Origin of the sequence: uncultured Marinococcus sp., assembly GCF_947493875.1 — a bacterium.
In the GTDB taxonomy this organism is placed as follows: Bacteria; Bacillota; Bacilli; order Bacillales; family Marinococcaceae; genus Marinococcus.
Genome location: NZ_CANLSU010000004.1, coordinates 114,779 through 344,800 on the forward strand (window position 1 = coordinate 114,779; position 230,022 = coordinate 344,800).

The following is a 230,022-nucleotide window of genomic DNA, read 5'->3' on the forward strand; positions in this document are numbered from 1 at the left end:
GTCGCAAGCGCCGGTGCATCGTTAATCCCGTCTCCGACCATGGCGACGCGCCGTCCTTCACGCTGCAGCCGTGTTACTTCGCTGCTTTTCTGTTCAGGGAGTACGCGCGCAATCACACGGTCAATCCCTACCTCTGCTGCAATAGCGCGGGCAGTTTTCTCGTTATCACCGGTAATCATAACGACTTCAAGCCCTGCCGCCTGCATGCGTTCCACTGCCCGTCTGGATGTCTCCTTCACTGTATCAGCGACGGCAATCCAGCCGGCAAAGCGGTCGTTTACTGCTACTCCCATAACTGTTTTACCCTGATCCTCCAGCGTTTCGTTTTCTGCTCCTTCCGGAACACCTTCCACACGGCGCTCCGCCAGCCAGGCACTTGTGCCAACCGCTATAGTGCCGGCCTCTGTGACTGCAAGCACCCCTTTGCCGGGTACTGCTTCAAACGAAGAAGCAGGCTGCAGCGTAAGATTTTTCTCCGCCGCATCCTGGACAATCGCCTGGGCCAGCGCATGCTCGGAGGACTGCTCCGCTCCGGCAGCGTGCATCAGCAGCTGCTGCTCCGTCCAGTCCGGAGCCGGTACAATATCTGTCACTGCCGGCTCTCCTTTTGTAATCGTACCGGTTTTATCAAGCAGAATGGTTTCCACTGCCCCGGTGCTCTCGAGATATTGGCCGCCTTTAAACAGCACACCGTTTTCAGCAGCTCTGCCGGAGCCTGCCATAATAGACGTCGGCGTTGCGAGACCGAGCGCACATGGGCAGGCAATGACAAGAATGGCGATGGTTGGCAGCAGTGCCGCTTCAAGCGATCCGGGCTGCACAAAAAGAATCCAGGCGAGAAAGGTCAACAGTGCGATGCCAATTACAATCGGTACAAACACTCCGGATACACGATCGGCAAGGCGCTGAATCTCCGCCTTTCCGCCCTGGGCTTCTTCCACGACCCGGACAATCTGGGACAATGCCGTGTCCCTGCCGACCCGGGTGGCGCGCATGCGGATACGCCCGTTTCCGTTCACCGTGGCACCAATCACCGTGTCTCCCGTGTCTTTTTCCACCGGAATACTTTCACCCGTAAGCATGGATTCATCCACAGACGAGCGGCCGTCTATGACCTCCCCGTCCACTGGCACCCTCGCTCCCGGCTTCACGTGGACGACGTCGCCCTCCTGAACATCTTTGCTCTTTATTTCTGTTACTTCTCCGCCGCGTTCCACCAGGGCTGTTTCCGCTTTTAACGAAAGCAGCGATTTAATGGCGCGCGAGGTGCGTCCCTTCGCTTTCGCCTCAAACCACTTGCCAAGGAGGATAAGGGTAATGATCACTGCTGACGTTTCAAAATACAGCCCTTCGGATGCATTGCCTGTCAGCACAAAATACAGGCTGTAAAAATAGGCAGCCGAGGTCCCAAGGGCGACCAGCACATCCATATTGGCGCTGCCGCTCCGCAGTGATTTATAGGCGCTCCGGTAAAACGTGGAGCCGATGATAAACTGAACCGGCGTCGCAATGCCTAACTGAACCCAGGGGTTCATCAATACTTCCGGGGACCAGAGAAAGGACAGAAATCCGAAATGGGATACCATCGTCCATACAAGCGGAAGGGTCAAAAGCGCGGAAATCAGCAGCTGCCATCCTTTTTTCCGCTGCTCTTTTTCTCTCGGGTCCTCTGTCTCTTCCTCGGTGCGTTCAGTTAACCCGTACCCTAATTTGTCTACTGCCTGTTCCATGTCCTCTACAGAAACTTCTCCGTCCAGATAGTGAACCGTGGCACGCTCCATTGCCAGGTTGACGGTGGCTTCCGACACGCCAGGAAGTTTATTCAGCTTCTTTTCCACCCGGTTGGCGCAGGCGGCACAGGTCATTCCGGTGACGTCAAACACCGCTTCGCTGCGGCGAACGCTATAGCCCGTCTGTTCTACTTTTTCTTCCATGTCATGCGGTGCTACCTCACTGGGATCATACTGTACCGAAAGCTGTTCGGTCGTTAAATTAACAGAGGCTTCCGACACACCCTCCATTTTCCCAATCTGTTTTTCAATGCGCCTCGAGCATGCTGCGCAGGTCATTCCCTCTATGGAGGCGTTCCAGTGGGCAGAACTATTAGCTGTCTGGTTTTCCATTATGACACCTCACTCCCTTACAGGCTTTCTTTAAATATTATACCCCCGTATAGTATTTTGCAAACAAAGAATGCGTAAAAAAGCGGACCGTGCCGTCACGATCCGCTCCTTCTTATTATTTACGCGGATACAACATCGTACCCCTGGTCATCTATCGCTTCATCGATATCTTTTCGTGAAGTTACGTCAGGATCGTATTCTACATCTACGGCTCCAGTATCAAGGTTTACTTTTACATTCGAAACGCCCTGCAGTTCGCCAACGCCGCCTTCTACCGCAGAGACGCAGTGACCACAGCTCATTCCTTCCACCTGAATCGTTTCTTTTTTCATTTCAACCATCCTTTCTATACCCTCATTGTATAATACACCGGCGGGGTATTGTCAAAAATCACTTCATCATCCGCCGCATAACAGCCATCAGCTCTTCAATGGATTCTTCGCCCTCGCCGTCTTTAATTGCATTTGCCACGCAGTGTGAGGTGTGGTCCTCCATTAATGCCAGCGACACTTTGTTGGTCGCCGACTGAATAGCTGCAATCTGGTTTAAAATATCCACACAGTAGCGATCGTTTTCCACCATATCGTGAACGCCGCGCACCTGTCCTTCAATGCGCTTTAATCGATTCAGCATTTGTTGTTTATTAGGTTGGACGGTCCTTTTGTTGCCTGAAGCATGCTCCATACTGTCCACTCCTTCTTATCGCTTATTTACCGCTAGTTTACTAGGTTGCACGGCGTTAATCAATTTTTATGATTCATAGAAAAGCACTGTTTTTTATGATAATTTTTAAAAATTTTCAATTTAGGGTTGCGTTAAATGAAAGCGTTTTCTATAATGAAGTCATTCTTCCAAAACGTTTCGGAGGCTGATCATGAATACTATCAAAGATATCGCTAAAGCAGCCGGCGTTTCGGTCACTACTGTTTCAAGAGCCCTAAATGGATACAGCGACGTCAATGAACAAACGCGTCAACGTATCCAGGAGGTCGCTGAACAGCTGGACTATGCGCCAAATCATATTGCACGCGGCCTCGTTATGAATCGTTCGAAGACAATTGGGCTCTTAACCTCCCAATCCTTTCCTTCCAATTCGAAGGATACGTTCACACTTGATATTCTGGCCGGCGTAAACGAATACGCCAACGAATACGGTTATGACCTCATCGTATTTCAATCCCGTCCTGCCGGAGACCGCACGTATTATCAAATGTGCCGGGAGCGGCAGCTCGAAGGAGTAATCACCCAGAACCTTCCCCATGATCACTCCGCCACTGAGGAGCTGGCGGCTACCGGACTGCCGTGCGTGTTTATCGACAACCAGGTGGAAAGTGGTACCGCAAGCTTTGTTACCACCGACAACGCAGACGGTGCACGTCAGGCGCTGGTGCATTTGATCGGCCTCGGTCATGAACATATCGCATTTATGAACGGCCATCATTACGCCTACGTATCCAGGGAGCGCCGCAAAGGCTACGAAGAAACACTCCGGGAGTTCAGCCTGCCCTACCGTGAGGAATACATACGGGAGGCTGCCTTCGATGAAAAAATGGCAGAGCAGGAAGCGCTCGGGCTGCTTCAGGCCTACCCGCACATTACGGCCGTCTTTTGCGCAAGTGACCTGATGGCTCATGGCGTCATGCGGGCAGCACATCAGCTTGGATATGTGCTTCCGCAGGATCTGTCCATTATCGGCTTTGACGACCTGGTGCTAGCGGAGTACTTTTCACCACCGCTTACGACCGTCCATCAGGACAGGTACACGCTGGGCCGCAAAGCCTGCGAATTACTTATTGATAAGATTGAAGGGAGAGAAACACCTGACAGTCTGGTAATTCCTGCGTCACTGACCGTCCGGGAATCCACCAGTCCCCCGGGGAGTAAGTAATTTTTCTTTACTTTTCCCTGCTATCCGAAACGTTTCGGATATTTTGAAATCGATTTCACATAAGGAGGAATAGGCATGAAAAAAGCTGCAGCCGTTACAGGAGCGTTTATAATGCTCGCCGGATGTTCAACTGCGGACATCTCCCCCACCGCTGAGGACGAAGTTACGATTACGTACGCCCGCGGTGTGGATACGACCAACGCGACAGATGCCACGATCAAGGCATTTGAAGAAGAGCATCCAAATATCAATGTGGAGGTCCGGGAGATGCCGCCGGATACAGGCGAACAGCATAACCAGTACGCCACGATTTTAAGCAGCGGCAGTGATGAAATCGATGTGTTTGCCGCTGACGTCGTCTGGCCGGCAGAATTTGCCCAGGCCGGCTATGCGCTTCCGCTCGACCGCCTGATTGAAAGGGACAATGTTGATATTGACGCCCATTTTCCAGCCACCATTGAATCCACTTCCTATAACGGCCGGCAGTTTGCCATGCCAGCTTACACAGATGCCGGTCTTCTGTTTTACCGGAAGGATATCGTAGACGAACCACCGGAAACGTGGGAAGAGCTTGAAACGATGGCCGCAGAGCTTCAGGGCGAGGAAGGCACGTCCTTCGGCTACGCGATGCAGGCTTCCCAGTATGAAGGACTTGTCACCAACGCTATTGAATACATTGGCGCCTATGGCGGCCAGATCATTAATGAAAACCAGGAGGTAGTCGTTAATTCCCCCGAGGCTATTGAAGGCATTCAAAAAATGATCGATGTGACCCAGTCTGACTTTGTGCCTAATAATATTTTAAATTTCCAGGAAATAGAAACGGAAAACGCATTTATCAATGGTAACACCGTCTTTGCCAGGAACTGGCCGTATCTGCTATCCACCTCGACCGATCCGGAAATATCCAACATCCCGGATAATGTCGGCTTCACTACGCTTCCGTCCGGAAGCGATGGCACTGCCTCGGCACTTGGCGGATGGACGACGATGATTAATAAAAATTCCGAAGAGGTCGAGGCTTCGTGGGAATTTGTAAAATTTATGTCCAGTGAGCAGGGCCAGAAAATCGGCGCTCTCGAAGGCAGCCGGGCTCCTACTATTGAGTCGTTATATGACGATGAAGACATCCAGGAGGCAAATGCTCTATTTGCGGATGATGCGTTCGTCGAAACGCTTCAAAATGCAGTTCCCCGTCCAGTGACGGCGGACTATCCGGAGGTTTCGGATATCATGCAGATTGAGCTTTCGCGTGCAGCAGCGGGTGAAATTACGGCTGAAGAAGCTGCTGCCAACATGGAACGCAAATTGAGCGCCGTTTTGAATGAAGAATAATACGGATTCAAAGGAGGAAGCCCCATGGCTGGAAAATCTGGACGCAAATTTCAATTAAACGAAAAACAATTAGGCTACGCAATGGTCGCCCCGGCGCTCGTTTTGATTCTTCTTGTCGTAATATGGCCCATTATGCTTTCCGGCTGGAACAGCCTGTTTGACTACCGGCTGAATGACCCGACCAAGTCGGAGCGTATTATGAGCGAAAGCCTGAATCTCGAAGAATACGCCGATAACCGGTACCTTGTCGAACAAAATGTTAACGAGTTAAGCGAAGCTTATCCGGAAGGGGAAGAGACGTTTAACGAAACCTGGGCTGTCGTCCAGGAGCATCATGAAGAGCTCGTGGACGATGAGGGGATGGCTTCAAGCTATCAGGAAGTCAACAGTATGCTGAATAACTACGAGCCGATCACAGACGATAACCTGCGCATTCAGTCGATCGACGGCTCATGGGGCAGTGATTTTGAAGCCGCAATGGATGAACAAATTGAAGCCGTCAACTCCGTGCAGCAGCAGGCTGACGGTGACATCGCCCTGGAAATTGGCTATCTGGCCGCCCAGCTTGAAAACCTGCAGGGCTCGGTGCTGTCCCCGAACTTTGTCGGCCTGCAGAATTACACGGATTACCTGTCGGATGGCCGGACCTGGACCGCTTTAACGAATACGACCTTCTTTACGATTGTTTCTGTCGGTGCTGAGCTGATCATCGGCCTTGGTGTCGCCCTGTTAATCAACCGGACCTTCAAGGGGCGCGGAATTGTACGGGCATCGGTTCTCGTGCCGTGGGCTATTCCAACAGCCGTGGCTGCCATGATGTGGAGCTATCTATTCGACGGGCAGTCCGGGATCGTCGCCCACTATATGGCTGCCATCGGATTAATTTCCGACCCCGGCGCCCTTTTAACGACAGCGTCCGGCTCCATGTTTTCCATCATATTTGCCGACGTCTGGAAAACGACGCCTTACATGGCTCTCCTCCTGCTTGCCGGGCTTCAGACTATACCAAACACGCAGTATGAAGCAGCGGAAGTGGACGGGGCCGGCAGAGTCCAGAAGTTTTTCTTTGTAACCCTGCCGCTGTTAAAGTCAGCAATTCTCGTGGCCCTGCTCTTCCGGACCCTTGATGCCTTCCGCGTGTTTGACCTGATTTATGTACTGACCGGCGGCGGCCCGGCAAACGCTACGGAATCGATTTCCGTCTTTGCCTACAAGGCCCTGTTTGAACAGCAGAACTTCGGTGCCGGCTCTGCCCTTTCCGTCATTGTATTTGTCTGTGTGGCCATCATCAGCTTTATCTTCGTCAAGCTGCTTGGTTCGGACCTGTTTCCGGAAAGAGCGAAAAAATAAGTGGAAGGAGTGACTGTACATGCTTAAAAACCAAGCCGGTATCCGCTTTTACATTTTCCTGGCTATCTTCGTATTTCTCGTTATGTTTCCATTCATCTGGATCTTTTTAACATCCCTGAAGCCCCAGAATGAGCTCACATCGTTTGCATGGTTTACATCCAATGCTACTCTTGAGTCGTACGCATCAGCGATTACGACGAGGCCGCTCTTTCGTTACATGCTCAACAGCTTTGTCGTTTCCGGCCTGACCACGGTTTTATCGCTCTTGATTGCTTCGTTCACGGCCTATGCGGTTACGCGGCTGCCCATCCGCGGCAAGACTTTAATTTTAGGCCTCGTCCTAGCATCATCGATGTTTCCGCCAATTGCAATTTTGTCGCCAATCTTTAACTTTGTGACGGACACGGGACTTCGCAACAGCTATATCGGACTTGTTATCCCGTACATTACCATCAGCCTGCCGCTAGCTATCTGGATTCTGGCCACCTTTTTTCAAAAAATCCCGTGGGAGCTCGAAGAATCGGCCAAGCTGGACGGCGCTACGCCATTTCAGACGTACCGGCAGATCATTCTGCCGCTCGCCACACCGGGCATCTTTACTACGGCAATTCTCGTTTTCGTCGCAGCCTGGAATGAATATCTTTTCGCCCTGGCGATCAATACCGCCGATGCCTGGCGCACGATTCCGGTCGGCATCTCCTTCTACCAGAGTGAATACACAGTGCCGTGGGGCGACATTTCCGCCGCTACCGTCATCGTCACCATCCCGATTGTCATTCTCGTTCTGATTTTCCAGCGCCGGATAGTTTCCGGACTTACGAGCGGGTCAGTAAAAGAATAATCAACCACATATAAAAAGGAGTGGACTCCCATGAAAACAGTAAATATCGGCGTTATCGGGTGCGGAAGCATTGCGAGAAACCGCCACATTCCAGAATATGAAGCAAATGCACATACCACCATCCGGGCGGTCTGTGACCTCGTACAGGAGCGCGCCGAAGAAACGGCCTCCCGTCTCGGGGCTTCGGCCTATACCGATTACCATGAATTGTTAAAGGACGAATCGATTGAGGCGGTGAGCGTCTGCACCTCCAACCATATGCACGCCCAAATCAGCATCGACGCCCTGTTTGCCGGCAAGCACGTGCTCTGTGAAAAGCCGATGGCAACAAGCGCCCAGGAAGCTGAAGAAATGATGGAGGCCGAAAAGCGAAGCGGCAAAAAACTAATGATTGCCCACAACCAGCGCTTCGTTCCTTCGCACTTGAAGGCAAGGGAGCTGATTGCGGGCGGCGAGCTCGGCAAAATCTTCAGCTTCCGGACGACGTTTGGCCACGGCGGTCCTGAAGGGTGGAGCATTGACGGCAAGGACAGCTGGTTTTTCCGCAGGGAGGAAGCCTTTATTGGTGCCATGGGAGACCTTGGGGTGCACAAATCCGACCTTATTCAGTTTCTGCTCGATGAGCCGGTAACCCAGGTGGCTGCTTTTGTGGAAAACAATGCAAAGGAAAATATCACGGTGGATGACAACGCCGTCTGCCTGCTCAGAACAGCGGGCGGCCTGATCGGAACTCTCACGGCCAGTTGGGCGTATGTGCCCGAGGAAGACAACTCGACAATCATTTACGGTGAAAAAGGGACGCTCCGCCTTGAGGATGATCCGGTCCATTCGCTGACTGCCCATTATACCAACGGCCATACGGTCCGCTACGAGCTGGGAGGCATTCAGACAAACGATGCCGGCGGCCAGGAAGGCTCCGGCGTGATTGATGCCTTTACTGAAAGCATCGTCTCAGATACTGGAGTGCCGGTCTCCGCTGCAGACGGAAAGCAGGCCCTCGACGTTATTCTGGCGGCTCTTGCGTCCAGCGAACGCGGGCAGTTTGTTACTATCGGAAAAGAAGGTGTTCAATAATGAAGATCGGCGTTTTTACTGTTCTTTATGCTGATTTGGCTTTTACAGACATGCTCGACAAGGTGAAACGTGCCGGAGTGCAGGCGGTAGAGCTTGGCACCGGCGGCAACCCGGGCAGCGCCCACGCAAATGTGGACGAGCTTTTACACAGCGAGAATGCACGCAAACAGTTTCAGGAAGCCCTGGACTCCCGGGGCTTAACCGTCAGCGCGCTCAGCTGCCACGCCAACCCAATTTCTCCGGATCCGGCTGAAGCGAAGGAGGCGGACGAAACATTCAAAAAAACCGTACAGCTTGCGAGCCTCCTGAATATTCCTGTCGTCAATACATTTTCCGGGGTTGCCGGAAGCGACGAGAGCGCTAAGCATCCAAACTGGCCGGTCGCGCCGTGGCCGAGCGCGTATTCGGACATTTACAACTGGCAGTGGGAGCAAAAGCTTATTCCCTATTGGAAGGAGGCCGGGAGCTACGCTAAAGAACACGGCATCAAGGTCGGTATCGAGCCCCACGGAGGCTTTCTGGTTCATACGCCGTATACGGTATTGAAGCTGCGGGAGGCAACCAATGATGCCGTGGGCGCCAACCTTGACCCGAGTCATATGTGGTGGCAGGGGATCGATCCGGTCGCCGCGATCAAAATTCTCGGAAAAGAAGGAGCGATCCACCACTTTCACGCTAAGGACACGTACATTGACCAGGATAACGTCAACATGTACGGCCTCACTGACATGCAGCCGTACAGCAGCGTTCAGACCCGGGCCTGGAGCTTCCGTTCGGTCGGCTTCGGCCACGGCATGAAGGAATGGAGCGACATGATCAGTGCGCTCCGGACGTTCGGCTATGACCATGTAGTCAGCATCGAGCACGAAGACCCAATCATGTCGCTTGATGAAGGCTTCGAGCGGGCTGTACAAAACCTAAACTCCGTAAATATCTCTGAACGCCCGGTCGACATGTGGTGGGCATAGCCCTCCGTACCAAAAAAAGCTGCTTCCCTTTACTCAGGGGGCAGCTTTTTAAAATAGGCGATGCTTGTATGCATAAACGACTGCCTGGGTCCGGTCCTGCACCTGGAGCTTATGGAGCACACTGCTCACGTGTACCTTTGCCGTTTTCAGGGCAATAAACAGCTCTTCGGCAATTTCGATATTGGTCTTTCCATCCGCAAGCAGCCGCAGCACCTCGAGCTCGCGTGCGGTCAGTTCCTCGTGCAGCTCCCTCCGGTCCCGCCGTTTCATGTTCGCCATCAGTTTTCCCGCTACTTCCGGCTCGAGAATCGACTGGCCGTCGTGCGTTTTCCGGATGGCCGCTGCGATCTCCCCGGCCCGGGAGGTTTTTAAAATATAGCTTACCGCCCCCGCTTCAAGCGCCGGATACACCTTTTCGTCATCGATAAAGCTTGTGACGATAATGATTTTGGCTTCCGGCCACGCCTCCATAATTTTTGCTGTCGCCTCAATGCCGTTCATATCATCCATTACAAGATCCATGAGAATAATATCCGGCCTGAGTTCAAGCGCCAGCCTGACCGCTTCCCTTCCGCTTGAGGCTTCAGCGGTTACTTCCATATCCGGCTGCGTTGATAAATACGAGGTCACCCCAATACGCACCATTTCATGGTCGTCTGCAAACAGGATGGTAATCATGCCTCTTCCCCCTTTGACAGCCATGGCACTTTTACGTCGATCCGGCTGCCTTCTCCCGGCAGGCTCACCAGATGAAAGCGCCCGCCGATTTCCTCCGTTCGTTCCTTCATCGTGCTTAAACCGTAGCTGTCGGGTTTTTCTTCCTCCATATAAAAGCCGACACCGTTATCCTGGATACGCAAAATAATAAATTCTTCCCGCTGCAGCAGAGAAACCTTCAGCTCCGTCGCCTTTGCGTGGCGCAGCGTGTTGGAAATCGATTCCTGGCTGATCCGAAACAGCTGGTCCTCCACTCCCTTTTCAATCGGAAACGGCTCAATCACCTGCTTAATCTGCAGCGGCACCTTCGTCGTCAGATCGTTCAGCAGCTGAGCAATTCCTTCCTGCAGTGTTTGCTTATTCAGTGCAGCCGGCCGCAGATGAAGAAGCAGAGCCCGCATTTCGAGCTGGGACTGGTTGATCATCCGCTCAATGGTCTGCCATTCCCGGGAGACCTCCCCGGCGCCGGCCTGTTCATTAACCGCAGATATCATCATAGAGGCCGCAAACAGCTGCTGGCTGACCGAATCATGGAGCTCACGGGCAATCCGGTTTCTTTCCTGCGAAATAACTTCCTGCAGGCTTTTCTCCCGGTCTTCGGCCCGTTCTGTGGCCAGCTTCTGCCCCCGTTCAGCCTGTCCGTGCAGCTGACGCTCCACCATTTCAAGCTCCGTACGCAGCTCTTCCACTTCCCGGTACACCTCTGCCGGCCAGATTGTTTTAGAGCTTCCTCTGCCCAACCGCTCCAGCACAGCCTGCAGCTGCTGCCAGCGGGCGTTCCAGGCCCGGAACACCAAAAATCCGAGCGCGGTGCCAAGCAGAACGATCAGAACCACGAGCAAAAATCCATACGGCAGTCCGCTCATAGTACGCCCCGTCAGTACGTCCCACATGCCAAAGGGCAGCAGCAACAAAAGCGGAATCACGGCTGCGGCGCTTATAAGGAAGGCTGCGGCAATTCCCCACCCGGCTGCTTTCACAAAGCTGTTCATCGCCGCTCCACCTCCAGATCCCCACTGAGTAGCGAAGTGAAAATGTAAAGCGTGGAGGCATCCTCGTCCGCCGCTGGCGAGTGATAGGTAACTGTCTGGTTCCAGCGCTTTGCTTCTTCTTTGCCAAACAGGCGTACGCGCCCGTATAGCGTGCTGTGACGGATAATGACGTTCACTTCGTACGGAACGTAGACAGTCACTGAACCGAGGCCGTGGCGGACGATAATCACCGCCTGCTGCGGCAGCACGGTGTTGGTGGCATCAACAATTTTATCACCGACGCCGCCGATCACGTTAATATCCTTCCAGTGAAATGGCTTTCGTCCAACCTTCTCCCGCCCCCACAGGCGGTTGCCAAGCAGCTTGTCCCGTTCATAATTCTCAACTCTACCGCTCAGTTCTTCCACCTCTGCCTGTTCTTCGACGGGCTCCCGGCCCGAGCGGCGCATCTGCAGCAGCAGTAGAACAAAAAAGGCGATCACCCAGAACTGGACGGCCCAGAGAGTGACCGCTGTAAGACCCAGGCCGATCCATCCGGTCCACCAGAAAATGGCCGAGATTGTCCGCCTTTTCGTCCGCTTTCCGATAAATATAAACAGGGCGAAGAAAAAGAGTATGGGCAGCAAACCCGCTCCGTCCGAAAAAAATTCCAGTATGAACAGGAGGATTCCCGTAAAAAACACGAATTGGATCATCTTCGTTGATATGTGGGAAAACATAGGAACCCTCCTTTGCTGTTTTATGTAAGTTAAAAATAGAGACGCCTTAGTCAGCGTCTCTATTTTATCACGCTTTTTCCTGCTCTGCCTCTGTCTTCCGCTTTTCCAGATGCGCTACCCGTTCGTCAAAGGTGGAATGCTCGTACTCCCTTTGATGGCGCTGCTCCATACCTTCTAAATACTGTTCCACTTCCTTAAAACGGGCTTCCGGCTCGCGGCCGTTCTCCTGATACAGCTTAGAGATATTGTGATTGGCCCGGGCTACATTTTCCCGGCCCATCCATTCCATCCGTTTCAAACGCATATCCTTGAGCTTGTACACCATTTCCTGATGCCGCCTCTCAAGCGTCTGCAGCTGTTCTTCTGCTTCCTTTTTCATCGAAGCAAGCTTAAGCGCCCGCTCACCGTATTGTTCAATTTCCCTGACAGCGATATCGTACAGCTCATTCTCTTCATAGTGCTTTACCACTGCGGCCTGCTGTTTACGTTTATCAAGCATGTGTTCCGCTTCGTCCTGTTCGTGCTGAAATTCTTCGACCAGTCGGCGCTGGCGTTCAGTAAGCCTGCTTACCTTTTCCGTCTCGCGCTCTGCTTCTTTAATATAGCGGTTAAGTGATGCGATCGGATTATCTGTTTCTTTTTTCATGTTCCACCGCTCCCATTCGTGTTCGACATCCTCCTTGAACTGCTGCCAAATGCCTGTCATAGATCATTCCTCCTTTTTATCTGCGCTTTAGTTTTTTCCATTCTTCTTCAAAGCCTGTAAACGGGTCTTTCGTTTTTGAACGACGGTCGATGTCCACCTCGTCCCCGCTCCATTTTTTTACGCTCCAGTATATTGCATACAAGCCGAGAAGCGCGATTACTGCATAGATATTGGTGAGCGCAAGCAGTATGGCTGTGATACCCACGATCACCCAGAAAACCTTCGCCGCGGTGGATGTGCTTTCCTGAAACTGGCGCCAGACGATATACGCAAGCGCCACTCCGGCCGCGAGCAAAAGCAGCGGTCCGAGGTTAGACAGAACGACTATCGCTGCGACTGTAATTACTGCTGCTAATCCGATTTTTTTCCACATGTTTGTTTCCCCCTTCCTGTACTTCTATCTTACGCCGGTACTCAGGATTCCGGGAGCAGCCCGGGGTCTATCTTTTCTACGCCTCCAGGCGTAATTACCATAAAAAAAGCACCCTTTACGTATAAAAGGGTGCTTACTTTCCGATCTGCTGCCCTGCATTTTCAAGGGCCCCGATCGTTTTCTTTTTAAATATATCGTCGACCGGACGGCCGTCCGAACTCGAATAATTCAGCTGATTTTTCTCCGGGATATAAACAAACCCCAGTGCTTCAAGCTCCCTGCAAAGCCCGGCTGGAAGCTCACCGGCCCCCATCTGCCGGATAAAATGCTCTGTTACCGAGACAGTGACCTCTGTATCCGTCGACCCGGTGTTCAGCACAAACAGGTCATTTTCGTTCTGCTTGATCCATGTTCCTTTGGAAAAGAGCGAAAACGTCGATGCTTCGAGAGCGGAAATACCGCTGAGATTCACGCGGTACACGTCATTAATAACCTGCCGCACCGTTTCACCCGACGGAGCAGACGGCAGATGCAAAAGTGCATAATCGAGCAGCTCCTCCTTACCGGCAGCCTCCCATTCCTGTTCCGTCCATGCGGCAAAAACGGGATGCGACCTCCGGGCACCAGGCGCTTTCGGGTCCGCTGCAATACTCTGCAGCGAAAGCCCGAAAATCTCCGAAACAATGCGCTCCACCGAGGCAGCGGTGAGCTTGTTTTCATTTTCCACTCTTTCATCCATCTGTTCTGCTTTTGTACTCATACCAGTTCCTTCTTTCAACTTGATATGTAAATCGACCGCCGTCCGCTGTTCACTCGTTTCTGACCAGCCGGAAGCCAATAGATTTGAGCGCTGTCTCCAGGCTTTTTTCGATCATAATATTTTCGCCGAGAATATCTTTGCGGATGTCCTGAACAGCCATGTCCGGCCGCACCCCGGTCAGGATAGGATCGATGCCCATCAGCTTCAGTGCCTGAATGACCTGGGAAATATACGTTGTAAACGTTTCGTTAAATGCGGAAACACCTGACACATCGATCATAAAATAGTCGTATTTTCCGCCGTAGACTTCCTGCAGGACCGTTTCCATCAAACGGTTGGATCTGCTTTCATCCATCGCCCCGACGAGCGGGAGCACGGCAATTCCTTCGCCTATCGGCACAATCGGATACCCGAGGACTCCTATTTTTTCATTCATCTGGTCGACACGTATCAAATAGCTTAATAAATTCCCGAACGTCTGCATCAACGAAATTTCTTCCTTCTTAAATTCGCGAGGCTCGCGGTTTAATACGCAGAGCGTGCCAAACGGGCCGCCTTCCTGATTCTTGATATACACACCCAGAAAGGTATGTATATCGAAATTTTTCGGCATCAGCAGCTCTTTCGTTTCTTCATCATTCACGGCATCGGAAAAATGAAAATACTCCTGTTCGTCATTTTTCAGTACATACTGGCAAAACGAGGCTTCATGCTCCACCTTCATTCCCGGGGATACAAGCTCCTCTTCGTGGTTATTGTAAGCACTCAGCACGTCCATATAAGTATCTTCTTTTTTTGCAATATAAACAGAGTCCACGTGAAGGGACTCAGCAATCACGCTCATGATTTCTTCAGCCATCTCTTCAATGGAGAAAGTGTATCTGCTTGACGGCCCTGATGTTAAATTCACTTTTTCCCCTCCTGTTACAAAAATCTAATATTTTCATATTCCCTCTTCTGTTTTTAAGTAATCTTTTTGTAAACACATTATGCCACCAATGAGTCTTTTTTAACAGGACTTAACCTGTAAATTTTTTTAATTTCAGTATTTTCTTGTTTACGGGAAAAGCGTTCGTATAAAATATAAGAACAAACGTTCGTATTTATGGTTTACTTTTTATCTGTTGGATGTCTTTTATAAACAACAGGGGTAAGGAGAGGAGGCATCTATGACACATTCATCATACGCTGATTCAAAAAGAGAAACGTGGGAGACCTTCCGGGAGAAGAATCATTCATTTCTGCGCACCCGGCTTATTCGGGAATTTCTGGAGGATTCTGTGCACCAGCAATTATTAAAGCAGGCCCTGAACGAAGAGACGGCCTGGGCTTATAAAGCCGTCGATTTGTCCTTTAAACGATTCTATCAGGACGTGATCTGGCGCTCCTATATGTTAAAAACCCTGCACTGGGACGCAGTCCGCTATGACCGCTATCATCGCCGGCGCCAGCAGCGGACGCCTTTATCCGATCAGGAGGAGATGTTTGAAGAAGCCGGGAATTTTTCCAGCCGGGTCGAAGAACAGAGCCTCGAGGAAGAGCTGCACCATTATTCCATCTGGCTGGGGTTTCGTTCGCTGACGCCGTACCAGCAGTGGATTTTTTCTAAAAAATACAGCTCCGGGTGGAAGGATACCGACATTGCCAGTCATCTTCAAATCAGCAGGCAGGCAGTGTCAAATGCCCACCGGAAAGGACTGAAGACCCTTCGTTTTTATGCCGGAAAATAGGAGGAACGGTAATGCATATTATTGATTCCAGTGCTGTCGTCGAACTGCTTGCCAATGTCGGCTTTCCTATCGTAGTAACATTCTATCTGCTTTTGCGGATTGAACAACGCATTGAGCACCTGCGCCGGGAAGTAACACGCCTGGCATGCTCTTCATCAAAAAAAGGAGGTCGCGATGCATGATGACTAACAATCGCACAACAAAAACCCAGCGCATGAGTGAAGAAGCGCTGTATGAAGAGCTTCAAAAATTCGAGCCTTTTATCCAGCAGGCCCTGCGCCAGACGTCCTATCAGGAGCGTGAGGATCTTCAGCAGGAGCTCCGTCTGAAATGCATTGAAAAAATACTCACGTACGAGCCGCCGGAGGTGCCCGGCTTCTGGGAGTACAAACGCCGCTATGATCAGCAGGCAGACGAATAAACCGGCCTGCGCCATAAAAAAAGCAACCGGTCCGGCTTTTGGCCGGACCGGTTGCGTATGTGCTACTCCATGTTGGAATGACGCCTGGCCATCTGTTCATAGTCAGCGTTACCGCCTGCGTGAACAGCAGCAATAATCAGGCCGTCCAGTATTAAATGCAGGCTCTGGTCGAATTGGTTTCCCAGCGGCTGAATCGTTTCCGGCTCGTGCTCCAGCCGTTTTTTTGTTGCTGCCGGAATTTCAATAAAGGCACTACTAATCTTTCCGAGGGATGACGCGCGGTTGGTGGAGCAGACGAGAAGCTCTGCTCCGCTTTTTTTTGCCTGTTCCGCCGTGTGAACGAGAATCGGAGTGTTTCCAGATCCGGATAACACTACAAGTAAGTCCCCCTCACTCACGGAAGGGGTGATGGTTTCCCCGACGACAAACACATTATAGCCACTGTGCATGAGACGCATCGCAAACATTTTTCCAACGAGACCGGAGCGCCCCTCACCGGCTACAAAAATTCTTGGTGCCCGGTTAATCCTTACAGCAGCCTGTTCTGCTTCTTCTGCGTTCACGCTGCCAACAACCTCTGTTATTTCCCGGGAAATAGTATTTAATACTTGTTCTGTATTCATAGCCGATCTGCCTCCAATCGTATTTGCTCGGCCGCCTGCCGTGGGTCTTCACTTTTGGTAATAGCGCCTCCGATAATAATGACATCCGGACGGGCATCCTTAATTTTATAAAGGGTATCTGCCTGCAGTCCCCCGGCCGCCGACACCTCCCAGTGCGGGAATGCCTGCAGCAGCTTGTAATAATCACTATCGCCGCTCCCCTCCTGCTGCATGTCTTTGCCTATATGCAGCGAAGCGTTTCGGATGCCAAGCTTGTCGAGTTCCTTGAGGCGTTGTTTTTCCCGGACATTCAGCAGATCCACAAAAGCTTTTTTCCCGTATTCTTCAGCGGTCTCGAGCACAGCCTGAATCGAAGCATCCGACGCGAAAGCCATTACCGTCGTTACGTCTGCACCTGCCCCGAAGGCCTGGATTGTTTCTGCCCTGGCGGCGTCACATGTTTTCATATCTGCCACCAGCACTTTATCCGGATACTCCTGCTTCATCTGCCGGACGATGTCCATGCCGTATTCCTTAATAACTCCCGTTCCTATTTCAATCCAGTCAATATATGCTTCGGTTTGATGAACGATCTTAAAGCAGTCGTTCCATGGCAACCGGTCCAGCGCCAGCTGTATTTTCATCGCTTCCTCCTTTAACGCTCCAGGCGTTCTTCGTTCCCAAGCACTGCTTCCACTTCCTCTAAAAGCGGCAGTCCTTCATTATCGCCTGCTACCTGCACCACTTTTGCTCCCGCTGCCGAGCCGATTTTCAACGCTTTTTCAAGTGGATATCCCTGCAGCAGTCCGTATAAAAAGCCCGCATTAAAGCCATCCCCTGCTCCTACGGTGTCGGCCACCTTTTCTACTTTTTCCGCCGATTGATGCACGGTTTCACCGCTTCCGCTTTTTCCCGCTGCTCCTTCACTGCCATTTTTAATAATGACACGTTCGATACCGTACGATTGAAAAGAAGCGATGTGTTCTTCTAATGACTGGACGCCAAACAGCATATCCGCTTCGTCTCTTCCACTCAGCATAAGATCCACATACGGAAGCAGTGAGCGGATGGCCTCTCCGGCCTCCTCCCTGCTCCAAAGGCGCAGACGGATGTTTGGATCCATAGCTGTAAGCACTCCCTGTTCTCTTGCAAAGCGTAAGACCTCCCGGAGCATTTCCACGTTTTCCGGGCGGAGTGAAGCAAACACCCCGGTAATATAAAACACCTTCGGCTGCCCGCTCAGCTGCTCTTTAATGTGCTGTAGCGTTATTTCTTCCGTCGGGGACGGAAAACGGTAGTAAAACGTACGTCCGTTTCCATTTTCGGTCGTTTCTTTAAAATTTACGGGAGTAGCGTAGTTGTCTTCCAGGGCTATTCCCGAAACGTCAATTCCCTCTCCGCGCAGAGTATTGAAAATGTGGCGGCCGAATTCATCGCGGCCAAGACGGCTGATCATGCCAGTCTGAAGCCCGAGGCGGGCGCAGCCAATGGCCACGTTCAGCTCGGCCCCGCCGATTTTACGTTCAAACTCAGTCGTAAAGCGCATCGGCCCGCGCTGCTTCGGATTCATTGTAATCATTGCGTCACCAATTGTAAGGACGTCCTGCATCTTTGCTGCCTCCATTCTTATTCAAATGCATTCGGCAGCCACATGAAAATGCCCGGCACGAATGCAATTACTAAAATCACAACCAGAATCATGCCAATGTACGGAATCGTCGCTTTAAAGGAGCGGCTGATGGAAAGCCCGCCAATCGCGCTTGCAAGCAGCAGGCACAGGCCGTATGGCGGCGTTACCAGTCCTACAGCCAGGCACATAAGAACGACAATCCCCACATGAATCGGGTCGAGACCGAGCTCTGATGCCGCCGGCAGCACAATAGGCACAAACAAAATGATCGAAGGCACGGTATCCATAAACATGCCGACAAATAAAAACAATAAGATAATAAGAATAATCATCAGCCACGCGTACGGCACTGATTCCTGGAAAAACGATGAAATATGGGCCGGAATATTATTATAGCTGATCAGTCTTCCAAGCGATGTAGCGGTCGCCAGCGCAAACAGGGTAAGTGAGCTGAGCTTCAATGTTTCAATAACGATGTCCGGCATGTCCCGCAGACGGATGCTTTTGTAAAAAAAGAACGCCAGAATAAACGAATAAATGCAGGCGATGATCGACGCTTCGGTCGGTGTCACAAAGCCACCCATGATGCCGACGAGAATAATAATCGGTGTAAGCAGCGGTGGAAAGCTCCGGATGCCGTGTTTGACAATCGCTTTTGTGTCGAGCCGGTCATGCTTCGGATAATTATTTTTCTTTGAGATGATTGATATAAACACCATTAAGCCAACGCCGATTAATAGTCCTGGAATAATTCCGCCGATAAACATCTGGCCAATCGACACTCCGGCCAGGCTTCCGTAAATAACCATTGGAATCGATGGAGGGATGATCATGCCCATCGTGGAGGATGCGGCGGTTACAGCCACTGACGTTTCTGTGCTGTACTTTTCTTTTTTCATGCTTGGGATCAGAATCTTTCCCACTCCGGCCGTATCAGCCGTGGACGCTCCGGATATGCCTCCGAAAAACATGGAAACAACGACGTTGGAGTGCGCCAGGCCCCCGCGGATATGACCGACGAGTGACACCGCAAACTGGATAAGCCTCTCGGATATTTTTCCCCGGTTCATGATGTTTGCCGCAAAGATAAACAGTGGCACAGCAAGTAAAATAAACGAGTTCAACCCGACAAACATTTGCTGAATAACGGCTTCAAGTGGCACCGTTCCCATAACGAGAAAGCCGATATAGCTGACAATACCAATCACAAAGGCAATAGGAATGCCAAGAACCATCAATATTAAAAAGAGCAGTATAAGTCCAATCGCGGTTATCATTGTTTATTCACCTCCACAATATTTTGGTAGTGGCGCCAGTGATCCATTGCATTCTGAAACGCAAACAGCATAATCCCCGCCCCGGCAATTGGTACAGGCAGCCAAATGAAAAACTGGCTGACTCCAGGCAGGTAGTTCAGCGTCCAGCTGCTGAACTGCGCTGTAATCTGGATCCCATGGATCACAAACGCGAGACCGAACAGGATTAAAAAGAAATGAATAATTACCTGGAGCGCGAGCAGGTACTTGCCGGACAGCTTCTCCAAAAGGATGCTCACAGTAAAATGCTGGCGCTCCCTGACCATTGCCGCCGCCCCGAGCAGTACCATCCATATAAAGGCATATGTGGCCACCTCGGCTGACCAGAGAAAGGCTATTCCTGGAATATAACGGGTCATTACCTGCAGCGCTACGCATATAAAGAAAATAGAAAAAGCGGCTGCGCCTCCCCACAAAAACATTCGCTGTATTTTATCGATAAACGCTCTCATCTTCTCACCCACCTATTCATCCTTTAATTCCTGGACTCTCTCATATTCCTCTTCCATTCCAAGGCTTTCGACCGCTTCCCTGCGTACGTCTTCCGTCTGCTCTGTGAAGGCTTCTTTATCCACTTCGTTGATTTCCATACCTTCCTCCTGCAGCTTTTGTTTGTACTCACTGGCCAATTCCTCATCAGTTGCACGAGCGGTTTCAGTTGCTTTCTGTACCGCTGTATCAACTGCCTCCTGCTGTTCTGCATTCATACTGTCGTACGCTTCCTGGGTGGTGAAAAATACCCGTGTTGTAACGTCGTGCTCCGTGAGTGACAGATGATCCGCTACTTCGTAATGACTGGCTAAATAAATATTGGTAAAATCATTTTCTGCTGCATCCGTCAATCCGTTCTGAAGCGCCTGGTACATTTCATTCCAGGCTACGCTCGTCGGCTGTGCACCGAGCGCCTGCCACGTATCCGTCACTACCGGTGAATCCTGAGTCCGGACGGTCTTATTTTCTAAATCCTCCGGTGTTTCCACCGGCTGCGTTCCGTAATAATTGCGTGTGCCTGCTGACCAGTAATCAAGTACTTTGAAGTTTGATTCTTCTTCCGTTACGCGTGCCACTTCATCGCCTACCTCACCGTCTACCACTTTCGTCCAGTGCTCCCGGTCTTCAAACAAATACAAAATGGAAAAGAAATCTACTTCTTTTACCTTTTGGGCCAAATACCCGGGAGAAGCGACCACCAGATCCACCGATCCGGTCTCCGCGCTTTGGGCAAGCTCTGCTTCACTTCCGCCAAGTGAGCCGTTCGTGTGTACCTCCACCGTAACGCTTCCATCGCTTTCTTCTTCTACAACCTTTTTAAATTCTCTCAGGCCGACAGCGTAGGGACTCTGATCATCAAGCTGGGTGGCGGCAACTAAATGAACATTTTCTTCAGCCCCGGCTGTGTCTTCTGTACTGCCGCTGCTGCAGCCTGCCAGCATTCCAGCGGCGATCGCCGCTATGGCAACGCTTACTTTTTTCATCATTCAAAACCTCCTTTTATATTTTTGCTCCAGTGGAATCCCGTACATGAAAGGTTGTCTGATACACATATTCACGGCTCAATTTCTCTGCCGGCACGCCGTTGTTCACCTGTTCCAGCAGAAGCTCTGCTGCTTTTTCACCCATTTGATAGGCCGGCTGCTCAATGGTTGTCAGTGATGGGGAAAAGAAATCAGCGTACTCCACTTCATCAAACGTCACCAGAGCAAGGTCTTCAGGAATATTGAGCTGATTTTCTTTGGCAAATGTCAATGCTTCTACGAGCATGCGGTCGTTAGAGATAAACAGTGCATCCGGGGGCTGCTGCTCTTTCATCATGACCTTTAATGCTTCCCGGGCGCCGCTCACCTCCCCGTGATATGCAAGCCTTTTGTTTTCAGCGATTCCCTCTGCCTGCAGCGCGTCCTCAAAGCCGCGGAAACGGTCTTTTCTGGTATTCATTTTCAGCTCCGGACCGATAAAACCAATTCTTCGGTAGCTCCTGTCGGCTAAATGCTTTACCGCCTCGTAGGAAGCCTTGTAATTATTCACCACCACAGAAGGAGCATCTGACTGATCCACTGTTCGGTCCAGAAATACTAATGGAATTTGATAGCTCAGAATGTCTTCATAATTTTTTCGGTCCTGGCTGCTCGGAATAATAATCATTCCATCAATCTGCTTTGCCATCAGCATATCGATGTATTGTTTTTCCTTCATTTCGTCGTCATCGGCGTTACAGATAATGACATGATAATTGTATTTAATACACATATCTTCAATAGCCCTGACCACCAGAGTGGAAAACCGGTGCACCACATTTGCGATAATAACGCCGATCGTCGTCGTTTTTTGCTGCTTCAGCCCTCTTGCAATCGCATTCGGCCGGTAATTTAACTGGGCGATGGCCTGCTCGATACGTTCTTTTGTTTCTTCGCCCATATATGTAAAACGACCGTTCATAAACTGGGACACGGTGCTGGTGGAGACATTTGCTTCTTTTGCCACATCACGCAGCGTCACATTTTTTCGCATAGCTTCCCTCCTGATAAAACGTTTTAGTAAAACGATTTATTACATTCTAAAATATCCAACTCTAAATTGCAAACGCTTTATTATTTTTTTTGCTTCCTGTAATCGTTTCCAGTGTTTACCTTTATTCAAATACTTCGTATACTGGTAAAGCTGTAATTAATTAGCATGCTAATTAAATTCAAAAGGAGCTTTCTTTTCTATGGAATCAGATCAGCTTATTCATATGATCCATCAGCGGTCGCGTACGCTCTCGAATACACTAAACGAAACACTCGCCCCGTTCGGCCTCTCCCATGCGCAGTATATGATTATGTATGTGCTTGATACCGGCGGACCGGCCACCCAGGTTCACATGCGGAAGTATCTGCAGGTGGAAGCGCCGACGATTGCCCGCACTATTGCGACAATGGAGCGCAACGGCTGGATTGAAAAACGCCCCGGACAGGACCGGCGCACGCAGATCATTCATCTTACCGACAGCACGAAAAAAATGCTTCCCGGGATTAAAGAGCGGGTGGCAGAAGCAGAAAATCATTCGCTTGCGCAGCTGTCAGATACGGAACGGGAAGCTCTGCATGAGCTGCTCGGAAAAATTACGAAGGAAAGGAGCGTGGAACAGTGAGCCGTTATGACCACCCTATCTGGACGAAGGATTTTATTAGTATCACGATTACCAATTTCATGGTTTTTACCGTATTCTACTCTCTTTTAACCACACTGCCCCTTTTTGTTACCGGCAATCTCGGCGGCACCAGCGCCCAGGGCGGGCTTATCGTCACGATTATGCTCGTTGCCACCATCATTACCCGGATATTTGCCGGTAAAATTATGGAAAAAACCGGACGTAAACGCGCAATGGTCTGGGGTGCTGCTGCGTTTGTCCTTTGCACTTTTTTATACCTTTTTATTGATACGTATACCGGCCTGCTTCTGCTCCGGTTTGTACATGGCATTCCTTTTGGCATTTTAAGTACAGCTACCGGCGCAATCGCTGCAGATGTTATCCCGAATGAACGCCGCGGGGAGGGCCTCGGTTATTTCACGACCTCGATGAATGTCGCGGTCGTGATCGGGCCGTTCATAGGACTGACGCTGATACAGTTTGCTCCTTTCGCCCTTTTATTTGTACTGCTTGGCATTTTTATGATTGTCGGCGTCTGGTGTGCGGCCATTGCCCGGGACCCGGGGACCCCTGCCGCGCCGAATAGCGAAAAACAGAAGCTCTCCATTCATGATTTTATTGAACTGCGGGCGCTTCCAATTGCTTCTATCGGCCTGCTTGCTTCTTTTTCCTACGCCGGCGTCATTTCATACATGTCACTGTTTGCCGAAGCTATGGGTCTGATCCAGGTATCGAGTTTCTTTTTTCTTGTGTTCGCTGTGGTCGTCATTGCTTCACGCCCGGTGGCCGGACCGTTATTTGACACCCGCGGGCCGGGAGCTGTTCTGTACCCGTGTCTGCTGATTTTTGCCATCGGCCTCGTAACGCTCAGCTTTACTACTGCCGGCTGGATGCTGCTGTTGTCTGCCGCTTTGATCGGCCTTGGCTACGGTACGCTTCTTCCCGGTTTTCAGACGATGTCCATTCAGGCGGCCGAGCCGCACCGAAGCGGGCATGCCACCGCTACATTTTTTATTATGTTTGACTCCGGCATCGCTCTCGGCTCCTTTTTTCTCGGGCTTTTAGTGAACGCTGTCGGCTATCAGTATCTGTATCAAATTACGGCAGGCATTATACTGCTGACGATTGGGGCATTGTTTTTATATTTCCGGACCTCGTCAGTTTATGCCTATGAAGAAAAAAAGGCATGACCCTTATATTTTTCCGTATATAAAAAAGCAGGCGCGCGCCTGCTTTTTTGCATTACATCTGATGATCACGCATTTTTTTGTATAATGTCGTCCGGTGGATTCCAAGCTTTTTGGCAGCTTCTGTTTTATTACCGTTTGCTTCTTCAAGCGCCTGCTTAATCATATTCTGCTCCTGGGCTGATTTCTGGTCCTTCCAGTTTGCTGCGTTCGCGCTTTCGGTCCGGGACGTCTGAACGGGCTCAGCGGCTTCACGGGCTTCTGCAGAAGAGATGGGAAGATCTTCAGTACGTATTTTCCCACCGTCGTGCATTGCGGCAAGCTGTTCAATGACATTCATCAATTCCCGGATGTTCCCCGGCCAACTGTACTGCTTCATGGCCTCCATGGCTTTGTTTGTTATTTTTAGCGGCTTCACGCCCAGTTCAGTGGAAAAGTGCGTGTTATAGTATTCCACCAGGAGCGGAAGGTCCTCGGACCGTTCACGGAGCGGCGGCAGACCCACGGGTACCACGTGCAGACGGTAGTACAGATCCCTGCGGAATTTCCCCTCCTCCACCAGCTGTTCGATGTTTTCATTAGTGGCAGAAATGATCTTCATATTTACCGGAATTGGGGCCGCGTTGCCGATCTTGCGTACATATGAATCCTCAAGCACCCGCAGCAGCGCTGCCTGCATCGCCATAGACATATTGCCTACTTCATCGAGAAACAGCGTACCTTCATGAGCTGCTTCAAGTAAACCGACAGAGCCCTGCTGGGGCTGCATTGGGACTTCCTTTCCGAATAATTCTTCTTCAAGGTGAGTGTCCGGGATAGAGGCGCAGTTTACCGCTACAAACTCTCCGGTTCTTCCACTTTCCTGATGAATCGCCTGGGCAAACAATTCCTTGCCTGTCCCCGTTTCCCCGGAAAGCCAGACAGGGGTTTTCGTTTTAGCGGCCCGCTTCGCCGTCTGGATCGCCCGGTGCACCTCTTCATTTTCCCCTATAATGCGCCGGAAGGAGGCGATGGAGGGACGGAAGGTAGGAGAAGAAGCCGTTTCAGATGTATGTAGCTCCTTTAACGCTTTTTCCGTCCAGACACCGGTGACTCTTCCCTTTTTGTTTACGACCGCGATTGGCGGGTACTGCTGCTCCCATGATTCCGGAACCTGTCCTTCAGTAATCTGGGACACTTCTAAAATCCATCCGTCCTTAATCTTTTTATCAAGGCTTTTTTCCTTGTAGATGTGGTTCCACACCTTTGTTTCATCGAGAATACCTACCGGCCGGCTGTCGTCGTCCACCATCACGATTGCATCCTTTTCCCCGTTCTTCCAAACCTTCAACACGTCAGACACTTCAGTTTTTGACGCTTCGAGCATACATGGCTCTACTACAAACTGTTTCCAGTATTCTACTTCTGCCATTCTCCATCACCCTTCCTGTTTATGAATTATTACCCCACTATTCCCTTCCGGTCCCCGAAAGAAACAACAGCTTTGATGCAAAAACATTTTTTTGTTTTTTATATACCAAACGCCCTTTCCTATTCCGGAAAAGGCGTCAGCTGTTTCAGTTAGATAGTGAACAGGGCCGTGTCTTTATCATCAAGAAGGTCTACAGCTTTGGCATTGCTTACGAGCTGTTCCGGTGTTTTACAGCCGGGAATGACCGCGTCCACACTTGAATTGGACAGGCACCAGGCAAGTGCCCACTGGGCAAGCGGCACGTCGTCCGGCAGATTCTCCTTGAGCCGCAGGGCTTCCTGAAGAGCCGCTTCCTGCTCGTTTTGCGGATGGCGGTGCCGGACATCATTTTCTTCAAAGGAAGCCCCAGGTGTATATTTTCCGCTTAAGTAGCCGCTCGCCATCGGCACTCTTGCGATAACGCCGAGATTTTGGCGGTCACATTCCGGAAAAGCTTCTTCAGCGTTTTTACGGTCCAGACGATTATACACGAGCTGTATCGTTTCTGCTCCAACAGCTTCTGCCTGCCTGATCTGATCCATGTAGTCCTGTTTTTTTACGGAAAGACCGAGGTGGCGAATCTTGCCGGCTTTTTTCTGTTTATCGAGCATCGTCCACAGCTTATCATCCTGAAACTCTTCGTCTGTCCCGGAATGAAACTGGTAAAGGTCAATATAGTCCGTCTTAAGTGCCCGCAGGGATGCTTCGAGCTGCTTTTGCACATCCTCCGGATCATAATGCCGGGTCCGATCGTTCGGCCCGTGAAAATGGTGGCCGAACTTGGAGGCTACAAACCACTGATCACGGTCCTTTTGAATGGCCGCGCCGGTCAGTTCCTCCGCGAGATGATCTCCGTAGCATTCGGCGGTATCAATAAAATTAAGATTTTCCGTTCTTGCTGCTTCAAACAGTCCGTCCACTTCCTTTTGAGTAAAGGTTTTGCCCCATTCACCGCCGAACTGATACGTTCCAATACCTACGACAGAGACCTCTTCGTTTGTTTTTCCAAGCGTATTATATTTCATGAGCTGGTAACATCCCTTTCTGCTTCTTTTATGCCTGCGGTCGTCTTACGTACGTGCAGCTCCGGATTTAAAATAACAGTCCGTGTCGTTTCGTTTTTGCCTCCGATCCGGTCCACCAGCATCTGTGTCACCAGCCGCCCCATTTCAAGGATGGGCTGCGCTACTGTAGTCAGCGGCGGATCGCTCAGCGTAGCAATAAATGTATCATCAAAGCCGACAACAGACAAATCTTCAGGAACCTGCCGCCCCGCTTCTTTACCTGCCTGAATACAGCCGATCGCCAGAAAGTCATTTAAAGCAAACACTGCAGTGATCCCGGGATCATTCTGCAGAGCCTCAAGCATCGACTTTTTGGCATCATCAATCGAATGATTGTCTTTTACCAGTACCGCTTCCTCCCGGCTTATTCCATACTCATCATACGCTTCATAAAAGCCTTTCAGCCGTTCCGTATCACTCGAGTTATTCATCTCGCCTACCACAAAAGCAATCCGGGTATGTCCTGCCTGGAGCAGATGCTTTGTAGCCTCGTAGCCGCCCCGGTGGTCATCGACGAGCACGGTGTCTACATCAATTGCGGAAGCGTCTCTTGCCACGAGCGCGAGTGGAATGTTCTGTTTCATAAAATCCTGCAGCGCTTTCGTGTTTTGTATTCCTGTTCCCAGAATAATACCATCCACTCTTTTTTGATTCAGCCACCATAAATATTGAATTTCCTTTTCCGGATTGTTGTCGGTATTGCATATAACAACATTGAATCCGCCGGCGTGTCCTGTATCTTCCACGCTTCTCGCAAGCTCGGCAAAAAAAGAGTTGGCAATATCAGGAACCAGCAGGCCAATCGTGTTCGTCTGCTTTCCCGTCAGGGCCGAAGCCACCGTGCTCGGCTGATAATCGAGTTCATCCATAATGGCGAGCACCCGCTGTTTGGTTTTCTCTCCTATTTTTCCTTTGTTGTTAATCACCTTTGACACTGTAGCGATTGAAACCTCCGCCCGCTCAGCGATGTCGTAAATTGTCGTTCTCATTTTATCTTCCTCATTTTTGTCGTTTCGTTTATTATAAATCCTCCGTTCCTTCCTATCCACCGGGAGAGTCTTTTCTTTTCAGCTTTTTCACCCAGGACGAAACAACAGTCTTTGCGGACCTCCCCGCGTTCAGGCTCTTTATAGAAGAAAAAGGCATTTCGATATTCACTCGAAATGCCCTAGTTCGTTTATCTGCCGGCTTTTTCCCCGTATTTTTCCAGAACCTTTTCCATTGTTTCATCCAGATGATCCTTTGCCATTTTTGCATATTTGTACGGCGGGGCGACGTCCGGGTCCTGCTCTGCTTCTACCACTGTCCATCCCTGGTAGCCCCGCTTCATCAGCTCTTCGAGGACAGGTTCAAAATCAATGCAGCCGTCCCCCGGCACGGTAAACAGTCCTTCGAGCACGGCTTCCCGGAAGGTCAGGTTTTCTTTAATTGTTTTGTTCCAGATGTCTTCACGGACGTCTTTGTAGTGTACATACTTAATGCGGTCGTAGTAGCGTGTCAGCTGATCCATTGGGTCATAGTTGCCGAAAAAGGCATGACCGGTATCGTACAGCAGTGACACAGCATCCTCGTCGGTTTCTGCCATCAGGCGGTCGACGTCTTCGCGCTGTTCTACAATCGTTCCGGCATGCGGGTGGTACACGAGCTCGAGCCCATATTTATTTGCGATGCGCCCAGCCTCGTTTAAGCCGTCCACCATGCTTTTCCACTGTGCTTCCGACGGTGCTGTGATTCTTGCTTTATCCGGATCATCCTTATCCCAGTGCATCGAGTTGCCCATTTCACAGACGATCACGTATTCGCAGTCCATGTCTTTTAAAAACCGGACCCATTCTTCGAAATCGCGGACCTCCTGATCCTTATGCTGCAGGTTGGAAAACTGCGTTCCGACGAATTTACTGGCAAGCGTAATATCGTGCTTTTCGAGAATCGCTTTTAACTCCGCGAGGTTACGCGGAAATGTCCGCCCCATTTCAGTAGCCTCATACCCGATTTCCCGCATTTCTCCTAAAATATGATCCAATGAATAGTGGTCGCCCAGTCCCGGAATATCATCATTCACCCAGCTGATAGCTGCAATTCCGAGATGGAACTCGTAGTTTCCAAGTCCCGCCATATGCTGCACCCCTTTTCTTATAGTTTCCGCCTCTGCTTTAGTCGGTATAAACCTTATCCTGATGCACGTCTTTCATATAAATGCGTTCCCCATTGTTTTTAAACGATTCGGTGGCTGCAAGTGCTACCTGCATATTGATTTTGGAATCCAGTGAAGTGACCCGCGGCTCTTCGTCTCCTTTGACGCATTTAATAAACTGTTCGAGCTCAAGGATATACGCTTCCCGGAACCGCGTCTGGAAATTCGGCACTATTTCGTGATTGCTCCCGGCACTGCTTTGCACCGTCACATCACTGTTTCGCAGCGAACCGACAAAGATGGCTCCTTCGGTACCGATAATCTCTGCCCGGATGTCGTGGCCGTACGGGGACGTCCTGCTTGCTTCTACGTCTCCGGCGCCTCCGTTTTCAAACTCCAAATACGTAATCGCCTGATCGACATCGCCGTATTCTTCCATGAAGGAATTGATCAGAATGCGGCCATGGCCGGACACAGAAGAAATTTCCGAGCCCATTAAATACCGGGCCATGTCATAGTCGTGAATGGAGCAGTCCAGAAATATCCCACCGCTATTTTTAATGAAGGAGGCAGGCGGGGAACCGCTATCTCTGGAGAATCCTTTAAAATAAATCGGCTTGCCGATTTCGCCGGCTTCAATGCGCTCCCTGGCATCATGGAAGCCAGGGTCGTACCTTCTCATGAAGCCGACCTGGCAGACAACGCCGGTCTCTTCCACGACCTTAATCACCTCTTCAGCTTCTGCCACGGTGGAGGTCAGCGGCTTTTCCACGAAGATCTGCTTGCCGCTGCGGGCCGCTTTTGTAATCATGTCAGCATGCGTACTGGTCGGCGTTACAATCACCACGGCGTCCACTTCCTGATCGGCAAACACTTCTTCAGGGTTGGACGTCCAGCGTTCCACCCCAAGCTGTTCAGCCACCATTTCGGCATGCTCGGCGAGTGGATCGCATACCAGCACCAGCTCGGCTCCCTTTACTTTGTTCATCATATTGCTTGCATGAAACAGCCCAAGCCGCCCTAGTCCAAGCACTGCTACCCTTATATCGTTCTGTGCCATTCGTACACCTCCTGTGTTTTCTTGTCCGCTCTCTTCTATCGGTTTTTTCCACTCCTGCTTTCTTTATCTTAAGAAAGTACCTTATTTAACTGATCGGCAATATTTATTTCTTTACCGGTTTTAGCGCTTTCATAAATGCTTGTCAGCAGAAAGGTGGATTTGTACGCTTCCTCCGCATTTACCGGCGGTTCTGTTCCATTGACCAGAGCATCAATGAACAGCCGGTCCTCCTCTTCATAGCCCCATTTTTTGCTGACAGGCATGAGGTGGTAATCAGAGGAATCAATTTCACTTTCAAGGCCGCAGGCAATTTTCACGGTTTCGAGTTCAGCGGTCGATGCTGTGCTGTATTTTCCGTAGATTTCAATTGCTTCAAACGGGAAGCTCCACCCGGAATGGGCAAAGGTATTAAACGTCATAATCATGCCGGATTCAAAGGTCAAAAGTATCGCAAAGTTATCGGGTTCGCTGTCTGATACAGCCTGCGTTGCTTCGCATTTCACCTTCTTTACTTCTCCGAAATAATAGCGGCAGAGATCCATCAAATGAAAAGGCGTTTCGTATAAAAAGCCTCCGGTCTTCGCCGGATCAGACGTCCAGGCAGGATGCAGCAGCTCTCCCCGGTTCATTTTGAAATGGGCGGAATACGCATCAAGCTGTCCGGAGTCCATGTAGCTTTTAATTTTTTTGTATACATAGGCGTAGCGGCGGTTCATGCCAAGGTTGTAGCACGCTTTGGATTCCCATGCGGCATCGCGTATCTGTCTTGCTTCTTCTTCCGAGGTGGCCATCGGCTTTTCACTGAATACGTTTACATTATTCTTTAAACAATGAAGAACCGGACTAACATGCATCGTGTTTGGCGTAGTGACATAGACAGTGTCCACGCCTAGCGCAATCAGCTCTTCGATGGACCCCGCTGTGCGAACGTCCGGGCCTGCTTCTGCGGCCAATTCTTTCGCTTTATCCTCAAAAATATCAGCAATCCCAACAATTTCAACCCGCTCGTCCTGCTTTAAAAGGGCAGCATGCACTGCAGCGATGTGCCCCGCTCCGAGTATTCCAACCTTAACTTTATTCACGTCCCAGAACCTCCTGCACTGTTTTTACAGCTATTATACTTTTTGAGTAAGCGCTTAACTTATGTTTATACTATCGTTTCCTTCCGGGTAATTCAAGGGGTAAACGGAAAAAATGTAAGCGATTTATCAAAAATATAATCTCCCATTACAAAAAAGCGTCCAAAGCCGGGGCTCTGAACGCGTTTGACCATTTAATATTTCCGGGCCTGCTGCAGCTGCTTTTCTTTGTCTTCAAAGGACTCCCGTACGCTTTCTCGTTCAGAAACCTCTGAAACGCCGACATTCCACCAGGATTCATAATCCCCGGTCATCGTCTTCGGCAGCACCTTTACGTCAATAAGCGTCGATACTGTCTGCTTTTTCGCATCAGCGATAGCTTCCTTCAATCCCTCCTCCGTGGTCACCCGGTACGTTTTCAGACCGTAGCCTTCGGCTACCTTCGCATAGTCAATGTGCATCACGCTGCCGCACATTTCATCCTTTGCTTCATCACGATGACGGAATTCGGTTCCGATGCTCTGCATGCCATTACCCATCTGCAGGTTGTTAATGCACCCGTAGCCGGAATTATCAAACAGCATCACGTTAATCTTTTTGTTTTCCTGCACGCTTGTAATCATTTCCGAGTGCAGCATCAAAAAGCTGCCGTCCCCGACCATCGCGTATACTTCCTTGTCCGGCTCCGCAAGCTTGGCCCCGAATGCTCCGGAAATTTCATAGCCCATGCAGGAATAGCCGTACTCCATGTTGTACCGGTACTTCTGACTCGATTCCCACAGGCGCTGCATGTCACCGGGCAGGCTTCCGGCTGCTCCGACGGCTACAGCATCTTCATCGATTTCCCGGTTTACAATACCGAGCGCTGTTGTCTGCGCCAGGTCCGTACCCAGTACTTTACGGTACTCCTGCAGCTCCTCGTCAAGATGACCGGCAATTTCGGGTGTAAATCCTTCCTCCGTATAGCGGATGGAATAAAGCCGCTCTTTTTCCCTGGCCCAGGCCGCCTTTGCTTCTTCGGTCTCGTTTTTAAACTCGGACGTGTAGTCCCCGGTCTCGTTTACAAGCGCTTCAATCACGGCCTGCGCGTCCCCGATTAACGGTGAGGCGTCCATTTTCACTCCGTGAAATTCCGACACGTTGATCGAAATAAATTCGACGTTTTCATTCCGGAACAGCTGCTTCGAGGAGGTGGTAAAGTCAGCCAGGCGCGTGCCTACCGCAATAATGACATCCGCCTTTGGAGCGAGCGTGTTCGCTGCCAGGTTCCCGGTTACACCAAGACCTCCGACATTCCACTCATGCGTGCTTTCCACCGCGCTTTTTCCGGCCTGCGTTTCTGCGATCGGCACGTTCCAGGCTTCAGCCATTCTTTTCAGGCTTTCTCCTGCCTCTGAATAGCGGACGCCTCCGCCGCAAATGATGAACGGACGCTTTTTGCTCCGGATCAAGGCTGCCGCTTCCTTTACCGAACGCTCATCCGGAACTTTTCTCGAAACACGGTGAACCCGTTTCTGGAAAAACGATTCCGGAAAGTCATAGGCTTCCCCCTGGACGTCCTGCGGTACGGACACGGTAACTGCACCGGTTTCCGCCGGATTTGTCAGTACACGCATCGCCTGGATTAAGGAAGTCATCAGCTGTTCGGGTCTTGTAATACGGTCCCAGAACTTACTTACCGGACGGAACGCGTCATTAGTGGAAAGCGTTAAGTCATGAGGCTGTTCCACCTGCTGCAGCACCGGGTCCGGCTGGCGGCTTGCGAAGATGTCTCCCGGAAAAAGGAGCAGCGGGATGTTGTTTACCGTTGCCACACTCGCCGCTGTCACCATGTTGGCAGAGCCAGGTCCGACAGAGGACGTGCAGGCGATGATGCGTTTACGATTATTCTGTTTGGCATACGATATGGCTGCATGTCCCATGCCCTGCTCATTTTTTCCCTGGTACACCCGGAGCCGCTTCGCTTCAGAAAGAGCCTGGCCGAGGCCGAGCACGTTACCGTGACCGAAGATCGTAAACATTCCATCTACAAACGGAATTTCTTCACCGTCCCATTCAATATACTGCTGCTCCAGAAAACGTACGATTGCTTGTGCTGTTGTTAATACGGGCATAAAAATCCCCTTCCTGTTGTCGTTTTATAGAAGAAAAAACTGCCTTCTCCTCTCTCAGAATAGAAAGGAAAGAGAAGACAGTCTGGGAGTTGTGCTATTGTGCTGAAGCTGTACGATTACCAGCGGGCGGTGACCATTTTTTTGCGGGTGTAGAATTCCACCCCGTCCTTGCCGTTCGCATGCAGATCGCCGTAGAAGGAATCCTTCCAGCCGGAAAACGGGAAGAACGCCATCGGGGCGGGCACGCCGACGTTGATGCCGAGCATCCCGGAGTCAATCGTTTCCCGGAATTCGCGGACGCTATGCCCGGAGCTCGTAAACAGGCAGGCGCCGTTCGCAAAGCGGGACTCGTTCGCCCAGGCAATGCCGGCGGTCAGGTCCGGCACCCGCACGATGGATAAGACCGGCGCGAAGATTTCGTCCTGCCAGATCGTCATTGTCTGCTGCACGTGGTCAAAGATCGTCGGCCCGATAAAGTAGCCCTCTTTGGCGACCTCGTCCTGGCGGCCGTCGCGTACGAGCGTTGCGCCTTCCTCGACGCCTTTGTCAATGTAGGCCTTCGTTTTCTCGAGATGGCCCTCGCGGATGACCGGCCCGAGGAACACGTCCTTCTCGCGGCCGTTGCCGATGGTGACGTCGTCGGCATACGCCTGAATCTTTGCCACCAGCTCGTCGGCGACGCTGTCCTGCACCGCGACGACGGAAGCGGCCATGCACCGTTCCCCGGCGGAGCCGAAGGCGGCGTTTAAAATCTGCCAGGCCGCGTTATCAAGATCCGCATCCTCCATCACGAGGGTATGGTTTTTTGCCCCGGCGAGAGCCTGGACGCGCTTGCCGTGCGCCGTGCCGGTTGTATACACGTACTCGGCCACCGGCTGGGAGCCGACAAAGGAAATTGCCGGCACGTCCTCGTGCTCCAGCAGTCCGTTGACCACGTCATGCGCGCCGTGCACCACGGACAATACGCCCTTCGGAAGCCCGGCTTCCTCGAACAGCTCGGCCAGCCGGTTCGCGAGCATGGGGGTCCGCTCGGACGGCTTCATCACGAACGTGTTGCCGCAGGCAATCGCGAGCGGAAACATCCAGCACGGCACCATCATCGGGAAGTTGAACGGGGTGATCCCGCCGACCACGCCGATCGGGTAGCGGTACATCCCGGACTCGATGTTGGTGGCAATGTCCGGCAGCTGGTCGCCCATCATGAGCGTCGGGGCCCCGGCGGCAAATTCCACGCACTCGATGCCGCGCTGCACTTCGCCTTTGGCCTCCTTCAGGTTTTTGCCGTTTTCAAGCGTAATGATCTCGGCGAGCTCGTCCCAGTGGCTGATGAGCAGCTGCTGGTAGGCAAACAGAATGCGGGCGCGCTGCGGAACGGGCTTTTTCGACCAGTCGCGGTACGCCGCTTTGGACGCCTTCACCGCCTCGTCCACTTCGTCCTTCGAGGAGAGCGGCACGTGCGCGATCACCTCACTGGTGGCCGGGTTGTATACCTTGTCGGTGGCGGACCGGGACGCCACCCATTCGCCGCCGATCAAATTTTTCAGGGTCGTTACTGCTTGTTCCTGCATATCTTCATCGTCCTTTCTATATAAACGGATTGTAGAATTGCTTTTTGAAGTACTTCATATGATTATACCTGAGCACCTTGGCCTCTTAGGACTTTATGGTACCTTTTCTCACACTTTCATCAATGAATTCCTGTACTTCTTTTGCATTCGGCATCGCTTCCGAGCAGCTGTGCCTGGAAATGACAATGGCAGCGGAGGCACCTCCGAAATCCATCGCCCGGTCAACTTCCCAGCCCTGCATCAGACCATAAACAAAGGAGGAGGCGTAGGCGTCTCCGGCCCCGAATGTTTTCAGCACTTCGGTTTCAAAGGTTTTCCCGGTGAAATAATCCCCGTCCTTCGTGTAGGCAAATGACCCTTCGGCTCCGTGTTTTATCAGCACAATTTCTGCCGAATGGTTAAACCATTTTGCGGCGGTCTTATCGTCGCTTCCGTCCATTTCAGACTCCATGTTTTCCATCATATTGAACTCGTCTCTTGTGCCAATAATCAGATGGCTTTTTTCAGCCAGCAGGTTGTAATACGTCGCCGTTTCTTCCTTTGATTTCCACGTCGCCGGACGAAAGTCAATATCAAACAGCACCTTCGTTCCGTGCTTGTGCGCGTATTCTGCCGCCAGAAAGACCGCTTCGCGGGAAGGGCTTGCGGCAAGCGCCGTACCGGAAAACATTACCGCGGATGTATTTTTAATGTATTCCTCGGAAATTTCGAGCGGACTGATTTTCAGGTCCGCCACGTTGTCTCTGTACAGAAGTATACTGCAGTCCTCTGGACTGATAATTTCCGTGAAGGCAAGCCCGGTGACCGCGCCCGTGTCATCTGTTTTTACATTTTCTGTATTGATGTTGTTTTCTTCAAAGTAGCCCCGGATAAAATTACCCATCTGATCGTTTGCCACTTTGCCGATAAAGCCGGTACTGAGGCCGAGTCTCGATGCTCCGATCGTAATATTGGCCGGAGAGCCTCCTACATATTTCGTAAACGTCCGTGTTTCTTCCATAGGACGGTTGATTTCATTCGCGTTCATGTCAATCGTCAGCCGGCCCATGCCAGCCAGATCCCTTGAACGGTTTTTGGGAAATTCCATTAAAACATAACCACCCTTCGTTATTTTAATCGATTTATGGTTAAGCGCTTTCCTTTTCTATACGTTTGATTCTAAAGAAAGCGCATTCAGATGTAAAGTATTTTTTTGATTTTTCTTTAATTTCTATGTAAAAGTGTTAGACTAATGTATGTTTTCTGAAAAATTTTATTCTCCGATTGATGTAAGCGATTCATTAATGTATAATTCACATTAAAGTTAAGCGCTTTCTTCAAAATACATTTTATGGAGGCTCCGTCTATGGTTAATATAGGTGTTATCGGTGCCGGACGCATCGGCCGGCTGCATATAGAAAACCTTCATCGTCTTCCTGCCGCTGTTCTCCGGGCGGTCGCAGATATAAACGCCTCTGCTCTTGAAACGGTTGAGCAGGCCTTTTCTCCGGAGTACGTAACATCCAGCGCCGAAGATATTCTTCATGATCCTGAAATTGATGCCGTTTTTATCTGCGCTGCCACCTCAGAGCATATCTCTCTCATTGATACGGCCATTCAAAATAAGAAACATATTTTTTGTGAAAAGCCAATCAGCTTTGATATTGAAGAATCTCGCCGGGTCGTTAAGGCGGCCAAGGAAGCAGGCCTTGTTTTTCAGCTCGGCTTCAACCGCCGCTTTGATCCTTCCTTCCAGCAGGTGCGGAAAATGCGTGTAAACGGCCAGATCGGCGCCCCTGAGATGCTGCAGATCATTTCACGCGACCCTTCCCCGCCTCCAATGGAATACGTGGCGAATTCCGGCGGACTGTTCGTGGATATGACTATTCACGACTTTGATATGGCCCGATATATTATGGGAGAAAATATCGCAGCGATTTCTGTGCACGGCGGCGCGCTGACCGATAAGCGGTTCAATGATTACGGTGACATTGATACGGCCATTATCTCTTTAACGTTTGAAAGCGGGGCCGTCGGTGTGATTGAAAACAGCCGGCGGGCAGTGTACGGCTATGATCAGCGTCTCGAGCTTTTTGGCTCCAACGGGGCAGCCACGGTACCAAACCAGCCAATTCATCAGGTGGAGTGGTGGCAGGAGGACTTTATTAAATCGGAAAAGCCGGTGCACTTCTTCCTGGAGCGCTATCAGACGGCATTCGAGCGCGAGATTGCGATGTTCACTGAATCCGTACAGTCCGGTACTCCGGCTGTCTGCACCGGCGATGACGGCATTGCCGCCCAGACGGCTGCCCTGGCTGCAGCAAAAGCCTGGAAAGAAAAGAAAACCGTGTATATTGCCGATGTAGAATCCGAAACAATTGAAATCTCTTAGAAAGGGTGTTTATGTGTGCCAAACTTAGTCGTAAAACCAGATACCACCGCCCAAAAAATCCATGATGTTACCCCGGAAAGCGCCGGCTGGAAATATGTCGGCTTTCAGGTGTACCGTGTGCAGGAGGGCGAAAGCATTCAGGCAGAGACCGGCGATAACGAAGCATGCCTCGTCCTGTTAAGCGGCAAAGCAGACATCCAGACCAGCAATGACTCCTTTGAAAACCTCGGCAGGCGGATGAGTGTTTTCGAAAAAATACCGCCGTATTCGGTATACGTTCCGGCTAGGGACCGCTTTGAGGTAAAGGCGACTACAGATATTGAACTCGCCGTCTGTAAGGCTCCTGCAACCGGTAAGTATAACGCCCGCCTGATCGGTCCGGATGATGTAGGCACAGAAGACCGCGGCTCGGGCTCCATGTCCCGGAGAGTGCATAATATCCTCCCGGACTCCGAGGAAGCCGAGAGCGTACTGGTAGTGGAGGTATACACACCGGAAGGAAACTGGTCGAGCTATCCGCCGCACAAGCACGATACCGAAAACCTTCCGCACGAGTCCTATCTTGAAGAGACGTATTTTCATAAGGTGGATCCGGAAGAAGGCGGGTTTCTGATTCACCGCGTTTACGACGATCCAAGAGATCTTGATGAAACGATGGTAGTAAACAGCAACGATGTCGTGATGGTACCTAAAGGCTACCACCCGGTGGCGGCTCCTGCAGGCTACCAGGCTTATTATTTGAATGTGATGGCCGGACCGGTGCGCAAATGGAAGTTCCATAATGACCCGGATCACGAGTGGCTGCTGAAATAAGCTTTTCCGCTGCCAGGCCTCCAAATGAATATTCATTTGGAGGCTTATTTTTGTGCAAATACGGATATATACAATACAAAGATTGTTTCAAGGAAAGGAGTGTTCATATGGCTTTTCAAAAGCTCGCACGTACGATTTTAAAAGCAAACCGTGTTTCCGGTGATGTAAAGGCAGCCAAAAACGGCTCACTGGGAAAGCGCCTCGCACGCCGGTCCGCCAACCGTACAGCACGTAAATTCATCAACCGCCTTCTGCGCTGAAAAAGTGGCTGCCGGATCATTATTCCTGCAGCCACTTTCCTTTTCTGTTTGTAAATGTATCAGTTTTTCCGTTATAAATTTCTATGCCCCGCTGCCAGACTGAATGGATACGGTGCGGAAAACGATGCCCTTCAAACAGACTGTGCTTATGACGCATATGCATTGTGTCGCGTGTCACTGCCGTTTCTTCATGAAGATCGACCAGCACAAGGTCTGCATCCTTGCCTTCTTCGAGGCACCCTTTCTGATGAAGGTCAAAACGCTCCGCCGGCATCTCCGCGGTCCACGCTGCTGCCTGCTCCCACGGCAGGTTGTGCTCCGCCGTGAGCTCGAGCACGCTTAACAGCGTGTATGGGCCGCTCGAAATACCTCCCCACGCCTGCCACAGCCCGCCTTCTTTCAGCTCCTCCGGACACGGTGAATGATCGGAGGTCACCATATCGATGTCGCCCTGCTTCCATCTCGACACAAGCTCCTGCTGTACCGGGGCCTCCCGTAACGGAGGCGCGCATTTTGCTTCGGCGCCGCGCGTTCGCAGTGCTTCGTGGTCAAACATTAAATAATGGGCACAGGTTTCGAGCGTAACGTCCTGCCCGGCTGCTTTTGCGCGCTGAATCACCTCTACTGCCTCGGCAGAGCTGATATGTACAAAATGCAGGGGACAGCCTGTCTGCTTTGCAAAAACGAGGGCGCGCTGCACCGCTTCAAGCTCTGCTTCCACCGGCCTGGAGGCTAAATAATCATCCGCTTGCGTACGCCCCTCTTCCTCAAGCTGCCGGCTGAGCGTACTCACTACCGGCGCGCTTTCTGCATGAAGACCGAGCAATCCTCCGTGTTCAGCAATTACCTGCATGCCCCGGAACAGCGTTTCATCATCCGCCCGTTCAAACTCTGGATTCCCACTCGGCGACATGAAGGCTTTGAATACGCGTATGCCCCGGGCCGCCATGGCCGGAATATGTTCTATTCCTCCGGGCACGAGTCCGCCCCAAAGCCCAAAGTCCAGGACGGATTTCTGCCGGCCGAGCGCCGCTTTTTCTTCTGCGTTTTCAGTGGTGATCGTAGAAGGAATACCGTTTAACGGCATATCCATATAAGTAGTGATGCCGCCTGCTGCAAGCATCCGGGCCCCTGTTTCAAATCCTTCCCAGTCCCGGCCGGGCTCGCTGAAATGAACGTGAACGTCTACCGCTCCCGGCATGACGAGCATTCCATCAGCGTCTACTACGCTTTTTGCTTTGGTTTCATCAGATACGCCAAGGGCTGCTATTTTTCCGTCCGTGACTGCCACCGTGGTTGTTTCTGTGCCGCCGGGGCGGACGACGGCTCCGTTTTTAATCAGCAGATCATACATTCTTTATGTGTCCTCCTATACTTCAGCCGCTGCTTTTGTATCTTCTTCCTGCATGTAAAAGGACAGCGCTGCCTGCTGGGAAGTGCCTGGATTCACCGGGGCTCCGGCGTATAAAAGCACTGATTCGAGCGCTCCGAGCACGGCCAGCACGTTTTCCTTCCGGCAGCTGTAGCCCATGGAGCCGATGCGCCAGATTTTCCCGTGCAGTGGCCCGAAGGACGAGGCAATTTCAATGCCAAACTGCCCGAGCAGCATTTTGCGGACTTCATCTGCGTCAATGCCTTCCGGCACGTTGATGCAGGTGACGACTGGAAGCTTCGTTTCGCCTTCTACAAACAAGGACAGACCCATTGCCTGTAAACCGGCCATCAGTGCTTCCTCGTGGTAGCGGTGCCGGGCGAAACGGGCTTCAAGCCCTTCGTTGACGATCAGTCTCGCGCCTTCATGAAGCGCATAAACCATCGATGTCGCTTCGGTGTGGTGGTTCAAACGACGCGGGCCCCAGTAGTCCTGCAGCTGGCTGAGGTCGAAGTAATTACTCCGGATCATCGGTGCCTCCGGCTGTTTGTCTGCCTCTGTCGCAATCCCCCGCTCCACTTTTTTACGTGCCTGAAAGCGGCGCTCGAGACGGTCATTGTACGTCAGTGGAGCCATGCCGGACGGAACGCTGAAGCATTTCTGTGTCCCACCGATAACCGCATCGAGACACCATTCGTCTGTTTTGACCGGCACTCCGCCGATCGTTGCCACCGCATCCACTACAATGTAGATTCCGCGCGTCCGGCAGGCATGCCCGATTTCTTTAAGCGGCTGAATGCAGCCAGTCGACGTTTCCCCATGTACCATCGCAACGATATCCGGCTGCACACGATCCATTTCCTCTATGACCTCTTGCGGGGAAAAGACAGTGCCCCATTCCTTTTCAAGCGTGTGGATCTCTGCGCCGTACCGTTCAGCGATCTCGGTCAATAAATACCCGAACCGCCCGTAAATAGGCACGAGCACCCGGTCCCCCGGGCGAATCGCACTCGCAAGCACTGCTTCAATACCTGAACGGGAGGTTCCGTCCACTGGAAAGGCCCATTCATTTTCAGTTTGAAAGATGCGGCGCAACAGCTCCATCGTTTCATTCATAATACTCGTAAAGGCCGGATCAAACTGGCCGACCACCGGGGTACTCATGGCACGGAGCACCCGGGGGTCCGCCTCCACCGGTCCCGGGGTCATGATCGTGCGGAGCGGCGGCTGGATTTCCTGGTGATAGCCCATATTTACTCTCCTTTCTAATACGCTAAACGAAGCAGTGTTTCTTCAAGCACCTTTACTCCCTGCTCCAAATCACTGGATTTGGTATATTCCTTCGGCGAGTGGCTCACGCCGGCCTCGCTTGGCACAAACAACAGTGCAGTCGGATAATAGCTGCCCATGACCTGCGCGTCATGCCCGGCTCCGCTGATCATCAGCTGGGAGGGAATATGCAGGCTTTCAGCAGCTTTGTACATCGTTTCATATACCTCCTTGCTCATCGGCACCGGCTCCACCTCCATCCAGCAATTCGAAGAAATGTTCATGCCGTGCTTTTCAGCCTGCACGGTGTACAAATTTTCAAGCTCCTGCTCAATTTCTTCGAGCAGCGCCTTGCTGTGGTGACGGACATCCAGGCTGAAAACGACTTTAGAAGCGATGACGTTCGGTACATTTGGCGTAATTTCCATTTTGCCTACCGTGGCTACCATGCTTTCATCCTTGCTTCTGGCCATGGAGGTGATATTTGTAATCAGTTCACTGGCTAACACCACCGCATCCTTACGTTCCGGCATTGGCGTGGTTCCGGCATGGTTGCTTTCTCCTTCCACGGTAATATGATACCTGCGCTGCCCGACAATATCTGATACTACTCCGACAGAAGCATTCGACTTTTTCAGCGTCCCTCCCTGTTCCACATGAAGCTCAATGAAGGAGTCTATATCTTCACGCTTGAGCGGAAGCGAGGCAGGAGCTTCAAATTCACATGCACGCATTGCCTGACCGATGGAAATGCCGTCTGTATCCTTCAGGGCGTCCGTTTCGCCCTCTGACAGCCTTCCGGTAATATGACCCGACCCCCAGAACGTGACGGGAAAACGACTTCCTTCCTCCTCACAGAATGATACGATTTCAATGCTCTGCTTTGGCCGACCGTAAGCCTGCTTCAGCCTTTCTACGGCGAGCATGGCTGCAGCTACTCCGTATGCGCCGTCATACCTGCCGCCGTTTACGACAGAATCAATGTGGGAACCGGCCATGACGACCTTGTCCGTTTTTTCTGTCCCTTCCAAGCGTCCAAATACATTTCCAACAGCATCATAGCGGGATTCAAGGCCCATTGCCTCCATTTTTGCCTTTACTGCTTCCTGTGCCTGCTGCCACGATTCATCATATAAAAGCCTTGTTACACCGCCGTCCTCTGTTTTTCCAAAGCCGGCAAGCCACTCCATCAGCTGGTCGATTTGATCCTGAATTATGTTTGAAGAATGAACAGCCATACGTTTCCTCCTTTGCCTGGCTTTTAATCAGCTTCCCCGATATGTTTGGTAGCCGTAGGGAGATAACAGCAGCGGAAGGTGGTAGGACGTTTCCTCCGCTGAGAGTGTAACCCGGAGAGCCACCGTTTCCAGAAAATGCGGCTCCTCCTTCGTCCACCCCTTTTGCCGGAGATATTCTCCTGTTTGAAATTCCAGCTCATATGCTGCTGTTTGAATGGCCTCTGCCTGCAGCAGTGGTGCATCCACCCGCCCGTCTGCATTGGTTACCCGTTCTGCTTCTTTAATTCTCCGGCTGCCGTCCAGGCGGTACAGCGTCAGAGCTATACCATCCCCTGGACGTCCCGAAGCCAGATCCAGCACATGTGTTGTGAGTCCCATTTATGCTTCTCCTTCATGATCCAGATCTTCCCGGTGCACCGAAAAGCGCTGGAAGCCGTATGGACGGCGCGGCTCTGTATATACCTTTCCATCACTTCCGGGAATATCTTCAACCACAGTGTCCCATGTATGGTTCTGCGACTCGAAGGACACCTCCTGAAGCTGCGGGAACCGCTCCAGCACCCGGCGGCCGATATAATAGATCAGCTGCTGGATGGAGGCCGTCTGTGTTTCGTGGAAAACGGCAGCTGCAATATCCTTCACCTGCTCAGCGGCTACGTAGCCTTCCCCGTTTTGTCCGAAGGCGATATGCGGTGCTTCATAGGTCCAGCCGATATTCAAATAAATAAACAACGGACGGTTGGAGTCCTCGGGAAGCGTTGTGTATTCATCCCGGATAAAGCCGACAAATGAATTATCAACTACTTTCACGAGCTGGACATCCTTTACATAGCTTTCCTGCTCGATAATTTCCGGAGCCCCAAACGAGGTCCGCCCTATTTTTACCATCGCTGCAGGATTTTCATTATGCGACTTTTTAAACACTACACCGCTTTTGTATCCCGTATTATCTACATTTACTTTTTCGAAGGGAAGATGGTCGGCATATACTTCTGCGGTTTCGACGTGATCATATTTTTCGAGAAACGCTTCTCCGACATAGGCAAGAAATCCTTCCACTGTTGCCCCTTCATAACTGCCCAGGTGACGCTGAATAAAGTTTTTCATGGAATCCGTCGCCACCACCATGCTGTTGTCGCCCTCGGTAAAGCTCGGCAGGAAGGCCTCCCCGGTAATATTGACAGACACATTTAATCCAAAAATTGTGTTGTTGGTGCCTTCATAAGGGGACTCCGGTATTGGGGTGATATCTGTAAATGGTATGGAAAACGTCCGGTAGGCAAATACATCGCCTTTGCCGTAGCTCATCGTTCTCCGTTTTTTACTGCTCGTCCTTGTCGCTGTCTGCGACAGGCGGGCCGGCTCTGCCGCAAGCGCTGCAGAAGCCTCCTGCTCTCCGGCTGCGGGGCTGCTGCCTGTTTCCACGCTTTCGTTTGATTCAGTTATCGTTTCCGGCCGCTCCTCTTCAATGATGGCCTCGAGCCGCAGGAGAGCTATCCGGTGTATTTCCCTTACAGCCTGGCGCTCTTCTTCCTCCTGGGTATGTTCCATCCGCACCTGGACTGCCTCTAAGATATCCTCTGCGGTCTTTCCTCTTACCGCTATAATAAACGGCATGCCAAACTTATCCTGATAACGCTCGTTCCATATACGCAGCTCTTCCTGCTGCTCCTCTTCCATCTCCGTCAAACCAGCGCTTTCCTGCTCGGAAGCAGATTCCCCGCTCATCGGTTTCTTTTCTCCAAGAGAAGGGTGCGCCTGGATCAGGGCCCGCCGGTTTTCTTCCCCGGACGTCATAACTACGCCTGCCATTCGCTGGTGCAGATCTTCAACAGACTCTATCGGCCTCACCGGTTCAACTGCTTCGGCCACCCACGGAGAATTCTCATACACCCCTCCGAAAGTGTCGATAAATTCCCGGCGGGATAATTGGTTTACTTGTTCAATGGTCAGCATACACTACTCCTCCTTCAGGCTTTGCTTTGTTTTTCTTCATTATATACATGTTCCCCCTTCCACTGTGTGTTAAATAGGAGATTAATAAAAATTGCGGCTAAACTACCAGTGATAATGCCGTCCCCGAAGATGATGGCGAGCCCTTCCGGAAGGCTTGAAAACAGCTCCGGCACTACTGTGGCACCGAGTGCAAGCGACACGGAGCACGCAACCACCAGCTGGTTCGACTGTTCATTAAAATCGACGTCGCGGAGCATCTGCAGACCTGCAACGACAACCATTCCAAACATGACGACAGTGGCCCCGCCAAGCACCGGTGTTGGAATGATGACAACCAGGGCAGCAACCTTTGGAATCAGCCCCAGAACGATCAGGGTCATTGCCGCCGAGAAAATAACGTTTCTCGTTTTTACTTTTGAAAGCTCGAGCAGACCTACATTCTGTGCAAACGTACTGTAGGGAAAAGCGTTGAATAAGCCGCCGATAATGACGGCGAGCCCTTCGGAACGGTAGCCCCGGACCAGATCGTCCTCGTTCAGCTCACGATCCGTAATGCGGGCGACTGCGTAGTAAGCACCGGTCGTTTCAACGACGATCACGCTGCACACAATGATCATCGTGATAATCGGCCCAATTTCAAATGTCGGCATGCCGAAGTACAGCGGCTGAGGAAAATGAAACCACGAGGCTTCCATCACTTCTCCAAAGGAGACCCGGCCCATTACGGCTGCAGCTATCGTTCCGCCGGCAATACCGATCAGGACAGCGAGCGACCGCATAAACCCGGTAAACATCCGGAATAAAAGAATGATCACCGCAAGTACCCCAACTGATAAAAGCAGGTTGAAAAGGGAGCCAAAGTTTTCGCTTCCTTCTCCGCCGGCCATGTTTCTGATGCCGGTAGGAATAAGCGAAAGTCCGATAATCGTTACAACTGTGCCGCGCACAATCGGCGGGAACAGCTTTTGTAATTTTCCAAAAAATCTGGCAAAGATAACGACAAACAGCCCGGCCACAAGAATCGATCCGTAAATAGCTGTCACGCCGTAGTTGGTGCCAATGCTGATCATCGGTGTCACTGCTACAAATGATACGCCGAGCATGACTGGCAGCCCGATGCCGATATGTTTTCCCCTCCACAGCTGCAGCAGAGTTGCTACACCGCAGGAAAGCAGGTCAATTGCCACTAAGTATGCCAGCTGTTCTGCTGAAAGCTCCAGGGCGCGGCCTACAATAAGCGGAACGAGTATCGCTCCGGCGTACATTGCAAGCACGTGCTGAAGTCCCAATGAAAAAGTCCGAAGCCCGTTGGTTCCGTTAGCCATGATTAGGTGTTCCTCCTTTTATTATTACCTTACTATCCATCTTATAGGAGGCCCGGACATGATTCATTAGATGTTTTATATAAAATTACCAAAATATTTTAGCCATTCTATCTATAATCGTTAGAAAAATAAAGGGCTCTGTGCAGATTATCTTACATCACTCCGAGGAGAGAACATTCTGCACCCGCAGCGCCAGGCGCAGCCGCATCGTCGTTTCAGGATTTTTCAATGAAACCCCTAAGCGCTCCTCGCATTTTTCCAGGCGGTAGAGCACCGTATTACGGTGAATGTAAAGCCGTTTTGCCGTATCAGCCACGTGACAGTGCGACTCGAGATAGACAGATAAGGTCTGTACAAGTCCCTGTTCCTCCTGGCTCCCCTCCGTCAGCTCCTGCAGCACCGAGTGGCTGAACGAGGCCAGCTCTTCGGTAGGCAGCAGCCGGAGAAGCTGGGCAATATCCTTTGTATAATAGGTGCGGATAAAACCGCGTTCGCCGGTAAGCTGGCTGTTGTACAAGGTGTTTTCCGCCTCTTTATAGGAAGCCGGGGTATCAAGAAACGACCGCGCCGTGTTTCCAATGCCAAAGGATATCGAGCGGTCAAAAAACAGCTTAATCCCTTCCTGCAGCTGCTGCAGTGCCTCCACCAAAGCTTCATCTGCCTCTGCCTGCAGCTGTTCCACCTCCCATAAAATAATACACTGCCGCTCTTTTTTGAAAAACCAGGCCGGCGTCCGCCATTTGTCCAATTCGCCTTCAATGTATTCATACATGTGGTCCATTTCCCGCTGCTGCTGGGTATAGGTGACCGGAAGCCTTGGCTCGGGGTCAAGCATGCCTACTGCGCAGCCGTAATTTCGGCTGTTTGGCAGCCCCATCTCTTCTGCCCGGTTTCGTGCTTCTTCATCGGATGAATAGCCTTCATTGATGAAATTTTGAAAAAATTCATCGCGTGCTCTTCGTTCATACTGAGCGATGGCGCTCTGTTTCATGCGTTCGAACCCGATCACATTCACGGCCTGGTCAATGATAAGCACAAGCCCGTTGTCATAAATGGGGATTTCGCCGCCAATCACCAGGCAGCCGCTGCGTGTTTCGTGTGTCCGTACCGGAAACAGTGTATACGTCTGCGCTGTTTCCCACACGCAGAAGCTGCTGTAGGTACTGCCGGCTAAAAACAGATCCCGTTTCGCCCGACGGTGCGTTTCAAGCACCGTCTGTGCTGTTTCCATCCCTTCGCCTGCATAGATCGGACGGTCATATGCATCCAGCAGCAGAACCGGAAAGCCAATATAGTCGCATACTTCCTCAAGCAGCGCCGTCAGGCCTTTACCGTGCATAACATGATCGGTCAGCCGCTGGTGGATGTTTAACGCTTCGCGCAGCTCTCTTGTCCGCACCGAAAGCATGTCATTGAGCATATCATTGACCATCGCTCCAAGACCGATATCCTCCGGCAGGGCAATAATAGGAAACTGCAGCTCGTCCGCCTTTTCGATGACGCTCTCCGGCAGCTTCTGCAGAAAACGTTCGATTTTAAGCCCAATGCCGGCGCACCCCACGGCGTCCATCCGCTCGATGAGCACGCTTAATTCCTCAGGGCGGTCCTTGTAATGGTACCCGGTCGTCACCAGCAGGTCGTCCTCCTGCAGATAATCAACAATATCCGGTGCATCCATCATATTCACCTGCCGGATCTCCCGGATCTCTCCGTCTTTTCCCGCAAGCAGTGTAGCATCCTTCCAGACCGGGCGCTGCAGCGTTTCTCCTATGTTCACCGTTTCCGCCTCCTTGTGATACATCTCCAATCTTTTCTAACATGATTGGTTATTTTAACTTTTACTGTAGCAGAAAAAGTAATGCTCCCGCCAGTGGAAATTCCACCAGCCATAAAAAAGCTGCCGGCACCCGGCAGCCCTTCTGCTTATCTTTTAACGATACCGTACAAAAATAAATCATAAAAATGTGTCTGGTATTCTTCAAGCGTCATGCTGCCCGGCCCGTCCTCCCCCTGCTGAATCCGGTAGGCGACCATCTGCCGGAGCGAGATCGCATATGACATGAAAAAATCAATATTTATATTTTCCCGAAGAATCCCCTGCGCTTTTGCCAGCTCCACCAGCTCCCGGAACGCCGGCATCACTATTTTCTCGCCCCGGCTGCTGTAATCGGCCAGTACATGCGGATAATCCTGCATTAATTCCGTGAGAAAGCTCGATTGAAAAAACGATTCGTATTCCTTCATATCAAATATCTTCAAAAGCATCTCTTCAGTCATTCCATGCTTTCTGCTTTGCTCGATCAGCTCTTCCATCTTGTCTTTGGACTCCTGCATCACGCCGTCGAGCATTTCGCTTAAAATGCCTTCTTTGTCTGTAAAGTATTTATAAAATGTGGCCTTGCTTGCACTGGCTTCCACGCACAGCTGCCCGATGGTAACCGCTTTAATACCCTCCTGCAGAAACAGACGGTGCGCGGTTTCGACCAGATCCTTCTTTTTTCTCGTTGTTCGTCGTTTTTTATTGTATGCCACCGCTTATTTCCCCATTTCTTTCCTTTCTTTAAATGATCAAGTCTCTTTTTCTAATCGTAAACATTCCGACGACTGTAAAAACAGCGAATACTGCCAGAAGAATGACGGTCGACCAGGCTGTCCACTCCTCTGCAGGCACGCCTGGAATCTGCGCGTATGGCGAAATATCGCTCACCCATTCCGGCAGCTGAAGCAGCGGCCCAATAAGCCCGATCAGGGTAAACGCTGTATACACAAGCCAGACGAGTGACAGCGCCTTAGGCCACAGGCCCATCAGCAAAGCCGCCAGTCCAATAAACATCCAGACAGCCGGTGTCTGGGCGATGGCAGCGAAAAACACCTTCCATGCCCCATCTGCACTGTCCGTGTAGTAGCCGTAAAGCGCCCCGGCGCCTATGCCGCTGATCACAAGCAGCATAAAACTGCCCACGCAGGAAATCAGAAGATAATCAAGCATCCACCGCGGACGCGGAACAGACTGAACCAGCAGGATTTCTCCCCGGCCGTTCTTTTCCTCCCGGAGCATTTTGGTCATCACCTGCAGAGCATAGCCTGCTGCAAGCATGGCAAGAAATGCCATATAAGTGGCAAATAGCGATTCTGCAAGCGTAGCACCCTCGGCCTGCACGAGAAAATCTTCCCCAATTGGATTATCCGCAAAAAAGTCAGCAGCTTCTTCACTTATGGCCCCCATCGCCACTCCGTAAAGAGCCGCTCCGGCTGCCCAGCTTAGAAAAACCCAGCGAAATAAAAAGCTCTGCAGCCCAAGCAGGTGGGTCAGACCGCCCACGGCCCGGGCTTTTCCGCCCTGTACCCGCAGCACCCCGGCCCCGTCGTCCCGGCGGTAGTCTACATAAATGGCCGCCACTGCGAGTAGTGTAATACCCGCGCCAAACAAGCCGAGCGGCCACCAGCGCTCGTCCACGAAGGCGCGCATCGCCTGCCCCCACCCAATCGGAGACAGCCACCGCCACACATCCACAGAAGCCACATCGCCGACAGCCCGGAACAAAAATGCCAGGCCAAGCAGCGCAGAGCTGATACCGGACGCTGCTCCGGCGCTTTCACTCACCTGGGCCATCAACAGGCTGATGGTGCCAAACATAATTCCGACACCGGCAACCCCGAGTCCAAAGGCTGAGGCTCCTTCCCAGCTGAGCCCCTCTATCGTATAAGGCATGCCTGCGATAATAATGACGGCGATGAAAAGATTCGCGAGCACCATCAGTAAAAAAGCGGCTGTGGACATACTGACCCTGCCAATGACCCCTGCTTTCACAAGCTCTGAAAGTCCGCTTTCCTCTTCTGCTCTTGTATTGCGGACAATCATAAAGATGCTCATAAACGCAGCAGCGATCCCCACGTATAAAAACATCTCATTAGTAATCATCGCGCCGAACGTATAATTCTCAAGCCCATAGCCTGGACCGGCCATCGCCCGGAGTGCCGGACTTTCCAGAAGAAGCGCCCGGCCCTGCCGGTCTTCCTGCGTCGGATACGTTTCCGGAAAGCTGAGAATACTGAGCAGAAACAGCACCGAAATTGACACGATCCAAATAGGCAGCCGTACTCTTTCTTTCCGGAGCATTAGCCGAAACAGCCTGCCTGTTCCTGTGAACACTGACATGTTCATCCCGCTTCCCCTGCCTTCGATTCATAATGACGAAGAAAAATCTCTTCAAGCGTCGGCGGCCTTGACTCCAATGAAACCACACCTGCTGCTGAGAGCTCCTGCATGACCGGCGCCAGCCCTTCCGCGTCCACATAAAAGTGCACCTTCGAACCGTCTGCTTTCCACTGGTGGACGTCGCTTCGTTCCGCTAAAGAAGCCACCGTCTCCTTCGTTTCTGCCGTAATGGAAATACGCGTTAAATGCCGCAGCTCCTCAAGCGTACCGGACTCAATAATTTTTCCTTCTTTAATGATGCTGACCCGGTCACACAGCTCCTCCACCTCTGCCAGTATGTGACTCGAAAGCAGCACAGCCTTTCCTTCCTGCTGCAGCTCCCGTACGCATTCCCGAAAGATGGAGGCCATTAACGGGTCCAGACCCGAGGTCGGTTCGTCAAAAATATACAGATCCGCTTCCGAGGCAAACGCCGTAATGAGCGCGAGCTTCTGCCGGTTTCCCTTCGAATACGTTTTGCTTTTTTTCCGCGGGTCGAGCTGAAAGCGTTCAATCAGCTGCTGGCGTTTCTCTTCATTAAATTTACCGTGCAGCTTCCCGAGAACATCAATCACCTGGCCGCCGGTTAAATTCGGCCAGACGTTCACATCACCCGGTACGTAAGCCACCCGTTTGTGAATGTCTACGGCCCCGGTCCACGCATCTTTGCCAAACAGCTCCACTTCACCGCCGCTTTTTTTCAGCAGACCGAGCATTACCCGGATCGTGGTGGACTTTCCTGAACCGTTCGGACCTAAAAATCCTACCGTTTCTCCGTTTTGGATCGTCAAATCCACATGCTCAAGCGCTGTGTGCTTCCCAAAATATTTTGACACGCCCTCTAATTTCACCAGGTTATTCATGTTTACACCTCCCTAAATTGAACGTTTTTATTATTATCGTTTAAACTATTTTATAATATTCGTTCAATTAAGTCACGATTTATTTTTCATGTTCCTTTCTTTGAAGACTACGGCCGCTGATTTTTGGGTATGTGTAACAAAGATCTGAAATTGGAGGCATTATGTATGATGACTTTACGACTCGGATACGTATCTCAGGCTCTCGCTCTCTGGAACGCTTCTCCGGGAAAAACAATGACACTGACGCGCTGGCAGAAGATGGATCCCGAAAGCCGCGAGGATAAGCTGCGGGAGGTCACCCGTTTAAATCTGGAGCATACGATCCGCATGCTTCATTACAATATCGCCCACGACATTCCTTTGTACCGGTTTTCTTCCTCGCTTGCGCCTCTTGCCACTCATGACGAGGCCGCCTGGGATTACATAACGCCTTTTACGGATTTATATAAGGAAATCGGCAGACTTGTGCGGGAGCACAATATCCGCCCGAGCTTTCACCCGAACCAGTTCACGCTATTTACAAGCGACAAGCCTAATGTCACCACCAATGCCGTGCAGGACATGGAGTACCACTACCATATGCTTGAAGCCATGGGACTCGAACAAAGAGCATGGGTCAACCTGCACGTCGGGGGAGCCTACGGCGATAAAAAAGCGGCTGTGGCACGGTTTCACGAAAACCTTCAGCAGCTGCCCGAAAAAATCAAGGCGCGGATGACGCTGGAAAATGATGATAAAACGTACACAGCAGGCGACGTGCTCGCTGTCTGTGAACGGGAAAACATTCCAATGATGTTTGATTATCATCACTTCGAGGCCAACCATTCCGATGATGAACGTCTGGAGGAGCTGCTGCCCCGGTTTATTAATACATGGTCCCATACCGACAGCCGGCCGAAAATCCATCTTTCCTCGCCGAAATCACCCGAGGCCTTCCGCAGCCATGCCGATTACGTGGATCCGGAGTTTAATCTTCCGTTTCTGCAGGCCTTAAAACAGATCGGCGAGCCTATTGACGGGATGATTGAAGCAAAGCAGAAGGACTACGCGCTGCTGCAGCTTGTCGAAGACCTGGCTTCGCGGCGGAACGTGACAAGGACCGGCGGGGCAGAGCTCCAATGGAAATAAAGAGCCATAAAAAAGAGCCTGAACCCAGGCTCTTTTTTTCTACCATTCCAATATGATTTTTCCGATGTTTTTATTGTCCTGCATATGCCGGTGCGCATCCGCGATTTTTTCAAATGAAAACACCGTGTCTACGATAGGACGAATGGAGCCGTCCTCAAGGTGCGGCATCGCATGCTTCACAAAATCCCTGCTCAGTTCGGCTTTATATTCGTCGCTCCGCGGCGTAAGAAGCGTCCCGGTCAGCTGCACGCGCTTCATTAACAGCTTCATCAGATTCACGTTCGGTACGTTCGCCCCGCCAAGAACGCCAATCAACACCCATCGGCCGTCAGTCTGAATGCTTTTCAGGTTCTGTTCCCAGTAGGAGGCCCCGACAAAATCCAAAATCACATTTACGCCTTTATCATCGGTAGCCGCAAGCACCTCTTCCTCAAAATTCTGTTCTTTATAGTTAATGCAGACATCTGCACCGAGCTTTTGGGTGAATGCCAGCTTTTCTGCTGATCCGGCGGTGGTAAGGACACGGGCTGACGAAAGCTTGCTGGCCAGCTGAATGGCCGCTGTGCCTACACCGCTTCCCCCGGCATGAACCAGGACAGATTCATGCTGATTCAGGTGCCCGATCCAATAGAGCGTCTGGTAGGCCGTTAAGAATACCTCCGGCACGGCCGCTGCTTCAGCATACGTGAACGCCTCCGGTATCCGCATCACCCGGTCGGCCCGCATAACAGCATATTCTGCGTAGCCGCCGCCATTCACGAGCCCCATTACCCGGTCGCCCGGCGAAAACGGGTTCTCAGTGCCTGCTTCTTCCACCACGCCAGCCACTTCAATGCCGAGCACCGGGTTTTCGATGTATCCGGCCTTGCCCTCCCGGTTTAAAATGTCGGTCCGGTTCACGGCTGCTGCTTTCACCCTGATCAGCACCTCGTCCATCTCCGGCTTCGGAGCCTCACGATCCTGAATCTGCAGTACCTCCGGTCCGCCGGTTTCTGTAGTAATTACTGCCTTCATTGCTATCACTCACTTCCCTTTATTTTTCGTTTCCAGTATTCGCTTCCTTGCAGAACCTGTCAACTCGTACATTTATCTGTCATTGCCACAGTTGTTTATTTCCCGGGAAATAGCTTTTTTAAGAGTAATTTTTCGATAAAGGAAGATAATACCTTTATACTGAAAAAAAAAGCAAAAACTGAGGTGCAGACAAATCATGACCAATGTAGAAGCATTAAAACAGGATGCATATGCATTTTTAGAGCAGTATTACCGGGAAACAGGCCAGCCACTGGCCGTTTTTGAGGAACGCTGGGAAAACGTAGAGCAGGAGATTGAAGCTTCCGGGCACTATGAGCATACGTTTGAAGAATTGTCATTCGGAGCGAAGGTCTCCTGGCGCAACAGCAACCGCTGTATCGGGCGTTTTTTCTGGAAAAGCCTGCAGGTGATCGACTGCCGGGACGTGCGTACCGAAGAGCAGGCAGTCGAAGCGCTCCGCCACCATATCCGCTACGCAGAAAACGACGGGAAAATTATTCCCACGATCTCTGTATTTCCTTCGGTCAAAAACGGGAAGGAGCGGATGCGCATATGGAACTACCAGCTGATCCGCTACGCCGGCTACGAGCGGGACGGGGAAATCATTGGCGACCCGCAGTCTGTTGCTTTCACAAAGTACTGTGAATCACTGGGATGGAGGGGCGAAAAAACATCCTTTGACCTTCTTCCCCTGGTCGTTCAGGTAAACGAAGGTGCTCCCCAGTGGTTTCCGTTGAAAACCGAAGAAGTACTAGAAGTTCCGATTACCCATCCGGATAGCGATGCTTTTTCCACGCTCGGTTTAAAATGGTATGCCGTGCCGATTGTTTCGGATATGAAAATGGAAATCGGCGGCGTCACGTATACGGCCGCTCCGTTTAACGGCTGGTACATGGAAACGGAAATTGGCGCCCGGAACCTCGCAGACGAGGACCGCTACAATATGCTCCCGCAGGCTGCAGACGTGCTTGGCATCGACCGGACGTACGCGGGAAGTTTATGGAAGGACCGGGCGCTTGTCGAGATGAACCGCGCTGTGCTGCATTCGTATAAAAAAGCAGGCGTCAGCATGGTGGATCATCACACGGCCGCCTCGCAGTTCAGACGGTTTGAGCAGCAGGAGCAAAAAGCAGGCCGGGAAATAACCGGTGACTGGACGTGGCTGATCCCGCCGGTATCGCCGGCCGCTACTCATATCTTTCACAGCTCCTACCGCAATATCATGCACACGCCGAATTTCTTTTACCAGCAGCATCCTTATAAATAATGATACAAAGAAGCAGGTGAATACTGCCTGCTTCCACATATTTTACGTTTGAATAAATACCCCTGCCGGGAACCCCTATACCAGTACCTAATATGAGAAAGGATGATGAGTATGAACGCTACAAAGAAGGAATGCCTCGAAGCCTGCATCGAATGTATGAAGCAGTGCAACCACTGCTTTAACGACTGCCTGCAGGAGGACGACGTGAAAATGATGGCCGAATGTATACGTCTCGACCGCGAATGCGCAGATATCTGCGCTATGACAGCTAAAGCCATCCAGTCCAACAGTCCATTGATGAAAGAGACCGCTCAGCTGTGTGCAGAAGCCTGCAAGGCATGCGGAGATGAATGTGCCAAGCATGACCACCAGCACTGCAAAGACTGCGCAGATGCCTGCTACCGCTGCGAAAAAGCCTGCCGGGAGCTTGCTGCATCATAATTTCTGCACAAAAGCCCCCTCCTAAAAATGGAGAGGGCTTCTTTTTTATGAAAATTTCACCGGCACGCCGGCTGCTTCAAACAAATCATAGAAGGTCGGACACGTTTTCGACACGCATCCCGGATCTTCAATATAGATTCCGGGCACCTTCGCTCCAATCAGCGAAAGGGCCATAGCCACCCGGTGATCATCGTAGGAATGAAGTGACACGCCAACCGGCGTCCCCGGGTATATTTTCAGACCGTCCGAGTATTCATCCACCCGGATGCCCATTTTCTGAAGCTCTGTGCACGCTGCGTGAATGCGGTCGGATTCGTGATGACGAATATGCTCCACGTCCCGGACCGTAATCGGGGCATCGGCAAACGGAGCCAGGGCAGCAACGGTCAGCGTCTGATCGGACATTTCCTTCATGCTGAGCTCAAACCCGCCCGAAAGCTGTTCCGGACCTGTGACTTCAATGTAGGTGTCACCCTTTTCCACGCGGCAGCCCATTTTTTCGAACACATCCACCATTCCTATATCCGGCTGATTGGTATCCATTGTTAAATTATTAATACGGACCGTTCCGGCCGTGAGTGCCGCCAGTGCCATAAAATAACTGGCTGTCGACGCATCTGCTTCAAGCGCCATGCTCCGGCCCTGAAAGCTCTTTGCCGGCACCTGCATGTCAGTTAAATCCTCGTTGTACGTAACCGGCACCCCGAACTGATTCATTAAATCGAGCGTAATGTGTACATAGGCGTGCTGCACGATGTAATCCGGAATCCGGATACGCAGGCCTTCCTCTGTATAGGCACCCGTCAGCAGCAGGCCGCTGATAAACTGGCTCGATAATTTGCCGGAAATGGTCACTTCTTTACCGGGGAGCCCGCCCGCATGAATTTCAAGCGGATAAAACCCTTTTTTATCTATGTAATGAACATCGGCTCCGAGCGTTTCCAGGGCTTCCATTAACGGCTCCACCGGACGTTCACTCATTCGTTTGCTCGCTTCCACCCTGTAAACTCCGCTACCGGCTGCTGCAAGCGGCCCCGGAAGGAAACGGGCCGTAGTACCGGCTGCTCCTATGTAAAGCTCTGCGTCCTCCTCCGGCCACCGGCCCCCGCATCCGTGGATCGTCACCGTATCGCCCTCCACTTCGGACTTCACGCCGAGCGCACGCAGAGCGCCAAGGCACCAGTACGAGTCATCGCTTTTTAAAATGCCTGAAAGGGTGGAGGTGCCTTCCGCCAGTGCTGCCATAATCAGGGCCCGGTTCGTAAAGCTTTTGCTTCCCGGCACCGTCAAAGAGGTCTGAATCGATCCCGGCGAAACTGGGGAAACGTGTACTTTGTCTACATCTGTTAATGATGCCCACGGCGAGCGGGCCCGAAAATCTGGTATACTCATTAAACATCCGTCCTCTGCATCGTTTTCTACATTACACCATGAACCAGTATTGCGCGCAACCAGCGTTTTTTGAAGATCTACACTACACCGGTAAGTGCCGGGCTGACCATAAACCAGAGCAGAAGCACCGCCATAATAATCCAGCCGCTCAGCTTCATCCATCCCGGCTCACTGCGCGAAAAAGCAATCATGCTCATGAATGCACTGAGCGCAAGCAGCAGAATGCCGATCGTCAGCAGCGACCCAAATAACGGCACAAAGGGACTGGTGTCGGGAAGAGAAAATACGGCAGACACAATGATAGATACAGCAATCAGCCCGACACCTCCCAGGGAAGACGTTAAGGAAATTCTGCTGAATTTTTTGTCCTTCATTTCATTCGCTCCCTTTTGGGTTCTTTTCTTGCCTTTCTTTCCCTCAGGTATATTTTAAAAACATGCTTTTACGTCTCCAGGTCCATAATGTCCTGCACACCAATATGCCGGACGTCCCCGCCTGCTTCTATTTTAATTGTTTTGTTCAGCTCGTCCAGATGCAGAATTTTTCCGGTCATCTTTATTTCTGCATAAGGATCAAACACATGAAGCGTTACTTCCACTCCAGCCGCCGCAGCTTCGTGAAGGCGGTGGGAAAACTCCTCAAGCTGCTGCTCGTCCCAGAGGGGCCTGAATTTCATCCGGTCCTCTTTTTGGTGACGCAGCCACATTTCCCGGTGCTCCGGCAGAATCATCCGGCTGGATTCCCATCGCATATTCGACCCCGGGGTTAATTTGTTTTCTTTCATCCGTAACGCCTCCTTTCGATTTAGTATACACGAACGTTTGTTCTTTTTGTGGTTTATTTTAAAATTTGGCAAAATTTTTCTAACAAAAAGGCCTCCTGATTTAGGAGACCTTCTTCGTTTTAAGCCTTTTCTGTCTGGAAAAACTGCGGCAGATGCTCCCGATGGGCTTCGAGCATGTCATCAAGCATCTGTTTTGCTTTTGTGTCAGACGGAACGAGAGGATTAATAGTCATCGCCAGAAGAGCCGTCCCGTAGTTTCCCGTCACCGCTGCTTCAGCAGCTACCCGTTCAAACGACTTGATCTGCTGCACGAGTCCCTGGACTGCCACCGGAAGCTCTCCGACAGCCACGGGCCTCGGACCGTCCTTTGTGATAACGGAGCTGATTTCCACCGCCGACTCCGCCGGGATCCCTGCAATGGCACCGCGGTTTCTCGTATTAACCGGCTGGATGTCCCGGGTGTCATTGTATATCGAGTTGATCAGGCTGCAGGCCGCTTCGCTGTAATAAGCCCCGCCGCGCTGCTCCAGCTGCTCCGGCTTCGACCGGAGTGTTTCATCGCCGTAGAGGGCAAAAAGCTCCTCCTCCACCCCCTGCACGACCTCCGCACGGGTGCCGGTTTCCTGGGCTGCCACCTGTTCCTCAGCCAGCATTTCTTCTGTTTTATAGTAATACCGGTGATACGGGCAGGGGAGCACCTGCAGAGCCCGTATGAAATCCGGCTCCCATCCGAGCGCTGCGATATTTTTCATCGTGGAGGCATTCGCCGGATCTGCCACCGCTTCAAGCGCCTGCTGTTTTACATCTTCACCGTCGAGATAAATGTTCAGCCCGTACACCATGTGATTCAGCCCGGCAAAGTCAATGTGTACGCGACTGCCGTCTACTCCAAGCGCTTCAGCCACTCCCATCTGCATTCCCACCGGCACGTTGCAGAGGCCGACAATTCGTTCGTGGTTCGTATAGCGCAGCACCGCTTCTGTCACCATGCCGGCCGGATTTGTAAAGTTTACAAGCCACGCGTCCGGACACAGCCGCTCAATGTCATGCACAATGTCAATAATAACCGGAATGGTCCGCAGTCCTTTAAACAGCCCGCCCGGTCCGTTCGTTTCCTGACCGATCACGCCGTAGGAGAGCGGAATCCGCTCGTCCTTCGCCCGCGCTTCAAGCATACCAACCCGAAACTGAGTGGTGACAAAATCCGCTCCCGGCAATGCTTCCTCCCGGCTGTAGGAAAGATGCACTGTCATATCGACACCTGCTTCGGCTGCCATACGCTGGGCGAGCTTTCCCACGATCTCCAGCTTTTCTTTTCCTTCCGGAATATCTACGAGCCACAGCTCCTTCACCGGCAGTTCGTGATGTCTTTTAATAAAGCCCTCCACGAGCTCCGGGGTGTAGCTGGAACCACCGCCGATCGTTACAATTTTAATCCCATCCTGCATCGTCTCGCTCCTTTTTCTGCGTATATTTATACAGACCAAGCCGTCTGCAGATAAACAGACGGCCCGTAATGCTATTTTTCAAATCCGTTATTTTTGTGTACATCAGTGATCCAATAGGCACTTTTTTTCGGCGTGCGTTCCTGCGTATCGATATTGACAGAAAAATAGCCGTAGCGGTTTTTGTAGGCATTCATCCACGACCAGTTATCGATAAACGACCAGAGATGGTACCCTTTAGCGTTAGCGCCTTCTTCGATGGCCCGGTGCAGCCATTCAAGATGATCCTGGATGAACTCAATGCGGTAATCATCCTGAATCATGCCGTCTTCCATAAATCTGGCTTCGTCCTGAACCCCCATGCCGTTTTCAGAAATGAACGACGGGATATTCCCGTAGTTATCCCGGAGATTGATCATAATGTCATATACACCCTTCGGATAAATTTCCCATCCGCGGTACGGATTCATTTTCCGTCCGGGCATTTCGTAATGGTCGAAAAACCACTCGGGCAGTATTGGAGCGCTTGGATTCGGCAGGTTTTCCTTCGCTTTGACCCGGCGCGGCTGATAGTAGTTCACGCCCAGCAGGTCGACTTTTCCTTCTTTGATCAGCTCTTTATCCCCGCTCTCGGTATCCGGAAGCACCCCGTGCTCCCCGAGCAGGTCAATCAGCTCCTGAGGATACTCCCCGAGCACGGTGGGATCGAGAAAGCTCCGGTTAAAAAATAAATCTGCAATCCGGGAAGCCTTCAGATCTGCCGGATGGCTGCTTCTTGGATAGGACGGGGTCAGGTTCAAAATAACGCCGATTTCCCCGCCAGCCCGGTCCTTTTCACGAAAGGCTTTCACCGCAAACACATGGGACAGGAGGGTATGATAGCCCACCTGGGCCGCCCGCTTCATGTCGACGACGTTAGGATAATGAAAGTCGTACATGTAGCCGCCCTCCACCGGAACAATCGGTTCATTGTGCGTAAACCATTTTTTCACCCGGTCGCCGAACAGATCAAAGCAGATGCCGGCATAACGGCCAAAGTATTCCGCTGTCTCCCTGTTCTCCCAGCCGCCAATCTCCTGCATCGCCATCGGCATATCGAAATGATATAAACAGACAAACGGCTCCACGCCCTGTTCAATCATTTCGTTGATAACATTGTTATAAAAATCAACAGCTTCCTGGTTCACTTTCCCGGAGCCGTCCGGGATCAGCCGGGACCAGGAGATCGACAAGCGAAAGGAATTAAAATTAATATCCTTCATCCGGGCAATGTCGTCCTTGTACTGGTGATAAAAATCGGATGTAGTGCCAGGACCTACTCCGTTAAAAAAACGATTCGGCTCTTCTTCAAACCATTGATCCCAAATATTTTTCCCTTTGCCGCCTTCATTCGCGGCGCCTTCAATCTGAGTGGCGGATGTGGCCGCCCCCCACCAGAATCCTTTTGGAAACGTGAACTTCTCTGCCATAGATGGTACCTCCTAAAATGGTTGCGCCTGTATATGTTTTACAACAAGCAGGGCCCCGGACCGTTTTTTTCTTTCAGCCGGGTCCCTCTTTATGCTTACCGCGTGCGATACACTTCCACGATCTCTTCAGCCAGGTCTCTGACCGTCATAGAGGTCATCAAATGGTCCTGCGAATGAATAAGCATAACATTAACGGAAAAATCCTCGCCGCTTGCTTCTTTCGTGAGCAGGTTGGTCTGGTAGGAATGTGCTTTCCCGAGCTCTTCCCCTGCTTCCTTGATCAGCTCTTCGGCGCGGTCGAAGTTTCCGGCCTTCGCTTCCTGGATCGCTTCCATGGCGTTTGCTTTGCCGTTACCAGCGTATAATATAATCTGAAACGCGGTTTCTGTTAACGCTTCCATATTCTCCACTCCTATTCTGATTTAACCGCTTTTTTGCTTGTTGTCTGCATTTGTCGTTTCTTTTTCTCCTTCTACTTCATTCCGGACATACTGACGGTCCAGAATCCGCAGGAACGGGAACCATATGATAAATACCACGGCCAGGTTAAACAGCTGCAGGACAGCTCCCTGCCAGGCGTTCCCAGTAGCCAGAAATCCGCTTAAGAAAATCGGGGTGGTCCACGGAACGATGATTCCTGCCGGCTTTGGCACCAGGCCGATCGACATCGTTACATACGTTATGACTGCAATAACGACCGGAGCCACCAGCCAAGGAATCAATATCAATGGATTCATGATGATCGGCAGGCCGAAAATAATCGGTTCGTTGACGTTAAAGAATCCCGGGGGACCGCCAACCTTGCCAAGCTGCTTCGCCTGTTTGCTGCGTGCGAGCATGAACAGCCAGAGCACAATCGCAAGCGTCATACCGGAGCCGCCCATCCCTACAATAAATGTATCAATAAATTGTTTGGTGACAACATTCGGAAGCGCTTCTCCTGCCTGGAACGCCTGAAAGTTCTGATCGTTCAGCGCGTACCAGATCGGGTCGAACACGGAGTTAACCAGAATCTGCCCGTGCAGGCCGAAAAACCAGAATATCTGAATCATAAGAACAGCTATGATCGTAGCCGGAAGCCCGCTGCCAAGCGCTGTTAATGGCTCCTGTAAAACGGTATAAATAAAGCTCTGAGCAGATTCAAACGGGGTAAGGCTGAACAAAATACGGATAGCGAGAAAGACCGATAAGGTCAGGGCGATAGGGATCAGCGCACTGAACGATCTCGAGACCGCGTCCGGAACCCCGGCCGGCATTTTAATTGTCAGGTTTTTCTGTACGAAGTAGCGGTACAGCTCGGCCGCGAGAAACGCGGTCAGTATACCGACGAACATGCCTTCGGCCCCGAGAGTGGCCGTTGGAATAACTCCTTCCACGTCCTCGAAGGTCTGCGGGGTTAAAATGATGAAACCCGCCAGGGCGACCATCCCGCCGTAGAGTGCTTCCACGCCGTACGAGGCAGTTAATTTATACCCGATCCCAACGATGACAAAAAGCCCCATAATACTAAGCGTGGATGCCGAAGCCGGACCAAGCGCTGCCTGGTAGGCTGCATAGGCGTCTTCCCCAATCAGCTGATCCAGAAATGGAAAGTTGGCGATAACAACAAAGATAGAACCAAAAATGATTAACGGCAGGGCAATCAGAAACCCGTCGCGCAAGGCCGTCAGATGACGGTTGTTATTTAGTTTTTCTGCAATCGGCATCAGAATATTTTCCAATACCTCCATAAATCGATTCATGTGTCTCCCCCCTATTTTTGCTCGTTTAACAGCTTCATGGCGTGATCAAGTACCGCTTTTCCGTCTACACGTCCGTAAGCGACGGAATCAATAATATCAAGCGGAATCCCCTGCTCATCGGCGACCTTGCCAAATTTTTTCTTCATAAAGCGCATCTGCGGGCCGATCAAAAGTACATCAGCCTTTTTGATTTCTTCCGGTGCTTTATCCTGGGCTGCTGCCCATATTTCCGCCTGGACACCCTGCTCATCGGCTGCTTCTTTCATTTTTGAAACAAGAAGACTTGTCGACATTCCGGCGGAGCATGCTAATAAAATATTCATTGATATTCCTCCAATTAAAATAAAATGATGTGCGGTTGATATACTCAATATAATAAAATAGCGCTTTCATAGATAGAGAATGTTCTTCCGTTAGGAAGCGGAAATCATTTGCACTTCTTTCCTGCTTCTTTTGTGCTACTTTTATAGTATCCCTAATTACGCACTGTAGACTATGCATTTTTTCTACAGCGCTTACATACGTGTTCACCTTTAAGGGGGGGGAAGAGATATGACTACACGCAGCAACAGCATTTTAAGAGAATTAGTCGCGAGCGGCGTCCCGGTGACCGGAAGCTATCTGGCGTCCTTGCACCAGGTGTCGAGCCGGACCATCCGGGAGGACATCAAAGGACTTCAGACAACGCTTCAGTCGAACGGGGCAGAAATTGAAGCTATTAAAGGAAAGGGATACCAGCTGAAAATCATCGACAATGATAAGTTCCGGGCATATGTGAAGGAGTATCTGCAGCCGGCAGCCCCTGATTCCCAGGCTCTTCCCAGCCTGCCCGAAGAACGGGTTTCATATCTGATCCAGCGGCTGCTTCTTGCCAGTTCCTTCATCAAGCTGGATGAGCTTGCCGATGAGATGTTTGTAAGCCGCTCCACAGTACAGAACGATCTGAAAAAGGTGAGGGAGATTTTAAAGGAGTATAATATTGCTCTTGAACGGACCGCCAATGATGGCCTTCATCTCCAGGGGAGCGAGATGCAGATGCGTTTTTGCATCGCTGAATATATTTTCGACCGGCAGAATGAGCAGCCGCGCCACGATCAGTCGCTGCCTTTTCTTCATCTTTCCGAACAGGAAAGAAAAAGCATCTGGAACACTATTTTAAGGCAGATTAAAATTCAGCATATTTCTTTATCCGATATTGCCCTGCACAATTTATTTAACCATATTCTGATTGCCTACCAGCGCATTCAGGACGAGTACTACGTATCGATGTATCACGCAGAATTTGATGAACTGATACAAAAGCGTGAATACCAGGTAGCCAAAAATATCGTTGAAGAAATCAATCAGACCTGGCAGGTGTCGTTTCCGGAGGAAGAAATTGCCTATATTACGCTTCATCTGCTTGGCACCCGACTGTTCGACAACGAAGATGGCACCGTTGAAACGGTAAAGAACTCTCTCGATACCGATACGTATAATATGGTCAGTTTTCTGCTCGTTCATATCGACAAGGAACTGCATCTGAAGCTTCAAAACGATCAGGAGCTTATCGTTGCCCTTGCTCTTCATCTGCAGCCGGCCATCAGCCGGTTCCGGTACAATATGAACGTTCGCAATCCTATGCTTGCCGATATTAAAGCCAACTATCCGCTCGCCTTTGAAGCCGGGGTCGTTGCCGGCATCGCTCTTGAAGAGCATTACGATATCCGTATTGATGAAAATGAAATAGGCTATCTGGCTCTTCATATCGGTGCCGCGCTTGAACGCAGTAAAATGGAAACAACGCCTGCCCGATGCCTGATTGTCTGCGCCTCCGGCCGCGGAAGCGCCCAGCTGCTCTACTACCGGCTCCAGGCCAAATTCGGAAGGCGGCTTCACATTCAGGGAACAACAGAATATTACCGTCTGCGGGAGATGAATTTTGATCATATCGACGTCATTATCAGCTCGGTCCCGATTTACGATGACCTACCTGTTCCGGTGCTTCAGGTAAATACGATTCTAAGCGAAACTGACCTTCGCACCATCGAGGGCTTTATTTCCAGAGAGCCTGCTGTTCGTACGTATTTACGGGAGTCTCTCGTTTTTTTACACCAGCCCTTTTCCACTACTCGGCAAATACTCACGTTTTTCGAACGGGAGCTGTCTGCCCGGCACTTAATTGATGATGGTTTTCTCGATTCTGTCCTTGAACGGGAGAATGTGGCTTCGACTGCCTTTGGCAACCTTGTCGCCATCCCCCACCCGGTCACGCCTAAGACAGAGGAGACCTTTTTAGCCTTTTGTACGCTCGATAAACCTGTTCGCTGGGGAGAACGGCCTGTTCAGCTGGTGTGCCTGTTGAATGTAAAAAAAGACAGCACCGAAGACCTTCAGGAAATGTACGAGCTGCTCGGGCGAGTGATTGAACAGCCAAAATTAATTCAAAGGCTGTTAAAAGCAGAAACCGCTGAAGGGTTTCTCCAGCTCCTCGCATCCTCCTGATTTGATCAGGCAGAGAGAATGAATCCTCTCTGCCTTTTTCCTTCCTGAAAAACGATTTTCGTAAATTATTCACATCCTTTCCTCCTTTTCGAACGTATTCTTTGGTATAAAGGAAGAAGATGTCTATAATTACGTTCTCGTTCATATAAAAGGAGGAAAAACCTATGCGCCGTTTAATCGCCTGCTTAGCCGCCGGCTTTCTGCTTTCGCCCGCAGTGGCTGAAGCACATACACACCTCGAAGGCTCCGATCCTGAAGACGGAGCCACAGTGGAAGCACCCGAAGACATCATGTTTTATTTTGACGGTCCTATTGAAGACTACAACGGGGTTACGGTCAAAGATGCAGAAGGAAATGACGTGGAAACCGCTGATGTGTCCATCGAGCCTGAAGACCAATTGAATGTGACAATGGAAGAGCCGCTTGAGGCTGGAGAATACGAAGCCTCTTTTGATATTGTCAGTGAAGACGGCCATATTATGGAGGACAGCTCTTCCTTTACTGTAGAAGAAGCAGCCGAAGAAGAAGCAGCGACCTCCAATGACAACTCCTCTTCTGAAAACAATGCGGAAGGAGCGGAGGAAAACGCCGACGGTGAAACCGAAAGCGCCATTAATGAAGAAGAAGCCGGCTCCGGGTTCGGCATAACCATTGGAGTGATCGGCCTGGGTCTCGTCGTCGCCATTGTGGCCCTGTTCCTGTTCCGCCTTAAACGCCGGACATGATTCTTGCAGCAGGTAACGCTCTGCAGTATTTGTTTTTCGCTGTACTTGCCGGCACGCTCTTGCTTCAGCTTATCCCTGCCACGCACCGGCCGACGCTTTCTATTCCGTTTTTTGTTCCGGCAGCAGCTGCAGCCCTGCTTCCTGTCGTTTCCTTCGTTCCCATCGCCCAGCTCACCCGCACGATAGCTTCGGGCAGGGACATGCCTTTCTTCGGTGCCCTCGAGCGTATATTGTTCCAGTACGAAGTAGGCCAGAGCTGGGTAGTGCTGTTTGTGCTGAGCTTTTTTTTGCTCGGGATATTTATTCTTTTCTTTCATTCCACCGGCATGCCGCGCGCTGCCGCCGTCGTCGGCCTCGTTCTTGTCATGGGAATGATTGGTGCTCTGGGAGCATCCGGCCACGCTGCCAATGCGATTCCTCTCATCGGCGGAACTCTTCATTTTTTCCATCTGCTTGCCGTTAGTCTTTGGATCGGCACGCTGTTGATGGTCAGCTGGTTTGGTGTTTCCTATAAGCAATGGGCTTCTTTTCTGGAGTGGTTCACTCTGATAGCCGTCATGTGTGTCATTATTATCGCCTTTACCGGCATAATCATGGGGCAGCTGCTGACAGACCCATTTATCGGTTCATGGGCTCTTCCATACGGAGAAGCTCTCATATGGAAGCATTTGTTTTATATTGTTATCCTTACGTTTGCACTTTTTAACGGAATATTCATCCGCAGGCGCCTGCAGCAGGTCACGGATTACAACCCGCGGCAGTGGCTTCGGGCAGAAAGCCTGACCGCCGTACTTATCTTTGTCATTACCGCTTTTATGACCGAACAGGAGCCAGGCGGCAGTCTGAATTATGAAAATCCGGCCTTTTTGTTTCATGTGCTCTACCCTGCCTCCATACCGGACAGCGCTTCCTTTCAGCTGCAGCTGCATCCCATCACCATTTTAAGCGTGCTGTTATCCTTTGGGTTTCTATACCTTATGGTGCAGAGCTTTCATCGCGGACGCTCGCCGTTCAGCGTTTTCATTCTCGGCTGTATGTTTGTGCTGAGTGCCTACACCGGTCTTGTGTATATTCTCGATTTCGCCTGAGCAGGCATTCTGCCCAAGCGCTCATGGAAATGTTCATGAGTGCTTTTTTATTTTCCTATCGATTATTTCCGGGTAATAATTTTAATGAAAGGAGCCGTTTTATGTTTCAGTTAAACGATGTAAAGTATAAGAGCATTATTAACACAAAGCAGCTCACCATCCCCACCGATACTGTCACTGCTGTCACCGGCCCAAGCGGATCGGGAAAATCAACTCTTCTGCGCCTGCTCAATTATCTGGCCACCCCGGAAAGCGGCACCGTTTCCTACCAGGGAAAACCATACACCGACTGGGAACCAACAGAGCTGCGCAGGAAGGTGATGATGCTTCCGCAGCGGCCGGTGCTGTTCGGGGAAACAGTAGCTGAAAACCTTCAGGCAGGGAGACTGTTCAGCGGCAGAGAGGAAGCTTCTGACGAAAAGCTTATCGCTGCGGCACAGCAGTGCATGCTTGATAAAAAGCTCCGTGACCCGGCCGAAAATTTGTCCGGCGGGGAACAGCAGCGTCTCTCCCTCGCCCGCCTGCTTCTTGCCGGCCCCGACGTTTATTTACTCGACGAGCCGACCTCAGCGCTCGATGAAGACATGGAATGGAACGTCATGGAACGATTTCTCGCAGAAGCACGGCGTTCTGCCAAAGGAGTTATTTTTATCAGCCATGCGACGGCGATGGCCGATCATTTTGCCGACCGCATCGTTCACTCAGATTCATTTACCAGCGTGGGAGGCCTGAAATCATGACTGAAAACACCTCTATTATCGAGCTGTCGTTCTGGCAGATTCTTGCTGCCTACGTGTTTATCATTCTTTTGCTTGTCATTGTGCGCTGGCGGAAAATCCCCAGGGAGAAAGAAATACTCATTTCTTCGCTCCGTATGACGTTTCAGCTGCTGTTAATGGGCTACGTGCTCATGTTTTTATTTGAAAACCCGAGCCCCTGGCTCACATCGCTGATTGTGCTTTTTATGCTCGGCTTTGCGATCTGGAATATTTTCCAGCGCGTCCGTGGTCCCCTGACCCGGGAAATGAAACGGGCGATCGCTGTATCGATGAGTCTCGGGACCATCCTGAGCCTGCTGTATTTCAACTTTGCAGTTATCCAGTTTGCTCCGTGGTTTAACCCGCGCTATTTCATTCCAATTGCAGGCATGATTATCGGCAACTCCATGACTGGCATTACCCTTGGGGTCCAGACGCTGACAGAGCACCTGCACAGCCAGCGTTCGCGGGTGGAAGCAGCACTCATGCTCGGAGCAACCCCGAATCAGGCCACCCGCAAGCTTGTGAACCAATCCTTCGACGCGGCGATCCTTCCCACGATCAACAATATGGTTGGGGCAGGAATCGTATTTCTGCCAGGGATGATGACCGGGCAGATTATTTCCGGGGTTAACCCTGTGACAGCGATCGGCTATCAGATCGCTATTCTTCTGGGCATTACCGGGGCCGTCGCTCTCAGCGTTATTTTATTTACCCAGCTCGGCTACAAGACGTATTTTAACGAACGCATGCAGCTGAAGGAGTAACAGGAAGACTCCTTTACCTGCATGGCAGCGACCGATATTCCTTCAAGCTGCTTTCCTGAAAAGCTTCACTTTTTTTCCATTTATCCGATATGAATAAAAGAAGGTATTCGTTTACATATTGGGGAGTGGATGAACGTGAAAGAAAAATTATTACAGCCAAATCTTCGAAAAAAATTACTCATATGGTTTTTAGTGATTGGCCTGCTTCCGGCTGTGGCTGTCGCTTTTTTTGTCTTTCAGGAAAGCAGCAGTGTCGTAGTGGCCGAAGAAGAAGAAAAACTGACCATGGCATCTGAAGCTGCGGCGAACGAAATGGACCGCTGGCTCGTCAAACGGCTTGATGAAATTGTACTTGCTGCGGGCACGCAGGATATGAGCAGCGGTGATACCGATACCCGCCTCAGCCTGATGAATCAGATCATTGAACGCGATGAGACATTTGAAACCGTCGTATTTACCGGCACAGATGGAATTGTGGAGGCACATACCACCGAAGAAAATATCGGGGAACTCGACCTCGGCGACAGAGACTATTTTAAGAACGGGATGAACGGCGAGACTACAATCTCCGACGTCCTTAACTCCAACTCTACCGGAAACCGCATCGTAGTCGTGGCGTCTCCGGTGACCGCCTCCAATGGGGATATCACCGGCGTCATGTCTGCGTCTGTTAATTTTGATGCTTTAATGGAACGCTATACAGGGGGCGGAGAGAAAAACAGTGCTGTACCTATTCTCGTGGACAACCAAAACGTGATTCAGCTTCATCCGCAAGAGGATCTTATCGGTCAGCCGGTGGGCCAGGCTGATATCAGCGGTGAATGGCAGGGACTGCTTGCCCAGGAGCAGGAGGAAGCCTCCTCCACAACAATCGAAAACGGCAGTGAACAATTGCTCGTCTCCGCCTCCCCGGTTCAGGAAGCAGGATATAAAATTTTCTTTCTGACGCCAATGGAGGAAGTCCTCGCAGCAACAAACAGCCTGAAGTGGACAGTGCTTACCCTTATCGGCGTGGCAGCTCTGCTGATTATTGGTGCTGCCGTTCTGATCGCCGGCCGTATTACAAAGCCAATTCGCTTAATCACCGCCCGGGTGAAGCAGGTAGCCGATGATGATTTAACCGGTGAGGATATTGAGCTGAATCAGCGGGATGAAATCGGCCAGCTTGCCATGCATTTTAACCGGATGAGCACCAGGCTGAAGGAGCTGATTGGCCAGTTTGATATGAGCTCCCGTCTTCTTCAGGACTCATCTGAACAGCTTCTATCAAATTCCAATAAATCCAGCCGGGCCATTACTGAAGTCAATGCCTCCCTGCAGCAGGTAGCCTCAGGCTCAGAGCAGCAGTCAGTAAGCATTAAAGAAAGCGCCGGTGCCATGGAGGAAGTCTCCAAAGGCGTCCAGGAAGTGGCGGGCAGTACAACCTCTATTTCCGAGCATGCAGCCTCGACGACAGAAAAAGCGAACGGCGGCCTCGTAACGATGAGCGAGGCGCTGGAAAAAATGCGCTCCATCCATACCTCCGTCGAACGTTCCAATGAAGTGAACCAGACGCTGAGCGCCCGCTCCCGGGAAATTGAAAACATTTTAAATGTCATCACGGCCATTTCCGAACAGACCAATCTGCTCGCCTTGAACGCTGCTATTGAAGCGGCGAGGGCAGGAGAGCACGGAAAAGGATTTGCTGTCGTCGCCGAAGAAGTCCGCAAGCTTGCCGAGCAGTCCCGGGATTCTTCCTCCCAGATCGCTTCGATTATTACTACGATTCAAACAGAGATTCAGGACTCCGCCGTCTCCATGGAACAGGTCACCGGCGAGGTTCAGGATGGCCTGAAGATGACCGAGCAGGCTAAGGCTGCCTTTCAGGAAATTTCAGATTACACGAACGAAGTCAGCTTGCGCCTTGAAGGTGTGGCAGCCACTTCGGAGCAAATGGCGGCAAGCTCTCAGGAAATCACTGCCTCCTTCGACGAGATTTCGGCAATTTCTGAACACAATGCCGGCACCTCCCAAAACGTAGCCTCAGCCTCGGAAACGCAGCTTCACGCGGTAGAAGAAATCGACGCTCTCGCAGAAGCGCTGAATATGATGGCCAGAGAATTGAATACTATCGTTTCCCATTTCCACACGGAAGAAGACCAGTAAAACAGCACAAAGATCCCGGCTCGATACGAGAGCCGGGATTATTTTTATGAGCTTCCGAAAATCAGTCTTAATGAAACGATGACGAGGCTAATGGCCAGCACACGCAGAATAATAGCTCCCGGCAGCTTCGCCGCAAGCGCAGAACCAATCTGGCCGCCTACTACAGCCCCAATCGCGAGCCAGAGCACGCTATCCCACTGAACGTGGCCGAACCAGGCATGCGCCGCCGTTCCGACCGCAGCCGACAGCACCATCAAAAACATCGAGGTCGCCGTCGCAATATGGGGCGGGAAAGCAAGCAGCATCACCATGGTCGGCACCATGACAGAGCCTCCCCCAACACCAAACGACGTTGAAATAACGCCGACAGCCAGCGCAATCGACAGGCCAATCCACCGATTGTATGAATACTCATATGTATGGCCGGTAAGATCTGTAAATGTCCGCCTGGTGGTCGGTCTGCCGGCACTTTGCTGTTTGTTTTTCGGCCGGAACAAAAGGAACAGGGCCATGCAGAATAAAAAGATGCCAAAGGCGGTATAAAATGTATCCGTATCAAAAAACTGGGTCAGCCACGCGCCAAAGACTGCACCCGGCATCATGGCAAGCGCAAAATAGATGCCGCTTTTATAATCAATCCGTTTTTGCTTCGAATACGTCCACGTGCTTGAAATAGCGGTAAACAAAAGAACAGCCATCGAGGTTCCTGCAATATCCGAGGCTGGCATCGGAAAGAAAAGCGCGAGGATCGGCACAATAATAAACGCCCCGCCGAGGCCGACCAGCGAACCGCACGCAGCGGCAAAGATGCCTGTAAGCAGCAGTAAAACAGCTTCCGTCATTTCCAGTCCTCTTTTCTTCTATGTAATCCATTACCATTTTAGCATGAACAGCTATTAAAAAAAGCCGGCCTGAACAGCCGGCCGGCTCGAACCCCGTCCTACGTTGTTACCGGGGCATCGTTCACCTGTTTCACGAACTCCCGCATAATGGCAGGCAGATCCGGCCATGCGTGCCCGGAAACCAGGTTTTTGTCCACATAATCCATTTCATTGATATATTCTGCGCCCATGCTCTCCACTTCCGGCTTGCAGGCCTGGTAAGCGGTCATTTTTCTTCCCTTTGCCACCTCTGCGATCGGGGTCAGCACGAGACTTCCGTGGCACATAATCGCAATCGGCTTATCCTTTTCAAAGAAATGCTTCACGATTTCAAGCAGGTCATTGTTCATCCGGATGTGCTCGGGTGCTCTTCCTCCCGGAATAATCAGCGCATCGTAATCAGAAGCATTTACGCCTTCAAAAGCGACATTCGCTTCAATGCCATACCCCGGCTTCTCCGTATACGTTTCCCAGTCCTCAAAGTCGTGAATTACCGTATGCAGTTTTTTGACACTGGCTGCTGCCAGATCCACATGAAATCCTTCCTCCATGCACCGAAAATACGGGTAATACACCTCCAACGCTTCCACGGCATCACCGGCCACGATCAATACTCTTTTCGCACTCATCGTACACGCTCCTTTTCTGATTGATGGAAAGCTTACTTATATTTTATACCCCTTTTGAGGCAATAGAAATATGTTTTCTGCATAAAAAATTTAAGCCCTGCTGCAGCTTTCTCTTTTCTTCAGTTCCGTCGCCACAAGCACCGTTTTGGGAACCGTTCTCCGACCATCAAGCCGCTCAAGCAGAAGATCCACTGCCGTTTCCCCCATCACCTCTGTGTAAACCTTCACCGATGTAAGCGGCGGATAAACAAATTTCGCCACACTGACGTCATTGACACTCGCTACACTCATATCGTCCGGCACTTTGATCTGCGCTTCATGAAGCGCACGCAGACATCCAACGGCCATCGTGTCATTTGCCACAAACAACGCTGTCGGTCTCGTTTCTTCGGCCTCAGCGGCCAATTCATTCTTTGTTAATTCGTAGCCGTCCTGGACAGTAAACCGGCCCGTTCGCATCCACGGGGAAGCGTCATCGTTTTTTTCAGCCATCAGCCGGCGGAAGGTCTCTTCCCGCGCATCCGCAATCGTCGTTGTTTCTGACAGGTAGGACTCCCTCCCGCCAAGATAGCCGATACGTGTATGGCCAAGCTCCCAGAGATACGAAAGGACTTTTTCCGTCACACGCTGAAAGTCGGCAATAACAGAGTCAAAGGTCTCTCCATCCGGACTGGAATCCACAAAGACGAGCTGCGTGCTCACATGCTGCAGACGCTCCGCCTGTGCCGGGCTGAATTTGCCTACAGCAATGACCGGCTGGCTTTCGGCATTCTCCTGCTCGAGAAACTCCTCGAGCAGCAGGCGCCGGACCCGGATGCCCAGCTCGTCGCAGCGCTTTTCAATACCCAGGCGGATCGACAGATAATACAGGTCCTCGAGCTCTTCCTGTTCGGTATACCAGTAAACGATGGTAATCGCCTGCACAGCCTGCTTGCGTTTTGCATGCTTTGTATAGTTCAGCGCTTCGGCGGTCTGAAAAATGCGCTGCTTTGTGCTTTCCGCTACCGACAGCGTGTCGTCATAGTTCAGTACCCGGGAGACGGTCGCTATTGACACGCCGGCTTCTTTTGCGATGTCCTTTATCGTTGCCATATCATCAGCTTCCTTTTATTTTTCTTTGAGCCCGAGGGGCAACGAGTCCAAAAACTGGCGGAATCCGCGGTGTCCGGCGGCGTCCTGCTTGAACACACCCGCATGATGCAAAACCTCCATAAATTTTTTGCCCACAGCCTGTTCGACTTCCTGCCGCGCTTCAGCCTTCGGCTTTCCCTGAAGCTTACTGCGCAGCTCTTCAGCCCACTCCTCGTGCTGGGCAGGGACCGTCTCTTCAAGCCCGGCGGCAAATTCAGTGATCTGATCGAGTTCACCGAGCAGCCTTGCCGGAAGAACCGCCAGTCCCATGACTTCAATCAGCCCAATGTTTTCTTTTTTGATATGATGCACTTCCTCGTGGGGATGAAACAGGCCATACGGGTGCTCCTCTGTCTTCCGGTTGTTGCGCAGCACTATATCCATTTCCCAGCTCCTCCCGTTTTTCCGTGCAATCGGTGTTACCGTATTGTGCAGTTCTCTGCCGGAGTAAGCTTCGATCTCAAGCTTTGTATCGGTATAATTCTGCCACGTTTTCCGGACCGATTCTGCAGCCTCAATAACGCTTGTCTGCTCCTCTGAGCGAATCCTCAGAACGCTCATCGGCCAGTGAACAATTTCCACAGTTAAACCCGGATAATCCGGCACGTCAAAAACGGTTTCCGGCTCTGCCTTTTCCAGGGCAAAGGTATACCTTCCCCCCTGGTAGTGATCATGGGACAAAATGGACCCGCCCACCACCGGAAGATCGGCATTTGAGCCCATGAAATAATGCGGAAACTGTTCTACAAATCCAAGCAGCCGGATAAAGGTTTCCCGGTTGATTTTCATATCCCGGTGGTATTCGCTGAGAAGAATGGAATGCTCCGGGTAATATATATACGGAGAGTACTGCAGATACCAGGTTTCCCCTTCAAGCTCTGTCCGGATTAACCGGTGATTCGACCGGGCCGGATGGCCGATACGCCCTGGATAGCCTTCATTTTCTTTACACAGGACGCATTTCGGGTACGACACCGTGGTACTCTTCTGCTTTTGCGCTTCAATATCACGCGGATCTTTTTCCGGCTTGGATAAATTAATTGTAATATCGATCGTTCCATAGGAAGATGCGTATGGGAAATGAACGTTTTTGGCCACCCGGTCCATCTGAATATAGTTGGAAAACCGGCTCAGCCAATAAAAATAATCGGTTGCTTCAACCGGGTCCCGGCGGTACTTTCCCTCAAAGGTCCGCTGGATGTCAGAAGGCCTGGGAAGGAAAATATTCATAAGGTCTGCCTTAGCCTGTTCCCGCTTGTCGAGCAGATCCTCCACGATCCCTGTTTCCACCATATAGGCGGTGAGCTGCCCAAGCATCTCCTCGAACGGCTTTTGTTCAACAGCTGCATTTTCGTCCATCGCTTCGAGATGGAGCTCCCGCAGCAGCTGATTACGTGCATACACCTTGTCTTCTGCATGAATTAATTTATTTTTTTCTGCCCAGTCGACGAGCGACATGATGACTGCATCCACCTGCATGGCCATAGCACCTCTCCTTTCCCTTACTTTTGCCCTGCCCGTGCCAGCTCCCGGGCTCCCCCACCGGCGGTAGCTTTGTAGAATGAAGGTTTGAAGCCTGTCGCTTTTTCATAAACTGCTGCGACACTCTTCTCTGCCTCCTCCGCCTGTTCATGCTCCACAAAAGCAATCGCGCAGCCGCCAAAGCCCGCTCCAGTCATTCGGGCGCCAATCACGCCGGGCTGCTTTTGGGCGGTTTCGGCCAGCGTGTCGAGCTCAAGGCCGGTCACTTCATAATTTTCCTTTAACGACCGGTGTGACTCATTAAGCAGTCGGCCAAACGCTTCATAATTTTCCGCTTCGAGCATTGCCGCTGCCTGCTTTGTCCGGTCGTGCTCGTAAATCACGTGCCGGGCTCTTTTTCGGACCGTTTCATTATTAATCTCCCCGCTGAGATCGTTCCATTCCTCCACCGATAGCTCACAAAGGCTCCTAATGTCCCGGTGCTGCTGCATTTCTGCCAAAGCTTCTTCACATTCGGCCCGGCGCTCATTATATGCTGAGCCGGCGAGCTCCCGGGATTTGTTTGTGTTCATAATCAATATGGTATATTTTTCTGTCGGCAGCGGAGCGTATTCATATTCAAGCGTTCCACAGTCAAGCAGCATGGCGTGTCCGTCTTTGCCAAATCCAATCGCAAACTGGTCCATGATACCGGTCTGAACGCCAATGTATTCGTTTTCCACCCGCTGGGCATACTGGACAAGGGTTTTGATGGAAAGCCCCCACTCTTCCCATTCGTTTAGCAGCACAGCTGTGGCCAGTTCAATCGAAGCTGATGAGGATAAGCCGGCCCCGTTTGGGATATTGCCGGAAAAATAAATATCATAGCCGGTTTCGCATTGATAGCCTTCTGCTGCCAGAATAGCAAATACCCCCTTCGGATAGTTCGCCCAATCATGCTCCTGCCGGAACGACAGATCATCCAGTGACAGCGTTATCATTCCTTCGTTTAAAAAATTACCGCTCACAAATCGAAGCTGCCGGTCGCTTCGCCCTCCCGCTGCTGCATAGGTCCCGTTTGTAATCGCGCACGGAAAAACAAATCCACCGTTATAATCTGTATGTTCACCAATGACGTTAATACGGCCGGGGGCGAAAAACAGTCGTTCCGCCTCTCGGGAAAACTGTTGTTCAAACTCCTTCATTACCACTGCATCCATGGCACAGCCTCCTTCACTCTTTTCATCAGTATAGTGGAAAACCAGACATAAATAAAGTTTTTACTAAAATTTTTACCTTGAAATTTTGGATTTTTAACGCTTTAAGATGGGTAATAGTACTTTAGCAGGAAGGGGGCGCGGGATGTTTTTTAATAAGCTGTTTGAACGTCTGGTTAATGTGAATACAGCCGTTATTTTTATGATTACTGCCCTGGTGATCGGAGGGAGCTCCTTTGCCATTTACTACATAGAGCCTGAGGAATTCGGCAGCCCCTTCAACGGCTTCTGGTGGGTGATGACTTCTGTAACTACTGTCGGCTTCGGCGATTACGTGCCGGATACCGTACCCGGGAAACTGTACGGCATTTTTCTTTATTTAGTCGGCATCGGCCTGATTTCGATTGTGATCAGTAAAATTATTGATTTTATATATGTGTATAACCGCCGAAAGGAGCGGGGGAAATTGGAGTATAACGGAAAAGACCATATTGTAATTGCGGACTGGAGCAAGCATGCGAAAATTGCGATTCAGGAAATTTTAAATACAGAAAAAAATATTGAGATTGTGCTTATTGACCAGTATGAAGAAACCCCCTACCACCACGACCGCCTGTTTTACGTTCGCGGCAACCCGGTCGACAAAGAGGTACTGGAGCAGGCAAATATCAGTGAAGCCCGGGCGGTATTTATTTTCCCTAATGAAATTACCATCAACGGTGAATATATCCATGACCCTTCTTACATCGACGGAAAATCATTATTAATTGCCACCAGCATCCAGCGACACTTTAAAGACATTTACACCATCGTAGAGGTCAAAGAACGAAATAATATTCACAACTTTACCCATGTGGAGGTGGATGAATTTATCGTCAGCTCAGAAATGATTTCACAGCTTGCCGTCCGTTCCGCCTTCAGCCGCGGCACCTCAAGGATTGTGTCTCAGCTTTTGTCGAAGAGGCACGGGGAGGATTTGTATGAAATACCCAAACGCCCCTCCTGGGGGACGTACCGCGAAGCTTATATGGATCTGCTTGAAGAAGGAGCCACTCTCGTATCAGACCACGATGATTTAAACATCAATCATAAGCTCGACGAACGTATTCCGGAGGATGCGCAGCTTTTCGTCATATGCCAGGAGGATACGTATCATAAAATCAAACGGAAGCAGGCAAAATAACATTCTTCCGTCCTGTTCAAATTGGAAATTACTCCCTTATAATCTACCGGCTTGCGTTATAATAGCCGGGGAAACTATTAAATGAAAAGGTGTGACGCATATGAGCTTTAACTGGGGAATTATTGGGACCGGCGATATCGCCGGAAAATTTGCTGAAGCATTAAATGATGAGCACGGCGGAATTCATTCCGTCTGCTCCCGCGCGATGGATAAAGCCGAAAGCTTTGCAGGTGATTTTAACGCCGGGCATCCGTTTGACTCGCTGGACAAATTCCTCGAAGACGAAGCACTTGATATCATCTATATCGCGACTCCCCATACGAATCACTATGACATTGCCAGGCAGTGTCTCGAAAGCGGGAAGCATGTGTTCTGTGAAAAGGCCATTACCGTTAACAAGCAGCAGCTCGATGAACTGGCGGCGCTTGCTTCAGACCGGGAACTGGTGCTGCTTGAAGCGATGACGCTGTATTACCATCCGCTTCACCGTGAGCTGCAGCAAAAGATCGCAGACGGGGTAATCGGCAGCGTGCGCTCTATTAACGTCACGTTTGGCACTATTAAAGAGTATGACACCACCAACCGCTTCTTTAACCCGGACCTTGCCGGGGGCGCGATGCTTGATATTGGCGTCTATGCCCTATCGTTTGCCCGTTTTTTCCTTCAGGAGCAGCCGCAGGATGTAACAACCATTGGAGAAATGGCCGAAAGCGGTGTCGACGACCAGTCGGGCATCGTTTTAAAAAACAGCCGTGGCCAGATGGCGACAGTCCAGCTTTCCTTCAGCTCCAAGCTTCCTAAAAAAGGGATTATTGCCGGCGATAAAGGATCAATTACGGTCGACAACTTCCCCCGCGCCGATGAAGCACTCATCGAATACACTAACGGAGAAAACGAGCGCGTTGCCGAGGGCGAGACGTCAAAGGCTCTGCATTATGAAATCCGGGAAATGGAAAGGTGCGTTTCCAGCCGGGACTATGCCTCTCTTTTGCAATACTCTTCTGATGTGATGGCACTGATGGACGAATCCCGGCGGCAGTGGAATTTCCGCTATCCATTCGAATAACCCGGATTTCCCGGGAAATAAAAGTAAAGCCTTTATTCCGTCCGGAATAAAGGCTTTTTGCTTAACGGGATTGCAGCAGTACGTTATTGATTGCCTCTGCCACTCCGTTTTCATTGTTTGTGGATGTAATAATATCAGCTGCTGCCTTGATTTCCGGAATGGCATTTCCCATCGCCACCCCGCACCCTGCTGCCTCTATCATAGATAAATCGTTGCCGTTATCCCCAATGCACATCACTTCCTCCCGGGCGATGCCAAGCCGCGCCGCCAGATCCATCACTGCGTTGCCCTTACTTGCTTCTGGATGAAGAAATTCCAAAAAATGCGACGTGCTGCGCATGATTTCATTTCTGGCTTTAATTTTCTCCGGCAGTAAAAGCTCTGTCCGGTCAATATCTTCTTTATCGCCGACAAACATCACCTTCGGAAGTGCCACAGACGGCCCGACCTCCTCAAGCGTACGCACACGCAAAGGGATATTATTCAGGTAAGCGTCGAGTACCGTATATTTATCAATATCTCTTTGCGGAGTATAAATATGCTTTTCACTAAAGTACTGCATCGCTATGGGCAGCTCCCGGCTCAGATACTCAAGCTCCCTCACGTCCTCGTACAGCATATCGAGCTGGCTGATCACCCGGCTGGTGAATGTCTCCTGAACCAGCGCACCGTTAAATACAGCAATATAGTCCCCCTCCTCCCGAAGGGACAGCTGATCAACATAACGCTGGACCCCTGGGAGCGGCCGACCGGTGCACAATACGATTTTGATGCCGGCTGCTTTTGCCTCCCGGACCGCGTGAATCACCTCCGGCGTCAGGGCATGCTGGTCATTCAGCATCGTTCCATCCATGTCTATGGCTATTAGTTTGTACATACCAATCCTCCTGCTGTAATTAAATATGTCCTGCCGGCCCCCACAGGAAATGCTCCTCCATATAGGCGAGCAGTTCTTTTTTCCTGTGCTGAAGGGCTCTGCATATCTGCTGGCCCACCGGCACCTGCAGCACCTTTTTCCCGCACTGGCTGCATACATCTTTTTCAGCAAATGTATGAAGAACATTTAACGGAAATAATGGCTTCCCGTCTGCTATTAAAAATTGAAAGCGCTGGCCGTGGATCGAAAATAAAATGGTATATCCCTGGAATTCTGCTGCTTTGTGCACAATCACATTTTCCACCTCGGTCATCTCTGTGTTTTTCCGCACGACGGACCTCCTTTTTAGCAGGATCTGACTTCTTCTTTATTGAGCGCAATAACATTCCTGTTTTTCACAGAAAAATATCCGGTCATGCTTTCAGTATAACTTTTTGCTTAAAATCCCGCCCGTCTATTTTAAAAAATCGCTCCCCAGGGAATGAACAGTAAGGAGTCCAGACATTCAAGGAGGCTATACAATGGCACCAGTACAAAATCGGGCTTTTCGGCTTCGTGAACCGAGAAGCTTAGAGAATTTAGAAATGACCGAAGAATCCATGCCGCAGGTGCAGCGGGGAGAGGTGCTTGTCCGCGTGAAAGCCACTTCCTTAAACTACCGGGACCTCGCTATGATCGAAGGCGGTTATCCGGGAGAGCTGCGGGAAAACCTCGTGCAGCTTTCAGACGGCGCCGGGGAAATTGTTGAAGCAGGCGAAGATGTACGCCGCTTCCGTGTCGGAGACCGGGTTGCCGGCAACTTCACCCGGGAATGGTTCGGCGGCAAGCGTCCTTCCTATATGCAGCCGTATGGCACGCACAGCGACGGGTGGCTGACGGATTATAAAGTAATCAATCCGGAGGAGCTTGTCCGTCTGCCTGACCATCTTACGTACGAGCAGGGAGCAACGCTTCCATGCGCGGCGGTGACTGCCTGGAACGCTCTGCACGGTCCTTCTCCGGCCGGCCCGGGAGACACGGTGCTGACGCTTGGCACAGGGGGCGTTTCCGTTTTCGCCGTGCAGCTCGCGAAAATTCTCGGCCTTCGCGTTATCTCCACTACTTCGAGCAGCTGGAAAGAGGACAAGCTGCAGGAGCTCGGATCTAACGACATCATCAACTACAATGATACACCGGAGTGGGGAAAACGGGCGGAAGAGCTTTCTAACGGCGGCGTAAACCGAGTCGTTGAAGTGGTCGGTCCTGCTTCGTTTCATCAATCGATTCAAGCAGTCGCCCCCGGCGAGGAGGTAGCTTTAATCGGCGTGCTCACAAGAACCGGGGACAAAATCGATTACTACGATCTCTTCGGAAAAGCTTCCACAAGAACGATTGGTGTCGGCAGCCGGGATATGTTCGAATCCATGAACCGCGCCATCGCTGCCCACCAGCTGACACCGGTGATCGACACGGTCTATCCATTTGAACAGGCCCAGGAGGCTTACCGCCACCTGAAAAGCCAAAACTTCTTCGGCAAAATTGTTATTTCCCACGGCCAGTAATAAAACAAGCGGAGCGCTTCTGTTACGCGCTCCGCTTCATTTTTTTCTTCATCCATCCGGAGAGTAAGGAGAGGATCACGTTGACAGACATCACTACCGCTTCCCCGTTTACATTACATAATAAAAATGTGACATTTAAAAACCGCTTCGTTAAATCAGCCATGAGCGAAGGACTCGCCACAAGGGCTCATCTGCCGGACGCTGACATCTTCCGGCTGTACCATACCTGGGCCAAAGGAGGCGCGGGGTTACTCATTACCGGGAACGTGATGATCAACCAGCAGGCGCTTGGGGAGCCGGGCAATGTCGTGCTTGAAAGCGAAAAGCAGCTTAGCCTGTTCCAAGCCTGGGCCCGTGCCGGCACACATAATGACACCCATTTATGGATGCAGATCAATCATCCGGGCAAGCAGGTGCCAAAAGGCGTCTCCCGTGAAACCGTCGCCCCCTCTACTGTACCTTTTGAATCAGGGCTTCAGCGCTTCTTTCCCAACGCCCGGGCGCTAACCCATCCAGAAATAGAAAAAATCATCCGGCAGTTTGCCCATACCGCATCCCTGGCCAGGCGCGCCGGCTTTACCGGTGTCCAGATTCACGCCGCCCACGGCTATTTAATCAGCCAGTTTCTCTCCCCCCGTCATAATCAGCGCACCGATGAATGGGGTGGTTCGATTAAAAACCGCTTCCGCTTTTTACGTGAAATTTTTTACGCTGTCCGCGAAGCCGCAGGGCCGGAATTTCCTGTTGGAGTAAAAATTAACAGCGCAGATTTTATGAAAGCCGGCTTCTCCGAGGAAGAATCCCAATATGTAATTAAAGAGCTCGAACGCCTTGGAGCCGATATGATTGAAATTTCCGGGGGCACTTACGAACGCCCGGAATTATTCGGAAAAAATGCTTCTGCTTCTACGCTTCAGCGTGAAGCTTATTTCCTGGAATATGCTGAAAGCCTGAAGCAGACTACAGAAGTACCGGTGATTTTAACCGGAGGCTTCCGGACCCGCCCGGCGATGGACAGCGCGCTCCAGTCAGGGGCAGCCGATTTCATTGGTCTGGCAAGACCAATGGCTGTATACCCGGACTACCCGGCCAGGCTTCTTTCAAAGGCCCCGGTTCCCCGGACTGAACCTGCCAAAACCGGTCTTCCGCTTATTGACAATCTGGGGGTTATGGAGCTTGCATGGTACAACCACCAGCTCGCCCGGCTGAGCAAAGGCCGGAAAGCTGCGCCCGGTTTTCCGGCTGTTTTCTCTTTAGGGCTTCTTCTGATGAAAAATGGCCTAAACATTATCCGGCAGCGAAGAGGATAAACTTTTTCGCTTTACAGAGCCTTTATCAGGCCGCCATCCACGAGCAGTGTCTGGCCAGTCACATAGGTGTTGGCAAAGGAGCCGTAAAAAACGACCTGAGCCGCAAACTCCTCCGGCTGCCCATAGCGTCCAAGCGGGATCGCTGCTTCTGATTCACTGCGCACCTCTTCAGCGCTCTTATTTATTTGTTCAGCCTTTCTTCCATCGAGCTCTGTTACCCGGTCTGTCGCTATTTTTCCGGGCCCAATGGAATTAATGAGAATACCGTGCGGAGCAAGCTCCTGGGACAGACCTTTGGCAAGGCCCATCAAGCCGGCCCGGAATGTATTCGATAAAATCAAATTATCCAGCGTCTGCTTCATCGAAGAAGACGTAATATTAACAATCCGGCCGCCCCCGCTCTGCTTCATTGAAGGCAGTACTGCACGTATGGCACGCACAAAGCTCATCAGGTTTAAGTCAAACGCCTTCTGCCAGTCCCCGTCATCGAAATCATCAAACGTGCCGGCAGGAGGACCACCGGCGTTATTAACGAGCACATCGACCGGACCGAACGCTTCTACGGTATATTCAACGAGCGCCTTTACCTCCGCTTCTTTCGTAATATCGCACACATAATAGCTCACCCGGCCGCGGCCGCTCAAAGACAAAAGCTCTTTTTCCGCCTCTCTAAGGCTCTCCTCCGAGCGGCCCGTAATCACGATGTCAGCACCTTCCTTGGCAAATGCGGCGGCCGATGCTTTTCCAAGCCCCCGGCTTGACGCCAATACAAGCACTGTTTTTCCTGCAAGCTTCAAATCCATGCTTTGCTCTCCTTTTTTCTGCGAACCGGGTGTATTTATACCGGTGGCTGCATCTGTTTTGTTTCTTCTATTAGCTCTTCGGTATCAAATTCGTCCTCAATTTTTCGTTTAAGTACGTAGCCGAGCACAGCTATCATCAGCGCTACCGCCCCCAGAATAATCATTTTCACTGGCTCGAACGAAAGAATACTCGAGCCAAAAAAGCCAAGCAGAATGGCTCTTGGTATGGTGCCGAGCAGAGTTGCCCCCAGGTACTGCTTCCAGCCTACGTCCATCCGGGCGCTGAGGGACGTTAATAAATCATAATGAAGCACCGGAATAAGCCGGAGCATTAATAAAAATTTGAAGCCGTGCTCCTCAAGCTCTTCCTTGATTTTATCCAGTTCCTCCATATTTTTCTTATCTAAATTTAAATCTCCTGCCTTGCGTCTTTTCGTAAAAAAAGAAACAGAAGCGCCAAGAACGGCTCCAAGAAAAATAAGGAGGGCGCCCAGCCAGTGCCCAAACAAAAAACCGGCAGCTATGGCGACCACGGGCAATGGAATCAGCAGATACGGCCGGATCGCAAATAACAGCAGCAGAACAATCGGTCCTAAAAATCCGATGCTTTCCATCCATCCTTTCACATCCTCAGGGTTGAGGTGCAGGTAAAAGCGGGAAAGCATCAGAATCAGAAACGCGGCACTTACCGTAATTGTCAGCCGTAGAGCATAGTGTTTTAATTTTGCTTTCATCGAGCCTTCCTCCTTATTATCTATCTTTATTATAGCGGAGAAGCGGGGTCCTACACCTTATTTCCAAAAAAATAATATTTGTAAACACGGTCTATTTTACGAGTATGGGCAAAAAACTTTCCATCTCTTCTTTTTTTAGTTAAGCTGAAGCAGGTTTAAGCTTTTCCTTCAATCATACCTTCGCTTAGAAAGGCGGTCTACATATGAACCAATTAACCGGATTCAAGCGGGCCCGTTTTGTTATCCTGCTTGGAGCACTTGCAGCACTTATTCCTTTGACTATTGATATGTACCTCCCCGCCCTGCCTGATATTACCGACTCCTACGAAACCAGTGCCTCTACCGTACAGCTGAGCTTGACAGCCTGTCTGCTCGGGCTCGGGGTTGGCCAGCTCGTTGCCGGAGCTCTCAGTGACGTGTACGGCCGGCGCCGGCCGCTGATTATCGCTCTAATCGTTTATATTGCTGCGTCAGCCGCCTGTATTTTTGCGCCGAATATTTTCATCCTGATCGCCGGTCGTTTTATACAGGGCTTTGCTGCGTCAGCCGGACTCGTTATTTCCCGGGCAATTGTCCGGGACGTCAGCAACGGGGCTGAACTCACAAAGCTGTTTGCCCTGCTGATGCTCGTCAATAACCTTGTGCCGCTGCTCGCCCCTTCCATAGGGAGCGGAGTGCTCCTTTTCACCAGCTGGCCCGGAATCTTTTTGACACTGTCTGTACTAGGTACTATTCTGCTGCTGGTCACAGTGTTCCGTTTAGGCGAGACGCTTCCTGTGGAAGAACGGGTGTCGAGCAATCTCAGCACTACCTTCAGTAATTTTCTATCTCTTCTTAAAGACCGGCAGTTCTCGGGGTACGCTCTATCCCAGGGCTTTATGATCGGCGGTATTTTTGCCTATGTGGCCGGCACTCCGTTTATTTATCAAAATATATACGGTGTATCCCCACAGGTGTTCAGTATTCTGTTTGGGTTAAACGGACTCGGTCTTCTGCTTGGCACGTTTATGGTTGGCCGCTTTGCTTCCGTCATTCCTGAAAAAATATTTCTTGAATCCGGACTTGTGATGGCTTTTGTCGCCGGACTCGCTCTGCTTGTGGTCGTTATTTTTGAAGGACCGCTCTGGGGCATTGTACTGCCTATTCTGTTTTTTGTTACCTCTATCGGCTTTGTCGCCACCTCGTCGTTTTCTCTTGCGATGGAAACCCAGAGCCATATTGCCGGCAGCGCTTCAGCACTCTTAGGTCTTCTTCCGTTTGTGCTCGGTGCTGTTACCGCCCCTATGGTTGGTATTGCCGGCGAAGATACGGCCATTCCCATGGGGCTGACTATCTTTTTGATGAGCGCGTTAGCCCTTGCAACGTATTTCTTCATGGCTAAACGTGGCGGGCCGGCAGAAAAGCCGGCTTGATAATCTAAACGAATCACGACTTTGGATGTAAAAAAACAGAGAACTCAGGCATAAATTTTTTAAAATGCTGGAGTACAAGCCTGTTTCTCTCTAGGTATATGCTCATTCTTTTTTTCTCTGCTTGCAAGCAGTAATTCCTGCTTATTGGCAAAAGATCAAAATTTTCTTACATTTTATTTAGATCTTTTATACATATCAGGGGGGATTACATGAGCAATTTATATTTACGATGGGGGATTGCCGCGGGCGCTTCTGCCGCTGCTTTCGTACTGCCCGCAGTCAGTGCCGGAGCAGCAGAGGGCGAAACGGAAGTCACAGTCATCCATGCTAATGACATCCATTCATCCATTGAGGATATGGGAAAGCTTGCGGGCTACATTGATGAGAAAAAAGCAGAATCAGATCATGTCGTGTTTGTAAGCCCCGGAGATATTTTCAGCGGTGACCCGGTAGTTGATCTGCAGGACGGCGCTCCTATGGTCGACTTAATGAACGATGTCGGACTTGAAACGATGACGATCGGCAACCATGAATTTGATTACGGCCAGGAAGTCTTCGCCCAGAATGAAGCAGACAGTGACTTCACCTGGATCAGTGCCAATACATCCATTGAAGACAGCTCGATTCCTATTGAAGAACCCGCCGCCTATGATGAAATTAACGTTGACGGCATCGATATCGCTCTTCTTGGACTGACCCAGGCACCACCTGCCACAGCACCTGACGGCATCGGGGGCCTCAGCTTTGACAATGACTATGCAGGGGTGGCAGAGACATACGAAGGTCTCGGAGAAGATGCAGACCTTTTTCTTGCCCTCACTCACATAGGCTACAGTGAGGACGAGCAGCTCGCAGAGGACGTGGACTTTTTTGACGCCATTATTGGCGGCCATACACATACTGTCCTTGAAGAGCCAGCCGTCGTGAACGGCACACCTATTGCCCAGGCAGGCTCAAGCCTCGACTTCATCGGAGAAATGACCTTTACCCTCGATGATGAAACCGGAGAAGTAACAAATACTGAAGGGCAGCTGCACGATATCGATAGCATAGAAGCGATGAATGAAGACGTTCAGGCGAAGGCGGATGATTATATCGCAGAAGCCGATGAACTGCTGGGGGAAGTCATCGGGGAAACAAATACCGGCCTGTCCAGAGACAACCGCTATGAGGAAGACGCTCCGCTTGGTAACTTCTGGACTGATTCCATGCGCTACACTACGGATACAGACGTGGCCGTTTATAACAACGGCGGTCTGCGGGCTGGCATCGACCCTGGCGAGATTACTGCCAGAGATATTTATTCCATTGAACCATTTGGAAATAATATCGTTGAAATGAATATGACAGGGGAAGCTCTCGAAAATGTCATCGAGCAGTCCTATAATCGCAGCGAGCAGGTGGACCTGCAGACGTCCGGACTGAACTATACCATTTATACGACCGAAGACGGCGCATTTAACGGAGCAGAGCTCACTATTGACGGAGAGCCGATCGAAAGCACGGAAACCTACTCGGTCGCACTGCCAAACTTCCTCGCGGACGGCGGGGACGGCTATAATTTTGAAGGGGAAATTGTTCAGCCTGATGCCGGTCTTGTGACCAACAGTATGATCACCTATGCTGAATTCTTAATGGACACGGAGGGCGCCGTCGATTATGAAACAGAGGGACGGATCAGCCTTGAAGTCGGAGAACCGGCCGTTGAAGAACCGGAAGCTCCCGTTGAGAATGTTACAAAAGAATGTATTATCGATGAAGTGCATGAACTGGTGCCAAACGGCAATCCAAACAAAAATGACTCCGGCTTTAACCGTGGTCAGCTGATTTCTGTACTTCAAAAGTATAAAAACGGTAAAGACGTCGAAGTTCCTGCTGCAGCAGAGCCGGCTAAGGAATGCATCGATCAGGCTCAGGCAGAGTAACAATATAATATCCTTCAGGACCGGGAAGACCCGGTCCTGATTTTTTACTGGTTTACTTTCTCCTTTGATCATGCCTTTTCATCACAGGAAACGCTATTATATCCTGATGAGGAGGCATTATTATGAGTTATGTATCTTTAGTTCCGTTCCGAAAAGAAAGCGATGCTTCTGTCACATCTTACGTACCGGCTGGTGTAGAAATGATCGAAGCACCGCAGCAGTGGGAAGAAACATCTCAGGGCGCAGGCAATGTTGTCGCGGTCATTGATACCGGCTGCCAGACGGATCACCCTGATCTGCAGCATCAAATTATCGGCGGGCTCAACTTTACCAGGGATTACCTGGGGGACCCAGCAAATTTTGAAGACAATAACGGACATGGCACTCACGTGGCCGGCACTATCGCCGCGGCCAAGAATGGCCTTGGTATTGTCGGCGTTGCCCCTAAAGCCGGGCTGCTGATTTTAAAAGCACTGAACGGATCAGGAAGCGGGAGCATGCAGGGAATTATCGAGGCTGTCCGCTACGCGGTTTCCTGGCGGGGCACTAACGGAGAACGGGTACGTGTAATCAGCATGTCCCTCGGCGGTCCCAAGGACGTCCCTGAGCTGCACGAGGCCATTAAAGAAGCCGTTGCGGCCGATATTGCTGTTGTCTGTGCCGCTGGAAATGAAGGAGACGGGAACGTCGATACTGAAGAGTTTGCCTATCCGGGTGCTTATAATGAAGTTATTCAGGTCGGGGCGGTGAACTTTTCCAGTGAGTTGACCCCGTTTACAAATACCAACGACGAAATTGATCTCACAGCGCCAGGGGCTTCGATTTTATCTACGTATGTGGGGAGCTCCTACACCAGGCTGAGCGGCACTTCCATGGCAGCTCCTCACGTTTCCGGCGCTCTTGCCCTTGTAATCAACTGGGCAGAAGAAGGCTTTGGCCGGCGCATTTCCGAACCGGAGATGTATGCCCAGCTGCTCCGCCGCACTGTTCCTCTCGGCTATCCATTGAGCGCAGAGGGCAGCGGCCTGCTGATGCTCGGCACTGTTAAACGTCTAGCCCAGGGAGCCCAAAGTGAAACCGTCGTCCGCTGACCCGGCGGGTATACAAAAAAGCCAGGCCGGATGCCGGTCTGGCTTTTACATAATTTATAAAGCTATTCTGCCGCTGATACAGGGTCCGTAACAAATACCACAACGCTTGTATCATTATAAAAATCCCAGTCCACGAAAATATCATGTACCTTCGCTCCAAACAGCTTATCAAAGCGTATCTCGTTTAACAATTGCTTTTCCAGATGGCGCTTCGCGGTTTTCAGGTTTGCTCCATGGCCCAGGCTGATTAATTCTTTTTCAATCAGAATTAAGATACCTGTCCGAGCCGCAATCAATGTCCGCTCGTTAATTTGATACATCGCAATATCGTCAGGAATTTTTTCTGTTTTGGCACTGACATCGTTCACTTTTCTTTTAATGTTTTCGATATATTCCGGACGTTTCTTTTCATTTTTGGTTTTCAATTCCTGTGAATTTAAGGCAGTAATCATGCCCGAGCGGTTTTCGATATTCCAGTCAAAGTAAAACTCCCAGCCCTCTATATCTGCAATCCTTGAAAGATAATGCTTTACTTCCGGAAGGATCTGCTCCATCATGGTCTCCCGAAGCTCTTCCACAGCTTCCTGGTTTCTCTGCCCCATGATCACCTGCTCCATCGGGGACAGAAACTTGCGGATGTGCATTACGATGCAATGAGGATCAATGCTGACGTAGACCGATTCAGGCCCCTTCCCAAAGTGATCCCGTAATAATTTTCCGAGGTAGCTTCCCAACTGCTTCTGTTGTTCCTGGAGATCTTCACCTGAGTGATTTTCCGCCATTGTCCTCTCCTCCTCATAGTGTGTACACCGGTTATATTCAAAGATCCTGGAAAAAGATCTATGTATTAATTGAAAAATAAAGGCCTACCTCCCCGGGAAGGCCGGCCGTTGTGCCCACAAATATCACCTTAATAAATGATATTCTATTATTACATTCCCACCCTGGCGCTTTGTTCAATCGTTTAATTTCAATAATCTGAGTTTAAGCTGCGTTTTTTGGACAAAAGCCCATACAAAAAGCCGGACACTTTTTCAGCGCCGGCCCTTCTCCTGTATCTACCTCATACTCCGTACATCAAAACGATTTCTGCGTTCCCTGGCGAGCAGCCGGTAAACAGCTTGCTGCCGACTTTGCACACGCATGGTCCACCGTGTTTTTATGATGAAAATCACGGAAGAAAAAACAGCTCCAATCAGCAGTCCAATCAAAAAACCAAGCATGAAACCCCTCCCAAATAGTGGTAAAATGTTAGAATTACCATAACAAGGACGTAGAGGTATTAGTCTTAGCAGCTGTTTCCTGTTATGTACGAAGTACTATAATTTTGGTTCGTAGAATTCTACACGGAGGCCTTCAAGCGTCAGTTCCTCCGGCTTCCATTCCCCTTCTTCAAGCAGCCCTTCCCGGGTAAACACAAGGGAGTCCCTGTCCTGAAAATCTTCAAGCTCCCAGTAGAGCACCCGCTGTTCCTCCTGATAGATTTCAAGGTACGCGGCATTCGAATTTTCCTTTGCATGGCCTTTAAATAAACCAAAAGGGAATGTTTTTTTAGACCGGTCTCCCATTTTTCTGAACATGAATTTATGTGTTTCATCAACGGTGCCGTATATTTCATTTTCATGTATATTAATTTCTATTGTTCTCAATGTATCGCTCCTTTTCTGTATTTATTTCCGACTGATAGTTACTTATCAATAAAGAGCTCTCTATTCTTTAACGTTATGCAGAGCTGTAGAGAAATAACAGATTTACCATACTTCTTTACTACCCTCATTTTTTCCCATGTAATCTTTCTTTAAGGAATTACCGCAACCTTTTCTCCCTCTGTACGTAGTTTTGATATACTGGATCCAGTTTCTACGAAGGAGGACATCAGATGGCCCAGGCAGTATCTCTAAAAGAACGTATACATACTATCGACATGCTAAGAGGCTTTGCCCTGCTCGGCATTATACTGGCAAACATGGCTGCCTTTAAAGCTTTAGGCTTCAGCCAGTACGCAGACATGGTAAATACCAGCCTGACGGAGACCAAAGCGGCCGGTCAAACGATTAATACGCTGTTGGACTTTTTTGTAATTGGAAAATTTTATCCCCTGTTTTCTTTTTTATTCGGGCTTGGATTTTATATGTTCTACAAACGGCTTGTGGAAAAAAACCTTCCCGCTGACCGGATTTTTCAGCGCCGGCTTCTTTTTTTACTGTTTATCGGCTTGATTCATCTCGTTTTTTTATGGTCAGGCGATATTCTTCATTTATATGCAGTGACCGGCTTCTTTCTGCTTATGTTCACCCATAGAAGCAGTAAAGCAGTTTTAGCGTGGGCTCTTGGGCTGATCCTTGCCTCGTGCTTCTTTATGTCGCTTCTCTTAACTGCAGCCTCCGCGGGCACTGCCTCAATGAATCCCGGGTCTTCTGCCCGGCAGTCCGTTGCCTCCGGCATTTCTGTCATGGCAAACGGCTCCTACGGCGATATTTTATCCTACCGGCTGAGTAATGAAGTCATATTCGTCCTGCTCCAGCTTCCGTTTTCTCTCCCCTTCATTCTTGGGTTATTTCTTCTTGGCTTCTATTTTGGACGCCGGAGCATGTTTACAGAAGCTGAAGCTCGTTTGAAGTCATGGAAGCGTCTCTGGCTGCACAGCCTGTGGCTTGGCATTATCCTGAATGCCCTGGTCACAGCATTTAAGCAGGAATGGATAACCCTGCCCTGCGGCCTCAGCACCGGACTCGGAGAGGGCCTGAATTATTTGGCCGGACCGGTGATGATGCTGTTTTACGTGTCGTCCTTTGTGCTGGCTGCAAAAAAACCAGGCCTGCGCCGCTTTCTGCTTCCTTTCGCCTCCATGGGGAGACTTGCTTTAACGAACTACCTGCTGCAGACGGTTATTGCTGTTCTCCTGTTCCATGGCTACGGTCTGGGGCTGTTCGGAGAGGCTTCTGTTACAGGCGGTTTTACTGCAGCGTTACTCATTTACTTTATTCAGCTCGCCGGCAGCCACTGGTATCTGAAAAAATTTTCCCAGGGGCCCATGGAATATCTGTGGCGCAAATGGACCTACGCCCGTACAGCGTGAACCTAAAAGGCAGCCGCTCAAGCGCAGCTGCCTTCATTGCTCCGGTTCTTTAGCAATGTTTTTATTCCACCAGTCTGCCGCCTGCTTGCGAAACACGAGCAGCGTGCACCCAAACAAACATAAAATCGCGGGAATCCAGTTCGGCACACTGGCTAAAATAAATAATAATACGCCAATGCCGTTAATAAGCGTGGCCAGATTCATCACTGTTTTTGGTTTCAATGCGTCTCCCCCGTTTGGCTATGTTAATTTTTCCGTTGGATAAAACTCAATTTCCCGGCTTTCCCCGGTTTCCAGGTTTTCTTCACAAAAATGCTCCACAATGTCCTTTAAGGAATCGGAATCAGATGCAGCATAGCGTTCCTTTAAATAGCTGTTCACTTTTTTCTGTTGCTTCCGGTGTGCCTTTGGCACCATCAAAAAACCAATCATTTCACCGTCAGGCGTACGATCCAGTCTATCCGCCAGTTCTTCATAGGTCATTTCAGCCCTCTGCCTCCTTACATGGTGCGCGCTTTTATTATTTCCATTATTTTCTATATCATTTATGATGAATGTGTCTGTTCATCTGCCCACAGCATATCATACAAAGGAGGGCCCGACATGCATGATTCTCCCGCAGTAGAAGTCAACCAGCTGACAAAACACTTTAAGAACTCCATTGCGGTCCACCCACTGAATTTCGAGGTCCATGCTCACGAAATATTCGGCTTTCTCGGACCAAACGGGGCCGGGAAGACAACGACGATGCGAATGCTCGCCGGTCTGCTTGAACCGAGCAGCGGGGATGGCTATATTCACGGCAAATCGATTAAAAACCAGTCACTTGAAGCAAAGCAGCAGATTGCCTATCTGCCCGATAAACCAGATATTTATCCAAAGCTCACAGGGTGGGAATTTCTTCAGTTTATTGCTTCTGTGTTTAAACTCGATAAAAACATATGGATAGAGCATGCAAACATGCTGCTGCACCGATTTGATTTAACAGAAAGCGCCGGCAGGTTAATGGAGACATATTCACATGGCATGAAGCAGAAAATAGCTTTAACCGGAGTCCTGATCCACCAGCCGGCTGTTATTTTTCTCGACGAGCCTACGGTCGGGCTCGATCCGAAGAGCTCACGCGACCTTCGGGCCATTCTGCGCGAAACAGCGGCAGACGGAACTGCCGTCTTTTTTTCCACTCATATGCTCGACGTTGCTGATCAGCTCTGTGACCGGGTTGGAATCATTCACCAGGGAAGGCTTCTGCAGACGGGCACCCCCGGGGAGCTTAAACAGGAGCACGCCAGTCACGCAGGAGGCTCTCTGGAGGATGTCTTTCTCCGCATGACAGAGCAGCACGAAGCCGAAGATCCTGAAGGAGAGGTTCCGTGATAAAAACGCTCTGGTATTATCAGAAAAAAACCATGCGCCATCAGTACGAGGCTCTCCCTTCCGGGCGCAAAATATTATACATCACTCTTACAGCACTGGCCCTATTTATGATAATTCCCTTTGGCCTCGGCGCAGCTTCCGCTGGGGATGTTTTCTCTGCGGAAAGCTTACGTACAGCCGTCGTTTACCTGCTGCTGAGCACCCTTGCTGTTATCACTTTTGTGACCATGCCGCGCACCTTTCAATTACTGTTTGGTTCAAAGGATATTGAGTTTTTATTCACACTTCCCATCCGTTCGAGGCACCTGTTTGCCATGCAGTTTTTCACCGGATGGGCCGGATTTCCCCTGCTTTCCTTTTTATTATTAACCGGTCTGAGTATTATTATCGGCGCCGTTTCCGGAGCTCACCTTCTGTTTTTTCCCGCCGCTGCTCTTCTTTTTTTGGGACTGTCTGTTTTTGGAGCGGGCCTCGCATTTCTATTGAATCTGTTTCTTGTTTATATTCTGCCGGCCCAGCGTGCCCAGCAGCTGACTACGATAATCAGTTTCATATCTGCAGCCCTGTTTATTCTGGCTGCGCAGATGCCAAATATCATTATGCAAAACGACAGCACCTCCCTTACTATTGAAGAAGCTCCAGGCTGGCTCCCCACGCAGCCCGTGGCAGCCGCTCTTTTCGCTTCCTTCCAGGGGGAAGGCGCCGGTATCATTTATACAGCTGCCTGCCTTGGGGCTTTGGCGATTATAAGCCTCGCTTCTCTCTGGTTCGTGGAGAAACACTATTTCTCCTCCTGGCAGCGGGCCACCGAACCCGTGGGAAACAAAATCAAATCGACCCGGCCCGGGGCAGCCCGTCCTGTTCCCTATGCCATTGCCCTTAAAGAATGGCGGGCCGTGCAGAGAAACCCTAAGGAATGGACCACCTGCTTCACGTTCGCCCTTATTCTTATTTTAATGTTCATTAATTTTTTTGGAAGCGGCTCAGCTCTTGCTTCCCCATGGGCAAATCCCTCCTCTGCCTGGAGCAGTGTACACGTGATGCTCGGCCCGGCCATCCTGCTCGGCCTGCAGCAGTTTGCCGCAGCTGCGTTTGGACGGGAGGGGGACTCCCGCTGGATGCTGCGGGCGCTTCCTATAGAGCCCCGGCAGATTGTCCTGGGGAAGTTTCTGGCTCACTGGATTATGACAGGAGCGGCCATTGCAGCACTTGAGCTGATCGCCTTTCTGCTCTTTGGGTGGAACATTGTACTATTTTTCGCCGGACTTGTGCTGACGCTCTCCCTCACGGCTGTTGCCGCGGCTTCAGGCATCTGGGCCGGGGCAGCCGGCGGAACATACGACGAAAAAAATCCGCAAAAACGGGTGCGGTTCGACACAGGCGTGGTATCCTTCTTTCTCAACGTTCTGTACCTTCTGCTTTTTTTCGTTCCCACCTGGATGCTTCTAAGTGCCGGCCTCTCCCTTCAGTCAAAATGGGCCAGCCCCGAGCCGGCTTTTCTCCCCTTATGGGACACAGCCCCCTGGCAATGGATCGGCCTGCTGGGGGCCGGAGGGATTCTGACTGCTGCGGGGCTTGCGCTGCTGATCGTATATCTTCATCTGCGCCGTGGTACAAAAGAGCTTACAGAACGTGGCGTCGATTATTTAGACACATAAACCTGCCGGACTGCCGGCAGGTTTTTTTATCAAAACCTCTAAGCTCATTACTTGATTCTCTACATGGCAAATGCTACGATACTCCTTGTGACTAAACGTTCACCAAAAGTAACCACATAGTCAAAAGGAGGCCAAAAACTGCATGACAGAGCGTAAGGATGAGCTTTTGGAAGCAGCTCTGCAGCTGTTTGTGAAGCAGGGGTTTCACTCCACTTCCATCCAGCACATCACAGCGGCCTGCGGTATCTCCAAAGGCGGCTTCTATAAGCATTTTGATTCCAAGGAAACGATGCTTTTAGAGCTGCTCCGCAAAGTGCATGAAAACATGCTTCACGAGGCCGAAAACTATCAGGGAACGCAGCATGAGCCGGAGCTCAAGCGGCTTGAGGGGAAAATACGCATCGAGCTGGAGAAATTCACGGAGTACCGCCCGCTGTTTCAGATGCTTTTCACAGAATTTCCTCCTCATACGGAAAACAAAATTTCCAACTACTTAAACCGTATGCGCCGCTTTTTTCAGGAATGGCATGAACAATCGCTACTGGAAGCCTTCGGCCCCCGTGTGCGCCCTTACGTCAGTGACCTGGCTGTTATTCTCGAAGGAATCATGCATTCCTATTTAACCCTTATGACCTGGCATATTTCCGCCCTGCCGTTGAACCAGTTATCTGCATTCATTGTCGAGAGGCTTCATTCCATTGTTAAGGATGACAGCGATCTACATCCCCAGCTTCCGAGAGGATGGGCTGGAGGAGACGAGCCCATACAGGGTATGGAAAGCATCCGCTGCGAAGCCGAAGCACTGCTTTTGTTTGTAAAAGCCCGGCACACGCAGGGCGACCTGCCTGAAAAAACGCTCCAGACCACGGAAATGATTTACGAAGAGTTCAAGGCAGAAATACCAAGGGAATTTTTGATCGATGCTTTACTGCATCAGCTGCAGCACCACGCGGATCTCCATACGCACACGCAGAAGCTGAGTGCAAAATGGAGCGCATGGAAAGGAGAGAAACACGTACTATGAGTTCTTCATCTTGGGACATTCCCACCGGGCAGAAGGCAGCTATGATTACTGCCCTGCTGCTTGGTGCCTTTATGGGAATTATTAATGAAACATTGCTTGCCACCGCCCTGCCTTCCATTCAGGATGCCCTCGGGGTTACCCAGGGAACCGTTCAGTGGCTGACAACAGCCTTCTTAATGACAAACGGTATTATGATTCCAATCTCTGCATTTTTAATTGAACGCTTTACAACCAGAGGGCTGTTTTTGACCGCTATAGGCTTATTCGGTATTGGTACCGCTATCGCTGCCATTGCTCCCTCATTTCCCGTGCTTCTTTTTGCACGCGTCATCCAGGCCTCCGGCTCCGGCATTATGCTGCCGCTGTTAATGACCGTACTTCTGGCCATTATTCCGGTGGAACGCCGCGGCACAGCGATGGGCATGATCGGGATCGTTATTTCGTTTGGTCCCGCTATCGGCCCGACGCTATCGGGTTTTCTACTCGAGCATTTTCCATGGAGAGCCCTGTTTATTACGGTGCTTCCAATCGTCGCACTGACGATCATTACCGGCGCTATCTTTTTGAAGAACGTAACCGAACTGGGCAGCCCGAAGATTGATGTATTGTCCATCATTCTTTCTTCCTTTGGCTTTGGCTCCTTTTTGTACGGCTTCGGAACAGCTTCGGAAAGCGGCTGGGGCAGCCCGGTCGTTCTTACTGCCGTGATTGCCGGCGCCCTCATTATCGGATTGTTCATCTGGCGTCAGTTCACGTTAAAGTCGCCAATGCTCGAATTCCGGGTGTTTAAGTTTAAGATATTCAGCCTCGCTATCGGTATCACTATGGCTGTATTGGTTTCATTAATAGGAGCAGAAACGCTCCTGCCGCTGTTCATGCAGAACGTGTTAGGCTTTACACCGCTGGAATCCGGCTTAATGCTTTTGCCGGGAGCCATTGTGATCGGGATTATGTCGCCGATTACAGGCCGTCTGTTTGATGCCTTTGGCGCAAAATGGCTCGCAATTACCGGCCTTTCCATTGTCACCATCACTACCTTTATGTTTACGAACCTTTCGCTTGAAACGTCGTTTACGTATTTAACCATTATATATGCAATCCGTATGTTCGGGCTCGCCTGCGCGCTGATGCCGGTCATGACATCAGCATTAAACCAGCTGCCGATGAAATGGTACGCCCACGGCTCAGCTATGGCAAATACGCTGCAGCAGATTTCCGCTTCTATCGGTACGGCCCTTTTGGTGACATTTGTCGCCTTAGGTGCCCAGCAGTATCAGCCTGATGCATCGACCTCCGCAGAAGCCGTGCCACAGCTGGCGCAGGTAGTCGGATTTGAGTGGGCCTTTATGGGAAGCACTGCTCTTGCCTTTGTAGCCTTGATTCTTTCCCTTTTCCTGAGCTCTCCGAAAAGAGAGAAGGAAATGACCCGCCAGGCAAACGAAGAACAAAAGAACAACGCCCCCGCTAAATAGTAAAATACCCCGAGAGGCCTGAAAAAACGGCCTCTCGGGGTATTTTTCATTCGCTTCCTTTGGACAGCAGCTTATACACTGCCGCAAAGTCTTCATCACCCATCCCGTACTGCTTCGCGAGCGCATAGGCTTCCCGGACCGAGCCGGTGACCGGCAGGGAAATTCCCGCCTGGTAGGCTGATTCCTCGAGCAGGTGTAAATCCTTGTAGGCATGCTTCAGCGGAAACTGGGTTTCATAGCTGCCGCTCAGAAGCATGTCCCGCTTTCCTGCCACCGCAGGAGCCGTCGTCGGCACCTGAAGCAGTACATCAAGCGCCTGCTCCTTATCAAGTCCCAGTCCTTCCGCTGCGTGCAGCCCTTCCGACAGACTGGTCATGGCATGCATCAGCGTTAGGTTGACGGACATTTTCATCGCAGAGCCGCTTCCGCTGCTTCCCATATAGTGCACATTTTTGCCCATAATTTCGAGAAGCGGCTGTACTGTTTTTACATCCTCCTCACGGCCGCCGGCAAGAAATACCAGCTCGCCCTTTTCAGCAGGTCCTTTAGACCCGGACACTGGTGCGTCCACCAGGCGCATTTCCTTCATTTTTGCAGTTTTGGCCATTTGCCGGGTAAAGCCGGGATTGACTGTGCTCATATCCACCCAGATTTTCCGGCTCGTTTCGCCGGCAAACAGGCCGTCCACGCTGTTTGCGATCTCCTCTACTGCTTCAGGGTTCGACAGCATGGTGAATACGACATCCACCTTGGACACCAGCTCTCTCGGGGTTTCCCTCCATCCAGCTCCTGCATCGAGCAGGTGCTGCGCCTTCTGCTTGGTCCGGTTATAAATCGTAACCTTTTCTCCGGCATCCATTAAATTTTTTACCATGTTTGAACCCATAATTCCCGTTCCAATAAACCCAACTCTCACACTCATTCATCCTTTCTACGCACGCTTCTATTTGGGTGTTCCCTATCCGCAATCTGGCAAACGTCCGCCAGAGCGTATTGTTTTCGCTTCTCCGCTTATGTTTAAATAAGTATAATTATTAATTTTGCTGCAGCAGGAGATGATTCTATGTTAACACTTCAGGATGCCTGGGAAGCAAGACAGCGTTTACGTCCGGTACTTCCGGAAACGCCGCTCCTTTTTTCCCAGCCACTGACAAATATTGCCGGCCATCCCGTGTACTTAAAGCTCGAGCAAATGCACGTCACCGGCTCCTTCAAGCTCCGGGGAGCAACTAACATGATTCGTTCCCTGACTCCGGAGCAGCGGGCCCAGGGCGTCGTCACATTTTCCACCGGTAATCACGGTTTTGCCGTAGCGACAGCAGCAGCCCTGCTCGGCATCCGCTCTGTCGTGTGTGTTTCAGAAAACGTACCGGCAAATAAAGTCGAGGCGCTCAAAGCAAGCGGTGCTGAACTGCATGTAGAAGGAAGCGGCCAGGACGAAGCCGGAGAAGCCAGCGCCCGCCTTGTCGAAGAGGAGGGACTGACTCTTATCCCTCCCTTTGACCATCCTTCGGTCATCGCCGGACAGGCAACCATGGGACTCGAGATCCTCGAGCATCTGCCCTCCGTGAAGCACGTGCTCACCGGCCTTTCCGGCGGCGGCCTGCTGTCTGGCCTCGGTCTTGCCCTGAAGGAACAAATTCCTGATCTTGAGCTTATCGGTCTGTCCCTCCGGGAAGGAGCTGCTATGGATGAGAGCCTGAATATCGGCAAGCCAACGATCGTTCCGGAGGCACCAACACTTGCCGACAGCCTGCTCGGAGGTATCGGTCTCGAAAACCAGTATACGTTTTCCATGGTCCAGCGCTACGCTGATCAGCGCCTCCGGCTGCATGAGGACACAATCGCCCGGGGCATGGCCTTTTTATACGATAAGCACAAAATGGTCGTTGAAGGAGCAGCCGCTGTCGGCACCGGTGCCCTTTTGGATGGACTCGTGACCGTTAACGGTCCTGCTGTTCTCATCGTTTCCGGCAGCAGCGTGGACGTGCACACACACCGCGAAGCAGTCGTGCCGTATATTTAAAGACGCTGCCTGCTGCTATATTTTCTTTTCTTCCCGCTGGCGCGACCGGTATGGAGAGAGGGAGAGCAGATCCATGGCGTCCTGCTTCTTTGTTTTTTCCCATTCCTTTCGGCGCTGTGCGAACCATTTATGGTAGTTTTTGTCCCCCATCTGCTTTTTTAAAAAAGAAAGGCTCTGAAGCGGCCCCTCTTCGGTACTAAGCGTTGTCAGCTGCAGCTGATATGCTTCTTCCTTCTGCAGCCATGCATCCATCTGCCGCGTGGACATTAATACGTACGGCACCCTGCCTTCATACAGGCGACGGTAAAGCAGCAGCCGGTAATCTGACCGGATGAGACGGTCGGCTGCCTCCTTCTGCTCCCGGAATTTTTCCGGAAAACGACGCGTGAGTGCTTTTGCTTTTTGTTCTTCCGCGGCAGCCCGCTGTTCAATATAGCGGGGCGTATCAACAACATAAAACGCTCGGCTGCGGTAGCTTTTAAAAAACGGCAGCTCCCGCTCCCAGGCAATATATCCGTATTTATCCTTTTCTAAATCATCGTTGCGGTATAGACGGTGGCATTCGAGTTCGTTCCATTTACGATTCCATTCATGATAGATCATATTTCGCTATACCTCCGCAAGGGATGGATTTTCCTACATTCTAATTGTTTCTTCTTCAAACAACAATGATGACGCTTTCGGAAAAACGGGAATATCATTAACCTGTCCCCGTTTCTTAAAATGTACGGGTACTTCCTTGTCAAGCCTACTATAAAGGAGCCGATTACCATGAATAATGAGTTCAGCAGCAACGATGCCGGCTTATTCACCCACGCCTTTAACCAGAACCCGTACCCCGCCTTTCACTCTCTACAGCAGCACGATCCGGTGCATCAGGCCTTAATGCCCGATGGCCATTACGCCTGGATCGTCACCCGCTACGAGGATGCTGTTGCGGTACTGAAGGACACTCGCTTCATTAAGGATTTCACTGTATTTTTAAATGAAGAAGAGCGTGCCGAAGCACAGAAAAATATTTTTTCCCAAAATATGCTTTTTGCGGATCCCCCGGATCATAAACGGCTGCGCGGACTCGTTCAGCAGGCGTTTACACCGAAAATGATCGAAGAGCTCCGGGGCAGGATTACAGAGATTGCAAATGAGCTGATCGATGATATGCAGGACCGCTCCCGAATTGATATTATCGATGATTTCGCCTTTCCGCTTCCCATCATTGTTATCTGCGAAATGCTCGGCGTGCCAAGCGAGGACAGAGATAAATTCCGTACCTGGTCCAATACGCTCGTCGAAGCCTCCAATGACCCCGGAAAAGCCGAAAAAATTCAGCAGCACACGGAGGAATTCACCGCCTATCTCCGGGATTGGATAGCCACCAGGCGGGAGCAGCCGGAGGATGATATGGTGAGTAAGCTCATCCAGGCAGAAGAGGAAGGTGACCGTCTATCCGAGCAGGAGCTTTACGGCGTCGTTTCGCTGCTCATTATCGCCGGTCATGAAACGACGGTAAACCTCATTGCAAACGGCCTGTTTGCTTTGATGACTCACCCGGAGCAGATGCGCACGTTACAGCAACAGCCCGAGCGCATCCGCCCGGCCATTGAAGAAATGCTCCGCTTCGAGGGACCGGTGGAATTCAGCACCGACCGCTGGGCCGCTGAAACACTCGAGTTCCAGGGAAAAACGATAAACTTGGGAGACCATGTACTCGTCGCGCTCGATGCGGCTAACCGCGATCCGGAAGCATTTGAAGATCCCGACGTTTTCGACATCACCCGCGGACAGAGCAAGCATCTTGCTTTTGGCAAAGGCATGCACTTCTGTCTCGGAGCACCGCTTGCCAGAGTTGAAACTGAAGTCGCTGTGAATACGCTGCTCGAACGCTTCCCCGATCTCCAGCTGGATGCCTCTCCTGCTGAATTGGAATGGCGGCCCGGCATGCTCATGCGCGGCCTCACGGAGCTTCCCGTTCGTCTGACGTAAATAAAAGGCCGGAAAACCTTTTGAGGCTTTCCGGTCTTTTTGATGGCTTCAGCTTCTATTTCGTCCAGCCAAGAAGCATCTCCCGAATACATTTTCCGGCCGCAATCGCCGTCTGATCGCCGCTGTCATACGGCGGTGAAATTTCTACAATATCGGCCCCGATCACGTTAACCTCCGAGGCGGCAATCGCGTGAATGGCTTCCAGCAGCTCCTTTGACGTTATGCCGCCAGCTTCCGCCGTGCCTGTGCCCGGAGCGTACGCCGGATCTAAAACGTCGATATCAATCGATACGTATACCGAGCGTCCATGAAGCTCTTTTAAATCCCTCCGCAGCGGCTCCGCCACTTCAAACGGGGAGAAGTGCATGCCGGACGTGCGGGCGTAGTCGAACTCTTCCTTTTCCCCGGAGCGCACTCCGTAGGAATACACGTTTTCCGGTCCTATTCTTTCACAGATCTTCCGTACCGGAGTTGCATGGGAGAGAGGCTCTCCTTCATAGTCTTCGCGCAGGTCCGTGTGCGCGTCAATATGGATGAAGGCAACGGACGGATCATGCTCATAGGCCGCCTGCATAATCGGCCAGGTCACAAGATGTTCTCCGCCTATCCCCAGAGGAAATTTGCCATCCGCAAACAAACGCGATGCCGTCTCCTGAATAATCTCTATGCTTTTGGCCGGATTCCCGAACGGAAGCATCATATCCCCTGCATCATGATACGAATAATCCTCTAAATGCCTGTCCAGATAGGGACTGTATTCCTCGAGACCGATAGAGGTCTCCCGGATCCGGTTGGGGCCAAAGCGGGAGCCCGGACGGAAGCTGACCGTCCAGTCCATCGGCATGCCGTACAATACCACGCTGCTGTCCTCATAGGAAGCAGAGCTCCCGATAAATACCTTTCCTGTATAAGCCGGATCAAAGGCGTCCATTGTCACTTCTCCTCCTGTTCAAGGCCCCGCTGCACAAAAGCCGGAAGCACGAACGCAGCCTCATGGATATCTGCCGTATAGTAATGAGTATCCAGTGCTTCTGCCCTGTGGCGGTGAACCTCCTTGGGCCTGTACTGCTTCGAACCGATGGTAAACGTCCACAGACCGCTCGGATACGTAGGGATATTTGCAGTATATACATCGGTATGGGTAAATATTTCCTTTACGTCATTGTATACGGTCCGAAGCAGGTCCGCGTGAAACCACGGATTGTCCGTCTGGGCGACAAAGATGCCGTCCTCCTTTAATGCCCGGTGGATGCCTTCGTAAAAGCCTTTTTCAAACAGCTTCACCGCCGGACCGACCGGCTCCGTGGAGTCCACCATAATTACGTCATACGCGGCTTCACTTTCCGCGATATGCATAAACCCATCGGCCACCTGCACGTCCACCCGCGGATCATCAAGCGCCCCGGCGATGGAAGGCAGGTATTTTTTTGAATACTTCACCACCCGGCCGTCGATTTCCACAAGCGTGGCCGCCTCTACCGAAGGGTGCTTCAGTACTTCCCGGATAACGCCGCCGTCGCCGCCGCCGACAACCAGCACATGCTTTGGTTCGGGATGCGCTGCAAGCGGCACGTGGGCCATCATTTCATGATAGACGAACTCATCCTTTTCTGTTGTCATAACCATGCCATCCAGCAGCAGCATGTTCCCGAACTCTGCCGTTTCCACTACGTCGAGCTGCTGGAAATCGGTCTGCTCGGAATGCAGCGTTTTCGTAACGCGTGCAGTAATGCCGAAATGCTCCGTTTGTTTTTCTGTAAACCACGTTTCCATAGCCGTTCCTCCTCTTTTCACAGACGAAACGTGCGGGAAAATTTCCCGCACGCCCCTGTTTTTTATTGCTCCGCTGCTCCGCGGAAGGCCTCATACAGCTCTTCTGTCGAATTGTTCCACATGTCCTGGTTAAATGCTTTTAAATATTCCTGCAGAATGTAGCGGGAATGCTCATCCATGTGCGCAATGGCTATGCGGCCTTTAATTGCTTTATCCAGATTGTTCACATGCTCCGGCATACTTTTGTACGCACGGCGGGCTTTTTTGTCCACGAGCATTTCGCAGGCACCAAGACCGGCGTAGAACGCACCGTTTTCTCCCTGCTCCGTCGATACCCATACGAGCCAGTACAGCTTGCCGTCCGGAACGCTGCTTTTATCCGGGCCGAACTTCACCCGTTTTTCCGGTTCGGATCTGGCGTGCAGTGCTCCCATGTCAATAAATGCCGCGTCTTCGGCCGGATCGATGAAAACGGGGGTTACATTGTCCAGACTGAGGGCGCCGGCGTTAAAGCCACCGTCCCCTTTCGTAGCGTCCCCGCTTAAAATATTGAACTGGCTGCCGCGTTTCTTTTCAGCGCCTTTATTATTATCTTTACTGAATTCACTCATTCGTAAAAAGCTCCTCCTTTAATCGTTCCTTATTCTTATCGTACCTGTTTTCTTACTGATTCTGCAACGATTCGATATATTCCCAGCCTTCTTCGAATTCTTCCGGGCGGTAATTCTGGCTTTTTTTCAGCTCGGCCACCCGGGATTCCACCGCTTCTTTGGACAGATGATCAAAATAAAGCATGGTGGAAACAAGCTCTAAAAACCGGGCGCTCTGGCTGTTTAGACTTTGAAGAACAGGCTTTGCCCGCTCCGTTGGCCAGTCGAGCGGAAATTTCTCCAGAAACGAAGTTCCGTCTTCGGAAAGCTCATACCGGTACTGATAGTAGCCGGATTTTGTTTCTTTGCACTCGGTAATAAGGCCGAGGCCGCACAGTTCTTCGAGCCGGAGCGTCAACTCCTCTGAATAGGGACCGTACATACGGAACGTATATTTTTCCTGAAATGGAAGGTTCAGCTTTTTTCCAATGTATACGATTTTCTGCAGTTTTTTTCGTCCAACAACTTCTCTGGTATCCTCAAGCAGAGCCATAATCTTAGCGTGATCCGGTAGCATAATGCCGCTCCCCCTCCCTTTCTGCTGCTTTCTTTATGTATCTTCCGGCTTCACCCGGAAGGACGGCGGAATCACCGTTCTACTTTGCCCAATTTTAAATGAAGGATGTCCTTAATCTGCTGCTTTGTATCTTCCTGCCCGGGCTCCTCGAGAATTTCTGACGGATAGTATAATTTATGGTCGGTCCGCTTTTTACCCGAAATCGCCTCTACCACATCCGACTCTCTCGACAATTCGCGGAGACGGCGGTCCGGCATCAAAAGATGAATAGGCACCCGGTCCTCTTCCTCGCCGGGCCGGTAGAAATCATACGGCAGATCCGACGAAGAATCGACGACCAAATAATATGCAGGATCCACCCCAAGATCTGCAAACAGCTGCTGCAGGCGCAGCCATTCATTCATCATAAAGTGCTGGTCGAATTCCACATATTTAAACAGACGCCTGTTCATGAAGCGGCGGCACAGATCCTGCAGAATTGTATCTTCTTCCTTCTGCCACATCAAAAAATAATACATAACGACCGATTCGTCGAGGTCCAGATAATCCTCAAGCGTAATGGCCCCACGGAAAAAGCTTTCAAAATGGTGCGGAGGGTATTTAAACGGATAATCCTCGTTTTTAAGATCTTTGACGCGCTGCAGGATTTTTGTCAGTATCACTTCCGCACTTCTTGTTACCGGATGGAAATACACCTGCCAGTACATCTGGTACCGGCTCATAATATAATCCTCGACCGCATGCATGCCCGTTGCCTTAATAACCACCTGATCTTCGGTCGGCCTCATGACCCGGAGTATACGCTCCATATCAAAATGACCGTAGCTGACCCCGGTATAAAAGGCATCCCGCTGCAGATAATCCATCCGGTCCGCATCAATCTGGCTGCTGATCATACTGACAATCAGCTTATTCGGATGGGTTTTTTCAATTACATCTGCGACCTGCTGAGGAAAATCCCCGCCCATCCGGCGGAGCACGGTGTTTACTTCAGTATCTCCCAGAATAATATGGCGCGTCCATTCTTCGTGGTCCGTGTTAAACACTTTTTCAAACGAATGGGAAAACGGCCCGTGGCCGATATCATGAAGAAGCGCCGCACTCAGGCAAAGCAGTCCTTCGTCCCCATTCCAGTGCGGACGGCCTTCAAACACCTCGATAATCCTGCGCATGATTTCATACACGCCCAGGGAATGGTTAAAGCGGGTATGCTCCGCTCCGTGAAACGTCAGAAACGTCGTTCCAAGCTGGCGGACGCGGCGCAGCCGTTGAAATTCTTTTGTTCCCACCAGATCCCATATGAGTTCATCGCTGATATGAATGTAGCGGTGGACCGGGTCCTTAAATACTTTTTCTTCTGGAAGCTTCTTATTTCCAACCGGCATGGTCATTGCGTTCCTTTCCGTCTCTGTTTCAGCGGGCCCGCTGATCGTATATTTCAATACTATTATTATAGCAAGTTCTTTCCTGGCTTAGCAAAAAAAGCAGCCATAAAAAATACCGGCAGCATATGCCGCCGGTACTTTTAAAATCATTCTTTTCCCATATGCTCTACTTCTTCTCCACGTTTTCGTTTCTCTGAACGGTCAATTACAAACGCACACACGGCGTCGCCTGTCACGTTGAGGGAAGTCCGGAGCATATCAAGCAGACGGTCGATACCGATAATCAGAGCAATACCTTCTACTGGCAGCCCGACCTGGGTAAGTACGAGCGAAAGCATAATCAGTCCCACGCCTGGAACACCGGCAGTACCGATGCTTGCCAGAGTTGCCGTCAGGATAATGACGATCACCTGGGTAAAGGAAAGATCGATGCTGTACGCCTGCGCAATAAACACCGCCGCCACGGACTGCATAATGCCGGTACCGTCCATGTTGATCGTCGAACCAAGCGGCTGAACAAAGCTTGATACCGGTTTGCTTACCTTCAGCCGTTCCTGGGCCATCCTCATCGAAATCGGCAGCGTCCCACTCGAGCTCGATAAACTAAAGGCAACAGCCATCGCTGGAAAGAATTCTTTAAAGAAGGTGAGCGGGTTCCCCTTGCCGATTAAAGAGATCGCAAGGGTGTACACAATAGCTGCCTGCAAAATAAGAGCGATAATAACTGCTAACGCGTACATTAGAATGGATTGAAGGCCGTCCAGTCCCGCTTCTCCAATAGCTGAAGCAATCAGCGCAAATGCACCGAAAGGAGCTGTGTACATTACAATCGTAACCAAAAACATAAGGATGTCATTTAATTGTTCAAAAAACTTTTTCACCATCGATACTTTCTCTCCGAGCATCGCCAGAGAAATCCCGATGAAAATACCAAAAGCAATAATTTGGAGCATGTTTGCTTCCGCCATTGCCTGTACCGGATTGTCCGGAATAATTCCGAGCAGGGTCTCTGTAATGGAAGGCGCTTCTTCTGCGTTATAGCTGGCGTTTTGAATGTCAAAGTCCCCGCCGGCTCCCGGCTGAAGTACATAAGCAACAATCACGCCGATGGTGAGGGCAATCGCCGTAGTTGCAAGGTAAAACACAATCGTCTTACCGCCGATCCGTCCGAGATCTCTCGGGTTCAAAGCCGCTGCCCCTAGCGTAATCGAAACGAACACAATCGGTACTACGAGCATCGTAATTAAATTAAGGAAAATTTCGCCAACAGGATATAGCACGTATGTATCCAGCGGGTTATAGACGCTGTCCGGCCCAAAGCTCAAAATAATACCGGCGATTACACCTGCAACAAGCGCAATTAAAATCCAAATCGTCAATTTCTTGTTCATGTTAAGGTCCCCCTTTTCAAATATAAATATTATGAATATTCTCTCTATGTTGTTTTTCGGGCCCCTCCACTTAAAAACTCTCTCAGGCAGATACCGTAATTATACTGTTCATTATTCTGTTTGGAAAGGAAAAATCCTGGTTTCTTCTATTATTTAGTAGCGTGTAATATCTTACACGGAAATAGCAGTGTTATAATAAGACCGGTCAAAATGAAAATGAATAGAATCGGGGTACATAAAATGGAAATGAAAGATATTTTTGCCAATAAGGAATGGCGGTGGATCGATCATTCAGTCACAGGAATTAATATGGATCCATTGCAATCCTTTGCCTTTGATGATAATTTCTGTGTGAGTCTGGGAGAGGGTTCTTCCCCTTCTGTGATGCGTGCCTGGGTTCATGCTCCCACCGTGGTCCTCGGTATTCAGGATACCCGGCTGCCCGCTGCGGCCGACGGGCTTGAATACCTCCGGGAGCAGGGATACGAAGTTATTGTACGCAATTCCGGCGGCCTTGCTGTCGTGCTTGATGAAGGAATTTATAATCTCTCCCTCATTTTTAAAGAAGAACGACGGACTTCTATTCATGCCGGCTATGAATGGATGTGGTCATTTATTCAGGAGGTATTTGACGACAGTCCAGGGTACATTGATGCCTATGAAATCGTTGGCTCCTACTGTCCGGGGTCCTACGATTTAAGCATCGACGGGAAAAAATTTGCCGGAATTTCGCAGCGCCGTATCAGAGGCGGGGTAGCGGTGCAGATTTATCTGGCCGTTACCCGGAGCGGAGCTGCCCGTGCAGAGGTTTTACGGGAGTTCTACGAGCGTGCCGCCGCTGATCAGGCAGACAAAAGGGTCACCTGGCCGGCTGTTGTTCCTTCTGTGATGACTTCTCTCGAAGAGCTGTATGGCACCGCCTTTTCCATTCAGGATATCAACCGGCGGATCCAGCAGACGGCTGAGCGCCTGGGTGCTTCTGTATATGAGGATCAGCTTACAGAGGACGAACAGTCCCGTTTTGCCCATTTCTACGACAGGGTACTTGCAAGAAACAAAAAGGCGACCCGGCCACACTCATAGGAAAACCTTACACAGCCCAAAACAGGTATTGTTTGCGGCTGTTTTCTTATGATTTTATTGAATGGAAATGTTTGGGATGCTCTCAAACGTGGAAGAATTCTCTCAGGACAAAAAATAAAGGTGGGTATACTATGTCTAACGGCTTAAGCAAGAGCTGGATATACTTTTTTGGAGCCCTTGGCGGCTTATTGTACGGTTATGAAACCGGTGTTATATCCGGAGCTCTCATTTTCATTGATCAGGACATTCCTCTTTCAAGCTTACTGCAGGGTGTCGTCGTCAGCTCGCTGCTCGCAGGGGCTATTGTTGGTGCCGGACTTAGCGGCTATGTATCGGATAAATTTGGCCGAAGACGGGTCGTATTTGTAATCGCTCTCGTTTACTTAATTGGCTCTTTGACTCTTGCATTTTCTCCAAACGCAGGTGTACTTATTACCGGCCGTGTTATTCTCGGCCTTGCAGTCGGGGGGTCAACGGCGCTTGTGCCGGTGTACCTCTCGGAAATGGCTCCAACCAGTCAGCGCGGCGCTCTCTCGTCTTTAAACCAGCTGATGATCACTCTTGGTATTCTGCTTGCCTACATCGTCAACTATGCCTTCACTCCGATTGAAGGTTGGCGTTGGATGGTCGGGCTCGCATCCGTGCCGGCGATTCTGCTTATGATTGGTGTAATCTTTATGCCTGAAAGCCCGCGTTGGCTGATCAAACGGAACCGCGAACAGGAAGCCCGGAATATCATGGGCTTAACACGCGACCAGTCAGAAATCGAAGATGAAATGAAACAAATGAAGGAAATTGAAAATATTGAAGAAGGCACCGGCGATCTCCTAAAGGCAAAATGGCTGCGGCCAATGCTGATAGTCGGCTGTCTGCTCGCTGCCTTTCAGCAGCTGATTGGTATAAACTCCGTTATTTATTATGCACCGACTATTTTCACGGAAGCAGGACTCGGTAACGCCGCTTCAATTCTTGGTACAGTCGGTATCGGTACAGTAAACGTGTTAATGACTCTCGTAGCGATCGCAACGATCGACAAACTGGGACGGAAAAAGCTGCTTCTGATCGGAAACGTTGGTATGGTCAGCAGTCTCGCAGTGCTTTCCATAATTCTATTCAGCGTCGAACTCACTACCTTCGTTGCCTGGCTGATCGTGGTTTTCCTTGGCGTATTTATTATGTTCTTCTCCGCCACATGGGGGCCGGTCGTATGGGTTATGCTTCCAGAGCTCTTCCCAATGAAAGCCCGCGGTGCAGCTACCGGCATTACAACGCTCGTACTGTCTCTGGCTAACTTAATTGTTTCCTTAACGTTCCCGATTTTATTAGGAGCCATAGGCATCAATTGGGTTTTCGTTATCTTCGCTTTCATGGGCGTGCTTGCCTTCTTATTCGTACTGCGGTTTATTCCGGAAACCAAAGGACGCAGTCTCGAAGATATCGAAAAAGATCTTCGCGGAGGATTATCCTCCAAATCGTAAAAGCTTTTTAGACGGGCGCTCCTCGGAGTGTCCGTCTTTTTTCTGGTTTTAATTATCAAGGGCACGGAAATACGTGTCATACATGCTTATTTTTGAAGGAGGAAAATGATGAGCGAAGAAACGAACGAAGAGCTGTATAATCCAATGGCGGACAAGTACCTGCCGATGACCTCGGTAAAAAGCGGCAAAGAGCATACCGTAGCCCGGGGGGTTCATGCTTATACAAATAAAATCGTTAATATCTGTACCATCGAACAGCATGATAATAATAACAACTGGGTGCTGGTTGATACCGGCATGCCTAAATCCTCGGATAAGGTGATTCAGGCTGTCGAGGATTTATACGGCACAAACAATAAACCAAACGCCATCATACTCACGCACGGTCATTTTGATCATGTGGGTACAGTGGTCGAGCTCGTTAAAAAATGGAATGTTCCCGTTTACGCCCACCCGGAGGAAATGCCTTATCTGACCGGAAAGAAAGCATATCCAAAGGCGGACAGCTCTGTAGACCGCGGACTCGTCGCGAAGATGTCGCCACGGTTTCCAAACGAGCCGGTCAACCTGGGAGATTTCGTGCAGCCGCTTCCGTCCGACGGTTCTGTCCCCGAGCTCGGCGAATGGAAATGGCTGCACACTCCCGGACACACGCCCGGGCACATTTCCCTGTTCCGTGAACACGACCGGACGCTCATTGCCGGTGATGCTTTTGTTACTGTAAAACAGGAATCCCTTTCCCGTGTTACGACCCAAAAGCTTGAAATCCACGGCCCTCCGAAATATTTAACAATGGACTGGGTCGATGCTAAAAGCTCTGTTGAAAAATTAAACCAGCTCGAGCCAGCCGCTGCAATCACCGGCCATGGCATGCCGGTTCGCGGCAGCGCACTGCAGGATGGACTGCAAAAGCTTGCAGATAATTTTGACACCGCAGCTGTACCAGAAACACAGACGCACGACACACGGCAGTAGCACAAAAAAGACCTTTCGGATGAATTCTCCGAAAGGTCTTTTTCATTTATGATTCTTTATTCGCTACTGCTTCGCGTTCGGTGATAGCCTGCTTGGCCGTAATAAGGGAAAGCTTGTACACATCGTCTATGCTGCACCCTCTTGAGAGATCATTCACCGGCTTATTCAGGCCCTGAAGAATCGGTCCGATAGCATCGTAGCCGCCGAGGCGCTGGGCGATCTTATAGCCAAGGTTTCCGGACTCCAGACTTGGGAAGATAAATATATTCGCCTCGCCGCGAAGCGGTGAATCCGGGGCTTTCTTTTGTGCTACCGCCGGCACAAACGCAGCATCAAACTGGAACTCTCCGTCAATGACGAGATCCGGGCGGGTTTGTTGGGCGGTTCTTGTCGCTTCGGATACCTTCTGCGTTTCCATGGAAGCAGCCGAACCCTTTGTAGAGAAGCTGAGCATCGCTACTTTTGGATCGATATCGAATGATTTTGCCGTTTCCGCAGTGGAAATGGCAATTTCTGCTAATTCATCAGCACTTGGAGATATATTAATGGCACAATCCGCAAATACGAACTTCTGATCCTCTTTCACCATAATAAATACACCAGACGTTTTTTGGATACCGGGCTTTGTTTTAATAATTTGAAGCGCCGGCCGCACGGTGTCGCCGGTAGAGTGAGCTGCACCACTGACAAGCCCGTCTGCAAAATCCATATATACAAGCATTGTGCCGAAGTAATTGACATCCGTCAGCTTTTCTTTGGCCGTCCGCTCTGTCTCTTTCCCTTTTCGGCGGGAGACAAAAGCGGCTACAAGCTCATCCATTTTTTCATACGTTTTTGGGTTGAAGATAGTAACGTTCTCGAGGGGGACACCTAACCTCTGCGCCCTGGCTTCAATTTCCTGTTCGTCTCCGATAAGAATAGGGATAATCACATTTTCTTCCCCGAGACGTGAGGCTGCCTGGACGACACGGTCATCATCGCCTTCCGGCAGTACGATGGAAGGATGTTCTTTTTTCACCTGATCATAGATGGACGCGAAAAGATCGCTCAACAAAATTCCTCCTCAAAATATTGTAAACAAGTGTATATCGTGTTGGTTTCATTGTAGTAGTTTTTCCGCGAATAAGCGAAGCACCTGCAGAGGGCCTTCGTCTATTCATTGTGAAAATAGCCGCACTGTTTTCATACATTAGCATACTCCTTCTGTCAGGAAAAATAAACCGGGACGAATAAATTCAATGATTTGTAAATTTTCACACTTTTGCCCCCCTAATTCCTGACGAAGAAGGGATAAACGTTTTTCGACAACGACCATCCACGTTTCACAAATTGCTCAATCATATTCGTTTTGGACGCTTGTGTACTGTGGTATAGTGGGCAACGGAAGGTTTAGATGAAGGAGGTAATCATGATGAGCGAAGCTTCTAAAACACTGGACGGCTGGTATTGCCTGCATGACTTCCGCCACTTTAACTGGCATGCATGGAAGCAGGTGCCGAGCGAAGAGCGCGACCAGATGGTTAACGAATTCCATCGCATGATTGAAGAATTTCAGCAGGTGGAAGAGGCTGAACAGGGCAGCCATGCTTTATACACGATCGTCGGCCAAAAAGCCGATTTTGTTATCATGGTGCTCCGTGAAAGCATGAAAGAGATTCACGATATTGAACTTGCTTTCGATAAGTCCGGACTGGCGGCTTACACAACTCCTGCCTACTCCTACGTTTCCATCGTAGAGCTTGGAAACTATATGCCGCCGGAAGACGGAAGCGATCCTCTCGATAATCCATGGATCCGCGGCCGCATTTACCCTATCCTGCCAAAATGGGAGCATTTCTGCTTTTATCCAATGGATAAAAAGCGCGAAGGCGAAGACAACTGGTATTCGCTTCCGATTGATAAACGCCGCGAATTAATGAAAGCACATGGCATGACCGGCCGTCAGTACGCCGGAAAGGTAAAACAGATTATCACCGGGTCCACCGGCCTTGATGACTGGGAATGGGGAGTCACTTTATTTGCTCACGACGCCCTGCAGTTTAAAAAACTCGTATACGAAATGCGTTTTGACGAAGTCTCTGCCCGTTACGGCGATTTTGGAGCCTTTTATGTTGGAAACATTCTTGAGCCGGAAAAAATTCAGGCATACTTTTCTGTATAATAGAACAAACCGCCAAAGTGAGCATACACTTCGGCGGTTTTTTTAACTTTAAGCATGGAGCAGAAACCGTTTATTTCCCAGGAAATACTTCCACTCTCTGCGGAGCTTTAAAAATTTTTCAGGCTTTGCTTTGCGTTCTTTCTATTTTTCTCTCTACAATGTCTTCTACGGAATACGTACGACCATCCATATCTTTATAAATAAGGTTCTCCCGATTAAATTCCGTTGGCGAATGGAGACCGGCCGCCACTGCTAAATTATGCATTCCTTCCCGCATGGAAATAATAAAATTGGTAACGCGGTAGGATTTTTCTTCAATATCAAGAGCCTCCTGCCGCTTCGGATCAGTCGTGGCCACCCCAACCGGGCACTCGTTTGAATGGCAAACCTGCGCCATGATACAGCCGACGCTGATCATAAATCCTCTCGCCACATGAATCAAATCCGCGCCAAGGGCCAACGCTGTGACTGCCTTGTTCGGCGTTAACAGCTTCCCTGAGGCAATGATGGTGATTTTGTCTCTAATCCCCGCTTCAAGCAGCGCTTCCTCAAGCATCGGCAGCGCTGAAAAGAGCGGAAGGGCTACACTGTCCGCCATTTCCTTGTAGGAGGCTCCCGTGCCCCCCTCGCTCCCATCCAGCGTGATAAAATCGGGAAGAATTTCCGAGGTCCTCAGCTCCTCCGCCAGCTTGAAGGCATGCTGTCTTGAGCCGAGAGTGATTTTTATGCCGACCGGCTTTTCACTCAGCTGCCGCAGCTCTTCGAGAAAGGCCATCAGCTTTCCAGTGGTTTCAATATCTTTAAACCGGTTCGGGCTGTCTATCGTTTTCCACGGTTCCACATTCCGGACAGCGGCAATTTTTTCGGTAACCTTAGCTCCGTCCACGTGTCCGCCCCGCTGCTTAGCTCCCTGAGCCAGCTTGATCTCTACAGCTTTCACCTGGTCGTAAGCTGCCTGTTCCTGAAACAGCTGCCGATTAAAATTACCGGCGCGGTCTCTTGCCCCGAACAGTCCCGGACCGATCTGCCACATAATGTCCGCTCCGCCCTTCAGATGGTAGTCCGACAGTCCACCTTCCCCTGTGTTCATCCAAGAGCCGGTAGCCCGGGCATTTCCCATGGACAATGCTTCAATCGCCCGGTCTCCGAGCGACCCATAGCTCATGCCTGACTGGCCGATAAGCCCCTTCACGCGGAAGGGATGCCTGACGCCGCTATGTTTTCCAAGCGTAATTATGTCCTGCTCATCAAGCAGAAACGGATCGAACGATTCCTCCACCCGGTGCTCCTGCCTTGTAAACAGCCGTTCGTTGTCGATTTCGTATACTTTGGACGGAATAGCTTCCGCCTTCCGGTCCCGGCGCAGATCCTCTTCAAGCGTCGGATACATGTCGTTTACGATATAATAGCCATTCGTATTAAAGTCCTCTTTCGACCCGTAGCCAAGCATACGTGTTTTATATTTTCCGGCTTTTACTGTAGAAATGAACTGCTCTCTTGAAAAGGGTTTTCCCTCAAGATCGTTGTTAAACAAATACTGACGAAATTCCGGCCCCGTTTTTTCAATTAAATAACGCATTCTCCCGAGAACCGGGAAGTTTTTTAAAATAGCGTGCTGCCGCTGACTGCGGTCCTTAACATACATCCAGAGCACCAGTCCCGCCGGCACTAAAACGATAAAAGCAATTAACAGCCCCAATAGAACAATAATAGCTGTTTCCATTTCCGGACCTCCTCCCTTCACTTCCTCTGATCTTTGTCAGGCAATTGTCCCGCGTTCATTTGAAAACTGCAGGTACTCTTCATTATCTATGATTCTTTTCAGCGTCTCTACTGCCATCCGGACTTCTTCATACGTATTGTACAACGCCACCGGCGCAATCCGGATGTAGGCCGGCGCCCGGAAATCAGGCACGATGCCCTCCGCTTTCAACGCATTACAGATGCCGGCGGCATATTCATGCTTAAGAAGCACATGCCCGCCTCTTGCAGCCGGGTCTCTCGGACTTACCACCTTCAGGCCGCTGCCAATACCAGCGTCGATCAAATCGATCATATATCCGGTTAACCGCAGAGACTTCGCCCGTATTCGTTCAATTCCTGCTTCCCCGAACATTTCCAGCGAACCGATCAGTGGAGCCATACTCAGTACATGCGGAGTCCCGATTTCGTAGGCCCCGGCTGATTCCTCCGGCTCGAGGGTGTGCTTCATATCAAACTGCACGGCTTTTTTTGAACTGAACCACCCCGCAAGCCCCGGCGATTCCCCGAAATGCTTTTCATGGACATAGAGCCCAGCAACAGCACCCGGTCCTCCGTTCAAATGCTTATAATTGCACCAAACAGCAAAATCAACGCCCCACTCGTGAAGCTCATGTGGTACAGATCCGACCGAGTGACAAAGATCGAGGCCGACCATAATGCCACGGGCGTGTGCCTCTTTCGTTAACCGCTCCATATCGAGCACCTGGCCGCTGCGGTACAATACGCCCGGAAGAAACAATAGAGCCGTATCGTCACTCATTCTTTCAATAATCTCCTCTTCATCAAGCATTCCGTCCCGGCTCGGCACCAGAGCCAGTGCCTCTTCCCCCAGCCCCTGCAGATCCAGCTGGCTTTTTAATGCATAAATATCGGTAGGAAAAGCCGCATCATCCGCAAGTATTTTGTACCTTTTAGCAGTAGGCTGATAAAAGGTAGCAAGCATCTGGTGAATGTTTACGGTTGTCGAACCAGTGACAATCACCTCTGTCTCTTTAGCCCCTAGCAGCGGAGCCGAGGCTTGAGCCAGCTTTTCCGAGAGGTAGTACCAGGGATGGCTTCCGTTTGTCCATCCCTCAATACCCAGCTGTTTCCACATATCCATGATTTCCTGTACGCTTTTTTCCGCCCGCTCCGACAGCAGTCCGAGCGAATTTCCATCCAAATAAATCGTCTCTCCCATGTAGAATTCCCGGCGGTACTTTTGGAGTTCATCACCTTCATCCAGTTTTTTCGCGTAAGTCTTTGTATGTATGTTTTCTATATTCATAGCGTCCCTTCTTTTTATGTAAATGTTATTTTTCGCCTATATTTTATATATGATTCCCCCGGCAGCTGAAACATTAACTGCTCTTTGCACCATTGTAACAGAAATATTCTGCCCCTCATTTTGTCAAAGCCACCGGGTTGCTATTTTTACAGTTACAGCTTATAATCATTCTCGGACTATAAGTGTACACACCGTCGCTGCCCTTCCGGCAGCGATTTTTGTATGAAGACGTATTAACCGGGAAAGGGGGAGCAGTATGACCTGGGATATGCTGACAGTGATAGGCACCATCGCGTTTTCCATCAGTGGGGCAATTGTCGCTATGGAAGAAGACCTTGATATCTTTGGAGTTTTGTTTTTAGGATTTATCACAGCGTTTGGAGGAGGAGCGATTCGAAACATTCTGATCGGTGTCCCGGTATCGGAGCTGTGGAGCCAGGGGCTCTTTTTCCAGGTTTCCTTCTTTTCTATTCTGTTGTTTGTACTGTTTCCAAATATTTTAATGAAGCACTGGCACAGCTGGGGATCCTTTTTTGACGCTATCGGCCTTGCTTCCTTTGCGATGCAGGGGGCCCTGTTTGCAGTAGAAATGGGACACCCGCTCAGCGCTGTCATCGTGGCAGCAGTACTCACAGGAAGTGGCGGCGGATTGATCCGTGACGTGCTGGCCAACCGAAAACCGATGGTGCTTCACTCGGAGGTCTACGCCTTGTGGGCGCTGGTCGGCGGCTTATTTATCGGTATGGGCTGGGTTACCGGCGGATTTGGCCTGTTTTTGTTATTCGTTTTGCTCGTTTCCGGCCGGGTATGCTCCTACCGCTTTCAATGGAAGCTCCCCCACCGTACAATTCCATCTATGTAAAGCTCTCCCGCCGGTCTCCGGCGGGCTTTTTTATGCTCCGCGGGGCGCCCACAGCATAATACTTACGCCGACAATACAAAAAGCAGCCCCGACCCAATCGTATGTGTCCGGTCGCCAGCCATCGACCCACCAGCCCCAGAGCAGGGACATAATAATAAATATACCTCCATATGCTGCGTAAACTCTTCCAAACGCCGGAAACACCTGAAAAGCCGCAATGACCCCGTACATTACAAGCCCTGCTGCTCCGAACAGGCCGTAATAGACCGGGCGCGACTCTCTTATCCACTGCCACACCAGATAGCCGCCGCCAATTTCCATGATTCCTGCCAGTATAAATAAAAGAATGCCTGTAAGCATATAAACCTCCTCCTTCTCCCGCTTTAACATACTGTAGAGATATTTTAAAAAAATGCACCGTAAAATTATGTAAAAAAAGACTGCTTTTCCGTGAGCAGCCCTTAAAGCTTCATTCTATACTGGTTTTTTTCCTCTTTTCTTTCCATAAATGCTTGAGGCAAGCTCTGGTGCTTTCTGGAACAAATATACCCCCACCAGAGCCGAGAGAAGAATAAAGATACTGCTGAAGGTCCGCAGCGTACCTGTAGCAAGTGCCGCGACAATAATGGAGAACTCCCCGCGCTGGGTTAAAGATAAGCCTGCACGCAGCGCTACTTTGGATGACAGGCCGTACAGCTTTCCGCCCGCAAATCCGACGAGGATTTTCGCAGCCACTGACCAGAAAAGCAGCACGAGAAGCATCGGAATCATCGGCACTCCTTCCCCGACCTCAATGGTAGTGCCGAAATAAACAAAAAACATTGGGAGCAGCAGATCCCGAAAGCGCACGACCAGTCCTTCGAGTACATCGCTTCGTTTCACTTCAGCCAGGATAATTCCAGCCAGAAACGCGCCAAGCACCTCGGATAAATTCAGGTACAAAGCAATACCGCCGTACGTAAGCGCAATACCAAAAACGAAAAGAAGAAAAAAATCTTCATCCATATAGCGGTCCACAAATGAACGCAATTTTCGGAAAACAAATATACCAAGCAGGACCGCTCCTGCGACCAGTATAATAATTTGAACGAAGGTCCATCCGAGCATGCCTACAGTAACTCCACTCCCTACAGTCATGCTGACAAGCAATGCCACAAGTACCGGGGCGAATAAATCCTCGAAAATGAGAAGACCGAGTATGAATTCGGACTCGGGATTGACCATCCGCTTTGAATTCTCAAGCATTTTGGCTGTGATCGAGGAGCTTGTAGCATAGGCGACACCGCCTATGATTAGGGCTTCGAGCCACCCAAGCCCAAACGCCAGCGTTATACCTACGGTAACCCCGAAGCTGAGTATAATATCCAGAATCCCGGCCCGGAAAACCTTCGTTGCGACAAGGATAAGCTGCCGGACCGGAAACTCCATTCCCAGCATAAAAAACAGCAGGACAATACCAATTTCACCAGCAAAATACAGCAGGTGAGAATCTGCCAGCCAGCTGCTGACGACAATTCCAATTAATAGATAGATGATGACATCGGGGAACCGCATTTTAAAAGAGATCCATCCCCCGATAAAAAGTACGAGCAGCATCAATCCCGCAGCAAGCAGATCAGGCATTTCCGGCATAAGAATTATCCTTTCGCCTTACAAACTTCTTCAAAGCGCCCAATAATATCTTTTTTTCCGACAACGAGCAGGGTGTCCCCGGCCTGAATAATAAAATCATCCTCCGGCTTCGGAAGGATATCTTTATCCCTCATAATGCCGACAATAGAAACTCCTTCCGGTATCGACGTCTGGGCTTCTTCCACTGAGCGTGCATCCATTGGAGAGCCTTTTTTTACTTTTATCCAGTCAACAAGCATTTTCTTTCTTAACAGGCGGAAACGCTCAAAGCTTTCTTCATCCACCGGTTCATCATGAATACCAAGCAGACGGGCTCCCAGCTCCTTCGCTTCATCGGATGTGAATATAGTTGAAAAAAGCGCTTCGTCATCGTCCTCGTCTTCCACAAAATAAATCTCTCTTTTACCGCTGTGGTGTATGATCATGACCGTCGTAATGCCGTCCCGGTTTTCAAACGATACCCGTTTTCCTACCCCCGGCAGGTCATGTTCCCTGATTCTCATCTGTCATTCCTCCTGTGAGCCTTTTCTTTTATCCGTCAAAACGGTGCATCCAGCTATTAAACGCCTGCACAAACTGTTTTACGTGCCGCGTAGTTTTTTCATCCTCCAGTGTATCGAGCTCTTTGTTCATTTTTCCCGCCACCCCGGCCACCAGCATTTTCGGCCCGGGCATTACATAGGCTTCAGCGGCTGTAAGAGTCTGCCGGACCTGATACTGGGATAAAGCTGTGCCGCCGCCCCCGGGCGTCGCTCCGGCAAGCGCGAAAGCACGGTGGGTCAGGGCGGAATGGGCGGGCGGGCTCGACGCCCAGTCCAGGGCATTCTTTACAACACCCGGCATGCCATTATTATATTCGGGAGTCACGATAATAACCCCGTCCGCACGCATCATTGCACGCTTCAATTCTACCACGGCTTCCGGGGCTCCTGCTTCTTCTACATCGGCATGATAAAGTGGAATTTGATGCAAAAATGCTTCTTCCACCTCCCAATGCTCCGGAAATTCTGCCTTCATTACATCCAGCAGCTTCCGGTTATAGGATTCCTTCCGAAGGCTCCCGCATATTACCGTTACGTTCATCTGTTCCTCTGTCATAAGCTTCACCGCCTTTACGTTCATCCTCTAGCCTCATTATACATTTTTTCTGCTCTTTTACCCTAGCAATCATACTTTTTTCTAAAGGTATTAAATCGTATTTTGACTTCTATCTGCATTTATATTAGCATATGATTATATAATAAAATTAGGAAGAACGGATGCCGCATGTTTTCGGCCCGGCCTGGAGGTATGTATGAACACGCTGTCTGCAGTTATTATTTTTCTTATCACGCTCGTACTGGTTATTTGGCAGCCGAAAAATTTAAATATTGGCTGGTCTGCCTGTGGCGGCGCTATTGTCGCTCTTATTGCAGGCGTTGTCAGCTTCGGGGACGTCGAAACGGTTATTGGGATCGTGTGGAATGCCACGCTTGCCTTTGTTGCCATCATTATTATCAGCCTGATTCTCGATAAAATAGGTTTTTTTGAATGGGCGGCCCTGCACATGGCAAAAATTGCCGGAGGCAGCGGGCTCCGGATGTTTATTTACATAATTCTGCTCGGTGCCGTGGTGGCTGCGCTTTTTGCCAATGACGGCGCCGCCCTAATACTGACGCCTATCGTTCTCGCGATGGTAAGAGCACTTGAATTTAAGGAACGGATGATTCTCCCCTTCATTATGGCCAGTGGTTTTATCGCTGACACAGCTTCCCTGCCCCTGATTATCAGTAATCTCGTAAATATTGTGTCTGCCGACTTTTTCGGCATCGGCTTTGTTGAATACGCCACCCGGATGATTGTTCCGAACTTTTTCTCCATAGGGGCGAGCCTTCTTGTTCTCTATCTTTTTTTTCGAAAGGATCTTCCCGGGCGGTATGACGTCACAAAAGTAAAAAATCCGAAGGAAGCGATCCGGGACGTAAAAATGTTCCGGCTTTCCTGGGTCGTGCTCGCGGTTCTGCTCACTGGTTATTTTATCAGCGAATTCGCAGCAGTTCCCGTTTCAGTTATTGCCGGTATTGTAGCCCTGTTCTTCTTATGGATGGCCCGCCGCAGCCCGGCTGTGGAAACGGGCAAAGTATTAAAGGGAGCTCCGTGGGATATCGTTTTCTTTTCGGTGGGAATGTATGTTGTGGTATACGGCCTTCAGAATGCCGGGCTTACCGAGCAGCTGGCCATTGTGATACAGGCTGCTGCTGATGAGGGATTGTTTGTCGGCACCCTTTCCATGGGCTTTATCGCCGCTCTTTTATCTTCTGTCATGAATAATATGCCAACAGTGATGATTGATGCTCTGGCTATTTCAGAAACGGCTGTCTCCGGCACCGTACGAGAAGGCCTTATTTACGCCAATGTGATCGGCAGCGACCTGGGACCGAAAATCACTCCGATCGGCTCTCTGGCTACCCTGCTGTGGCTTCACGTACTGCGGCAGTTCGGCTTTCATATTTCCTGGGCGTATTACTTTAAAGTCGGTATCATCCTGACTATCCCGACGCTGTTTGTTACTCTTACCGGTCTGTATGTATGGCTCTTAATCATTGGCGGCTGACCGGGAGGATATCGGCAGCGGGATTTCCTGTATGAATTAGTTGAATAACAGTCATATTGTTGTTACCCTTGGCAGAGTCGCAAATGATAATTATCCAGCGCCCGGCTCCGGCAGTTTACACTTACGGAGAGCAGGGAATGTATTCAGCAGTTTGCAGAGATAGAAAAAAAGGTATAGATATACTCTATACAGGTTTAAAAATTAAGGAGGCTCACCCTTGGAAATTACAAACGGTGCTAAAGCAGTACTAGAACCGCTGATGGAAGAAAACAACATGGACCACCTTCGCGTGGCAGTTGAAGAAATGGAAGAATCCTCCCAGATCGGTCTTGTTCTTCAGGATCCGCAGGAAGACGATCAGGTGGTAGAAGCAAACGGCATTAAAGTAGCAGTGGACAACCGCGTTACAGATTTAATGCAGGATGTTACGCTCGACACGCAGGAAAACGAAGACGGCGAAACACAGCTCGTCATGGCCGGCCTTCCTGAAACTGAATAAGTCAACATCCCCAAACAGTTCTGCTTAAAAAGCAGGACTGTTTTTTTAATTCAGGAGCAATTTCTTGTCGCGTTGGGCCGAAATTTCGGCTTGCCGTTTTAATTTTTTATAACCTCTCCCTTCTATACCAGCTTTTGGGTGCGCTTACATTTTTGGCACGCTTCTTGCATATACATAGAGTGCAGCCTGCAAAAATACAAGGAGGGTTCACTCATGAAAGCAGCAGTGGTTAATGAATTTCATCAAAAACTGGAGATTAAAGATATCCCGGTACCCGAGCTTGATTATGGAGAAGTGCTTGTCAAAATTCATTCATGCGGAGTCTGCCACACCGATTTGCACGCGGTCCACGGCGACTGGCCGGTTAAACCAAAGCTTCCTCTCGTTCCGGGACACGAGGGCGTAGGTACAGTAGAAAAGGTGGCGGACGGCGTCAAATCCATTAAAGTCGGAGACCGCGTCGGCATTCCGTGGCTCTACTCTGCCTGCGGAGAATGCGAATTCTGCCTCTCTGGAAGAGAAACGCTCTGCCAACAGCAGTTGAATGCCGGCTATTCCGTAGACGGCGCCTATGCGGAATACTGCAAAGCTCCCTCCCACTATGTGACGAAAATTCCGGACAGCCTGGACTTTGACACAGTAGCTCCACTTTTCTGTGCAGGCGTGACAACGTACAAGGCACTCAAAGTATCCGAAGCCAAACCGGGTGACTGGGTCGCAATTTTTGGCATCGGCGGACTCGGACACGTTGCCGTACAGTATGCAAAAGCCATGGCCTTAAACGTGGTGGCTGTCGACATACGGGACGACAAGCTGGAGCTTGCGAAGGAAATGGGAGCAGACATGACGATCAACAGCATGAACGAGGACCCCGGCAAGGTTTTGATGGAAAAATTAAACGGCGTAGAAGCCGCCATCAGCGTGGCCGTTAGTCCGAAAGCGTTTGAACAGGCCTACTCCACTGTTAAACGGGGTGGAAATTTAGTTATTGTGGGGCTTCCTGTCGGTGATCTTCCGATTCCAATCTTTGATACGGTGTTGAACGCGGTAAACGTAAAAGGCTCCATTGTCGGTACACGCAAAGACCTGCAGGAATGTCTCGAGCTCGCGGCTAACGGCAGGATTCGTCCGATTATTGAAATGAAGGAATTGGATGATATTAACGACGTATTTGACTCGATGGAAAAAGGCGATATCAACGGCAGGATTGTACTCAAAATCCAGGATTAGATTCCCGGTAAATTTACGAAACGCTTACACAAAGCAAAACCCGGACGGGCTCCTCTTCCCGCCGGGTTTTGTTGATGATTCTGCCGGAATTTATTCATTCAGCCAGTAGCGCAGCTTTCTCGTATTAACCCCTAGCATTTCTGCTGCCTCCCTGCGATTTCCACGTGTGAGCATTAAGGCGTGGTCGATAATATCCTGAACGCTTTTCTTTTCTTCACTCCGTATAGCTTCAACGGTGCTTTCAAGCGACAAATATTTTGTCTCTTCAAGCTCCTGTTTTTTCTCTATAAGCCAATCCCCGGACACAATTCGATTCCTGGCGGCAGTCTTGCGGCTTGATGGCCTCATGTTTAAATGGCGGCGTTCAATCCTTCCGTCTGATTCCGCGGCTGCCCGGACCAGCACGTTTGTAAGCTCCCGGATATTGCCCGGCCAGTGGTGAGTCTGTAACACATCCAAAGCTTCCGGACTGATCGTTGTGATTTCCGGAGCTTCTTTGCGAAGAATCGACTGGGCCACCGCGGGGATATCTTCCTTTCGTTCCCGCAGGGGCGGAATAGTCAGCCGTACGACCTCAAGCCGGTACAGCAGGTCCTCCCGAAATTCCCCTGCTTCTGCAGCAAGGTGCAGGTCCTGGTTTGTGGCAGCAATGATACGGGCTTTTGTTGTAATCGGACGTTCACTACCCACCCGGTAAAGCTCTCTCGTTTCGAGCACCCGCAGCAGCTTCACCTGGGTTGAAAGTGAAGCTTCTCCAATTTCATCGAGCAAGAGCGTTCCTTCCGAGGCCAGTTCAAAATACCCCCTCCTCGTTTTATGCGCTCCGGTAAACGCCCCTGCTTCATGGCCGAACAACTCACTTTCGAGCATCTGCTCCGGCAGCGCTCCGCAGTTCACACCTAGAAATGAGCGCTCCTCCGGCCCGGCAAGCTCATGAATGAAGCGGGCGGCTACCTCTTTTCCAGTGCCAGTCTCTCCGTCGATTAAAATCGTTAACGGCTTTGGTGCAAAGCGCGCAGCCAGTCGGACGACTTCTTTCATTGCTTCGCTTTCTCCAGTTATCAAGCCGCTTCTTGCAGCTGCCTGTTCAATGTGGTCTAAAGCCTCCCGGCCCAGCCGCGGCTGCTGTATTTTCTCTTCAATAATGCTGATGTCTTCAAAAGGTTTTTCAATATAGTCCTCCGCCCCAAGCTTAACTGCTTCTACAGCTGTATCAATCGTGCTGTATCCTGTCATAATAATACAGCGGCAGGAGGGCTGCGCCTGCTTCAAGTCTGCGAGCAGCTTCAACCCATTCGTGTCAGGAAGCTTTAAGTCGATAAATGCCAGTTCATACAAATGGTTCCGGCTGCGAAGGCGTTCATATTCCTTCCCGTCATGGGCAAGATCAATATGATGGCCCTGTTCTACAAGCAGATAGCGAAAAAATGTGCCAATATCATAGTCATCGTCAATGACCAATATCTTCATACTCGTCCCCTCCTCCATGAACCGGCAGCTTCAATTGAAAGGCACTTCCTTTTCCCTCTTCGCTTGCAAATGTCAGCCGGCCGCCATTTTTCTCTGCAATATCTTTACTTACCGACAGACCCAGCCCGGTCCCATTCTGTTTTCTTTTTGTAGTGAAAAAAGGTTCAAACACTGACGGCTTCTGACTCTGGGCAATACCGCACCCGTTGTCTTCGACCTCAAGCACAACGTTTGAATGAACAATATTGGTTTTAATTTGAATCTTTTTATCTGTCTCTCCGCTGTCCTTTAACGCATCTTTTGCATTCAGGAGCAGGTTGATAATCACCTGACCGACCTGATGCGGTCCTGCTTTGACGAGCGGCAGACCGAATGTGTAATGCTTTTCAATCAGAATATTCTCTTTTTCGATTTGAAAACCAACCAGGCTCAGCACATCTTCGACTGCTTCATTAACGTTACATTCCGTGCTCTCTTCTTTTTCGGGACGGGAGAAAGAAAGCAGGTTTTGCACTATCGTCCGGCAGCGGCGGCCCCCTCTTTCAATCGCCGCCGCAAGCTCCCTTGGAGGCCCCTCCTCTGTCAGACTCCGCTGTAGTATCTGGGTGTTACCGATCACCGCGGTCAGCGGACTATTTAATTCATGCGCCACTCCGGCCGCCATTTCCCCTATCGCCGCGAGCTTTCCGGAATGCTGAAGCTGGGCTTCAGTTTTGATCCGCGCCGTTACATCCTTAATATAAATAAGCAGTCCTTTCATCTCTCCATCACCGTCCCGGACTGGGTACGTCTGAATATCGCACACACGGCCGTTTTTTAACGTCATTTGGTAGTTTTTCATCGTCTCACCGTGATAGCTTTCTTCAATTGGACAGAATGCCTCCGTATCGTGAAACAACAGATCATGACAACGCCGGCCGGCCACCGCCTCCGGAGGTTCGTTAAAAAAGCTGTAGGAGGCCTGGTTGCAGCGAACGATCCGGTGATCGTTATCGGTTAATATCAGGAGGTCCGCTACGGCCTGAAAGGTTTCCTCCCATTCCTTTTTGCCCTGGTATACCTCCTGGTACAGCCTCGCGTTCTCCATCATGAGGGCAATATGGTCTGAAAGCTGCCGGAAGAAGCTGATATCAGACTGGTCACACTCGATCCGTTCAGTTGCGGCAAAGGTGAGAACACCGATGGTCGACGCTTTTATCCGAAGCGGTATGACACACACATAGTGAAAATTCAAAGCCGAAAGCGTCTGCTCCTCCACAAACTCATACGTGTCAGCAGGTTCCCACTCATGAAGAACAATCATGTTCTGTTCGATTGCTTTCCAGTACAACGACTCTTTTTTCGGGAGATGCATACCGACTGCGGAATCCTCTGCGTAGAGAGGATAGACACTGTTTAATGACATTGCTCCCTGCTCGATTAACGATAAGCTTACCCGGTCGATCGGATAAAGTTCATAAATAGTTTCAAGAATATGCTGCAGCGACGTTTCCATCGTTCCTGTAACCTGAAACCCCTTTGCCACTTCGCTTAAAATTTCAAGCTTCCGGTTCTTTTTTTCAAGCTCCGCAATTGTTGCTTTCAAGTCTGTATAATAGCTTTTTTTCGAGGCACGGACCCCGGTTAATTTTTCAATCACCATTTCCTTTTCTGTAAACATACAGACGCTCCTTTATTCGTAAGCCTTTTTGAACAGCATTTCGATATCCTTCAGAGCTACATCCCGGGGGTTGGTGATCATACATGCATCTTCAAGGGCAATGCGGGCCATGTTTTCAAAATCAGGATCTCTCAGTCCGACAGAGCGCAGCGTCTTTGAGGCACCAATATCATCTGCAAGAGCCCGGACGGCCTGAATACCGTGTCTGGCACGAACCATTTCCTCCCCGTCCGCAGAAGCGCCGAAAATATCGCCGATAGCCGCAAAGCGGGGAGGGGAAGCAATTAGATTAAATTCCATGACATGCGGAAGCAAAATGCTGTTAATTTCTCCGTGCGCAAGAGCATAGCGTCCGCCGATCGCGTGAGACATCGCGTGTACCGCTCCTAAAATGGCATTGGAAAACGCAAGTCCCGCCTGCATGCTTGCCATCGCCATCGCACGCTTGGCTTCCACATTTGTGTGCGATGCCACCGACGGCCGCAGAAATTCAGCCGCCAGCTTCATCGCATTAACCGCATGCACATCCGTCAGCGGCGTCGCTGCTGCACTTACATACGCTTCTATGCCATGTGTAATCGCATCAAGTCCGGTAGCTGCTGTAAGCAAATGGTCTTTGGTCATTAATACGAACGGGTCGACAATCGCAATATCCGGCACGAGCGATTTAGAAACGATCGTCATCTTCTTTTTCCGTTCCGGATCCACAATAATGGAAAATTGTGAGACTTCAGACCCCGATCCCGCCGTTGTCGGTACCATAATGACCGGGGGAAGTGGACTGTGGATATGGTCTACTCCTTCGTAATCTTCGATTCTTCCGCCGTTACTCACAATCACAGCCACCGCTTTCGCCACATCCAGCGCACTTCCTCCTCCAATACCTAGCACAGCGTCACACCGGGCTTTATGATAAGCCTCTACCCCTTCTACTACCTGGGCTGTGTCAGGGTTTGTACTGATATTTGAGAAGAGGTGATAATCAAGGCCGGAAGCTTGTATGCTTTCTACAGCCTGGATGGTCCAGCCGGCTTCTTTAACGCCCGGATCACTTACTACCAGTACACGCTGTGCTCCCAGTCGTAAAAAGCTCTCGCCCGTCTGCTGAATCGAATGATCCCCGAAAATGATTTCGGGAGCCATAAATTTTGAAATCATATCCTCACCACCGTCGTATTTAATTGGAAGCTTTTTATGCGATTGAAAACGTTTACTTTACATGTAATTATTATCTCTCACCCTCGTTTAATGTGCAAAGACTTCCTGTTCCTGTTTTAGCGCAAAAAATCTGCGAACCCCTAAGTCCGCAGATCAAAAAATAAATAATAGCTCCTGTCCAGGAATTGACCGCCAAAAGCACCAACAGTGAAACGATATGCACTCTAAATGTCATTAATGCATTAAAAACAGTCTGTCAGATAGAAAAACTGAAGCAGAAAAAACCTCTCTGCTTCAGCCGCACTGTTTACCCTAAAGCTACATCCAATATCATCATGACACTAAAGCCGATCATCAGGCTGAAGGTAGCGAGCCGTATATTGCCCTTTTCCTGCGAGCCTGGGATGACTTCCTTGGCAACAACAAATATCATCGCTCCTGCTGCAAAACTGAGAGCAAACGGAAGCAGCGGCTCAATAATGATAACCGCGGCAGCCCCAATCACCGCAGCCACCGGTTCGACAAAGCCGGACAGCTGACCGTAAAAGAAGCTTTTCTTTTTCGATAGTCCGTCCCGCCGAAGCGGCATCGATACTGCTGTGCCCTCCGGAAAATTTTGAATACCGATACCAAGCGCAAGTGCTACTGCCCCTGCGAGCGTGGAGCTGGTGAATTCCGAAGCCAGTGCCCCGAATGCTACACCTACAGCGAGTCCTTCCGGAATATTGTGCAGGGTAATCGAAAACACAAGCATTGTGGTCCGGTGCTTGGCATACTTGTCTTTTATTTCCGTAAAGTACGTATCTTCATTCATCATGGGAATGATCCTGTCGAGCAGCAACAGAAAAACACCCCCAAGTAAAAAACCAATAACAGCTGGAATATAAGGTATCTGTCCCTGCTCCTCTGCCATATCAATGCCTGGTGAAAGCAACGACCAGAAGCTCGCAGCAATCATAACCCCGCCGGCAAATGCAAGCATACTATCCATCAGCTTCTGGTTGTTTCTATTCGTGAAAAACACAACCGCAGCACCTGCTGCAGTCATGCCCCAGGTAAACAAAGAGCCGATCAGCGCCTGCAGCGTGGGAGGGAGCTCCGCAAACCACTCCATATTATAATCTCCTTTTTACTCTATTAAAAAAAGTTTCCCTAAGGAAAATCTAACGCTATTTTATTCCTTCCTGTAAAAGCTTGTCAATTGATAAACTTAGAGCCGCCTCCTTCTGGAGTGCGGCTCTACTCTTTTATTGTTAAATAATCGTATTGACATCTTCAGTATCTGTCACAATGAGAAGGATTTTTCCTTCATCGAGTTCATCCTCATACTCATGGGCTTCTTCCTGGGATAAGCCAATTTCCTGCAGTTTGTTCCGGAGCTCATCGCCCTTTTTGCTGAACATATTTCCTACCGCATTTTTTAACCCTTCTTCTTTCATCCCGACAGTGTTGGCATTCGCATTTTCCGCGATACGGCCGGTGCGGTCGTTATCGTGGGTCATAACGTACACGTTTTTTTTATCAATACCCTTTTCAGCCAGACGCTGAACATCCAGCTGCAGTGCTTCATCATCAGTGTATTCTCTAACGAACGGTTTCATAAAAACCTCCCTTTATTTTTTGTTATCATCCTGATAGTCCATTCTGTCTTTATTTAAACCGTTCTTCGGCAAAGCACCTCGTTTCGCCTAGAGAGCATGGGGCTCCATATAATCCAGAAACTTCGTTTCAAATAAATGCACATTGTAGTTCACCAGGCCTACGACTGTTTTTGTAATAAAAGAATCTTCGTTTGTTTCTCCCGGCTCGTACCTGGATTTAATAATTCCGTATTCTTTGAATGTATCATTGTGAATGGTTTTTAAATCCTCTCTCGCCTTTTCCAGATCTTTTACGGTGTAAGTAACCTGTGACCCGGCCTCGCAGCAGTCCGGAAACCTTCCGCGGAGTAATTCTGCCGAGCGTTCCATAATGTTTAAGATAATCGCTGATTTATGCTTTTGAGATTCCATCGTTTCAGGCTGAAGCTTTTCAACATCCTTCATATGGTATTTCTCCTGAATGATAATATCATCTAAAAAAAGAATAATCGCATGGATCTTGTCTGAGATAAATACTACTTCACGGTCCTGTTCCTGCATTGTGAAGCCACCTTTATTAATTTTTATTTTAACCTTATGCCAATTGCCCTAAAATCTATACCCTTTTTATCCGGGGGTCATACCGTAAATTCGGAAAACGGAACATTTCCTTTACATTTTTGTTGGCATATTTACTTCTTATTACGCGTACTGAAAAATATCATACGTGCATAAATACATGCGACTGGTTTGTCTGGCGCTAGTGTATTCGGTCATGCGGCCCGGATCTACTGCTTAAAGAAGTGTCCGCCTGTATTAACAGCCCTATTCAAAAAACATCTATTAGCTTGAGTGTTTTCTGCACCTGTTATTTATCACCTGGATATATAAAGGATTTCCCTCTCGATACGCTCAAAATTGATAAAATATTTTTTTAAGGACATGAACGGAGTTTCACGTGAAACATCTATTGTAGTAAGTATCCTACATCTGTCGGCACAGTTGGATTTTTACGTTATCGCGGGAGGAATTGAAGCCCCCTCAGCAATTAAATTTTTTGTGGCAGAAAAAATGTCATGAATATCAGGGATTTTTATACAGCCCGCCTGTTATCAAAAATGAATTATTTAAAATGTATAAGAAAAACGACAATATTTTATATTAAAAAATCCACGCTCTTCATGGAAGAACGCGGATTTTAGTCATTAATTGATTTGATCTATTCTCTTTGTCAGTATACGCCCAATAGCTTCTTTTGTTTCTTTCAAAATTTCAATAACACTGTTCATTATCTGCTTTTAACCAGCAGATTAACAGCTTCCTGGATCAGTTCTTCGCTGTCTTCCCCTTTTTCTATCTGCTCACGCACGCATTCCTCGAGATTCGTACTTACTACCAGACCGATCGCACGATCAAGCGCTGTACGTGCAGCGTTCATCTGGGAAACAAGCTCTTTGCAGTCCTTTTCTTCTTCCATCATCCGAAGAACGCCACGAACCTGCCCCTCTACCCGTTTTACCCGGTTTTTCATTTGATCATTATATTCCATGAAAGGCTCCTCCTTTCAATTAGAGTATTTATTTGTCTTCCCTTTATTTCCCCATTTACCCTCATGGGTATATGAAAAATATAAACGATGCTTTCCTATTTGTCAAATGGACCTCAGATACTTCGTCCTGTGAAATCCTTCCGCCTTGCAATCCCCCTCCTTCTTTTTATATGATGAGAGGATCAAACTATACAGACAGCGGTGACTATACGTGTTAAAAGACACAGGAGAACGAATCATCCCTTCAGAAATGAAACCAACCAACGGTATGCTGCTTGAGCATCTGGCCCGCTATTATTTCGCTATGCCTTACGCCAGGGGGCGCGTGCTTGATATTGCCTGCGGGGTCGGCTACGGGGCTCAGATGACAGCTAAAGGGAAAAAACGGGAGGTAGACCATGTGATCGGTGTCGACATTGACGCTGAAGCGATCGCCTTTGCCCAAAAGCACTATTATCATCCCCAGCTTTCCTTCCAGACAGGAGATGCTCTTGATGAGAAACTGTCCATGCAGATAGGCACATTCGATACGGTTGTCTCCTTTGAAACCATCGAACACGTACCCGATGACCTTATCTTTATGAAACGCATGTACGCCCTGCTCCGCCCTGGCGGTACGCTCATCGTTTCTACGCCCTTCGGCCAGGGAAGAGACAAGCCCAGCAGCTCCCCTTTCCATTACCACCAGTTAACGCCAGAGGAATGGGAAGAGCTCTTATCAAGCGAAGAATGGCCGTGGGAAAAGCTGCAGCTGTACTATCAGCAGGGAGTAGCCTTCGAACGTCCCGCCCGTACGGGGGTTCACTACCCTCTCGGCATTGCTGTATGTATCAAACCAAAAGCGTGAATACAACAAGATCCCGTGCCTATTTTGGCCGGGATCTTTTTCTGAGTTCATTTCTTTCACGCAGTATTGCCAACTCTGTCACAAGCTTTTTCTGATCTTCATATGAGATGTTTCCTTCAAGCATTGATTGAATTTCCTTAAATCGTTCTTGATCCTCTTCATTCAAATAACGAAGCTCTTCTTCCATGAAGGCCGTCCTTTCATGTACAGGATAAATATCATTCTGTGCCGGTACTGACAATCTGCTTTGCCTGGGTAATGACAGCAAGCGTCCGGATCCACCGGATCAAGGTAAAGGCTACAATTCCTGTGAACAATGAAAGCATAAAAAATGCGAAATTCACCGCTACACCCGGCAGGTTCAAATCAGTTATCACTAAAAGCAGAAATACTATAAACAAAAGAGCGCTTACTGCAGCTGTAATCCCCCATCTCCTGCACTTTTTCCGGTACTCCTCCAAAAAATAAAGCGTCCAGTGGTCCTGAAAGGACGAAGCATCTTTATCCCCCTCAAATATGTGGAGTACCGGGGAGGAACACAGAAGTATCCATTCCTCTTCAGAAATTTTCCGCAGCCCCTGATAATCTTTCGACATGATAAACTGATATTCCTTTTCTTCCTCCCTTACTTCCGATAAAGAATAGCCGAGCAGAGAACAGTCCTGAACCTGCCATCCTTTTTGGCGCTGCTCCTTCAAACGATTTTTCTCTTTATCGTAGGTGGTGAAAGGCATAAAAGAAAATAAAAATTTGGTTTCTCTTCGCAAGTAACTATACACCTCCTATATATGGAATACACATGGCTGAAAATTGGCAGGAGTAGATGATGAAGGGCAGTGAATGCCGGGGGAATAATAGAATTATACAAAGTAGATATCATTATGCTACCATGAGCGGCCTGCTGTCACAAACCCTCTACCTGGGTTCGACTTCGGCCCTCGCCCCATCTGCCGCTTTTTCCATAAGCCTGAGCAGCGTTTGCTTTTCTTCCGCTGTAAACTCTTTTGTCATAATATCTGTCCATTCCCGCATCGCTTCTGAAATCTCCTCTTCTATTTTCCAGGCCGCTTCAGTAAGAAAAACAATCTTTTCCCTCCGGTCCAGTACACTCTCTTTTCGGTAAAGGTACCCTTTTTCTTCGAGGCGTTTTATAGCGCGCGTAATTGTAGCTTTATCCATCACTATCTGCCTCGTGATGTACTCCTGAGGTACATTTTCCTGGTCATATAACGTTAAAAGTACAAGCACTTCTGTATTCCCCAAACCAAAATGATTGAATCGTTTATCAATATACTGGTGAGTGTAACGCTGAATGATAGCCGCCCATTTACCAACGGAATAAATATTCATATTATTGCTCCTCCTCCGAAGCTTTACGTTTCCCGAAAGCTTTAAACAGAAAAACCAGAGCTGCCACGACAAGTGCCGTGATGCCGGAGAAAGCGTATATGAATTGATTGGTTCCGATCGAGCCACCTGCCAGACGGCCGACAAAATCCAGTACGAGCGGCGACATAAACTGTCCGAAATACATGAAGCTCTGCACCACCGCCATTGCCAAAGACATCTGGACAGCGCTTGAGACCTTCGTCACACGGTCAAAAATCAGCGGAATAACAGTGCCAAGTCCAATACCTATCAAAATGATGCCTAGCGTAATTAATACAGCCTGACCGCCAAAAGCGATGAGAACAAAACCGATGCCGGTTACAGCCAGCTGCAGAGGCACTGTCCATCTTCCCAGCCGGCTGGTGATGCTGCCAAGCATGGAGCCTGCTGCAAACCCTCCTGCGTTTAACGAAGCGATCATTACACCAGCAAGGGAAGCAGAGGCAATATTGTTTTCCTGCAGAAAGATTGCCATATTCGTCGGAACGGAATAAAAGAATAAGAACACAATAAACATACCACCGGCAAGAGCAAATATAGGCTTTTCCACTCCCCGCGACGAGCTGCCATCTGACGCTGATACTGCTTCGGGCTTCTGTTTCGGAAGAAAAAGAAGCACAAGCACGAGCACCAGCAGAGCCAGGCCGTAAACAGCAAATGTCAGCCTCCATAAAATACCCGCCAGTATGCCTGCAAGTACGATAGAGATAATACCGCCCAGCTGATTGGAGGCGCTCACTCTTCCCATCATCACTGTTTTTTCTTTACCTTCATAAAAATCCGGGATCAGGCTCGTCGATATCGGCATGATCAACCCGACGGCAATACCGAGCACCGCTCTTGAAACGAGCAGCAGCCAAAGCGTTGGAGCAAAAGCTCCGCCCAAGCCTCCAATGACATACAGGATGAGCCCGGCAGCTAGAACAGATTTTTTGGACACTCGTTTCGTGAGCCGGCTTGAGATAAAAGTAAATGGAATGATAAATAATGCGTGCAGGGTATTAATTAATTTGATTGAGGTTTCGTTGGCCTCCGGAAAAGCTTCAGAAATAGAACCGAGCGCCGGGGATATAGTAGCTCCCGCCATAACGGTGATCAATGAAATAGATAGAATAGCCAACTTTTGAGACACTTTGATTACTCCTTTTTGTATATTTTACTCTATCCACCATATAAATAATTAGTTGCTCTTGCAACTAATAGACCTCACATATTTTCCTGCCACCAAAAAAAGCAGGCGGCTGCCTGCTTTTACGTGCTTCCGTTATAAAATAAAATGGAAGCAATCATAACCATGTAGCCGATCACTACTACAAGCGAGGGCATCATGTAGGTGAACGCATTTTTAGTCCTGTCTCTTTTTACAATGATCATCACCAGTCCGGTGAGCACAAACCCTGCAATGGCAATAATTGTGATCTGGTCGCTCGTATCCATCCAAATACTGCCGCCTCGGTAGAATACGTCCCCGATTGCTGTCACAAGCACGTTGAAGATGTTACTTCCAAGTATTGTACCGATCGCCATATTCACATTGGCCAGCCGAAGCGCTACAAACACGCTGACAGCGTCCGGCAGTGAGGTGGCGGTCGCGACCAGAATGCTGCCGACTGCCGTAGCGCTGATTCCTGTTGTGCTCGACATGACGTCTCCAGATATAGACAAAGCGCTTCCGGATACAAAGATAATCGCAGCAAATGTAATAAATTTCATCACGGTACGCCGGATATTCACATTTTCATCCGGCGAAGCTTTTTTTTCCTCACCAGCGCTATTGTTCTGCTTTTTGGATATATAAAACATGCCGCCGATATAAATAGCAACAACCAGCATGCTGATAACACTTATGCCAAAAAAGGAAAGCGGGTAATGAAGCATTAGTCCGCCAGCAGTTACCACACAAAGCAATAGCGCGATAACAGCCGTATAGAGATGATCGTCTGACACTTTAAGAAACAGCCGTTTGTTTCGAAAGTAAATATCCAATAAAAACAAAAAGAAAATATTGAAAATAATACTCCCGAGTCCATTGCCTACCGCAATATCAGCATTGCCAATCACACTGGCCGAAATAGTTGCGGTCAATTCAGGCAGAGAGGTAGCAACGGCAAGCAGAATAGTGCCCGCGAGCAGCCCGCCAATCTTCGTATTTCTGCTGATGATATCTGCATAGCCCGACAATTTCACAGCTGAGAACACTGAAACTGCGGCAGAGAGTATAAATGCAACAATTGATAGAGTAGCGGTAATAAAGCATTGACTCCTTCCCTCTGTTCACGACCCATAGCATGGAATCTTAAAAATTTTATAATCCATTCCCGTTTACCCTCTTGAGTATAACAATAATCTTCTTTTCAATTAGTGAGCCTTCAAGTCTCTAAGCATTTTAAGCTTTAAAACAATTAAAAAATCCCCGCCAGAAGACGGGGGTTAAAAGAACAGAATACTATGAGTTCAATTGACGTTTCACGTGGAACTGCCGCACGTTTTTTCCGTTAACGTTTAACGCCAGCGTTCGTACTGCCTGTGAAGACTTTCTTTCTCTATTAAACATTTTTGCAGACTTGGCGCTGGGCACAACTGATTGTAGCGGCGGACTTTTTTATTGATTTTACTGATTTCTTTTTTTATACGGCGGTCAGGGATTGCTTCCTCCGTCTGCTGTTTCAGCACCTGCCCGAGGTCCTCCCGGATTTCCCGCTGCAGCCGGACCCATGAAGGCACAAATCCGTTTCGCTTTAAAAGAGTGTCAAAGGTATCGCTTTGCAGATAATCCTTTGGCAGTGGCTTGCCACGACCCGGCAGATTGTCAAACCCACCCTTCTTTTCGTGCTCCCGAATCAATTCACCAACAGGGTCGCGATACGTTAGTCCTTCTTTTTCACCGGCGAGCCTCTCGTTGTAATCCTTCGATAACGCCATTCATTCTGCTCCTTTGCTTTTTTTGATATTTTTATTTTAACAAACAGAGCATAAACGGGTCTTTTTAAAGGCTTTCCCATGCTTCCTCTGCCTCTTGCATAAGACGCTTAATCATGACGCCTGTCGGCTCACGTACGCTCAAACGTGTTCCCTGGCCGCTCCAAAGGGACATGAATGCAGATTCGTTTTGTCTGGCCGCTTCTTTTCGAATCGGCTGTGTAAGTGTATTTTGAATTGGATACGGTGGCCAATTGTGCCCGAGCGCCTCCAACTGTATCATCATTTTATTTGTAATTCCTCTGGCCGGCTTGCCGCTGAAGATGGAGGTAACGGCGGTTTCTGTTTCTTTACTCATTAATACCGCCTGCTGATGGGCCTGCGGGGCTCCGCTCTCACTGCTTGTTAAAAAAGCGGTTCCCATCTGCACCGCTCCCGCGCCCAGGGCATGCGCCGCCAAAATACCACGTCCATCCATAATTCCCCCAGCTGCGATCACCGGAATATCGACCTCGTCTACGACCTGTGGCACTAAAGCCATCGTTCCGACCATCGCTTTTTCGAAGGACTCTGCAAAGGTCCCCCTGTGCCCGCCGGCTTCGCTTCCCTGAGCCACTACCGCATCCATACCTGCCTGCTCATTTTGAACGGCTTCTTCAACGGTAGTGGCAGTGCCGATCAAAAAGACACCGTGGGCCTTCAACCGCTCAATGTGGGGAGCAGGAGGAATTCCAAAGGTGAAGCTGCAGACCGTAATCTCTTCTTCTATAATAATTTCAAGCTGTTCTTCAAAGAAAGAAGGCAGCTTATCCGGCATCGATTGAGCGGCCAATTTTAATTCTTTATGAATCAGAGAGAGCTTTTCATTGGCAGCCTGAACATCTTCGGCGACCACTTCCGGAGTTTCCGGCACAAAAAGATTCACTGCAAATGACCCCGATGTCTGCTTTTTCACAAGTTGAACAGTAGAGCGAAGACTCTCTGCGGTCATATATCCGGCTCCTATAGTCCCAAGCCCGCCAGCTTTTGTGACTCCTGCCACCAGCTCCGGAGTGGTAACCCCGCCGGCCATTCCGGCTTGAATAATGGGCTGTTCGATTTGAAGACGCATAAGTAATTCAGAACGTACCGCCATATGTGCTCTCTCCTTTACTACAATATTTAATACAATTAATTGGAAATGTATTTATTATATCATGGCATAAAATTCATGTGATTCTTTTGAACTAAATATAAAGTTTTACATTTATTTTACGCAAATAAAAAAGCAGCGACGCGGGTCCGCTGCTTTTTATAAAATATGCCGGAATTGTTTCGCTCTTTCTTCCAGACCTCTCGCTGCTGCGCCAATATGTTCGAACTCTTTTACAGCATGCTTAATATGTTCCTGGCTGTTTTCCATTCCTTTTTGAGAACGAATTGTCCCCTCGCTAATTTTACTCACTTCTCCAGTTATTCCCTCGACATGGCTGTTTACTTCCTGGATAGAGGAATGAGCCCTTGTTGCAAGCTTCCGTACTTCATCTGCCACTACTGTAAATCCACGGCCGTGCTCCCCGGCTCTTGCAGCTTCAATCGCTGCGTTTAAAGCCAGCATATTAGTCTGGTCAGCGATTTCACGGATCGTTTTTACAATCCCCCGAATAGAATCCGCCTGCTGCTCCAATGATTCCAGAATAGCAAGATTGTTATTTGCCTCTTCTACTACCTGCCGGGAGTTTTCAGTAATCTCACGGCCTTTTGTCCTCCCGTCTTCTGCTCTCTTTAACAGCTCCTCAGACATGTGCTGCACCGAGTCTGACACCTTTGTCATTTCGTCTTCCCGGAGGGTAATATCTGTCGCTGCCTTCAACACCGCGTGTACGTTTCCAGCGTCATCCAGCACCGGCATGTAGGTGGCTTCAAGCCTTACCAGCTTACCGCTTCGCGTCAAACGCTGTATTTTATCCTGAAAGGATTTTCCCGCGCGCAAATCCTGCCAAAACCTTTCATAATCCCGGCTCGAAGCAAAATCCGGAGTGCAAAACTGCCGGTGATGCATCCCCACCATATCTTCTTCATGATACTCCATAGCTGCGGCAAAATGATGGTTTGCCCACAGCACTCTTCCATTAAGATCGAATTCAATGATAGCGAGCGAGCGTTCCAGCGCACGTAACACCTGGGAAGCTTCTAACACCTGCTCATTATTTTTTGTTTTTTGCATATCGTTTACTCCTCTAGTTCTTTTTTATTATCTACTATTAATACTTTATACCCAATTAGATATTTTAAAAACACTTTTTTTAATACATATTTATAAAAAAGACTCAATTATTTACAAACAATAAAAAAGACCTATTTTATAAGGTCTTTTTTAGAATATATGCATGTCTGGTTACGACCCTGGTTTTTTGCCTGGTACAGAGCATCATCTGCCTGTTTAAACAGCTCCCTTTCTTCTACAGCTGTTTCAGGAAATATAGCTGCCCCGGTCGACACAGTAATATATAATGTCTCTCCATCCGTGAGGAAAGGATATTTTTCAACACGCTCCCGTATCCGTTCAGCAATATCGAATGCTTTAGATGCGGGGCAGCCGGACAATATAACTGTAAATTCTTCTCCGCCTTTGCGGTACACAGAATCCTCCGGCCGGACCATTTCTAGCAGCACAGCTCCAAGCTGCCTTAAAATATCGTCTCCTGCTGTGTGCCCGTGACGGTCATTAATATCTTTAAAATGATCGATATCGATAATGAGCAACGAGACTGCCTGCTTCATTTTCGAAGCCTGTTCGAGATTTTTTGTTAACGAATAGGCGAAGCTTCTCGGATTATCAAGGCCTGTAAGCGGGTCCTTCAAGGACTCCGCCCGATACTTATGAAGCAGCTGATTGGAGTAAGTCAGCTGCTTTACCATATATACTGCTGCAAATGCTCCGGCAAATGACACAAACCAATAGCTGAGTACCACTTCCATGTAAAGATTCACGGTATTCAGCTGGTAGACCATAATAATGAGAAAGTAGATGTTGGAGCATAGAAGCATATAAAATGCTGCAAGCCAAGGGTTTCGTACCAGCCGTGCGATGATAATATACGCCGCCGTACTGAAAATAATCATGCTGATCGGATATAAAACGATCACTCCTCCACCGATGGCTAGACGGGAAAATGAAATAATAACCGCGGCCGTTACTGCCGGTACCCATCCGCCAAACAAAGCACTGAGCATAATTGGGATATGGCGCAGATCGATCAGGGTGTACTCGTTAACTCTGATGCCAAACCCGATTAACACCATCCCGAGCACTCCAAACAGTACACCGGTAAACAGCCTCATCGGCACAGAGGTTATACGTGAAAAGGAATGCTCCCGGAACACCTGATAATAAAAAAAAAGGAATGTCACTAAAATAGTTAAATTAACAAAAAGTTGACTAAACACAACGGCCCTCCTCCCACCATTCAGGCCCCCGACCGCGCATCTGCGCTCCGTGGTTCAATCTTTTTTTATACAGCTCTTTATACCAGTTATGGATAAGCGGGCTTCTTCGCCTTTTGGGCATTCCTCTGGTACACTTTTTACTATACCGTCCAGACTGTTAACTGATAAAGGAGAAATAATAATGAGTAAACGAGTGGAAATTATGCATTCTGCCGCCCGTATCATCCGCAGGAACGGCTTTAACCGCCTTACCCTGCACGCTGTAGCAGAAGAAGCGGAGGTGAGTAAGGGCGGTCTGCTTTACCATTTTCCAAATAAAGAACGGCTCGTCTATGAGATGAACGCTTATGCGCTGGCCCGGTTTCATGAATTAATCGAAGAAAAACGAAGCGATGCAGGCAGCTATATTAAAGCTTACGCGGAAGCAACCCTTGAAGAGCTTCGATCGGGAAGCAATTTTTTAATCAATGCGAGCCTGCTTGCTACCCTTGCCGATCACAAAGAGGTGCTCAATCTTTGGAAGGAATATAATGAACGCTGGCAGACCCTTTTTGCTTCCGACGCTTTTCATAATGATGAAGCTTCGATGATCCGGCTGCTGAGTGACGGCATTTGGTTTTCACATATTTTCGAAATTAATACGATGCCCCTTTCGCAGGCTGAACGTCTGCTTCAAAATCTTTTGGGACGCTTTGACGAAGGAGAAATGTAATGGTTTACGTGCTCATTATTATCTCAGTCATATGCGAGGTATTCGCCTCCTCCATGCTCAAGCTTTCATATGGCTTTACCAAGTTGCTTCCGTCTCTTGGTTTTGCAGTTGGTATGGGTATTGCTTTTTACCTGCTGGCGCTCGTCCTCCAGGCCCTTCCGCTCGGTGTTGTTTATGCTACATGGAGCGGCCTTGGCACCATTTTGACTACCTGCATCGGCGTTTTTTATTTCAGGGAAAAAATGAATAAAACGAACACCTTTGGTATTGTCTGCCTGGTGATTGGTCTTCTTATGATGAATTTAGGATGAAAGGAGGGAATAATTTATGCGTGCTGTTCTTCTGCTGTTTGCTGCGATTTTATTTGAGGTTATTGCTTCTACGTCTTTAAAGCTTTCAGACGGTTTTACCATCCTTATTCCCTCTCTGACCGTTTTTATAGCATTTATCGGGGCTTTTTTCTTCCTGAGTCTCGCCTTAAAATCGATCCCGTTATCTGTGGCTTATGCTGTATGGGCAGGTCTTGGCACGGCTTTAACAGCCATCGCGGGCATTTTGCTTTTTCAGGAGTCATTTGGATGGATGAAAGCGGCCGGTTTATTGTTAGTCATTTCCGGACTTGTTCTTCTTCATGTAAAAAATAGCCGCCAGCCGAAAAAAAGCAGATACTTTCCGTGGGCCCGGCATGCTTAAGCTCTCTCGTTTTTTTAAGCCCGAAGCCTCTATAAAATGTGGCTGTACGGGCTTTTTTTCTCACATTTTTTCACAAATTTTTAAAAAATGCGTTTATTTCCGGCATTTATAAGGTAAAATTACCATAGAATACCAGAAGCCAGTGGTTTCTCACATAAGCTTTTGACGAATACATGAAAAAAGAAAGGACGTATTATGATGAAAAAATGGATAACAGGAAGCAGTGCCGGTTTTTTAGCTCTCGGAGTAATCGCCGTACCCGCCCAGGCTGAAGAAATGAATGCAGGAGACATTTTGCAGCAGTCAAATGAAACTATGGCTGAGCTCGACAGCTATTCTGCCACCACCGAAATTTCACAGGAAATTACAAATGCCGCCGGTGAAGGAGAAACAATGACGAACAGCTCCACATCGCAGCAGGACATTACAATGGATCCTTTCGCTCTTCACCAGACAACTAATACAGTCGACCCGGTCAGCGGTGAAGAAGTATCCACAGAAATGTACTGGACAGAAGACGGCTACTATGTAGAAATGCCGGATGGCAGCTGGACGATGATGCCCGGTGACATGATGGGCGATATGGAAGCGATGACCACTAACCCAGGCATGTATATGGGAGCCTCAGAGTCCTTTGCTGATGAAATGGACGTAGAAGAAACAGATGGATCCTACGTGCTCACCTACGAAGGAAGCGGTAAAGAGATAGAAGAAGCGGCCAGTAAAATGATGCAGTCCGACATGGGCAGCGGCATGGCTAATGAGGAAATGATGGAAGAGACGTGGAGCATGATTGACATTCAGGATGTATCCATGAGCCTGACCGTGGATAAGGAGACTCATTACATGACAGCCAGTACCATTAATATGGATGCTTCCTATGATATGGAAGAAATTACTACAGATATGAGTCTGACAGCTGATTCCACCTACTCCAGCTTCAACAGCGTCGGTGATATTACTGTACCGGAGGAAGTCATGAATGAGGCTGTACCGATGGATGAAATGGAAGGCATGGACGGAATGAACGGTATGGAAGACATGCCTGAAGAAGGTATGGCTGAAGACGGGGCTTCAATGGAAGAAGGCGGAGAAATGCCTGAAACAGCAAGCGCCCAGCCTGCCTATATGGCTGGCGGTCTGGCCCTGGCTGGTTTGGCCGGCGGAGCCCTGCTTTGGACAAGACGCCGCCAACAGGCATAATAATCTTTCGGTCACGCAGCCTTCACCTCCCTGGTGAAGGTTGTTTTTTTCTCCACCAGCCGTGTATTATGGAAATAATAGTTATGTCTATTGTGGTCTGTTACGTCCCTTTACTGGAGTGAGCATATATGGAAAAAGTATTTATTGCGATGATTGTTATCGGCCTGAGTATTACCGGGTACTTCGGATACCAGTGGTTTGATGCCAGAGCAGGAGTAGATAAAATTTCCACCAACGAAGAAGACGTTATCTCTGATTCTGCAAATGAATCTGCGGAAGCTCCGGACGATAACAATTCCGAAGAGCAGGGCGATTCTTCCAGCGTGGAAGCTTCCGGGGAACCAGAAGCCTATACGCTGCCTGAAGGAAATGACACAGACACGGGCTCCAGCGAGGCTTCCTCCTCCGACAGCAGCAAAGATTCGGCAGTGATGAGCGATGAAATAGACCAATGGGAGAAAGGCGAAAATGTAGCCAAATTAAAAATCCCGGAGCTTGGAAACTCGTATTCCGTCTACTGGGGTACAGATGATGAATCGCTTGACCAGGGCGTTGGCATGTATGTCAGCGAATGGACCACCACTCCGGACGAGTCCCGCCATACGGTGCTAAGCGGTCACCGTGACACGGTTTTCACCGGTCTTGACGAGCTTGAAGACGGGGACTCTCTTATTGTCGAGTATGAAAATACCCAGTATGTTTACCGGCTGCAGAAAACATGGGTGACAGACGCTGAGGACCGCTCTGTCATTGTAGACAAAGACGAACCAACGCTTACGCTCACCACCTGCTATCCATTTGACTATATCGGAAGCGCTCCTGACCGTTACATTGTAGAAGCAGAACTCGAACAGACAAACAGTCTTTAAGCAGCAAAAACGGCTCCGCTGACTTGCCTACGGAGCCGTTTTTTCATTTTTTGGCAGGATTTCAACTTTGTTTTCCCCTCTTGCTATAATAAAAAATAATTGTTATTCTTTCGATATCGGATTTCGATATCGAAGTCCGAAAGGATGATCGGTCATGGAAGATAAAACGCTTCGTAAGCTTTTTTTAGGATTTATTCACATCCACATCCTGCACCACGCCTCCGAGCACCCCGTTTACGGGCAATGGATGCTTGAGGAGCTGCAGGAACACGGCTATTCCATGAGTGCAGGCACTCTTTATCCCATTCTTCATGCTATGGAAAATGACGGTCTTTTACACAAAGAAAATAAAAATGTGAACGGAAAAATCCGCAAATATTATACCACCACAGATAAAGGAGCCGGAATTTTGCAGGAAGCCCGTGTGAAAGCTTATGAATTGTTTAAAGAAATCAAGTAAAGACGGGAGAGAACGCTATGGGAAAAACTTTGGGCCAAAAATGGCTGGAAATATTTTTGATTTCCACACGGCTGGGATTGACCTCTTTTGGCGGCCCTATCGCCCATTTAGGCTATTTTCATGAAGAATACGTGCGACGCAGAAATTGGCTCGACGAGCAGAGCTATGCGGACCTGGTCGCCCTGTGTCAGTTTCTTCCAGGCCCCGCCAGCAGTCAGGTCGGCATCGGGATAGGCATTATCCGGGGTGGGCTCGTGGGAGGTTTTATTTCCTTTCTTGGATTCACCCTTCCTTCCATTATTGCTTTAGTAATCTTTGCCCTTGTACTTGAAGGCCTCGACGTCAGCGATGCCGGCTGGCTTCAGGGGCTGAAAATTGTCGCTGTGGCAGTTGTTGCCCATGCGATATGGGGCATGGCCCAAAAGCTCACACCTGATCTTCAGCGGCGCACCATTGCCCTGCTTGCCATGAGTGGTACTCTTTTATGGCAGACCTCTCTTGCACAGGTGCTTGTCATACTGGCAGCAGGCGGAGCTGGATGGGTGCTGTACCGCTCAGTCCAGGAGGCAGATCATACGGCGGTCCTCGAAACCGTATCGCGCAAAACAGGCGCTTTCTGCCTGACACTCTTTTTTGTTCTGCTCGCTGCACTGCCGCTTATGCGGGAGTGGACCGGTTCTACCTTCGTAGCCATGTTTGACAGCTTCTACCGGGCTGGGTCACTCGTATTCGGCGGCGGCCACGTTGTCCTTCCTCTACTGGAACGGGAGTTTGTCCCGACCGGATGGATGAGTGAAGAGACGTTTCTCGCGGGCTACGGGGCGGCCCAGGCTGTACCGGGGCCTTTATTTACCTTCGCTTCCTACCTGGGCACTGTCCTCTCCGGCTGGCAGGGGGCCCTGGTCGCCTCAGCAGGCATCTTTTTGCCGGCTTTTCTTTTAATTATCGGAGCGCTGCCTTTTTGGTCCCTGCTTCGTAAAAATACTCACATGAAAGGCGTTTTGACCGGTGTAAACGCTGCTGTTGTAGGTATCCTTTTAGCTGCCTTTTATAATCCAATCTGGACCTCATCCATTACGTCCTCACTGGATTTTGTATTAGCTGCTTTTCTATTCACAATGCTTGCCTTCTGGAAGCTTCCGCCCTGGGTAGTCGTTCTCAGCGGCGCAGCCGCAGGCGCTGTTCTCTTATAGAGCAGCGTCTTTTTTACTGCTTTCTGCCAGCTCTTCTCCCCTGGACACTGTACGAAACCGTCAGGAAATGGGATACTGGTACCAGAAAATTGAAACCATCAGGAATCAGAAGGGAAAGATGTGGATGGCCAATCAGTTCGCCGGGACGCTGCGCAGTGCGTGGATGCTTGTTCGTGCCATTGCTGTTATATCTTCAAGCATCGCTACGATTGTCTCTACGATGCTGCCGCTTTTTTTATACTCGTCTCTTTCAGCTTCTTATTTAACAGCTATTTTCATTCTTCTGGCCATTGGCGCTTTTCTTATTCACGGGCTTCTCACCCACGCTTTTAATGATTATGCTGACTATCTTTCAGGCACGGATGAGCACAGTCCTGCTATTCTTTCCGGAGGCAGCCGCGTGCTGCAGACTAATGCCATGTCATTAAAATCGTTATGGCTGGTGGGGAAATGGCTCGCTATCGCATTGATGGGCATCGCCGTGCTTTGTTTTATCCTTGGGTATATTAAAGTAGGCGTGCTCCTTCTTATCGGCGTCTGGGCAGCGGCCTCTTATTCCCTGCCCCCGCTCAGCCTCAGCTATAAGCCATTTCTCGGGGAATGGCTCAGCCTGTTTCCGTCCATATTTTTGCTCGGCCTCGGCGGGGCATGGCTCGCGCTTGGCACCATTCCGGAATGGGCTTTGCAGAACGCATTTATAAATGCCATGATCTGTCTGGCCTGGGTGATGGTCCATCATATCCCGGACCGGGAGGCGGACATGCAGGCCTCTCCCGAAAAGCGCACCACAGTAGTCTGGTTTACCCGCAAATTTGGTTCACCTTACGCTCATATGCCTGCTGTATGCTATTTAGTGATATCAGTGCTCACCATTTTTTGGCTCGGCAGTGACCGTCTGTTGGCGGCAGCGGGACTGGCTGTACTTATGGCAGTCTCTCTTATTCTTGTCAGCCGAATGGATAACTCCAATCCCGAGCACGTCTCGGCTGTAGAAAAGACTCTTTTGCTGATTGCCATGATAAGTGCCGGCTGGCTAGGTATTTTTATTTAAACCGGTGGTGCAGCGATGCGGGAACGAGAATTTATTATTTCCTCTTTTCCATCGTCTGCTATAATAAAGCATCACTGTTGAAAGGAAGGACATAATATGGACGGCACAAAACGTAAAGATGTTACCCCAGGAGCAGAAGTGGATATTGTTTTAAAAAAAGACCAGCGGAGCGGGACGCTGACCCGGGGAATCGTTAAAGATTTACTCACTAATTCCCCGAGCCATCCGCACGGCATTAAAGTCAGGCTTGAGGACGGCCAGGTAGGACGCGTCAAACATATTCATTAAATTCGCAGCATCCTAAAGCTCCTCTCTCTGCTCAAAGAGACGGGGGGCTTTTTTCATTTTAGAAAAACACGTTTTATTATATTAATATATTAAAATTAAAGCATCTTCTTTTCATTTTAAACGTGAGCGCTATAAAAAATAGAATATTTCTGTATGAGCAACAGGAGGTATAGAATGGATTTTCAGCAGAAAAACCGAGGAACGGAGCGTTTAATTCTTCGTCCGCTGCACCCGGATGACTTTGAAAGCTACAGGCAGGCACTCTCAGAACGGAAATCCTCCCAGCATTTATACGATCCCGGGAGACCGGAAATCAGCCGTTTAACTAAACCAAAATTCATGGATATGATTCAACAGAGAAAAAAGATGAAAGAAACGGACAGCACTTATGTATACGATATTTTTCATAAAGACGGAAATCACCTGGGGCATGCTGATATTACTACGTTAATACGTGAAGAATTCCAATGGGGCATGCTCGGCTATATGATTCATAACCAGCACTGGAATCGGGGCTTTGGAAAAGAAGCCGTACAGGAGATTCTATGCGCTGCCTTTGAAGATCTGCACTTTCACCGGATAGAAGCTCACATTAATATCGATAATTATCCCTCCATCTCTATTGCAGAAAAAGCTGGGATGACATACGAGTGTGTGCGCCGGAGATTTATTCACGAAAACGGGGCATGGACAGATAATCTGGTCTACTATAAAAATGCATAATACAATGTTTCACGTGAAACATTGTATTTTCACCCTGATAAGCAATATTAAAAAATCAGTGATCATTTTTTTAACATAATAAATGCGGAGCCTTGTAATTTTTACAGGCTCCGCATTTATTATATTAGAATTATTTTATGGCTTTAAAATTACTTTGATATTGCCATCTTCTTTTTCATCAAAGATGCGATAGCCTTCAGCTGCATCCTCCAAAGGAATTGGGTGGGTAATAATGTCCGTTGGATCGAATAGTTTGTTTTCAATCATCCGGTAAAGGCTTGGCATCATATGAATAACCGGCGCCTGTCCCATTGTAAGGGCCACGTTTCTCGTGAAGAAGTCACCGATTGGGAATCCATTGGCTTCGGTGCCGTAAACACCCGTCAGCTGCACGACTCCGTTTTTCTTCACAGACTGGGAAGCTGTCACAATCGGGCTGATGGTGCCAAACTGGTTGTCGCTTTCGGAGCCAAATGCTGTATCCGGCGGCACGGTGCCATCCATGCCTACACAGTCAACGACTACATCTGCCCCGCCTTTCGTGTCTTCATGAAGCAGTTTGCCTATTTCTTTTGTCTCGCTGAAGTTATACGTCTCCACATTGTTTGTTCTTCTCGCATGCTCGAGACGGTGCGGCACCTGATCGACAGCGATGACGCGGGAAGCGCCTTTCATCCATGCAAACTTCTGAGCCATTAAACCGATCGGCCCACAGCCTAAAATAATGATCGTATCCCCATAAGTCGCTCCGCTGTTTTCAATGCTCCAGAACGCAGTCGGCACGACGTCTGAAAGAAACAATACGCTTTCGTCCTTCAGTTCACTGTCCTCCGGCACTTTAAAGGAGGTAAAGTCAGCATACGGTACACGCAGGTACTCCGCCTGACCGCCCGGGAAGTTCCCGAAATCCTCAGAGAATCCGAACAATCCGCCCATTTCGGCGTGTGGGTTGGAATTGTCGCATTGGCTTTCCATCTGATGGGTGCAGTAATAGCATTCCCCGCATCCAATATTAAATGGAATAACAACGCGGTCTCCTTTTTTCAATGTTTTTACATCAGGACCGACCTCTTCTACGATCCCCATCGGCTCATGGCCGACAACGTAATCCTCCGGCGTCGGAATACCACCTTTATATAAATGCAAGTCCGATCCACAAATACCACTGGCTGTAATGCGTACAATCATGTCATCGCTGCGTTCAATTTTCGGGTCTGCAACTTCTTTGACTTCCATGTGTTCTTTGCCTTGAATCGTTACTGCCTTCATTATTTTAGACCAACCTTTCATTATTTTAATCTGTGTCTGGAGTTACTGGTTTAAAATACTATTTCCGATTATGCGCATTTGTAAACGCCTGGTTACGCATAGCCTAAATAACGAAGTGCCGGCCCTGTCGCTTCCTCCAGCGCAGACCTCTTCTCTACCGGGAGCTCCGGCCACGTGTCCGGCTTGGGATTAATTTGTGCAACACTTTTTTTTATCCATTGCTCGTTTGCTTCCTTTGACGCAGAGGGCGGATTTATAAATGTAATCAGGCGCTCGAGCTCTCTTTCCGGTGTTTCCAACAGGTCTTCATACCGAAGCCAGTGCTGCTGAGTCCCGGGCAGTTTTTCGATCACACGACCTGCATGCAGCAGTGACTTTGAAATCCAGGACCCGAGCTCCTTGTACGGCATATCCATCTGGCGCAGCTGTTCAATCTCAAAATAATCCGGGTGCAGCCATCGGTAGGAGCCAAGCCTTTCAGCCTCCGTGGAGGGATCCGAGGGATCAGCGCCTGTTTCTTCAATCGCCTTTAAAATAGCTTTTCCCATCTTCATCGTCTGAAAACGGTTAAAAGCCACAGCAATTTCCCGGGGGTCCCGGTATAAAAAAACAAATTTGGCCTTCGGGAACATGTCTATTAAGTATTCAGCTGCGTCTGTGGAAAATCCGGAACGTTCCACGCATGTGTCACCATCAAACCGCCGCTGCATCCACTCAAACAGGCGTTGGTACTGCCCCTGCAGCGAATCTTCCGGGAATGCCGGTACCACTGCTTCAAGCTCCTGGTACAGCTTATCCGGTTCATTGGTCAGGTGAGGAAGGGTGATGGAGGCAATAGCCGGCAGCCCCGTTTTTTCGTTAAATAAAGTATTTTCCGTTCTTTCATAGAGTATTTCTTTATTGTGTAATCCTTTCTTTTCGTACGGAGCCAGCCGTACTGGCTCCTTTTGGGCGAGCAGCTCCCAGAAGTTACTGCCTGTCCATGTTTGTTTTTCGAATCCCTTCCATTCTTCACCGCTGATCCCAAAATTATAATGAACAGAAAGAATCAATTCAGACAGACTCACAAGTTCAGGGTGAAGACGAATGCAGTTGGAAACAGCTGTGGAGCCGCTCCTCCCGGTCGAAATGATAAATACTGGTTCCGTCATTGAATACACTCCTTTTAGTCGCAATATATTTTATCTTTTCTCTACCCACTTTTATCGTAATTATGCTATGCGGTTTTTCTTTTGGATTATTTTGGTACAATAGCAGGAAATGGAAACAGGAGGCTCTCTTATGCTTTTTCATTATCATCACTGGACGCCTTACATAGAACAAACCGAAGCATTTTATTCCCGGTTGGGATTTCGCGTCTCCCAGCGTATTGGAAAATATAATGGCAGCTATCAGTCCTTCGATCCTCCGTTGGGTTGGGATGACTTCCGCGGCAGACCGATCACTTTCCGTATTATTGAAATGCGCAGAGGCGCCGTCAATATCACATTTGGCCAGGGCAGGCGGATCATGTTTGACCATATCGGCTACCTGGTAAGTGAGCGCCGGCTCGAACGTATTTGCCAGCAGGCAGAAACGGCCGGGCTGCGTATTCAGCGAGGAGAAAAAAGAACGTTTATTTCCACCAGCCATTCATTCCGGGTGGAGCTGCAGACGCATCAGGAGGCCGTTGACGGGTTGCACAGCCCGTTCCGGCTTCAGAGCCTCAGCATCGAAACCACTACGGACGGCCTTGAGCACGAAATCAACCAGCTGCTTCGTCCTTATTCTTCCCGCATACAATCTCTTGTCACTCACCGTCATGCTCTTCATTCCGCCCAAATATCACACCCTGCCTTTGAAGAAGTGGTCGACCCAAACGGGGTGAAGCTTATTTCTGCCGGAACAAGCAGCTGAACCCTCAGGTTTGGTGAGGCTTCGAAAAGGAAATAGCCTGTTTAAATACATCCTAAAGGAGCTTTTTTTATGTCCAGGGAACAGCAAAAACAAGACGCAGCAGCAAAGGCTGTCGAATATATTCCAGATGATTCCATTGTCGGCCTGGGCTCCGGGTCCACTATGTACTGGGTCATGCAGAAGCTTGGAGAACTTGTCCAGCAGGGGGTGCACGTCCAGGGTATCCCTTCTTCTGCCGCTACAGAGCAGTGGGCAAAGGAATTTAACGTTCCACTTGTATATTTCTCAAACGATATGACGAAAGCAGATGTAGCTATTGACGGGGCAGACGAGGTCAATCCTGACTTTCACATGACCAAGGGCGGAGGCGGTTCCCTGCTAAGGGAAAAAATTATTGCCGATGCAGCAGATAAACTGATTATTGCTGTGGATCAAAGCAAAATTGTCCAACAGCTCGGCTCCTTTGCACTGCCGGTTGAAATCACGCCCTTTGGATGGCAGAAAACAGTACGTGATATTCAATCGCTGGGCTGTGATCCTGTCCTTCGCCGCGACCACGGCGACCCATTTGAAACAGATAACGGCAACTACGTAATTGATTGTGATTTTCAGCTGATCGAACGGCCGGAGGAGCTGCATCATCAGCTGATTCAGCTGGTCGGCGTCGTGGAAACGGGCTTGTTTACTGATATGGCAGATATCATTATTGCAGGCACAGAAGGCGGAGCTGAAACGTTCGAAAAGAAACGGTAAAACAAACCAGTATGATTCCATTAAAAACCCGGAAGGCAGAAAGCCTCCCGGGTTTTCCTACGTTCGCAGCAGCTGCGCGTTGACAGCTACTACTACCGTACTGATACTCATCAACAGTGCTCCGACAGCCGGACTCAGCAGAATGCCGATCGGTGCCAGCACACCGGCTGCAAGCGGTATAGCAGCAATGTTATAGCCGGCAGCCCACCAGAGATTCTGAACCATTTTCCGGTACGTTTTTCCGGACAGCTCAATAACAGAAAGCACATCGAGCGGATTGCTCTGCACAAGTACAATATCGGCGGTTTCCATTGCAACATCCGTGCCACTGCCAATCGCAATACCAACATCCGCTGTCGCGAGCGCCGGCGCATCATTGATACCGTCGCCCGTCATTGCAACTTTTCTGCCGGACTGCTGTACTTTCTTTACCTGCTCTGCTTTATGATCCGGCAGCACTTCCGCATAAACTTCTTCAATGCCAAGCTGGGCGGCTACCCAGTCCGCCACGCGCTGATTGTCCCCTGTGAGCATAATTGGTTTGATTCCCTGCTCGTTTAAACGCTCCACAGCTTCTTTTGCGGATTCTCGTACCATATCAGCGAGCGCCACCATTCCGATCAGCTCTCCATCCACCAGCACAAACACAACCGTTTTTCCTTCCTCCGCTCTCTCCCCGAAGGTTTTCTCGTCATACGTCAGCTGATGGTCTTTCATGTAGCCCGGGCTGACAATTTTCACCGCAGACCCGTTCACGGCTCCTTCGAGCCCCTGCCCGGTCATCGTTTGAAAGTCTTCTACCGCATGCAGCTCGATATTGCGCGTTTTAGCTTCATTAACAATTCCCTCCGCCAGCGGATGCTCCGATTCCTGTTCCACGGAGGCGGCAAATCCAAGCACCTGCTCTTCAGAATAACTGCCGCTTGGAACAACGTCGGTTACGCCAAAGCTTCCCTGGGTCAGAGTCCCTGTTTTGTCAAAAATAACCGCATCGAGCTTCCGGGCACTTTCAAACGGCGGCCGGTTACGAATTAGCAGTCCCTGTTTTGCGGATAAGGCCGTAGAAACAGACACGACGAGAGGCGCTGCGAGTCCGAGAGCATGCGGACAGCTGATAACCATTACCGTCACGGCCCGTTCTACTGCACTGTCTGTCGAACCGCTTACCAGCCGCCAGATAATAAACGTTATGATGCCCGATCCAAGCGCAGCGTAAAACAGCCATTTAGCAGCCCGGTTTGCCAGATCCTGCGCCCGCGACTTGGACTCCTGGGCTTCCTGTACAAGCGTAACGACCTGCGAAAGATACGTCTGATCGCCGGTTTTTGTTACTTCAATGGTTAAGCTTCCGTCCTGGTTGACTGCTCCTCCAATGGCTTCGTCCTGCTCGTTTTTTTCCACCGGGAGCGACTCCCCGGTCAGCATGGATTCATCCACCGAGGATTTTCCTTTAATAATCGTCCCGTCCACCGGCACTTTTTCTCCCGGTTTAATAAGAACATGGTCTCCCTGTTGGAGTTCGTCCACGCTAACTTCCTCAGTATCTCCGTCTGCTTTCACCCGGCGGGCTTCATGAGGCATGAGCTTAATCAGCTCCTGCAGAGCGTTTGAGGCCCCCATAATCGAGCGCATTTCGATCCAGTGGCCAAGGAGCATGATGTCGATTAACGTAGCGAGCTCCCAGAAAAACTGAGTGCCTTCCCAGCCAAACACCACCATAGTGCTGTAGCCGTACGCTACGACGACAGCAAGCCCGATGAGTGTCATCATTCCCGGACTTTTTTGCTTGAGTTCGTCTACTGCTCCGGTTAAAAACGGCCAGCCGCCGTAAAAGAATACGACCGTTGCGAGTCCGAAAAGCCCCCACTGATCATAGGGAAAAGCCCAATCCAGACCGAGAAAGTCCTGGATCACCGGAGTCAAAAGCAAAATAGGAATGGTTAAAATAAGGGAGACGAAAAACCTTCGTTTAAAGTCAGCAATCATAGCGCTGTGATGCTCATGATGATCATGTCCCCCGCCATGGTCTTCATGCTCTTCGTGATGACCCTGCCCGCGGCCTCTTTGCTGGTTTGCCATTAACCCGCCTCCTTTAATACTATTCTTCAAATACCCTACCCCTGTATAAAAAATAATAAACAAAAGACTTTCCGCATAAAAGAGCAAGGATAAGGGAAAAGGCTTTACAAATAACATGATGTTGGAGGCGAAATCGTTTATGCAGACAGAATACCAGGGCATCACCATCGAATCTGTCAAAGGTGATATTACAAAGCAGAACGACCTCAAAGCTGTAGTTAATGCCGCCAATGCCCAGCTTTTAACCGGCGGAGGCGTTGCCGGTGCTATTCACCGGGCTGCCGGTCCGGAGCTCGAAGAAGCCTGCAGACTGCTGGCCCCTATTTCACCCGGGGAAGCAGTGATTACAAAGGGCTTTCAAATGCCAAACGATTACATTATTCACTGTCTCGGACCTGTTTACGGGGTCGATAAGCCTTCAGACGAACTTCTTCGTGACTGCTACCTTAACGCCCTGCAGCTGGCCGAAGACAAAGACATTACAAGTATTGGATTTCCTGCCCTGTCCACCGGGGCCTTTGGCTACCCACTTGATCAGGCGCTTGAAGACTTTATGCCTGTCTTTTTGGAGCAGCTTGCCCAGGCTGCTTCTGTTCAGCATATCCGGTTTGTACTGTTTAGTGATAAAGATGCTGCTTCTTACGAAAAATACCTTCAGGCGGCTGTTTCCACTTAAGCCGGTCAAGATCCGGATACCAAAGCATTGGCTACTTCTTCTGCCGGGCTTATGATTCACGACTATTTAACTGCACAGGCACGGATCCAACTTTTGGTTTGAATTTGCTGCTGTTGGTTACGTTTCATTTCTAAGAGGGAATGCAGAAGCATAGCTTCAATTGAAAGGAGATCATCTAATGAAAAAATTCTTTACCGTCATCGGACTCGCAGCTTTATTTGTTACAGGATCAGCAGTCCCTGCACAGGCTTCTGAAACCCCAACGACTGTTCAGCAGGAACAGAAGCAGGAATTCACTCCTTATGAAGCACTCCAGACAGTACGCGATCAGGAAGGCACAGACGCAGAACTAAAAATCGATCAATATCCTTCGATCAGCGAAAGCGGCCAGGCTTATTACCAGGTGCAGGCACTCGACCTTTCCCTTATTGAACAGGGCGACAACGGACTGCTCCAAACGTACCGTGTGTATGAAGACGGACGCGTTCTTGTCTTATAAACGTCAACCCCGTGCAGCAGAAGCCGCACGGGGTTTCTCTATTGGATGGTTGGAGGCTTTTTCATCAAAAGCGGACGGTAAAAGTATTCCTGGTCCTTCCATCCGAGTTCTTCATGCAGTAAAGCAAACGTTGTATGAAAAAACCTTTGTATGGCCTTTCCGTCAAATTCCTCTGTAAGAGGCAGAAAGTATTCGCTTGCGTTTTGATCATAATAAGCGCCTGCAGGCTCAAGCGCTGAACTGTTTAAATCCTTTTGCTGAAAAGGGTATGGCAGAACGAAAAAAGCAGGTATCGCTGTATTGTCATCACCGGGCCAAAATCCAAATTCGATAAACTGTTCGTCAAAAGCAGCTTTTTCGATCGTTTTGTCTTCCGGAAAGGGCTCCGGAATATTTTCCACAATAAGTGTCGAAACGTCGAAGGTGCCCCAGAATAAACCCGGTTTGATTTTGCGGCAGCGCAGCGGTGCGATAAAAGCCAGTTCCTCCTGATATGCCGCCTGCATCATTTTGAGCCCCTTCATGGCTGCCTCTGCATCGTACCGTTTATGCACCTGGTCTTCCGGAAACCATATCGTCACCGGCATTTCCTGGGGTTTGGGATGAATGCGCACATGAACTCCTGCCTGGTAAAGACAGCTGAAAATCCATTCGTAATACGTTTGAATGGAGGTGCCGTCTTCAAGCCTTTTGGTTTCCACAGTATCTTCCACTGCTACCAGAAGCCGGCTGTTCCGGATATCTATTTCGAGTTCAAATGCTTTACGCTCCTTAACCAGCACGCCTGTAGAGAAGCCATCGCGCGTAACTTCAAGCATCACATGCTCCCACTGCGGCTCCTGCGGCGCTGCTTCAAGCCGTATCTTCCCGAGAATCTGGGAGAGAAGCTGAAGGGTCAGTTTTGTTTCCTTCCATTCCTGAAAAGGCATGATCTCCATTAAATACTGCTCCTTTCTTCCAGAGGAAGCTGTTGTTATTGATGCCTCACTGCTACACTGCGTTTTCATCCATATACATTACTTCCCAGAGATGACCATCAATATCCTGAAAGCTCCACCCGTACATAAAGCCTCCGTCCATCGGTTCATTAGACGGACGGCCTCCTGCATCCAGCGCCTTTTGGACAATCTCATTGACTGCTTCTTTGCTGTCAGCAGAAATGGCCAGAATCGCTTCTGCCTCCCTGCTGGTATCCACGATATTTTTGTTGGTAAATGTTTGAAAAAATGCTTCCTGAAGCAGCATGACGTATATACCGCTTCCAAGTATCATGCACGCCGCATTTTCATCCGTGAAGCGCTGGTCAAATGAAAAGCCGATCGTTTGAAAAAACTCCATCGAAGCCTCAAGGTTTTTAACCGGCATATTTACAAATATTTGCTTTGTCTGCAGATCCATAGTATCCGCCCCTCCTTCTTTGTCACTTCTCCTCCCCGTAAGCAACCACATGCCACAGCACACCAAACTGGTCCTTCAACTGTCCGTAAGCCGGACTGAAAAACGTTTCTGCCATAGGCATAATCACTTCTCCGCCGGTGCCAAGAGCATGAAATGTTTTTGCCGCCGAGGAAGCGTCACTCATGCTGAGTGCGATCGACACCAGGCTTCCCGGCGCTTCCAGATCAGGGCTCTCAGGAAAGGTATCTGAGAGCATCAGCTCCATATTACCGATTTTTAAATAAGCATGCATAATGAGTTCTTCAGCTCCAGGTGGTATTTCCATTCCTTCGACCTCTGCATAGGTCTGGCTTCCAATAACTTTTGCCTCCAGGGCTTTTTCGTAAAAAGCGGCAGCCTCCCGTGCTTTTCCATTAAAAGTAAGGTACGGATTCATCCCGGTAATCATCGTAGACGTCCTCCTCTATTTCATGATTACCTTCACTATAGCACGGGCGCCTCCACCCTATTTCTTTTCGATTGCGGTCCCGGCCTGGCGCTTCAGAAAATTATTCATCAATAGCGACAGTGAAACGAGGATGGGAGGGTCATCAAGACGCGGTGGGTATAAATGGACGTCTCTCTTTTCTTCCGCAAAGTCTCCATTCACATGGAACGGCTCTTTTGAGCGTGTGCGAAGCGTGTGATGAGGGATAAGAATATCGGTCGCGTTCATTTTCCAGGCGACCGATGTCGCCATCACATAATACACTCCCGGCTTCACCCCTGGAATCCAGTATTCTTCCGACGCCTCGCACAGCGTGCCATGCAGCGGCACTCCCTCCGGCATGGGACGGGGGAACAGTCCAATCAATACAAACCCTTCAAAAGACATTTCACTATAGACCCGGCCTTTAATACAAGGTTCCGTTGAAGGAAAAACCGGCTCTGCCCAGTGCCGGGTCTTTTTTAACGAGGATAAAGATTCCTCTGTGGAGGCAGCTGAGGCACGAAAAACTCCCGGGGTCATTCCTACTCTCGACACAAAGCTCGTTGTGAACGTTCCTACGCTCTGCTGGCCGATTTCCATCCCGATATCACGTATAGGAAGAGCTGTTTCAAGCAGCAGCGCCTTTGCCCTCTGCAGCCGGAGAGCAGACAGGTAATACAGCGGCGGCACCCCGACACTCCTTTTAAACAGGCGCGAAAAATGATACGGACTATAGGCAGCCTGAGCGGCCAGTTCGGCAAGATCCAGCGGTTCGTGAAGGTGTTCATGCATGTACGTAATGGCGTCATGAACAGCCGGCGAATATGAGTGCTCCATCACCTTACCTCCTGCCCTTCGGCCCGTTATTAAATACATTCCAGTTGAAACGAAAGATTCCTGATATTAATTATATCAGAAAGCGCTTTCATAAAGGGTTAAAAATTGAAATTCGGCTGCAAAAATGCCCCCGCCCAAAGGCAGAGGCAAGTCTGTATTTTATGAGGGATTCACCGCAGCTTTTACATGCTTTTTCAGGGTCGTAATGAGCAGCTGAAGATCTTTATCTTCGATGTTCAGCGGCGGGGAAAGTGTTAAAACATTGTTATGGTGCCTGGCAATATCAGATGTCTTTCCAACAATGACTCCGTCTTTTTTGCAGCCTGCAAGAATTTGCTTCACAAGCTTTTCCGGTGCCGCCTTTTTCGTCGTTTTGTCTTCGACAAATTCAATACCGGCCAAAAGTCCACGTCCACGTACCTGTCCTACGTGGGGAAGGTCTTCCAGCTCCTTTAACGCCTCCAGGAGCTCCCTGCCCTTTCTCTCCGATCGTTCCACCAGCTTTTCCCGTTCCATAATTTCCAGGTTTTTCACTGCTGCTGCGCAGGCTGCTGGGTGGCCGCCGAACGTGTTCACATGGCGGAAGTGGTCGTAGGCTTCACTGCCGGTAAATGCCTGGTACATATCCTTTCGCACGGCGGTTACAGATAACGGCATATATCCGCTTGTGATGCCCTTCGCCATCGTTACAATATCCGGCTTTACATCTGCGTGCATAAATCCAAATCGCTTCCCGGTCCGTCCAAAGCCACAAATAACTTCGTCGCTGATTAAAAGAACGCCGTATCGGTCACAAATGTCCCGGACCCGTTTCATATAGGAAGCCTCTGGGATCAGCACCCCGCCGCCGGTAATGATTGGCTCCATAATAACCGCCGCTACCGATTCTTCCGCCTCCCACAAAATAGCCTGCTCAATTTCATCTGCACAAGCCAGGCTGTACTCCTCATCGCTCTGGCCTTCCGGCTTCCGGTACGGGTCCGGCGGCGTTACATGCACAAATCCCGGCGGCAGCGGCTCGTACCGGTATTTCCGCTGCGTCTGTCCTCCTGCCGCCATTGTGGCAAGCGTGCTTCCGTGATAGGTGCGGTAGCGTGATATAGTTTTATAACGACTGCCTTCACCTATTTGCTGAAAATATTGACGCACCAGCTTCAAAGCAGTCTCATTTGCTTCCGATCCACTGTTGGAAAAAAAGTACATGTAGCCGTCGCCGAGCCATTCATCAAGCTTTGCGGTCAGCTGCACAGCTGGAGTGTGACTCTGTGTTAAAGGATAGAATGGAAGCTTCAGCATCTGTTCATACGAAGCATCAGCAATTTCTTTCCGTCCGTATCCGACATTTACGCACCAAAGACCAGCCATGCCATCAAGGTACTCCCTGCCGTCCACGTCTGTCACCCACGAACCGTCCGCTTTCTCTACAACCATGCCTCCTCCCGGGCTATAAGGCCTCATGGCATGCCAGATGCTTTCCTCATCTCTTTTCTTCATCTCTTCCGGTTCCCAAGTCATCAAAGTCACCCTTTCCCTTAAAATGTCAGCGCATACAAAATGCTGTCTACCGTGATCTTCTCACGTCCGACCTGAAAAGAAAAGACTCAGGGAGAAGGGAGCTTAAAGCCAGAGTCCGTGATTTTCATGTTTTAAAAGCTGCAGGAGACACATTGATAATATTTCCATATTTAGGTATTATCATTTTTATACTTCATTATTATTGGAAAAGAGAGATCTGCGTTGACTAAATTCCAGGGACTCCACACAAACATTAAAATACGTCTTATTACTGATTTTTCTATGGAATTTGTATTGATGGCCATTCTTCCGTTTATGGCAGTGTATTTCAGCAGTCATCTCGGAGCCGGCACCGCCGGGCTTTTGCTCGCATTTACTATGGCTGCAGGCATCGGAATTGGTTTATGGACCGGACACTTATCGGACGTCATCGGCCGAAAGCGTATTATTGTTACTGCTCAGGGGCTGCAGGTATTAAGCCTTGGTGTAATGGCACTGGCAAGCTCTCCCTTATTTGAATCTGTATGGCTTACATTTGCAGCTTTTCTTACCGCTAACGCTTGTTTTAATGCCGCCGATCCACCATCCGAAGCGATGATTATCGATTACAGCTCTGAAGCAGAACGCCCTTATGTTTACCAGCTTGCCTACTGGCTTGGTAATGTAGCTTACGCCTTTGGGGCAGTTATTGGCGGACTGTTTTTCGAAAGCGGGCGCTTTTATTTATTTGTTGCTTTATTTCTCGTGAGCATATGTATTTGGTATGTCGTTGCCTTTAAATTAAAGGAAAAACAACAGACCGCTTCGTTTCCAGAAAAATCCTCCCGGCAGGTTCAGGTACCACTCACTATATGGAAGCGGTACGCAGCCGTAATGAAAGACCGCCGCTTTCTTTTCTTTTTGATAGGGACCGTGTGTATTGCCAGCCTGGAATTTCAGCTGGATAAATACGTGGCCGTGCGTCTGGACGAACAATTTCATATGGTGCTGGGAGGGTTTGAACTCACGGGCGTACGAATGTTCAGCCTTATCATGTTTATTAACACCCTCGGCGTTGTATTCTTTACTATGCCGGTTTCGGCCCGGGTTTCTTCCCTCGATTATAAAAAAGTTCTGGCCGCCGGGCTCGGCATTTATACTGTCGCCTTTGGTTTTTTCGGATTCAGCACTTCGTTTTTAGTCCTCCTGCTGGCTGCTGCAGCCTTTACTTTGGGGGAGATCATTTATATTCCCGTTCGCCAGACGATCCTCGCCGGCATCGTTCACGATGATTCACGCGGTTCTTATATGGCAATGGAATCAATGATGTATAATACCGCTCTTCTTCTCAGCAGTTTTATGCTTACAGCAAGTGCCGTCATTCCTGCTGCTGGAATGTCGACACTGTTCATACTCCTGGGAGCTGTTGGCTTTATCAGCTACCGGCTCTGCCTTCCATTAAAAAAGAGCAGACAAGCTTATGCTTCCTGATCCCCGTGCCTTCGAATCATTATCCGCTCATTTTTCGGCCGGTGCAGCTGGACTGTGAGCGAGGGGATATCCACACGGAGCAGTGTCCACCGGAACAGCTTTACCTTCAGCTCTCCGGCCACGGTCACTGCTTCCACCGGATTCCCGTTTTCAACTTTTCGTCCTCCCTCCACCGAATGCACGCGCCCAACAGGAAACGTTCTTCTTGGCACCGGGCGGCTTTCTCCAAACAAATGACGGGGTTCTGATAGCCTGTACGTTTTGGCGGCTGAACGCTTTTTATTGTTTCTCATTTGGCACCGTCCCTTCTGAAAAGCTTTGTTTCTTTTCCTTTCCCTTTTTCCCAGATAATCCTTCACTGCTTTTACCTTCCCCCACTCGATATTTTTTATTGGTCAGAAATGTTTAGACTTTCGCAAAAACGTTAATACATTCTTTACTGTTTCTCACAATTAATGATCAAGCATATTTCTTGAATTTCTCTTCTCCATTTCCTACTATAGTGGTGTAAATCAATTGGTCAGAGAAAATCAAATTTATTTCTTGCATTATACAGAAAGCGGGTATATAATACTGTTACAAGGTCAAAGATAGTCAAAGTCAACGAAATAATTCTGACCTTACGAAGATAAATATGAACGATGCACGCGTCAAAAATACTACTTTAAAATAAGGAGGTTCGGTTCAGTATGATGAGATGTGAACATTGCGAACAGCGTCCAGCACGCATTGAACTGAACATGAATGTTAATGGAAGTCATCAAAAAATGCACCTGTGTGAACGGTGCTATAGAGAAATCCGTCAAAGCATGAATCAGCCATCCGGACAGGGCGGCTCCGGCGGCTCCCAGTCCCCATTTGACCAATTCTTCAACAATATGATGGGCGGCGGAGCAGAACAAGGCTCCAGCCAGGATCAGGAACAGGCTCAGTCTGGCGGCGGCCAGGGCGGCGGCCTTCTTGACGGTTTAGGTAAAAACCTGTCTGACGTTGCACGCGCCGGACTCATTGACCCGGTCATCGGCCGCGATAAAGAAGTCGAACGAGTCATTGAAACATTGAACCGCCGTAATAAAAACAATCCGGTTCTGATCGGTGAACCGGGTGTAGGTAAGACAGCCATTGCCGAAGGCCTCGCCCTCCGCATTTCAGAAGGCGACGTACCAAACAAACTGAAAAACAAGAGCATCTACCTGCTCGACGTCACCTCCCTCGTAGCAAATACCGGGGTGCGCGGACAGTTTGAAGAACGCATGAAACAGCTGCTGAAAGAGCTGCAGGAACGTCAGGACGTCATCGTCTTTATTGATGAGGTTCACCAAATCGTTGGTGCAGGTTCGGCAGAAGGCTCTTCAGACGCCGGCAATATTATGAAACCGGCACTGGCCCGCGGAGAAATTCAATTGATCGGTGCAACTACGCTTGCGGAATACCGTAAAATTGAAAAGGATGCAGCACTTGAACGCCGCTTTCAGCCGGTCATGGTTAACGAACCAAATCTCGAAGACAGCGTAGCGATCCTAAAAGGGCTGCAGGCAAACTATGAAAAATTCCATCATGTAGCTTTTACTGATGAAGCGCTTGAAGCCTGCGTTAATTTATCCAACCGCTACGTACAGGACCGGTTCCTGCCGGACAAAGCAATCGATTTAATGGATGAAGCAGGCTCCAAAATAAATCTCGCTCACAGCGACGATGACAGCGAATCCCTGCAAAGCCGCCTCGAACAGATTGCTGCGGAAAAAGAGCGTGCTACTCAGCAGGAGGATTACGAACAAGCAGCTAAGCTTCGTGATGAAGAGGCCAAGTTGCAGGAGCAGGTTAAGGAAGCCGAACAAAACGGCAATATTCAAAAAGAAACGCCAACCGTTGATGTAGAAACGATCCAGATGATCGTGGAAAATAAAACAGGCATTCCGGTTCGCCGCCTCCAGCGCGATGAACAAAAGAAAATGCGCGATCTGCCTGAACGTCTGAATGCAAATGTGATCGGACAGGAAGAAGCAGTAAGTAAAGTCGCGCGCTCGATTCGCAGAAATCGTGCCGGTCTTCGCCGCGGCAGCCGTCCAATTGGTTCCTTCCTGTTTGTCGGACCAACCGGCGTCGGGAAAACAGAGCTGTCCAAAACCCTCGCTTCTGAAATGTTTGGCGATCCTGAAGCAATGATCCGCCTCGACATGAGTGAGTATATGGAAAAACATTCTGTATCCAAGCTTATCGGTTCACCACCGGGATATGTCGGACACGATGAGGCCGGACAGCTGACAGAAAAAGTGCGCCGGAAACCATACAGCATCATTCTTCTGGATGAAATTGAAAAAGCGCACCCTGATGTGCAGCATATGTTCCTGCAGATCATGGAAGACGGCCGCCTGACTGACAGTCAGGGACGCAAGGTCAGCTTTAAGGATACAGTCATCATTATGACTTCAAACGCTGGCTCGCAAATGAAGCGCGTGACTGTAGGCTTTGGAGACAAAGACCAGGTAGAACCAAAAATCATGGAATCCCTCAGCGATTATTTCCGTCCGGAATTCCTGAACCGTTTCGACAGCATTGTAAGCTTCAAAGAACTGGCTCGCGAAGATCTTGTTACCATCGTAGACCTTATGCTCAAAGACATCTTAGAGGCAGCCAGCGAACAGGGACTGGATGTTACCGTTTCTGAGGATGCAAAACGTATGCTGGCCGATCAGGGCTATGATCCTTCGTTCGGTGCCCGCCCTCTTCGCCGCGTAATCGAAGAAAAAGTAGAAGACGGCATTGCCGATCTCATGCTTGAAGAGGAGGATGTGCAAAGCATTACTATCACGGTGAACGACAATGAGATCCAGGTAGCCAATGCACAAACATCCGCCTCCGCCAAAGAATAATTCTATAAAGGAAAGCCCTGCGGCATCTGCTGCAGGGCTTTTTTTATACTTAAGAACATCTATGATGAACCCTGTTGTTCCACGTGGAACATTTTTTGTTTTCAAAGCTATTTACCATCTTCCTTTTACTTTTGTACAAAAAGAGCGTACAATGTAATTGATAACGATTATCACTAAAGGAGCTGGACACCTTGTCTGACTTTCACATACATGATGTTACTATTATCGGCGGCGGCCCTGCTGGTTTATATACTGCTTTTTACTGCGGGATGCGGGCGCTCGACACCCATATCATCGAAGCGCAGCCAGACCTGGGCGGAAAAATTCACGCCTACCCTGAAAAAATTGTCTGGGATGTTGGCGGCCTGCCTCCTTCCTCCGGAAAACAGCTGATGGATCAGCTGGTGGCACAGGCAGAAACGTTCCACCCGGCAATTACTACAAACGAAAAAATTATTCACGTGGAAAAGGATGAGGCCGGACTTTTCCGTCTTGAGGCAGAAACAGGCGGCATCTATTATTCCCGTACGGTTATTGTTGCTGTAGGCCACGGCATTCTTCATGCCCAAAAGCTCGACATCGAAGGCGCAGAAAAATTTGAGCTTTCGAATCTGCATTATACCGTTCAGCAGCTTGAGCGATTCCGTGACCAGAAGGTCATGATTTCCGGAGGCGGCAACTCTGCCGTCGATTGGGCTAACGCTCTCTGCCCGATCGCAAGCGAAGTCACAGTTGTGCACCGGCGCGATGAGTTCGGCGGTCATGAACGGCACGTTCAGGAAATGAAGGACTCCGATGTAAATGTACAGACGCCTTTTGCTCTTTCGGGTCTTCACAGCAACGACGAAGGCACAGCTATCGAAAGAGTGCTCTGCACAAATCTTGAGACCAACGAAAGCATGGAAAAAGAAGTGGATGCTGTCATCGTGAACCACGGTTTCCAGATGGAGTTCGAGCTTCTTGAAAACCTGCAGCTGCAGACAGAAGAAAATAAAATCCTCGTAAACGAGCAGATGGGCACAAATATCGAAGGTTTATTTGCTGCTGGTGATATTACCAATCACCAGGGAAAGGTCCATCTGATTGCCGGTGCGTTTGTGGAGGGCGCTTCAGCTGCAAACAGCGTCAAGCAGTTTCTTGAGCCCGGGGCCGGTGCAAAAGCTATGGTATCCTCCCACAACGAGCGGTTCGCAGAAAAAAATCAGGAAATTCAAAAGAATCTTCTTTCCAAACAGCTGTAAAACAGCCGTTTGAATGCTTTAGGAAAACACTGACGGCTATCAATTAATCAAAGAGGTGAAAGCGTTGCGACTCCCCCGCTCTACAGAACGTCTTTCATTTCGTGCCATGCAGCATCAAGACCACCGGCTGCTGAAAAATATCTTCCAGAATAAAGACGTCATGCGCTATTATGCCGCGTTAAAATCCGAAAAAGAGATCGACGAATGGATCCATTGGAACAAAAGTCACTATCTATCATACGGAGTCGGAATGTGGATTGTGGAAGACCGGCAAACCCAGCGCTTTGTCGGCCAGTGTGGACTTGTCCCCGAAAAAATAGAAGGCAGCGTTTCTATTGAACTTGGGTATCTGCTTACACCGGAAAACTGGGGATGCGGCTATGCGTCTGAATCCGCTGCTATGGTCCGGGATTTCGCGTTTTATTCGCTTGCTATTCCCACACTTATATCAATTATCGACCCTGAGAACACCCCTTCTATCAAAGTAGCTGAGAATATCGGGATGACTTATCAGCGTCCTGTGAAACGATGGAGCCGCTCCTTCAGCTTGTATGCTGCGGCCCGCACCTGAGTCAACTGTCACAATTCGTCCATTGTACCTGGCCTTCCCCTATGCTATGTTAACGTTATATTCATATCGTGATTTTGACATTAGAAAGGAAGGCCGTGCATGAATTCTCTCCAATCGCTTAGATGGGCCGGTATCATTGAAGGAATCTCATTTCTGCTTTTGCTCTTTATCGCTATGCCTTTAAAATACGGGGCGGGTTTTGACATGGCTGTTACTGTCGTCGGCGCTGCCCACGGCGGGTTGTTCGTCCTGTATGTAGCTATTGCTTTGTTTGTATGGGTACAGAAACGCTGGCCGTTTCTGCGTATGCTTATTGCTGTTATTGTATCCGTCATTCCGTTTGGCCCGTTTGTGTTTGAACGCAGCCTGCGGCGTGAAGAAAATGAAAACCTTGAGCCGGACGCCGTTTTTTAAACCGAACCTTTCGTTCGGTTTTTTTCATGAGCAGCCTGAAGCTTATAGTAATTTCTTTCAAAACATGATATAAAGAATTGATGCTGTGAAAAATTTGCAGTTTTTACATAAACCAATTTTGATGAACGAGGAGTCCCGATGTACATGATTGAATGGAAAAATATTTTACGCGGCATGGCCATGGGAGCAAGTGATGTTATTCCGGGCGTAAGCGGCGGCACTCTGGCGCTAATCCTTGGTATTTACTACCGGCTGTTGTCTGCCATCAGCCTGCTTTTTTCACGCCAGTGGAAGCAGCAGCTTGGCTTTTTGATCCCTCTCGGTGTAGGGATGGGGACAGCTATCCTGTCACTTGCCCACCTGCTTGAATGGCTGCTTGCCGAACACCCACAGCCGACGTTTTTCTTCTTTTTTGGATTAATTCTCGGTACGATTCCTTTTATTTTATACAAAGTGAATTACAAAACCAATTTTAAAAAGCATCATTACGTCATTTTGCTGATCGCAGCCGTCATTGTCCTGCTCTCAGGTCTTTTTCAGGGGGACGAGGAGGCAGCTGTAATTGCCACCGGCAGTGCAGGAAGCTTTGCCACCTTGTTTTTCTCAGGATGGCTTGCGAGCACAGCGATGATTCTTCCAGGCATCAGCGGTTCGTTTGTGCTCGTGATTATTGGCGTTTACCAGACCGTCATCAACGCTTTAACAGAATTTAACCTGCCCGTGCTTTTCACCTTCGGCGTTGGCGTGCTCGTAGGGATCGCCATTATGAGTAAGCTGCTGCGTTATCTGCTTCGTGCTCATACTGTCGGGACGTACGCAGTGATTACCGGCCTGCTCCTTGGGTCGCTTTACGTTATATTTCCCGGCTTGAATGACGGCGTGATTGCGTTTATCCTCAGCCTGGTGATGTTTGCCGCCGGCCTCGTTCTGGCCCTTTTCCTCGGCCGAATTGACCGTACAAGAGCAGTGTAATCCCAATAAATAAAACAGAAAGGCCGACCGCGGTAAAAACTCCCGCAGCCGGCCTTTTTTAGGCTTTCAGCACGTAAATAATTAAACAAATCCACCCGGCAATAAAGGCCACTCCACCTAAAGGAGTTACGGCTCCCAGCCAGGAAATGCCGGAGAGCGACAGCACATACAGGCTTCCGGAAAATAAAACAATTCCCGCAAACAAAAGCCATCCGGACCAGCCCAACAGCGCTGAGCCTCCGCCCGTGTAAGCCGCTACAGCACCAATAGCGATCAGTCCCAGCGAATGATACATATGATACTGCGCTCCGGTGTTATACGTTTCAATCATCCGGTTCGACAGCCGGCTCTCCAGGCCGTGGGCTCCGAACGCCCCAATGCCTACTGCCAAAGCAGCATTTACTGCCCCTAACACAATGAGTACTTTCCACAGCATGCCTAAGTCTCCTTCTTAATTAAAAATCCAGTAAATTACCTTCCGTTGACGGAATTTCTTTTTCCTCTTCAGCTGTTTCCCGGCGTGCCACTGGTGCTGCAGACGCTTCCGGCGCTGGAGCTGCTGCTTTTGGTTCTGCAGCCGGGCGCTTCGTTTCACCGGCCTTTGAAGAAAGCAGAATATCGCAATAGTTTCGGAGCGTTCTTGCATGCTCCTGCAGCGCCCGTTCGTCTCCCTTTTCCCCCTGCTCCGCAAGCTGGAGCAGTTCTTCTTCCATTTTTTCAATCACGGTCTGAACAGATATCTGCATAAGCTCTGCCCTCCCTTTCTCTGCTTCAAAGCATTCAAACTTGGAATCTTGTCAAATTATATCATAGGTCCAGCCCGAAGCCCTACGTTTGTCCTTATTGTCACAAGACGTTCGCAACTTTCCCGTATGAAGCACAAAAAGCTGCCGGACCGAAAAATCCGGCACGGCAGGAGGCCTCCTTTATTGACTAAATTCGTTTTGGATTTCGTGCATCTTCTGCACTTTATTTTCCCAGCATTTCGGACTTAAATCGACTGGATATTCTTCGGGGTTTAATGACCGTTTATATTCTTCCCATAAGAGCGGCAGATTCGATTGCATATAAGCCTGGATATCTTTCATGGATGGCAGACCGTATACCAGTCTTCCGTCTTGAAAGATGGTTTCATGAAGATTCACCGCTTTAAAGTTCTGTACTTTTTTACTGATATACGTGTGAACGGGGTGGAACATGTGCAGCTCCTCCTGCTCGTTTGGCTCTTCATCGGAAAGCGTAATGTAATCCCCCTCCGAGCGTTTGTTTTCGGTATTTATTATCCGATAGACTTTTTTTACACCCGGCGTAGTCATTTTCTCCAGGTTGCCTGATTTTTTTGCTCCAATTTTCATCGTGTCGCGCATGCCGCCATCATTGTTCTCAATCGCCACAAGCTTGTATACTGCTCCGAGAGCAGGCTGGTCATACCCGGTGATAAGCTTTGTGCCGATACCCCACGTATCAATTTCTGCTCCCTGGGATTTTAAATTGGTAATCGTATATTCATCCAGGTCCCCGGAGGCGATAATCTGGGTGTCGGTAAAGCCGGCCTCATCGAGCATTCTTCTTGCTTCCTTCGACAGGTAGGCCAGGTCCCCGCTATCAAGACGCACACCTTTAAAACGAATATTGTCACCCATCTCTTTTGCGACCTTGATAGCATTAGGTACTCCGGAGCGCAGAGTGTCATACGTGTCCACTAAAAACACACAATCCGTATGGTGCTCGGCATACATTTTAAAGGCTTCATATTCCGTTTCACATGCCTGTACCATGGAATGCGCATGTGTGCCCGCTGTAGGAAGCCCGAATACTTTTCCGGCCCTGACGTTGCTCGTTACTTCAAAACCGCCGACAAAGGCCGCTCTGCTTCCCCACAGCCCGGCGTCAAGCTCCTGGGCCCGGCGCAGTCCGAAATCCATCGCGCGCCCGTTGCCTCCCGTCACCTGCTTGATGCGGGCTGCTTTCGTAGCAATCAGTGTCTGGTAGTTCACCATGTTTAACAGCGCGGTTTCAATCAGCTGGGCTTCCCCGAGCGGGGCTTCCACTTTGATCATCGGCTCATTGCCGAAGACAAGCTCGCCCTCTTTCATCGCATAAACACTGCCGGTAAACCGGAGCTCCGCTAAGTAGGAAAGAAAATCTTCCCCGTAGCCTGCTTCTTCCCGCAGATAAGTAAGGTCCTCTTCCGTCATCCCAAAATTTCCCAAAAAATGTACAACCCGTTCCAGTCCGGCAAATACACCGAACCCATTGCCAAACGGGAGATCCCGAAAATACAGATCAAATACGGCCTTCCGGGTATGCATGCCGCTGCGCCAATACGTTTCCACCATATTCACCTGATACAGATCGGTGTGCAGCGATAAACTGTCATCTTCATAGCGTGTCATTCCAGTCCCCCCCTTTTAGAATCCTATTGCTTGTACTTTCCTGACCCAATTCTACACTACTTGTATCTTTTCACTTCTTCTTTCCTTTGAAACTCATTTCCATTCCGGTTCTACCCCGGGTTACCTATATTTAAAAAAGAGCCCGCCCTAAAATCAGGTGCGGACTCTTATACGTGTGTTTACTTCTCTACAAGCTCATAGCCGTAGGCTTCGATCTTCGTGTAGTCTTCTTCGTCAACCACCCAGTACTGACCTTCATTATTGCGGACAATGACTTCCTTTTCCGATGCGTCTTCCCGGGCGTTCTCAAGCTCGTCGAATTTTTTCGCCGGTACTTGAATATCCTCTACGATGATAAATGACATGAATAAAACACCTCCGTTGTTTCGAAAGTGTTCCCGTTCACTTCTTTATTCAAACAGATATAAAGAATTTTTTTAAAAAGGGGACTTTTTTATTAATCCGCATTCTGCAGTGATTTTTCAGCTTGAACTCTTATCCCGGACGGAGAGCACGGCTTTGATGCCGGCAATATTTAGCCCCTGATCGATAAGCTCTTTGATTTCCTGACACCGATCAATATCATTCATCGAAAACAGGCGCTGGTTCCCCTGATTTCGCTCTGGATTGATCAACCCCTGTTCTTCGTAGTAACGGATTTGGCGAGCTGACAATGATGTGATTTCTTGTACCACGCTAATGGGAAAACAAGCAGCGTTACGAGGAATATTACCCTTCACCGCGCCCTCCTCCTTTATAAATTTTTTCAGCCTGCCGCAGGGGGCTACCTCCGGCGGTGGCTGAGATGTGCATACACGTCCTGAAGCGTTTCATAGCCAAGCTCCTGGACCGTCTGGATGGAGCGTGTCCAGAGCTCGGCAGCCATAATGGCATCGCCAAGGGCATTGTGCCTGCCTTTTATCGGAATGTCATAATAGTTGCAGCAGTCATCGAGCGAACGAAATTCAAAGTCCGGCGCAGCAATACTGAACACAAACGAAGTATCCAGCAGGCGATGCTGAAGGTTTGTACCCATCGTCCGGTACGTATACTTCTGCAGAAACTTTCGTTCATGGGAGGCGTGATGGGCTACGAGTATGTCTGCCTGAGCAAACTGATAGAACTGCTCGAGGGCTTCGCTGATCGACTGACCGTCTGCTTCCAGTTCTTCGGCAGTTAAGCCGGTAACTTCGCTTACCTCCGGAGACACCGCCTCCGGTTCATGTACAAGCGTATAAAAGGCATCGTCGCGGACCAGCCGGTTGTGTTTAATTTTAATAGCCCCCATCGACAATATCTTGTCTCCGGCATCCGCGTTAAAGCCCGAGGTTTCCAGATCAAGGACGGTGACGTTCAGCGAAGACAGCGATTTCTGCAGAGGCTGTTCTGCTTTTACGTCTTTTTGCAGCTGACGCATAAAAGACTGATGCTGCGGATTCGTGGAGTCCAGGCCGCCAAATCGACTCGAAATACTGCGCATCCATTGGAACATTTAAAAATCACCCGACTCCATGATTTTTTTTGTATGCTGAAACAGGTGCTTTCCTTCTTTTAATGCAGACTTCAGCTCGGACTTCTGGGCTTTCGAGAGCTCCTGCACCGGCACGTAATGAACGTCCTCATAGACATTTTGTTTCCTGGAGAATGAAGCCCGCAGCTCCAGCAAATTTTTAAAATGCACATCCTTGCCCTTCACGTAGGAATGCTTTTCCGATACCTGCCGGATACGTTCGATCGTAGAAGAAGCATGAATGCCTTCATAAATGGCGAGCAGGCGCAGGGCATGAACGTATGGGAAAAATCCGACATCTTTAATATGCATCGAGCCTGCGTACTGCCCTTTTTCTTCCGGGAGAAGCTGCCCGAAAGCGTTGAGCCCTTTGTGCAGATAGGCGGTGTTTTCCGATAACCGTTTTAGCACCTCTCTCCGGCCGGCCTGTTCAAAGACATGCTGCTTTACGTCCTCAAGAAGTTCATCTTCTCCCACAAGCGTCCTGGCATCGATAAAGGTGAGCAGATGGCGGAACGGACCCCATTCATCGGCTTCAATCCAGCCGTCCACCTGCTTTTTCCACCCTTCCACCCCGTGGCACCAGCGTTTATGGGAAGCCATAACCAGCCCTTCACAGCGCGGGTATCCAACGATCGCCATTCCTTCACGTATTTCCGCTCCCAGACCGAGAAAATAATCCTGAAGTTCGTCATCTGTCCCCTCAAAAACAATACCGTGATCCTGATCACTGAATTTTGCCTGTTCCTGTCTTCCCGCACTTCCCATAAGAAAAAAAGCAAAATGAGCAGGAAGTTCTCCCCGCTCACTCTGATGATGATGAACAGCAAGAGTAACCGTTTCTGAAATCCACGTATCGTGGGCTTCATTAAGCTTTACTGGCTCTCCCGCCAAGTCGTCCATCTTCTCTTCTTTGTCTTTTTTTATTTCTTCATAGCTCTTAAAGGAAGGTTCTGCTGAAAATCCCTGTGTTTGTGAGAATGAAGAATTTGACATATTTTATGCTCCTGTTCTTTCCGAAGAATTGTCTGTAGTAGGCTGCACGTTTTCCGGATAACCGTATGCACCGTGCTCACTCATATCAAGACCCATGATTTCTTCTTCCTCCGATACGCGCAGTCCGCCGATAATCGATTTCGTAATTAAGAGCAGAATGTACGAAGCAATAAATGCAAACAGCCCGCACGCTACGACGCTGATAATTTGTACACCAAGCTGGGTTAACCCGCCGCCGTAAAACAATCCGGCACGGCCGCCGTTCATTTCAGCAAGCTGTGGTGTAGCAAAGAAACCGGTTGAAATTGTTCCCCAGGCGCCGGCCATACCGTGCACTGAAAGGGCAAAAATCGGATCGTCGATGTTGCGTTTTTCAAAGAAACGAACGCTGAAGAAGCAGAGCATACCGCCAATTGCACCGATAACCACGGAAGCCCATGGAGCTACAAATGCGCAGGAAGCAGTAATTGCTACAAGACCTGCAAGGGCTCCGTTAAGCATGCTTGGTACGTCTGCTTTTCCAAGCACCGCCCAGGCAATCAGAAGTGCTGCAAAAGCACCCGCTGCAGCGGCAAGCTGTGTATTCATAGAAACGTAGCCAAAGAATCCGTCTGCTACTCCAAATGTACTGGCTCCGTTAAAGCCGAACCAGCCGACCCACAGCAGTAGTACACCTAAAGCAGTGAAGACCTGGTTGTGGCCTGGAAGATTGTTAACTGAACCATCTTTATTGTATTTCCCAATACGCGGCTTAAGTAAAATCGTTGCCGCAAGAGCGCCCATCGCACCAGTGAGGTGGACTACTGTGGAACCGGCAAAGTCCTGTTTGCCAAGGCCGGAAATCCAGCCGCCGCCCCAGATCCAGTGTGCAACTACCGGATATACAATGGCAGAGAATAATATAGCGAATACTACGTAAGCAGCAAGCTTTGCACGTTCAGCGAACCCGCCAAAAGCAATCGTAAGGGCAATCGCCGCAAATGCCAGCTGGAAGATAAAGTCAACAGCAGGCGTTAAACCGTCTGCCGTGCTTGCATCTCCGTAAAAGAAGTTCGACATTCCAATAATGCCTCCGACATCATTACCGTAAATAAAACCGTACCCGACAGCCCAGAAGACAAGCGAGGAAATTCCCAGTGTAAAGATTGTTTTTCCTGCAATGTGACCCGCGTTTTTCATCCGGGTCGAACCTGCTTCCAATAGAATAAATCCACCCTGCATAAGAATAACTAAAATAAATCCAATCATAACCCAAAGGTTATCAAGCAATACTATCGGATCCACATTTTTTCCCCCTCTGTTATTATCGTGCAAGATTCATGTGAACTTAGTTAACATCTTGCGTTAAATAGTATTTTACCGTTTAAATTTTCAGAATCTAGTATTATGTAAGATAATCTTACACAGAAATATCGGCTTTGTTATTTAAAAATTCGAAAAGCCAGTGATATATAAGGGGTTCAAAAGGTTTACTTTTTTACGAAATATTTTTGCTTTCATGATTTTTGAAAGCGTTATCGTAAAATAACAGCCTTTTTTGTGCCAGTACCTTTTCCCAAAAATAATAAAGACGATAAAATTAATTATCGTCCCAGCTGTTTATTTCTATTCGATTATGCTATACAGACTGTTTTTGAATCAGCTTCTGAAGCAGGCGTACAAAAAACGGGAGGCAGATAAATAAAACGAGCACTCTTATAATATGAAGACTCGACACAAGCGTCGGTTCAAGATTTAAAGCAATCGCTGTACTGCTCATCTCTGCAGCCCCTGCCGGAACTGTGCTGAGCAGACTCGTTACGTACGGCAGTCCGGTCGCCGCATGAAACAGCAGTGCAAGCAGAAGGCTGAAAATAAAGTAAAACCCAAGAAGCACCGCGCTCGGCCGCCCAATCTCTTTTAGTTTGTAAAAGGTCGGACGGTCAAAACGAATACCGACCATCGCTCCGAGCAGGGCCTGACCGCTCCCGCCGATAACAGATGGCAGCCCATTGTCTGTTGTCACCACCCAGTGCCCCACTATAAATCCAATAATTAACCCATAAAACAGTGTTCCCGCCGGCACTTTATACAAATAATAAAGCAGGACTGTCACCGCAACGCAGATGCCAAACACTCCCATTACCACTGGGGAAACCTCGGCCATCGACGGTCCGGCACTGCCCATCGAACCGATGTCGGCTGGTGTCGTAAGACCAATAAAAATTGGTATTGTTAATACAAACAGCGTTATTCGCGTAGTGTGAAACGCAGCAACCATCCGGTTATCCGCTCCGTAATCGCTGCTTAGGCCGATCACCTCCGAAGCCCCGCCCGGCACACAGCAAAAGTAAGCCGTCAGCGGATCCAGGTCTGTCCAGCGGTTCATCAGCCAGCCGAGACCAACCCCGAGCGCCATCGTTAAGCTGAGCGTAAGGATCAGCGGAAAAATATACTGTCCCAGAAGAGCAAAGATGCCGGGCTCCATCATGAAACCTATGTTGCAGCCAATGAGGGCGAGAACGGTGCGGAACGGCCAGCCATCAAACACAAGCCGTTTGTAAGACATGCCGCAGGCTATACCTGTCACGAGCCCGCCAAGCAGCCATCCTGCCGGCAGCTGTAAGTAGGAAAACAAGCCGCCTGTTAATACAGCAGCTGCCAATAAGAGAAGTTTTGTCCGCTTCATCATGATGCCTTCTTTCTTCATTCATCCATATCAGTTAACATTATAGCATCCTGATAAAATTGAAAAACCTTCCTGCTATTTCCTGCATTAATTGCATTTTATTCACAGCATAGGTGTTTAAGCAGAAATGACGAAGGTTATACAAAAGGTATTATTTGCTAAAAGGAGGAAACAAATATATGACTGCCGGCATTTACAACATCGACGCCGTCCAGGCCGATGGCACAGAAAAAAAGCTGAACGAGTACAAGGGAGAGGTGCTGCTGATTGTCAACACTGCTTCCGAATGCGGATTCACCCCGCAGTACGAAGAATTGGAGGAGCTGTATCAACGCTACAAAAACCGTGGTTTTCAGGTGCTCGGCTTTCCTTCGAACGACTTTGGCGGCCAGGAGCCGGACACAATTCAAAATATTACAGAATTCTGCGAAACCAATTACGGGGTCAGCTTTGATATTTTTGATAAGGTCCATGCCAAAGGAAACGAAAAACACCCGCTGTTTGACTGGCTCCTGGAGCAGACCAGCCCGGACCGTGAGATCGAATGGAATTTTGAAAAGTTCCTTGTTTCCCGCCGCGGCGAAGTTCTCGGCAGCTTCAAAAGCAGCACAAAGCCAACCGATCCGCAAATAACGGCCATGATTGAAACAGGCCTTCAGCAATCTTAAGAATGGAGAACATAAAAAAGCAGCCGGCATATCCGCTATACCGGCTGCTTTACTTCGTTATTTTGTCGTTGATGCGTAATCGAACTCATCCGGGTGCAGACCGTAACGGGCATTTTCATTCATGCCGTTGATCGTATCCATATCCTTCGTATCGAGTTCAAAATCGAATACTTCTGCATTGGACCGGATCCGTTCGGCTGTAACAGATTTAGGAATAGATACAACCTTATTTTGAAGCGCCCAACGCACTAGAACCTGTGCCGGTGTCTTGCCGTGCTTATCAGCAATTTCCTTCACCGCATCATGGTCAAGAAGGTCCCCTTTGCCAAGCGGTCTCCAGCCTTCAAGCTGAATATCATGGCTTTGGCAGTATTCCAGCAGTGCTTTTTGGAAAAGGCGCGGGTGAAACTCCACCTGGTTCAACATCGGTGTAATTTCTGCCGTTTTCAGCAGTTCTTCAAGATGCTGGTCGGTAAAGTTACTGACTCCTATCGCACGCACTTTGCCGTCTTTATAAAGCTTTTCGAGTGCCCCCCATGTTTCCTTGAACTTTCCAGGAACCGGCCAATGGATCAAATAAAGGTCCACTACATCGACGCCGAGTTTTTTACGGGAGCGCTCAAAGGCTTCCAACGCTTCGTCAAAGCCATGTTCGTTATTCCAGAGCTTTGTGGTAATAAATAATTCATCACGCGGCACTCCGCTTTCCTGAATCGCTTCTCCGACGCTTTCTTCGTTGTCATAAAAAGAAGCGGTGTCAATCGAGCGGTAGCCTGCCTCCAGGGCGGTTAAAACAGCATTTTTTACTTCATCGCCTTTTTCCGCCTGATAGACGCCAAGGCCCAGCCACGGCATTTTTACTCCGTTTGCTAACGTTGTTACAGATGTTTGAATACTCATGTACGATCTTCCTCCTCTGTTGGAATACACCAGTCAATTTCCGGACGGCCCGCTTCTTTTAAAAACTGATTTGCTTTTGAAAACGGGCGGCTTCCGAAGAAGCCTTTATTGGCCGAAAACGGACTCGGGTGTGGTGATTTAATGACTAAATGGTGTTCATTTGTAATAAGCTCTTCCTTTGCCTGAGCATGACGTCCCCACAAAATAAAGACAACAGGATACTCTTTTTCATTTGTCTGCCGTATTACTTCATTTGTGAAGGTTTCCCATCCTTTTCCTTTGTGCGAATTTGCTTCTCCTTTTCGCACCGTAAGTACTGTATTCAGCAGAAGCACTCCCTGCTTTGCCCAGGAAACGAGAGATCCGTGACCCGGTTTTTCACAGCCCAGATCTTCTTCCAGCTCTGCATGAATGTTTTTCAGCGATGGCGGGATGGAAACATCCGGGTTTACTGAAAAGCTTAGCCCGTGGGCCTGCTTTGGGCCGTGGTAGGGATCCTGACCGAGAATAACCACCTTTGTATTCTCATAGCCTGTATAATGCAGCGCGTTAAAGATGTCGTGCATGTCAGGATACACGGTTTTCTCCTGGTATTCCTTTTTTAAAAACTCCCGCAGCTCCTGATAGTACTCTTTATCGAATTCCTTTTCGAGTACAGGAGCCCAGTCATTCTGCAGAATTTCCATAGCCGCGTCGACTCCTTCGCCTGCTGATTTCTTTCACTAAATGCTCTACGTCATTAATATCCTTTTTTTAGAAAGGTCAAACGTAAGGAGTCCTGGAATTGTCAATAGAATGCCACGCCTATTGATTGTTTTTACTGCATGGCCGCGTTACGATAAAATTAACATTAACGTGAGTCAGGAAAGCGAAGGAGCGGCAGGCCATGAATGATACTAATACAGCGGTAAAACAGCCGAGCAGCATTAAAGCCATCATTTCTTTAGTACTAGGTTTTGATGCGTTTATTTTTCTTGTAATTCTTTTTCCCTTCAGCCTGATCTTCGGCATTATTGGGCTGTGGGTAGGTATTAAAGCATTAAAGGATATAAAAAACAATCATTACCGCGGCAGAAAAGCAGCTTTGGCTGGAGTAATTTTCAGCTTAATTGGAATGATAACAGGAGCTGTTATTACGTTTAATGTATTCATATTGTAATAAAATATCGGCGCCGGCAGGCCTGAAAACTCCTGCAGGCGCCGAATTTTTGTGCCGAAAATAAAAAGCGCTTTTTACATTCCTTTTATTTATGATAAGGACTCCCAGCATTAATCTGGACTGCACGGTAGATCTGCTCTGTAAGCATCAGGCGTATTAATTGGTGCGGAAAAGTTAATGCGGAAAACGACCATTTAAAATCAGCCCGTTTTAACACTTCCCCAGATAGACCGAGAGAGCCGCCGATGACAAAAACGATGGTGCTCGTTCCCTGGACGGCCAGATCCTGGAAGGTTGCAGCCAGCTGTTCAGAAGAAATCATTCTGCCTCCCGGATCGAGAGCAATCACGTATCCACGTTCGGGAATCTTTTTGAGAATGCGCTCACCCTCTGTGTCCTTTACCTGCTCATTTTCCTTCTCACTGGCCTGCTCGGGTGTTTTTTTATCCTTTACTTCAACAATTTCCACTGAGCCCTGCCTGCTCAGTCTTTTTTTATATTCTGCGATTCCTTCATTGATAAATGCTTCTTTGCATTTTCCGACAGCGACAATTAATATATTCACAGGTCTTATCCCCCTCCAAATTATTTTTCCACAGAAATTGTCCACATATTCACAAGTAAAATATCCTAAATTGTCACAGCAAATTCTGCTTTTTCTTTACAATACTCACAGGCTGTGGACATTTTTTGGTTTTCATCCACAATATTATCCACAGACGGGGCCCTCCCCTCTCCTTTTTCCACTGCGTCATCCAACGCTTCTTCTATATGCTCTCTACAGCACTGTATCAACGGTTTACCCTTCTTTCTTCATGCAAATTTTTCCGCATTTATTGTAGCATATCTTCTCTTTATTTCGTTCATGTTTATATTTATCCACAAAAAAGGGCCTTCTAACGAAGGCCCCTGAATGCTTTATTCACCTGTGGATGCGGTCTGAGTTAATTCTATCTCCGCCGTCTGCTTTTCTCCGTCCCGGTAATACGTTATGGTGACTGTATCCCCGATCTCGGCACTATTATACAGATACTCCCGGAGATCGCTGCCTCCCTGGATCTCTTCACCGTCAATTTGAGTGATTACATCGTTTTGTTCAAGCCCTGCTTTCTGCGCATCAGAGTTTGGCTGAACCTGGGTCACGTACACTCCGTGATCTACATCTTCAGGAAGCCCCAGCTCCTCTGTCCAGTTGTAGCTGGATAGTTCAGAAATGGACTGAATAGCTACACCCAGCTGCGGGCGTTCTACTTCCCCGTCCTCTTCTAAATCCTCAATGATCGGCACTGCCACTGACGTTGGAATCGAAAACCCGATGCCCTCCACTGAAGACTGGGCAATTTTCATGGAATTAATTCCAATTACCTGGCCGGAGCTGTTAACTAAAGGACCACCACTGTTACCCGGGTTAATCGCTGCATCCGTCTGCATAACATCTGCTTCCCAGTCATTCTGGCCGTCCCCGTTGTAATCCACAGGAATACTACGGTCTTTTGCGCTGATAATACCTTCAGTCACCGTCCGTGTTAAATCTGTGCCAAGCGGATTCCCAATAGCAATGGCCTGATCGCCCACCTGCAGGTCATCGGAGCTGCCAAAATCAGCTACGCTGTCAATCTGCCCGCCGTCTACTTTTAATACGGCCAGATCGGTATAAGGGTCAGTACCAACAATCTCTGCATCAAGCCGGGTGTCATCCTCCAGACTGATTTCTACAGAGTTTGCTCCTTCCACTACGTGGTTGTTGGTAACAATGAACGCTGAACCATTTTCCTTTTTGTAAATGACACCGGAGCCAGTGCCCTGTTCCACAGAGCCATCCTCCTGTTCTTCACTTCCCTGACTCCCCTGAATACCAGCGTTTTGTGCCTGAACCTGATTAAACACTCCGACTACAGCCCCGGAAACTTCATTTGCCGCCGCTGTCACCGTTCCAGCTTCTGCACTGACTTCTTCTGTAGAGACGTCGGATCCGGAACCATTGTTCGATAAATCCGCCGTCCCGTCGATGGTTTCAGTATTTTCCCCTGAAACAGAATCGTATATAAATGGTGCTGATACTGTCATTACCCCCGCACCAATAATTGCCCCCACAAAGCCTGCGATACCTACATTTCTGCGACTTTTTCTATGCTGCTGGTTTTCCTTTTTTGCGTGGTCATTATAATAACCCATAATCCGACACTTCCTTTTTCATAAGATACCGGGACCTGCTCCAGTGCTTTTGACGCATATTGAAGTAAAGACCCTTTATCATACCCGTCTCGGGTGCCGGGATGTATTTTTATTGTACGAAGAAAAAGCACGCCCCGTCTAGTAAAAGGGCGTGCTTTTGATAATTTTTTACGTTTATGGAGAATACCCCGCAGGTGTACCACATTTCTTAGTTTAGAGCGTATGCAGACTCGTCGGAAGAAAGGGGTCCGTATCATAAAGGTGAAACGTATGGCCTATTCCTGTGTCCTCTTCCTCCAGTACCTGCTTCACCGTCATCCGTGCCAGGTCCTTCATGTTATTGTCCCGGCTTAAATGCGCGAGATAGATTCTGCTCGTCCGTTCTCCGACAATATCAGCGAGCGCGTAAGCGGAATCTTCATTTGACACGTGCCCGGAATCGCCAAGAATACGCTTTTTGACATTCCATGGATAGCGGCCCATACGAAGCAGGTTAATGTCATGATTTGATTCAAAAATGTATGCATCGGCATTCTTGAGCGTGCCTTTAATCTGATCACTGACATATCCCATATCTGTGGCAAGCGCCAGCTTTTTTCCTTCGTGGTGAAACACGAAAAACATGGGATCTGCTGCATCGTGCGAAACGTGGAAAGGCTCAAGCTCAATATTGCCAAATGCAGCAGCCTGGTTTCGGTCCAGGTGAAATTTCTGTTCAAGGGGCACCTTGCCGATAAGCCCCTCCATGGCCTGCCATGTTTTTAAATTGGCATACACCGGCAGTTGGTATTTCCGGCTTAATACCCCGACACTTTTAATATGATCGCTGTGTTCGTGAGTGACTATCAGTGCGTCCAGAGCTGCCGGGTCCACGCCGATCGCATGTAAATTTTCCACTATTTTTTTGCCGCTCAGGCCTGCATCAATCAACAAACGCTGCTTCCCGGTCTGTACGTATATAGCATTGCCTGTACTGCCGCTGGCAAGTACGCTGAACTGCAGTGTCATTCTATCCTCCTGCTTTCTCTATTCATTAGCCGGTGCTTCTTCCCCGTTTTCCGCTGAGCCATTTTCTTCCGGGTCAGAACCATTCTCCGGCACTTCCGGTTCAACCATAATGTCCTCTTCGCTATTATCCTCCATCACCTGCTCCCATGACTGGACGCGCTGGGTTCTGGCATTCACAAGGTACCTGGATTCTCCGTTTACTTCCACAATATACATGGGTGTATATAAATAAACATTTTCTCCCTGAGGGGTAACCTGGTTAAAGTAACCGACGCTTACATCGGTCACCGTATCGTTTGTCTGCAAAATACCATTGCTCGGGTTCCCCAGCGCTTCAATAGCATCCTCTGCCGGGATGGTGCTGTCTGCCGGAGTAGCGTCGAGCTCAAAATACGACTGGCGGAAGCCGACAATCTCGTTTTGATCATTAAACACCAGCTCAAGCTGGGCGGACGTTTCCGGTTTGTAGATTTGTTTATCATCGAATGTCTGGTAATAATACTGCCTGTTTAACTCTTCATCCATCTGTCCCTGCTCATAGTCCTCTGCATTCCAGACATAATTGTTTAAAAAGGAGGCCAGATCCTCGTTCCGGTTATCCTCAGATATTTCCACCGGTTCCTCGAGTGTGGCGCTCATTCCAATCAGTCGTTCATTTGATATATACGTAATGTCATTAATGTTTGAATTGTTTTCTACCTTCTGGGAGCGGCCGCCGCTCTCAAAATCCACATAGCTCGCTTCGAGATGAAGCTGTTCAATCCGGTCCGGCAGATCCTCTTCAGCATAACCGTATAGCCGCTGTTCCGATTCTTCCCCGCCAGTCTGGGAAGCAGAGCTTTCCTGATAGTTAGTCTGCTGCTCTAAGTAACTGGAAAGCAAAAACGTATTAAGAAGCAGGAAAACAACAATAAAAATGGTCTTTGTTCTTGCCCAATCCATTTTATGCTCCTCCTTCTTCGTTATCGTCTCCGCTAAAATCCACCGGTGACCAGCTGCCGTCGCAGCGGACAAACCAACCAGGCTCCATATCGTAATAACCGGAGTTCTCCCCGTTTCTTGAAATGCTGTAGCCGATTTGTATATCTTCAATCAACGAAGAGCTGCACTGCTCCTGCACGGCATCGAGCGTTTCCTCTCCAGTTGGAAGGTCGGTGGAAACGCCGGCATCCCCGGTTCTGACCGGGTTGTTTTCCAAATCAAACAGCGGCCGGGAATATCCACTCGTCTGCGTTCCTACGTTCGACACCTGAATGGAAGCAAAATCACTGCCATTGGAATCCCGGAAAACTGGAAGACCGCCTTTATTCATTCTGAATGTAATCGTCGTTTCCCCGTCCACAGTATTGGAATCATAATACTGGTAATCGTCCGACCAGCCGGCATGATTGTTTACAAACTCGAAGGAGGAAACGAGACTGCTTGTATCATTTCCGTCTGTCTGCTCTGAGTAGGTCGGGTTGGCGTAACGAAGGTAATCTCCGGTGTCATTTATACGCAGCTCTCTCGTGCCGTCTGTGATGACTTCCGACGAATCATAATTGTACGTCTGAAGGTTTTGTCCGTTCCCTTCCGGCAGTAACACCTGCTGAAAGCTGTTGGCTGATAAACTCGTAGAGGCATAGGTGTAGTTCGTTCGGGAGCCCGGATCTTCGGGGATATAAATATGCTTCTCGTACCCGTCTTCATCAGCACTGTAAGTAAGCATACTTTCATGCTCTGAGAGGTATCGTTCGTACTCTATATCGCTTTTATCAAGGCTTGTATTGCTGTTTACGATCACGCCCTGATCATAGGAAACAAACGCAGCATTCAGCTCCTCGCTCCCCGGTGAAGCTGTTAATATTATACGGTCAACCGAACCATCCAGGATACTCGCTGCTTCGTCGTTTTCATCTTCAAAGCTGAATAGTTCATTGATCATCGACCACGACACGGACGATGGAAATACGAATTCCATCGAATATGCTGCTGAAGCTGCGTTTTGGTAAAGCTCGTCATGCTCCAGGTCAGTCGCTGTCGTTTCAGTAATACTTGCCTCTTCGAGCTGCCGGAAGGCCTTATCCAGATCAGATGAAGCCTGATCCTCTGTCATGAGAGCACTTCTTCCATCGGAACGCACTACTCCCTGATTCGGCCGGACAATTTCCGCCGGCTCCCGGGTTTCAGCTATTTCTGTCGTTTCCTGTACGGTTTCGGAGGAATTGACGCTTTCATATTCGGGCTGAAATGACCAGTTCTGCCAGGTAAGAAGCAGACTGCCTACCACTAAAATCGTCAACACCCAGGATTTGATTGTTTCTTTCATGATCCAGCCTCCGCTTTATTAATCACTGAATATGGCAGCGTAATTAATATAGTGGTTCCTTTTTTCCATTCACTGTCCGCCGCAATCCGTCCACCGTGCGCATGGATAAATTCCTTGGCAATCGCAAGCCCGAGCCCGGTGCCGCCGAGGTTTCTCGCTCTCGCTTTATCCACCCGGTAAAACCGGTCAAAAATACGGTGCTGGCTTTCTTTCGGAATGCCTACGCCCTGGTCGCTGATTTCAACATCTACAGCATCGGCACGCGTAAACATCTGCACACTGATTTCCCCGCCATCCGGGGAATATTTCACGGCATTCGAAAGCACGTTATCAAAAACTTGATAAATCCTGTCCTTGTCCATGTCTACGTAAACCGGATAGGAAGGAACCTCTTTATAAAAAGCAATATTTTTATCCTTGTTAATCATTTCAAACCGTTCAATCACCTGATTGATCATTTCAGACAGGTCCACAGTAAAAAAGTCTAAGCTGATCTCGTCACTGTCCATCCGCGAAAGCTGCAGCAGGTCGTTCACGAGCCGGATCATTCGGTCTGTCTCGTTCTGGGTCACCTGTAAAAAGCGGGGACCCAGATTTTCGTCCTGCATCGCCCCGTCTTCGAGAGCTTCCATGTAGCTTTTCAGCGTAGTCAGCGGGGTTCTTAATTCGTGGGATACGTTTGATACGAATTCCCGGCGCTCTCTTTCGATCTTTTCCTGTTCTGTAACGTCATGAAGCACGGTAATCAAGCCGGTAACCGGTCCGTCTTCGTTTCGCACGATTGAAAAGTTGGCCTGCAGCAGAAAATCCTGTTCCTCGCTGCTGAAATCCAGCATGATTGCTTCATTGTAATCATACAAATCGCTCGAGGTCAGTGTCTCTGAGAGGTGCAGGGCTTCTGTAATATATGTGCCTTCCATTTCCTCACTGTTTTTGTTTAACAGCTGCTCGGCGCGTTTGTTCATCAAAATAATGCGGCCGAGTTCGTCAGTGGCTATAACCCCATCTGTCATATGAGTCAGAACCGAGCTTAATTTCTTCCGTTCGTCCTCGGTGCTTGCCTGGCTTTCTTTTAATTTCAACGTCAGCTGGTTAAAGGAATGGGCGAGCTGTCCAATTTCATCGTTGCCGTACACGCGGACTCTCCGGGAAAAGTCTCCCTCTCCCATAATCTTTGCCTGGCGCTGCATATCTGCGATAGGCCGTGTAATCGTGCGGGCAAGCAAAATACCAAGGATCGCGTTTAAAATCAGCACAATAATGCTCGCTGCAATTAAGATACTGCTGATGTCATTTACCAGGCTGTACACGCTCGACATATCAGAACGCACGTACAATACACCCAGAATTTCTCCGTCTTCTTCGATCGGCCGCACAATTAAGCTGACCCTGTGACCGCTGTCCGCGTCCCAACGTACTTCTTCAAGCGTGTTCCCTAATAACGCCCGCTGCACAAGGTCGTCATTTGATTGGTTATTGACGATATCCTGCTCATTTATGTTCGACGTGCCTAAAATAATCTGGTTGGAGCCAATAACCCTGGCTTCCGGACTTGAATGGCCGGGATCATTATTTGCTCCTGAGTTGGCAAACTGGCTTAATAAACTGTCGATATCCTCCTGCACCGTATTATCGTCTTCTCCCCGACTCTGTGCCAGTTCTTCCTGCACATTATACTCCAGAAGATCTGTCTGCTCGGCGAGCGTATCATTAAAATTTTCCACGAGCGTGTCTTCAAGGGCGCTCGTGAAAAATACGGTAATGAACTGCATCGCTACAAAAATCAGCAGCACGAAGATCAAAATGAGTTTAAAATGAATCGATTTGAAAAAATCGATAATTTTCATACATTACTTCTCCTGTTCTGGATGTTTTAAGTAGTACCCAACACCACGTCTTGTCACAATCCACTCAGGGAAGCTCGGATTGTCTTCTACTTTCTCTCTCAAGCGACGTACTGTTACGTCCACGGTACGTACGTCTCCAAAGTAATCGTAGCCCCACACGGCCTGGAGAAGATGCTCTCTTGTCATTACCTGGCCAATATGCCGGCCGAGATAAAGAACCAGTTCAAACTCACGGTGCGTAAGATCTATCGGCTCGCCGCGTTTTGTCACTAAATACGCGTCCGGATCTACAAGGAGGTCACCAATTTTTATAGCATTCTGCGGCTCAGTGCTGCCTTCTTCTGCCGCCGGCTGCTTTCTGCGAAGATTGGCTTTTACTCTGGCCAGAAGCTCCCGGTTGCTGAATGGTTTGGTTACATAATCATCTGCTCCGAGCTCGAGACCGAGCACCTTATCGATTTCCCCGTCCTTAGCCGTTAACATGATGATTGGCATATCAAACCGCTTCCGGACCTCTCTGCATACCTCCATGCCGTCCTTGTTTGGAAGCATGACGTCGAGAAGAATCAGATCCGGACCGAAATTATCCACCTTTTCTAAAGCTTCATCGCCGTCATATGCACAAACAACCTGAAACCCTTCCTTTTGAAGATTAAATTCCAATATATCAGCAATTGGCTGTTCATCATCGACTACTAATATTTTCTCATCCATGTTCCCACCGCTCCATTCCTCAAATGTGAAAAGACACAAATTCAGTCATCTATGTGTAGTAACACCCTGCACAGGTATGCCTCTTTATGTTTATTGCAAAATGTTTAAGAGGATTACAATTCTCTTTCACATTGTAACACAGCTCTTTATCTGTTCCTATCGAGGCCTGAAGCCTGTGAAAAAAGCGCCTGGACGTCAATGTCCAGGCGCTGGTTATTTTATAAAGTGGTGGCTCGAGACGGAATCGAACCGCCGACACGAGGATTTTCAGTCCACTGCTCTACCGACTGAGCTATCGAGCCATATTAAGAGAAATGCTTTTGCTTGAGTGCTGCTCTTGCTTTTGGAGCCACTGTCCTTACCCTCATTCTTTGCTTATTCGAAGAAGCAATTCGGGACGGACAACTCGCAGAACATTCGGAGAAGTATTGCTTGTTGCTCTACCGACTGAGCTACCTGGCCATATTAAGAGAAATGCTTTTGCTTGAGTGCTGCTTTATCGTGCGTAAACCGGAAAAATAAAATGGCGGGCCTGACGGGATTTGAACCCGCGATCTCCTGCGTGACAGGCAGGCATGTTAACCGCTACACCACAGGCCCCTTTTAAAAAGAATACACTGCGCATTTTGTCGTCTGCTGCTCTCGTTCACTGCAGTCACGTACGCTTTGTACGTTCCTTTGCTCTCTCCCTGGCATCCTCAACCTTCTGGTGTCTTCTTTCCAAAAGGAGTAGGGGGAGAATACACTGCGAATCTTGTCGCCTGTTCATTTTCTGTCTGATAAAGAAAATGGTGACCCGTACGGGATTCGAACCCGTGTTACCGCCGTGAAAGGGCGGTGTCTTAACCACTTGACCAACGGGCCTTTCATGGTGAGCCATGGAGGATTCGAACCTCCGACCCTCTGATTAAAAGTCAGATGCTCTACCAACTGAGCTAATGGCTCCTGACAAGAAGAAATTGTCGCTGTGGATAACGACAACATGAGTAATATTATCACGTCACAGATGCAATTTCAACTAGTTTTATATGAAAAAAACGATTAGTTGAAAAAAGCATCCGCCTCTATGGCAGATGCTTAGTGAATTCTATTGGATCGCCCATACGCCACGAACCATATTTGTCTGATTCCGGTCCGGTCCTACCGAGAAAATGCTGATAGGAATGTTAGTCAGCTGAGAGATACGTTCAATGTAATGACGGGCGTTTACCGGAAGGTCTCCGAGCGACGAAGCACCGGTGATGTCCTCTGTCCAGCCCGGCAGCTCTTCATAAATCGGCTCGCATTCTGCAAGTACCTTCAGGCTCGCAGGGAATTCTTCCATAATTTCTCCACGGTACTTGTAGGCTTTGCATATTTTGAGCGTTTCAATACCGGTGAGAACATCAATGGAATTTAAGGATAAATCGGTGATACCACTCACTCTGCGGGCATGACGCACGACTACGCTGTCGAACCAGCCAACACGGCGGGGCCGTCCGGTCGTAGTCCCGTACTCGTTTCCGACTTCACGAATCTGATCCCCGGTTTCGTCAGACAGCTCTGTTGGGAACGGGCCGTCGCCCACGCGGGTCGTATACGCTTTGGAAACGCCCACCACGTGCTGAATTTTGGACGGTCCTACGCCCGAGCCAATCGTCACGCCTCCGGCGATAGGGTTTGAGGAAGTGACAAACGGATACGTACCCTGATCGATATCAAGCATGACACCCTGCGCGCCTTCAAACAGCACCCGGCGGCCTTTATCGATCGCTTCATTTAATTCTACCGACGTATCGCATACGTACTTCGCAAAGAACTGGCCGTAGTCGTAGTATTCGTCCAGAATATCTTCAAGCTCAAACCCTTCTGCATCATACATTCTCTCCAGCAGGCGGTTCTTTTCTTTCAAATTCCGCGACAGCTTTTCCCGGAATTCATCTTTATCCAGAAGGTCGGCAATACGGATGCCAACGCGCGCAGCTTTATCCATATATGCCGGGCCAATGCCTTTACGGGTTGTTCCAATTTTATTTGTGCCCTTGCTGTCTTCCTCCACGGCGTCGAGACGCAGGTGGTACGGAAGAATAACATGGGCGCGGTTACTGATACGAAGGTTGCTTGTATCCACTCCGCGCTCATGCAGATACTCCAGCTCTTCGACGAGCGCTTTTGGATCAATCACCATTCCGTTTCCGATGACACATGTTTTATTATCGTAAAAAATTCCGGATGGGATTAAGTGCAGCTTATATTTAGTCCCTCCGAAGACGATCGTATGTCCTGCGTTATTTCCACCCTGGTAACGGGCCACAACCTCCGCATTTTCTGATAAGTAATCCGTTACTTTTCCTTTTCCTTCGTCTCCCCACTGAGTTCCCACAATTACTATTGATGACACAGCGTCCACCTCCACAATCTCTCCTGCCGGCACCTTAGGCATATTTTTTTTGCTTATTCCGATAACGTTCACTTGGCTTCATCTAAAGTTTTCATGTACGAATTTTATTATGGAGAAAATCCCTTAGATAGTCTATCAACCACGGCACACAAAGTCAATAAAACACGAACATTAAAAGTTTTATTTGCTTAATTTGTTCGCTTATACAAAAAGCCCAGAGCCTAAGCTCCGGGCGGAATTTGATTATCGTCGTGTCGCCGGTCCAAATTAACGAATTTATTATATTCTTTAATAAAAGCGAGCTCAGCCGTACCAACCGGGCCGTTACGCTGCTTGGCAATAATAATTTCAATGATATTCTGGTTTTCAGATTCCTGGTCATAGTAATCATCACGGTATAAAAACGAGACAATATCGGCATCCTGCTCAATACTTCCGGATTCCCTTAAATCAGACATCATCGGGCGTTTGTCCTGTCTGGACTCCACCCCGCGGGAAAGCTGGGACAGAGCAATTACCGGAACATCGAGTTCACGCGCGAGAGCTTTTAAATTACGCGAGATTTCCGAAACCTCCTGCTGGCGGCTCTCCCCGCCTCTGCTGCTTCCCTGGATCAGCTGCAGGTAATCGATCAAAATCATTCCGATACCCCGCTCCTGCTTCAGACGAAGGCATTTCGCGCGTATGTCGTTCACCCGGATGCCCGGGGAATCATCAATAAAAATGCCGGCCGATGACAAGCTTCCCATCGCCATCGTGAGCTTTTCCCAGTCCTCTTCCTGCAGCGCGCCGGTACGGAGACGGTTAGCATCAATGTTTCCTTCCGCACAGAGCATCCGCTGCACAAGCTGGGCAGCACCCATCTCCAGGCTGAAAATCGCCACATTTTCCTCGGTTTTCGTCGCAATGTTCTGGGCGATGTTTAAGGCAAAGGCCGTTTTCCCCATCGAGGGCCTGGCAGCCACAATGACTAAGTCACTGCGCTGAAAGCCGGCAGTCATATGGTCGAGCTCGGCAAAGCCGCTTGCGATTCCGGTTACATCATTTTCCCGGTTCTGCAGCATTTCAATATTGTCGTATGTCTCAATGAGGACGTCTTTGATGGAAACGAAGGCAGACGAACGACGCTCCTGCGATACTTCCATTATGGTCTTTTCAGCTTCGTTAAGTACTTCCTCTACATCATGTTCTCCACTGTAGCCTTCATTCACTATGTTAGTTGCTGCCCGTATCAGCCGTCGCAGCAGGGACTTGCTGTATACGCCCTGACTGTAATAACCGACATTGGCCGCCGTCGGTACAGCGTTTGCCAGATCGGTAAGATAAGAAAGACCGCCGATTTCTTCGAGCACCTGTTTCGCCTGCAGCTCCGTGCTGACCGTAATAAGATCAACCGGCTCTCCGCGTTCGGACAGCTCAATCATCGTATTAAAAATACGCTGATGCGACTGACGATAGAAGTCTTCCGGCATTAAATGCTCCGTGGCAGTGATGAGCGCTTCTCCTTCTAAAAAGACAGCACCTAAAACAGCCTGTTCTGCTTCAATATTCTGCGGGGGCACCCGTTCTGTGAAAATATCATTCATTGCTTTCACCTCGATAGAACGTGTTGAAAAAAGAGCCTGATTCTTACCCTCTGTTTATGACGGGGAAACAGGCTCTTTATTCATCCACGCAGCTGTTACTCTTCCGTCACGTGTACGTTTACGACAGCTGTGACTTCAGGATGAATCTTGATCGGTACTTTGGTATATCCAAGTGAACGAATTGGCTGGTCAATTTCTATTTTGCGTTTGTCCACTTTCATATTCATGCTTTTCAGCTTTTCAGCAATCTGTTTTGTGGAAACCGCTCCGAACAGACGACCGCCTTCTCCCGCTTTGGCGGTAAGCTCCACGTCCGTTTTTTCAAGCTGCTCCTTAAACTTCTTCGCCTGCTCAAGCTCTTCCTGCTCACGTTCTTTTTGTTTTTTCTGCGTAGCTTCCAGGTCACGCAGATTGCCTTTGCTCGCTTCCACAGCAAGGTTTTTCTTTAATAAATAGTTTCTGGCGTACCCTTCGGATACGTCTGCGACTTCACCTTTTTTCCCCTGGCCTTTAACGTCTTGTTTCAGTATGACTTTCATTCGGATGTGCCCCCTTGCAAATATTCATCAATGGCCTGCTTCAGGCGTTTTTCCGCTTCTTCAATCGTAGCATCGGTCAGCTGTGTTGCCGCGTTCGTTAAATGACCGCCTCCGCCCAAAGCCTCCATTATTAACTGCACGTTCACTTCACCAAGTGAACGGGCGCTGATACTAATTTTATCATCCTGACGCTTAGATATCACAAACGAACCTTTGATATCGTTCATCGTAAGCAGGGTGTCGGCTGCCTGGGCGATTAAAATCTGTCCGTACATTTCGTCTTCCGCCGCGGCAGCAACAGCCATACCGTCCCGGTAAACTTCCGCCCGTTCAATGAGGTGCGACCGTTCGACGTATTGATCGAGATCTTCTTTTAACAGCATCTGCACCATAGTCGTATCGGCACCGTGCATTTTTAAAAATGATGCTGCATCGAATGTTCTCGATCCTGTCCGGATGGCGAAGCTTTTCGTATCCACAATAATGCCTGCAAGCATCGCTGTTGCTTCAAGCACATCCATACTGAGCTTTTTCGGCTGATACTCCAAAAGCTCTGTTACAAGCTCGGCGGTGGATGAAGCGTACGGCTCCATGTATACAAGCACCGGATCTTCAATAAACTCTTCTCCCCGGCGGTGATGGTCAAGAACAATCGTACGATTCACGCGGTCAATCAGCCGCGGCTCGATAACCATGGATGGCTTGTGCGTATCCACAACGACAAGCAGCGTATGCTTTGTCACTTCATCCATTGCTTCTGACGGCGTAATAAATTGAGACCAAAGGTATTCATGGTTTTCGATTTCTTCCATGAGCTTTTTCACATCCGGGTTAATTTCATCCGGATCCACGACGACATAGGCATCTGTGTTATTTACTTCAGCGATTTTAAGCACACCAATCGCAGCACCAATCGCGTCCATATCCGGATTTTTGTGCCCCATCACAATAACCTGGTCGCTTTCAAGGACAAAATCCCGCAGGGCGTGGGAAATAACCCTGGCGCGTACCCGGGTGCGCTTTTCAACAGCATTGGACTTCCCGCCGTAAAAGCGCACTTTCCCGTTCGCCTCCTTGATGGCTACCTGGTCGCCGCCGCGTCCGAGTGCAAGATCGAGACTGGACTGGGCCAGCGAACCAAGCTCCTGCAAAGACGGCTCCCCAGCTCCGATACCAATACTCAGGGTGATGGTCACCTTCTCTTTACTCGTGATATCACGTACGTAATCGAGCAGTTCAAATTTCGTCTGCTCGAGATGGTTGAGGGCATCCTGGTTCATGACAGCCATAAACCGGTCTACAGCGATGCTGCGCAGTAAAATGTCATGATCCCCTGCCCACTCATTCAAAGCGGTAGTCACATGACTCATCAGCCGGCTTCTTGTCTGATCATCCATGCCCTGGGTAACTTCGGTGAAGTTATCTAAATAAATAAATGCAACGACTGATTTCTCTTTTTGGTACATGGCCTGAATGTCTGTCGTTTCAGTCATATCAAAGAAATACAGCAGCCGCTCTTCGCTGTGAATATACACGGTATAATGACGATTTCTCATCGTTAAGTGTATTTCGCTTTCCCCCTGCTTAATCGCTGCAGCCAGACGTTCAGACACAGTACCGATCGGCTTTCCCATGAATTCTTTCGGCAGATAGGAAAGGATGAAGGGGTTCGCCCACTGTATTTGATAATTCTTATCATACAGCAGGATGCCAATAGGCATCTCAGTAACCGCTTCTTCCCCTGCCTTGTTCACACGGTGGGTCAGCGTAGATATATACCGTTCAAGCTCTTTTTCAAATGAACGCTCTGCCTGAATGACATAAATAGCCAAAGCTCCGAGCAGGATAAATCCTACCGCCCCTATTTCCCATTGAAACCAGGTGAGAAAGGCAAGTGCTATTCCGGCTAATATGAACAATCCGACGATATGATAGCCGTACCACCGCCGTATTAAAAACTTCGGCATGTAACTCAACCCCTACTTCGTGTCGGTTTGAATGCGTTGCTTCAAGTTTAGACCTAAATCTATTATACCTAAAATGCGGGCTAAAAATAATGCTATTGTTGATAATAATATACTCCCGACGATAATGAGAACCCCGTAGTATTTTGGATAGGATTTAGCATGCAGAAAATAAAAGATCACAGTAAAGCCCTGAATTGCCACAGCCAGCTCCAACAGGGGAAAAAGGTTCATGACAACTATATACATAGCTGTTCCTTCTTCAAGCCCGATCAGAATAAATATAGAACCCGTCAAATAATACCATATGAGTGATCTCGGAAAGCTCCAGTTTCGAAAAGCCGGAAACTGCTGATAGTCCATCCGGACACGCTTCAAAATAACATGAGCGAACACCTGGGTTATAAATGAAAGAATAATGCCTGTACCAATAAGGAGCACCGGGCCGATATATTGAATCAGCGTGACCATTTCTGCTAAAGCATCCAGATTTGAGGTATCCTGACCGATGCTCTCCATCATGCTTCTCGCCTGGGAGATAGAGTCATTCAATGTTTGCTGGATTAATTGAATCGGATCAATATTAAATAGAAGAACCGAACTTAAATAAAATAAAACCAGGCCGATTATATACGCCACAGTACCTGCAGCAAAAACGGCAAACGCCGGCTTCTTTTGATGAATAAGCGCACCTGCCGCAATCCCGCCGAGACCGAATATCAATGCCGTCGGAAAACCAATTCCGCCTGTAAACAGAGTGGCAAGCAGCGCACAGACGATAAACATAAAAATGCCCGGCTTCCATCCGTTTCTTGCCACAAAAATAATAAACGGAAGCGGCATCGCTATCGTTAATATACTGCCCACGACCGGCACAAAGATCAACAGCAGTACCAGCACCAGGAAAACCGCGCTAAAGACGGCTGCTTCTGCGACACTTCTAGCGTTTTTCACTTCACGTTCACCTCATTTACAAAGGCAGTCAAATAAATGTGCAGCAGCCGCCCGATTGCTTTTACTCCGACATTATCCCAGTGCTGCCTTTATCCCTTCGTTTTCATGGAAATTCCATTCGTTCATTTTAGCTTATTCCTTTTCAAAAAGAAAGACGAACAGCCGAATAGTCAAAGGCTGTTCATATCTAAAAAACGCTGACTACCGTCAGCGCCTTATTCCGTTTATTTATCTGCGGCAGAACTTCTATTTATTCTTCATTTGGCAGCTTGAAAGAAGAATCGTTTGGCACTTCCGCTTCTATGTTTTCATCTTTGGCCTGAATATCGTCCTGCTTCAGTTCTTCAAGCTGTTTATTAATTTTCGTAATATAAGACTGAACGTCCATATGAAGACCTCCTTCCCGGTATATAAAAAGCTTCATTGATTACTTCATTTATACCCCGGGGAGGAAGCAGATTAAACCTGCAGCCAGTTTCCACACAATAAAACACCCCTTCCCAGGCATCCGGCCTGAAAAAGGGTGTTTTAATGCTATCCTTACTGCTCACGCACAAAAGGAAGCAATGCTACGTGACGGGAACGCTTGATAGCGCGGGTCAGCTTACGCTGATATTTCGCACTTGTACCAGTTACGCGGCGTGGAAGGATCTTTCCTCTTTCTGAAATAAACTTCTTCAAGAGCTCTGTATCCTTGTAATCAATATGGGTAATTTTGTTTACTGTGAAGTAACAAACTTTCCGTCTTTTACCTCTACGACGTGCTGCTGCTGCCATTGTTTATCCTCCTTTATAAAAGATTGTTTATGCTCTCAGGGGTTTTAAAATGGCAAATCGTCATCTGAAATGTCGATTGGCTGCCCGTTATCCGAAAACGGATCATCGTTTAAATTGGACGAATCGCGATTTTGCTGGCCTGAACCTGAGCTCTGGCTGTTCTGCTGCTGAGAATAGCCGCCTCCCTGCGAAGAACCTCCGCCTCCGGATGCTCCACGCGGTTCAAGGAACTGTACGCTCTCCGCCTGAACTTCTACTACCGTTACACGACGGCCCTCCTGGTTTTCATAGCTCCGGCTCTGCATACGCCCATCCACACCGGCCAGGCTGCCTTTTTTCAAATAATTGGCCACATTTTCTGCCTGCTTCCGCCAAATGACGCAGTTAAGAAAGTCTGCTTCGCGTTCGCCCTGCTGGTTGGTAAATGGACGATTTACCGCAATGCGAAAGTTAGCGACTGCTACGCCGTTCGGGGTATAACGCAGATCAGGGTCCGCGGTCAGCCGACCGACTAACACGACACGATTTATCATTTAAACCCCTCCTGATTGTTAATGAAATTAGTCGTCGTTACGAACAACTAAGTGGCGGATTACGTTATCATCGATTTTAACCAGACGGTCAAATTCGTTGGTAGCGTCCGCGGTGCCTTTAATGTAGGTTACAACGTAATACCCGTCACGAAAATCGTTGATTTCGTATGCGAGACGTTTTTTTCCTACTTCGTCTACTTTTTCAATTTCAGCGCCATTATCCGTTAAGATTTTGTTGTACCGTTCGATTGTGTTTTTCACACCATCTTCGTCAACATTCGGGCTGATAATGTAAAGTACCTCATAATTCCGCATGCTGCGTCACCTCCTTTTGGTCTTCGGCTCTTTTCCGGTGGAAAAGAACAAGGAGCAAAAAACGCTTATCCGTTTTTAACTCGCAAGTTAATATTATATCAGCTTGACTTTCTTTTTACAATATTCCAGCCAGAAAAATTAAACGTTGAAGCGGAAGTGAACGACGTCGCCGTCCTTAACGATATATTCCTTGCCCTCAAGCCTTACCTTGCCTGCTTCTTTGGCGCTGTTCATTGCACCTGCCTGCATCAGGTCCTCGTATCCGACAACCTCAGCACGGATAAAGCCCTTTTCAAAATCACTGTGAATCACTCCGGCTGCCTGAGGAGCCTTTGTATTTTTTCGGATCGTCCAGGCCCGGACCTCCGGTTCACCTGCAGTAAAGTACGTCTGCAGGCCAAGCAGGGAATAAGCCTCCCGGATCAGTTGGTCGAGTCCCGGCTCTTCGATGCCGAGATCCTGAAGGAATTCGCTTTTTTCTTCTCCTTCAAGCTCTGCGAGTTCTTCTTCAATTTTCCCGGAGATAACTACAACGCCTGCCCCTTCGGCTGCTGCGAATTCTTTAACGCGGGAGACGTGTTCATTGTCTTCTTCTTCCATTAAGTCGTCTTCGCTGACGTTGGCGACGTATAACACCGGCTTCATCGTGAGAAGCTGGAAGCCTTTAACAATTTTTAGCTCTTCTTCAGTCCATTCCAGGCTTCGCACGGGCTGCTCTTCCTTCAATGCTTCGACAATCTTTTCGAGTACCGCATGCTCCTGCATGGCGTCTTTATCCTTGGATTTGGCAAGCTTTGCTACTTTATCCATCCGTTTTTCCGCCGTTTCAAGGTCTGCAAGAATCAGTTCAAGGTTAATTACTTCAATATCATGGATCGGATCTATTTTCCCCGAAACGTGGGTCACGTCATCACTGTCAAAGCAGCGTACCACATGGGAAATCGCATCCACCTCCCGGATATGCGAAAGGAATTTATTGCCGAGGCCTTCTCCCTTGCTCGCTCCTTCGACAATGCCGGCGATGTCTGTAAACTCAAATGCGGTAGGAATTGTTTTTTTCGGCTGAAACATATTTGTTAACTGTTCGAGCCTGCTGTCCGGCACTTCTACAATCCCTACGTTCGGGTCGATAGTGCAGAACGGATAGTTGGCAGACTCCGCCCCAGCCTGAGTGATCGCATTGAACAATGTTGACTTCCCGACATTTGGAAGTCCGACTATACCTGTTGTTAAAGCCATTTATTATTTCCTTCTTTCTTTCAGTTAATATTTCTCTAAACATAACAAAGAGGACAACCGCAGCTGTCCTGAAAAGCAACTCTTTATCGTTAGTATATTGCTTTGAGTATAGTATAATTTCACTTTTGCGACAACAAGAGCAGCTTTACCGGAATTATTCGAGCACCTTTTTTACCTTTTTACTGAACTCTTTTCTTGGAAGCATAACGCTGTGCCCGCATCCTTCGCATTTAATCCGGATATCGGCGCCCATCCGGATAATTCTCCAGCGGTTTGCCCCACATGGGTGCTGTTTCTTCATTTCTACAATACTGTTGATATCAAAAGGCTGCTTCTCCACCATGAGTCCCATTTTCTCCTTTCTTCTCATTTCACCTGAATGCTTCGATACTTTTCATCCTATCGCACTCCGCCAAAAACCTCAATTAAACTGTCATCTTCCTGTTTTAGGGCGGCTGCTGCTTAAATATGCCAGTTATTTTTATCCAAACGCGGGTATAGGAGGCTAATACAATTATTTTTAGAAAGGATTCTGGAAGGGAGTTATCTGCTATGGGGAAAAAATCTGTTTCACGTGAAGCCTATCGTACTCACTGCCACGTCAGCATGGAAGAGCCCGGAAGTGCTGGAGAGCTGGCGGATTGCCTTGCCGGTCATATCCGGGAGCGTGTCACAGATGAAGATATCATCCTGGTCTGTATTGGCACAGACCGCTCCACTGGAGATTCTCTCGGGCCACTAACCGGAAGCAAGCTTCTTGAAAAGCAACTGGAAAACTTTTATATATACGGCACTCTTCAGTACCCGGTCCACGCTGTTAACCTGGAAGAAACGCTTTCCAGCATTGCAGCAGAGCATCCGCATGCTTTTATAATCGCTGTGGACGCCTGTCTTGGCTATCTTCAGAATGTAGGGAAGGTTACTTTAAATGAAGGCGGAGTGACTCCGGGAGCTGCAATGAAAAAGAAGCTCCCGATGGTTGGAGACATGCATATTAACGGCATAGTAAATGTCAGCGGGATGATGGAATACTTTGTACTGCAAAATACCCGGCTGTATACTATCGACACGATGGCTTCATTAATAGCAGAAAGCTTTCTCCTCGCCGACCGGTCAATATCAAAGCAGCACGTTCTCCAGGAGGAAGAAAGCACCACCCCTGCGGTTACTTTTCACGATGATGACGATCATGCCCGCTTTCTCCGGGAGGCTTCATCCGCCGAACAGACGAATGATAAACACAAAAAAAGCCACCATTGGTATCGCCGGAAGTAGATTGGCTACCCGGATTTCTAACAGGCCTGCGAGCTTTAATCCGATAGCGATAATCATCACGCCTCCGGTAGCCGTCATTTCAGTAACAAAGGTATCCATTGCCTCCTGCGGCACCAGCCTGTCAATTTGGACAGCAAAAAGAGCGATGGAGCCCTGGTAAATAACGACCGGAATAAACGAAAATAACACTCCAACACCCATCGTCGTCGTAAAAATAAGCGCTGAAAATCCATCGAGCATTGATTTTGTAAATAAAACATCATGCTCCTGGCGCAGACCGCTGTCCATTGCCCCAAGTACCGCCATCGCTCCCACCACATATACCAGCGTGGCGGTTACAAAACCCTTGGCTACTGTATTCTCTGTATCGCTCTTTCCTATTCGTCTTTCCACCCACTGGCCAATAGATTCCAGACCGTCTTCGATTCGCAGGCGCTCTCCTGCCCAGGCTCCAGTCACCAGACTACCCACGACGATTAAAAATTGTTCTGTCTGCAGCCCCATCTGGATCCCGAGAAGGACAACTGCCAACGCCAGCGCCTGCATAATGGTGGTTTTCATTCTTTCCGGTATACGGTGAAACAAAAGCCCCATCAATGATCCGATAATAATAGTCACTCCATTGACCAATGTTCCTGTCAGCACCATAAATGTCCGCTCCCTTTTGTTTCTTTATTTCTATTTTTTTAGTATTATTTGTGTGCTCTTCCGCTTTATTCCTTCCTGAATGAACGACATTTTATCCATCCTGCTCAAAAACAGCATACGCCCCTACACATGGACTGTCCTCTTTCCATTAACAATTGGACTTTAAATATTTTACTATAAAATGAACCGAAGCGGGACTATCTTAAAACGGCAAAGATTCCATAGCTGAAGTCTTTTATCGTTCTTTCCGCCTCTTTCATTTTAAGGAGAGATTATGATGATCGTCCTGTTACCTAACCATAAATACAATACTGCTAAAAATATACTTGCTTTGCAGCAGCAATCCTATTATACAGAAGCTGTACTTATCGACAATTTTGATATCCCTGCTCTGAATGAAAGTGTGGAATCTATCCGTTCCTCGAAGGAAACCTTTATTGGCTATTTTGTAGAAGGCGTCCTTCGCGCTTTTATTGCTTATGAATACCAGAAGAAAAAACTGCAAATCACAAGACTCGTCGTCCATCCGGATTTTTTCCGGCGGGGCTTTGCCTCTTATCTGTTGAAATATCTGTTAAACCACCATCTCGACACATTAATCTACGTCTGCACCAGCGAAAAGAACCAGCCGGCAATCGATCTTTATCATTCGTTCGGGTTTGTCATTTCCCGTACATTCAGCCTTTCCGACGGGCATCCAATGGTAGTGCTTGAGCGTCATTCCTCCTATACCTGACATTTCTCACCCGCTTTTATCCTTTGAACCATAAAAATGAGCAAAGGCTCCCGGCTGATGAACCGGAAGCCTTTGCTCTATTCTTTTTCTTCGCTCAGAAGCTGAAGAATCCGATCCAGGTCCTCATCTGAAAAGAATTCGATCTCAATCTTTCCTTTATTTTTTCCCTGCTGAATAGAAACAGAGGTGCCAAAGTACGATTGGAGCTCCTCTGCTTTTTGTTCCAGGAAAGGAGAGGCTGGCTGTTTTTGCTTTGTTTCACGTGGAACACCTTCGTTCATCTGCTGAACAAGTGCTTCTGTCTGTCTGACATTGAGTGCCTGCTTAACAATTTGTTCGCTTACCTTCACCGCAAGCTCTTTCTTTTTCAATCCAAGAAGCGTTCTGGCATGCCCCATGGAGATTTCTTTTGTCTCAACAAGCTTTTGCACTTCTGTCGGCAGCTGCAGCAGCCGGATATAGTTGGCAATGTGCGGTCTGCTTTTTCCGAGCCGCTTGGAGAGCTCATCCTGAGTAATATCGAGTGATTCCACCAGACGCTGATACGCATGGGCTTCTTCTAATGGATTCAGATCTTCCCGCTGCAGATTTTCAATTAAAGCAACTTCCATCATCCGCTCATCGCTTAAATCCTTTACGATCGCCGGAATTTCTTTCAGGCCTGCTGCCGAGGCAGCACGAAAACGCCGTTCTCCGGTAACAATATCGTACCCTTTAATACTTTTACGGACGAGAATTGGCTGCAAAACACCAAACTCCGCCACAGAATGCTTCAGCTCTTCAATCGCTTCTGCTTCAAATCGTTTTCTCGGCTGATAAGGGTTCGGCCGTAATTCCTGTACTGGTACGGCAGTGATTTGATCTTCGTTGCCGCCTGTTTCTTCCGGGAAAAAAGCGTTCAATCCTCTACCTAGACCTTTGGCCACCAGCAACCACTTCCTTTGCTAATTCTAAATAGACCTCGGCACCCTTAGACTTTGCGTCATACATAATAATGGGAAGACCGTGGCTTGGAGCTTCCCCGAGACGTATATTCCGGGGAATAATCGTTTCGAATACTTTTTCCTGAAAATATTTTTTTACTTCTTCTATGACCTGAAATCCAAGATTAGTTCTTGCATCGAGCATCGTAAGCAGGACGCCCTCGATTTCCAGGTCATGGTTTAAGTGCTTTTGCACAAGCCGGACAGTATTGAGCAGCTGGCTCAGTCCTTCCAGAGCGTAGTACTCGCACTGCACAGGGATTAAAATCGAATCTGAAGCGGAAAGTGCGTTAATCGTTAAAAGTCCAAGGGAGGGAGGGCAATCGATTATTATGTAGTCGTACTGCGCAGCCACATCCTTCAATGCATTTTTCAGCCTGATTTCCCGGGAAATAGTGGAGACCAGTTCAATTTCTGCCCCGGACAGCTGTATGGTGGCAGGCACTACGTCCAGCTGTTCCAAAGCAGTGCCCCGGACAATATCACGAATATCTGTGTCTTCAACGAGGACGTTATATATGCATTTTTCAACGTCCCCTTTTTCAATGCCGGCCCCGCTGGTGGCGTTGCCCTGCGGGTCAATGTCCACAAGAAGTACCCGCTGTCCTACATGTGCCAGACAGGCACTAATGTTTACTGCTGTTGTTGTTTTCCCAACGCCGCCTTTCTGGTTGGCGATAGCAACAGTTTTTGCCATCGATACACCTACTTTCCCAGTTCCTTGCTGTTCTTCTTATTTACTGCTTCGATTTTGGTATTCGAATAGTCACCTGATAATAACCATCATAGTCTTCTTCATCCGTATCGATTGCCATGCCGCTTTTTGTCACCATGTCTATCGACTCCCGGATCGTATTTAAGGCAATACGGGTATCCCTGGATACGTGTTTTTTCGGCTGCTTTGTCTTTTTCGGCTTTGGATCAAGCAAAGCAGCAATCTTATCCTCCGTCTGTTTTACGTTCCAGTCCTTTTCAATGGCTTCATCAACGATCTGATTCTGGCGTTCTGCCTCCGGCAGCTTCAGAAGTGCTCTGGCATGCCGTTCGGTAATTTCTTTTTCGGACAGCTTCTCCTGAACGTATTCAGACAAATGCAGCAGACGAAGCTTGTTAGCAATGGTGGACTGGCTTTTTCCCAGCCGCTGCGCCAGACTTGCCTGCGTAAGCTGGTTCATTTCCAGCAGCCTGGCGTATGCGGCTGCCTCTTCAAGCGCTGTTAATGCTTCCCGCTGCAGGTTTTCAATGAGCGCAATGGAAGCTGTCTGGGTATCATTAAATTCTTTCACCAGAGCCGGTATCTCTTTCCATCCAAGCTTCTGCGACGCGCGCCAGCGCCTTTCCCCGGCAATAATTTCATAGCCGCCGGACTGCTTTCTGACCGTTATTGGCTGCAAAAGGCCATGCGTCTGCAGCGATTGGGCTAATTCCGAAAGCTTTTCATCTGAAAAGATCGTTCGCGGCTGAAAAGGATTCGCCATGATCTGATGAATAGGAATCATTTTGACTTCGTGTTCATTAATGCCGCTTTTTTCGGCCTGGTTGTCCCCCAGGCCGAACCATTTTTGAATAGACTGTTTCATACCCGTATATCACCTCACTTAAAAACTGCGGCCCTTGTTGCTTCACTTCTGGAGTTCGTACATTTGCTATTTTCATTCTATCACGTTTCTAAAGGTTGTCGAATGAGCCGTGAGTGATTATAAAGGATTTTTTGCCGGGGTTCCTGGTTTTCTCGGATACGCTTTTGGGGTTTTTTTCTTTTTTTCGAATGTTAAAAGCACCCGTTCACTCTGTTCTTCCGGGAGCTTCATTTTCTTCGGTGCCGCTGCTGCTGCTTCCAATTTTACCAGGGCGTTTTCCGCCTCATGCAGTTCTTCTTCTCCGCTTGCTCCCTTCCACGCGATGAAAACACCTCCCGGTTTTACAAACGGCAGGCAGAGTTCAAGCAGCACCGGAAGCTTGGCCACGGCCCGGGCGCTCGCTGCGTCAAACTGATCCCGGTACGCCTTTTGACGTGCGAGCTGCTCGGCCCTGTCATGGACGAGGGTCACCCCTTCAAGCCCGAGTTCACTGACAATTTCTTCTAAAAAACCGATGCGTTTTTTTAAAGAGTCGACGATGGTAACCTGAAGCTCCGGAAAGCAAATCTTAAGAGGCAGACTTGGGAAGCCGGCTCCCGAACCGACATCGATCAGGCTTCCCTCTGCCTTAAAGGCCGCCAGGGAAGCTCCGGTAAGGGAATCATAAAAATGTTTTTCATATACCTCCCGTTCTTCAGTAATGCCTGTCAGGTTCATACGCTCATTCCATTCGACAAGCAACTGGTAATACTGCTCGAACTGCTTTTTCTGCTTATCGTCCAAAGAAATATGTATGGCTTCGAGCCATTCGGGAAACTTTTCTTTACTCATTCTTTTCTTTCCTGCCCTTCACTGGATAATACGACAACGCCCAATCCCCTCGTGTCTCCACTTCAGAAAGACGGCGTATCTTGAAAAAAAGCCCCTGCTTTCGGTAAGCAGGGGCTTAATCACGCACTGTTACGTTGTTGCCATACGGCCCTGTTCAATATACACAAGCAGTATAGATATATCGGACGGATTTACCCCGGATACCCGGGACGCCTGGCCGACAGAAAGCGGGCGTACTTCTGAAAGCTTTTGTCTCGCTTCAATTGCAATACCGGAAATGGAATGGTAATCGATACTCTCCGGAATTTTCTTCTCTTCCATTTTCTTCATCCGCTCGACCTGTTCAAGCTGCTTGGAAATATATCCTTCGTATTTCACCTGGATTTCCACCTGCTCAGCTACATCCGGCGCAATAGACGACGGTGCGTCTGCAAATGGAGCAACGTCCGCATAACCGATTTCCGGCCGCTTCATCAGATGGGCTGCCGAAGCTGCTTCCTTCATCGCTGTAGAGCCCCGGGAGATGAGCATGTCATTAATTTCTTCATGCGGCTTCAGGGTAAAGCTTTCCAATCGTTTTTTCTCGGCCTCGATCGCTTCTTTTTTATGCACAAATCTTTCGTAGCGGGCCTCCGGAACCAATCCGATCTCGCGGCCGATTTCGGTTAAACGCAGGTCGGCGTTATCATGACGGAGAAGCAGACGGTATTCCGCCCTCGACGTTAACAGACGGTATGGTTCGTTGGTGCCCTTCGTGACCAGATCATCGATCAACACACCAATATAGGCATCCGAACGGTCCAGGATAACGCCTTCCCTGCCCTGTGCTTTGCGGGCTGCGTTGATTCCGGCCATAATTCCCTGCCCGGCGGCTTCTTCATATCCGGACGTACCGTTAATCTGTCCGGCAGTAAAGAGACCTTCCACGGTTTTTGTTTCAAGGGTCGGCCACAGCTGCGTCGGTACAATGGCATCGTATTCGATCGCATAACCCGGACGCATCATTTTTACATTTTCAAGTCCCGGGATCGTTTTGAGTATGCCGAATTGAATGTCCTCCGGAAGACTGGTCGACAGTCCCTGCACGTATACTTCATCTGTATTTCTGCCTTCAGGCTCGAGGAAAATCTGGTGCTTCGGTTTATCATTAAAACGGACGATTTTGTCCTCAATTGAAGGACAGTACCTCGGACCAGTGCCTTCAATCATACCGGAATACATTGGGGAGCGCTGCAGATTGTTTGTAATCAGCTCATGCGTTTCTGCGCCGGTATAGGTGAGCCAGCACGGCAGCTGATCGGTAATAAATTCCACCGTTTCGTAGGAAAAGGCCCTCGGCTGCTCATCACCGGGCTGGATCTCCGTTTTGCTGTAATCGATGGAGTTGCTGTTCACCCGCGGCGGCGTTCCGGTTTTGAACCGGACCATATCAAGACCGAGCGCTTTAATGCTGTCCGACAAATTGATGGAAGGCTGCATGTTATTCGGACCGCTTTCGTACGCGAGTTCTCCGAGAATAATTTTGCCGCGCAGATAAGTGCCTGTTGTCACTACAACCGATGAAGCATAATAGCTCGCGCCAGTGTTAGTAACTACGCCCTTGCATACGTTATCTTCAACGATCAGTTCCTCCACCAGGCCCTGGCGGATCGTTAAATTATCTGTGTTCTCAAGGGTCCGCTTCATTTCCTGCTGATAAAGAAACTTATCCGCCTGCGCACGGAGCGCCTGTACCGCAGGACCCTTTCCTGTATTAAGCATCCGCATCTGGATGTGCGTTTTATCAATATTTTTCGCCATTTCTCCGCCGAGCGCATCAATTTCGCGGACGACAATTCCTTTTGCCGGCCCTCCCACAGACGGGTTGCACGGCATAAACGCTACGGCGTCCAGGTTCAGCGTCAGCATCAATGTACTTGCCCCCATGCGTGCAGAAGCAAGCCCTGCTTCTACACCCGCATGTCCGGCGCCGATGACAATCGTGTCATAATTTCCTCCGTTGTAACTCATTACGGTTCCTCCTTCTAGTATTACCCTCCGCCTGCAGCGGATGTATCTATTTTCCGAGACAAAACTGGGCAAACAGCTGATCAATTAATCCGTCATGCACGTTTTCTCCGACAATTTCTCCGAGCTGTTCCCAGGCCCGGGTAATATCAATTTGTACCATATCTACAGGCACTCCCATTTCCACAGCCTCCAGAGCGTCATTCACCGAACGTTTTGCCTGGTTCAACAACCCAATATGACGGGCATTGGACAAATAATTCATGTCCGCTGCCTCTACTCCTTCATCAAAAAAGAGGTGGGCGATGGCTTCTTCAAGGCTGTCGATGCCTTCATCATTCAGAAAAGAAGCGGTAATGATCGGCCGGCCGGATGTATACTCCCGGAGTTCTTCCTCATCCACCTGTTTGGGGAGATCCGTTTTATTCATTATAACAATAACATTCATGCCTTGAACTGCCTGAAATAATGCTCGGTCTTCATCGGACAGCGGCTCTGCACTGTTGATGACAAGAAGGATCAGCTCCGCCTCCTGCAGCACCTGGCGGGAGCGCTCTACGCCGATCTTTTCCACAATATCTTCAGTTTCACGTATGCCGGCGGTGTCAATTAAACGAAGGGGGACCCCCCGGACGTTTACATACTCCTCGAGCACGTCTCTCGTGGTGCCGGGCACTTCCGTTACAATTGCTTTATTTTCATGCACCAAATTATTCATCAGGGAGGATTTTCCTACGTTCGGCCGGCCAATAATCGCTGTGCCGAGCCCTTCCCGCATAATTTTTCCCTGCCGGGCTGTAACGAGCAGCTGGTCAATCTCTTCGCCGACAAACGCTACATTTTCCTTTAAAACATTCGTCGTCACAACATCCGCATCAAATTCAGGGTAGTCAATATTCACTTCCACATTGGCCACTGTTTCGAGAAGCTTCTGGCGAAGCTTACGGATCCGTTCAGAAAGTCTTCCTTCAACCTGCTTTAAAGCACTCTGCATGGCCCGGTCGGTTTTGGCTCTGATCAGGTCCATGACACCTTCTGCCTGCGTCAGGTCAATGCGCCCGTTTAAAAATGCCCGTTTCGTAAACTCTCCAGGCTCCGCCAGCCGTGCTCCCTGACTTAATACGTTATCAAGGACACGATTGACTGAGACGAGCCCTCCGTGACAGTTAATTTCCACAATATCTTCTCTTGTAAATGTTTTTGGGGCCCTGAGAACAGAAATCATGGATTCTTCAATCACGGAGCCGTCCGCCGGGTCGATAATATGCCCGTAATGGATCGTATGAGTTTCCACTTCATGAAGAGACTTTTTGCCCTTATACACATGATCCGCAATAGCAAGCGCCTCGTCTCCGCTCAGGCGGACTATCGCAATAGCCCCTTCTCCGCTCGGAGTGGAAATCGCAGCAATCGTATCTGTTTCCATTCATCAACCCTCCCTGGGTTTTTTCATCTATTAGACACACGAAAAGGACGACACCTCTTTTCGGCATCGTTTTCGTCGTTTCCTTATATGCTTCTAACTAAATAGAATATCATATGAAAGCATTTCGCAAAAGGTTTTTATCCACATGTGGATAACCTGTGTATATCTGCCTATTTAAAAAACCGCCCGGTAGTCCCAGGCGGCAGTTTCTTTTATTTTAGCTTTTCTTTTCAACGGGAGTAATTACTACATGGCGTCTTGGTTCTTTTCCTGACGACGTTGTTTCAATGCTGTTGTGCTGGTGCAGGGTCTGATGAATAATTTTTCGCTCCGCTGCGTCCATGGGCTCAAGTTTAATTGTTCTGGATTCCCGGAGTGCTTTCCCAGCCATCCGGTCTGCAAACCGCTGCAGTGATTCTTTTCGTTTCCCACGATAATTTTCAGCGTCAAGTACAATATGCTGTTTGGCATCAGCATATTTATTGGCAGCTGTGTTTGTAAGATGCTGGAGCGCATCGAGGGTTTTTCCGCGTTTTCCAATCAGCAGGCCCAGCGAAGAGCCTTTGATCTCCATCGCAGTATGCTTTCTTGAGATCTGTACTTCCACTTCTGCTTCCACATTCATAGCCTGAACCAGGTCTTTTAAGTATGCAGCCGCTTCCTCCACAGGATCGATTCGAAGAATTACTTCAACAGAAGCCTGCTTCGCTCCAATACCCAAAAATCCTTTTCTTGGTTCTTCAAGCACCTGATACTCGATACGGTCTATTGTCGTTTCCCATTTCTGTACAGCCGTATCCAAAGCTTCTTCTACTGTTTTCCCGGAAACCTTCATCGATTGGTTCACCGTTACCCCGCCCTCCTCGTTCCTTACGTTGCTCAGTGCCTTATTTTCGTTTATTACGGGCATGGCTATATCACGTATGCCGCATATACATATATGTGTAAGATAATTTGAAGTTCATTTACGCATGGCTCCTGTAAACAATTTCTTCAGTACCAGCGGAAATTCCTCTATTTTAAAAGTATTTTCGCTTCCGCCCGCTGCCGGTACAGAAACGAAAACAGCTTTTTTCTATTTTTTGGGCTTTGCTTTACCTGAGTTTAACAAACCGGCCTTTTTAAATACATGGGTCAGACTTTTTTTCGTTTCATGGTAGTCCATATCCGCTACTGGTTTCCTCGCTATTACTACCAGGTCGTAGCCTCCTTGGATCCGGGGCTCAAGCTCCGATACAGCTTCGCGCAGATAGCGCTTGATCCTGTTGCGCATGACGGCGTTTCCCATTCGCTTACTGACGGTGAGTCCTGCCCGGTAATGAACCTGTTCGTCTTTTTTTAAGGTATAAAGCACAAATTGCCGGTTGGCAAAGGAAGTTCCGTGCGCAAAAATATAGCTGAACTCGTGATTCTTTTTTAAACGATTTTGCTTTTTCATCACCCGGTTCCCCTTTTTCCTATAATAACCGCCGGCATTTTTATTTTTCGTTCCGGCTGAAGACAGAAAAAAAGACCACTGGATAGAATCCGTGGCCTTCTTATGCAGATAATACTTTTCTACCTTTACGACGACGATTTTTCAAAACCTGACGACCGTTCTTTGTTCCCATTCTCGCACGGAAACCGTGTACTTTTTTACGCTTCCGGTTGTTAGGGGTAAATGTTGGTTTTCCCATAGTGTATCGCACCTCCTCAAGGAGTAATAAACGTTCGAAAACATTCCCGTAAATTATATAGAGAATAAGAAAAACTGTCAACCACCCCCTGGGCGATACCGGCAGCTGTTTTTCCTATGTTTGTACACAGCAATTCTTTGTTACTGTGTGGATAGATAAAAGCGAACATAAAAAATGCCCACAGCGTTATAAACAACTTGTACACATAATCTAGTGCTGTGGATAGTTTCTATACACAAGTTCTTGAGTTTGTGGATAAACAAATATGTTCCCGTTGTTATTCGTCTTTTTATTTGCTATTATGGATTAAGTTTCTGTTAATAACATTTCATACAATGCAACCTTATCCACAGCTGTTGATAACTTTGTGGATAATTTTCCACAGCCATTGGACAATGTTATTCACAGCCCTGTGCATTATGTGTATTTCTTTTTTTACATAATTTTATTATTATTCCAAAATAATTTTATACCGTATACAATATGCATTTCCCGCATATTCACTTATTGGGTTTCTTTCTTTCACCATGATAAGATAGAAGCCTTTTCTGTCTTTCCAGCGATTTGAGTCTTCAGCCAAACCATTGTATACTGCTAAGCCTGTACGAGAGGAGTGCGTCCTTATTGGAAAATATTACTGATTTATGGAACCAGACATTGGAACTAATGCAGGAAAAAGTAAGTAAACCAAGCTATGAAACGTGGTTGAAAGCAACAGAGGCCTCGGATCTTCAAGGAGATACCGTCATTATTGAAGCACCGAACGAGTTTGCCCGTGATTGGCTTGAGAGCCGTTATACAAACCTGATTACTGACGCTTTAGAAGATATCACCGGATCCGCGCTTCAGGTAAAATTTGTGATCCCGCAGGCTGAAGCCCCGGTGGAAAATGAACCAGCGCCCCTAAAAGCAGCTCCGTCCGTTTCCAGCCAGGACCCTCCAAAGAGCATGCTGAATGATAAATACTCATTTAATACTTTCGTGATCGGCTCCGGGAACCGTTTTGCCCACGCTGCATCGCTTGCAGTAGCTGAAGCACCGGCCAAAGCGTACAATCCATTGTTTATTTACGGCGGGGTCGGCCTTGGAAAAACCCACTTGATGCATGCCATCGGCCATTACGTTATTGATCATAATCCCAATGCCAAGGTAATGTATTTGTCCTCTGAAAAGTTTACCAACGAGTTTATCAACGCTATCCGGGACAACAAAGCTGTGCATTTCCGGAACAAATATCGAAACGTCGATGTACTGCTCATCGACGATATTCAGTTTTTAGCGGGAAAAGAGCAGACCCAGGAGGAGTTTTTCCACACCTTCAATGCTCTTCATGAAGAAAGCAAGCAAATTGTCATTTCCAGTGACCGCCCGCCAAAGGAAATACCAACGCTTGAAGACCGGCTCCGATCCCGGTTTGAATGGGGATTAATCACTGATATCACGCCGCCGGACCTGGAAACAAGAATCGCTATTCTGCGTAAAAAAGCAAAGGCGGAAATGCTTGATATTCCAAACGAGGTCATGCTCTATATTGCCAATCAAATTGATACAAACATTCGTGAACTTGAAGGGGCGCTCATCCGTGTTGTCGCTTATTCTTCGTTGATCAATCAGGACATGAATGCTGACCTCGCAGCTGAAGCCTTGAAAGATATCATTCCTACCGCCCAGCCTAAGACAGTCACTATTGAGCACATCCAGGAACGGGTGGCGACCCAGTTTCAGATGCCTGTGCCGGAATTAAAAGCAAAAAAACGTACGAAGAGCATTGCTTTTCCGCGTCAGATCGCCATGTATCTGTCCAGGGAAATGACCGATGCCTCACTGCCGAAAATCGGCGAGGCTTTTGGCGGCAGAGACCATACGACAGTCATTCATGCCCACGAAAAAATATCAAATCTAATGTCTACAGACACAGAACTGCAAAAAACTGTCCAGGGAATCATCGATCAATTACGCACATAGGTGTGGATAACACCCTGAAGTTATACACAACTTACTCACAGGGGCAAATGCCTGAATTGGCAGTTCAAATCTTATTTATCCACATTACTAACAAGCCCTACTACTATTACTACTTTAAAAACAATATATATAAAGGGAGATGACCTATGCATTTCACCGTCAATCGAGATCAATTTGTGCAACATGTACAAAACGTAAATAAAGCTGTCTCCTCCAGAACGACAATTCCGATACTGACTGGAATTAAAATCGTTGCAGCCGCCGATGGAGTAACGTTAACCGGCAGCGATTCTGACATATCCATTGAAACGTTCATTCCAACAGAGGAGAACGATACTCAGTATGTTCAGGTGCACGAGCAGGGGAGCATTGTACTTCAGGCCCGCTTTTTTGCAGAAATAGTGAAAAAGCTTCCGGGAGAAGAGATCGAAGTGGTGGTACAGGATCAGTTTGCCACTACGATTCGTTCGGGCTCTGTCGTGTTTAACCTGAACGGTCTGGACCCGGAAGAATATCCACGGCTTCCAAAGCTTGATGATACAAATATGTTCCATCTGCCACAGAGCTTACTCAAGGATATGATCCGCCAGACAGTTTTTGCCGTGTCAGCCCAGGAAACGCGACCGGTACTGACAGGTGTAAACCTTGAAAGCGAAAACGGAGAACTCATCTGTACTGCTACAGACAGTCACCGGCTCGCTCTCCGGAAAGCCAGTCTCGAGGCAGGTTCAGACGCTCCTGATTTATCCAACATTGTCATTCCGGGTAAAAGCCTGAATGAATTAAGCCGTCTGCTGAGCGATGATGATTCCACTGTCGAAATTATTATCACGGAAACCCAGGTAATGTTCCGTTTTCCACATCTTCTGTTTTATTCCCGGCTTCTTGACGGCAAATATCCGGTGACTAAAAATATGATCCCTTCTGAAACCAAAACCGGCGTGGAGCTGTCCACAAAGGAATTACTGCAGTCACTCGACCGGGCACTGCTGCTTTCAAGAGAAACGAAAAACAACGTAATCAACTTAAAAACACTTGGAGACGGAAGGGTCGAGATTAACTCCGTTTCTTCCGAAATTGGGAAAGTGACGGAAAACATCGATTGTGATAAAATAGACGGAGAAGAGCTTCGCATTTCGTTTAACGGAAAAAATATCACAGATGCCCTAAAAGTAATCGACAGTGAAAAAATTCATATTCAATTTACCGGGGCGATGAGCCCGTTTGTAGTGCGTCCGACAGACCATGATCAGATGCTGCATTTATTCTCCCCGGTCCGCACGTATTAAAAGTCGAACAATTATACGGCCTTTTGTATAAAACAGGAGGCCGTTTTTCTTATGTTAAGCTGACAGGGAATGTGAAACGAATAGTGCGATATACTGGCATTTTCCGCTTATTTTTAGTAAAATATAGAGTATGAATGAAATATGTTCGGAAACAGGCAGAAGTAATAATTATGCTTTAATATCCGGCGTCGGGAGGATCGATATGGGAGAGGCGATTAATATCACAACCGAATATATAACACTCGGCCAGTTCCTCAAAGAAGCTGGAATCATCGATACAGGTGGCATGGCAAAGTGGTTTCTCTCTGAATTCGCTGTGGAAGTGAATGGAGAAGAAGAAGCCCGCAGGGGAAGAAAGCTGTATCCAGGGGACGTAGTGGAAGTCGAAGAGAACGGAAGCTTCACTATCGGTACCGGCGAAGGATGAGCACAGGCCTGTGTATGTAAAAAATATTCGGCTCAAGCAGTATCGCAACTACGGTGATATTGCCCTGCAGATAGAGAACACCGTAAACGTTATTGTCGGGGAAAATGCCCAGGGAAAAACAAACCTGATGGAAGCCATTCATATGCTTGCTTTTGCGAAATCCCACCGGACTTCCAAAGACAGGGAGCTGATTGGCTGGGATCACGACTTTGCCCGTATCGAAGCTTCAGTAGAGCGGGAGCAGCGTCATGTTGATCTTGAGGTTATTCTTTCGGCTAAAGGAAAAAAGGTAAAAAAGAATGGCATCGAACAAAAAAAGCTAAGTGAATATATAGGCGCATGCAACGTCGTCATGTTTGCCCCGGAGGATTTGAACCTTGTAAAAGGCGGGCCGAATATGAGGCGGCGTTTTATTGATATGGAGATTGGTCAGATCAGCCCGGTGTACCTGCACGATCTTTCCAAGTATCAGCGTATTCTAAAGCAGCGCAACCAGCTGCTGAAGGGCATGTTTCCCGCACCGAGCCGGGAACAGGAATTAACACTTGAGGTCATCGACGAGCAATACATTGAAGCAGCCGTAAAAGTAATCCAGCGGCGTTACGGATTTTTGCAGCAGCTTGAAGGATGGGCCTCAGAGATTCATACACGGATCACACAGGACCGCGAGCAGCTTAAGCTGCAGTACGACCCCTCTGCAAACATTCATGCGGAAATGGAAGCCTCAGTACTCGCTGAACAGCTTCGCGCAGAGCTTGAGCGCCGCAGAGAAAATGAAATCCGGCGGGGACTGTCGCTTGCAGGGCCGCACCGGGATGAAATGAAGCTTCTGGTCAACGACAGGGACGTACAGACTTACGGCTCCCAGGGCCAGCAGCGAACAGCTGCCTTATCGTTAAAAATGGCAGAGATAGAGCTGATCCGGTCTTACGTAGGGGAGTATCCCATCCTGCTGCTTGATGACGTCCTCTCTGAACTGGATCAGCATCGGCAGTCTCATTTACTGGACGCGATCCAGGGAAAAGTACAGACCTTTGTTACAACAACAAGCATTGAAAGCATCAAGCACGAGACAATCGAGCGGGCAACGGTATTTACGGCCCGCCAGGGACAATTGGAAAAACAGTAGGTGGTGAATCACATTGTTTATACATTTAGGCGACGGCACTGTAATACGTTCAAAAGACGTTATCGCTATTTTAGACAGCAACAGCCAGGATTCTTCAAGCATTACAAGACAGTTCCTGCAGGCAGTGGAAAATGATGATAAAGAACAAATTGCAGATTCCGAAGCAAAGTCCGTCGTGGTTACAAAAGAGAAGGTTTATTTCTCCCCTATTTCTTCGTTAACGCTGAAGCGCAGATCGCAGATTATTTCAGAATATGATGAATATCATGAAGAAATACAGTCTGCCAAAGAAAACTGAGCATACGGAGTGATGAAAACGACGGCAGGTAATTACGTACTAAACGCGAGAGTTGATCCCGCAGGAAGCGAAGGTGAACAGATTGTCGATGAACCAAAATTCATACGATGAAAATCAAATCCAGGTACTTGAAGGACTCGAAGCAGTCCGGAAACGTCCAGGCATGTATATCGGCTCTACAACGTCCAGAGGACTTCACCATTTAGTGTGGGAGATCGTTGATAACAGCATTGATGAAGCCATGGGCGGCTATTGTGACCAAATATATATCACGATCGAAGAAGACAACAGCATTACCGTGGAAGACAACGGCCGTGGTGTGCCTGTCGGCATGCACGAAAAAATGGGGCGTCCGGCCGTGGAGGTTATTATGACCGTGCTTCACGCCGGCGGTAAATTTGGCGGCGGGGGCTATAAAGTTTCCGGCGGGCTTCACGGCGTGGGAGCGAGCGTAGTGAACGCTCTTTCCGAAACGCTTGATATCGAAGTCCACAGAGAAGGCGAAATCTATCAGCAGGCTTACCGCCGCGGTATTCCGCAGCACGACCTTGAAACCGTCGGTAAGACAGATAAACGGGGAACGAAGATCCGCTTTAAACCGGACCCGGACATCTTTGAAGAAACAACCGAGTTTGAATTTGAAACGCTCACCACCCGTGTACGCGAACTTGCATTTCTTAACCGCGGGCTCCATATTACGTGTACCGATAAACGCACGGAGGAAGAGCAGGTCCAGACCTATCATTACGAAGGCGGCATTGCTTCCTTTGTGGAATACCTGAATCGTCAGAAGGACACACTCCACAAAGAGCCGATTTTTCTTGAAGCAACCCGCAACGATATTCAGGTGGAAGTAGCCATGCAGTACAACAATGGATATACGAGCAATGTATATTCGTTTGCAAATAATATTAATACCCATGAAGGCGGTACCCACGAGTCGGGATTCCGGACGGCACTGACGAGAGTTATTAACGACTATGCCCGCAGAAACAGCCTGTTCAAAGAAAACGATCCAAACTTAATCGGAGACGATGTACGTGAAGGCCTCGTTGCGATTGTCAGCGTGAAAATTCCGGATCCGCAGTTTGAAGGACAGACAAAAACAAAATTAGGGAACGGGGAAGCCCGTACCATTACAGATTCATTATTCTCGGAGCATTTTTCGAGGTTTATGAGCGAAAATCCGGACACAGCCAGGACGATCGTAGAAAAAGGACTGATGGCCTCAAGGGCACGGGATGCTGCGAAAAAAGCAAGGGAATTAACCCGCCGTAAAAGTGCCCTCGAAGTCAGTTCGCTTCCGGGAAAACTGGCCGACTGCACCTCAAAGGATGCAGCGAGCAGTGAGGTGTATATCGTCGAAGGGGATTCTGCCGGCGGTTCAGCCAAACAGGGACGGGACCGGCATTTCCAGGCTATTTTGCCGCTTCGCGGAAAAATTCTGAACGTGGAAAAAGCGCGCCTGGATAAAATTCTTGCCAACAATGAGATCAGAACCATTATTACAGCTCTCGGAACAGGAATCGGCAACGAATTTGACATCGAAAAGGCACGCTATCACCGCATTATTATTATGACGGATGCCGATGTGGACGGAGCCCATATCCGGACACTTCTGCTAACCTTCTTTTACCGTTACATGCGGCCGCTGCTTGAAAGAGGATACATTTATATTGCCCAGCCGCCTCTGTATAAGGTCCAGCAGGGCAAATACGTTCGCTATCTCTTTTTCGAGCGTGAACTTCAGCCTGCACTGGCTGAGCTTCCGGCGCAGCCAAAACCAAATCTTCAGCGCTATAAAGGACTTGGGGAAATGAATCCGACCCAGCTTTGGGAAACGACCATGGATCCGGATTCAAGAACGACGATGCAGGTGACGCTTGAAGAAGCAATGGTGGCCGATGAAGTGTTTGAAACACTGATGGGCGATCACGTAGAGCCGCGTCGTGACTTTATTCAGGAAAACGCGCATTACGTACAGAACCTCGACGTGTAAGAGCCGTTATTAAGGTGAAACAAAGAAACCCCCGCAAAAGATTAAAGCGGGGGTTTCTATCGAATATAGCAGAAACAGGCACTTCAGCCTGCTGGAATAGAAAGTAGGAGGTTACTGCAATGGCAGAAAACGAATCCAGAGTCACGGAGATTGGTATTGGCGAGGAAATGCGGACCTCGTTTTTAGACTACGCGATGAGTGTTATCGTCAGCCGGGCCCTCCCGGACGTTCGTGACGGAATGAAGCCGGTGCACCGGCGTATTTTATTTGCAATGAGCGAACTCGGCATGACGCCGGAAAAACCGTTCCGGAAATCGGCCCGTATTGTTGGTGACGTTATCGGTAAATACCATCCGCACGGCGACTCCGCGGTTTATGAAACGATGGTGCGGATGGCCCAGGATTTCAGCTACCGCCACCCAATCGTTAACGGTCACGGAAACTTCGGTTCCGTGGACGGAGACGGAGCAGCAGCAATGCGTTACACTGAAGCGAAAATGTCTAAAATATCGCTTGAGATGGTCCGCGATATTAACAAAGACACAATTGATTACCAGGAAAACTATGACGGCAACGAGCGGGAGCCTGTGGTTCTGCCGGCGCGTTTCCCGAACCTGCTGGTCAACGGCACCTCCGGAATCGCCGTAGGCATGGCTACCAATATTCCACCGCACCGTCTTGAAGAAGTTATTGACGGAGTGCTCGCCCTGAGTGAAGATCCTGATATTACAGTAGAAGAGCTGATGGACTATATTCCCGGGCCGGATTTTCCAACGGCTGCTTCCATTTTAGGTCGCTCCGGCATCCGGAAGGCTTATCAGACGGGCAAAGGCTCAATAATCATCCGTTCGCACGCCTACATCGAAGAGGATAAAAAGGGTAAGGAAACAATCATTGTAGATGAGCTGCCATATCAGGTGAACAAAGCCCGGCTGGTGGAGCGGATTGCAGAGCTTGTGCGCGATAAAAAAATCGATGGCATTACTGATCTGCGCGACGAATCAGACCGTAACGGCATGCGGGTCGTCGTGGAAGTACGAAGAGATGCCAACGCCAACGTTATTTTAAATAACCTGTACAAGCAGACGGCGCTGCAGACGAGCTTTGGTATTAACATGCTGGCTCTTGTGAACGGCCAGCCGAAGGTGCTGAACCTCAAGGAATGTCTGTATCACTACCTCGAGCACCAAAAAGTAGTTATTAGGCGCCGGACTGCTTTTGAACTTCGAAAAGCAGAGGCCCGGGCCCACATTGTGGAAGGCCTGCGGGTGGCGCTTGACCATCTGGATGCGGTGATTGAACTGATCCGGGGATCGGAAACCACAGACATCGCAAGAAACGGTTTGATGGACAACTATGATTTGAGTGAAGATCAGGCTCAGGCTATTCTCGACATGCGTCTGCAGCGTTTAACCGGACTCGAAAGAGATAAGATTGAACAGGAGTACCGGGAGCTGATGGAGCGGATCCGGGAGCTGAAGGAAATTTTGGCTAACGAAGAACGGGTGCTCGAAATTATCCGGGAGGAGCTTACCGAAGTGAAGGAAAAATTCGGTGATGACCGGCGGACACGTCTCGAAGCCGGAGAGAATTCCATCGAAGATGAAGACCTTATTCCGCGGCAGGATGTAGTAGTCACTATCTCGCATCAGGGCTACATTAAACGTATGCCGATTGATACGTACCGGAGCCAGCGCCGCGGTGGACGCGGGGTCCAGGGAATGGGCACAAACGAAGATGACTTTGTAGAGCATCTGCTGACGACCAATTCCCACCAGACCATTCTTTTCTTCACCAACAAAGGGAAAGTATACCGTCTGAAGGCTTACGAAATTCCTGAATTAAGCCGTACGGCTAAAGGGATTCCGTTAATTAATCTCCTCCAGATTGATAAAGGGGAGTATATCAGCACCGTCATTCCGATCGAGGAATTCTCGGAAAACGCTTATCTTTTCTTCCTGACGAAAAAAGGAATTTCGAAAAGAACCGTTCTCTCTGCCTTCTCAAATATCCGTAAGGGCGGCCTGTTCGCTATTAACGTCCGGGAGGACGATGAGCTTCACGGCGTACGGCTTACCTCCGGAGATGATTCCTTAATCATCGGCACAAAGCAGGGAATGTCCATTCACTTTGATGAAGAGGACGTGCGCTCGATGGGGCGGACCGCTTCCGGAGTTAAAGCAATTTCGCTTCGTGAGGATGACGAAGTAGTAGGTATGGATATTTCAGTGGAGAATGAAATGATCCTGATGGTGACAAACAAAGGATACGGGAAGCTTACCTCAATTGAAGAATTCAGTAAGCAGAACCGTGGCGGAAAAGGGTTAAAGGCGATTAAACTCACAAGCCGCACGGGAGAACTCGCAGCGATGCGTTCAGTACCGTTGGACATTGATCTGATGGTGATGACCATTCACGGGGTTGTTATCCGGATGCAGGTTGGTGACGTTTCAAGACTCGGCCGGTACGCCCAGGGCGTGCGACTTATCCGCCTTGATAAAGGCGAAGCTGTGTCCACAGTAGCACCTGTAATTGAACACGAAGCTGCCGAAGAAGAAAATGTTCCAGCAGAATCAGAAGAAGAATAATTTGAGACCCGGCCGTATTTTAAACGGCCGGTCTTTTTTATGTGAAAAATGGAATTTTATTCTAAAATTCTGTATAAGAACGGTGAAAGTAGTGGTATTTTTCAAGGAAAATAGTAAAATAGAATTATTATATCAGGAAGAATGGAGGAGTCTCCATGCGAATACATATTAATCAGGCAGTGCCAGGATGCGTGCTGGTGAATGATGTCTATGCAGTGAATGAAACGCCGGTGGTCAGAAAACAAACGGCGCTGACAGAGCATTTAGTCGATATTATCAAACAGTTTCTTGTGGAGTATATTGAAGTAAAGCCGGTGCTTGTCAACGGTGATCCCTTTTCTCCAGCGGAAGAGACTGAGACAGCCAGAGAGCATCGGCCGGTGTTTGAAGACGTTTACGATACAGCGGTGGAGGCTCATGAAGCCATGTGGCGCTCCTGGACAGCCGGAGCTCCCATCGAAATGAAAAAAGCACGGGCGGTTGTTGCCCCCCTGCTCGAGGATATTGAAGAAAACGCTTCTCATATATTTACAAGCTACCAGTTTGCAGAGCTGGAAAAGTACGAGAGTCATCATGCGGTATCGGTGGCGCTTTTGGCTGCGCTGCTGGCTAAAAAGCATGGCTGCAGCCAGAAGGAATGGCTCGGAGCGGCACTCGCCGGGCTCTTGTGTGACGCTTCCCTGGCCAGAGTTTCTGCTGCAGAGCGGCAGAAGGCGGGAAAGCATCCAATTCAGAGCTACCAGATGGCGAAGGCTACCGGATTGATCAGCGATGAGGTATTGCTTGCTATTTTGCAGCACCATGAACGCGAAGACGGAAGCGGTTATCCACTTGGGATGAAAGGCGGCAAAATATATGTGCTGAGTAGCATCGTAGCAGCGGCAGACATGTATCACGCCATGGCAGGCGAACGGCTGGAAAATGAGGGAAAATCGGCTTTTCATGCGATGCGTGAGCTGACGATGCAGTCGTTTGGAAAGCTTCCTCCTGCTGTAGTGGAAACATTAACAGAGCAGTTCATTACTGTAATGACCGGAAAGAAGGTGCAGCTCGCCGACGGCAGCTCTGCTTCGATTGTGCACCTGGACCGCCGTGAGATAGAATATCCGCTGGTTCAGCTTGAGCAAGACGGGCAGGTCGTTCAGCTGAATGAAAAATCAGCCATCCATCATGTGATCTAGCATGGTGGATCCAGCTTTGTAATCCTTTACATAATTATTAGCGCCTGTTTATAAATTTTCGGAAAAATAAAACATATTCCTTTTACTTCTGAGACTGGCCCAAACGTGATAAGATATTAGAAATAAATATAGTTACAGGCAGCAGGGCAGTGAGAAATCCTGTAAAATCAACCATTTTGAAGGAGGAAGATTCGTGCGAGCAGATAAGTTTTCCCAAGAAGGTCTAACGTTTGATGACGTTTTATTGTTACCGGCAAGATCTGATATTCATCCAAGGGATGTATCAGTACGGACATCGTTAACCGATAAGCTTCCTTTAAATATTCCTGTTGTAAGTGCTGGAATGGATACAGTGACGGAAGCAGATATGGCGATTGCGATGGCGCGGGCCGGCGGTCTCGGTATAGTGCATAAAAACATGTCTATCGAAGCCCAGGCAGAAATGGTGGACCAGGTGAAGCGTTCAGAAAGCGGAGTTATTACGAATCCTTTCTTCCTTCATCCCGACCACCAGGTGTTCGATGCAGAGCATCTCATGGGGAAATACCGCATTTCCGGTGTACCGATCGTGGACGAGAACCAAAAGCTGGTGGGAATCATTACGAACCGCGACCTCCGCTTTATTGAAGATTATTCGATCGGAATCAAAGAGGTGATGACCTCTAACAACCTCGTTACAGCCCCGGTCGGAACCACGCTTGAGGAAGCGGAGGACGTACTGCAGAAACACAGAATTGAAAAGCTTCCTCTTGTAGAAAAGGATAGTACGCTGAAGGGCCTTATTACGATTAAAGACATCGAGAAGGTAATCGAATTCCCTCATTCAGCGAAGGATACCCAGGGAAGACTGCTTGTCGGAGCGGCTGTTGGAGTGAGCGCTGATACAGATAAACGCGTGGAAGCTCTGGTTAAAGCAGAAGCCGATGCTATTGTGATCGACACTGCCCACGGCCATTCCAAAGGCGTGCTTGATAAAATTGCAGAAATCCGCCACAGCTATCCTGAGGTTGTGCTGATAGTCGGCAACGTAGCTACAGCTGAAGGAACCAGGGATTTAATCGAGGCAGGAGCCGATATTGTAAAAGTCGGCATCGGCCCGGGCTCGATATGTACAACCCGCGTAGTAGCGGGCGTGGGTGTTCCGCAGATCACCGCTGTATATGAGTGTGCAGAAGAAGCGGACAAGCATAATGTACCGATTATTGCCGACGGCGGAATCAAATATTCCGGCGATATCGCCAAAGCTCTGGCTTCCGGTGCTCATGCAGTTATGCTCGGCAGCCTGCTTGCAGGAGTGACAGAAAGTCCCGGAGAACGTGAAATTTATCAGGGCCGCCAGTTTAAGGTCTACCGCGGCATGGGCTCGATGAGCGCTATGGAGCAGGGAAGCAAGGACCGCTATTTCCAGGAAAACAGCCAAAAGCTTGTACCGGAAGGCATTGAAGGCCGTATTCCTTATAAAGGCCCACTGAAGGACACGATTCATCAGCTGCTCGGTGGCTTGAGGGCCGGCATGGGCTACTGCGGTACCCCAACGATCTCATCTTTGCGTGAAGATGCCCGTTTTGTACGGATTACCAACGCCGGCCTGCGGGAAAGTCACCCTCATGACGTTCAGATTACAAAAGAAGCACCAAACTACTCTTCCTAAGAATGAAGGACGGGGGCCAGTGGCTCCCGTCTTTTTTAATGTAAGAAGTATTTCCCGGGAAATATTTGTGGATGCTGTCGGATACAGACGGCTTTATAAAAGGAACAATGGCAGGTATGTTTTAAAATGGGGCTGTGGTAAAATATGCGATAGCAAAACACCACGGAGGTGCAGAGATTGAGGAGAAATAAGTTGAAAACAGCAGGTGTTTCCTGCGTGGCGGCTGCAGCCATATGGATGTTCGGCAGCACGCCGGCTCAAGCGGCAGAGCCTGATATAGAAGCCAGTGCTTCTATTATGATAGATGCAGACACGGGGCAGGTAGTTTTTGAAGACAATACCGATGAGCTGCTTCCTGCAGCCAGCATGTCCAAAATGATGACAGAATACATAGTAAACAAAGCAATCGAAGACGGAGATATCAACTGGAGCGATGAAGTAACAATCAGCGATAAAGTCCGCGAACTTTCTCTTCAGACAAATTTATCCAACGTGCCTCTTCGCCAGGACGAAGCCTATACGGTCGAAGAGCTCTACGAGGCTATGGCCATTTACTCTGCGAACGGAGCAACGATCGCCCTGGCAGAACACATTGAAGGCAGTGAGGCAGCTTTTGCCGACCGGATGAATCAGCAGGCCGGGGAGCTTGGCATGGAGAATTATGAATTTGTAAATGCGACCGGGCTGAATAATTCTACGATGATGGGCTACGCCCCGGAAGGCAGCGAAGAAAATGCAGAAAACATGATGTCAGCAAACGATACTGCCCTGTTGGCTTATCATCTTTTGGATGAGTACCCTGAAGTGTTGGATGTGGCAGGCATTCCTAAAAAAACATTCAACGAAGATTCGGAAGAACCAATCGATATGATTAACTGGAATAAAATGCTCCCGGGGCTTGAACAGGAATACGAAGGAGTGGATGGCCTGAAAACAGGTACCACTGATCTGGCTGGAAATGCCTTTACCGGGACAATCGAACAGGACGGCAACAGATATATATCGGTAGTGATGAACGCAGAAACGAAGATGTCGCGTTTTACCGAAACGGCTAAACTATATGATTACGCTGAAAGAGAGCTAAAAAGCCAGACCCTCGTGGAAAAAGGGGCAGAAATCGATGGGGAATCCTCCATTGAAATCGAAGGCGGACAGGAAGAAAGCATAGATGTGACAGCTGGAGAAGAGCTCGGGTTGATTTCGTCAGAGGAAATAGAACCGGAATATGAGATTGCTGTCTCCAAAAATGAAGCCCCGATTGAAAAAGGGGAAGAAGTTGGGACAGTGGTTGTTACCAACAGCGAAGCCTCATATGTGCAGGACGGCGCTAGTCGCACAGAAGTGCCTCTGATAGCGGATGAAGCTGTAGAGAAGCGCGGATGGTTTGGAAATATTGTTCAGAGCGTCAGCAACCTTTTCAGCAGCGTCTAGCACGCAGCGGCTGGAAAATAAAAGCTGGCAGAAATGCTTTTTTGGCTGCAAACAAGATGCTTTATCCGGATATAGTATAGTGTTACAATAGGGCTACTGAGCGTTATTATTACACCGCAAAAATCGGTGGCAACAGATAGAATAATGGAGCTGGAGGGCTGAAGTATGGCAGAGAGAGGAACAGACCGCGTTAAAAGAGGCATGGCGGAAATGCAAAAGGGCGGCGTTATCATGGACGTCGTTAACGGAGAACAGGCGAAAATCGCCGAAGAGGCAGGGGCAGTAGCTGTTATGGCACTGGAACGGGTGCCGTCAGACATCCGTGCTGCCGGAGGCGTAGCCCGCATGGCAGACCCTACGATTGTCCAGGAAGTGATGGACGCTGTATCGATTCCTGTAATGGCAAAGGCCCGTATCGGCCACATCGTGGAAGCCCGGGTGCTCGAGTCGCTCGGTGCTGATTATATTGATGAAAGCGAAGTGCTTACACCGGCGGACGATGTGTATCATATGGATAAAACCGAATATACAGTACCGTTTGTCTGCGGAGCCCGCGATCTTGGGGAAGCGACCCGCCGTATTGGTGAAGGAGCTTCTATGCTTCGCACAAAAGGGGAGCCGGGCACCGGCAACATCGTGGAAGCAGTACGTCATATGCGTTTGATCCAGTCTCAAATCCGCAAAGTGATCGGCCTGTCGAAGGACGAATTAATGACGGAAGCGAAAAATCTTGGTGCGCCGTACGAGCTGCTGCTTCAAATTCGCGACAGAGGCCGCCTTCCAGTCGTTAACTTTGCAGCAGGCGGCATAGCAACACCAACTGACGCTGCTTTAATGATGCAGCTTGGCGCCGACGGCGTATTCGTGGGCTCCGGCATTTTCAAATCCGAATACCCGGATAAATTTGCCCGGGCCATCGTAGAGGCGACGACTCACTATGAGGATTATGAGCTGATCGCTAAGCTGTCCAAGGGACTGGGCACTGCAATGAGCGGCATGGATATTTCCCAGCTTGAAGGCTTTGACCGCATGCAGGACCGCAGTCAGTAATATAAATACAGGGGGTTTTACTCATGATGAAAATCGGCGTTTTAGCTCTTCAAGGCGCTGTTCGTGAACATGCCAAAAGCTTGGAGGCCCCTGATACGGAAGTTATTATCGTAAAACGGCCGGAACAGCTTGAAGAAATCGATGGATTGGTCTTTCCAGGCGGCGAAAGCACGACGATGCGGCGGCTGGTGGAAAAATATCAATTTTTTGAGCCGCTGCAGGCATTTGCCAAGGCAGGAAAGCCCATATTCGGCACATGTGCCGGCTTGATTTTAATGGCAACCGACGTGGTAGGCGAGCCGGAAGGCCATCTCGAGCTGATGGACATGACGGTTCAGCGTAATGCATTCGGCCGCCAGCGTGAAAGCTTTGAAACCGAGCTTTCCATTCGCGGAGTTGCAGATGATGTCGAAGCGGTATTTATCCGGGCTCCGTTGATTACGGAAGTTGGACAGAATGTCGAAGTGCTTGCAGAATATAAAGATGAAATTGTGGTGGCGCGGCAGGATCATCTGCTTTCCTGCTCCTTTCATCCGGAACTGACGAACGACCGCAGATTTCATCAGTATTTCGTACAGATGGTACGAGAAGCACAGGCGGCAGTAAATGTGTAAATACAATCGCGTTGATGGACAATAGTACTTTTGCATGCTTCTACAGAGAGTCGGTGGCTGGTGTGAACCGATGAAAATGCGAAAGGAATCCCGTCCGGAGTAAAACGGTGAACTTGAGTAGCCGTTTTCGATTCGTCCCCGTTAACGGATGAGAGAAAAAGCCGGCAGTAACGTTTACTGCAACAAGGGTGGCAACGCGGGAATTAAAGTCTCGTCCCTGATTCACAGGGGCGGGGCTTTTTTATAATATATAAACAGCTACTATTATGAAGGAGGCATCACCTATGCTGGACCCTAAACGATTACGAAATGATTTTGATGCAGTAAAAGAGCAGCTTTCAAAACGAAACGAAGATATCAGCGAACTGGATTCCTTTGAAGAACTCGACCGTGAACGCAGGGAGCTGATTCAGGAGACAGAGGAGTTAAAACAACGGCGTAACACCGTCTCCGATGAAATCGCAGCTAAAAAGAAAAATAAAGAAGACGCCGATGAACTGATTGCAGAAATGCGGGACGTATCAGGCAGGGTTAAAAAACTGGATGAGCAAATCCGTGAAAAGGATGAGCGCCTGCAGCAGATTCTGCTTTCCATTCCAAATGTTCCACATGAAACAGTTCCGATTGGCGAAGATGAATCGGATAACGAAGAGGTAAGGGCCTGGGGAGAAACGCCAGTGTTTGATTTTGCCCTGAAGCCGCACTGGGAACTTGGTGTGGAGCTGAATATGCTTGATGCCGAGCGGGCTGCAAAAGTAACCGGAAGCCGCTTCATGTTTTATAAAGGAGCAGGGGCCCGTCTGGAACGGGCACTGATTCAGTTTATGATGGATCTGCACAGCGATGAACACGGCTATGAAGAATTGATTCCTCCGTACATGGTAAACCGTGAAAGCATGACCGGCACCGGCCAGCTTCCAAAATTTGAGGAGGACGCCTTTCAGATTCGGGAAGAGGACTATTTTCTCGTACCAACGGCAGAAGTGCCTGTCACGAATATGCACCGAGAAGAAATTTTCGCAGGAAAAGAGCTTCCGAAAGCCTATACGGCATTCAGTGCCTGCTTCCGTTCTGAAGCAGGCTCGGCAGGACGCGATACTCGCGGCTTAATCCGCCAGCACCAGTTTAATAAAGTGGAGCTTGTGCGGTTTACGACGCCGGAGGATTCCTATGAAGAGCTTGAAGCATTGACCGGCCATGCGGAAAAAGTACTGCAGCTGCTCGAGCTTCCGTATCGTGTGATGAACATGTGCACGGGGGACCTGGGCTTTACAGCAGCGAAGAAATACGATATCGAAGTATGGCTCCCGAGCTATGAAGACTATAAAGAAATTTCGTCCTGCAGTAATTTTGAGGAATTCCAGGCCAGGCGCGCAAACATCCGCTTTAAGCGGGACCGCGATGCGAAAACAGAATATGTGCACACGCTAAACGGCTCAGGACTTGCCCTGGGACGAACGGTGGCAGCGATCATGGAAAATCACCAGCAGGAGGACGGCAGCATTAAAATTCCTGAAGTGCTGCGCGGCTATATGGGCAACAAAGAATATATTACTGCAAAATAAGCAGGCTTCGGTAAAACTCTGGACGCTTTAGGCGGCCAGAGTTTTTTATAGTTATGCAAAATGCTTTCAAAGAAGCGATTGTAATGAAAGCGATTACATTGTAGTATGGAAAGTACCTTGGGGCTTTTTTCGAATCATATGACGTTATATAATCTTACAAAAAAATTCATAAAATTCTTTCACGAATATTGCAATAATAAGAACAATTACTTATAATTACGTTAATCCACCCGGGGAATTGTTACGAAATTACTAATGTGAGCTGGGATCATCTCGGTGATTCGTAATAAAGGATGCAAGGTCATCAAGGTGAGAATGGGAAAAAGAGAAGGGATGCCAATGAGCGTTTCATTAGATCAGGTAGATATGTCGATACTCGGGTATCTGCAGGCTAACGGCAAGGAATCATACAGTGAAATTGCCCGCTGCCTGGGAGTGAGTGAGGGGACTGTCCGTTCAAGAATTAACAAAATGCTGCGGCATAGTGTTTTTGAATTTATCATACATACCAATCCGAACAAAATCGGGCTCGATGTGCAGACAATTATCGGGCTGAGCACAAAGCTCGGGATGCAGGATGAAATCGCGAGTAAGCTCCAGCGTTTTTCTGAAGTAAGGTTTGTCGGTGCTTTTTCTGGTAATCATGATTTAATTTTACAGGCTTATTTTAGAAATAACGAGGACTTAGTGAATTTTGTTAACAGAGATTTAGCACAGATTGACGGAATTTTGAACGCCGATGTGAACGTTGAATTAAAGCAGTATAAGGATTCGTTTTCCTATTTAACTCCTGAATGAAAATAAACATTAAAGGTGGTGGTACCACGGGCGCTGCTGAATCCGGAACAGTTTAATTAGCTGCGTAGTATACAGCAAGCAGTAAAAGATCCAGGACTATCAGCGATATGGTTTGAAAGAAAAGCACACGGAAAAAAGAAGTCTGGACGACCTCAGAAGGCGCAAGCCGTTGTTCCCAGCCCTGAGTTGAAGGTCTGGAGGGAGCGAGTCGGTGAGCCACTTTCCGAAAGCTGTGGGTAATGGCATCAAAAAATCCTCCGCGCATGACAAATGCTGCAATGAAAATGATTAGATAAAACAGACCTACATAAAACACATAATTGATCACATTCAGCAGCCCAAAGTCCGGAGAAAAAATGAATAACAGCAGACCGGCGGCTATTAAATTAGCGGCAAATACGAAAAGATTCAGCTTCCAATGCATAGACGGGACTCCTTCTGGAATTTTATAACGCCCATTATTATAGCACAACTGCTGCCTGCCGCTGAACGAAACATTTCATTTACGAATAATTGCCCTGTGGGCAAAAACATTAATGCTTTTCGTATAGACAAAGCGAATAAATTTTCATTTTCGCAAAAAATTAAAAAATTAATGAAAATATTCGCAACATCTTGTATACTTTGTAAATACAGAGAAAACAGAAATTTTACACAATAAGAACATAAAAGTTTTGGGGAGGTCAACATATCTTATGAAAAAGACAAAAATGACAGTATTAGCTTCTGCATTAATCTCGAGTACAGTACTTGCAGCGTGTTCCGGCGGCGGGGGCGGAGAATCCGGCGGAGACGGCGGCAATGGCGGTGGTGACGGAGGCGGCGAAGGCCAGGCAAGCGGTGATCAGGTAGTCAACCTGGCGCAGTCGGGTGATATTCCTTCCATGGATCCATCTCTTACTACAGATGAGTTTGGAATACAGTGGACTGGAGAAACTTATGAAGGCCTGTACCGGCTTGGCGAAAATGCGGAAATTACTGACGGTGTTGCTACGGGGGAACCAGAGATTAGTGAAGACGGTACAACATGGACGTTTAACCTTCGGGAAGACTCCACCTGGACGAACGGAGACCCTGTAACAGCCGAGGATTTCGTTTATTCCTGGCAGCGTGCAGTAGATCCGGAGACGGCTTCCGAGTACGGACCTTATATGATGGGCGGTGTTATTGAAAACGCTACTGCCATCAGTGAAGGTGAAATGGAGCCGAGTGAACTCGGGGTAGAGGCGGTAGACGAACATACGCTGGAAGTTTCTCTTGAAAAGCAGACTCCATATTTTGAATCCTTAACAACGTTCCCGACCTTCTATCCATTGAATGAGGAATTTGTTGAAGAGCAGGGCGATGATTACGCGCTCAATCCTGATAACATGCTTACAAACGGACCATTTACGATGGAAGAGTGGAACACTGGAGACAGCATGAAATATGTAAAAAATGAAGATTACTGGGATGCAGACACTGTGCAGCTGGAGGAAATTAACGTACAGGTCGTTAAAGAACCTTCCACAGGGACTAACCTGTATGAAACCGGGGAATTGGATCGAACTGGATTAACCGCAGAATTCGTGGATGAGTACAGCACGGATCAGGATTACCGGGCAGTAGAACAGCCAACCTCCTGGTACGTTAAAATGAACCAGGAAAATGAAATTCTTGCGAACGAAAATACACGTAAAGCCATCCAGATGGCTGTGAACAAAGAGGACTTAACAGAAACTATTCTCAATAATGGTTCAATGCCTCTGGGCGGATTGATGCCGGGGAACTTTGTTTTCAGCCCTGAAGGAGAAGAGGACTTCCGCGAAGTAAATGGCAACCTCTCAGCAACTGATAAAGAGCAGGCCCAGGAACTGTGGGAGCAAGGACTCGAAGAAATTGGAGCAGACAGTGCAGAACTGGGATACCTGACAGGTGATACTGAATCAGCTCAAAATATGAGTGCATATATTAAAGAGCAGCTGGAAAACACTCTGGACGGATTGACTGTAAATGTGCAGCAGGTACCGTTCCAAGAGCGTCTCGATCGCGACACAAATATGGAATATGACCTGTTGATGTCCGGATGGGGACCTGACTATGTGGATCCAAACACCTTCATGAACCTGTTTGTCACAGACAGCGGCAACAACCATACTGGGTATTCCAGTGAAGAGTACGATTCCCTGATCGAAGAAGCAAACAATGAATTGGCGGATCAGCCACAGGAGCGTTGGGACAACTTCCTGGAAGCAGAAAAGCTTCTAATTGAGGAAGACGCAGTAATTGCTCCAATGTACCAGGAGGCTCAGGCATATCTCTGGAATCCGGCACTGCAGGGTGTTGTCGTAAACTCCGCCGGTCCTGATTTTGAATACAAATGGGCCTACATGAACGAAGACGCGACAGAGGAATAACAACTAAATAAAATAATATTTTCAGGGGGCAAGAGAGTATATCCATAATAATTGGCTTATACTCTCTTTTCCCTTGTATCTAAATCTAAAAGGTTCACACCATGAATAAACATCGCGACATTTACAAGGAGGAAATATGTATGGCACGTTATATTGCCACTAGAATCGTATACATGGCGATTACTTTATTTATTATCGCCAGTGTTACGTTCTTTTTAATGAAATTGATGCCCGGCACGCCGTTAAGTTCGGCAGACCGGCTTTCGGAATCCCAGCAGCAGATTGTGCTGGAGCAGTACGGATTGGATAAACCAGTGCCTCTTCAATATGTAGACTATATGCTGGGGCTTGTGCAGGGAAACTTAGGTATCTCCTTTCAGTTTGACAACCGGGAAGTAACCGAGGTTCTTGGAAACCGGATTGGCCCCTCTCTGCAGCTGGGCATTCAATCTCTTTTCATTGGTTCGATTTTAGGAGCTTTCTTAGGACTGATTGCGGCAATTTTTCATAACGGTATTTTAGACTTTGGTTCTACTCTGCTCGCAGTTATTGGAACTTCGATCCCGTCCTTTATTTTTGCAGGACTGCTTCAATACTTTTTAGGCGTGCAATGGCAGTTGTTCCCGGTCGCGACATGGGGGACATTCGCCCATACAATAATGCCGACAATCGCGCTACTTATATTTCCAATGGCCATTTGTGCGAGATTTATGCGTACAGAGATGCTGGAGGTATTAAACAAAGACTACATCACTACAGCCAGAGCCAAAGGCGTCGGCTGGTCAGCAGTTATTTTCAAGCATGGACTGCGTAACGCCCTGATTCCCTTAATTACGATTTTAGGGCCGCTTGCAGTGAGTCTTTTAACAGGAACTCTCGTTATCGAGCAGATTTTTGCGGTGCCGGGGATCGGGGAACAGTTTGTTACGGCTGTAACGACAAACGATTACCCAATGATTATGGGCACGACGCTGTTTTTTAGTTTCTTATTTGTTTTGATTATTTTAATCATCGATATTCTTTACGGTATCATTGATCCGAGAATCCGCCTGGATGGAGGGAAGTAAAAGTTATGCAGCACGAAAATGATAAAGAAAAAAAATACGACAAAGAACTATTCTCTCCAGCTGATGTACGGGAAGATGATATGGAGCAAATTAACCGTCCAAGCCGGACTTTCTGGCAGGATGCTTTCCGGGCGCTGCGTAAAAACGTAGCGGCGATGATTTCTTTAATAGCATTATTACTCATCGTATTTTTTGCTATCTTCGGTCCAATGATGAATGAATACACCCCGAGAGAACAGGATTTGTCACGGTCGAATTTACCTCCAAAAGTTCCTGTGCTTGAAAATATCGGCTGGCTGGGCATGGACGGCCAGGAAACATATGTTTTTGAAAATATTACAGCGGAGCAGGCTCAAACAAATGCCGAGAGCCGTTTTGGCAATGAAGATTATGTTCAATACGAAACATTAAGCGAAGGCGATGGCTCTGTAGGCTCTGCTCAGGTGCAGGTTAGTGTGGACAGCTATGCGGCAGCCGGAGTAGAAGAAAATAATTTTTGGTTCGGAACGGACCGGCTAGGAAGAGACCAGTGGACAAGGACGTGGGACGGTACAAGAGTTTCCCTGTTCATTGCTCTCATCGCGACGCTGCTTGACTTGTTTATAGGTGTTGCCTACGGCGGTATTTCCGGGTTCTTTGGCGGAAAGACAGATAACATTCTGCAAAGAATACTCGAAGTTCTTTCCGGGATACCGAATTTGGTTATTTTAATTCTGATGATTGTCGTCCTGGATCCAGGTATTCTCTCTATATCGCTTGCGATTGCGATTACCGGGTGGATTGGCATGTCACGTATCGTCCGGGGCGAAATCTTAAAGCTGAAAAACGAAGAATTTGTGCTGGCCTCGCAGACGCTTGGGCTGTCAAATTCGAAAGTAATTACCAAGCACCTTGTGCCGAACACTATGGGCTTAATCATTATCAATACAATGTTTACAATTCCAAACGCGATTTTCTTTGAAGCTTTTCTGAGCTTTATCGGCCTGGGGCTGCAGCCTCCAAATGCCTCGCTCGGGGTGTTGATTGATAACGGCTTTGACGCCCTGCAGACGACGCCGCACGTATTAATATTCCCGGCCGTTGTGCTGTCGGTGTTAATGATTGCCTTTAACATTCTGGCTGACGGTATGCGTGATGCGTTTGATCCGAAGATGCGCGATTAGAATGTGGGAGGAACGAACATGAGTAATGAAACCATTTTAGACGTAAAAAATTTAAGTGTTTCCTTTAAAACACCGAACGGGGAAGTTCAGGCTGTAAGAGATGTCAGCTTTTCGGTCGGAAAAGGGGAGACGCTGGCGATTGTAGGCGAATCCGGGTCGGGCAAATCGGTAACGACAAAAGCGCTGATGGGCCTGCTCCCGGCACCGAAGGGGTATATAAAAAACGGCAATATTCTATACGGGGATGAGGATTTTGCCAAGCTGAGCGATAAGCAGATGACCAAATACCGCGGCAAGGATTTTGCGATGATTTTCCAGGATCCAATGACGTCCCTGAACCCGACGATGAAGGTGGGAACGCAGGTGATGGAAGGGCTGCGGATGCACCGCGGCATGAACAAAGAGGAAGCGAAAACAGAAGCGGTACGACTTTTGGAGCTGGTCCGGATACCGGACGCGAAGGCAAGAATGAATCAGTACCCGCACCAGTTTTCCGGCGGTATGCGTCAGCGGGTGGTAATTGCTATTGCGCTTGCCTGCGATCCGAAGGTGTTGATCGCAGACGAGCCGACAACAGCACTTGACGTAACGATTCAGGCGCAGATTCTGGATATTATGAAAGACATCCAGGAAGAGTTCGAAACCTCGATCATTTTCATTACGCACGATCTGGGTGTTGTTGCTAACGTAGCGGACCGTGTGGCGGTCATGTACGCCGGTAAAATTGTAGAAATCGGCTCTGTCGATGAACTTTTTTATAACCCCAAGCACCCTTACACCTGGGGGCTTCTCGGCTCTATGCCGACGGTGGATCAGCGCGAGGAAGAATTGTTTGCCATCCCGGGAACACCTCCGGATCTGCTTCACCCGCCAAAGGGAGACGCCTTTGCTCCGAGGAACCGGTACGCGTTGAAAATTGATTACGAAGAGCAGCCGCCGATGTTTCAGGTTTCAGAGACGCATTACGCGGCCACATGGCTGCTGCACGAAAACTCACCGGACGTACAACCACCCGCCTCAGTACAGCAGCGCATTGACGAGATGGACGGGAAATGGGAGGCAGGACAGTAGATATGAGCGATGAGAAATTACTGGAGATCAAAAATCTGAGTCAGCACTTTAAAACAGGCAGGAAGAGTGTCGTGCGGGCAGTAGATGGCTTGAATTTTGATATATACAAAGGGGAAACATTCGGACTTGTTGGAGAGTCGGGCTGCGGAAAGTCAACGACCGGGCGCTCGATTATCCGTTTGTACGAAGCGACAAGCGGAGAGGTTTTGTTCAAGGGAGAAAATGTTCAGGGAAAAAAATCCAAGTCGGAGTTGAAAAAGTTTAACCGACAGATGCAGATGATTTTCCAGGATCCATATTCCTCATTGAATCCGCGGATGAAGGTCATTGACATTATTGCGGAGGGCATTGATATTCATGGCCTCGCAAAGGATAAAGAAGAGCGTCGCCAGCGCGTGTATGACCTTCTCGAGACCGTGGGACTAAGCAGGGAGCACGCGGAGCGCTATCCACACGAATTCAGTGGGGGCCAGCGCCAGCGGATCGGGATTGCGCGGGCACTGGCTGTGAAGCCGGAATTTATCATAGCTGACGAGCCTATTTCGGCTCTCGATGTGTCGATTCAGGCACAGGTCGTCAACTTAATGAAAAAGCTTCAGCGGGAAGAGGATTTAACGTACTTGTTTATCGCCCACGACTTGTCCATGGTAAAATACATCAGCGACCGCATTGGTGTCATGTACTTCGGCCGGCTTGTAGAGTTAGCTTCGAGTGAAGAGCTGTACAGAAATCCGCTGCACCCGTATACAAAATCACTTCTATCTGCGATTCCACAGCCCGATCCGGTGCACGAGCGCACAAGACGCCGGCTTGCTTACAACCCGGAGGATCATGACCAAAGCGAGGAGCCTGAGTTCCGGGAAGTAACAAAGGATCACTACGTGCTGTGCACAAGCAAAGAATTTGAAGAGATGCAGCAGCAGGCACCGGTATAAATAATATCTCCCCGTTCCGTAAACCGTAGAGGGACGGGGAAATTTTCTTTCTGTATGGGTTGATCAACGGTTGGGCCTGTGCTATGATTATCGTTGTCAGTCACCAAGCTACATATTTTCAGCATGGAGGAGTACCCAAGTCTGGCTGAAGGGAGCGGTCTTGAAAACCGCCAGGGGCTTTGCGGCCCGCGGGGGTTCGAATCCCTCCTCCTCCGCCATTAATTTACCAGTGAGAACTGCCCCAGACGGCAGTTTTTTTTAACGCCACTATCCGTTACGAGTGAAAAGAGGGCAGACAGTAATGGATCTACATACATATTGGATGCAGGAAGCCATCCGCGAAGCAGAGCAGGCAGAAGCAGCAGGGGAAGTGCCAATCGGGGCGGTTATCGTTTATCAAAATGAAGTGATCGGACGGGGACGAAACAGGCGGGAGGAAGACCAGCAGGCAACTGCCCATGCTGAGATGATTGCTATTCAGGAAGCCTGTACGTTTTTAAACAGCTGGCGGCTTGAAGAATGTACGCTTTACGTTACGCTTGAGCCGTGTCCGATGTGCGCAGGAGCTATTGTGCAGTCCCGGGTGCCTTCCGTCGTTTTTGGAGCGTATGACCCAAAGGCAGGCTGCGCCGGGACGCTGATGAATCTGCTTCAGGAGGAACGCTTTAATCACCGCTGTGACGTCATCCCAGAAGTTGAAAGCGCCGCCTGTGCACACCTTCTTACTTCATTTTTCCGGCAAATGAGAGAGAAGAAAAAGAATAAGCAGCAGGAAAACGGGGAATAGCTTTACAGTCATTTAATTCTATTTGGAATATAGAAGCAGGTCATGCTATATTTAACAAAATTATTGAATAAACAGGGGGTTTTCCAGTGCGTTCAAATCAATTTACCGTGGAAACGGCGCAGAAGCTGTCTGAAAAGCTGAATGTCCCGGCTGAGCAAATCATGCATACACCGCCTCACCTGATTAAAGAAAAAATTGCCGAGTGGGAAGAAAAAGAAGTCGGTAAAGGTCCATATAAATCTATGTCTGCTGATTGAACCTCACCGGTTGCATAATGCTGAAAAAATAGATATACTTATTAATGCGCTTCGATAAGAAGTGCCTAAATAGAGTGAATCCATTTGCCGTGCTAAGTGGGGAGGTAGCGGTGCCCTGTACTTGCAATCCGCTATAGCAAGACCGAATCCCTTTCCGAGGCTTTATTTTTGTAGGGTCTGCCCTGCGTAAGTGGTGTTGACGTCCAGGTTCTGCGCAACGGAAACCCGCGAACCCTGTCAGGTCCGGAAGGAAGCAGCAGTAAGCGGACTCTTCCGTGTGCCGCAGAGCTGCCTGGACCGAGCAAACTGCGCAGGTAACGCTTATGAAAATATTGTCGAAGAAAGGTGCACGGCTCTATAAACATATCAGCTAAACGATTCCGTCTCAGGGGTCGTTTTATTTTTATATTTGCATGCCTTTTCAGGTTGTTTGAGTTTTGAAAATACCTTTATAAATAGGTATAATGAATAGAGGAAGAAACGGAAAAGAAGGGGGGAATATGGTTGGGCCATCAAGCTTTATACCGGATGTGGCGGCCGCAGCTGCTTGAAGACGTAGTAGGTCAGGAACATATTACAAAAACGCTTCAAAACGCCCTCGTTCAGGAAAAATTCTCACATGCTTACTTATTCAGCGGCCCACGGGGAACAGGAAAAACGAGTGCCGCTAAGATTTTCGCCAAAGCGATTAACTGTGTGCAGGCTCCGACAGCTGAACCATGTAACGAATGTGATGCCTGCAGAGGGATCATGGACGGTTCCGTTGTGGATGTAATAGAAATTGACGCTGCCTCCAATAACGGGGTGGATGAAATTCGTTATATCCGCGAAAACGTGATCGCCGCTCCGAGGGATATCCGTTATAAAGTGTATATTATTGATGAGGTGCACATGCTGTCGACCGGGGCTTTCAATGCGCTGCTGAAAACATTGGAAGAGCCTCCGAAGCATGCTGTTTTTATTTTGGCGACGACGGAGCCGCACAGAATTCCGCTTACGATTGTTTCCCGCTGTCAGCGTTTTGATTTTAAGCGTATCCAGCCCGAGACTCTGGTCGAACGCATGAAATATATACTCGATGAGCAGCAGGAGTCGGCGGAGGAACAGGCGCTCTACCTGATTGCCCGGGCGGCCGAAGGTGGAATGAGGGATGCGCTCAGCCTGCTTGACCAGGCCATGTCGTTTGCTGAGGAAGCGGTGCAGGCAGAGGACGTACTGGCGATCACCGGAGCCGTGTCGCAGCAGTTTTTGACAGATACTGTGCGGGCATTGAAGGAGCAGAATACAGCCGAAGCTGTTCAGGCAGCCGACCGCCTGGTAAAGGAAGGCAAAGATCCTGTTCGTTTTATGGAAGACATTATCTACTATCTCCGGGATATGCTGCTGCATCAGGCAGCACCGGGGATGCAGGAGCTGCTGGACCGGGCCACGCTCGATCAGGAGTTTGAATCCCTGTCTTCTGACGTCCCGGCAGAATGGATTTATCAGATGATTGATCAGTTAAATAAAATCCATCAGGATATGCGCTGGTCGAGCCATCCTAAAATCTTTCTGGAGGTTGCGCTGATTCAGTCCTGCCATACCTCTGCCGGTACTACCGCGCCAACGGCAGAAAGCAGTATTTCAGATGACAGAGCTGCGCGTCTGGAAAGCCGTATTGCGTCGCTTGAGAAAGCATTGAAAGAAACACCGGCGCCGCCGGCAGCTCCGGTTCAGGAAGCCCCTGCAGCCGAAGAGCCTAATCCGGAGCCGGCCAGGCGTGCTTCCAAAAAAGGAGCTTCTTCTTCTCCGTCCCAGGGTAAAGTCAGAGAGATCCTAAAAACAGCGACAAAGCAGGACCTGCAGGATCTGGCCAACCAATGGAACGGCGTGATGAACGCGATGCGGGAGAAAAGCGTGCCCGGCCACGCCTGGCTGAACAACTCCAAACCAGTGATTGTGAATGAGACAGCCGTACTTTTGGCCTTTAAAAACGAAATGCACCGCAATATGATTGAAACAAAGTTCCGCCAGGAAGTTATCGACGCCCTTCGGGAAATTACAGGAAAAGAATTGGAGCCGTACACGATTCTTTCGAACGAATGGGAAAGGGTTAAAGAAGAGTATAAGCAGACTCAGCAGGAAAACGGTACAGAAGAAGCCGAGGACGAAGAATCCGAAGCTCCGGAAAATTCGCAGGAAGAGCCGCCGGATCCACTGGTGGATGAAGCAGTGAAGCGCTTCGGCTCTGAATTTGTCGAAGTTGTGGATCACTAATATGAGGAGGAATTTATAATGAAAAACCAGGCAAATATGATGAAGCAGATGCAGAAAATGCAGAAGGATATGCAGAAGGCTCAGGAAGAGCTGAAGGAAAAATCGGTAGAAGCAACAGCCGGCGGCGGAGCGGTAAAAGTAGTAGCTTCCGGGGACAAGCAGATTTTAGACATTGAAATTGACGAAGATGTTGTTGATCCGGACGATGTGGAAATGCTTCAGGACCTCATGCTTGCAGCAATGAACGAAGCGCTGAAGAAGGTGGATGAGCTCGTTGAGCAGGACATGGGGAAATTTACTAAAGGAATGAACATTCCCGGAATGTTCTAGGAGGAGATCAGGTGCAGTATCCGACACCTATTTCGCAATTAATCGA

Annotated in this window: 233 protein-coding genes, 5 tRNA genes, 1 other RNA gene, 1 pseudogene and 1 other annotated feature (2 of these 241 only partly in view); of the genes and pseudogenes, 96 read left to right on the forward strand and 144 right to left on the reverse strand. The window is 49.1% G+C overall.

What is annotated here, in order from left to right; translation table 11 throughout:
- From Q0757_RS08830 to Q0757_RS08840, 3 genes are all read right to left on the reverse strand, one after another.
- On the reverse strand, positions 1–2,123 hold the 5' portion of the coding sequence (locus tag Q0757_RS08830; RefSeq protein ID WP_298786401.1) for a heavy metal translocating P-type ATPase. It extends 292 nt beyond the left edge of the window; 2,123 of the gene's 2,415 nt are visible here — the first part of the coding sequence; it begins with the start codon at positions 2,121–2,123; its stop codon lies off the left edge, out of view.
- Between the two features lie 119 nt (positions 2,124–2,242).
- Entirely contained in the window at positions 2,243–2,455 is a 213-nt protein-coding gene (gene copZ / locus Q0757_RS08835; protein ID WP_298786403.1) for a copper chaperone CopZ, read from the reverse strand.
- 58 nt (positions 2,456–2,513) lie between these two features.
- On the reverse strand, positions 2,514–2,807 hold the full coding sequence (locus tag Q0757_RS08840; protein WP_079474653.1) for a metal-sensitive transcriptional regulator: 294 nt from the start codon (positions 2,805–2,807) through the stop codon (positions 2,514–2,516).
- 190 nt (positions 2,808–2,997) lie between these two features.
- On the opposite strand from Q0757_RS08840, the gene Q0757_RS08845 reads away from it, so the two are divergent.
- The 6 genes from Q0757_RS08845 to Q0757_RS08870 all read left to right on the forward strand — a co-directional run bounded on the left by Q0757_RS08845 (position 2,998) and on the right by Q0757_RS08870 (position 9,579).
- Positions 2,998–4,011: a LacI family DNA-binding transcriptional regulator gene (locus Q0757_RS08845; RefSeq protein ID WP_298786408.1), complete on the forward strand. Its 1,014-nt coding sequence runs from the start codon at positions 2,998–3,000 to the stop codon at positions 4,009–4,011.
- Positions 4,012–4,086: 75 nt separating this feature from the next.
- Positions 4,087–5,346, forward strand: coding sequence for an ABC transporter substrate-binding protein (locus tag Q0757_RS08850; protein ID WP_298786410.1), 1,260 nt, complete (start codon positions 4,087–4,089; stop codon positions 5,344–5,346).
- Positions 5,347–5,370: 24 nt separating this feature from the next.
- Positions 5,371–6,696: a carbohydrate ABC transporter permease gene (locus Q0757_RS08855; protein ID WP_298786413.1), complete on the forward strand. Its 1,326-nt coding sequence runs from the start codon at positions 5,371–5,373 to the stop codon at positions 6,694–6,696.
- Positions 6,697–6,715: 19 nt separating this feature from the next.
- Positions 6,716–7,537, forward strand: coding sequence for a carbohydrate ABC transporter permease (locus tag Q0757_RS08860; RefSeq protein ID WP_022793961.1), 822 nt, complete (start codon positions 6,716–6,718; stop codon positions 7,535–7,537).
- Between the two features lie 30 nt (positions 7,538–7,567).
- Positions 7,568–8,611: a Gfo/Idh/MocA family protein gene (locus Q0757_RS08865; RefSeq protein ID WP_298786416.1), complete on the forward strand. Its 1,044-nt coding sequence runs from the start codon at positions 7,568–7,570 to the stop codon at positions 8,609–8,611.
- Positions 8,611–9,579, forward strand: a complete 969-nt coding sequence (locus tag Q0757_RS08870; RefSeq protein ID WP_298786418.1) for a sugar phosphate isomerase/epimerase — start codon at positions 8,611–8,613, stop codon at positions 9,577–9,579. Before Q0757_RS08865 ends, Q0757_RS08870 begins: the two co-directional genes overlap by 1 nt.
- A 48-nt stretch (positions 9,580–9,627) precedes the next feature.
- On the opposite strand, the gene Q0757_RS08875 is transcribed toward Q0757_RS08870, so the two are convergent.
- The 7 genes from Q0757_RS08875 to Q0757_RS08905 form a co-directional block, all read right to left on the reverse strand.
- Positions 9,628–10,257: a response regulator transcription factor gene (locus tag Q0757_RS08875; protein ID WP_298786420.1), complete on the reverse strand. Its 630-nt coding sequence runs from the start codon at positions 10,255–10,257 to the stop codon at positions 9,628–9,630.
- The gene (locus tag Q0757_RS08880) at positions 10,254–11,288 is read right to left on the reverse strand and encodes a sensor histidine kinase (protein ID WP_298786422.1); all 1,035 of its coding nucleotides are present in this window, start codon (positions 11,286–11,288) and stop codon (positions 10,254–10,256) included. Before Q0757_RS08880 ends, Q0757_RS08875 begins: the two co-directional genes overlap by 4 nt.
- Positions 11,285–12,007, reverse strand: a complete 723-nt coding sequence (gene liaF / locus Q0757_RS08885) for a cell wall-active antibiotics response protein LiaF (protein ID WP_298786424.1) — start codon at positions 12,005–12,007, stop codon at positions 11,285–11,287. Before liaF ends, Q0757_RS08880 begins: the two co-directional genes overlap by 4 nt.
- Positions 12,008–12,074: 67 nt before the next feature.
- Entirely contained in the window at positions 12,075–12,713 is a 639-nt protein-coding gene (locus Q0757_RS08890; RefSeq protein WP_298786426.1) for a PspA/IM30 family protein, read from the reverse strand.
- A gap of 16 nt (positions 12,714–12,729) precedes the next feature.
- Complete coding sequence (locus Q0757_RS08895; protein ID WP_298786428.1) at positions 12,730–13,086, reverse strand: flagellar basal body rod protein; 357 nt, start codon at positions 13,084–13,086, stop codon at positions 12,730–12,732.
- A gap of 133 nt (positions 13,087–13,219) precedes the next feature.
- Positions 13,220–13,924: a hypothetical protein gene (locus Q0757_RS08900; RefSeq protein WP_298786430.1), complete on the reverse strand. Its 705-nt coding sequence runs from the start codon at positions 13,922–13,924 to the stop codon at positions 13,220–13,222.
- On the reverse strand, positions 13,896–14,756 hold the full coding sequence (locus tag Q0757_RS08905; protein WP_298786432.1) for a GAF domain-containing protein: 861 nt from the start codon (positions 14,754–14,756) through the stop codon (positions 13,896–13,898). The genes Q0757_RS08900 and Q0757_RS08905 overlap by 29 nt, the downstream gene beginning before the upstream one ends.
- Positions 14,757–15,015: 259 nt before the next feature.
- On the opposite strand from Q0757_RS08905, the gene Q0757_RS08910 reads away from it, so the two are divergent.
- The 3 genes from Q0757_RS08910 to Q0757_RS08920 are packed head-to-tail and all read left to right on the forward strand — an operon-like array spanning position 15,016 to position 15,997.
- Positions 15,016–15,576 carry an RNA polymerase sigma factor gene (locus tag Q0757_RS08910; RefSeq protein WP_298786434.1) on the forward strand — a complete coding sequence of 187 codons (561 nt, stop codon included), beginning with the start codon at positions 15,016–15,018 and terminating at the stop codon, positions 15,574–15,576.
- A gap of 11 nt (positions 15,577–15,587) precedes the next feature.
- Entirely contained in the window at positions 15,588–15,758 is a 171-nt protein-coding gene (locus Q0757_RS08915) for a YvrJ family protein (protein WP_298786436.1), read from the forward strand.
- Positions 15,758–15,997, forward strand: coding sequence for a helix-turn-helix domain-containing protein (locus Q0757_RS08920; RefSeq protein ID WP_298787012.1), 240 nt, complete (start codon positions 15,758–15,760; stop codon positions 15,995–15,997). The genes Q0757_RS08915 and Q0757_RS08920 overlap by 1 nt, the downstream gene beginning before the upstream one ends.
- Positions 15,998–16,059: 62 nt before the next feature.
- Here Q0757_RS08920 and hxlB read toward each other — a convergent pair whose 3' ends face one another.
- From hxlB to Q0757_RS08955, 7 genes are read right to left on the reverse strand one after another with little or no spacing between them, the layout of a single operon-like run.
- A complete protein-coding gene (hxlB, locus tag Q0757_RS08925) occupies positions 16,060–16,620 on the reverse strand; it encodes a 6-phospho-3-hexuloisomerase (protein ID WP_298786440.1) in 561 nt (186 codons plus the stop codon).
- Entirely contained in the window at positions 16,617–17,243 is a 627-nt protein-coding gene (hxlA, locus tag Q0757_RS08930) for a 3-hexulose-6-phosphate synthase (protein WP_298786441.1), read from the reverse strand. The genes hxlB and hxlA overlap by 4 nt, the downstream gene beginning before the upstream one ends.
- 11 nt (positions 17,244–17,254) lie before the next feature.
- Positions 17,255–18,223 carry a sugar kinase gene (locus tag Q0757_RS08935; RefSeq protein WP_298786443.1) on the reverse strand — a complete coding sequence of 323 codons (969 nt, stop codon included), beginning with the start codon at positions 18,221–18,223 and terminating at the stop codon, positions 17,255–17,257.
- Between the two features lie 2 nt (positions 18,224–18,225).
- On the reverse strand, positions 18,226–19,506 hold the full coding sequence (locus Q0757_RS08940) for a TRAP transporter large permease (protein WP_298786446.1): 1,281 nt from the start codon (positions 19,504–19,506) through the stop codon (positions 18,226–18,228).
- Entirely contained in the window at positions 19,503–19,997 is a 495-nt protein-coding gene (locus tag Q0757_RS08945; protein WP_298786448.1) for a TRAP transporter small permease, read from the reverse strand. The genes Q0757_RS08940 and Q0757_RS08945 overlap by 4 nt, the downstream gene beginning before the upstream one ends.
- A gap of 12 nt (positions 19,998–20,009) precedes the next feature.
- Positions 20,010–21,023, reverse strand: coding sequence for a TRAP transporter substrate-binding protein (locus tag Q0757_RS08950; protein ID WP_298786450.1), 1,014 nt, complete (start codon positions 21,021–21,023; stop codon positions 20,010–20,012).
- A gap of 13 nt (positions 21,024–21,036) precedes the next feature.
- Positions 21,037–22,053, reverse strand: a complete 1,017-nt coding sequence (locus tag Q0757_RS08955) for a LacI family DNA-binding transcriptional regulator (RefSeq protein WP_298786452.1) — start codon at positions 22,051–22,053, stop codon at positions 21,037–21,039.
- Between the two features lie 199 nt (positions 22,054–22,252).
- Here Q0757_RS08955 and Q0757_RS08960 point away from each other — a divergent pair, with 199 nt between their 5' ends.
- Together Q0757_RS08960 and Q0757_RS08965 are read left to right on the forward strand one after the other, a co-directional pair.
- The gene (locus tag Q0757_RS08960) at positions 22,253–22,675 is read left to right on the forward strand and encodes a MarR family winged helix-turn-helix transcriptional regulator (protein WP_298786455.1); all 423 of its coding nucleotides are present in this window, start codon (positions 22,253–22,255) and stop codon (positions 22,673–22,675) included.
- Positions 22,672–23,865, forward strand: a complete 1,194-nt coding sequence (locus Q0757_RS08965; protein WP_298786457.1) for an MFS transporter — start codon at positions 22,672–22,674, stop codon at positions 23,863–23,865. Before Q0757_RS08960 ends, Q0757_RS08965 begins: the two co-directional genes overlap by 4 nt.
- Before the next feature lie 52 nt (positions 23,866–23,917).
- Here the strand turns inward: Q0757_RS08965 and Q0757_RS08970 are convergent, their stop codons facing one another.
- The 9 genes from Q0757_RS08970 to iolC all read right to left on the reverse strand — a co-directional run bounded on the left by Q0757_RS08970 (position 23,918) and on the right by iolC (position 35,418).
- Positions 23,918–25,273, reverse strand: a complete 1,356-nt coding sequence (locus Q0757_RS08970) for a sigma-54-dependent Fis family transcriptional regulator (protein ID WP_298786459.1) — start codon at positions 25,271–25,273, stop codon at positions 23,918–23,920.
- A 149-nt stretch (positions 25,274–25,422) separates the two neighbouring features.
- Positions 25,423–26,337, reverse strand: coding sequence for an aldo/keto reductase (locus tag Q0757_RS08975; protein ID WP_298786461.1), 915 nt, complete (start codon positions 26,335–26,337; stop codon positions 25,423–25,425).
- Entirely contained in the window at positions 26,334–27,365 is a 1,032-nt protein-coding gene (locus Q0757_RS08980) for a LacI family DNA-binding transcriptional regulator (protein WP_298786463.1), read from the reverse strand. The genes Q0757_RS08975 and Q0757_RS08980 overlap by 4 nt, the downstream gene beginning before the upstream one ends.
- A gap of 188 nt (positions 27,366–27,553) precedes the next feature.
- Entirely contained in the window at positions 27,554–28,492 is a 939-nt protein-coding gene (iolE, locus tag Q0757_RS08985; protein ID WP_298786465.1) for a myo-inosose-2 dehydratase, read from the reverse strand.
- 37 nt (positions 28,493–28,529) lie between these two features.
- Complete coding sequence (iolG, locus tag Q0757_RS08990) at positions 28,530–29,570, reverse strand: inositol 2-dehydrogenase (protein WP_298786467.1); 1,041 nt, start codon at positions 29,568–29,570, stop codon at positions 28,530–28,532.
- Between the two features lie 68 nt (positions 29,571–29,638).
- Positions 29,639–30,652: a Gfo/Idh/MocA family protein gene (locus Q0757_RS08995; protein ID WP_298786469.1), complete on the reverse strand. Its 1,014-nt coding sequence runs from the start codon at positions 30,650–30,652 to the stop codon at positions 29,639–29,641.
- Between the two features lie 191 nt (positions 30,653–30,843).
- Positions 30,844–32,763 (reverse strand): 3D-(3,5/4)-trihydroxycyclohexane-1,2-dione acylhydrolase (decyclizing), encoded by a 1,920-nt coding sequence (gene iolD / locus Q0757_RS09000; RefSeq protein WP_298786471.1) that lies wholly within the window; start codon positions 32,761–32,763, stop codon positions 30,844–30,846.
- Between the two features lie 116 nt (positions 32,764–32,879).
- Positions 32,880–34,331, reverse strand: coding sequence for a CoA-acylating methylmalonate-semialdehyde dehydrogenase (locus Q0757_RS09005; protein ID WP_298786473.1), 1,452 nt, complete (start codon positions 34,329–34,331; stop codon positions 32,880–32,882).
- An 85-nt stretch (positions 34,332–34,416) separates the two neighbouring features.
- The gene (iolC, locus tag Q0757_RS09010; RefSeq protein ID WP_298786475.1) at positions 34,417–35,418 is read right to left on the reverse strand and encodes a 5-dehydro-2-deoxygluconokinase; all 1,002 of its coding nucleotides are present in this window, start codon (positions 35,416–35,418) and stop codon (positions 34,417–34,419) included.
- A gap of 258 nt (positions 35,419–35,676) precedes the next feature.
- Between iolC and iolG (Q0757_RS09015) the strand changes: the two genes are divergently transcribed.
- From iolG (Q0757_RS09015) to Q0757_RS09025, 3 genes are all read left to right on the forward strand, one after another.
- A complete protein-coding gene (gene iolG, locus Q0757_RS09015; RefSeq protein WP_298786477.1) occupies positions 35,677–36,702 on the forward strand; it encodes an inositol 2-dehydrogenase in 1,026 nt (341 codons plus the stop codon).
- Positions 36,703–36,717: 15 nt separating this feature from the next.
- Positions 36,718–37,515, forward strand: coding sequence for a 5-deoxy-glucuronate isomerase (gene iolB / locus Q0757_RS09020; RefSeq protein WP_298786479.1), 798 nt, complete (start codon positions 36,718–36,720; stop codon positions 37,513–37,515).
- A 107-nt stretch (positions 37,516–37,622) separates the two neighbouring features.
- Positions 37,623–37,775: a hypothetical protein gene (locus Q0757_RS09025; RefSeq protein WP_176967760.1), complete on the forward strand. Its 153-nt coding sequence runs from the start codon at positions 37,623–37,625 to the stop codon at positions 37,773–37,775.
- 19 nt (positions 37,776–37,794) lie between these two features.
- Here Q0757_RS09025 and allB read toward each other — a convergent pair whose 3' ends face one another.
- From allB to Q0757_RS09075, 10 genes are all read right to left on the reverse strand, one after another.
- Positions 37,795–39,129, reverse strand: a complete 1,335-nt coding sequence (allB, locus tag Q0757_RS09030) for an allantoinase AllB (protein WP_298786481.1) — start codon at positions 39,127–39,129, stop codon at positions 37,795–37,797.
- Between the two features lie 15 nt (positions 39,130–39,144).
- Positions 39,145–40,398: an alanine--glyoxylate aminotransferase family protein gene (locus Q0757_RS09035; RefSeq protein ID WP_298786483.1), complete on the reverse strand. Its 1,254-nt coding sequence runs from the start codon at positions 40,396–40,398 to the stop codon at positions 39,145–39,147.
- Positions 40,399–40,412: 14 nt separating this feature from the next.
- Complete coding sequence (gene allC / locus Q0757_RS09040) at positions 40,413–41,654, reverse strand: allantoate deiminase (protein WP_298786485.1); 1,242 nt, start codon at positions 41,652–41,654, stop codon at positions 40,413–40,415.
- 27 nt (positions 41,655–41,681) lie between these two features.
- Complete coding sequence (uraH, locus tag Q0757_RS09045) at positions 41,682–42,032, reverse strand: hydroxyisourate hydrolase (RefSeq protein ID WP_298786487.1); 351 nt, start codon at positions 42,030–42,032, stop codon at positions 41,682–41,684.
- Positions 42,033–43,610 carry a factor-independent urate hydroxylase gene (gene pucL / locus Q0757_RS09050; RefSeq protein WP_298786488.1) on the reverse strand — a complete coding sequence of 526 codons (1,578 nt, stop codon included), beginning with the start codon at positions 43,608–43,610 and terminating at the stop codon, positions 42,033–42,035.
- Positions 43,611–43,624: 14 nt separating this feature from the next.
- Positions 43,625–44,935 carry a nucleobase:cation symporter-2 family protein gene (locus Q0757_RS09055; protein ID WP_298786489.1) on the reverse strand — a complete coding sequence of 437 codons (1,311 nt, stop codon included), beginning with the start codon at positions 44,933–44,935 and terminating at the stop codon, positions 43,625–43,627.
- 157 nt (positions 44,936–45,092) lie between these two features.
- Positions 45,093–46,712 carry a PucR family transcriptional regulator gene (locus tag Q0757_RS09060; RefSeq protein ID WP_298786490.1) on the reverse strand — a complete coding sequence of 540 codons (1,620 nt, stop codon included), beginning with the start codon at positions 46,710–46,712 and terminating at the stop codon, positions 45,093–45,095.
- 146 nt (positions 46,713–46,858) lie between these two features.
- Positions 46,859–47,467 carry a TetR/AcrR family transcriptional regulator gene (locus tag Q0757_RS09065; protein WP_298786492.1) on the reverse strand — a complete coding sequence of 203 codons (609 nt, stop codon included), beginning with the start codon at positions 47,465–47,467 and terminating at the stop codon, positions 46,859–46,861.
- Between the two features lie 28 nt (positions 47,468–47,495).
- On the reverse strand, positions 47,496–49,094 hold the full coding sequence (locus tag Q0757_RS09070; RefSeq protein WP_298786494.1) for an ABC transporter permease: 1,599 nt from the start codon (positions 49,092–49,094) through the stop codon (positions 47,496–47,498).
- Between the two features lie 2 nt (positions 49,095–49,096).
- Positions 49,097–49,996 (reverse strand): ABC transporter ATP-binding protein, encoded by a 900-nt coding sequence (locus Q0757_RS09075; protein WP_298786495.1) that lies wholly within the window; start codon positions 49,994–49,996, stop codon positions 49,097–49,099.
- Between the two features lie 168 nt (positions 49,997–50,164).
- On the opposite strand from Q0757_RS09075, the gene uvsE reads away from it, so the two are divergent.
- Positions 50,165–51,124, forward strand: coding sequence for a UV DNA damage repair endonuclease UvsE (gene uvsE, locus Q0757_RS09080; protein WP_298787014.1), 960 nt, complete (start codon positions 50,165–50,167; stop codon positions 51,122–51,124).
- Between the two features lie 39 nt (positions 51,125–51,163).
- On the opposite strand, the gene Q0757_RS09085 is transcribed toward uvsE, so the two are convergent.
- Positions 51,164–52,138, reverse strand: coding sequence for an NAD(P)H-quinone oxidoreductase (locus Q0757_RS09085; protein ID WP_298786497.1), 975 nt, complete (start codon positions 52,136–52,138; stop codon positions 51,164–51,166).
- Positions 52,139–52,334: 196 nt separating this feature from the next.
- On the opposite strand from Q0757_RS09085, the gene Q0757_RS09090 reads away from it, so the two are divergent.
- Positions 52,335–53,426 carry a nitric oxide synthase oxygenase gene (locus Q0757_RS09090; RefSeq protein WP_298786499.1) on the forward strand — a complete coding sequence of 364 codons (1,092 nt, stop codon included), beginning with the start codon at positions 52,335–52,337 and terminating at the stop codon, positions 53,424–53,426.
- A 111-nt stretch (positions 53,427–53,537) separates the two neighbouring features.
- Positions 53,538–53,867, forward strand: a complete 330-nt coding sequence (locus tag Q0757_RS09095) for a four-helix bundle copper-binding protein (RefSeq protein WP_298786501.1) — start codon at positions 53,538–53,540, stop codon at positions 53,865–53,867.
- 45 nt (positions 53,868–53,912) lie between these two features.
- Here Q0757_RS09095 and aroA read toward each other — a convergent pair whose 3' ends face one another.
- From aroA to Q0757_RS09135, 8 genes are all read right to left on the reverse strand, one after another.
- Positions 53,913–55,259 carry a 3-phosphoshikimate 1-carboxyvinyltransferase gene (gene aroA / locus Q0757_RS09100; protein ID WP_298786502.1) on the reverse strand — a complete coding sequence of 449 codons (1,347 nt, stop codon included), beginning with the start codon at positions 55,257–55,259 and terminating at the stop codon, positions 53,913–53,915.
- Between the two features lie 77 nt (positions 55,260–55,336).
- Positions 55,337–55,633 carry a hypothetical protein gene (locus Q0757_RS09105; protein ID WP_298786503.1) on the reverse strand — a complete coding sequence of 99 codons (297 nt, stop codon included), beginning with the start codon at positions 55,631–55,633 and terminating at the stop codon, positions 55,337–55,339.
- Positions 55,634–55,701: 68 nt separating this feature from the next.
- Positions 55,702–56,043, reverse strand: coding sequence for a YolD-like family protein (locus tag Q0757_RS09110; protein ID WP_022794174.1), 342 nt, complete (start codon positions 56,041–56,043; stop codon positions 55,702–55,704).
- 119 nt (positions 56,044–56,162) lie between these two features.
- Positions 56,163–57,491 (reverse strand): 6-phospho-beta-glucosidase, encoded by a 1,329-nt coding sequence (locus tag Q0757_RS09115; protein WP_298786506.1) that lies wholly within the window; start codon positions 57,489–57,491, stop codon positions 56,163–56,165.
- A 71-nt stretch (positions 57,492–57,562) separates the two neighbouring features.
- The gene (locus Q0757_RS09120; RefSeq protein ID WP_298786507.1) at positions 57,563–58,957 is read right to left on the reverse strand and encodes a glycoside hydrolase family 1 protein; all 1,395 of its coding nucleotides are present in this window, start codon (positions 58,955–58,957) and stop codon (positions 57,563–57,565) included.
- Positions 58,958–59,052: 95 nt separating this feature from the next.
- A complete protein-coding gene (locus Q0757_RS09125; protein WP_079474600.1) occupies positions 59,053–59,358 on the reverse strand; it encodes a PTS lactose/cellobiose transporter subunit IIA in 306 nt (101 codons plus the stop codon).
- A 21-nt stretch (positions 59,359–59,379) separates the two neighbouring features.
- Positions 59,380–60,699: a PTS cellobiose transporter subunit IIC gene (gene celB / locus Q0757_RS09130; protein WP_298786528.1), complete on the reverse strand. Its 1,320-nt coding sequence runs from the start codon at positions 60,697–60,699 to the stop codon at positions 59,380–59,382.
- Positions 60,700–60,710: 11 nt separating this feature from the next.
- On the reverse strand, positions 60,711–61,022 hold the full coding sequence (locus tag Q0757_RS09135; RefSeq protein WP_022794169.1) for a PTS sugar transporter subunit IIB: 312 nt from the start codon (positions 61,020–61,022) through the stop codon (positions 60,711–60,713).
- A 229-nt stretch (positions 61,023–61,251) separates the two neighbouring features.
- Here Q0757_RS09135 and Q0757_RS09140 point away from each other — a divergent pair, with 229 nt between their 5' ends.
- The 6 genes from Q0757_RS09140 to Q0757_RS09165 all read left to right on the forward strand — a co-directional run bounded on the left by Q0757_RS09140 (position 61,252) and on the right by Q0757_RS09165 (position 68,666).
- Positions 61,252–63,183, forward strand: a complete 1,932-nt coding sequence (locus Q0757_RS09140) for a BglG family transcription antiterminator (protein WP_298786530.1) — start codon at positions 61,252–61,254, stop codon at positions 63,181–63,183.
- 164 nt (positions 63,184–63,347) lie between these two features.
- Entirely contained in the window at positions 63,348–63,908 is a 561-nt protein-coding gene (locus tag Q0757_RS09145; protein WP_298786532.1) for a copper resistance protein CopC, read from the forward strand.
- Positions 63,905–64,996 (forward strand): copper resistance D family protein, encoded by a 1,092-nt coding sequence (locus Q0757_RS09150; RefSeq protein WP_298786534.1) that lies wholly within the window; start codon positions 63,905–63,907, stop codon positions 64,994–64,996. Before Q0757_RS09145 ends, Q0757_RS09150 begins: the two co-directional genes overlap by 4 nt.
- Before the next feature lie 101 nt (positions 64,997–65,097).
- Positions 65,098–65,736: an ATP-binding cassette domain-containing protein gene (locus Q0757_RS09155; RefSeq protein WP_298786536.1), complete on the forward strand. Its 639-nt coding sequence runs from the start codon at positions 65,098–65,100 to the stop codon at positions 65,734–65,736.
- Positions 65,733–66,521 carry an ABC transporter permease gene (gene fetB / locus Q0757_RS09160; protein ID WP_298786538.1) on the forward strand — a complete coding sequence of 263 codons (789 nt, stop codon included), beginning with the start codon at positions 65,733–65,735 and terminating at the stop codon, positions 66,519–66,521. The genes Q0757_RS09155 and fetB overlap by 4 nt, the downstream gene beginning before the upstream one ends.
- A 135-nt stretch (positions 66,522–66,656) precedes the next feature.
- Positions 66,657–68,666, forward strand: coding sequence for a methyl-accepting chemotaxis protein (locus tag Q0757_RS09165; RefSeq protein ID WP_298786540.1), 2,010 nt, complete (start codon positions 66,657–66,659; stop codon positions 68,664–68,666).
- A 44-nt stretch (positions 68,667–68,710) separates the two neighbouring features.
- On the opposite strand, the gene Q0757_RS09170 is transcribed toward Q0757_RS09165, so the two are convergent.
- From Q0757_RS09170 to Q0757_RS09190, 5 genes are all read right to left on the reverse strand, one after another.
- Positions 68,711–69,508 (reverse strand): sulfite exporter TauE/SafE family protein, encoded by a 798-nt coding sequence (locus Q0757_RS09170; protein ID WP_298786542.1) that lies wholly within the window; start codon positions 69,506–69,508, stop codon positions 68,711–68,713.
- Positions 69,509–69,606: 98 nt separating this feature from the next.
- Positions 69,607–70,176, reverse strand: coding sequence for a DJ-1/PfpI family protein (locus tag Q0757_RS09175; RefSeq protein ID WP_298786544.1), 570 nt, complete (start codon positions 70,174–70,176; stop codon positions 69,607–69,609).
- Between the two features lie 90 nt (positions 70,177–70,266).
- Entirely contained in the window at positions 70,267–71,268 is a 1,002-nt protein-coding gene (locus Q0757_RS09180) for a LacI family DNA-binding transcriptional regulator (protein ID WP_298786546.1), read from the reverse strand.
- A 15-nt stretch (positions 71,269–71,283) separates the two neighbouring features.
- Positions 71,284–72,792 carry a UDP-glucose--hexose-1-phosphate uridylyltransferase gene (locus tag Q0757_RS09185; protein ID WP_366139530.1) on the reverse strand — a complete coding sequence of 503 codons (1,509 nt, stop codon included), beginning with the start codon at positions 72,790–72,792 and terminating at the stop codon, positions 71,284–71,286.
- Between the two features lie 17 nt (positions 72,793–72,809).
- Positions 72,810–73,988, reverse strand: coding sequence for a galactokinase (locus tag Q0757_RS09190; protein ID WP_298786548.1), 1,179 nt, complete (start codon positions 73,986–73,988; stop codon positions 72,810–72,812).
- A gap of 142 nt (positions 73,989–74,130) precedes the next feature.
- Here Q0757_RS09190 and Q0757_RS09195 point away from each other — a divergent pair, with 142 nt between their 5' ends.
- Both Q0757_RS09195 and Q0757_RS09200 read left to right on the forward strand, forming a co-directional pair.
- Positions 74,131–75,168: a potassium channel family protein gene (locus Q0757_RS09195; protein WP_298786550.1), complete on the forward strand. Its 1,038-nt coding sequence runs from the start codon at positions 74,131–74,133 to the stop codon at positions 75,166–75,168.
- 100 nt (positions 75,169–75,268) lie between these two features.
- Positions 75,269–76,234, forward strand: coding sequence for a Gfo/Idh/MocA family protein (locus tag Q0757_RS09200; protein ID WP_298786552.1), 966 nt, complete (start codon positions 75,269–75,271; stop codon positions 76,232–76,234).
- Positions 76,235–76,295: 61 nt separating this feature from the next.
- Here the strand turns inward: Q0757_RS09200 and yidA are convergent, their stop codons facing one another.
- The gene (yidA, locus tag Q0757_RS09205; RefSeq protein ID WP_298786554.1) at positions 76,296–77,111 is read right to left on the reverse strand and encodes a sugar-phosphatase; all 816 of its coding nucleotides are present in this window, start codon (positions 77,109–77,111) and stop codon (positions 76,296–76,298) included.
- Between the two features lie 19 nt (positions 77,112–77,130).
- The gene (locus tag Q0757_RS09210) at positions 77,131–77,442 is read right to left on the reverse strand and encodes a hypothetical protein (RefSeq protein WP_298786556.1); all 312 of its coding nucleotides are present in this window, start codon (positions 77,440–77,442) and stop codon (positions 77,131–77,133) included.
- Between the two features lie 190 nt (positions 77,443–77,632).
- Here Q0757_RS09210 and Q0757_RS09215 point away from each other — a divergent pair, with 190 nt between their 5' ends.
- Both Q0757_RS09215 and Q0757_RS09220 read left to right on the forward strand, forming a co-directional pair.
- Positions 77,633–78,652: an NAD(P)-dependent alcohol dehydrogenase gene (locus Q0757_RS09215; protein WP_298786558.1), complete on the forward strand. Its 1,020-nt coding sequence runs from the start codon at positions 77,633–77,635 to the stop codon at positions 78,650–78,652.
- Between the two features lie 80 nt (positions 78,653–78,732).
- Complete coding sequence (locus Q0757_RS09220) at positions 78,733–79,962, forward strand: NADH:flavin oxidoreductase/NADH oxidase family protein (protein ID WP_298786560.1); 1,230 nt, start codon at positions 78,733–78,735, stop codon at positions 79,960–79,962.
- A gap of 11 nt (positions 79,963–79,973) precedes the next feature.
- On the opposite strand, the gene Q0757_RS09225 is transcribed toward Q0757_RS09220, so the two are convergent.
- A complete protein-coding gene (locus Q0757_RS09225; protein WP_298786562.1) occupies positions 79,974–80,765 on the reverse strand; it encodes an SDR family oxidoreductase in 792 nt (263 codons plus the stop codon).
- A gap of 35 nt (positions 80,766–80,800) precedes the next feature.
- Positions 80,801–81,499: a TVP38/TMEM64 family protein gene (locus Q0757_RS09230; protein ID WP_298786564.1), complete on the reverse strand. Its 699-nt coding sequence runs from the start codon at positions 81,497–81,499 to the stop codon at positions 80,801–80,803.
- Positions 81,500–81,702: 203 nt separating this feature from the next.
- Here Q0757_RS09230 and Q0757_RS09235 point away from each other — a divergent pair, with 203 nt between their 5' ends.
- From Q0757_RS09235 to Q0757_RS09245, 3 genes are all read left to right on the forward strand, one after another.
- Entirely contained in the window at positions 81,703–82,911 is a 1,209-nt protein-coding gene (locus tag Q0757_RS09235) for a multidrug effflux MFS transporter (RefSeq protein ID WP_298786566.1), read from the forward strand.
- A 209-nt stretch (positions 82,912–83,120) separates the two neighbouring features.
- A complete protein-coding gene (locus tag Q0757_RS09240; RefSeq protein WP_298786568.1) occupies positions 83,121–84,836 on the forward strand; it encodes a bifunctional UDP-sugar hydrolase/5'-nucleotidase in 1,716 nt (571 codons plus the stop codon).
- A gap of 122 nt (positions 84,837–84,958) precedes the next feature.
- Entirely contained in the window at positions 84,959–85,927 is a 969-nt protein-coding gene (locus tag Q0757_RS09245; protein ID WP_298786570.1) for a S8 family peptidase, read from the forward strand.
- A gap of 62 nt (positions 85,928–85,989) precedes the next feature.
- On the opposite strand, the gene Q0757_RS09250 is transcribed toward Q0757_RS09245, so the two are convergent.
- The 3 genes from Q0757_RS09250 to Q0757_RS09260 all read right to left on the reverse strand — a co-directional run bounded on the left by Q0757_RS09250 (position 85,990) and on the right by Q0757_RS09260 (position 87,576).
- The gene (locus Q0757_RS09250; RefSeq protein ID WP_298786572.1) at positions 85,990–86,709 is read right to left on the reverse strand and encodes a Na-translocating system protein MpsC family protein; all 720 of its coding nucleotides are present in this window, start codon (positions 86,707–86,709) and stop codon (positions 85,990–85,992) included.
- Positions 86,710–86,985: 276 nt separating this feature from the next.
- On the reverse strand, positions 86,986–87,150 hold the full coding sequence (locus Q0757_RS09255; protein ID WP_298786574.1) for a hypothetical protein: 165 nt from the start codon (positions 87,148–87,150) through the stop codon (positions 86,986–86,988).
- Positions 87,151–87,246: 96 nt separating this feature from the next.
- Positions 87,247–87,576 (reverse strand): hypothetical protein, encoded by a 330-nt coding sequence (locus Q0757_RS09260; RefSeq protein WP_298786575.1) that lies wholly within the window; start codon positions 87,574–87,576, stop codon positions 87,247–87,249.
- Positions 87,577–87,806: 230 nt separating this feature from the next.
- Here Q0757_RS09260 and Q0757_RS09265 point away from each other — a divergent pair, with 230 nt between their 5' ends.
- Entirely contained in the window at positions 87,807–89,006 is a 1,200-nt protein-coding gene (locus tag Q0757_RS09265) for a DUF418 domain-containing protein (RefSeq protein WP_298786576.1), read from the forward strand.
- A 33-nt stretch (positions 89,007–89,039) separates the two neighbouring features.
- Here Q0757_RS09265 and Q0757_RS09270 read toward each other — a convergent pair whose 3' ends face one another.
- Positions 89,040–89,228: a hypothetical protein gene (locus Q0757_RS09270; RefSeq protein ID WP_298786577.1), complete on the reverse strand. Its 189-nt coding sequence runs from the start codon at positions 89,226–89,228 to the stop codon at positions 89,040–89,042.
- Between the two features lie 18 nt (positions 89,229–89,246).
- On the reverse strand, positions 89,247–89,489 hold the full coding sequence (locus Q0757_RS09275; protein WP_298786579.1) for a hypothetical protein: 243 nt from the start codon (positions 89,487–89,489) through the stop codon (positions 89,247–89,249).
- Between the two features lie 120 nt (positions 89,490–89,609).
- Between Q0757_RS09275 and Q0757_RS09280 the strand changes: the two genes are divergently transcribed.
- The 4 genes from Q0757_RS09280 (at position 89,610) to Q0757_RS09295 (ending at position 94,537) form a co-directional block, all read left to right on the forward strand.
- Entirely contained in the window at positions 89,610–90,383 is a 774-nt protein-coding gene (locus tag Q0757_RS09280; protein ID WP_298786581.1) for an ABC transporter ATP-binding protein, read from the forward strand.
- Positions 90,380–92,041 carry a putative ABC transporter permease subunit gene (locus Q0757_RS09285; RefSeq protein WP_298786583.1) on the forward strand — a complete coding sequence of 554 codons (1,662 nt, stop codon included), beginning with the start codon at positions 90,380–90,382 and terminating at the stop codon, positions 92,039–92,041. Before Q0757_RS09280 ends, Q0757_RS09285 begins: the two co-directional genes overlap by 4 nt.
- Before the next feature lie 142 nt (positions 92,042–92,183).
- The gene (locus Q0757_RS09290; RefSeq protein ID WP_298786585.1) at positions 92,184–93,065 is read left to right on the forward strand and encodes a TetR/AcrR family transcriptional regulator; all 882 of its coding nucleotides are present in this window, start codon (positions 92,184–92,186) and stop codon (positions 93,063–93,065) included.
- A complete protein-coding gene (locus Q0757_RS09295; protein ID WP_298786587.1) occupies positions 93,062–94,537 on the forward strand; it encodes an MDR family MFS transporter in 1,476 nt (491 codons plus the stop codon). Before Q0757_RS09290 ends, Q0757_RS09295 begins: the two co-directional genes overlap by 4 nt.
- Before the next feature lie 46 nt (positions 94,538–94,583).
- Here Q0757_RS09295 and Q0757_RS09300 read toward each other — a convergent pair whose 3' ends face one another.
- On the reverse strand, positions 94,584–95,459 hold the full coding sequence (locus Q0757_RS09300) for an NAD(P)-dependent oxidoreductase (protein ID WP_298786589.1): 876 nt from the start codon (positions 95,457–95,459) through the stop codon (positions 94,584–94,586).
- Positions 95,460–95,600: 141 nt separating this feature from the next.
- Here Q0757_RS09300 and eutB point away from each other — a divergent pair, with 141 nt between their 5' ends.
- Positions 95,601–96,563 carry a hydroxyectoine utilization dehydratase EutB gene (gene eutB, locus Q0757_RS09305; RefSeq protein WP_298786591.1) on the forward strand — a complete coding sequence of 321 codons (963 nt, stop codon included), beginning with the start codon at positions 95,601–95,603 and terminating at the stop codon, positions 96,561–96,563.
- Between the two features lie 15 nt (positions 96,564–96,578).
- On the opposite strand, the gene Q0757_RS09310 is transcribed toward eutB, so the two are convergent.
- Positions 96,579–97,166, reverse strand: coding sequence for a hypothetical protein (locus Q0757_RS09310; RefSeq protein ID WP_298786593.1), 588 nt, complete (start codon positions 97,164–97,166; stop codon positions 96,579–96,581).
- Between the two features lie 168 nt (positions 97,167–97,334).
- Here Q0757_RS09310 and Q0757_RS09315 point away from each other — a divergent pair, with 168 nt between their 5' ends.
- Entirely contained in the window at positions 97,335–98,546 is a 1,212-nt protein-coding gene (locus tag Q0757_RS09315; RefSeq protein ID WP_298786595.1) for a cytochrome P450, read from the forward strand.
- 55 nt (positions 98,547–98,601) lie between these two features.
- Here Q0757_RS09315 and speB read toward each other — a convergent pair whose 3' ends face one another.
- From speB to Q0757_RS09345, 6 genes are all read right to left on the reverse strand, one after another.
- On the reverse strand, positions 98,602–99,477 hold the full coding sequence (gene speB, locus Q0757_RS09320) for an agmatinase (protein WP_298786597.1): 876 nt from the start codon (positions 99,475–99,477) through the stop codon (positions 98,602–98,604).
- A gap of 2 nt (positions 99,478–99,479) precedes the next feature.
- Positions 99,480–100,319: a polyamine aminopropyltransferase gene (speE, locus tag Q0757_RS09325; protein ID WP_298786599.1), complete on the reverse strand. Its 840-nt coding sequence runs from the start codon at positions 100,317–100,319 to the stop codon at positions 99,480–99,482.
- A gap of 62 nt (positions 100,320–100,381) precedes the next feature.
- Positions 100,382–100,930 carry a YwhD family protein gene (locus tag Q0757_RS09330; protein WP_298786601.1) on the reverse strand — a complete coding sequence of 183 codons (549 nt, stop codon included), beginning with the start codon at positions 100,928–100,930 and terminating at the stop codon, positions 100,382–100,384.
- A 52-nt stretch (positions 100,931–100,982) separates the two neighbouring features.
- The gene (locus Q0757_RS09335; RefSeq protein WP_298786603.1) at positions 100,983–101,486 is read right to left on the reverse strand and encodes a YwgA family protein; all 504 of its coding nucleotides are present in this window, start codon (positions 101,484–101,486) and stop codon (positions 100,983–100,985) included.
- Between the two features lie 71 nt (positions 101,487–101,557).
- Complete coding sequence (locus Q0757_RS09340) at positions 101,558–102,871, reverse strand: HD domain-containing protein (RefSeq protein ID WP_298787020.1); 1,314 nt, start codon at positions 102,869–102,871, stop codon at positions 101,558–101,560.
- Between the two features lie 146 nt (positions 102,872–103,017).
- On the reverse strand, positions 103,018–104,262 hold the full coding sequence (locus tag Q0757_RS09345) for a dicarboxylate/amino acid:cation symporter (protein ID WP_298786605.1): 1,245 nt from the start codon (positions 104,260–104,262) through the stop codon (positions 103,018–103,020).
- Between the two features lie 210 nt (positions 104,263–104,472).
- Here Q0757_RS09345 and Q0757_RS09350 point away from each other — a divergent pair, with 210 nt between their 5' ends.
- The 3 genes from Q0757_RS09350 to Q0757_RS09360 all read left to right on the forward strand — a co-directional run bounded on the left by Q0757_RS09350 (position 104,473) and on the right by Q0757_RS09360 (position 107,798).
- Complete coding sequence (locus tag Q0757_RS09350) at positions 104,473–105,345, forward strand: lipoate--protein ligase family protein (RefSeq protein WP_298786607.1); 873 nt, start codon at positions 104,473–104,475, stop codon at positions 105,343–105,345.
- 131 nt (positions 105,346–105,476) lie between these two features.
- Positions 105,477–106,823 (forward strand): sugar porter family MFS transporter, encoded by a 1,347-nt coding sequence (locus tag Q0757_RS09355; RefSeq protein WP_298786609.1) that lies wholly within the window; start codon positions 105,477–105,479, stop codon positions 106,821–106,823.
- A gap of 108 nt (positions 106,824–106,931) precedes the next feature.
- On the forward strand, positions 106,932–107,798 hold the full coding sequence (locus tag Q0757_RS09360) for an MBL fold metallo-hydrolase (protein ID WP_298786610.1): 867 nt from the start codon (positions 106,932–106,934) through the stop codon (positions 107,796–107,798).
- A gap of 46 nt (positions 107,799–107,844) precedes the next feature.
- On the opposite strand, the gene pta is transcribed toward Q0757_RS09360, so the two are convergent.
- Positions 107,845–108,849: a phosphate acetyltransferase gene (pta, locus tag Q0757_RS09365; protein WP_298786612.1), complete on the reverse strand. Its 1,005-nt coding sequence runs from the start codon at positions 108,847–108,849 to the stop codon at positions 107,845–107,847.
- A 360-nt stretch (positions 108,850–109,209) separates the two neighbouring features.
- Between pta and hemQ the strand changes: the two genes are divergently transcribed.
- Positions 109,210–109,959: a hydrogen peroxide-dependent heme synthase gene (hemQ, locus tag Q0757_RS09370; RefSeq protein ID WP_298786614.1), complete on the forward strand. Its 750-nt coding sequence runs from the start codon at positions 109,210–109,212 to the stop codon at positions 109,957–109,959.
- 118 nt (positions 109,960–110,077) lie between these two features.
- Here the strand turns inward: hemQ and Q0757_RS09375 are convergent, their stop codons facing one another.
- On the reverse strand, positions 110,078–111,682 hold the full coding sequence (locus tag Q0757_RS09375) for an FMN-binding glutamate synthase family protein (protein WP_298786616.1): 1,605 nt from the start codon (positions 111,680–111,682) through the stop codon (positions 110,078–110,080).
- Positions 111,683–111,718: 36 nt separating this feature from the next.
- The gene (gene kynU, locus Q0757_RS09380; RefSeq protein ID WP_298786618.1) at positions 111,719–112,990 is read right to left on the reverse strand and encodes a kynureninase; all 1,272 of its coding nucleotides are present in this window, start codon (positions 112,988–112,990) and stop codon (positions 111,719–111,721) included.
- Between the two features lie 256 nt (positions 112,991–113,246).
- On the opposite strand from kynU, the gene Q0757_RS09385 reads away from it, so the two are divergent.
- Positions 113,247–113,852 (forward strand): trimeric intracellular cation channel family protein, encoded by a 606-nt coding sequence (locus Q0757_RS09385; RefSeq protein ID WP_079474554.1) that lies wholly within the window; start codon positions 113,247–113,249, stop codon positions 113,850–113,852.
- Between the two features lie 30 nt (positions 113,853–113,882).
- On the opposite strand, the gene Q0757_RS09390 is transcribed toward Q0757_RS09385, so the two are convergent.
- The 4 genes from Q0757_RS09390 to Q0757_RS09405 all read right to left on the reverse strand — a co-directional run bounded on the left by Q0757_RS09390 (position 113,883) and on the right by Q0757_RS09405 (position 116,606).
- A complete protein-coding gene (locus Q0757_RS09390; protein ID WP_298786622.1) occupies positions 113,883–114,212 on the reverse strand; it encodes a YnfA family protein in 330 nt (109 codons plus the stop codon).
- Between the two features lie 114 nt (positions 114,213–114,326).
- Positions 114,327–115,484 carry a cation:proton antiporter gene (locus tag Q0757_RS09395; protein WP_298786624.1) on the reverse strand — a complete coding sequence of 386 codons (1,158 nt, stop codon included), beginning with the start codon at positions 115,482–115,484 and terminating at the stop codon, positions 114,327–114,329.
- 5 nt (positions 115,485–115,489) lie between these two features.
- A complete protein-coding gene (locus Q0757_RS09400; RefSeq protein ID WP_298786626.1) occupies positions 115,490–115,987 on the reverse strand; it encodes a cation:proton antiporter regulatory subunit in 498 nt (165 codons plus the stop codon).
- A gap of 28 nt (positions 115,988–116,015) precedes the next feature.
- Entirely contained in the window at positions 116,016–116,606 is a 591-nt protein-coding gene (locus Q0757_RS09405; RefSeq protein ID WP_298786628.1) for an NADPH-dependent FMN reductase, read from the reverse strand.
- Positions 116,607–116,778: 172 nt separating this feature from the next.
- On the opposite strand from Q0757_RS09405, the gene Q0757_RS09410 reads away from it, so the two are divergent.
- The 3 genes from Q0757_RS09410 to adhP all read left to right on the forward strand — a co-directional run bounded on the left by Q0757_RS09410 (position 116,779) and on the right by adhP (position 119,806).
- The gene (locus Q0757_RS09410) at positions 116,779–118,077 is read left to right on the forward strand and encodes an arsenic transporter (RefSeq protein WP_298786632.1); all 1,299 of its coding nucleotides are present in this window, start codon (positions 116,779–116,781) and stop codon (positions 118,075–118,077) included.
- 217 nt (positions 118,078–118,294) lie between these two features.
- On the forward strand, positions 118,295–118,576 hold the full coding sequence (locus Q0757_RS09415; protein WP_298786633.1) for an iron-sulfur cluster biosynthesis family protein: 282 nt from the start codon (positions 118,295–118,297) through the stop codon (positions 118,574–118,576).
- A 213-nt stretch (positions 118,577–118,789) separates the two neighbouring features.
- Entirely contained in the window at positions 118,790–119,806 is a 1,017-nt protein-coding gene (gene adhP / locus Q0757_RS09420; RefSeq protein WP_298786635.1) for an alcohol dehydrogenase AdhP, read from the forward strand.
- Between the two features lie 90 nt (positions 119,807–119,896).
- On the opposite strand, the gene Q0757_RS09425 is transcribed toward adhP, so the two are convergent.
- The 7 genes from Q0757_RS09425 to Q0757_RS09455 all read right to left on the reverse strand — a co-directional run bounded on the left by Q0757_RS09425 (position 119,897) and on the right by Q0757_RS09455 (position 127,223).
- Complete coding sequence (locus tag Q0757_RS09425; RefSeq protein WP_298786637.1) at positions 119,897–121,276, reverse strand: sigma-54 dependent transcriptional regulator; 1,380 nt, start codon at positions 121,274–121,276, stop codon at positions 119,897–119,899.
- On the reverse strand, positions 121,257–122,936 hold the full coding sequence (locus Q0757_RS09430; RefSeq protein ID WP_298786638.1) for a GAF domain-containing sensor histidine kinase: 1,680 nt from the start codon (positions 122,934–122,936) through the stop codon (positions 121,257–121,259). Before Q0757_RS09430 ends, Q0757_RS09425 begins: the two co-directional genes overlap by 20 nt.
- 12 nt (positions 122,937–122,948) lie before the next feature.
- The gene (locus Q0757_RS09435; RefSeq protein WP_298786640.1) at positions 122,949–124,094 is read right to left on the reverse strand and encodes an iron-containing alcohol dehydrogenase; all 1,146 of its coding nucleotides are present in this window, start codon (positions 124,092–124,094) and stop codon (positions 122,949–122,951) included.
- Between the two features lie 307 nt (positions 124,095–124,401).
- On the reverse strand, positions 124,402–125,208 hold the full coding sequence (locus Q0757_RS09440) for a ZIP family metal transporter (RefSeq protein ID WP_298786643.1): 807 nt from the start codon (positions 125,206–125,208) through the stop codon (positions 124,402–124,404).
- Positions 125,209–125,347: 139 nt separating this feature from the next.
- On the reverse strand, positions 125,348–125,695 hold the full coding sequence (locus Q0757_RS09445; RefSeq protein ID WP_298786645.1) for a general stress protein: 348 nt from the start codon (positions 125,693–125,695) through the stop codon (positions 125,348–125,350).
- Positions 125,696–125,782: 87 nt separating this feature from the next.
- Positions 125,783–126,235 carry a hypothetical protein gene (locus Q0757_RS09450; protein ID WP_298786647.1) on the reverse strand — a complete coding sequence of 151 codons (453 nt, stop codon included), beginning with the start codon at positions 126,233–126,235 and terminating at the stop codon, positions 125,783–125,785.
- A gap of 727 nt (positions 126,236–126,962) precedes the next feature.
- Positions 126,963–127,223, reverse strand: a complete 261-nt coding sequence (locus Q0757_RS09455; RefSeq protein WP_298786649.1) for a metal-sensitive transcriptional regulator — start codon at positions 127,221–127,223, stop codon at positions 126,963–126,965.
- A 250-nt stretch (positions 127,224–127,473) separates the two neighbouring features.
- On the opposite strand from Q0757_RS09455, the gene Q0757_RS09460 reads away from it, so the two are divergent.
- On the forward strand, positions 127,474–128,070 hold the full coding sequence (locus tag Q0757_RS09460) for a bifunctional 2-polyprenyl-6-hydroxyphenol methylase/3-demethylubiquinol 3-O-methyltransferase UbiG (RefSeq protein ID WP_298786651.1): 597 nt from the start codon (positions 127,474–127,476) through the stop codon (positions 128,068–128,070).
- 19 nt (positions 128,071–128,089) lie between these two features.
- Here Q0757_RS09460 and Q0757_RS09465 read toward each other — a convergent pair whose 3' ends face one another.
- The 9 genes from Q0757_RS09465 to Q0757_RS09505 form a co-directional block, all read right to left on the reverse strand.
- Positions 128,090–128,257, reverse strand: coding sequence for a hypothetical protein (locus Q0757_RS09465; protein WP_298786653.1), 168 nt, complete (start codon positions 128,255–128,257; stop codon positions 128,090–128,092).
- Between the two features lie 31 nt (positions 128,258–128,288).
- Positions 128,289–128,837 carry a DUF2812 domain-containing protein gene (locus tag Q0757_RS09470; protein WP_298786655.1) on the reverse strand — a complete coding sequence of 183 codons (549 nt, stop codon included), beginning with the start codon at positions 128,835–128,837 and terminating at the stop codon, positions 128,289–128,291.
- Positions 128,838–128,985: 148 nt separating this feature from the next.
- Positions 128,986–129,420, reverse strand: coding sequence for a MarR family winged helix-turn-helix transcriptional regulator (locus Q0757_RS09475; RefSeq protein ID WP_298786657.1), 435 nt, complete (start codon positions 129,418–129,420; stop codon positions 128,986–128,988).
- A gap of 1 nt (position 129,421) precedes the next feature.
- The gene (locus Q0757_RS09480; RefSeq protein ID WP_298786659.1) at positions 129,422–130,591 is read right to left on the reverse strand and encodes an MFS transporter; all 1,170 of its coding nucleotides are present in this window, start codon (positions 130,589–130,591) and stop codon (positions 129,422–129,424) included.
- Positions 130,592–130,710: 119 nt separating this feature from the next.
- Positions 130,711–131,709 carry a sodium:calcium antiporter gene (locus Q0757_RS09485; RefSeq protein WP_366139532.1) on the reverse strand — a complete coding sequence of 333 codons (999 nt, stop codon included), beginning with the start codon at positions 131,707–131,709 and terminating at the stop codon, positions 130,711–130,713.
- A 252-nt stretch (positions 131,710–131,961) separates the two neighbouring features.
- On the reverse strand, positions 131,962–132,381 hold the full coding sequence (locus Q0757_RS09490; protein WP_298786661.1) for a DUF1992 domain-containing protein: 420 nt from the start codon (positions 132,379–132,381) through the stop codon (positions 131,962–131,964).
- A gap of 64 nt (positions 132,382–132,445) precedes the next feature.
- Entirely contained in the window at positions 132,446–133,513 is a 1,068-nt protein-coding gene (locus Q0757_RS09495) for a nitronate monooxygenase family protein (protein ID WP_298786663.1), read from the reverse strand.
- Positions 133,514–133,669: 156 nt separating this feature from the next.
- Positions 133,670–134,584 (reverse strand): methyl-accepting chemotaxis protein, encoded by a 915-nt coding sequence (locus Q0757_RS09500; protein WP_298786666.1) that lies wholly within the window; start codon positions 134,582–134,584, stop codon positions 133,670–133,672.
- Between the two features lie 131 nt (positions 134,585–134,715).
- A complete protein-coding gene (locus tag Q0757_RS09505; protein WP_298786669.1) occupies positions 134,716–135,807 on the reverse strand; it encodes a diguanylate cyclase in 1,092 nt (363 codons plus the stop codon).
- 181 nt (positions 135,808–135,988) lie between these two features.
- Between Q0757_RS09505 and Q0757_RS09510 the strand changes: the two genes are divergently transcribed.
- From Q0757_RS09510 to Q0757_RS09555, 10 genes are all read left to right on the forward strand, one after another.
- The gene (locus Q0757_RS09510) at positions 135,989–136,519 is read left to right on the forward strand and encodes a TetR/AcrR family transcriptional regulator (protein WP_298786671.1); all 531 of its coding nucleotides are present in this window, start codon (positions 135,989–135,991) and stop codon (positions 136,517–136,519) included.
- On the forward strand, positions 136,519–136,830 hold the full coding sequence (locus Q0757_RS09515; RefSeq protein ID WP_298786673.1) for a multidrug efflux SMR transporter: 312 nt from the start codon (positions 136,519–136,521) through the stop codon (positions 136,828–136,830). Before Q0757_RS09510 ends, Q0757_RS09515 begins: the two co-directional genes overlap by 1 nt.
- Positions 136,831–136,846: 16 nt before the next feature.
- Positions 136,847–137,212, forward strand: coding sequence for a multidrug efflux SMR transporter (locus Q0757_RS09520; protein WP_298786675.1), 366 nt, complete (start codon positions 136,847–136,849; stop codon positions 137,210–137,212).
- Positions 137,213–137,410: 198 nt separating this feature from the next.
- On the forward strand, positions 137,411–138,415 hold the full coding sequence (locus Q0757_RS09525; RefSeq protein WP_298786678.1) for a DUF6612 family protein: 1,005 nt from the start codon (positions 137,411–137,413) through the stop codon (positions 138,413–138,415).
- A gap of 128 nt (positions 138,416–138,543) precedes the next feature.
- Entirely contained in the window at positions 138,544–139,284 is a 741-nt protein-coding gene (locus tag Q0757_RS09530; RefSeq protein WP_298786680.1) for a class D sortase, read from the forward strand.
- A gap of 154 nt (positions 139,285–139,438) precedes the next feature.
- Positions 139,439–139,744 (forward strand): PadR family transcriptional regulator, encoded by a 306-nt coding sequence (locus tag Q0757_RS09535; RefSeq protein ID WP_298786682.1) that lies wholly within the window; start codon positions 139,439–139,441, stop codon positions 139,742–139,744.
- A gap of 17 nt (positions 139,745–139,761) precedes the next feature.
- On the forward strand, positions 139,762–140,937 hold the full coding sequence (gene chrA / locus Q0757_RS09540; protein WP_298786684.1) for a chromate efflux transporter: 1,176 nt from the start codon (positions 139,762–139,764) through the stop codon (positions 140,935–140,937).
- A gap of 67 nt (positions 140,938–141,004) precedes the next feature.
- Entirely contained in the window at positions 141,005–141,988 is a 984-nt protein-coding gene (locus tag Q0757_RS09545) for a prenyltransferase (protein ID WP_298786686.1), read from the forward strand.
- A 96-nt stretch (positions 141,989–142,084) separates the two neighbouring features.
- The gene (locus Q0757_RS09550; RefSeq protein WP_298786688.1) at positions 142,085–142,276 is read left to right on the forward strand and encodes a YwbE family protein; all 192 of its coding nucleotides are present in this window, start codon (positions 142,085–142,087) and stop codon (positions 142,274–142,276) included.
- 174 nt (positions 142,277–142,450) lie between these two features.
- Complete coding sequence (locus Q0757_RS09555) at positions 142,451–142,999, forward strand: GNAT family N-acetyltransferase (RefSeq protein ID WP_298786690.1); 549 nt, start codon at positions 142,451–142,453, stop codon at positions 142,997–142,999.
- A gap of 135 nt (positions 143,000–143,134) precedes the next feature.
- On the opposite strand, the gene Q0757_RS09560 is transcribed toward Q0757_RS09555, so the two are convergent.
- Both Q0757_RS09560 and Q0757_RS09565 read right to left on the reverse strand, forming a co-directional pair.
- Complete coding sequence (locus Q0757_RS09560) at positions 143,135–144,268, reverse strand: alcohol dehydrogenase catalytic domain-containing protein (RefSeq protein ID WP_298786692.1); 1,134 nt, start codon at positions 144,266–144,268, stop codon at positions 143,135–143,137.
- Positions 144,269–144,360: 92 nt separating this feature from the next.
- Positions 144,361–145,419 (reverse strand): sulfotransferase, encoded by a 1,059-nt coding sequence (locus tag Q0757_RS09565; RefSeq protein ID WP_298786694.1) that lies wholly within the window; start codon positions 145,417–145,419, stop codon positions 144,361–144,363.
- A 130-nt stretch (positions 145,420–145,549) separates the two neighbouring features.
- Here Q0757_RS09565 and Q0757_RS09570 point away from each other — a divergent pair, with 130 nt between their 5' ends.
- Together Q0757_RS09570 and rpiA are read left to right on the forward strand one after the other, a co-directional pair.
- Positions 145,550–146,164: a hypothetical protein gene (locus tag Q0757_RS09570; RefSeq protein WP_298786696.1), complete on the forward strand. Its 615-nt coding sequence runs from the start codon at positions 145,550–145,552 to the stop codon at positions 146,162–146,164.
- A 69-nt stretch (positions 146,165–146,233) separates the two neighbouring features.
- Positions 146,234–146,917 (forward strand): ribose-5-phosphate isomerase RpiA, encoded by a 684-nt coding sequence (rpiA, locus tag Q0757_RS09575; RefSeq protein ID WP_298786698.1) that lies wholly within the window; start codon positions 146,234–146,236, stop codon positions 146,915–146,917.
- A 57-nt stretch (positions 146,918–146,974) separates the two neighbouring features.
- Here the strand turns inward: rpiA and Q0757_RS09580 are convergent, their stop codons facing one another.
- Positions 146,975–148,996, reverse strand: coding sequence for a copper-translocating P-type ATPase (locus tag Q0757_RS09580; RefSeq protein ID WP_298786700.1), 2,022 nt, complete (start codon positions 148,994–148,996; stop codon positions 146,975–146,977).
- Positions 148,997–149,135: 139 nt separating this feature from the next.
- Here Q0757_RS09580 and Q0757_RS09585 point away from each other — a divergent pair, with 139 nt between their 5' ends.
- A complete protein-coding gene (locus tag Q0757_RS09585; protein ID WP_298786702.1) occupies positions 149,136–149,672 on the forward strand; it encodes a macro domain-containing protein in 537 nt (178 codons plus the stop codon).
- A 178-nt stretch (positions 149,673–149,850) separates the two neighbouring features.
- The gene (locus tag Q0757_RS09590; protein ID WP_298786704.1) at positions 149,851–150,171 is read left to right on the forward strand and encodes a hypothetical protein; all 321 of its coding nucleotides are present in this window, start codon (positions 149,851–149,853) and stop codon (positions 150,169–150,171) included.
- Positions 150,172–150,209: 38 nt separating this feature from the next.
- Here the strand turns inward: Q0757_RS09590 and Q0757_RS09595 are convergent, their stop codons facing one another.
- The 5 genes from Q0757_RS09595 to Q0757_RS09615 all read right to left on the reverse strand — a co-directional run bounded on the left by Q0757_RS09595 (position 150,210) and on the right by Q0757_RS09615 (position 154,390).
- Entirely contained in the window at positions 150,210–151,109 is a 900-nt protein-coding gene (locus Q0757_RS09595; RefSeq protein ID WP_298786706.1) for a DUF5996 family protein, read from the reverse strand.
- A 52-nt stretch (positions 151,110–151,161) separates the two neighbouring features.
- Positions 151,162–151,569: a VOC family protein gene (locus tag Q0757_RS09600; protein ID WP_298786708.1), complete on the reverse strand. Its 408-nt coding sequence runs from the start codon at positions 151,567–151,569 to the stop codon at positions 151,162–151,164.
- Positions 151,570–151,591: 22 nt separating this feature from the next.
- Entirely contained in the window at positions 151,592–152,017 is a 426-nt protein-coding gene (locus Q0757_RS09605) for a VOC family protein (RefSeq protein WP_298786709.1), read from the reverse strand.
- Positions 152,018–152,074: 57 nt separating this feature from the next.
- Positions 152,075–152,875, reverse strand: coding sequence for a helix-turn-helix domain-containing protein (locus tag Q0757_RS09610; protein WP_298786710.1), 801 nt, complete (start codon positions 152,873–152,875; stop codon positions 152,075–152,077).
- Positions 152,876–153,034: 159 nt separating this feature from the next.
- Positions 153,035–154,390, reverse strand: a complete 1,356-nt coding sequence (locus Q0757_RS09615; RefSeq protein ID WP_298786712.1) for an aspartate aminotransferase family protein — start codon at positions 154,388–154,390, stop codon at positions 153,035–153,037.
- Between the two features lie 282 nt (positions 154,391–154,672).
- On the opposite strand from Q0757_RS09615, the gene Q0757_RS09620 reads away from it, so the two are divergent.
- Positions 154,673–155,860, forward strand: a complete 1,188-nt coding sequence (locus Q0757_RS09620) for an MFS transporter (RefSeq protein ID WP_298786714.1) — start codon at positions 154,673–154,675, stop codon at positions 155,858–155,860.
- Here Q0757_RS09620 and Q0757_RS09625 read toward each other — a convergent pair.
- Positions 155,848–156,153 (reverse strand): hypothetical protein, encoded by a 306-nt coding sequence (locus tag Q0757_RS09625; protein ID WP_298786716.1) that lies wholly within the window; start codon positions 156,151–156,153, stop codon positions 155,848–155,850. The genes Q0757_RS09620 and Q0757_RS09625 overlap by 13 nt on opposite strands.
- Positions 156,154–156,552: 399 nt before the next feature.
- On the opposite strand from Q0757_RS09625, the gene Q0757_RS09630 reads away from it, so the two are divergent.
- From Q0757_RS09630 to Q0757_RS09650, 5 genes are all read left to right on the forward strand, one after another.
- Positions 156,553–158,733: an ATP-dependent Clp protease ATP-binding subunit gene (locus Q0757_RS09630; protein ID WP_298787024.1), complete on the forward strand. Its 2,181-nt coding sequence runs from the start codon at positions 156,553–156,555 to the stop codon at positions 158,731–158,733.
- Between the two features lie 191 nt (positions 158,734–158,924).
- On the forward strand, positions 158,925–159,974 hold the full coding sequence (locus Q0757_RS09635; RefSeq protein ID WP_298786718.1) for an NAD(P)/FAD-dependent oxidoreductase: 1,050 nt from the start codon (positions 158,925–158,927) through the stop codon (positions 159,972–159,974).
- 55 nt (positions 159,975–160,029) lie between these two features.
- Positions 160,030–160,545 (forward strand): GNAT family N-acetyltransferase, encoded by a 516-nt coding sequence (locus tag Q0757_RS09640; RefSeq protein WP_298786720.1) that lies wholly within the window; start codon positions 160,030–160,032, stop codon positions 160,543–160,545.
- Between the two features lie 99 nt (positions 160,546–160,644).
- Positions 160,645–160,959 carry a DUF3817 domain-containing protein gene (locus Q0757_RS09645; protein ID WP_298786722.1) on the forward strand — a complete coding sequence of 105 codons (315 nt, stop codon included), beginning with the start codon at positions 160,645–160,647 and terminating at the stop codon, positions 160,957–160,959.
- Between the two features lie 144 nt (positions 160,960–161,103).
- Positions 161,104–161,931, forward strand: a complete 828-nt coding sequence (locus Q0757_RS09650) for a DUF368 domain-containing protein (RefSeq protein WP_298786724.1) — start codon at positions 161,104–161,106, stop codon at positions 161,929–161,931.
- A gap of 58 nt (positions 161,932–161,989) precedes the next feature.
- On the opposite strand, the gene Q0757_RS09655 is transcribed toward Q0757_RS09650, so the two are convergent.
- The 9 genes and pseudogenes from Q0757_RS09655 to Q0757_RS09695 all read right to left on the reverse strand — a co-directional run bounded on the left by Q0757_RS09655 (position 161,990) and on the right by Q0757_RS09695 (position 169,501).
- Positions 161,990–162,367 (reverse strand): DUF423 domain-containing protein, encoded by a 378-nt coding sequence (locus tag Q0757_RS09655; RefSeq protein ID WP_298786726.1) that lies wholly within the window; start codon positions 162,365–162,367, stop codon positions 161,990–161,992.
- Positions 162,368–162,386: 19 nt separating this feature from the next.
- On the reverse strand, positions 162,387–162,677 hold the full coding sequence (locus Q0757_RS09660; protein ID WP_298786728.1) for a DUF5327 family protein: 291 nt from the start codon (positions 162,675–162,677) through the stop codon (positions 162,387–162,389).
- A gap of 180 nt (positions 162,678–162,857) precedes the next feature.
- Positions 162,858–164,327, reverse strand: coding sequence for a nicotinate phosphoribosyltransferase (locus Q0757_RS09665; protein ID WP_298786730.1), 1,470 nt, complete (start codon positions 164,325–164,327; stop codon positions 162,858–162,860).
- A 179-nt stretch (positions 164,328–164,506) separates the two neighbouring features.
- A complete protein-coding gene (locus tag Q0757_RS09670) occupies positions 164,507–164,692 on the reverse strand; it encodes a hypothetical protein (protein WP_298786731.1) in 186 nt (61 codons plus the stop codon).
- Positions 164,693–164,821: 129 nt separating this feature from the next.
- Positions 164,822–165,067 (reverse strand): annotated as a pseudogene (locus Q0757_RS09675) (MerR family transcriptional regulator); the annotation flags it as partial.
- Positions 165,068–165,111: 44 nt separating this feature from the next.
- Positions 165,112–165,819 carry an exonuclease domain-containing protein gene (locus Q0757_RS09680; RefSeq protein ID WP_091615278.1) on the reverse strand — a complete coding sequence of 236 codons (708 nt, stop codon included), beginning with the start codon at positions 165,817–165,819 and terminating at the stop codon, positions 165,112–165,114.
- Positions 165,820–166,833 carry a DUF294 nucleotidyltransferase-like domain-containing protein gene (locus tag Q0757_RS09685; protein WP_298786737.1) on the reverse strand — a complete coding sequence of 338 codons (1,014 nt, stop codon included), beginning with the start codon at positions 166,831–166,833 and terminating at the stop codon, positions 165,820–165,822.
- A 3-nt stretch (positions 166,834–166,836) separates the two neighbouring features.
- Positions 166,837–168,117 carry an ammonium transporter gene (locus tag Q0757_RS09690; protein WP_298786738.1) on the reverse strand — a complete coding sequence of 427 codons (1,281 nt, stop codon included), beginning with the start codon at positions 168,115–168,117 and terminating at the stop codon, positions 166,837–166,839.
- A gap of 334 nt (positions 168,118–168,451) precedes the next feature.
- Positions 168,452–169,501, reverse strand: coding sequence for an AbrB family transcriptional regulator (locus tag Q0757_RS09695; RefSeq protein ID WP_298786740.1), 1,050 nt, complete (start codon positions 169,499–169,501; stop codon positions 168,452–168,454).
- A 179-nt stretch (positions 169,502–169,680) separates the two neighbouring features.
- Between Q0757_RS09695 and Q0757_RS09700 the strand changes: the two genes are divergently transcribed.
- Positions 169,681–170,169, forward strand: coding sequence for a glutathione peroxidase (locus tag Q0757_RS09700; protein ID WP_298786742.1), 489 nt, complete (start codon positions 169,681–169,683; stop codon positions 170,167–170,169).
- Positions 170,170–170,226: 57 nt separating this feature from the next.
- Here the strand turns inward: Q0757_RS09700 and Q0757_RS09705 are convergent, their stop codons facing one another.
- On the reverse strand, positions 170,227–171,069 hold the full coding sequence (locus Q0757_RS09705) for an aldo/keto reductase (RefSeq protein WP_298786744.1): 843 nt from the start codon (positions 171,067–171,069) through the stop codon (positions 170,227–170,229).
- Positions 171,066–171,755: a uracil-DNA glycosylase gene (locus Q0757_RS09710; RefSeq protein ID WP_298786746.1), complete on the reverse strand. Its 690-nt coding sequence runs from the start codon at positions 171,753–171,755 to the stop codon at positions 171,066–171,068. Before Q0757_RS09710 ends, Q0757_RS09705 begins: the two co-directional genes overlap by 4 nt.
- A gap of 200 nt (positions 171,756–171,955) precedes the next feature.
- Here Q0757_RS09710 and Q0757_RS09715 point away from each other — a divergent pair, with 200 nt between their 5' ends.
- The gene (locus Q0757_RS09715) at positions 171,956–172,228 is read left to right on the forward strand and encodes a DUF4190 domain-containing protein (protein WP_298786748.1); all 273 of its coding nucleotides are present in this window, start codon (positions 171,956–171,958) and stop codon (positions 172,226–172,228) included.
- Between the two features lie 85 nt (positions 172,229–172,313).
- Here the strand turns inward: Q0757_RS09715 and rlmH are convergent, their stop codons facing one another.
- From rlmH to Q0757_RS09830, 23 genes are all read right to left on the reverse strand, one after another.
- Positions 172,314–172,793, reverse strand: coding sequence for a 23S rRNA (pseudouridine(1915)-N(3))-methyltransferase RlmH (rlmH, locus tag Q0757_RS09720; RefSeq protein WP_298786749.1), 480 nt, complete (start codon positions 172,791–172,793; stop codon positions 172,314–172,316).
- Between the two features lie 65 nt (positions 172,794–172,858).
- Complete coding sequence (locus tag Q0757_RS09725) at positions 172,859–173,023, reverse strand: CxxH/CxxC protein (RefSeq protein WP_298786751.1); 165 nt, start codon at positions 173,021–173,023, stop codon at positions 172,859–172,861.
- Positions 173,024–173,146: 123 nt separating this feature from the next.
- The gene (locus Q0757_RS09730; RefSeq protein WP_298786753.1) at positions 173,147–174,403 is read right to left on the reverse strand and encodes a S1C family serine protease; all 1,257 of its coding nucleotides are present in this window, start codon (positions 174,401–174,403) and stop codon (positions 173,147–173,149) included.
- Positions 174,404–174,616: 213 nt separating this feature from the next.
- The gene (locus tag Q0757_RS09735) at positions 174,617–175,411 is read right to left on the reverse strand and encodes an MBL fold metallo-hydrolase (protein ID WP_298786755.1); all 795 of its coding nucleotides are present in this window, start codon (positions 175,409–175,411) and stop codon (positions 174,617–174,619) included.
- A gap of 18 nt (positions 175,412–175,429) precedes the next feature.
- Entirely contained in the window at positions 175,430–176,353 is a 924-nt protein-coding gene (gene yycI / locus Q0757_RS09740) for a two-component system regulatory protein YycI (protein ID WP_298786756.1), read from the reverse strand.
- Between the two features lies 1 nt (position 176,354).
- Positions 176,355–177,719 (reverse strand): YycH family regulatory protein, encoded by a 1,365-nt coding sequence (gene yycH, locus Q0757_RS09745; protein ID WP_298786757.1) that lies wholly within the window; start codon positions 177,717–177,719, stop codon positions 176,355–176,357.
- Entirely contained in the window at positions 177,716–179,566 is a 1,851-nt protein-coding gene (gene walK, locus Q0757_RS09750; protein ID WP_298786759.1) for a cell wall metabolism sensor histidine kinase WalK, read from the reverse strand. The genes yycH and walK overlap by 4 nt, the downstream gene beginning before the upstream one ends.
- Before the next feature lie 3 nt (positions 179,567–179,569).
- Positions 179,570–180,280, reverse strand: a complete 711-nt coding sequence (yycF, locus tag Q0757_RS09755; protein WP_091615232.1) for a response regulator YycF — start codon at positions 180,278–180,280, stop codon at positions 179,570–179,572.
- A gap of 226 nt (positions 180,281–180,506) precedes the next feature.
- Positions 180,507–180,582 (reverse strand) — tRNA-Phe (locus Q0757_RS09760).
- Positions 180,583–180,804: 222 nt separating this feature from the next.
- A tRNA-Asp gene (locus Q0757_RS09765) sits at positions 180,805–180,880 on the reverse strand.
- A 189-nt stretch (positions 180,881–181,069) separates the two neighbouring features.
- Positions 181,070–181,144: transfer RNA gene (locus Q0757_RS09770), tRNA-Glu, on the reverse strand.
- Positions 181,145–181,149: 5 nt separating this feature from the next.
- Positions 181,150–181,225 (reverse strand) — tRNA-Lys (locus Q0757_RS09775).
- Between the two features lie 142 nt (positions 181,226–181,367).
- The gene (locus tag Q0757_RS09780; protein WP_298787026.1) at positions 181,368–182,660 is read right to left on the reverse strand and encodes an adenylosuccinate synthase; all 1,293 of its coding nucleotides are present in this window, start codon (positions 182,658–182,660) and stop codon (positions 181,368–181,370) included.
- Positions 182,661–182,881: 221 nt separating this feature from the next.
- The gene (gene dnaB / locus Q0757_RS09785; RefSeq protein WP_022792968.1) at positions 182,882–184,246 is read right to left on the reverse strand and encodes a replicative DNA helicase; all 1,365 of its coding nucleotides are present in this window, start codon (positions 184,244–184,246) and stop codon (positions 182,882–182,884) included.
- 95 nt (positions 184,247–184,341) lie between these two features.
- Positions 184,342–184,785, reverse strand: coding sequence for a 50S ribosomal protein L9 (rplI, locus tag Q0757_RS09790; protein WP_022792967.1), 444 nt, complete (start codon positions 184,783–184,785; stop codon positions 184,342–184,344).
- On the reverse strand, positions 184,782–186,752 hold the full coding sequence (locus Q0757_RS09795) for a DHH family phosphoesterase (RefSeq protein ID WP_298786765.1): 1,971 nt from the start codon (positions 186,750–186,752) through the stop codon (positions 184,782–184,784). Before Q0757_RS09795 ends, rplI begins: the two co-directional genes overlap by 4 nt.
- A gap of 12 nt (positions 186,753–186,764) precedes the next feature.
- A complete protein-coding gene (locus Q0757_RS09800) occupies positions 186,765–187,703 on the reverse strand; it encodes a YybS family protein (protein ID WP_298786767.1) in 939 nt (312 codons plus the stop codon).
- Positions 187,704–187,953: 250 nt separating this feature from the next.
- Complete coding sequence (locus tag Q0757_RS09805) at positions 187,954–188,091, reverse strand: hypothetical protein (RefSeq protein ID WP_298786769.1); 138 nt, start codon at positions 188,089–188,091, stop codon at positions 187,954–187,956.
- Positions 188,092–188,243: 152 nt separating this feature from the next.
- The gene (gene rpsR, locus Q0757_RS09810) at positions 188,244–188,480 is read right to left on the reverse strand and encodes a 30S ribosomal protein S18 (RefSeq protein WP_022792963.1); all 237 of its coding nucleotides are present in this window, start codon (positions 188,478–188,480) and stop codon (positions 188,244–188,246) included.
- Positions 188,481–188,524: 44 nt separating this feature from the next.
- A complete protein-coding gene (ssb, locus tag Q0757_RS09815) occupies positions 188,525–189,013 on the reverse strand; it encodes a single-stranded DNA-binding protein (RefSeq protein ID WP_022792962.1) in 489 nt (162 codons plus the stop codon).
- A gap of 27 nt (positions 189,014–189,040) precedes the next feature.
- Positions 189,041–189,328, reverse strand: coding sequence for a 30S ribosomal protein S6 (gene rpsF / locus Q0757_RS09820; RefSeq protein WP_022792961.1), 288 nt, complete (start codon positions 189,326–189,328; stop codon positions 189,041–189,043).
- A gap of 138 nt (positions 189,329–189,466) precedes the next feature.
- Complete coding sequence (ychF, locus tag Q0757_RS09825; RefSeq protein ID WP_298786776.1) at positions 189,467–190,567, reverse strand: redox-regulated ATPase YchF; 1,101 nt, start codon at positions 190,565–190,567, stop codon at positions 189,467–189,469.
- Positions 190,568–190,721: 154 nt separating this feature from the next.
- Positions 190,722–190,919, reverse strand: coding sequence for a DUF951 domain-containing protein (locus Q0757_RS09830; protein ID WP_298786778.1), 198 nt, complete (start codon positions 190,917–190,919; stop codon positions 190,722–190,724).
- Positions 190,920–191,119: 200 nt separating this feature from the next.
- Between Q0757_RS09830 and yyaC the strand changes: the two genes are divergently transcribed.
- Positions 191,120–191,842: a spore protease YyaC gene (yyaC, locus tag Q0757_RS09835; RefSeq protein ID WP_298786780.1), complete on the forward strand. Its 723-nt coding sequence runs from the start codon at positions 191,120–191,122 to the stop codon at positions 191,840–191,842.
- Here the strand turns inward: yyaC and Q0757_RS09840 are convergent.
- Positions 191,780–192,490 (reverse strand): DUF554 domain-containing protein, encoded by a 711-nt coding sequence (locus Q0757_RS09840; RefSeq protein WP_298786782.1) that lies wholly within the window; start codon positions 192,488–192,490, stop codon positions 191,780–191,782. The genes yyaC and Q0757_RS09840 overlap by 63 nt on opposite strands.
- A gap of 277 nt (positions 192,491–192,767) precedes the next feature.
- Between Q0757_RS09840 and Q0757_RS09845 the strand changes: the two genes are divergently transcribed.
- Positions 192,768–193,226, forward strand: a complete 459-nt coding sequence (locus Q0757_RS09845) for an N-acetyltransferase (RefSeq protein ID WP_298786784.1) — start codon at positions 192,768–192,770, stop codon at positions 193,224–193,226.
- 77 nt (positions 193,227–193,303) lie between these two features.
- Here Q0757_RS09845 and Q0757_RS09850 read toward each other — a convergent pair whose 3' ends face one another.
- The 9 genes from Q0757_RS09850 to rpmH all read right to left on the reverse strand — a co-directional run bounded on the left by Q0757_RS09850 (position 193,304) and on the right by rpmH (position 201,729).
- Positions 193,304–194,152, reverse strand: a complete 849-nt coding sequence (locus Q0757_RS09850) for a ParB/RepB/Spo0J family partition protein (protein WP_298786786.1) — start codon at positions 194,150–194,152, stop codon at positions 193,304–193,306.
- The gene (locus Q0757_RS09855) at positions 194,133–194,906 is read right to left on the reverse strand and encodes a ParA family protein (RefSeq protein WP_298786788.1); all 774 of its coding nucleotides are present in this window, start codon (positions 194,904–194,906) and stop codon (positions 194,133–194,135) included. Before Q0757_RS09855 ends, Q0757_RS09850 begins: the two co-directional genes overlap by 20 nt.
- Before the next feature lie 40 nt (positions 194,907–194,946).
- A complete protein-coding gene (gene noc / locus Q0757_RS09860) occupies positions 194,947–195,789 on the reverse strand; it encodes a nucleoid occlusion protein (RefSeq protein ID WP_298786790.1) in 843 nt (280 codons plus the stop codon).
- A gap of 117 nt (positions 195,790–195,906) precedes the next feature.
- The gene (rsmG, locus tag Q0757_RS09865; RefSeq protein WP_298786792.1) at positions 195,907–196,620 is read right to left on the reverse strand and encodes a 16S rRNA (guanine(527)-N(7))-methyltransferase RsmG; all 714 of its coding nucleotides are present in this window, start codon (positions 196,618–196,620) and stop codon (positions 195,907–195,909) included.
- A gap of 129 nt (positions 196,621–196,749) precedes the next feature.
- A complete protein-coding gene (gene mnmG, locus Q0757_RS09870) occupies positions 196,750–198,630 on the reverse strand; it encodes a tRNA uridine-5-carboxymethylaminomethyl(34) synthesis enzyme MnmG (protein WP_298786794.1) in 1,881 nt (626 codons plus the stop codon).
- A 46-nt stretch (positions 198,631–198,676) separates the two neighbouring features.
- Positions 198,677–200,053, reverse strand: a complete 1,377-nt coding sequence (gene mnmE, locus Q0757_RS09875; protein WP_298786796.1) for a tRNA uridine-5-carboxymethylaminomethyl(34) synthesis GTPase MnmE — start codon at positions 200,051–200,053, stop codon at positions 198,677–198,679.
- A 217-nt stretch (positions 200,054–200,270) separates the two neighbouring features.
- Complete coding sequence (gene jag / locus Q0757_RS09880) at positions 200,271–200,900, reverse strand: RNA-binding cell elongation regulator Jag/EloR (RefSeq protein ID WP_298786798.1); 630 nt, start codon at positions 200,898–200,900, stop codon at positions 200,271–200,273.
- Between the two features lie 228 nt (positions 200,901–201,128).
- Positions 201,129–201,491 carry a ribonuclease P protein component gene (gene rnpA, locus Q0757_RS09885; RefSeq protein WP_298786800.1) on the reverse strand — a complete coding sequence of 121 codons (363 nt, stop codon included), beginning with the start codon at positions 201,489–201,491 and terminating at the stop codon, positions 201,129–201,131.
- Between the two features lie 100 nt (positions 201,492–201,591).
- Positions 201,592–201,729 (reverse strand): 50S ribosomal protein L34, encoded by a 138-nt coding sequence (gene rpmH, locus Q0757_RS09890; protein ID WP_079474470.1) that lies wholly within the window; start codon positions 201,727–201,729, stop codon positions 201,592–201,594.
- A gap of 624 nt (positions 201,730–202,353) precedes the next feature.
- Here rpmH and dnaA point away from each other — a divergent pair.
- From dnaA to Q0757_RS09960, 14 genes are all read left to right on the forward strand, one after another.
- Positions 202,354–203,694, forward strand: a complete 1,341-nt coding sequence (dnaA, locus tag Q0757_RS09895; RefSeq protein WP_298786804.1) for a chromosomal replication initiator protein DnaA — start codon at positions 202,354–202,356, stop codon at positions 203,692–203,694.
- 146 nt (positions 203,695–203,840) lie between these two features.
- Complete coding sequence (gene dnaN, locus Q0757_RS09900) at positions 203,841–204,983, forward strand: DNA polymerase III subunit beta (RefSeq protein ID WP_298786806.1); 1,143 nt, start codon at positions 203,841–203,843, stop codon at positions 204,981–204,983.
- A 202-nt stretch (positions 204,984–205,185) separates the two neighbouring features.
- The gene (gene yaaA, locus Q0757_RS09905) at positions 205,186–205,410 is read left to right on the forward strand and encodes a S4 domain-containing protein YaaA (RefSeq protein ID WP_022792944.1); all 225 of its coding nucleotides are present in this window, start codon (positions 205,186–205,188) and stop codon (positions 205,408–205,410) included.
- A 10-nt stretch (positions 205,411–205,420) separates the two neighbouring features.
- Positions 205,421–206,539, forward strand: coding sequence for a DNA replication/repair protein RecF (gene recF / locus Q0757_RS09910; RefSeq protein ID WP_298786808.1), 1,119 nt, complete (start codon positions 205,421–205,423; stop codon positions 206,537–206,539).
- Between the two features lie 13 nt (positions 206,540–206,552).
- A complete protein-coding gene (gene remB, locus Q0757_RS09915; protein WP_298786810.1) occupies positions 206,553–206,837 on the forward strand; it encodes an extracellular matrix regulator RemB in 285 nt (94 codons plus the stop codon).
- Positions 206,838–206,919: 82 nt separating this feature from the next.
- Entirely contained in the window at positions 206,920–208,836 is a 1,917-nt protein-coding gene (gyrB, locus tag Q0757_RS09920; RefSeq protein ID WP_298787028.1) for a DNA topoisomerase (ATP-hydrolyzing) subunit B, read from the forward strand.
- Between the two features lie 119 nt (positions 208,837–208,955).
- The gene (gene gyrA / locus Q0757_RS09925) at positions 208,956–211,424 is read left to right on the forward strand and encodes a DNA gyrase subunit A (protein ID WP_298786812.1); all 2,469 of its coding nucleotides are present in this window, start codon (positions 208,956–208,958) and stop codon (positions 211,422–211,424) included.
- 155 nt (positions 211,425–211,579) lie between these two features.
- Positions 211,580–212,605 (forward strand): HD-GYP domain-containing protein, encoded by a 1,026-nt coding sequence (locus tag Q0757_RS09930; RefSeq protein ID WP_298786814.1) that lies wholly within the window; start codon positions 211,580–211,582, stop codon positions 212,603–212,605.
- Between the two features lie 193 nt (positions 212,606–212,798).
- Positions 212,799–214,256 (forward strand): IMP dehydrogenase, encoded by a 1,458-nt coding sequence (guaB, locus tag Q0757_RS09935; RefSeq protein ID WP_298786815.1) that lies wholly within the window; start codon positions 212,799–212,801, stop codon positions 214,254–214,256.
- Between the two features lie 192 nt (positions 214,257–214,448).
- Positions 214,449–215,687 (forward strand): D-alanyl-D-alanine carboxypeptidase family protein, encoded by a 1,239-nt coding sequence (locus Q0757_RS09940; protein ID WP_298786817.1) that lies wholly within the window; start codon positions 214,449–214,451, stop codon positions 215,685–215,687.
- A 165-nt stretch (positions 215,688–215,852) separates the two neighbouring features.
- On the forward strand, positions 215,853–216,737 hold the full coding sequence (pdxS, locus tag Q0757_RS09945) for a pyridoxal 5'-phosphate synthase lyase subunit PdxS (protein ID WP_298786819.1): 885 nt from the start codon (positions 215,853–215,855) through the stop codon (positions 216,735–216,737).
- 23 nt (positions 216,738–216,760) lie between these two features.
- Positions 216,761–217,351, forward strand: a complete 591-nt coding sequence (gene pdxT, locus Q0757_RS09950) for a pyridoxal 5'-phosphate synthase glutaminase subunit PdxT (RefSeq protein WP_298786820.1) — start codon at positions 216,761–216,763, stop codon at positions 217,349–217,351.
- 2 nt (positions 217,352–217,353) lie between these two features.
- Positions 217,354–217,573: a binding site (T-box leader), on the forward strand.
- A gap of 62 nt (positions 217,574–217,635) precedes the next feature.
- The gene (gene serS / locus Q0757_RS09955; RefSeq protein WP_298786824.1) at positions 217,636–218,916 is read left to right on the forward strand and encodes a serine--tRNA ligase; all 1,281 of its coding nucleotides are present in this window, start codon (positions 217,636–217,638) and stop codon (positions 218,914–218,916) included.
- A 339-nt stretch (positions 218,917–219,255) separates the two neighbouring features.
- Positions 219,256–219,714: an Lrp/AsnC family transcriptional regulator gene (locus tag Q0757_RS09960; RefSeq protein WP_298786827.1), complete on the forward strand. Its 459-nt coding sequence runs from the start codon at positions 219,256–219,258 to the stop codon at positions 219,712–219,714.
- 52 nt (positions 219,715–219,766) lie between these two features.
- Here the strand turns inward: Q0757_RS09960 and Q0757_RS09965 are convergent, their stop codons facing one another.
- Entirely contained in the window at positions 219,767–220,138 is a 372-nt protein-coding gene (locus Q0757_RS09965; protein WP_298786830.1) for a DUF3899 domain-containing protein, read from the reverse strand.
- Between the two features lie 271 nt (positions 220,139–220,409).
- Between Q0757_RS09965 and Q0757_RS09970 the strand changes: the two genes are divergently transcribed.
- From Q0757_RS09970 to recR, 12 genes are all read left to right on the forward strand, one after another.
- On the forward strand, positions 220,410–222,110 hold the full coding sequence (locus tag Q0757_RS09970) for a peptide ABC transporter substrate-binding protein (protein ID WP_298786832.1): 1,701 nt from the start codon (positions 220,410–220,412) through the stop codon (positions 222,108–222,110).
- A gap of 140 nt (positions 222,111–222,250) precedes the next feature.
- Positions 222,251–223,177: an oligopeptide ABC transporter permease gene (gene opp3b / locus Q0757_RS09975; RefSeq protein ID WP_298786834.1), complete on the forward strand. Its 927-nt coding sequence runs from the start codon at positions 222,251–222,253 to the stop codon at positions 223,175–223,177.
- A 5-nt stretch (positions 223,178–223,182) separates the two neighbouring features.
- Entirely contained in the window at positions 223,183–224,340 is a 1,158-nt protein-coding gene (gene opp3C, locus Q0757_RS09980) for an oligopeptide ABC transporter permease (protein WP_298786836.1), read from the forward strand.
- Between the two features lie 18 nt (positions 224,341–224,358).
- Positions 224,359–225,411, forward strand: a complete 1,053-nt coding sequence (locus Q0757_RS09985; RefSeq protein WP_298786838.1) for an ABC transporter ATP-binding protein — start codon at positions 224,359–224,361, stop codon at positions 225,409–225,411.
- 2 nt (positions 225,412–225,413) lie between these two features.
- A complete protein-coding gene (locus Q0757_RS09990; RefSeq protein WP_298786839.1) occupies positions 225,414–226,346 on the forward strand; it encodes an ABC transporter ATP-binding protein in 933 nt (310 codons plus the stop codon).
- 125 nt (positions 226,347–226,471) lie between these two features.
- Positions 226,472–226,564 (forward strand) — tRNA-Ser (locus tag Q0757_RS09995).
- An 83-nt stretch (positions 226,565–226,647) separates the two neighbouring features.
- The gene (tadA, locus tag Q0757_RS10000) at positions 226,648–227,133 is read left to right on the forward strand and encodes a tRNA adenosine(34) deaminase TadA (RefSeq protein WP_298786841.1); all 486 of its coding nucleotides are present in this window, start codon (positions 226,648–226,650) and stop codon (positions 227,131–227,133) included.
- Positions 227,134–227,219: 86 nt separating this feature from the next.
- Positions 227,220–227,390: a YycC family protein gene (locus Q0757_RS10005; protein WP_298786843.1), complete on the forward strand. Its 171-nt coding sequence runs from the start codon at positions 227,220–227,222 to the stop codon at positions 227,388–227,390.
- A gap of 87 nt (positions 227,391–227,477) precedes the next feature.
- Positions 227,478–227,743: signal recognition particle sRNA large type (gene ffs, locus Q0757_RS10010), an RNA gene on the forward strand.
- 151 nt (positions 227,744–227,894) lie between these two features.
- Positions 227,895–229,646: a DNA polymerase III subunit gamma/tau gene (gene dnaX, locus Q0757_RS10015; protein WP_298786845.1), complete on the forward strand. Its 1,752-nt coding sequence runs from the start codon at positions 227,895–227,897 to the stop codon at positions 229,644–229,646.
- An 18-nt stretch (positions 229,647–229,664) separates the two neighbouring features.
- On the forward strand, positions 229,665–229,976 hold the full coding sequence (locus Q0757_RS10020) for a YbaB/EbfC family nucleoid-associated protein (protein WP_022792923.1): 312 nt from the start codon (positions 229,665–229,667) through the stop codon (positions 229,974–229,976).
- A gap of 11 nt (positions 229,977–229,987) precedes the next feature.
- Positions 229,988–230,022 carry the 5' portion of a recombination mediator RecR gene (gene recR, locus Q0757_RS10025; protein ID WP_091615138.1) on the forward strand. It continues 562 nt past the right edge of the window, so only the first 35 of its 597 coding nucleotides appear in the window; the start codon lies at positions 229,988–229,990; its stop codon lies off the right edge, out of view.

Bases quoted from the DNA above. Each gene is read 5' to 3' on its own strand.
- Q0757_RS08875 (WP_298786420.1), bottom strand. From the start codon at position 10,257: ATGATTACCATCCTGTTTGCAGACGACCATGAAATGGTGCGTATTGGG.
- Q0757_RS09585 (WP_298786702.1), top strand. From the start codon at position 149,136: ATGCAGACAGAATACCAGGGCATCACCATCGAATCTGTCAAAGGTGAT.
- fetB (WP_298786538.1), top strand. From the start codon at position 65,733: ATGACTGAAAACACCTCTATTATCGAGCTGTCGTTCTGGCAGATTCTT.
- Q0757_RS09425 (WP_298786637.1), bottom strand. From the start codon at position 121,276: ATGAAGATATTGGTCATTGACGATGACTATGATATTGGCACATTTTTT.
- Q0757_RS09445 (WP_298786645.1), bottom strand. From the start codon at position 125,695: ATGAAACCGTTCGTTAGAGAATACACTGATGATGAAGCACTGCAGCTG.
- Q0757_RS08945 (WP_298786448.1), bottom strand. From the start codon at position 19,997: ATGAGAGCGTTTATCGATAAAATACAGCGAATGTTTTTGTGGGGAGGC.
- hxlB (WP_298786440.1), bottom strand. From the start codon at position 16,620: ATGAATACAGAACAAGTATTAAATACTATTTCCCGGGAAATAACAGAG.
- Q0757_RS08940 (WP_298786446.1), bottom strand. From the start codon at position 19,506: ATGATAACCGCGATTGGACTTATACTGCTCTTTTTAATATTGATGGTT.
- Q0757_RS09560 (WP_298786692.1), bottom strand. From the start codon at position 144,268: ATGAAGGCAGTAACGATTCAAGGCAAAGAACACATGGAAGTCAAAGAA.
- rnpA (WP_298786800.1), bottom strand. From the start codon at position 201,491: ATGAAAAAGCAAAATCGTTTAAAAAAGAATCACGAGTTCAGCTATATT.
- Q0757_RS09275 (WP_298786579.1), bottom strand. From the start codon at position 89,489: ATGACCTATGAAGAACTGGCGGATAGACTGGATCGTACGCCTGACGGT.
- Q0757_RS09095 (WP_298786501.1), top strand. From the start codon at position 53,538: ATGAACGCTACAAAGAAGGAATGCCTCGAAGCCTGCATCGAATGTATG.
- dnaN (WP_298786806.1), top strand. From the start codon at position 203,841: ATGCATTTCACCGTCAATCGAGATCAATTTGTGCAACATGTACAAAAC.
- Q0757_RS09710 (WP_298786746.1), bottom strand. From the start codon at position 171,755: ATGGAAATTCTGCAGAATGACTGGGCTCCTGTACTCGAAAAGGAATTC.
- eutB (WP_298786591.1), top strand. From the start codon at position 95,601: ATGTTAACACTTCAGGATGCCTGGGAAGCAAGACAGCGTTTACGTCCG.
- Q0757_RS09230 (WP_298786564.1), bottom strand. From the start codon at position 81,499: ATGAAAGCAAAATTAAAACACTATGCTCTACGGCTGACAATTACGGTA.
- Q0757_RS08865 (WP_298786416.1), top strand. From the start codon at position 7,568: ATGAAAACAGTAAATATCGGCGTTATCGGGTGCGGAAGCATTGCGAGA.
- Q0757_RS09360 (WP_298786610.1), top strand. From the start codon at position 106,932: ATGAGCGAAGAAACGAACGAAGAGCTGTATAATCCAATGGCGGACAAG.
- Q0757_RS09155 (WP_298786536.1), top strand. From the start codon at position 65,098: ATGTTTCAGTTAAACGATGTAAAGTATAAGAGCATTATTAACACAAAG.
- Q0757_RS09630 (WP_298787024.1), top strand. From the start codon at position 156,553: ATGAGATGTGAACATTGCGAACAGCGTCCAGCACGCATTGAACTGAAC.
- Q0757_RS09175 (WP_298786544.1), bottom strand. From the start codon at position 70,176: ATGAGTGCGAAAAGAGTATTGATCGTGGCCGGTGATGCCGTGGAAGCG.
- Q0757_RS09660 (WP_298786728.1), bottom strand. From the start codon at position 162,677: ATGCAGATATCTGTTCAGACCGTGATTGAAAAAATGGAAGAAGAACTG.
- Q0757_RS09235 (WP_298786566.1), top strand. From the start codon at position 81,703: ATGAACCAATTAACCGGATTCAAGCGGGCCCGTTTTGTTATCCTGCTT.
- Q0757_RS09280 (WP_298786581.1), top strand. From the start codon at position 89,610: ATGCATGATTCTCCCGCAGTAGAAGTCAACCAGCTGACAAAACACTTT.
- chrA (WP_298786684.1), top strand. From the start codon at position 139,762: ATGGGAAAAACTTTGGGCCAAAAATGGCTGGAAATATTTTTGATTTCC.
- celB (WP_298786528.1), bottom strand. From the start codon at position 60,699: ATGAATCGATTTATGGAGGTATTGGAAAATATTCTGATGCCGATTGCA.
- Q0757_RS09525 (WP_298786678.1), top strand. From the start codon at position 137,411: ATGAAAAAATGGATAACAGGAAGCAGTGCCGGTTTTTTAGCTCTCGGA.
- Q0757_RS09035 (WP_298786483.1), bottom strand. From the start codon at position 40,398: ATGGGCTATCACCAGGAAATCCAGCCGCCGCTCCGCACGATCATGACC.
- serS (WP_298786824.1), top strand. From the start codon at position 217,636: ATGCTGGACCCTAAACGATTACGAAATGATTTTGATGCAGTAAAAGAG.
- Q0757_RS09460 (WP_298786651.1), top strand. From the start codon at position 127,474: ATGAAACCAACCAACGGTATGCTGCTTGAGCATCTGGCCCGCTATTAT.
- Q0757_RS09355 (WP_298786609.1), top strand. From the start codon at position 105,477: ATGTCTAACGGCTTAAGCAAGAGCTGGATATACTTTTTTGGAGCCCTT.
- Q0757_RS09125 (WP_079474600.1), bottom strand. From the start codon at position 59,358: ATGGAAGCGTTAACAGAAACCGCGTTTCAGATTATATTATACGCTGGT.
- Q0757_RS09140 (WP_298786530.1), top strand. From the start codon at position 61,252: ATGACTACACGCAGCAACAGCATTTTAAGAGAATTAGTCGCGAGCGGC.
- Q0757_RS09510 (WP_298786671.1), top strand. From the start codon at position 135,989: ATGAGTAAACGAGTGGAAATTATGCATTCTGCCGCCCGTATCATCCGC.
- Q0757_RS09335 (WP_298786603.1), bottom strand. From the start codon at position 101,486: ATGCTACCGGATCACGCTAAGATTATGGCTCTGCTTGAGGATACCAGA.
- iolG (WP_298786477.1), top strand. From the start codon at position 35,677: ATGGTTAATATAGGTGTTATCGGTGCCGGACGCATCGGCCGGCTGCAT.
- Q0757_RS09670 (WP_298786731.1), bottom strand. From the start codon at position 164,692: ATGTCATTTATCATCGTAGAGGATATTCAAGTACCGGCGAAAAAATTC.
- dnaB (WP_022792968.1), bottom strand. From the start codon at position 184,246: ATGAATGATATTTTCACAGAACGGGTGCCCCCGCAGAATATTGAAGCA.
- Q0757_RS09930 (WP_298786814.1), top strand. From the start codon at position 211,580: ATGCGAATACATATTAATCAGGCAGTGCCAGGATGCGTGCTGGTGAAT.
- Q0757_RS09410 (WP_298786632.1), top strand. From the start codon at position 116,779: ATGAACACGCTGTCTGCAGTTATTATTTTTCTTATCACGCTCGTACTG.
- Q0757_RS09215 (WP_298786558.1), top strand. From the start codon at position 77,633: ATGGCACCAGTACAAAATCGGGCTTTTCGGCTTCGTGAACCGAGAAGC.
- Q0757_RS09430 (WP_298786638.1), bottom strand. From the start codon at position 122,936: ATGTTTACAGAAAAGGAAATGGTGATTGAAAAATTAACCGGGGTCCGT.
- Q0757_RS08950 (WP_298786450.1), bottom strand. From the start codon at position 21,023: ATGATGAAAAAAGTAAGCGTTGCCATAGCGGCGATCGCCGCTGGAATG.
- Q0757_RS09965 (WP_298786830.1), bottom strand. From the start codon at position 220,138: ATGCATTGGAAGCTGAATCTTTTCGTATTTGCCGCTAATTTAATAGCC.
- iolC (WP_298786475.1), bottom strand. From the start codon at position 35,418: ATGGAATTTCCCAAAAACCGTTCAAGGGATCTGGCTGGCATGGGCCGG.
- mnmE (WP_298786796.1), bottom strand. From the start codon at position 200,053: ATGGAAACAGATACGATTGCTGCGATTTCCACTCCGAGCGGAGAAGGG.
- Q0757_RS09970 (WP_298786832.1), top strand. From the start codon at position 220,410: ATGAAAAAGACAAAAATGACAGTATTAGCTTCTGCATTAATCTCGAGT.
- Q0757_RS09685 (WP_298786737.1), bottom strand. From the start codon at position 166,833: ATGTCAAATTCTTCATTCTCACAAACACAGGGATTTTCAGCAGAACCT.
- Q0757_RS08935 (WP_298786443.1), bottom strand. From the start codon at position 18,223: ATGGAGGCAGCAAAGATGCAGGACGTCCTTACAATTGGTGACGCAATG.
- Q0757_RS09075 (WP_298786495.1), bottom strand. From the start codon at position 49,996: ATGAATAACCTGGTGAAATTAGAGGGCGTGTCAAAATATTTTGGGAAG.
- Q0757_RS09620 (WP_298786714.1), top strand. From the start codon at position 154,673: ATGGAATTTGTATTGATGGCCATTCTTCCGTTTATGGCAGTGTATTTC.
- yyaC (WP_298786780.1), top strand. From the start codon at position 191,120: ATGGGGAAAAAATCTGTTTCACGTGAAGCCTATCGTACTCACTGCCAC.
- Q0757_RS09350 (WP_298786607.1), top strand. From the start codon at position 104,473: ATGAAAATGAATAGAATCGGGGTACATAAAATGGAAATGAAAGATATT.
- Q0757_RS09600 (WP_298786708.1), bottom strand. From the start codon at position 151,569: ATGGATCTGCAGACAAAGCAAATATTTGTAAATATGCCGGTTAAAAAC.
- rpsR (WP_022792963.1), bottom strand. From the start codon at position 188,480: ATGGCAGCAGCAGCACGTCGTAGAGGTAAAAGACGGAAAGTTTGTTAC.
- Q0757_RS09545 (WP_298786686.1), top strand. From the start codon at position 141,005: ATGGGATACTGGTACCAGAAAATTGAAACCATCAGGAATCAGAAGGGA.
- Q0757_RS09435 (WP_298786640.1), bottom strand. From the start codon at position 124,094: ATGATTTCAAAATTTATGGCTCCCGAAATCATTTTCGGGGATCATTCG.
- Q0757_RS09315 (WP_298786595.1), top strand. From the start codon at position 97,335: ATGAATAATGAGTTCAGCAGCAACGATGCCGGCTTATTCACCCACGCC.
- mnmG (WP_298786794.1), bottom strand. From the start codon at position 198,630: ATGAGTTACAACGGAGGAAATTATGACACGATTGTCATCGGCGCCGGA.
- Q0757_RS08855 (WP_298786413.1), top strand. From the start codon at position 5,371: ATGGCTGGAAAATCTGGACGCAAATTTCAATTAAACGAAAAACAATTA.
- Q0757_RS08840 (WP_079474653.1), bottom strand. From the start codon at position 2,807: ATGGAGCATGCTTCAGGCAACAAAAGGACCGTCCAACCTAATAAACAA.
- Q0757_RS09395 (WP_298786624.1), bottom strand. From the start codon at position 115,484: ATGCCGGAAATGCCTGATCTGCTTGCTGCGGGATTGATGCTGCTCGTA.
- Q0757_RS09135 (WP_022794169.1), bottom strand. From the start codon at position 61,022: ATGAATATTTTATTAGCATGCTCCGCCGGAATGTCGACAAGTCTTCTT.
- Q0757_RS09005 (WP_298786473.1), bottom strand. From the start codon at position 34,331: ATGCAGGAACAAGCAGTAACGACCCTGAAAAATTTGATCGGCGGCGAA.
- Q0757_RS08960 (WP_298786455.1), top strand. From the start codon at position 22,253: ATGGAATCAGATCAGCTTATTCATATGATCCATCAGCGGTCGCGTACG.
- Q0757_RS09855 (WP_298786788.1), bottom strand. From the start codon at position 194,906: ATGGCAAAAACTGTTGCTATCGCCAACCAGAAAGGCGGCGTTGGGAAA.
- aroA (WP_298786502.1), bottom strand. From the start codon at position 55,259: ATGAGTATACCAGATTTTCGGGCCCGCTCGCCGTGGGCATCATTAACA.
- Q0757_RS09615 (WP_298786712.1), bottom strand. From the start codon at position 154,390: ATGACTTGGGAACCGGAAGAGATGAAGAAAAGAGATGAGGAAAGCATC.
- Q0757_RS09830 (WP_298786778.1), bottom strand. From the start codon at position 190,919: ATGGGACTCATGGTGGAGAAGCAGCCTTTTGATATCAACAGTATTGTA.
- Q0757_RS09345 (WP_298786605.1), bottom strand. From the start codon at position 104,262: ATGAACAAGAAATTGACGATTTGGATTTTAATTGCGCTTGTTGCAGGT.
- Q0757_RS09225 (WP_298786562.1), bottom strand. From the start codon at position 80,765: ATGGATTTGAAGCTTGCAGGAAAAACAGTGCTTGTATTGGCGTCAAGC.
- yycH (WP_298786757.1), bottom strand. From the start codon at position 177,719: ATGAAAGAAACAATCAAATCCTGGGTGTTGACGATTTTAGTGGTAGGC.
- Q0757_RS09795 (WP_298786765.1), bottom strand. From the start codon at position 186,752: ATGCCGAAGTTTTTAATACGGCGGTGGTACGGCTATCATATCGTCGGA.
- Q0757_RS09515 (WP_298786673.1), top strand. From the start codon at position 136,519: ATGGTTTACGTGCTCATTATTATCTCAGTCATATGCGAGGTATTCGCC.
- Q0757_RS09240 (WP_298786568.1), top strand. From the start codon at position 83,121: ATGAGCAATTTATATTTACGATGGGGGATTGCCGCGGGCGCTTCTGCC.
- Q0757_RS09455 (WP_298786649.1), bottom strand. From the start codon at position 127,223: ATGGAATATAATGATCAAATGAAAAACCGGGTAAAACGGGTAGAGGGG.
- Q0757_RS09055 (WP_298786489.1), bottom strand. From the start codon at position 44,935: ATGGCTAACGGAACCAACGGGCTTCGGACTTTTTCATTGGGACTTCAG.
- Q0757_RS08880 (WP_298786422.1), bottom strand. From the start codon at position 11,288: ATGAACAGCTTTGTGAAAGCAGCCGGGTGGGGAATTGCCGCAGCCTTC.
- Q0757_RS09295 (WP_298786587.1), top strand. From the start codon at position 93,062: ATGAGTTCTTCATCTTGGGACATTCCCACCGGGCAGAAGGCAGCTATG.
- speE (WP_298786599.1), bottom strand. From the start codon at position 100,319: ATGGAAACGTGGTTTACAGAAAAACAAACGGAGCATTTCGGCATTACT.
- Q0757_RS09300 (WP_298786589.1), bottom strand. From the start codon at position 95,459: ATGAGTGTGAGAGTTGGGTTTATTGGAACGGGAATTATGGGTTCAAAC.
- Q0757_RS09195 (WP_298786550.1), top strand. From the start codon at position 74,131: ATGTTTTTTAATAAGCTGTTTGAACGTCTGGTTAATGTGAATACAGCC.
- Q0757_RS09705 (WP_298786744.1), bottom strand. From the start codon at position 171,069: ATGAGTATTCAAACATCTGTAACAACGTTAGCAAACGGAGTAAAAATG.
- pdxT (WP_298786820.1), top strand. From the start codon at position 216,761: ATGATGAAAATCGGCGTTTTAGCTCTTCAAGGCGCTGTTCGTGAACAT.
- allC (WP_298786485.1), bottom strand. From the start codon at position 41,654: ATGGCTGTTCATTCTTCAAACATAATTCAGGATCAAATCGACCAGCTG.
- hemQ (WP_298786614.1), top strand. From the start codon at position 109,210: ATGAGCGAAGCTTCTAAAACACTGGACGGCTGGTATTGCCTGCATGAC.
- Q0757_RS09695 (WP_298786740.1), bottom strand. From the start codon at position 169,501: ATGAAGCGGACAAAACTTCTCTTATTGGCAGCTGCTGTATTAACAGGC.
- Q0757_RS09450 (WP_298786647.1), bottom strand. From the start codon at position 126,235: ATGCAGGAACAGGACCGTGAAGTAGTATTTATCTCAGACAAGATCCAT.
- copZ (WP_298786403.1), bottom strand. From the start codon at position 2,455: ATGAAAAAAGAAACGATTCAGGTGGAAGGAATGAGCTGTGGTCACTGC.
- Q0757_RS09490 (WP_298786661.1), bottom strand. From the start codon at position 132,381: ATGGCGTTATCGAAGGATTACAACGAGAGGCTCGCCGGTGAAAAAGAA.
- opp3b (WP_298786834.1), top strand. From the start codon at position 222,251: ATGGCACGTTATATTGCCACTAGAATCGTATACATGGCGATTACTTTA.
- opp3C (WP_298786836.1), top strand. From the start codon at position 223,183: ATGCAGCACGAAAATGATAAAGAAAAAAAATACGACAAAGAACTATTC.
- Q0757_RS09700 (WP_298786742.1), top strand. From the start codon at position 169,681: ATGACTGCCGGCATTTACAACATCGACGCCGTCCAGGCCGATGGCACA.
- Q0757_RS09375 (WP_298786616.1), bottom strand. From the start codon at position 111,682: ATGGAAACAGCTATTATTGTTCTATTGGGGCTGTTAATTGCTTTTATC.
- iolE (WP_298786465.1), bottom strand. From the start codon at position 28,492: ATGGCGGGACTTGGAAACTACGAGTTCCATCTCGGAATTGCAGCTATC.
- Q0757_RS09665 (WP_298786730.1), bottom strand. From the start codon at position 164,327: ATGACACGCTATGAAGATGACAGTTTATCGCTGCACACCGATCTGTAT.
- Q0757_RS10020 (WP_022792923.1), top strand. From the start codon at position 229,665: ATGAAAAACCAGGCAAATATGATGAAGCAGATGCAGAAAATGCAGAAG.
- Q0757_RS09985 (WP_298786838.1), top strand. From the start codon at position 224,359: ATGAGTAATGAAACCATTTTAGACGTAAAAAATTTAAGTGTTTCCTTT.
- Q0757_RS09650 (WP_298786724.1), top strand. From the start codon at position 161,104: ATGATTGAATGGAAAAATATTTTACGCGGCATGGCCATGGGAGCAAGT.
- Q0757_RS09500 (WP_298786666.1), bottom strand. From the start codon at position 134,584: ATGCAAAAAACAAAAAATAATGAGCAGGTGTTAGAAGCTTCCCAGGTG.
- Q0757_RS08850 (WP_298786410.1), top strand. From the start codon at position 4,087: ATGAAAAAAGCTGCAGCCGTTACAGGAGCGTTTATAATGCTCGCCGGA.
- Q0757_RS09290 (WP_298786585.1), top strand. From the start codon at position 92,184: ATGACAGAGCGTAAGGATGAGCTTTTGGAAGCAGCTCTGCAGCTGTTT.
- rpsF (WP_022792961.1), bottom strand. From the start codon at position 189,328: ATGCGGAATTATGAGGTACTTTACATTATCAGCCCGAATGTTGACGAA.
- Q0757_RS09595 (WP_298786706.1), bottom strand. From the start codon at position 151,109: ATGGAGATCATGCCTTTTCAGGAATGGAAGGAAACAAAACTGACCCTT.
- Q0757_RS09120 (WP_298786507.1), bottom strand. From the start codon at position 58,957: ATGGCAGAGAAGTTCACGTTTCCAAAAGGATTCTGGTGGGGGGCGGCC.
- Q0757_RS09185 (WP_366139530.1), bottom strand. From the start codon at position 72,792: ATGGCCATGCAGGTGGATGCAGTCATCATGTCGCTCGTCGACTGGGCA.
- uraH (WP_298786487.1), bottom strand. From the start codon at position 42,032: ATGGGACTCACAACACATGTGCTGGATCTGGCTTCGGGACGTCCAGGG.
- iolG (WP_298786467.1), bottom strand. From the start codon at position 29,570: ATGGCACAGAACGATATAAGGGTAGCAGTGCTTGGACTAGGGCGGCTT.
- gyrA (WP_298786812.1), top strand. From the start codon at position 208,956: ATGGCAGAAAACGAATCCAGAGTCACGGAGATTGGTATTGGCGAGGAA.
- Q0757_RS09330 (WP_298786601.1), bottom strand. From the start codon at position 100,930: ATGAGTGAATTCAGTAAAGATAATAATAAAGGCGCTGAAAAGAAACGC.
- uvsE (WP_298787014.1), top strand. From the start codon at position 50,165: ATGACTTTACGACTCGGATACGTATCTCAGGCTCTCGCTCTCTGGAAC.
- yycI (WP_298786756.1), bottom strand. From the start codon at position 176,353: ATGGATTGGGCAAGAACAAAGACCATTTTTATTGTTGTTTTCCTGCTT.
- Q0757_RS09025 (WP_176967760.1), top strand. From the start codon at position 37,623: ATGGCTTTTCAAAAGCTCGCACGTACGATTTTAAAAGCAAACCGTGTT.
- Q0757_RS09590 (WP_298786704.1), top strand. From the start codon at position 149,851: ATGAAAAAATTCTTTACCGTCATCGGACTCGCAGCTTTATTTGTTACA.
- Q0757_RS09645 (WP_298786722.1), top strand. From the start codon at position 160,645: ATGAATTCTCTCCAATCGCTTAGATGGGCCGGTATCATTGAAGGAATC.
- Q0757_RS09565 (WP_298786694.1), bottom strand. From the start codon at position 145,419: ATGACGGAACCAGTATTTATCATTTCGACCGGGAGGAGCGGCTCCACA.
- Q0757_RS08915 (WP_298786436.1), top strand. From the start codon at position 15,588: ATGCATATTATTGATTCCAGTGCTGTCGTCGAACTGCTTGCCAATGTC.
- Q0757_RS09385 (WP_079474554.1), top strand. From the start codon at position 113,247: ATGACCTGGGATATGCTGACAGTGATAGGCACCATCGCGTTTTCCATC.
- Q0757_RS08920 (WP_298787012.1), top strand. From the start codon at position 15,758: ATGACTAACAATCGCACAACAAAAACCCAGCGCATGAGTGAAGAAGCG.
- Q0757_RS09340 (WP_298787020.1), bottom strand. From the start codon at position 102,871: ATGCCGGTTGGAAATAAGAAGCTTCCAGAAGAAAAAGTATTTAAGGAC.
- Q0757_RS09610 (WP_298786710.1), bottom strand. From the start codon at position 152,875: ATGGAGCACTCATATTCGCCGGCTGTTCATGACGCCATTACGTACATG.
- Q0757_RS08980 (WP_298786463.1), bottom strand. From the start codon at position 27,365: ATGAGAACGACAATTTACGACATCGCTGAGCGGGCGGAGGTTTCAATC.
- Q0757_RS09495 (WP_298786663.1), bottom strand. From the start codon at position 133,513: ATGGCGGTACGTTCTGAATTACTTATGCGTCTTCAAATCGAACAGCCC.
- adhP (WP_298786635.1), top strand. From the start codon at position 118,790: ATGAAAGCAGCAGTGGTTAATGAATTTCATCAAAAACTGGAGATTAAA.
- Q0757_RS09570 (WP_298786696.1), top strand. From the start codon at position 145,550: ATGCTTTTTCATTATCATCACTGGACGCCTTACATAGAACAAACCGAA.
- iolD (WP_298786471.1), bottom strand. From the start codon at position 32,763: ATGCCCGTATTAACAACAGCACAAGCAATCGTACGTTTTCTGGAGCAG.
- Q0757_RS09115 (WP_298786506.1), bottom strand. From the start codon at position 57,491: ATGCAGGATGGGATTAAAATTGTAACGATCGGCGGTGGTTCCAGCTAC.
- Q0757_RS09580 (WP_298786700.1), bottom strand. From the start codon at position 148,996: ATGGCAAACCAGCAAAGAGGCCGCGGGCAGGGTCATCACGAAGAGCAT.
- Q0757_RS09625 (WP_298786716.1), bottom strand. From the start codon at position 156,153: ATGAGAAACAATAAAAAGCGTTCAGCCGCCAAAACGTACAGGCTATCA.
- Q0757_RS09680 (WP_091615278.1), bottom strand. From the start codon at position 165,819: ATGTTCCAATGGATGCGCAGTATTTCGAGTCGATTTGGCGGCCTGGAC.
- Q0757_RS09520 (WP_298786675.1), top strand. From the start codon at position 136,847: ATGCGTGCTGTTCTTCTGCTGTTTGCTGCGATTTTATTTGAGGTTATT.
- Q0757_RS09310 (WP_298786593.1), bottom strand. From the start codon at position 97,166: ATGATCTATCATGAATGGAATCGTAAATGGAACGAACTCGAATGCCAC.
- Q0757_RS09105 (WP_298786503.1), bottom strand. From the start codon at position 55,633: ATGAAGGACAAAAAATTCAGCAGAATTTCCTTAACGTCTTCCCTGGGA.
- noc (WP_298786790.1), bottom strand. From the start codon at position 195,789: ATGAAACAGTCTATTCAAAAATGGTTCGGCCTGGGGGACAACCAGGCC.
- speB (WP_298786597.1), bottom strand. From the start codon at position 99,477: ATGGACGCCTTTGATCCGGCTTATACAGGAAAGGTATTTATCGGGAGC.
- yidA (WP_298786554.1), bottom strand. From the start codon at position 77,111: ATGTACAAACTAATAGCCATAGACATGGATGGAACGATGCTGAATGAC.
- Q0757_RS09400 (WP_298786626.1), bottom strand. From the start codon at position 115,987: ATGAGAATCAGGGAACATGACCTGCCGGGGGTAGGAAAACGGGTATCG.
- Q0757_RS09960 (WP_298786827.1), top strand. From the start codon at position 219,256: ATGAGCGTTTCATTAGATCAGGTAGATATGTCGATACTCGGGTATCTG.
- liaF (WP_298786424.1), bottom strand. From the start codon at position 12,007: ATGTTTTCCCACATATCAACGAAGATGATCCAATTCGTGTTTTTTACG.
- Q0757_RS09390 (WP_298786622.1), bottom strand. From the start codon at position 114,212: ATGCTTACAGGCATTCTTTTATTTATACTGGCAGGAATCATGGAAATT.
- Q0757_RS09990 (WP_298786839.1), top strand. From the start codon at position 225,414: ATGAGCGATGAGAAATTACTGGAGATCAAAAATCTGAGTCAGCACTTT.
- Q0757_RS09550 (WP_298786688.1), top strand. From the start codon at position 142,085: ATGGACGGCACAAAACGTAAAGATGTTACCCCAGGAGCAGAAGTGGAT.
- rsmG (WP_298786792.1), bottom strand. From the start codon at position 196,620: ATGAGTAAAGAAAAGTTTCCCGAATGGCTCGAAGCCATACATATTTCT.
- Q0757_RS09180 (WP_298786546.1), bottom strand. From the start codon at position 71,268: ATGGCAACGATAAAGGACATCGCAAAAGAAGCCGGCGTGTCAATAGCG.
- Q0757_RS08890 (WP_298786426.1), bottom strand. From the start codon at position 12,713: ATGACAGGCATTTGGCAGCAGTTCAAGGAGGATGTCGAACACGAATGG.
- Q0757_RS09845 (WP_298786784.1), top strand. From the start codon at position 192,768: ATGATCGTCCTGTTACCTAACCATAAATACAATACTGCTAAAAATATA.
- Q0757_RS09805 (WP_298786769.1), bottom strand. From the start codon at position 188,091: ATGGACGTTCAGTCTTATATTACGAAAATTAATAAACAGCTTGAAGAA.
- Q0757_RS09555 (WP_298786690.1), top strand. From the start codon at position 142,451: ATGGATTTTCAGCAGAAAAACCGAGGAACGGAGCGTTTAATTCTTCGT.
- Q0757_RS08860 (WP_022793961.1), top strand. From the start codon at position 6,716: ATGCTTAAAAACCAAGCCGGTATCCGCTTTTACATTTTCCTGGCTATC.
- Q0757_RS08955 (WP_298786452.1), bottom strand. From the start codon at position 22,053: ATGCGAAAAAATGTGACGCTGCGTGATGTGGCAAAAGAAGCAAATGTC.
- Q0757_RS09440 (WP_298786643.1), bottom strand. From the start codon at position 125,208: ATGGAGTGGTTTGCGGAGCTCCCTCCCACGCTGCAGGCGCTGATCGGC.
- Q0757_RS09405 (WP_298786628.1), bottom strand. From the start codon at position 116,606: ATGAACGTAAAGGCGGTGAAGCTTATGACAGAGGAACAGATGAACGTA.
- Q0757_RS08895 (WP_298786428.1), bottom strand. From the start codon at position 13,086: ATGTGGAAAAAAATCGGATTAGCAGCAGTAATTACAGTCGCAGCGATA.
- Q0757_RS09475 (WP_298786657.1), bottom strand. From the start codon at position 129,420: ATGAATATTTATTCCGTTGGTAAATGGGCGGCTATCATTCAGCGTTAC.
- Q0757_RS09535 (WP_298786682.1), top strand. From the start codon at position 139,439: ATGGAAGATAAAACGCTTCGTAAGCTTTTTTTAGGATTTATTCACATC.
- Q0757_RS09110 (WP_022794174.1), bottom strand. From the start codon at position 56,043: ATGAAAGAAAACAAATTAACCCCGGGGTCGAATATGCGATGGGAATCC.
- Q0757_RS09735 (WP_298786755.1), bottom strand. From the start codon at position 175,411: ATGACACTGCAGTTCAGCGTACTTGCCAGCGGCAGTACAGGCAATGCT.
- hxlA (WP_298786441.1), bottom strand. From the start codon at position 17,243: ATGAAAATACAGCTGGCGCTGGACCGGTTGCCATGGAACGACTGCTTT.
- Q0757_RS09250 (WP_298786572.1), bottom strand. From the start codon at position 86,709: ATGGCGGAAAATCACTCAGGTGAAGATCTCCAGGAACAACAGAAGCAG.
- Q0757_RS09605 (WP_298786709.1), bottom strand. From the start codon at position 152,017: ATGATTACCGGGATGAATCCGTACCTTACTTTTAATGGAAAAGCACGG.
- Q0757_RS09245 (WP_298786570.1), top strand. From the start codon at position 84,959: ATGAGTTATGTATCTTTAGTTCCGTTCCGAAAAGAAAGCGATGCTTCT.
- ychF (WP_298786776.1), bottom strand. From the start codon at position 190,567: ATGGCTTTAACAACAGGTATAGTCGGACTTCCAAATGTCGGGAAGTCA.
- Q0757_RS09150 (WP_298786534.1), top strand. From the start codon at position 63,905: ATGATTCTTGCAGCAGGTAACGCTCTGCAGTATTTGTTTTTCGCTGTA.
- rplI (WP_022792967.1), bottom strand. From the start codon at position 184,785: ATGAAAGTCATACTGAAACAAGACGTTAAAGGCCAGGGGAAAAAAGGT.
- Q0757_RS09190 (WP_298786548.1), bottom strand. From the start codon at position 73,988: ATGGATGCAGTGGTAATGAAGGAGTTTGAACAACAGTTTTCCCGAGAG.
- Q0757_RS09170 (WP_298786542.1), bottom strand. From the start codon at position 69,508: ATGACGGAAGCTGTTTTACTGCTGCTTACAGGCATCTTTGCCGCTGCG.
- Q0757_RS09715 (WP_298786748.1), top strand. From the start codon at position 171,956: ATGAATGATACTAATACAGCGGTAAAACAGCCGAGCAGCATTAAAGCC.
- Q0757_RS08845 (WP_298786408.1), top strand. From the start codon at position 2,998: ATGAATACTATCAAAGATATCGCTAAAGCAGCCGGCGTTTCGGTCACT.
- Q0757_RS09265 (WP_298786576.1), top strand. From the start codon at position 87,807: ATGGCCCAGGCAGTATCTCTAAAAGAACGTATACATACTATCGACATG.
- Q0757_RS09090 (WP_298786499.1), top strand. From the start codon at position 52,335: ATGACCAATGTAGAAGCATTAAAACAGGATGCATATGCATTTTTAGAG.
- yaaA (WP_022792944.1), top strand. From the start codon at position 205,186: ATGGGAGAGGCGATTAATATCACAACCGAATATATAACACTCGGCCAG.
- Q0757_RS08870 (WP_298786418.1), top strand. From the start codon at position 8,611: ATGAAGATCGGCGTTTTTACTGTTCTTTATGCTGATTTGGCTTTTACA.
- tadA (WP_298786841.1), top strand. From the start codon at position 226,648: ATGGATCTACATACATATTGGATGCAGGAAGCCATCCGCGAAGCAGAG.
- ssb (WP_022792962.1), bottom strand. From the start codon at position 189,013: ATGATAAATCGTGTCGTGTTAGTCGGTCGGCTGACCGCGGACCCTGAT.
- Q0757_RS09465 (WP_298786653.1), bottom strand. From the start codon at position 128,257: ATGGAAGAAGAGCTTCGTTATTTGAATGAAGAGGATCAAGAACGATTT.
- Q0757_RS09655 (WP_298786726.1), bottom strand. From the start codon at position 162,367: ATGCTGTGGAAAGTACTCATTGTGTTAGGGGCAGTAAATGCTGCTTTG.
- walK (WP_298786759.1), bottom strand. From the start codon at position 179,566: ATGAAAATTATCGATTTTTTCAAATCGATTCATTTTAAACTCATTTTG.
- kynU (WP_298786618.1), bottom strand. From the start codon at position 112,990: ATGAATATAGAAAACATACATACAAAGACTTACGCGAAAAAACTGGAT.
- Q0757_RS08970 (WP_298786459.1), bottom strand. From the start codon at position 25,273: ATGGCAGAAGTAGAATACTGGAAACAGTTTGTAGTAGAGCCATGTATG.
- rpiA (WP_298786698.1), top strand. From the start codon at position 146,234: ATGTCCAGGGAACAGCAAAAACAAGACGCAGCAGCAAAGGCTGTCGAA.
- rpmH (WP_079474470.1), bottom strand. From the start codon at position 201,729: ATGGGAAAACCAACATTTACCCCTAACAACCGGAAGCGTAAAAAAGTA.
- Q0757_RS09200 (WP_298786552.1), top strand. From the start codon at position 75,269: ATGAGCTTTAACTGGGGAATTATTGGGACCGGCGATATCGCCGGAAAA.
- Q0757_RS08975 (WP_298786461.1), bottom strand. From the start codon at position 26,337: ATGAAATATAATACGCTTGGAAAAACAAACGAAGAGGTCTCTGTCGTA.
- Q0757_RS09070 (WP_298786494.1), bottom strand. From the start codon at position 49,094: ATGTCAGTGTTCACAGGAACAGGCAGGCTGTTTCGGCTAATGCTCCGG.
- allB (WP_298786481.1), bottom strand. From the start codon at position 39,129: ATGTATGATCTGCTGATTAAAAACGGAGCCGTCGTCCGCCCCGGCGGC.
- pucL (WP_298786488.1), bottom strand. From the start codon at position 43,610: ATGCTGACCATTGAACAAGTAAACCAATTATCCCGCCGGGAATTTATC.
- Q0757_RS08910 (WP_298786434.1), top strand. From the start codon at position 15,016: ATGACACATTCATCATACGCTGATTCAAAAAGAGAAACGTGGGAGACC.
- Q0757_RS09085 (WP_298786497.1), bottom strand. From the start codon at position 52,138: ATGAAGGCAGTAATTACTACAGAAACCGGCGGACCGGAGGTACTGCAG.
- pdxS (WP_298786819.1), top strand. From the start codon at position 215,853: ATGGCAGAGAGAGGAACAGACCGCGTTAAAAGAGGCATGGCGGAAATG.
- Q0757_RS09840 (WP_298786782.1), bottom strand. From the start codon at position 192,490: ATGGTGCTGACAGGAACATTGGTCAATGGAGTGACTATTATTATCGGA.
- yycF (WP_091615232.1), bottom strand. From the start codon at position 180,280: ATGGATGAGAAAATATTAGTAGTCGATGATGAACAGCCAATTGCTGAT.
- Q0757_RS09730 (WP_298786753.1), bottom strand. From the start codon at position 174,403: ATGGGTTATTATAATGACCACGCAAAAAAGGAAAACCAGCAGCATAGA.
- Q0757_RS09145 (WP_298786532.1), top strand. From the start codon at position 63,348: ATGCGCCGTTTAATCGCCTGCTTAGCCGCCGGCTTTCTGCTTTCGCCC.
- Q0757_RS09530 (WP_298786680.1), top strand. From the start codon at position 138,544: ATGGAAAAAGTATTTATTGCGATGATTGTTATCGGCCTGAGTATTACC.
- Q0757_RS09255 (WP_298786574.1), bottom strand. From the start codon at position 87,150: ATGCTTGGTTTTTTGATTGGACTGCTGATTGGAGCTGTTTTTTCTTCC.